The following is a 207,389-nucleotide window of genomic DNA, read 5'->3' on the forward strand; positions in this document are numbered from 1 at the left end:
GCTCAGATCGAATTCGCCTCGACGATCGCAGTCGTCAACGGAAGGTCGCTCCAGCCGAAGGTGCTCGAGCGGGCGACCTCGCTGCTCAGCCATCTAGCCCCAAGCGCTGAGCAGAGACTCGTCGCGAATCCCTGCAGCCGGCACGGTCGCGACGGTCTCGAGGTGCCCGGTCGAGCCGGGAGGACCTACGCGCAGCGGCCGCCGGATGCCGGCTGGGTGGCGATCCTCAATCAAGAATTTCCACCGCAACGGCAATCCTGCATGGTCGAAGCCATACGGTACGAGCAGTATCGGCCCTTCCACCCAGGTCGCCTGCATCACGCGCTGCAAGCATGCCTGTTCCAGGGGCACTGTGGACACATTCTGCGCTCGGCCGGATTTGCACGATTGGCCACACGTCCGCACATCACCGCCCAGTGGGATCAGGTCGGCCGCATATTCACGCTGTCACCATTGGCGTTCGACGACAGCCTCGGCGCCGAGGATGAGCTTCTCGCGTTCGGTCAGGACTTGGCGTTCATCGGCACCGGACTCGACGAGCTCCGGCTGCGGCAGGTCCTCGACGGGGCCGCCCTCAGCGATGCGGAGCTGGAGGCCGGGCCGATGGAGTGGGCGGGCTTTCCCGACGAGTTTCCGGCGTGGAGCACAACGGCGAGATAGGTTCGCCGGTGCCGTCCGCCGACGACTGCAGCCGGCTCTTCGCCGGCGACCGCTATCGGTTCTTCGCCAGGGCGGCGCACTCGGCGCAGAGTCCGAAGATCTCGAACACATGTCGGGTGACTTCGAATCCATGTGAGTGAGCCGTGGTGGTGATCCAGTCCTCGCTGGACGGTTCCACCTCAACGGCCTTGCCGCAGTTCTCGCACACCAGGTGGTGGTGATGCTCGTCCTGGGCGCAGGCGCGGAACAGCTGTTTCTCGGCAATGGTGATGGAGTCGGCGTGCCCGGATTCGCTCAGGGCGTTGAGCTGTCGGTAGACCGTGGCCAGCCCCACTGTGTGGCCCTGATCCTCAAGCGTCCGATGGAGCTGTTGGGCGGAGACGAAGCGCTTCTCGCTCTCGAGTGCGGAGCGGATCACGGCCTTCTGGGCCGTGCTGCGGGTCTTCTTGGGTTCTTCAGCCGTCATGTCCTTGTGCCTCCGACGCTGCAGCGCAGTTGGTTCTGTGAGCATATGCGCATACGTTGATGTGTCCGGGTATTAATGAAAAACGTTACCATTAGCGGGTGACGAGCGTCCCGATGGCAGATGTGGAGGAGATGTGAACAGGAAGCAGTCCGCAGGAGCCGTCCCGGTGATCCTCCTGACCGGCTACCTGGGGGCGGGCAAGACCAGTCTGCTCAATCACCTGCTGCGCCATCCCGATGCACGCATCGGTGTCGTCGTCAATGACTTCGGCGACCTCAACATCGACGCGGGCCTCGTCGTCGGGCAGGTCGATGAGCCCTTCTCCATCTCGGGCGGATGCATCTGCTGCCTTGATGATGACACTTCACTCGAAGACGCACTCACCGCACTCGCGAAACCGCGCCTGCGTCTCGACGCCATCATCGTCGAAGCCAGCGGTTTCGCCGAACCGCTGACACTGGCACGGATGGTCACCCGCATGGGCCACCACCGCTTCCACCTCGGTGGGGTCATCGACGTCGTCGACGCCACCATGCATGCCGCCACGGTCGACACCGAAACCGCACCGCCGATGCGCTACGCGGCAACGACCCTGGTGCTCGTCAACAAGCTCGATCAGCTCCCCGTCGCGGACCGGGACACGGCTGTCGCTGCGATCCGGGAACGGGTCCATCAGCGCAATCCGCGACTCCTCGTCGTCGGCACCAGCTTCGGCCGTCTCGACCCGGCGCTGATCTTCGATCCCGGCTCAGGGGCCGAACGAGGCGGCGATGGAACACGGTCGGATGACAGTTCAACCGGGGATGAGAGCGCAGAACCCATCCAAGCGGAACTTCCGATCCGGGAACTCATCCGACAGGCCTACGCCGAAGCCGCTCAGGAAGGCCTCGACGGCGAAGGCGAGAGCGTCGCCGTCCACCATCACGCACAGTCGGTGACGATCACTGCCAGCGGGTGTGCCGACGCCGGCGCCGTGCTGAACTTCCTCGAGGATCTGCCGGCCGGGGTCTACCGGGTGAAGGGCTCGATTCTCGTCGACGACAGGGGCGGACGCCGGCGCTACGGCCTCCAGGCGGTAGGCCCGAACGTCTATGTGTCGGCGGTTGCGCCGCAGCCGACGACGGCGCCGCAGTCGACGACGGCGCCGCAGTCGACGACGGCACCGCAGGAGGAGAGCTGGGACAGCGCGTTGGTCGTCATCGGTGAGTCCTTCGACGAAGCAGATGTCAGGGCGAAGCTGAAGGCCGCGTTGCGCAGCGACGGAGGCGCGAACGGAGTGGAGCGACTCCGCCACTACGTACGCCTGCACAGTTGAGAACAGTGAGGCGCCGATCTGCGCCGAGTCCCGTCACGCTGACGATTGCGGTGTTTCCGGAATCCAAGACGGAGGAAAACACCCGCGCCCGCAGACCACAGCGCTCATAGGATCGAATCATGACCAACCTCCCATGCCGCACTCAGCCTTTTGGGGGAGGAAGAAGACAACTTTTGGGGGACGCGTCGACCGGCCCGGCCTGAAAGACTGAACTCGTTCCACCCTCGCCCGGACCATCCCCGCCGTCGCACCGATCGCCGGCACACCGCGCCACCAACGCACCGCTCCACAAAGTCACCTGATCGCCCATCCGCAGCTCCCGCATGCCCAAAACCCGGAGGAACCCGTGTCCCTGATCACCAGGATGAGTCTGAAGAACCGCCTCATCGTCGGCCTGCTCACCCTTGTGATCGCCGTTTTCGGCGTCATTGCGACCACCTCGCTCAACCAGGAGACGATGCCCTCGGTCGAGCTGCCAGGCACCTCGGTGCAGGTCACGGTTCCGGGAGCCTCACCCGAGGTCGTCGAGGAATCGGTGACCAAACCGATCGAAACCGCGCTCGAAGGGGTCGGCGACCTCGAGACGGTGAGCACAACCTCCTCGGCGGGGTCGATGTCGGCCGACGTCACCTGGCCCTTCGGCAAGGATGCCGAGGAGATGACGGACTCTGTGCGCTCCGCCGTCGACTCTGCGAAGGCAGACCTTCCCGACGGCGCCGAGGCGGAGGTGCTCTCCCAGCAGATCGACGACGTTCCGGTGGTCATGTTCGCCGTCTCCGGGGGCGAGGACTCGCAGAAGCTCGGCGATCTCGTTGAGACTGAACTCGTCCCCGAGCTCCAAAGCGTCGCGGGCGTCTCCAGCGTCGACGTGGCCGGGCAGAACGAGCAGCGAGTCAACATCAGCTTCCGTCCCGACGACGTCAACGATAAGAACGTCGTCACCACCTCGGTGCCGGACGAACTCACGGCCGCCGGAACCGTCGTCCCCGCAGGTCAGAGCGCACAGGGGGACAAATCACTGTCCGTGGAGGTCGGTACCGAACTGGACGCCGTCAAGGAGATCGAGAAGACCCCGCTGCGCACCGCTGACGGTACGGTCCTGCTAGGCGACGTCGCTGATGTCGAACTCGATTCCGTGGATAAGACCTCGTACTCGCGTGCCGATGGCAAGGACGCCGTGACGGTGTCGGTGACCAAGGGCCAGGATGACAATGTCGTTGAGGTCTCCCACGGAGTCAATGAGGTCCTCGAGAGGATGGGACCCGAACTCGGCGACGACATTTCCTTCTCCACGATCTTCGACCAGGCTCCCGAGATCGAGAAGTCGATCCATGACCTGTCGGTCGAAGGCGGGCTGGGACTGTTCTTCGCGATCCTCGTGATCCTGGCCTTCCTCGGCTCCTTCCGGTCCACCGTGGTCGCCGCGATCTCGATCCCGATGTCGCTGCTGATCGCGATGATCGGTCTCATGGTCGGCGAATACACCTTGAACATCTTGACCCTGGGAGCCCTGACCATCGCCGTCGGCCGTGTCGTCGATGACTCCATCGTCGTCATCGAGAACATCCGCAGACGGCAGGGCACGAGCGACCTGACGATCGATGACATCGTCGCCTCTGTCAAGCAGGTGGCCGGCGCCATCACGGCCTCGACCCTGACCACTGTGGCCGTGTTCCTGCCCATCGCCTTCGTCGACGGCATCGCCGGGCAGCTGTTCCGACCATTCTCCGTGACCGTGACACTGGCTCTGCTCGGCTCGCTCCTTGTCGCGCTGACAATCGTTCCGGTCTTCAGCTACTGGGTCCTGCGGAAGAGCCCGAAGCCCCTTTCCCCGAAGCGCCAGGCTGCCACCGACGCAAGCTATGAGGCGTGGGCCCGGAAACATCGGGAGAAGGGCATCAAGCGCGCAGAGAAACGACAGTCGAAGATCGACGGGAAGAATGCCAAACGCGACGCCAAGGGCAAGACGCTGCTCCCGGCGGCGACTGCCGATGCTCCGGTGACGCCGATGCCCGGCGACGGAGAGGCCTCGGACAGGGTCGACCGTCTGCAGCAGCGAAGCCTGCCAGCTATCCTGGCCGCACTTCGACACCCATGGCGCACGATCGTCATCTCCGTGGCGATCTTCGCCGTGACGATGATGATGGCCAGCTTCCTCAAGACCGACCTCCTCGGGGCCGCAGGGCAGAACTCTCTCTACATCGCGCAGACTCTGCCAGCCGGGTCCTCGCTCGAGGCCAGTGATGAGGCGGCGAAGAAGATCGAAGACGTCCTCGCCTCCGACCCGGACGTCGACACCTACTCGACGACCGTCAACGGACCCGAAACCGGTTCCGAGAACTCCTTCAACATCACCCTGAAGGACGATTCCGAAGCGGAGATCGCAACGAACCGGCTGTCGAACCAGATCGACGGACTCGGCGACGAGGTCGGCGAGATCGATCTCCAAGACGCCTCAGGCAGTGCGAATGAGGATGTGGAGATCAAACTCTCCGGCTCTGATCTGTCAGCGCTGGGCGAGGCAGCCGATTCCGTGACGAAGAAGATGAGTGAGACCGAGGGCGTGACGAACGCCCGCAATGACCTCGCCTCCGATCAGCCGATCATCCACGTCGATGTGAACCGGGAGAAGGCCGCGGACTACGGCTACAGCCAGGCCGAGGTGGGGCAGGCCATTGCGGCAGCCCTGCACGGAAGTGAAGCAGGAACTCTGACGCTGGAGGGCAAGGAGCGAGATATCTTCCTCGCCCCGACCCACCCCGATGCGACTCCAGGCGAGATCCGAGCGTTGGAGCTTCCGGTCACCGAGGTGCAGACGCAGAATGCCCAGGAAGACGCGACCGACGCAGTCGAAGAGAAGACCGACCGCAGAGCCGAGGAAGCCAAGGCCAAGGCCGAAGAGGAATCAGCCGATCAGCTCGAATCCGCCCGGGAGGCCCGCGAAAACGCCGCCGATCAGCTCGAAGAAGCCCGGAAGGCCCTGCGCGATGCCCAGAATCCACCGCCGGCTCCGAGCCCCGGCGATATGGCCGCCGACCAGGTGGAGCAGGCAGAAGAAGGCGTCGAGCAGGCAGAGAAGGGCCTGAACGAGGCCAACGACGCGATCGACGACCTCGTCGACAGCCAGCGCGAGCAGGAGGAGAGCCAGGCTGAGGAGCAGGACCTCGCCGACGAACAGGCGGCGATCCCCGACATCAAGGGCGACCCGATCACGGTCGATGAGATCGCCAGCGTCGACGAGACCGAAACCCCCGCCACCGTCACCCGGGAGGACGGCAACCGTCAGGTCACAGTGTTCGCCACCCCTGCCGAAGGACAGCTCAACCCGGTCTCCGCGAAGGCACAGGAACTGACCTCGAGCATGGATCTGCCCGATGGCGTGAGCTTCGACGTCGGAGGTGCGAGCCAGGAGCATGCCGACTCCTTCGCCCAGCTCGGATGGGCCATGCTCGTGGCGATCGCGCTGGTCTTCCTCGTCATGATCGCGACCTTCCGCAGCTTCGTTCAGCCGCTCATCCTGCTCGTGTCGATTCCCTTCGCCGCGACCGGTGCCGTGCTGCTGTTGCTGCTGACCGGCACACCGCTGGGCATCCCCTCGCTCATCGGCCTCCTCATGCTCATCGGCATCGTGGTGACCAACGCGATCGTGCTCATCGACCTCGTCAACAAGCTGCGCGAGCACGGGATGGGGCTGTGGGACGCGATCATCCACGGCACCCGACTGCGTCTGCGCCCGATCCTGATGACTGCCGCTGCCACGGTCTTCGCCCTCGTGCCCATGTCACTGGGACTCACCGGTGGGGGAGTCTTCATCTCCCAGCCCTTGGCGATCGTCGTCATCGGCGGCCTCACCTCCTCGACCGTGCTGACCCTGATCCTCGTGCCCGCCCTCTACCTCCTTGTCGAGCGGCGCAAGGAGCGCCGGGCGGAACACAAAGAGGCGAAGGCGGAGGCTAAGCATGAGGCCGATCAGCACAGAATCGATGAAGAGACCGCCGAGGTGGCCGCCCGTCCCGTAGATGAGTGAGGTTCCGTGCGGCGACGGTTCACCGGCGCGGGAGTTCTGGTGATCGAGTTCTGGCGAGTGCTCACCGAAACGCGAGCGCACCCTGGCGCAGATGGACGACGTGGTCAGCCCGGGCTGCCTGGGTGCGCTCGTGCGTGGCCATGACGATCGTGGTGCCGCGGCTGCGCTCGGAGTCGATGGCCATGGTGATGTCCTCGGTCGCGCGAGCATCGATTCCGGCCAGAGGTTCGTCAAGGAGCAGCAGGTCCGCGCGTTGTGCCAGACCTTGAGCCACCAGGGCACGCTGACGCTGACCCCCGGAAAGTGAACCGAGGCGACGCGAGGCGAGGTCGTCGATGCGAAGCTGGGCGAGGCAGTCGTCGACGATCCGCTGATCATCACTGCCGAGGCGGGCGAAGAGGCCCCGTGCGCTCCATCTGCCCATGGCCACGACCTGTCTGACGGTGATCGGAAGGTGGTCCGGAGCAGAACTGCGCTGAGGCACGAAAGCCACATTGGACGGCAGGCCGGATATCGATCCATGTGTCGGTCTGAGCAGGCCTGCCAGTGCCATGAGCACCGTTGACTTGCCTGAGCCGTTGGCGCCGACGAGTGCCGTGACTCGGCCCAAGGGCGCGGCCAGGGTGATCTGGTCGAGGGCGAGATGCGCACCATAGTGAGCGCTGAGGTTGGTGATGGTGATCGGATTGTCCACGCTCTAACAATAATGGTTATCATCATCGAATGGAATTCCTATTCGCGCCCTTCGAGGTGTCCTTCGTCCTCCGCGCCCTCATCGCCGGTGTGCTCGCCGCGGTGCTGTGCGGGTGCATCGGCACCTGGGTCGTCCTGCGCGGCCTGGCCTTCTTCGGGGACGCGATGTCGCACGGGATGCTGCCGGGAGTCGCAATCGCGGCGCTCCTCGGTGGTCACCTCATGATCGGCGCAGCGGCCAGTGCCCTGGTGATGGCGGCCGGGATCACTTGGGTGTCTCGCGAATCGAAGCTGTCCCAGGATGTCGGCATCGGACTGCTCTTCGTCGGAATGCTGGCCGTCGGCGTGGTCATCGTGTCCCATTCCCAATCCTTTGCCGTCGACCTCACAGGCTTCCTGTTCGGTGACGTGCTCGGTGTCCGCGGTCACGACCTGATCGTCCTCGCCGTCGCAGCCTGCCTAGGCGTGCTGGCCTGCACTCTCCTTCACTGACCGTTCCTCGCGCTCGCCTTCGACGAGCGCAAGGCGGCAACTCTGGGCCTGCGGCCCGGCTGGACCCATATTGCGATGCTCATGCTCACGGCCCTGGCGGTCGTCGCATCGTTCCAGGTCGTCGGCACGCTCCTCGTCTTCGGGCTCCTCATCGGACCCCCGGCCACAGCCTGCCTCCTGTTCGACCGCGTCGAGGTGATCATGGCGGCCGCCTCGGTGATCGGTGCGAGCGCGTGCTTCTTGGGGCTGCTTGTGAGCTGGTATGCCCAGACATCTGCCGGCGCGACCATTGCGCTGCTCACCGTCCTCGTCTTCTTCGCAGTGCTCGTTACGAGGCGGGTGAGAAGTGCGCTACGATATTCTCAGCATAATGAGAACCATTATCAATAGAAAGATCTCATGACGAGGACAACAGGATTCGCCGCGCCGAGCGCGGCACTGATCGCACTGCTCGCCCTCACCGGGTGCCAGGGACAGCAATCGGCCAACGGGGCCGGAAGTCCCAGCCAGTCGACGGCTCCCCACGGATATGTCGAAGGCGCGGAGGAGGCCGATGAGCCGCAGCTGCGCCTGGCCGTCAGCGATGCGAACACCGGCGCAGTCTCGGTCGTCGACCTGCTCACCGAGGACGTCGTGGAGACGGTCGAAGGCTCACCGGCGACGACCCTGTCGGGAGCAGATTCCCGATACCTCTACCTCGGCGATGGTGAAGCCGGAACGGTCACGGCCGTCGACACGGGGGCATGGACGGTCGACCACGGCGACCACAGGCACTACTACAAGGCCGAGCCGAAGACCATCGGTGAGATCGACGGTGCAGACCCCGCGCACGTCGTCTCGACGCCGACAGAGGTGGCCTTCTTCTTCGACGGCGAGGGCCGAGCGAAGATCTATGACCGGAGCGCACTCGGCGACGGCGAACTCAACCAGCTCGGCACCGTGAAACCGGGCGCCCACCACGGAGTGACGATCCCCTTCGAAGACCACTTCGTGTCCACACTTCCAGGAGACAAGGCCGAGGATCTCCCCTCCGAACTCACCGTCTACGACGACAAGGGCCAGGCCTCGCCGATCGATGCGAGATGCGACGAGATCCACGGCACCGGCGTCACTCGTGACGGACTGGTCTTCGCCTGCGCCGACGGCGTGATCAGGGTCGACGAGGACTTCGACGCCGAGGTGCTGCCCTACCCCGAGGACACAGATGAGCGCACGTGGTCCGTGGAGGTCGGACGAGACCTCGCCGCGACCCCCTTCGATGATGGTGGAATCGGGATCCTCGATGCGACGACGGACGAGTGGACGTTCGCCGACACCGACGCCGAGGTGGTCTCCGCCGGCATCGCCCCCGACGATTCCGCGGTCGTGGCCCTGGACGAAGACGGGACCATCTATTCGCTGGACCCGGAGACCGGGAAGGTGCTGACGACGAAGAAGCTCATCGCACCCTTCGACGCGAAGAGTCAGGGCCACGGAGCCGGACCCTCGGTGGCCGTGGACAGCGAACGCACCTATGTCAGCGACCCTGCCTCGGGAACAGTGCTCGAACTTGACCCGGCCGATGGCCTGCGTGAGGCGCGCAGCTTCGACCTCGGCGGGGCACCCGCAAGCCTGGCGGTGACGGGGCGGTGATGGGTACACGACGGCACCACCTCGCAGCAGTGGCGCTCACGCTGGCCACGCTCGGATCACTGACCGCCTGCGCGGAAGGACACGATGAGCCGTCGATCGTGGTGACGACGAACATCCTCGGCGATGTCGTGCACAGCCTCGTCGGAGACCACGCGGCGGTCACGGTGCTGATGAAGCCGAACTCCGATCCGCATTCCTTCGGCATCTCGGCGAAGGAAGCCGGAGCAATGGAGGATGCCGATCTCATCATCGGCAACGGACTGGGGCTTGAAGAGGGGTTGTCGGCGAACCTCGACAACGCGCGCAGCGAAGGGGTGCGCGTCCTTGAGGTCGGTGAGCACATCGATCCCCTTGCGTACACCTCGGGCGGCAGTGCGGGGACGCCCGACCCGCACTTCTGGACCGATCCCGCGCGGATGGTCGCCGCCGTCGATGTCATCACCTCGGCGCTGGGGGAGGAGGTCGGTGATGACCTCGCCGAGGCGATCGAACCGTCCGTGACCTCGTATCGGGGGCAGCTTGACGACCTCGATGCCGAAATCGAAGAGATCGCCGAGTCGATCCCTGCCGAGAACCGGAAGCTCGTGACGAACCATCACGTGTTCGGCTACTTCGCGAAGCGCTTCGACTTCGAGGTCATCGGGGCGGTGCTGCCAAGCGGAACCACACTGGCCTCACCCTCGGCAGCCGACCTCGAAGAGCTTGCCCGCACGGTCGAGGATGCTGGCGTGCCCACGATCTTCGCGGACTCCTCGCAGCCGCAGAAGCTCGCCGAGGCACTGTCTGATGAAGTCGACCTCGATGTCGAAGTGACACCGCTGTTCTCGGAATCGCTGACCGAAGCCGACGGGGAGGCCAGAACCTACATCGACATGCAGCGAACCAACGCGCAGGCCATCGCAGACGGACTCGTGCCCCGCTGACGAGCGCTTCTCCGCGAGGCACACAGCCTCGCACCACCACAGATCACGGACACACCATCATGGAAATAGGGAAGAGAGAAGAATGAGAACACAACGAACCCTGATCGCCCCACTGGCTGCGAGCGCGGCCGTCACCGCCCTCCTGCTGAGCGGATGCGGCGGCACCGGTGCTGAGGCCGACCCCGACAGCGGCGAGCAGGCAGACACAGCGGAGCCCTCGGATGCCGAACAGGTCGAGGAGACGCAGCCACGGCTGATCACCACCTATGACGGCGGCATCCTCACCCTGAACGCGAGGACCCTCGAGGTCATCGACGACACGAAGCTCGAGGGCTTCAACCGAGTGAATCCAGTCGGCGACGGACGTCATGCGATGGTGTCGGTAGCGAACGGATTCCAGCTCTTCGATGCTGGAGTCTGGACCGAAGAGCACGGCGACCATACCCACAGCTTTGCCGGCTCACCGCAGCTGACCGACAGGGTATACGAAACCGATACCCCAGGTCACGTCGTGCGCCACGGCGGTTCGACAGTGCTCTTCGGCGACGGCGACGGGCGTATGCAGATCTTCGACACCGACGCCTTCCGTGACGGCGCACCCGAACCCGAAGTCAAAGAGGCAGAGGAGGCACACCACGGTGTGGCGGTGCAGTTGGAGAACGGCAACGTGCTGCACACCATCGGCAACGAAGAGGAGCGCTCGGGGGCGAAGGTCGTTGATGCCGAAGGAAATGAGATCGCCCGCAATGAGGACTGCCCGGGCGTCCACGGGGAGGCCGCTGCCCAGGACGAGGCGATCGCCGTCGGCTGTGAGGATGGAATCCTCTACTACAAGGACGGGAAGTTCACGAAGGTCGACTCCCCGGACAGCTATGGTCGGATCGGCAATCAGGCAGGATCCGATGACTCGCCGGTCGTGCTCGGCGACTACAAGGTCGACGAGGATGCCGAACTCGAACGTCCGGAGAAGGTCACCCTGACGAACACGGAGACCGGGACGATGAAGCTCGTCGACCTCGACTCCTCGTACAGCTTCCGTTCCCTGGCCCGCGGACCCGAGGGTGAGGCACTTGTGCTCGGCACCGACGGCAAGCTCAACGTCATCGACCCGGAGTCCGGCACGATCACCGACTCACACCCGGTCACCGAAGCATGGAAGGAACCTGTCGACTGGCAGCAGCCCCGGCCGACGCTCTTCGTGCAGGGGGAGAAGGCCTACGTCTCCGAACCTGACAAGAGTCAGCTCCACATCGTGGATCTGGCCACCGGCGAAGTTGAGAAGAGCGCCGAACTGCCCCACGCCAGCAACGAAGTCACCGGTGTGACCGGCTGACGCCCGCGCCCATCCGCGCTCCTGTCGGCCCTGCGCTCAGCCGCGCTCCTGCCGGCTCTGCGTCAGGCGCGGCAGGGCGGCGGTGGCTGATCGGATATGGTCTTCGGTCAGCTGCACCGCGTGATCGGTGTCGCGGTCGACGATCGCCTGCATGATCGCATGATGTTCCTCCTGCAGCTGCGCCATCAGAGCGCGCGGATCGTCGACCTCGTGGAAGGCATCGAGGATGGGCCGACGCAGAGAGCCGCGGATGGCCTCCGTGAGATCTGAGAGCAGCTGATTCTCCGAGGCATGGGCGATGGCCACATGGAAGGCGGTATCGGCATCATTGAAGGTCTCCAAGCTCACGCCCGGTGTGTCCATGATCGCCAGTGAGGCATTCATGCCGGCCAAGGCGTCGTCGTGGACCCGTCCGGTCGCCAGGGCGGTGCTTGAGCGCTCGAGTTGGATGCGCGTTTCGATGGCCTCCTCGATGCTGAAGTTCGCCAGGGCCACATGCAGGCGCAGGAACCGAGTCAGGGCCTCCTTGGGCATGGAGGCGATGAAGGTGCCGGCCGACTTGCCGGAGCCGACGTTCGACACGACGACGCCGAGGGACTCCATGACGCGCAGCGCCTCACGCACCGCCGCGCGACTGACCTGAAGTTTGGCGGCCAGCTCACGTTCCGACGGGAGCGGATCGCCGACGGTGAGGGACCCGGAGGTGATCTGCTCCTCGATCGCATTGATGACGAGCTCGTGGGTGCTCGATCGGGCAACCGGCTTCCAGCTCGGTCCCTGAGGCGCATTGACGGTGTGACCTGCGGCGGTGTCGTCGTCCTTGCTGACTGATTCACTGGTCATGAGTACTCACTTTTCGCACCTCGCCATCATCCCATGAGTGGGACCCTGCCTCATCGGGGGCAGAACCTTGACCTGGATCACATTCGGTCCTACACTCACTTTAGTGGTCTGACCACACAAAGGACATACTGAAACCCATCGAGTATGCATGTTCGGGCGCGTTCAACGTCGAAACGCAGACGCTGTAGTCGAGCACCGGCCGTGCAGGAGAAAATATGTACACTCCTGAAATCGCCCCACTTGCAGACAGCCTCCTGTGGTCATCGCTGGTTGCGCTGCTGCCGCTGCTGACCATCTTCGTCACCCTCGGGTTCCTGAAATGGAAGGCCCACTGGGCCGGACTGGCGGCAGTCGTCGTCGCCCTGATCGTTGCCATCTTCGTCTACGGCATGCCGGTCGGGCTGGCTGGCCTCTCAGCCAGCCAGGGATTCGCCTTCGGGCTGTTTCCGATCATGTGGATCGTCATCACCGCCATCTGGCTCTACGAACTGACGGTGAAGTCGGGACACTTCGAAGACCTCAGATTGGTCATCAACGTCATCTCTGATGATCCTCGCGTGCAGGCGATCCTGGTCGCCTTCTGCTTCGGCGGACTGCTCGAAGCCCTTGCCGGATTCGGTGCCCCGGTTGCCATCACCGGTGTCATGCTCATCGCAGTCGGCTTCACCGCCATGCGTGCAGCAGTCGTCGTGCTGGTGGCCAACACCGCTCCGGTCGCCTTCGGTGCGATCGCCATCCCGATCATCACCGCCGGCAACCTCACCGGGATCGACTACAAGGAGATCGGTGCCATGGTCGGTCACCAGACTCCATTGCTGGCTGCCGTCGTGCCGCTGTTCCTCATCTTCCTCGTTGACGGCAAGCGAGGACTGCGTCAGCTGTGGCCACTTGCTCTGGTCGTCGGGATCGTGTTCGGAGCAGCACAGTTCGTCTCCGCGAACTATCTCTCGGTCGAAATGACCGACATCATTGCCTCGCTCATGGGCCTTGCCGCTGCAGTGATCATGCTCCAGTTCTGGAAGCCCGTCGGCGGCCAGGACGCCCTGGATAAGATGGCTGACGAACGCAGTCGGGAGAAGGCCAGCGCGCCCGATGCCGGTGGAGCAGCCGCAGCCGTGGCAACCTCCGTGGACACGAAGGCGGCACCTCTGACCGGTAAGCGCGTGTTCATGGCGCTCTTTCCCTACCTCATCGTCATCGTCATCTTCTCCGGTGCCAAGCTGATCCCAGTCATCGACAAGTGGCTGGCCAGTACCGATGTCAAAATTCCTTGGCCGGGACTGGACGGGAACATCATGACCGCCGCAGGGGAGCTGTCGACGAGCACGGTCTACAACTTCCAATGGTTGTCATCACCGGGCACGATGCTGCTGGTCTCAGGCATAATCGTCGCCATCGTGTACAAGATGACCGCCAAGGACGCAGTCCAGGTCTTCGTCGACAACGTCGTCAAAATGCGATTCTCCATTCTCACCGTCGGACTTGTCCTGGCACTGGCCTACGTCATGAATCTGTCAGGACAGACGATCACAATCGGCACCTGGATCGCTGGAACCGGGGCGCTGTTCGCCTTCCTCTCACCAATCCTCGGCTGGCTCGGCACAGCAGTGACCGGTTCTGACACCAGTGCCAACGCACTTTTCGCGACGCTGCAGCAGACTGCCGCGACGAAGGCCGGAATCGATCCCGTTCTGTTGGTGGCAGCCAACAGCTCCGGTGGAGTCGTGGGCAAGATGATCAGCCCGCAGAACCTCACCATCGCAGCTACAGCAGTCGGACTCCTCGGCCAGGAAGCCTCGATCTTCCGCCGCGTCATCTGGTGGTCGCTGGGCATGCTCGTCGTCATGTGCCTGCTCGTCGGCCTGCAGTCGACCGTTCTGTCCTGGATGGTTCCCGGCGGGGCGTGAGGCCCAGCGAGCTGAAGACTGAACCCTGAAGAATACGAACTGAAGAGAAAGAGACCCCACCCATGGTCAAGAGGCAATTGCCCAATCCGTCCGAGATCTTCGAGCTGATGAAGTTCAAGAAGTTCGAGCTCGACTCCCGGAAGCGCCGTCTTGAATCGGCGTTCACGATCGAGGATCTGCGCCAGATAGCCAAGCGACGCACTCCTGCTGCCGCGTTCGACTACACAGACGGCGCAGCGGAGGGGGAGATCTCGATGGAGCGCTCCGTGCAGGCCTTCCAGGACATCGAGTTCCACCCCTCCATCCTCAACGATGTCTCGCAGGTCGATACGACGACGCAGATCCTTGGCGGCAGCTCGGCAATGCCCTTCGGCATTGCGCCCACGGGGTTCACCCGGCTGATGCAGACCGAAGGCGAGACCGCCGGAGCCTCCGCTGCCGGCGCGGCAGGCATTCCATTCACCCTGTCCACCTTGGGCACGACCTCGATCGAGGACGTGAAGAAGGTCAACCCGAATGGGCGCAACTGGTTCCAGCTCTACGTTATGCGCCAGCGGGAGATCTCCTACGGTCTGGTCGAGCGGGCGGCTGCGGCAGGCTATGACACGCTCTTCTTCACCGTGGACACTCCGATCGCGGGTGCCCGGATCAGGGACAGTCGCAACGGGTTCTCCATCCCGCCGCAGCTCTCGCCCAAGACAGTTCTCAACGCCATCCCCAGGCCCTGGTGGTGGTGGGACTTCCTGACGACGGAGAAGCTGCAGTTCGCATCCCTGTCCGAGACCGGCGGTACGGTCGGCGAGCTGCTCAACTCGGCCATGGACCCATCGATCGACTTCGACGACTTGGCCACGATCCGAAAGATGTGGCCAGGCAAGCTGGCGATCAAGGGCGTCCAGACTGTTGCCGATGCCAGGAAGCTCGCCGATCTCGGCGTCGATGCCATTGTGCTCTCGAACCATGGCGGGCGACAGCTCGACCGCGCTCCGGTTCCCTTCGAGCTGTTGCCATCTGTCGTGAAGGAAGTCGGCAAGGACCTCGAGATCATCGTCGACACGGGAATCCGCGATGGTGCCGACATCGTCGCGGCCATGGCCCTGGGTGCGGACTTCACACTCATCGGCCGGGCCTACCTCTACGGGCTCATGGCCGGTGGCAGGGAAGGCGTCGATCGCACGATCGCGATCCTCATCGAGCAGGTTGAGCGGACGATGAAGCTGCTGCAGGTCTCAAACGTCGCCGAGCTCAACCCGGGCCATGTGACCCAGCTGCGCAGGTTCAGCCGGGATGGTCAGCTGGACGGTGCGGACCCGGATACGAAGTCCGTGTGACTGCTGTCTGAGCGGCAGAGGTCTTCCTGAGCCGGCAGCGGTCTTCACCTCGGAGACTGCTGCCAGCTCACCCGCCAATGCTGGTCAGGGGGACGCCTCCTTCGCCAGATACCGTCCCGTGACGCTGTCCTTGTCATCGGCAACCTGGTTCGGAGTGCCGGCTACCACGATGCGACCGCCGTCCACTCCGCCACCAGGGCCCATGTCGATGACATGGTCGGAGTTGGCGATGACATCGAGGTCGTGTTCGATGACGACGACGGTGCCTCCCTGATCGACGAGTCGCTGCAGGACGCCGATGAGCACTCGTACGTCCAAAGGGTGGAGCCCGATGGTGGGCTCGTCGAAGACGAACAGGGTGCCAGTCTGCGTCCGATCGAGTTCTGAGACGAGACGCAGACGCTGCGCTTCACCGCCGGACAGGGCCGGAGTCGCCTCGCCGAGGGTGAGATATCCCAGCCCCACCTCCTGCAGTGCCTGCAGCCGTGTGGTGACCTTCCTCAGGTCGGCAACGTGCTCGGCGGCCTCGGCGACGGTCATGGCCATCAGCTCGGGCAGCGCAATTTCACCGTCAGCACCGGGACGACGATGAACCTCGGCGTCGGGACCGTAGCGTCGGCCCTCGCAGTCGGGGCAGGCGATGTCGACGTCGGGGAGGAACTGCACGTCGAGGGTGATCTCACCGGTGCCCTCGCAGCGTGGGCACCGCAGAGAACCTGTGTTGTAGGAGAAGTCCCGGGCGCTCAGACCGACAGACTTCGACGAGTCGAGTTTGGCGTAGGCACGCCGGAGCTCATCGAGGATGCCCGAGTATGTGGCGACGGTCGAGCGGACATTGACCCCGATCGGGGTGGCGTCGACGACGCTGGCCTTCTCGATTGCGGCGCCCTCGATCGAGGCGACGTGCGAGGGCGGACGGGCTTGATCCGTTGCGCGGAGTGCGGGAACGAGGCTGTCGAGAACCAGCGTGCTCTTCCCGGATCCGGACACTCCGGTGACAGCGGTGATCCGTCCCCGAGGGATCGTGACGTCGAGCGCATGCACGGTGTGGATGGGGGAGGTGCGCAGCCTGATCGTCCCCTTGTCGAAGACCTGATCGGGTGCCGCAGAGGTGCGGACAAGGCTTTCTTCTCTTCCGGTGAGGAACCCACCGATAAGAGAATTCGGATTGTCGCCGAGGCTGCTTACCGTTCCGGTGGCGACGACCGTCCCGCCGTCGTTGCCGGAGCCGGGGCCGATCTCGATGAGATGATCACAGTCACGCAGCACGAGCGGGTCGTGGTCGACCATGACAACGGAGTTGCCCTCTTCGAGCAGGTCGGAGATGACCCCTTGGAGCCCGCGGATGTTCGAGGGATGGAGGCCGATCGAGGGCTCGTCGAGGACATAGAGGACCCCGGTGGTCTCGTTTCGTACGGCTCGAGCCAGCTGCACGCGTTGGCGCTCGCCGGTGGACAGTGTTGATCCGGCACGATCGAGCGACAGGTAGCTCAGGCCGAGGTCGAGCAGTCGCTTCGACATGTGCCCGAGTGTGCCGGTCAGTGCCTCGGACATGGAGCGCATCGTCTTCGGCACGGTGCCGGCGACAGTGCCGGCCCAATCGGCGAGTTCACTCAGGGTCATGGCGGTGACATCGGCGAGATTGAGATCGCCGATCTTCGGCAGCAACGCCGCAGGTGCGAGCCGGGTGCCGTGGCACGTGGTACAGGTGTGTTCGGTGAGGAACCGGCTCACCCGATACAGTCGTTTCTCATCCGTGGCGCGTTTGAGCTCCTCGCTCACGGTCAGTCGCGCATTGCGGAAGGTGAAGTCGAGCTCGTGCAGCCCCTTCTTCGAGGTCACGGCGATGTGCTTCTTCTCTTCCGGGCCATCGAAGACGATGGTCTTCTCCTCGGCGCTCAACTCCTTCCAAGGGATGTCCGTGCGGACGCCGAATTCGCGTGCGATCTGCGGTTGGACGTTGAAGCCGAACATCTGCCAGGGAATCACCGTTCCATCGTCGATGCTCATGTCCTCATCGCGGATGAGAGAAGCATCGTCGACCTCGCGCACGATGCCAGTGCCGTCACATGATGGGCAGGCTCCGACCGAATTGAAGGCCAGCTCCTCCGCTCCTGGAGCCTCGACATCTGCTCCACAGGACGGGCAGGCGAACGGCTCCTCTGCCGCAACATTGAGTGTCGGTTCCTGCCGGTGGCCGTTCGGGCAGACATGTGATGCCAGGCGCGAGAACATGAGCCGGACGACGTTGAGCAGTTCAGTGGACGTGCCGAAGGTCGACCTGACGCCGGGGATCCCCGGACGCTGTCGCAGAGCCAGTGCGGCAGGCACGTGACTGACCCGGTCGACGTCGGCACGCGGCGCTTGGCTCATCCGGCGGCGAGTGTATGTGGACAGGGCTTCGATATAGCGCCGAGAGCCTTCCGCGTACAGGACTCCCATGGCCAGGGACGACTTGCCCGAACCGGAGACGCCGGCGATGCCGACGAGTCTGCCCAAGGGAATGTCGACATCGATGTTCGCCAGATTGTGCACGCGGGCGCCTCGAACCTCGACCACCTGGTGATTGCTCATGGCTCCATTGTCCTCGCGCAACGAAATGAGCGCGACCGAGACGGTACTTGCCCACATCGACTGCGCTTACCGTCAGCGTCTCCTGCATCCCTGCCGGTGACGGGGAGCTGGACATGTCATGTCTCGTTATCTTGTAGCGATACCCAGCTGTGCTCAGACGGAAACCATCGTCTATTACAGCAGCACTCCCGGCCGTCGCCGACCAGAGATCCAAAACAACACAGCGGCCAGCGCCGCGGCGACGAAGCCCAGCCAAAAGGTCACAACGAACCCACCCGGGCTCGGCGCCGCGAATCCTGCCGATGACTCCAGCTGCACCGCCAGCACCATTCCCGTCACAGTTGCACCCGAGCTCGTTCCCACACTGCGCATCAGAGCATTGACACCGATCGCGGAACCAGTCATCGAGTAGGGCACCTCGGCCATGACCAGAGTGGGAATGGCCGCATACCCTATCGCCACCCCTGCCAAGGCGAACACACTGGCGATGATGAGCTGCCAAACTTCGGCGTGCCAGACCACGGAGATGAGGTATCCGACCATAGAGATCACCGAACCCAAAACCGCAGTCACACGAGCTCCGAAACGATCGGTCATGGTTGCAGCGAGGGGCGCGACGGCCATCATCGCCAAGGAGCAGGGCACCAAGGCCATGCTCGCCCACAGGATACTCAGACCTAAGCCTGCTTCGGTGCGAACCGGCAGTTCGAGAATCTGCAGGAACGAAACCTCTTGGACGAAGAAGGCGAAGCCGAGAGCGATTGAACCCAGACTGACCATCAGCAGCGGGAACTTCGACATGATGCGCAGATCGATCAGCGGGTTGCGGGTGCCCAACTCGTGCAGGCCCCAGACGAAGAGCACAACGATCCCCGTTCCGCCGAGTCCAAGCGTCGCCAGCGAAGACCACCCCCACACCGGACCTTGGGAAACCGCCACCAGAATCCCACCCAACCCGGCAGAGAGCATCAACGCCTCAAGCCAGTCGAAGCGTTGCCGAAGGCGATCGGTGCTGGGCACAACGAAGAGGACAGCGATGAGATTGATGGTTCCAAGGACAGCCGTCGCCCAGAAGAGAAGCTTCCAATCTCCGATCTCAGCGATCCACGCGGCGAGTGGCAGACCGATCGCGCCCCCGAAGCCCATGCTGGAGCTGATGATGCTGATGCCAGCGATGCGGATCTTGCGGTTATCGACCAGACTCATCATCGAAATGCCGACAGCTGTGGCTCCCATGCTCACGCCTTGGAGTGCCCGTCCGACGAGCAGCCAGGTCAGTTCGCCTGACAGTGCAGCTATCAGGGAGCCAAGAGTCATCATCGCAAGCAGTGCAATCATGACCCTGCGCATTCCGAGGATATCGCCCAGACGCCCCGAGATCGGAGTCGTGACGGCTGCGACCAGCAGAGCAATGGTCAGTACCCACGCGGTGGCACTCCGCGGAGCATCGAGAAGCTCAGGAAGATGGTTCTGGATCGGAACGACCAGGGTCTGCATGAACGCGGTGCTCGTCGCGACACACGTCAATACGATCACGAGAACCCACGGGCGGCGAAGGAGGAAGTCGCCGTCTGCCACCGGTGTCCTCTCCGTGATGATCCTTGCTGCTTTCCGATCGTCGCATAAACCCTGAGCAATGACCCTATCGTGGAAGGACCCTCGCGATTCCGAACGGAATCGCCCATCGGGTGAGGAAATCAGTGCTTTGTCGCCGCTGATAAGAATGCTCGCGGTCGACTCGATGCCATCATCGATGGAACCTGCAAGCGGTCGCAAAAACTTTTTCTCCCCCGCGGAATAAACCCTCGCTCCGCAAAGTTGAGTCTAGTGTACGCAACTTTCATGATGCCGAGCTTGACTGCTCGGATCACGAAGATAATACTTGAGTGCAGTTGGCTCAATGTGTGCGGTCGAGTGGGTCCATCGCTCGTCCCCGCGGCAGGAAATGCTGTGGAAGCCCGGTGGTGGATCCGCCCGATCGCACACATTCGAGTCGAGATCACTCACGATATGTAAGGAGACAACGTTATGGCACGTGCAGTTGGAATCGACCTCGGAACCACGAACTCCGTCGTCACAGTCCTCGAAGGCGGTGACCCTAAGGTCATCGCAAACGCGGAAGGCGGTCGCACGACCCCCTCCGTCGTTGCTGTCAACAAGAACGGCGACTCCCTGGTCGGCGAAATCGCCAAGCGCCAGGCCGTCACCAACATCAAGAACACCGTCGCCTCGGTCAAGCGCCACATGGGCACCGACTGGTCCACCGAAATCGGCGGCAAGAAGATGTCGGCCCCTGAGGTTTCGGCTCGTATCCTGCAGAAGCTCAAGCACGACGCTGAGGAATACCTGCAGGAAGACGTCACCGACGCAGTCATCACCGTCCCGGCATACTTCAATGACGCCGAGCGTCAGGCCACGAAGGATGCCGGTGAGATCGCAGGACTCAATGTCTCGCGCATCATCAACGAGCCCACCGCTGCAGCGCTGGCCTATGGTCTCGAGCGCGGCAAGGAAGACGAGACCATTCTCGTCTTCGACCTCGGTGGCGGTACCTTCGACGTCTCCCTGCTCGAAGTCGGCAAGGACGAAGACGACTTCTCCACGATTCAGGTCCGTGCGACCTCGGGCGACAACCGCCTCGGCGGCGACGACTGGGATCAGCGCATCGTCGACTGGCTCGTCGGTGAGGTCAAGAACGGATACGGCGTCGACCTGAGCAAGGACGCGACCGCAATCCAGCGTCTGAAGGAAGCTTCGGAGCAGGCCAAGAAGGAACTCTCCTCGGCCACCAGCACCAACATCTCGCTGCAGTACCTGTCGATGAGCGAGAACGGACCCATCCACTTGGATGAGACCCTGACCCGCGCGAAGTTCGAGGACCTGACCAAGGACCTCCTCGAGCGCACCAAGGCTCCGTTCCACGCAGTCATGAAGGACGCAGGCGTGTCCGTCTCCGAGATCGACCACGTCGTCCTCGTCGGCGGTTCGACCCGTATGCCAGGCGTCTCCGCCGTCGTCACTGAACTCACCGGAGGCAAGGAGCCCAACAAGGGCGTCAACCCCGATGAGGTCGTCGCGATCGGCGCAGCCGTGCAGGCCGGTGTCCTCGTGGGCGAACGCAAGGACGTTCTGCTCATCGACGTCACCCCGCTGTCGCTCGGACTCGAGACCAAGGGCGGCGTGATGACCAAGCTCATCGAGCGCAACACCCCGATCCCGACCAAGCGCTCGGAAACCTTCACCACGGCCGAGGACAACCAGCCCTCCGTGTCGATCCAGGTCTTCCAGGGTGAGCGTGAGTTCACTCGCGATAACAAGAACCTGGGCACCTTCGAACTGACCGGCATCGCTCCGGCACCTCGCGGCGTGCCGCAGATCGAGGTCGCCTTCGACATCGACGCCAACGGCATCGTGCACGTGTCGGCCACCGACAAGGGCACCGGCACCGAGCAGTCGATGACGATCACCGGCGGTTCCGCACTGCCGAAGGAAGACATCGACCGCATGGTCAAGGAAGCCGAGGAGCACGCAGACGAGGACAAGAAGCGCCGTGAGGCCGCTGACACTCGCAACAATGCGGAGAACCTCGCCTACCAGACCGAGAAGCTCATCACCGACAACGAGGACAAGCTGCCCGAAGAGGTCAAGACCGAGATCAACTCGGACGTTGAGGCTCTCAAGGAAGCGCTCAAGGGTGAAGACGACGACGCCGTGAAGACGGCCTACGACAAGCTCGTCGCCAACCAGCAGAAGATCGGCGAAGCCATCTACAACCAGCCGGGTGCCGAAGGCGCCGCTGGTGAAGAGGCAGCAGGCGATGCCGATGCAAGTGCCGATGACGATGTCGTCGACGCTGAGGTTGTCGATGAAGAGGACGAGGAGAAGAAGTAATGACTGCCGAGGGCAACGATCCGTCGTCCGAGGAGCCAGGCTTCACCTTCAGCGACAAGCGCCGGATTGACCCGGACACCGGCGAGCTCCGCCCCGAGGCCGACGCAGCGTCGGCCTCGGCGGAGGCTGGTGAGGCGAATGCCGCGAACGACGCCGCTGGTGCCGAAGGCGCCGAGGGCGTCCAGGATGCCGATGAGAATCTGGCCGATGCCAGTGACCTCGGCGTCGACATTCCAGCCGATGCTTCGACGTTGAACGATACCGAGGCAGCACAGGGCGAAGAGGCCGCCGAACCCGCACCGGGAACTGAGGCCGCAGCGCACCTGGCCGACCTCAAGCGCATCAACGCCGAGTACGCCGCCTACCGGATGCGGGCCGATCGCGAACGCGAGCGGGCAGCAACCGGTGGCACGATCAAGGCTGTTGAAGCCCTGATCCCCGTGCTCGACGAGGTGCGCCTGGCGCAGGAGAACGGCGACGTCACCGGGCCTTTCGAGACCCACGTGAACAAGCTGATCGACTCGCTGAACAAGTTCGGCGTCGAGCAGTACGGCGAGGTCGGCGACGAGTTCGATCCGCGACTGCATGAGGCACTCATGCAGCAGCCTTCGGACGACGTTGAGACTCCGACCGTCTTCCTGGTCATGCAGCCGGGCTACCGCATGGGTGAGCGCATCATCCGTGCCGCGCGCGTCGGCGTGCAGCAGCCGGAAGACTGAGAACCACACCCTCGCCGAGGTGGTCCCGCCAACGTGGAACCACCTCGGCGGCGGTCCGGATCATCCGGGATCAAGATCCCGGGGTTGCGGATTGTGAGGAGACAATTGAATACACTGATGAAGAAGACATGGAAGGAGGTGCCAGGTGAATACCGGTCCTCAGAATGATTGGTTCGAAAAGGACTTCTACAAGACCCTCGGCGTCTCCAAAGATGCTTCCGACGCAGAGATCAAAAAGGCCTATCGCAAGCTGGCGCGCAAGTATCACCCGGATGCCAATCCCGGTGATTCCAAGGCTGAAGACAAGTTCAAAGAGCTCGGCCAGGCCCATCAGGTGCTCTCTGACAAGGAATCCCGCGAACAGTACGATCAGGTCCGCGCCATGGGCGGCGGCGCCAGGTTCACCGGTTCCGGCGGACCTGGGGGCGGTGCCAGCGGCGGATTCGATGACGTATTCTCCGACCTCTTCGGCGGAGGCGGACGGACACGGACCCGCTCGCCCTACGGCGGAGGCGGGGGAGACGTACCTCCTGACCTGGCGGACCTCCTCAACGGCTTCGGCGGTTCAGGCGGCTACGGCGGAGGTGGTTTCGGAGGCGGATATTCGCCACCGGTCAAGGGCGGGGACATCAAGTCCAACACCACTCTGTCCTTCACGGAAGCCATCAACGGCGCCTCGGTGAAGCTGAACATGCCGGGCGGGAAGCCTCTGACCGTGCGGACGCCGATCGGCGTCAAGGACGGGCAGAAGATCCGACTGGCAGGCAAGGGCAAGGCCAGCCCCAACGGCGGCGAGACCGGCGACGTGATTCTCACGATCAAGGTCAAGCCGCACCCCGTGTTCACCCGTGATGGTGACAATCTGCGGATGGACCTGCCGGTGAGCTTCGACGAGGCCGCCCTGGGCGCCGAGGTCAAGGTGCCGACGCTCGACGGAATGCCGGTGACGATGAAGATCGCTCCAGGCACACCATCGGGACGCACCATGCGTCTGCGCGGTAAGGGCGTGAAGTCGAAGAAGGGCACCGGCGACCTGCTGGTGACCGCAGAGATCGTCGTCCCGCAGAACCTGTCGAAGGACGCCAAAGCAGCTGTCGAATCGTTCAAGGCCGCGACCGAGGACGAGGATCCACGGGACGGACTGCTCGACAAAGCGAAGGCCAGTTGAGGTGGTGAAGCACGATGCACATATCGACCAGTGCAGCGGTGTACGTCATTTCGGTGGCGGCGGACCTGGCAGGAATGCACCCGCAGACGCTGCGACAGTATGACCGTCTAGGTCTCGTCATCCCAGAACGTACCGCCGGCAGAGGCCGGCGGTACTCGGGGCGAGACATTGCCAAACTACGGCTGATCCAGCAGCTCTCGCAGGACGAGGGCGTGAACCTGGTGGGCATCAAGAAGATCATTGATCTGCAGAACCAGGTCGATGCCCTCAAATCCCGGAACGAGGAGCTCGAGACCGAAGTCAGGTCTCGGATGTCTGCGAAGGAACGCGAAGCACGCGTCTTCGCTGCTGGCTCCGCGGGTGATGTCGTCTCGATTGCGCGCGGCAGACGTCCGCAGGGACGGCCCGAACCGGGCGCAATGGTTCTCTACAACAGGTTCCGGCGCAGGTGAACTGACTGCCCGCCGCTCTCAACCAGATCACGACATGACGAAGGGGCGATTCCAGCCGGAATCGCCCCTTCGTCATGTCCGGATTCTGACTCCGGTTCAGGTACTGGGATCAGATCTCTGAAGGATCCTGAGCAACCTTCTTGCGACGCATGGTCATGGTGACTGCGGCTCCGCCGATGAGGAGGAGGGCAGCTCCGCCGACGAGGCCGGTCAGTTCGGTACCGGTGCGAGGCAGGTCGCCGCCACCGTTTCCGTTGCCGTCATCGCCTCCGCCATTGCCGCCGTCTTCGTTTCCGTCTTCATTGCCGTCGCTGCCACCGGCGTTGGCGTCATCGCTGACGGTGAAGGCCCCGGTCATCTCGTCGTCGCCGCAGGTGACGCTGACGTCGTAGTCGCCGAGGTAGGCCGAAGCATCATCGGCAGAGGTTCCGTAGACGTTGACGGAGGCCTTGCCCTCGTCGTCGGCTTTGACGGTGTTGTCGTAGGCGGTGACGTTCGAGTTGCCCTCAGGGGTGACTACGTAGTGAACGTCCGTGCCGGGCTCACAGTTCTCGACTGCCAGGGTGACGCCCTTGTTCTCCACGACGAAGTCAGCGGCTTCGATGGTCTCTGGCGAGACGGTCAGCGTGGCTTCAGCGGCCGGGGTGGTCGGCTTCGGCTCTTCGGTCTCGTCTTCGGTAACGGTGAATTTGGCGAAGTTCGACACTTCTTCGGACTCAGCATCGACTGCGGAGACCGAGTAGTTGCCGGGCTCGAGACCGTCTTCGGGCGCTTCGACCGTGGTGCTGATCTTGCCGTCTTCGTCGGCCTTGACCTCGTCCTGGAAGAAGGGCGACTGAGTTGCGTTCCCCATCACGTTGACTGTGCTTCCGGGGGTGAAGCCTTCACCGGTGACCTCGAGGCCATCCTTCTCGAAGTCGGAGGCCGAGATCTTCTCGGTGTTGAGAGTGACCTTCGGGTCGACCTCGGGAGCCTCTGGCTCTTCGGGCTTTTCGTCGTCTCCGGTGACTTCGAAGGAAGTCGAAGCGGTGTCTTCGGCATCTTCGGGATTTGTGATTGTCACGTTGTATTTGCCGACGAACGCAGGGTTCGCTTCGCCGACGCCTGCAACTGCCGTGTCAAACGCGCCGTTGGCGTCAGTGGTGACCGGCGTTTCATATGGGCTGACGGCCTGTCCCTCAGCGGGTGTGACAGCGAGAGCATATTCGGTGTCCGCGGTGAGGCCCGTGCCTGCAATGCCGACACCATTTTCGGCGAATTCTTCGATTGTGACGCTGTCGGCCGAGACTGCGATGTCTCCTGCCTCGGCCTTCACCGCAGTCTGGCTGGAAACGCCGGCTTTCTGAAGGGCGCCGTTCTTCGAAGCAGGCTGGGTGTCAACCTGGGTGGGGGCCGTGGGTGCAGCCATTACGGGGGATGCGGCGAGGCCGGTGATGGCCAGGGCCACTGCGGGGGCGAGTGCAAGCTTGTTCATGATGTCCTTCGTCTGAGCAACTGAGGATGACTTCCTACGCAGGTAACAATAATGAAATATATACAACGAGCATAGTTGTGGTCGTTGTGTTCACATTTGTTGTTCAGGTCCGTCATAGGTGTCGTTGGCTAGTTTGAACAGCGGACTTGTTGAAAATGGGTGTGGCCCCGACCGAAGTCGGGGCCACACCCATTCAAGCACTCACATGATCAGCTTCATCGAGTGATCACCCTGCGATTCTTATTCAGAAGTCGGTCGGTGACTGTCCGACCTTCGTGCGGCGACCGGTCACGGCGATCGCTGCTCCGCCGATGAGGAGGAGGATCGCTCCCGAGGCGAGACCGCCAAGGTCTGTACCGGTGCGTGGCAGCTGGCTGCCATCGTTTCCGCCGTTGTCGCTTCCGTCGCTGCCGCCGCCGTCTGCGCCGGCCGTGACTGTGAACGATTCCTTCATCGAGTCATCGCCGCAGATTGCGCTGGCTGTGTAGGCGCCGACATATGCCGAAATATTGTCGGAGGTGCCGAAGACATTGACCGAAGCCTTGCCCTCGTCATCGGCCTTGACCGTGTTTTCGTACGCTGTGACCGGGATGCCCTTGGGGGTGACCGCGAAGTGCACGTCCGAGCCGGGCTCGCAGTCTTCGACTGCCAAGGTGACGCCCTTCTTCTCGTTGGCGAAGTCTGCGGCTTCAAGCATCTTCGGTGAGACCGTGAACGACGCTTCTGCAGGAGCCTCGGGAGTGTCCGCTCCGTCTCCATTGTCTCCGTCATCGCCGTCTTCTTTGTCTTCGGCGACGACATTGATGTTGCCCTTGAGCGTCTCCGACTCGGTACCCTCGCGGTCAACGGTGACCGTGAACGGCACCTTGCCCTCTTCGAGGCTGTCGGGATTGCCCTGGTAGTAGAGGTGGAGCTTGTAGTCGCCATCCGCGTCGGCGGTTTCGGTGTCCCCGGTCAGGGAATCGGTGATCTTGTCACCCTTTTTGACGCCCGAGACGGTGACGGTGACGCCCTTGTCCTTGTTGGCGAGATCCGCTGCTGTGATCTCCTTGGGATCGACCTTCAGCGAAGCATCGATCGGATCAACAGCGTCGTCATCGGTGACGGTGAAGTCGGCGAAGTTCGTGACTTCCTCAGTGTCGGCGTCCACCGCGGAGACAGAGTAGTCGCCGGCTTCCAGGCCGCCTTCAGGTGCTTTGACGGTAGCGCTGATCTTGCCACTGGCATCGGCGGTGACTTCGTCCTGGAAGAACGGTGACTGTGGGGCGTTGCCTGAGACGGTGACAGTGCCGTTGGGGGTGAAGCCTTCGCCGGTGACCTTGAGTCCGTCCTCTTCGAAGTCGGAAGCCGAGATCTCGTTGGTTGAAAGCGAGATTTTTGGGTCGACCTCGACGACCTCGTCAACGACGTTGATGTTGCCGTTGAGGTCAACCGACTCTTCATCCGCGCGATCGATGGTGACCGTGAGCGCCTGCTTGCCTGGCTTGAGGTTCGCGGCGTCGCCGTCGTAGTAGATGCTGAAGGAGAATGTGCCGTCCGCATCAACTGTCTTGGTCTTGCCCGTCAACGAGTCTCTGACGGTGTCACCCTCCTGGACGTTCGAGACGGTCACAGTGACGCCCTTGCTCTCATCAGCGAGGTCTTCGGCTGTGATCTGGGTGGGATCGACCTTGAGCGAGGCTTCGATGGGGTTGTCGCCCGCAGCCTGAATGTCAAGGCCGCCATTGAGTTTCTCGGTGGTCGCTCCTTGGCGTGCAACCTGGACGTTGAAGGACTTCTTGCCGTCCTTGAGGTGTGCCGCGTCGCCGTTGTACTTGACGTTCAGAGTCGCGGTCGAACCGGCGGCTGTCGTAGCGGGCGCGCTCAGACCGGAGGTCGAGAGCTTATCGCCCTTCTCCAGGCCGGTGACCGTGACCTTGACGCCCTTGGTTGCGAGGTCTTCGGCCGTGATCGAGGAGTTGGAGACCTTCAGCTGTGCATTGATCTCTTCGACGTCGTCCTTAGGAGCCTCGGAATCCTTCGGGTCCTTGCTCTTGTCGTCGTCCTTGGCGGAGTCGTCCTTCTTGGAGTCCTTGGAACCATCGTCCTTAGGTGCCGGCTTCTTCGAATCCTTGGCGTCGTCGCCGGATTTTTCGTCTGCCTTGTCAGCAGCCTTCTTCTTGTCGGCGGCCTTCTTGTCGGCTGCGTCCTTCTTCTCCTGCTCAGCCTTGTCCTTGGCTGCCTTCTCTTTGGCTGCCTTATCGGCAGCAGCCTTCTCGTCGGCCTTCTTCTGCTCAGCCTTCTCGGCGGCGAGCTTTTCGGCCTTTTCCTTCTTGATCTGCTCTGCTTTGGCCTCGGCGGAGTCAGACTGCGTCGATGACGGGGCCTCGGCGGCGGCGACTGGGGCGGCCACCAGGCCAGTGAACGCGAGGGCCACGGCCGGCGCGAGGATGAGCTTCTTCATTGGAGTGCCTTCAATCTTGGAATTGTGAGGGGGTGCACATCTGACAGCCATCCTAGATACAGGGAATGCCCTGAACTACTTATGTACGTTTAGTTCAGGGTGAATAGCTGTAACACTTTGGTCAACGAATCGACGACATCGAGACGTTCTCGTGATGTGACCGGCCGGTAGTGGCACTCACCTACCGGCCGATGCTGGTTCCAAGACCAGCTGGCAGCCGTACGCTCAGACCGGCCAGGCCTCGGCCCGGATCTGCTTGCGCTGCTCAACTGTGGGCACGCGAACGGTCAATGCCGCAGGCATGACCTCCATCGCCAGATATCCCGACTGGCCGATCGGATCCCCGTCCAGCTGCACATCGAGCTCCTCGCCGGATTCGATGACGACCTTCTGGCATTTCCTGATGTCTGTGTGCAGGCCCTTCGACGTCTTCCGTCCCAGAACAGAGGCAAGGACGCCCACCCATTGGCCCAGGTTCTTCGGACTGACGATGAGCACATCGAGCATCCCGTCATCGATGACGGCCTGTGGCAGAAGCTGGATGCCGCCCTGCAGCTTCCCGCAGTTGCCGCCGAGGACTGATCGCACGCGAGCGGAGACCCGATAGTCGTCGTCGAAAGTCACCTTCACGTGACTGGGGCGGCCGACGAGCTTCCTGGACCCGGCCTCGACGTAGGCCAGCCAGCCGAGACGGGACTTGAGATCGGAATTGGTATCGGCCATGACCGCAGCATCGAACCCCAGACCGGTCATCACAGTGAAGACGTGAGTGTCCCCATCCTCGGCGGTCTTCGCGGTCCCGACGTCGATTCTGCGGTTGCGGCCCCACAGGGCGATGCGAAGAGCCCACTCGGTTTTGTCGAGCACGATGTCGAGATTTCGCGACAGGAGATTACCCGTCCCCAAGGGAACGATCCCCATCGGTGTCGATGATCCCACCAGCGCCGAGGAGACGGCTCGGACCGTGCCGTCGCCGCCGGCAGCGATGACAACGTCGACCCCCTCGTCAAGTGCACGAGCCGTGGCCCCTTCGCCGGAGTCCTCGGGTGTGGTCTCGATGACCAGCGGTGCGCTCCAGCCTTCGAAACGACAGATCGCCTCGGCGGTCGAAGCCAGTCTGCTGACATCGGTCTTGGTCGGATTGACGATGAGAGCGGCCCGGTAGCGGCCAGAGTTCTCGCTGTCTGGACCATCGGGATCGGAGCCTCTGGAGTACTGTCGAATCCGGCTCAGGGCACGACGAGCCCCGGTGCGGTGGCCGACGAAGAACGCGACGAGCAGCACCACGACGATGCCGGCGACGACGAACCACGTCATCATGGGGTCCAATGCGATGGTCATGTCTCAAATTTACAGTGCCCATCTTGAGAGGGAGCTGGCCACCCGCGTGAGTGTCGCTCGAATATCGAAAAGAGTCGAGGGCCGTTAAGCTGAGAGGGTGATCGATCTAGCGCTCCTCAGAGAAGACCCGGACCTGTTCAAGGCATCGCAGGAGGCCCGCGGCTCGTCCGTCGACCTCGTTGACGAAGTCCTCGCCGCTGATTCCGCACGCCGCTCTGCCATCACGGCATACGAGGACGCGCGCGCCGATCAGAAGTCCTTCTCCTCTCAGATCGCGAAAGCGGCCAAAGAGGACAAGCCCGCGCTCATCGCAGAGGGCAAAGAGAAGTCTGCCAAGGTCAAGGCACTGCAGGCCGAGTCCGAAGAGGCGAGCTTCGCATTCGACAAGCTCGCAGGAAAGCTTCCGAACCTCATCGTCGAAGGCATCCCCTCCGGCGGCGAAGAGAACTTCGTGACCCTGAAGACTGTGGGCGAACCGCGTGACTTCAGCACCGACGGCTTCGAACCGGCCGACCACCTCGAGATCGGGGAGACGCTCAAAGCGATCGACACCGCACGGGGCACCAAGGTCGCAGGTTCGCGCTTCCACTACCTCACCGGCTTCGGTGCCAAGCTGGAGATGGCCCTGCTCAACCTGGCCCGCGACGTGGCCGAAGAAGCCGGCTTCATCCCGACCATCACACCGACTCTGGTCAAGCCCGAAGTCATGCGCGGGACCGGATTCCTCGGCGAGCACGCCGACGAGGTCTACCGACTCGAAGCCGATGACCTGTTCCTCGTCGGCACCTCCGAGGTGCCCCTGGCCGGACTCCACATGGACGAGATCATCGACCTGAGCGACGGTCCGCTGCGCTACGCCGGAATCTCCTCCTGCTACCGCCGCGAGGCCGGCTCCTACGGCAAGGACACCCGCGGAATCATCCGCGTCCACCAGTTCCAGAAGGTGGAGATGTTCGCCTACGTCGAGGTCGAGGACGCCGCGGCCGAGCACGAGCGCATGCTGTCCCTGCAGGAGAAGATGCTGGGTCTGTGCGAACTGCCCTACCGCGTCATCGACACCGCGGCCGGCGACCTCGGAGACTCCGCAGCACGCAAATTCGACTGCGAAGCCTGGGTCCCGACACAGGACACCTACCGCGAACTGACCTCGACCTCGAACTGCACGACCTTCCAGGCGCGCCGCCTGCAGGTCCGCGAACGCTACGACGGAGCCACCCGCCCCGTCGCCACACTCAACGGAACCATGGCCAACACCCGCTGGCTCGTCCCGATCCTGGAGAACCACCAGCAGGCGGACGGTTCGGTCACGGTTCCCGCGGCACTGCGCCCCTACCTCGGCGGCATGACCGCTCAGGGACCAGAGGGCCCGCGTTACTGAAGCCACGATCCTCAAGCTTGGAGAGAAATTGCCCGAACACCTCATCGCGCTCGACATCGACGGCACCATCGTCAACTACGACGGATCACTGTCCGAGCCCGTCCGCCAGGTGCTGACCCAGCTCGCCGAAGCCGGTCATCACCTCGTCATCTCCACCGGACGGGCACTGCCCGGAGCGCTTGAGGTCGTGCACGCACTCGACCTCAAGGAAGGGTTCGTCGTCTGCTCGAACGGATCTGTCGTCGTCAAGCTCGACCCCGCTTCGCCGCTGGGCTGGGAGATGCACCACGTCGTGTCCTTCGACCCCAAGGACGCTCTGGAGAAGATGCACGAGGCACTGCCGAACGCACTGTTCCTCGTTGAGGACCCTGACCTGCACCGGTGGGCCTCAGGACCATTCCCCGCGGGTGAGCTCGCGGAATCGGACACGCTCGACATCGTCGATTTCGAGCAGCTCCTGCAGAAGCGCGCCACCCGCATCGTCATGCGAGAGGTCAACGGCACTGCGGAGGAATTCGCCGAGGCTGTCGATCGTCTCGGTCTCCACGAAGTCAGCTATTCGGTGGGCTGGAGCAATTGGCTCGACATCGCCCCCGACGGGGTCTCGAAGGCCAGTGGCCTCGAACTCGTCGAATCCGAACTCGGAATCGACCACGAACTGAGCATCGGCGCCGGTGACGGACTCAACGACATCGAAATGATCGAGTGGGTCCATCACGGAATCGTCATGGGTCAGTCGAAGGACGTGCTCAAACAGCATGCATCGCTCGTGACGGAGACGGTTGACAACGATGGCTTGGCCGTCGCTCTCGTCGACTACTTCGACCTCGACCGCGAGGTGCTTTCACTCAGCGGTTCCCGCGACACCCACACCTGAGGCTCAGCGCGCAGCGCGGGCGTCGAGCACGGCACTCAGGTAGCGTGCGACGCCATCCTCGTCGACTGCGTCGGTGACGGTGGCAGCGCAGTCCTTCACTGACTGCAGCGCGTTGCCCATGGCGACGCCGTGCCCGGCCCAGGTCAGCATCTCGATGTCGTTGGGCATGTCCCCGAACGCCATCACCTGATCACGGGCCACGCCGAGGTGGTCGCACAGTTCCTCGAGCGTCTTCGCCTTCGTGACACCTGCCGGAGCCAGTTCGACGAGACCGTTGACAGGGTCTGAGAACGAAGCATGGCAGTTCGCGGCGACCAGAGGATCAAGCAGCTCGTGGAGGGCCGCTGAGTCCTCGGAGCCGATGCTGACGAGGATCTTCACGACATCACGCGTGGCCAGCTCCGACAGGTCCTCCATGACGTGGGCCTGTCGGGGGTTGCGGGAGATGAAGTTCTTGTCGACGAGTCCGCCGGTGAGGGTCTCGAACGCGAAATGCGCCTCCGGGTGGGAAGCGGTGATCGTGGCGATGATCTTCTCAACTTCGGAGAATTCGATCGTGTGAGCAGAGACCACACTCGCCGAGGCGATGTCATAGACGACTGCTCCGTTGAGGCAGATGACACGACCGAGGTCGGGTATCTGTGCGGCTATCGCTTCCAGCCACCTGATCGGCCGACCGGTGACGAGGACGAAGGGGATGTCCATGTCCTGGCAGCGGTGGATCGCATCGATCGTGGCCGTGGAGATGGGCTTCCAATCAAGCAGAAGAGTACCGTCGATATCACTGGCGACGAGGCCCAGATCAAAGCCTTGAGGTGGCGTCATGATTGCTCCAGCCCTTCCAGATTCTCCTGGACGCGTTCGAGCAGCTGCGCAGCGTCGGCGATGAACCGTTCGGTCGCCTTCGCACTTGGGCTGATCTGTCGCCCGGCGATGATCTCGGTGCGGGCCATCGATGCCGCGAGCACCGCCTCGGCGACCTTCGACGAGGCCTTGGTCAGCAGCTCCGGAGTGTCACCGACAGCATTTCGGGTGTGGCCGGGAACGACCTGCCCGGAGACCGGGTGCTGGGTGTTCAGCCGCGCAGTGATCTCGTCGACGACCGGCACCAGATCGTTGAGGCGCTGCGTCCCCTCGATGATCGTGTTCGCGTCGGCAGACGGACTTCGGCCATCGGCCGACAGCTCGTGGATGGCCACCGAGGTGGTGTAGTAGCGGTCGACGGCGCGGATGAACCGGTCGCGGTTATGGCGCCAGAGTCCAGTCCCGAACTGCTGGTCGGGGCCCTTGCGCGAGGAGGATCCGCCCGGTTTTCGCAGCCCGGAGAAGATGTTCTTCACAGGTAGTTGCCGGTGCGGCGGTCGTCGGCGTCGTCCTGATTCTGGCCGTTGCCGGCTGCGCTCGGAGCGGTCCCGGGTGCCACCATTCCAGCTGGCAGCTGTCCATGCCCGGCAGGCCCCTGCTGCGCCATCGCCTGCTGTGCCATGATCGCGGTCTGGATGCCGTGGAAGAGTCCCTCCAGCCAGCCGACCAGCTGGGCCTGGGCGATGCGCAGCTCGGAGTTCGTCGGAGGGCCATCGCTCGTGTCGAAGGGCAGGTCGAGGCGTTCGAGTTCGTCGATGAGATCCTTGGACAGCCCGTCCTCGAGTTCGTCGATCGACCGGCGGTGGATCTTCGCCAGACGCTCTCGTCCCTTCTCATCGAGGTCGGTGCTGCGAACCTCTTCGAGGAGCTGCTTGACCATGGTCCCGATCCGCATCACCTTCGCGGGGGAGGACACATCGACCTCGGACGATGACTCCTCGACGGATTCACCGGCGGGATTCGTCGGCTGTTCGGGAGTGCTGGTCATGATCGGACACCTTCTTCCTGCGCTGAAGCTCAGACGCGCTGGGCCTCAGCCTCAATGAACCTCAGACGTGCTGCTCGGACTTCGCGGCAGGCGTTGACTCGTCGACGATGAGCAGCACCTTTCCGATGCTTGCGCCCTCTTCCAAGGCGGTATGCGCTTTGGGCGCATCGGACAGGGGCATCGTCTCGTGGACGATCGGGCGGATGCCACCGGAGATCACTGCCGGCCACAACTGTGCGGCCACCTCGGCGACGATCTTGATCTTCTGCTCCTTGGGCCGTGCCCGGAGCGTCGTGCCGGCGACCGACTTGCGTGGCTGCATGAGCGAGGCGATGCTGAGTTCGGCCTTCGCGCCGCCCTGCATGCCGATGATGACCAGGCGCCCGTCGGTGCCCAGGGCCTTGACGTTGGACTTCAGGTACTTCGCGCCGATGATGTCGAGGATGACGTCGGCGCCGGTGGAACCGTCGGGGCGAACGCAGATCTCGTGGACGCGTTCGACGAAGTCCTCGTCACGATAGTTGATGACGGCATCGGCGCCGAGGCTGCGGCAGAATTCGGCCTTGCGTTCGGATCCGACGGTGACGACGATCTTCACGCCGAGGTGCGCAGCGATCTGGATGGCGGCTGTGCCGATTCCCGATCCGCCGCCGTGGACGAGGAGCCATTCGCCGGACTGGATGTTCGCGTTGCCGACGATGTTGGAATGCACGGTCGACAGAACCTCGGGCAGGCCCGCAGCCTCGGTGAGGTCGAGACTGTCAGGGACTGGAAGCAGCTGGCCTGCGGGAACAGGGACCGACTCGGCATATCCTCCACCGGAGAGGAGGGCGGCGACTCGGTCGCCGACTTTCCATCCGGTGACCTCGGAGCCGAGCTCGGCGATCGTTCCGGAGACCTCGAGGCCCGGGATCAGCGTGGCACCGGCCGGTGGGTCGTAGAAGCCCTGGCGCTGCAGCAGATCGGCGCGGTTGACTCCGGCCGCGTGCACTGTGACCAGCACTTCGTCGGCCGCGATGTCCGGGGTCGGCTCCTCGGTGACCTGAAGGACTTCGGGACCGCCTGGAGTGGAAATCGTGATTGCTCGCATGATTCCACTCTAGTGGTTCGGCCGAGATTCGGCCGAGGTCACTTCACGTCTGAGATCAGGCCCGCAGGGTCTCAGGCGAAGAGGCGGAACATCGGTGAGTTCTGGTGCACGCGTTCGATCTCGATCTGCGAGGCGTCCATACGTTCGAGCAGGTTCGGCAGGTCCTCGGCATAGCCGAGTTCGATGCCGACGAAGGCAGGGCCGGTTTCACGATCGGAGCGTTTGACGTACTCGAACATCGCGATGTCGTCGTCGGGGCCGAGGATCTCGTTGAGGAAGCGACGCAGGGCGCCGGGCTCCTGCGGGAAGTCGACGATGAAGTAGTGCTTGAGGCCTTCGTGGACGAGTGAGCGCTCCAAGATCTCCGGGTAGCGGGAGATGTCGTTGTTGCCGCCGGAGACCAGACACACGACGGTCGATCCCGGTTCGATGGCGATCGGCTTGCCCGTTCCCGGCTTCCCGATGGCTGCCGAGGCGATTGCCCCGGAGGGCTCGGCGATGATGCCGTCGACCTGATACATGTCGAGCATCTCCGTGGCCACTGCGCCCTCGGCAACGGGGCGGACATCGACATCGAGGTCGGAGACGATGTCGTAGGTCAGTGCCCCGGCGCGCTTGACTGCGGTGCCGTCGGCAAAGGGATCGATGTTCTCCAAGGTGACCGGCCGTCCGGCCTTGAGTGCCGCGATCATCGAGGCGGCACCCGCTGGTTCGGCGCCGATGACGGTGGTGGCCGGCAGGTTCTGAGCCGCATAGGCCGCGATTCCGGAGATCACTCCGCCGCCGCCGACAGGCACGATGATGTAGTCGGGTGCAGCCTCGAGCTGGGAAGCGATCTCCACAGCGACCGTGCCCTGGCCGGCGATGGTGCGAAGATCGTCGAAGGCCGAGACGAGGAGGGCATCGTTGCGTTCGGCGTGCCGGTGGGCCAGTGCCGATGCGTCGTCATAGGTGGAGCCGGAGATCTCGATCGTGACCCAGTCGCCGCCGAAGTGACGGACCCGGTCGACCTTCTGCCTCGGCGTGGTCTTGGGGACGAAGATGGTGCCCTGGATGCCCAGTTCCTTGCACGCGCGGGCGAAGCCCTGGGCATGGTTGCCCGCCGAGGCGCACACGACTCCGCGGGCACGCTCGGTCTCGTCGAGCTGAAGCATGAAGTTGAAGGCGCCGCGGACCTTGTATGAACGCACCATCTGCAGGTCCTCGCGTTTGAGGTAGACGGTGGAGCCGGTGGCGGCGGACAGCCGCTCCGAAATCTGCAGGGGAGACATGATCACAGAGTCGGCAATTCGCGTCGCGGCCGCTTCGACCTCGTTCGCGAGTGTCTGCTGCTGGGGTGATACGTCTTTTTTCAACACGACTCCATTGTGCTCCTTCTGTGTTGTCCTTGTGCAACTCGTTCCGAGATAAGGACACCCGGCAAGCTGCCCTACCAGCACTCCGCTGCCGCCGACCGGCACTGCGCTGGGGCGTTGAACGCACTGCGAGGGGGCGTTGAAGGCAAGGAAATCGGCGCGGAGTTGATGATTTCTGGTGCGCCCTGAACAGCGCGAGGGCCGTAACATGATTGGATGGAAGATGCCCGTAATTCCTTCAAGGAGGCGACATGGCCATCAGCAGTGAGCTGGAGCAACTGTTAGCCAGCTGGATACCTCGGCAGTCGTGGTTTCCGAAGCACGCCGCAGACTTCGGAACCGACCCCGATATCACCCCGATGTCTGTGGCTCGCGCCTTTGTGTATAAGGCTGAGGAGCTCGGTGGTTTCGCCGGTCTCGTGACCGTGATCTCTGTCGGTGACGGTCCGACCCTGCGTCGGCTCAACATTCCGCTCTCACTGCGTGGAGTCGAAGACATGCACCTGCGCAAGTCGCTGATCGGTCGGATCGATGACCTCGCACTGGGACCGGTCTTCGTCTATGACGGTGCGGCAGACCCCGTCTTCGTCAATCTCATGGCCGATGCGATCACCAAGCGCAAGGTCTTCGACGGCGGCCAGCTGAGCACAGAATCGCTGCGCCACAGCCAGGAGAAGGCGGCAGCATCGCGAGAGAGCCAGCCTGCACAGTCTTCGGTGCCGGCGGCGTCGGCTGCATCTCGGTCAGCCTCGGGCCGCAGCAATTCCCCCACCGAGGTGGTTCCACCGAAGCCATCGAAGGCTTCGTTGGTCACGGACCCTCGTGAAGAGCTGCCCATCGACATCCGTCCCATTGAGGTCACAGACTCCGGCGCCCACAAATCGACGGTCATCATCCACGACGAGTACGAGCCGATGGAGCTCAGCTTCTTCCGTGTGCTGGAGAACGGGATGCCGTCATCGCTGACGATCCCGGTTCTGCTCACCGAGGCGGGCTCCCGCAGTGTTCCCGAAGTCATCGGCTGGGGCTCGGGTCGGTGGTACGACATGTTCGAGGTCACCGAGATGGAGGCTCCGATGGCGCTGCTGTCCCATGTGGACGTCGACGCCGAACCCGCCTGGCGCGAAGCAGTGGACATCGTCTGCGCCGTCGATTCCGGATCGATCGGTGCCTATAACGCTCAGGCCGCAGAGATGGGCCGTCGCATCGGTGAGCTCCACTCAGACATGGCCGCCGAATTCGGCATCGTCGAAGGTCGGGGCGAACCGACGAGGATTCTGGCCAAGAAGTGGATTGAGCGCATCGACTGGGCGCTGGGCCGTGCGCCGCTGGCCCTGGATTCCCTGGTGCCCGAGCTGCGTGCCCACCGCGTGAAGCTGCAGTCGCTGAATACGATCGGCGTGCTGCAGAAGATCCATGGCGAGCTGACTCTTGATCACGTAGTGAGCTCAGGAACCGACGGCTACTCGGTCGTGAAGTTCACGGACTCGACGAACTCGGATCCGAAGCCGGTGGCGCTCGACCTCGTGGCATTGCTGCGCAGCGTTGACTACGCGGCCGGATTCGCACGATTGCAGCGGACCGGCGAGCTCGAATCGGAGGACGGCGGCCTCGTCGTCAACGGCTTCGGCAATGACGCGTCGGCGCTGCGGGCCATCTACGATTCCCCGGAATTCCTCTGGGCCTCGCAGGTGCAGAACTCGCTGCTCAGCGGCTATTCTCGTGCCCGTGGCGAAAGCCTGGGTCTCGGCGATCCTGTCCTGCGCGCAGCCCTCATCGACAGGCTCCTTGTGGAGGTCGTCACCGAACTGCGCAATCGTCCCAACTGGCTCTCGGTTCCGCTGTCGACCTTGGCCTTGGTGCTCAAAGGCAAGCCGGCTCGTGCCGGTGACACCCCCGCCGAGGCGGAACTCAGCGTTCCCGCGACCGCCGCAGAGGTTTCGAGTGCCACGGAGGCTTCGAACGACACTGTGACTTCGAACGACGCAGATGAATCGCGGATGCCCGATCTCGTGGTCGAAGCCGACGATGCTCTCGCTGACGCGGACACCGCGGCCGACGCTGACTCCGAGGCAGACAAGGATGCTGCGGCTGATACCGACTCTGTGATCAACACGGACGCAGACACCACCGTCGACACGGACTCCGAGACAACAGAATCCGCTGAACCTCAGCCACGTCCCGCACCTCGGCAGGAACCGACGGCGCAGTTCACCGGCGCTGCCAGGCCGAGCAGGATTCGTCGCCCAAGTCTCGCCGAGCAGTCGGCCTTCGACGATGAGGAATTCGAGGACGAAGAGGACGAGTTCGTCGTCTCGCCCGTGCCTGCTACGTTCGCTGCGCGCGGTGCCGCCCCGGAGGATTCGGATTCGACTGGTCGACACGTCGTGCAGGAGGAGCAGTCGCAGACTGACGATTCCGAAAAGTCACAGACCGATATGTCCGAGCAGTTGCAGACTGATGCATCTGAGCAGGGCAGCGGCACAGCTAAGCACTGACGCCAGCCCCTCGGGAACCGATTAGCAGAAGACAATCGGTTTATGAGAAACTGTTGTGGCTCAGCCTCGTGCGGAGCAGGCCGTGGTTCATTGTGAACCCTTGGAAGCGTGTCCGAGCGGCCGAAGGAGATGGTCTTGAAAACCATTGAGCGGCAACCCCGCTCCGTGGGTTCGAATCCCACCGCTTCCGCAAAGTGAAAGTCCCCGTTCGCATCGTGAAAACGACTGCGACGGGGACTTTTCGCATCCCTACTCCGTAGCGGCCTCCGGTTCGGACATCTCGGCGTCGGCATCGGGGTCGTCGAAGCTGCGCACGGTGCGCTTGAAGCCGCGGGTGAGCACGGCCAGGTAGATGACGCCGATGGCCAGCCAGACCGCTCCGCCGATCAGTGCGGTCTCATGCAGGCTCACCCACAAGACGCCGGTGAGTATTGCGCCGATCGCCGGCATCACCACGTAGTTGAACGCCGACTTGAAGTCGACGACCTGTCTGGTGCGGAACGCGAAGTGAGCGATGACCGTGAGGTTGACGAAGGTGAAGGCGATGAGGGCTCCGAAGTTGATCAGCGCGGAGATGAACTCGAGGCTGAACGACATCGCCAACAGGCACACCGCGCCGACCAGGATGATGTTGAACATCGGGGTGTGGGTCTTCGGATGGATGTAGCCGAAGGCCTTGCGCGGCAACACGCCATTGCGTCCCATCACCAGCAGCATGCGCGAGACCGAGGCATGGGAGGCCAGGCCCGATGCCACAGTGGCGGCGAAGGCGGCTGCGAGGAAGAAGCCCATGAATACGGGCCCTCCGGTGAGGAGGCCGATCTCCGGCAGGGGGTCGTCGACGACGCTGAACTGCGAATTGTCGGGGAAGAGCTGCTGAGCGAAGTAGCTGGCGAGGAGGAAGATGAGTCCACCGGCGACCACTGTCAGCAGAATCGCCTTGGGCATGAGGCTCACATGCTTGGCCTCATTGGTGTACATCGTCACGGCATCGAAGCCGATGAAGGAGAAGCAGACCACGGTGGCGCCGGTGAGCAACGCGGACATGTGCACGCCCTCATGCATGAAGGGCTCGGCGCTGAAGACGATTCCGGATCCCTCGCCGTTGGTCAGATTGACGACGGCGATGATGCAGAAGAGAGCGACCATGGTGACGGCGAAGACCAGGAGGACGGCGTTGAAGTTGGCCGTTCCGCGCATGGAGGTGGTGACGATGCCGGTCATGATCACGGTATAGAGGACCACCCACACCCAGGCGGGGGCATCGGGAACCAGCGACTCCATATACAGGCGGGCGATGAGGCAGTTGACCATCGGCAGCAGCAGGTAGTCCATGAGGGAGGTCCAGCCGACCAGGAAGCCGAGTCCCGGGCTCATGGTTTCTCGAGTGTAGGTGTAGGCCGAACCCGCTGTCGGGAAGACCTTGACCATCTTTCCGTAGCTGAAGGCCGTGAAGATCATGACGATGAGCGCGACGAGGTACGCGGCGGGCACCGCCCCATCGGTTTCGTCCGATACGATTCCGAACGTATCGAACACCACCGTCGGCGTCATGTATCCGAGACCGAGCCCGACGATGGACCAGAGCCCGAGGTTGCGTTTCAGTGACCCTGACGCAGCCATATCAATCCTCCCCAATGAGTCTTGCCGAATGTCGCAGCGCGCCCACCCGACCGTGCGATCGCACAAGCGCATAAGTGACCTGCGCCATAGACGCTATCGTCGATACAACCGAAAACGCAATCAATCTCACGGAATGAAACGATAACTTCACCTGTGTCGTGTAATTCGCAACGAATCCAGTAGCCCAGGTTGCTGATTGCTAGTGGTGGTGCGCCGCCACGCTTCCCCTCATCCCGCCTAACGAACGACTTTTCAGTAACAGCGAAAAGAGAGTAGGTTGATCAGCATTGGCAATGTCGGACCGCAGAAGTACGGGGTCGAAATGGTTCGGTCCCGAACGGATCCGGCCATGATGCTCGACGAAGAGAGGCAACGGCGAACAATGGCGATCGAAACACTCAGCTCGGCGCAGTCGAAAGCGTGGAAAGACAGGGTTCTGCCCCCAGTGGAGAACGTTGCCGAAGGCGTCTGGGCGATCCCCGTCCCGATCCCCAACAACCCACTCGTCTACACCTACTGCTACGGAATCGCCGACGGCTCGGGTCTGATCCTCATCGATCCCGGTTGGGACGGCAAAGACCAGTACCTGGCGCTCACCTCGGCGCTGGGATCCCTGGGATTCTCCGTCGCGAACGTCCACGGGATCGCCATCACCCATTACCACCGCGACCACATCGGGCTGGTTCCCGCGCTGCTCCACAAGAACCCTGACATGTGGGTCGCCATGCACGGCGAAGATCTGCGCTCGATCAAGCGGTTCTTCTCCCAGAGCGTGGATCTGGGCACAGGGGTCGACCCGAGCATCAACATCGCTCGCGCCTACGGGGTTCCCGAAGACCGCTGGTCCGAGGTCGAGAGTCTCCAGGTCAGCAAGAAGGACGGCAGCAAGAAGGACAAGGGCGGCGCCGGATCCAAGGACGACTTCGCGCTGCTGATGAGCAGCATGCCCGACACCATCACCATCCTCGAGGACGGTTCAGAGCTGCCGCTGGAATCCGGCGCGCTGCGGGCACTGTGGACACCGGGCCACACCTACGGCCACTCGGTCTTCATCCGCGATGAGGACCAGCTGCTGTTCTCGGGCGACCACGTGCTCCCGACGATCACCCCGAACATCGGGCTCGACAGCGGCGCGATCACGCACAGCCTCGGCGACTATCTGGGTTCTCTGGACAAAATCGGCCAGCTGGACGCCGAGGTGGCGGTCCTGCCGGCGCACGGGTTCCGCTTCCAGGGTCTCCACGACCGCAGGCGTGAACTCGTCGACCATCATCAGCAGCGTCTGGATGAGATCACCGCGCGCATGGAGGCCACCGAGGACCACAGCGTCTACTCGATCGCGCAGGGCCTGCACTGGTCGCGCGGATTCGAATCGCTGCACAACTTCAACCTGTTCGCCGCCCTGGCAGAGACCGCCGCCCACATGCACTACCTGGACATCGAAGTCGGAGCGGGGGCGCTCGTCCCACAGGCATGAGGCGAGCACGCCCCAGTGAGAAGAGGAGACGCTGATGAGCACCGAATACGTTCCCGCAGCCGAGGTCAGGCCCGAGACCTTCATCTCGCGAGCCGCTGACCACGTCCAGCGCGGCGCCCACCGCGGGCGTGAGCTGCGCACAGGCATCGAATCCGCGATCGCCGGCTACCGGCGCTACTTCGAATTCCTGTCCATCGCCGAGGCGGACGTCCGTGCCGCTGCCGCGTCGAGTCACGCACGTCTCCAGACGTGGTCGCCGGAGGCCGCCGAGGAGGTCGCGGCTGTAGCCGAGGGCGCGCAGGTGCCCGTGGACGAACTGATGGAGGTCATCGCCCGCACGGAGATCATGACCCTGGCACCGGCCTCGGCGACGGAGTGCTCGACCGTGAGCTTCACCCGCCCGGGAAGCTCGCTTGCCGCGCAGAACTGGGATTGGGCTGCCGACTTCTCGACGCTGTGGCACATCAACGATGTGGGCGCTGTGCCCGGCCAGCTGCGTCATGTGGGCATCGCCGAATACGGGATGCTCGGCAAGATCGGACTCAACGAAGCCGGAGTCGGCGTCCTGCTCAACATCCTCAAGCACGAGGGTGACGGGGCCGGGGGAGTGCCCATCCACATGATCCTCGAACGCGTCCTGTCGACGGCGATGACACTGGACGAGGCGCTCGAAATCATCCACTCGGCGCCCACCACCTCCTCGTCGATCATCACGGTGGTCACCGCCGACGAGGTGGTTCAGGTCGAGATCGCCAACGCCCAGAAACGCGAGCGACGAGCCGGAGGGGCGAGCACATCGCCGGGCTCGGAGTCAGGATTCCTGCTGCACACGAACCACTTCCTCCACCCCGACCTCGTCCCCGGAAGCCTCGAGCTCAACGCGACGTCGACCTCACGGGCACGCCACGCTCACCTCGAACTGCGACTGGAGGAATACTCCGCCCGAGCCGGAACTTCAGGTCCTCCCGAGTCAACGGCCGAGCTCATCGATCTTCTGATCACAGGGCCAGACGAAGCGCCCGTGTCCTGCACCCCGACTCCAGGTGCCGCCTACGGGGATCGGTCGGCGACCCTGGTCACCGTGCAGATCGACCCGAACCGCAAGCAGATCGACCTGGCTCCCGGTTCACCGGCAGACGGAATGCAGGGCAATCGCCGCTATCAGCTCTGAGCTACGAGCGTCAGGCATCAGCGGCTTCGCTTGATGCCTCTTCTTCGCGCATCGAGATGATCGTGTCGAGGCCGGAGGCGATCGAGTTCGAATCATCGAGCGCCGTCTGAGCCAGGCGCCACGGCACCATGTCGAGGTTCTGATCGCCGACTCGGAAACGGATGAATGGCTGCCTGCTGCGGGGGTCATCGGCCTCGAGGTTCGCACCGTAGCGCCACTGTCCGAAACCGATCCGCCGGATGGACTCGCCGATGAAGCGCATCGCTCCGGCGACGAACTCAGTCTCGTCTTCCGTCATCATCTCATCGCGGGAATCGTAGCGGGCCTTGAGCTGCTTACCCAGCCGGATCAGCGCCTCGCGCCCGAATTCCCATGAGGACGGATCGGCCTGCTCCTGGGTCCAGGCGGCGATGCCCGGTTCCACGGTGCCGATGAAGCGGGAGAGGAACTCGACCTCTTCCTCGCTGGAGTTCTCAGCGGTGAGCATCCCCATCGCCAGGCCGGTGCAGCTGCGCTTCGGCTCGCCGTCACCGCCGAGGTTCTCGCGGGCCTTGGTCAGGACAGCCGTGAAGACCTCGGCGGTCCGGGCATCGACAGCGGCGAGGATGATCGCCAGGATGGGAATGGGCTCACCCTTCAGCGGACCCTCTTCGGTGTCCGGGCGGATGAAGGGCATCCCGTTTCCGGTCTCCTCGTCGTGATCCCAGGCTCCGCCGATCGCACGGAGATAGGTCTCGCCGAGGTAGCGGATGAGGCCCTCGACGAATCTGCGGTTCTCCGGGTCGATCACCTCGTCGGGGGAGGAGAATTGGGAGAGGACGAAGAACTCGAGCATCGGCAGAGACTTGGGACCGAAGTCCTTGGGGAACGGCACCGTCTCCCCGTCTTCCTTGTCGAAGGTCTCGGGCAGGTCGGCGAGGACGAAGGCGCCGAGGCGGACATCCATGTTGTTGATGAAGGCGTAATATTCGCGCTGTAGTTCATTCACGGCCACCACTTTAGTGCCTTGGTGCCGGTCCTGGGCGTTCGCGGTGGCGAGCCTAGGCCTTCTGCGAGAAGTCGAGCAGTCGACTGAGGATCCGCACCATCTGCGTCGAGTCGATCTCGACGACCTCGTGAAGTCTTTTCCCGGCAGCTGCACGCAGAGATGACTGCGAGTGGACGGCGGTGAGCGCTTCGATGAGGTCCTTGAGCGGAATCGTCGAGGCGGCTTCCGCGAAGTCGATGGCATTTTCGATCAGCGATAGGATCCGCTGTCCTTGGAAAGAGTGCAGCTCTTCGTACCTGGGGTAGAGGCCAGGCGTACGCAGACAGTACAACTGGATCTCATGCTCAGCGATCACCTCGGCGGCGGTGGCCCTCTTCTGGCTGAAGGTGTCGTCGATGAACTCCCGGAGGAAGCCTTCGATGTCTTCGGGGCGACTGGAGTTGAGGCGATCGCGCCAGCGTTCGATGCTGGCGTCGAGCATGTCCAGGTCGTGGGAGGTGCGCTGTTCGATCGTGGCCAGAACCAGATCGTCGCGGCTGGAGAAGTTCGAGTAGAACGCTCCCCGAGTGAACCCGGCGGCCTCGCAGATCTCCTCGATCGAAGCCCCATCGATGCCCTTGACGGCGAAGACGGACACGCCCGCCTCCACCAAGGTGGATCGGGTCTGCCGTCTGCGGGCGCTGAGATTGTCTGTATTCATCGAACATTTCATCGTCGTGGCGGTCGCTTTGCTGGTGTGGCGGTGTTGCTGTCGCGGGGGCGGTGCTGGTGGGGCCAATGCGCGCCGGTATCGGCCTGGGCATCCGATGAGAATCTTCAAGAAACTCCTGATGCATTTGCGCTGAGGGCACTGAGTCAACAACAATACAGTACTGTATCCAATACACTTTTGTATCGAGGTCTTCGTGTCAACATTCCTGTACGCCCTGGGCCGTCGTGCCTATCGCACTCCCATCCGATTCATCGCTCTGTGGTTGGTGATCTTCGGACTCGTCGGTGCCGGTGTGGCAGCATTCGCGAAGGACTTCGACGACGACTTCACCCTCCCCGGGTCCGAAGCCCAGGTCGCACTCGACTCGATGAGGGCGACCTTCCCCGAAGCCTCGGGCGTCGCGGCGTCCGTCATCGTCGTCGCCGCCGATGGTGACTCGGTTGAGGACTCCACGTACAAGGATGAGATCGAGAAGGAAGTCGATCGGCTCGAAGACCTCCCGCACGTCGATGCCGTGACCTCGCCCTTCGACGACTTGGTCGAAGGCGCCATCAGCGCCGACGAATCCGCCGCAATGATCTCCGTACAGTACGACGGCACCCAGCAGGAGGTCGGCGAAGCGGCCCCAGACCAGCTGCTCGAGGAACTGGATCCGCTCCGCGACGCCCTGCCGGACGGCTCCCAGGTCGAAGGCGGCGGTGAACTCTTCCAGATCACCGGTGTGGCGATCTCCTGGGTCGAAGGCATCGGCGTCGTCATCGCCTTCATCGTTCTGCTGCTCACCCTTGGTTCCTTCCGCGCAGCGGGCATGCCCCTGATCACGGCCCTCATCGGCGTCGGCATCTCCGTTCTCCTGGTCGTGGGATCCACGGCCTTCGGCGCGGTCAACTCCTCATCGATCATGTTGGCGCTGATGTTGGGCCTGGCGGTCGGCATCGACTATGCGCTGTTCATCGTCTCCAGAGCCCGGGCACTCCTGGCCGAGGGCCACGATCCGCTCGAGGCCACAGGACGGGCCGTCGCCACCGCCGGATCGGCCGTCGTCTTCGCGGGCATGACCGTGATGATCGCGCTGCTCGGCCTGTCCCTGGCTGGTATCCCGTTCCTCACCGTCATGGGCATCGGCGCCTCCGGCTCCGTCGTCATCGCCGTGTTGATCTCCCTGACGATGGTTCCCGCCTTGCTGGGACTGGTCAAGGAGAAGATCACCCCCAAGCCGACGAAGCGCTACCGTCGGGCGTTCGCAACCGCCCAGAAGAAGGCGGACGACTCCGTCCCCCGGTCATCCATTGCCGCCGAGGCGGAAGCTGAGGCCGGTGAACCGTACCCGAAGACGATCATGAACAAGTTCTTCGCCGGTTGGCTGCGCGTGGTGACGAAGATTCCACTGCTGACGGTCGTGATCATCGTCGGTGGCCTCGCACTGTTCGCGATCCCCGCCTCCAACCTCCAGCTCTCCCTGCCGACCGCAGGCAGCCAGGAGGAGGGCACCCCCGCTCGAACCACCTACGACCTCATCGACAAGCACTTCGGGCCCGGCTTCAACGGACCGCTGGTGATGACCAGCGAGATCGTGACCTCCGATGACCCCCTCGATGACGTCGAGAAGATCGAGAACGAGATCGAAGACGTCGACGGCGTCGACCAGGTCGTCCTCGCCACCCCGAACCGGGATGCGACGACCGCTCTGTTCCAGATCATCCCCACCACGAGCTCCGAAGATCCGGCGACTCTCGACACCGTCGACCGGCTCCGCGACCTGAGCGCGGACATCGAGGACGAGGACGGTTTCGAAACCGCAGTCACCGGCGCCACGGCGATCCAGATCGACGTCTCCGACCAGCTCGGCAAGGCGCTGGTGCCCTTCGGCATCTTCGTCGTCGGACTCTCGATCATCCTGCTCATGATGGTCTTCCGTTCGATCTGGGTGCCGATCAAGGCCACCGGCGGCTTCCTCCTGTCCGTCTTCGCCTCCTTCGGCACGGTGGTCCTCGTCTTCCACGACGGACTCTTCGCCGGTCCGCTGGGCATCGACTCGACAGGGCCGGTGATCAGCTTCCTGCCGATCATCCTCATGGGCATCCTCTTCGGACTCGCCATGGACTACGAGGTGTTCCTCGTCTCCGGAATGCGCGAGGCCTATGTCCACGGGGCCACAGCCAGGGACGCGATCAAGACCGGCTTCGCCTCCTCTGCCCGAGTGGTCTCGGCCGCGGCGATCATCATGTTCTCCGTCTTCGCCGCCTTCGTTCCCGCAGGCGAGCCGATCATCAAGTCCATCGCACTCGCCTTGGCCTCCGGCATCTTCGTCGACGCCTTCCTGGTGCGCATGTCCCTGGTGCCTGCCATCATGCAGATGCTCGGCGACAAGGCCTGGTGGCTGCCGAAATGGCTCGACCGCATCCTGCCCCGACTCGATGTCGAAGGAGAGGGCCTGGCCCACGAGGTGGCTCTGCGGGACTGGCCGGAACCGAACTCCGACTACCGGATCTACGGCCGCGGCATCGCTGTGCGCTCGGGTCGACGCGGATTCGCCCAGGTCGACATCTCGCTCTCACCGGGCCAGATCCTCGTCGCCAGCGGCCAAGCCCGCAAAGCACTTCTGCTCGCCCTCTCCGGTCGCGTCGGGCTGACCGCCGGTGAGATGAAGATCGGCGACATGGTCCTGCCCGAACATGCGGGACGGGTCCGTCGTCGTGTTCCGTACTTCGACCTCGATAAGAACGGGCCGGGGAAGGTGCCAGGAGCACGCGAGCTCTCACAGCTGCGCACCTCGGCGCCGGATCTGCTCATCATCAGCGAAGCGGGCGCACTGGCCGGCGAAAGTGGCCGGGACGGTCGCGATCTGCGCGATCTTGTCTATGATCTGCAGGCCGAGGGCACGGCAATCGTGCTGGGCCTGCCAGGCGGCGACGTCACCGGGATCCTGTCCCCGAATACGAACTACTTCCACCTCGACCTCGACGAGGCCCAGCCCGAGGCTGAGCGTGGAACCGATAATGACAACGGCGGCGTGCAAGCCCACGCAGCCGGTCGCAGCGAAATGGAAGGCGTGCAGTCGTGAGACTCGAACGTGCGAACTCGAAACGGCCCGTGACCTGGCTGTCCCTCTTCGGCCTGGTGCTCATCCCGATCATCGTGGCCGCTGGATTCATTTTGGCCACGTACAACAGCACCGACCGCCTCGATACGATCGAGGCCGCGATCGTCAACAACGATGACGGCGCCGAGGTCGATGGTGAGACCGTGCCGATCGGCCGGCAGCTGACCAGTGGGCTCGTGGGCGAAGAGGACAAGAACATCCATTGGGTCATCACCGATGCAGACGATGCGAAGAAGGGCATGTCCGATGGGACCTACGCTGCGACCCTGACCATCCCCGAGGGCTTCTCCAGGGCTGTGACCTCGGTCAGTGACGCCAAGTCCGCAACTCAGACGCAGCTCGACGTCGATGTCTCCGGGGTGGCTCCGGCCGCCGACACCCAGATCGCGCAGTCCGTTGCCGGAGTGGCGCGGACAACCTTCAACACGAAGATGACCGAGACCTATCTCGACAACATCTATGTCGGCTTCAACGACATGGGTGATCAGATGAAGGACCTCGGGGACGCCGCAGGAGAACTCGATGACGGCGGCGAGGATCTGGCGAAGGGGACGAAGAAGTCCGCAAGCGGTGCGGGCGAACTCTCCGACGGCATGGAGAAGCTCGACTCCTCAGGATCTGAACTCAACAAGGGCGCCGGGGACCTGTCCAAGGGTGCTGGTGAACTGTCGAAGGGCACCTCCGAGCTCTCGGGCGGTCTGCAGGACATGAAGAAGTCGACAGCGGACCTGCCCGACAGCACGCAGAAGCTGGCCGACGGCGCAGGGGAGCTCTCCGGTGGAGTCGATAAGTACACGAAGTCGATCGACCAGATCATCAAGGGCTTCGCCGGTTCCGGTGACTCGGGTTCTGGTGAGGGCAAAGGCGGAATCGACGACCTCGTCAAGGGCGGCAAGGACCTCGACAAGGGTGCCAAGGGAGTCTCCGAAGGTGCCGAGGGTCTGTCCTCGGGGCTCGGGAAGTACCGCGACGGTCTCCAGGACGGTGCTGACCAGGCCGATCAGCTCGCCAAGAGCGGAACCGTGACCGGTCTCGACGACCTCGTTTCGGCGGGCATGATGACCCAGGACGAGGCCGATCAGGCACGTGCTCAGATGTGCCCTGCCGGCACACCGGATGAGGTGTGCGCCGGCATCGAGAAGGCCTACGCTCAGGGGCTCCTCAACGGCACCTCGGGCGGGCTGAACAGCGCCGTCGACGGTCTGGAACAGAAGAAGGACGGGCAGTCGCTGCTCGGCGGCGCGGACAAGCTCGCCGATGGTGCCGATGAGCTCAGCGACGGCATGAGCAAGTTCGTCAAGGGCCTGGAAGACGGCCTCGGCGAACTCACCAAGGGCATGGAGGACATCTCGAAGAATGCTCCGAAGCTGCTCGAGGCCTCGAAGGGGCTGCGTGAGGGGGCCTCCGGTGTCGCCGAAGGCAATCAGAAGCTCGCCGACGGTATGCCGGAGCTGAGTGACGGCATCGCCAAGGTCGCAGATGGCTCGAGCGAACTCGACGACGGTGCAGGACAGCTCTCCGATGGACTCGGTGAGTTCTCCACCGGACTCGACAAGTACACGACCGGAGTCTCCACCGCCGCAACCGGCACCTCTGACCTTGCGAACGGATTGGATACCCTGTCCGAGGGCACAGACAAGTATTCGCAAGGCGTCGGCAAGTTTGCCGATGGTGTGAAGAAGGGCGCGGACGAAGTCCCCACCTATTCGGCCCCGGAGCGTGACAAGCTCTCCACCGTCGCCTCTCAGAACATCAAGGCGCCGAGTTCCTCCGAAGCGGGCGATGCGCTGCAGGGGTCGACGCTCGCGCTGCTCATCATGCTCGCCTTGTGGGTCGGCGGACTCGTCACCTACACGGTGCTCAAGCCGATCCCGGCCTCGACCCTGCTCTCGACGAAGTCCTCAGCGGCAGTCTGGCTGCGTGGATTGGTGCCAGGCGTGATCGTAGGATTGCTGCAGGCCCTTGTGCTGTCGATCCTGGCGGTGAGCGTGTTGGACATCGGTGCCGTCCAAGGCTTCGACATCGCGGTCCTGACGTTCGTCTCCGCGCTGGTGTTCATGGTGCTCAACTTCGCCTTGGTGGCGTGGTTCGGCGGCGTCGGCAGGTTCCTGTCGGTGATCGCTGTGGTCCTCGCAGTTGCCGGACGAACGATCGGCGCGGTGCCCGGCTTCTTCGACTTCCTTGCCCCGATCCTGCCGCTGACGCCGGCGATGAACGGCTTCGCCGCGATCACCGCCGGAACCACGGGCGTGGGGGCCGCCTATGGTGGCCTGCTGGCCTGGGCGATCATCGGAGTCGTGATGTCCCTGCTCGCGATCGTGCGAGCCAGGACCACGAAGCCCGAAGCCGCCCTCGAGATGGCCGACGCATAGGGAGTAGGGGAGACCTGCGTGGGTGAGACTCACTTCGACCTAGCCATCAGCGTTCTCCCGACTGCCTGCGTCGCCTGATTCCCGTCTGGGGATCGCGGCGGACCACAGGCTGCGGAGTTCTATCGTCGAAGTCAGACTGAGTTGGTTGCAACCAGCTCAGTCTGACTCAGAGTACTCAGCCGCGCAGCGCCACCCGCCTCTGTGGACATCTCGGGGAGCTCAGCCCCGCACCTCAGCCTCGGGAACTCGCGCCATGCGCCGCAGCAGAGCGTTCGGAGACCCGCGCCCAGCGGACCCCTCAGATGAGGTCGAGAATGGCGGTGGCTGCGGCGTTGGAGTCGTTCAGTGTTGCTGCGTTCGTCTGGGGATTCGCGGCGATCGCCAGACCCCACTGGACGGAGGAGAGCTGAATGGACAGCGCGAAACGGCGGGGGTGCACGGTGCCTTCGACATCGATCGTGCGGTAGGGCCGCGGCGTGAGCGACAGTCCGTTGAGGAACTTCTCACGACCGTCGTCCAAGGTCAGACGGGCGGGCGTGAGTTGGCCGCGTTCGACCATCCCGTGCACCAGCACATCGGCGGCCCGGGACACCGCGTTCGTCGGTGATGCAGCATCGATGACGACGCTGCCCGTGATGCCACCCGCGACCTGCGCCGAGGTGACTGTGAAGATCTGCGGCAGCGGGTCCCCGCCCGTAACCGCGGGCCTCCCGTGTGCAGGTGCAGAGACATCGGGATTCGCCTCAATGCGCATGTCCGGGCCGATGAACTCGACGAGGCCGGCTTCGGCCAGGGCGAGAAGCTCAGCGATGCGCTGCGGGGGAGGACCGTCGCAGATGCCGGAGACGAAGCTTTCGAACCAACCGCAGATCTCCATGTCGATGCTGACCCGGTCGATGTGGCCTGCCACGATGAGCTCTTTGAGCAGCAGCCGAGACTGCCAGAGCACGGTGAACAGCGACTTCTCGGCACTGCCCTCGGGGCCGGCAAGCGAATCGTGGAGGTCGGCGCGGAGGAAGTCGAGCATCCACTCGTGCAGGGAGTTCTCCTCCCTGGGGCCTCGGCTATCGAACTCTCGCCCCTCGAGCGGGTTGAGCAGCTCGTGCAGTGACATGCGGTGAGCGGGGTCGGGGACGAGGCTCTCCTCGATCTCCGACCAGGCGAAGGCCTCGCGGGTGACACGGCCCTGGCGCGCAGCCTCGGCGGCTTCGTGCTGGCGCGACTTCGCAGCGGCGTCAGTGTTCCCAGCGTGTAAGTCGGTGGACTCGTGTGCCTCCGGGTGGGTCTCCTGCCAGGTGCGCCTGGTCAGGTGTCGGGACACCGCCTCGGCGATGGCCTCACGGAGCTGACCAGGGTCACCGGCGAACGCCTCGGGACGGATCCGGGACAGGGTGCTGTAGTAGGCGAGACGAAGGTCGGCGAGGATGAGCGGCCACAGCTGGTCGTTGAAACGTGCTCCCGCTTTTCGGTCACCGTCGAGGTCGTCGAGGCCGGCCAGCAGTGCGATGTTCTCCCGCGTGAAGTAACGCAGAGGCCACGGTGATCGCGGGTGGGCCTGGCAGATGGGCTTGCTGCGGTAGGGGACGCCGCGGCGTGAGCCGAGCAGCAGGCGAGGCTCCTCACCGCTGCGCACATAGCGCAGCTCGCCCGCGATGTCGGGATCCGGGTCGAAGCGGCCTCCACGTTCATGCGTGAACAGTGTCTGCAGGTCGAAGTAGTTCAGACCCATGCCGCGGACGATGACACGGTTGCCGGGTGCCACCTCGGCGAGGGGAGCTTCAGCCGGCAGACCCTGAGGGATGTAGAGTCCGCCGGTGCGCTGTGCGAAGGCCGCGAGCCGGGCACGTTCCTCGGTCTGCGCGCTGGGGATGTGGCCGACCGCGAGGACGACGGCCGAGGCGATGATGGCGGTTCCGTCCTCGCAGCGGACCAGCTGCGGCGGCACGGTTTCAGGGTCCGTGGACGTGTGGCCCAAAGGCTCGACGGGCGGGAGATCGATGACCGATTCGACTGTGGTCGGGTGTTCGACGATCGTGACGAAGTCAGGTGCCGTGTCGCGGATGCGTGCATAGGAGTCGCGCAGATAGCGGCCGTAGAGAGTCCGGCTGGGGAACGTGGCATCGACGGGGTCCGTTCCGCCCTCATCTCGATACCACTGTGCCATGTTCGGACCGAACCGATCGGAGGCGCCATTCGGGGAGACGAACGAACAGCTGGCATCGGGGAAGATCGTCTGCTCGGCGATCGTCGTGTTCATCAGCAGGGACTCGGGCTGATCCGTGCGCCAGACGATTCCCGCACCCGGAGGATAGGGATCGATGAGGTGGATGACGACCGTGGGCGGTGTATCTGCGCCCGAGAATCGTTCGGCGGCGAGGGCGACGAGTCTCTCGAGGACCGAGAGCCCGCGCGGACCGGCGCCGATGATCGCCACCGAATGGGCCTGCGCGTCTGGACCGTCTGCAGCGGGTGAGTGAACCTCAGATGGGCTTCCGGCTCCCGACTGTGGCGAGGAAGTCGTCACCCTTCATCTCCGGCTCCCGGGCCTGGGTAGCCGGGGAAGTCGTCGCCGGGCTTGAACCCCTTCGGGTAGCACTTGCCTTCGGCGTTGGGCTCGCCGGGCTTCGTGGTCTCGGTGGGCTCACCGCCCTCTTCTCCGGCGGGTGCCTCCTCGGACGCTGCCTCCTCGTCGGGGGCCCCTTCCGTGGGCTCCTCCTCTGCGGTGTCCTTCTTCTCTTCCGGGGCTGCAGTATTGGTCGGCTTGGGCGTCTCCTCACCCTTGGACGCGCCCTTGACCTCGCCGAGGATCCACTTGTGGAGGACGTCGAAGTCGGGGTCGTACGTGGGGGTGACGTCGTTGTTGATCTGCACCGTCGTGACGTCGCCCTTCTGCATCGAGATCGCAAGTTCGATGAAGGCCGGGACCTCGTTCTGCGGAATCGAGGTGGCGATGTTCTTGGTCGCCGAGTTCGCGAGTTTGGGGTACGCCGTGGCGAGTTCGCGGGGGTCGACCTGATCGAGGGTGGTCTTGATCATGCGCTGCTGACGGCACATGCGGTCGTAGTTGTCACTGCCTTCACGTGAGCGCACATACCAGAGTGCGTCCTTGCCCCTCAGCGTCTGCGGACCCGGATCGACCCAGCCGTAGACCTCGTTGGCGGCTCCGGACATCGACTTGCCGCCGCCCATCGGGATGGGGCGTTCGACGTCGATCTTCACGCCGCCGATGGCATCGACGACGTCCTCGAACCCGGCCATGTCCACCGCAGCCCAGTAGTCGAGGTTGAGGCCCAGAGAGCCCTCCACCGCCTGCATCGTGGCGAACATTCCCGGTTCCAGACCGTGGGGGTTGCCGATGTCGTCCTTGTTCTGCTCGCCCCATTGCCAGACGGAGTTGATGAGGTCGACCGACGATTGACCCGTGGGCCGGAAGCCGTCGGGCCAGGCCTTGTCCAATTCGCTGCCTTCGGGGAAGATCGGGAACGCGAGATTACGCGGTACAGAGATCAGTGCGGTATTGCCGGTTTTCGTGTCGATCGAGGCGACGAGCATGGTGTCGGGACGTGTGCCCTCACGGTCATCGCCGTTGTCGCGGCCCATGAGGAAGACGTTGATGTAGGGTTTGTCGGCCCAGAGGTCCTCGGCGCTCTTGGCATGTCCTGTGCTGTCGCCGAACAGGCTGGAGACCGTATTGCCCTGGACTCGGGCGTAGACCGAACCGACGCCGAGGGGAATGCCGACGATGAGTGCGAGCGAGACGACGAGCACGCCGGCCATCTTGTTCTGCCACGGGGCGTAGCGGTGACCCTTGCGCAGCCCGAAGTGGGAGATCACGATCGCGAGGACCCAGATCACGCCGATGATGGCGAGGATGATCGCGAGGAAGGTCAGCATCGTCGGACTTGAGACGACGGTGCCGAATGCGCGGATCGGTCCTTTGACGAGGACATAGACGAGGGCGATGAGGAAGGTGAGGACGAATCCGCCGAGCAGGATGAAGCCCAGTGGCCGGAATCGTGTGCGCAGCAGTCCGATGCCTGGCAGCAGGGTACTCAGTGAGGTCCAGCCGACGAGGCTGGGGAAGGCTTCTCCGACCCGCGAGGAATGGCGCCGTGCGCGCGAGGTCTCGGCGGGGCGTGCCGCTTCGTCTGTTCGGCGGTCTCTGCGCCGCGGTGCTGCGCTTGCATCGTCAGCGACTCTGTCTGCTGATGTCCTCGCCGAGGCGGGGCCGCGGTTGCGCGCATCGGCGGGCCGGGCGGCGTTGTCGGGTCTTGGTTCTGGTGCGGAGGCGGTCTGCTCCGGTGTGCTGGCACTGCGTTCCTGGGCCTCGGCGGCAGATGCCACACCTGCGGCGGAGGCCCCGCTGGCGCCCGCGGCACGAAGCATCCGTGCTTCGCGGCGAGTGCGTGGAGCTACTGGACGAGGCGTCGGTGCCTTCGACTGATTGTTCGAGGAGCTCGGCTGCTGTGAGGAGGAGGACGAACGGCGTGCATCGGCCGAATTCTGTGACCTGGTTGAGTTCTGTGACTGTCTGGCTGAGTTCTGCGACTGCCTGGCTGAGTTCTGCGACTGTGGGGAGGCCCGCTGTGGCTTCGACTGCGAGTTCGATGACGGACGAAGTGAGCTCGATTCATCCTCACTGGCTGTTGCATCACCGCGGAATCGAGGACGAGAAGAAGCGCGGAGACGGTGACCAGCTGGGCGAGAATTGGGGTCGTTCCCATTCGGCCCTTGCTTGTCAGGGGGAATCTCTGGCAAGTTCTTAACTCCTCGTAGGTTTACGTCTCGTGCTGTGTGCGGTGCTCACGATGCCGGCTATCGGCGCGCATCATGATCGATGCCAGCGCAGGAGGCACCTCCGTAGCATCGTTCCCAAACCCGACAGAGAGCAAACCGCTGAACACTTCAGATCGATTTTACGCCCGTAGATTGATGAATGCTGGAATTCGCGTGTATGCGAGCAGAGGAACCTGGCCGCCATCCCCGTTTTCCCGGTGATCCGACTCTATCCGGATTATGATCAAGGCCACTCTTTGTCGGTACGCTTTGCTCTTCGCCGCTGGTTTCGCATAGGCTGTTCTCCGTAGTACACACTGCAGGTTCGGCACTCTCTTAAAGGAGAGGTATCGAGTCAGTATTTGGAGTCGTGGCTGAGCGGCCGAAAGCGTCACCCTGCTAAGGTGAAGTCCCTTGAACTGGGGACCGAGGGTTCAAATCCCTCCGACTCCGCGTTGTGGGAAGCCCCCGTCTGACCAGTGAAACACCGGTCAGGCGGGGGTTTTCGTCTGCTCGCACTTCAGGGTCAGGGGTGAGCGGTGCCCCATCTCTGGTGTGATTGCTCGTCATCCCCTAAGCTCAGGATTGTCAGTCAATCCTGAGTGGTATTTCACTGCAACGACGAGGAGTCAGTGTCATGAAGATCTTGCTGGTTGGAGCCGCGGGGCACGTCGGAGGGGTTGCTCGAGCCGAGTTGGAGGCGCGAGGGCACAGCGTCGTTGCGGCGTCCCGATCGACTCAGCCTGGAGTCGACACCTCGGATCCTGAGTCGATTGCCTCGCTGCTCGAAGCTGTCGGACGAATCGATGCCATCGTCGTGGCGGTGGGCTCTGCGGCATTCAAGCCGGTCACCGAGCTCACGCGTGAGGACTACATGAGCACCTTTGTGTCGAAGGCTCTGGGCCAGGTTGAATTCGTCACGCAGGGCCTCGACTATCTCAACGACGGCGGATCGATCACGGTGACCACCGGTGTGCTCAGTCGAGAGCCTGTGCCGACGGCAGCTGCGGCCGCATTGGTCAACGGCGCCGTCGAATCGTTCGTCATCTCCGCCGCCCCAGAGCTTCCGCGCGGCATCCGTATCAATGCAGTCAGCCCGAATGTGCTGGCGAACTCTCCTCACTTCCACGACGCATTCGCGGGGATGGTTCCGGTGACCGATGAGCAGGTCGCTGCGGCGTTCGTGCGCTCCGTCGAAGGAAACGTCACCGGCAGGGTCATCTCTGTCTGACCCAGTCCGGCAATTTGACCGAACTCAGTAGTCGATATCGTTCAGGAGGCGCCGGAGTGGACTCATCGGAATCAGCGAAAAACGATATCGGGCACACACCGGCAAGCGCTCCCAGCTCGGGCGCCCCGCAGAAATCCTCCGGCGGCGCGGCGCAGGCTCCTGCTTCCAATACGGAGCGCCGGCAGCGCGTCGTCGATGAGATCAAACGACGAATCGTGGTCGGCGAGATCCGGCCGGGGCAGCGCATCATCGAAGCCGAGCTCACCTCTTCTCTCGACGTCAGCCGTCCGACCGCTCGCGAGGCACTCAATCAGATGGCGCGGGACGGATTTCTGATCCAGGAGGCCTACCGTGGCCTTCGGGTAGCCGATATTCAGTCCGATTCTCTGCTCGACATCGCTCGAATCCGGGTCGCCCTGGACACCGAGGCGATCAGCGAGATCCTTGCCGACAAGACCGGCCGGAGGATGGAGGCGCTGGAAGACGCATGGCAGACGTTCGAGAGGGCCACTGCAGAATCGGACCCTTTGGCCCTGCATGAGGCACACGTGCGATTTCACCGGGGAATCTGGGAAGCGGCGGACAACTACCTGCTCATGCGTATCTGGCCGGTGATGGAAGCGCAGATGACGATCGTTTTGGCCTATGACCAATTCACCCGGACGAATCCTGCACGGGCGCATGCCATCCATGCGGCGCTGATGCGCGCGATCCGCACGGGTGATTCTGCGCAGATTCGCACAGCCCTGGACGTTCACACCATGGACAGCGCCCAGGAGCTCGCTTTGCTGACTCCTGAATCGACCGACTGACTCCTGAATCGACCGACTGACTCCTGAACCGACCGGCTGACTCGCCGACCGGCTGGTCGACTCACCGACCGACTCACCGACTGGCTGGTTGTTCCCAGAGCTCAAACTGGGCATCAACCGGTCCGGCGCGCAGGCCCTTGGGAAACTGTGTGCGGAAGAGCATTGACGCGATCACTACGAGTGCGTAGCGTGATCCCCAAGGGATTGTCATACAATCCTTAAGCCGCGACCGATGTCGGTCGCGGTCGGCACTGAGGGAGACCTGTATGAAGGTAGTCGTTGTCGGCGGTGGAGTGGTGGGCCTGGCCAGCGCCTATGAATTGGCGTCTGCCGGCTGCGAGGTCACGCTTCTCGAATCAGGAAAGTGCGGCGCCGGCGCCTCCCATGGCAACGCGGCGAAAGTGGCACTGGCTGAGAGCACTCCGGTTCCCGGGCCAGGTGTTCTGCTGCAGGGCGTCAGATGGATGCTCAGGCCCGACAGCCCCCTGTCGATCAAACCGTCTCTGGCACCCGGATACCTGAAGTTTCTGCTCCGGATGGCCCAGCACTGCAACGCCAAGGACTTCGATGCAGGTCTCGACGTGCACCTGCGTATGGGAGAAGACGCGAATGCGCTCTTCGATGACTATCAGCGCCAGGGCATCGATTTCGAGATGCATGCTCGGGGAGTGCTCCTGGCTTTTGAGACAACCGCTCGATTCGAAGAACACGCTCAGACCCTGAAGGCATTCGCAACGGCTGGTCACGTCGCGGAAGAACTCCACGGCGATGACTTGCTGGAGGCGGAGCCGGCACTGAGCGACCGCATTCGCCACGGGATGTTCTTTCCCACCGATCGACAGATCGAACCCGACTCGCTGAACCGCGGACTGCTGAAGAAGTTGGGCGACATCGGTGTGAAAGTGCGCGAGGGAGTGACCGTGCGCAGCTTCGTGAGCAGCGGTGACGCTGTCACTGCGATCGTCACCACCGACGCAGAGGTCATCGCCACCGATGCCGTCGTCGTCGCCGCAGGCGTGCCGACCGGTGCGCTTCTGGGCGAGCTCGGCCGCCGACTGCCCATCTATTCGGGCAAGGGGTACAGCATCGATTACTCTCCCGCGCCGATAGGACTGAGAACCTCACTGACTCTCGAAGACACCAGGGTCGCAGTCACCCCACTCAACGGCATGCTCCGGCTGGCGGGGACGATGGAATTCGGCAGCCGAGATGACGAAGTCAACGACGTCCGTGTCGAAGCCATTCGCCGTGCGGCCAGACAATCGTTCCGTGACTGGGGTGATGGACCGACCGGTGAGCAGACTCCGTGGGCTGGCTCGCGGCCGATGACACCGGACGGGCTTCCCGTGATCGGCAAGCTGGGCACGGCGAAGAACGCCTTTGTGAATTCCGGCCACTCGATGTTGGGGCTGACCCTGGCACCCGCCTCGGCGAAGGTGCTCACCGACATCATGCTCGACAGAAGATCGACCCTCAGTCCCGATCTCCTCGCGCGGATATCACCGCAGCGATTCTGATCATTCCCGCTCCTCGTCCGATGTTGAACGACAGCCACCAGTTGAAAGGCCACACTCATGTCACTCACCTTCACCGGCATCTATGCCGCATGCATCACCCCGTTCAGCCCTGACGGCGGCGAGATCGATATCGCCGGTATCGGGGCTCAGGTCGAGCATATGATCTCCAACGGCGTCCACGGATTGGTGCCGGGCGGATCGACCGGAGAATTCACCGCGCTCACTGTCGCGGAGCGCAAGGCCGGCAACCGCGCTTACATTCAAGCGGCAGGTGGGAGAGTGCCCGTGGTTGCGGGAACTGGGGCACTCTCAACGGCAGAGACCATCGAGCTCAGCCGCGATGCCGAAGAAGCAGGCGCCGATGCTCTGATGATCGTGCCTCCCTTCTACGACACTCCGTCAATCGAGGAGACCATCGCCCACTACCGGGCAGTCTCGAGCGTCGTCGACATCCCGATCATGTTCTACAACATTCCGGATGCCACCGGGCTTGACGTCAGCGCTGAAGAGTTCGGCCGACTTGGTCGGGAAGGAGGAGTCGCGTGCTACAAGGACACCAGCGGCGACTTCTCGAAGTTCACCTCCGTCTATCTCGACCAGTCCGATGACATCCAAGCTATCAACGGCTGTGACACCTTGACCTTCGCAGCGCTCGCACTCGGAACCGATGCAGGTGTGTGGGGAGCAGCCAGCTTCATTCCCCGACTGTGTGTCGATCTGTACAACGCGTTGGCCATCGACACTGACATGCCGCGAGCGCGGGATCTGTGGGAGAAGATTCACCCCATATGTGTCTTCCTCGAATCACACAGCTATGCCTGCGGAGTGAAGACCGGGGTCGAACTCGTCGGGATGCCGGCAGGACCGACGCGCGCGCCGATTCTGCCGCTGGCGACGGAATATCGCGAGGAACTTCGAGGCCTCCTCAGCGCCGCAGGCCTCGAGACCGTCGCCTGAGCGTCAACCGTTTTCGAACGAGGTACCGACACAATGGCCAACAGGCAGCTCATTCAGACGGTCGACGTACACGCGGCTGGTGAACCGGGCCGAGTCCTCATGGGCTCCGGTCTGCGAGTCAAGGGTGCGACCATGATCGAGCGTCTTCGCTATTGTCGTGACCATCTCGATGACCTGCGGACCCTGGTCCTGCAGGAGCCTCGCGGATATCCCGGGCTCTGCTCGCCGCTGATCGTCCCTCCGGCAGATCCCAGTTGCGACTTCGGCATGATCGTCATGGAACAGGGCGGATTCCGACCCATGTCGGGATCGAACCTCATCTGCGCGGTGACCGCACTCATCGAAACCGGGGCGATCGATGTCCTCGAACCGATCACCACTCTGCGCGTGGACACCGCGGTCGGGATCGTCACGGTGCGCGCACGAGTGGAAGAAGGCCGGGCCACTCTGGTCACCTTCGACAATGTGCCCGCGTTCGTCCATGGTCTTGATCTGCCACTGGAGGTTCCCGGCTACGGAACGATTCCCGTCGATATCGTCTTCGGGGGACAGTTCTACGTTCAAGCCAAGGCAGAGCACCTCGGCATCGACCTCGAGCCGGTCAACGCGAAGGAGATCATCCGGGCAGCCTCGGTGATGAGGAAAGCCGCCGACGATGCGTTCGACGTCGTCCATCCGCTCATCCCCGAGATCGACGCGATCGCTCTGCCGATGATCCACGGGCCGGCACGAACCGAGGGCACGCACGGCCGCAATGCCGTGGTCCTGCCCAACGGGGAGATCGATCTTGATGATTCGAGCACCTGGTCAGGCACTTACGATCGGTCGCCGTGCGGAACCGGAACCAGCGCCCGTGTGGCAGCGATGTATGCCAGGGGAGAGCTGGCCGTCGGGGAGAAGTTCGTCCACGAATCGATGATGGGCACGACCTTCACCGCCGAGGTGAAGGAGACGGCATCCGTGGGCGGTCTTGCGGGGATCGTGCCGACGATCAGCGGTCGCGGGTGGATCACAGGGTTCCACCAGCTCGTCCTCGAATCCGACGATCCGTTCCCGGTCGGCTATACCGTCGGCGACATCTGGGGACGGGGGATGGGCCGAATGACGGCCGGGGAGTGAACTCGATGTCAGTTCTCCCGACTGCGAATGGACAGTGCATGGCGAAGGAGCAGCATATGGAACTCGAAGGTCGCACCATCATCGTCACCGGAGCCGCCGGCGGCATCGGCTCGGCGATCGCCACAGCCTGCGCGTACCAGGGCGGAACCGTCATCGCCGTGGACCGGGTGGAAACGACTCCCGATCCTTCTCTGCCCGCCGAGGTGGATGCGCGGATCTCGTCGTACCCGGCCGATATCTCAACGGCGGCAGGCTGCGTCGATCTCCTCACCGGCGTCCTCGCTCGCTTCGGAGTCGTCGATGGCCTCGTCAACTGTGCAGGAGTGATGCGCCGAGGTTCGCTCCTTGCCATTGATGAGGACGACTGGGCGACGAGCTTCGCCGTCAACGTCGATGCCGTCATGCGTCTGAGCCGCGGAATCCTGCCGTCGCTCATCGGTGCGGGAACCGGATCGATCGTCAACATCGCCTCCCAGTGGGGGCTGCACCCGGCAGGCGGCCACATCGCGTACAACACCTCCAAGGCCGCCGTCGTCTCGTTCAGCCAGAGTCTTGCCCGCGACTACGGCAGACAGGGAGTGCGGGTCAACGCCGTCTGCCCCGGCGAGATCCTCACCCCGATGCTGGAGCAGAAGCTCGAATCCTCGAATATCGCCGAGGCGGTCCTGGCCGAGGCCATCCCGCTGGGTCGTCTGGGACGTCCGGACGAAGTCGCGGAGTTGACGACGTTCCTGCTCAGCGATCGAGCATCGTTCATCTCCGGTGCCGCGATCGAGATCACCGGAGCCCAACAGGTCGGCTGAGAAGCCGAACCGGGTGCGACGGCAGCTCGCCGGGCCCGGTCAATGAAGGAGGACGATATGACCGTCGAAGAAGGGCACCCACTGGCTGGAAGGCGAGTCCTCGTCACGGGCGGTTCGAAGGGGATCGGGGCAGCCATTGTCAGAGCCGTACACAGGGACGGTGCAGCGGTGGCGATCCACTTCAACTCCGAGGAGCACGGCGCTCGTGGCCTCGCGGCCGAACTCCGGGAGCGCGCACACCTCGTGCGTGCCGACCTGGCACGTCCCGGCACTGCCGAGGGGCTGTGGGACTCGGCGAACGAAGCCCTGGGCGGCGTCGACACTCTCATCAACAACGCCGGAGCCTGGATCGCCTCGCCCCGAGCTGACCCGCAGGCATGGGCCCGGGGATGGGAGACGAACCTGCAGCTCAATCTCATCTCCGCGGCAGATCTGTGCAGGTGCGCACTCGAAGAGTTCCCCAACCTCGGCGGGGGAACGATCGTCAACATCACGAGCCGCTCAGCCCATCGCGGCGATGATGCCGAGCATCTTGCCTACGGTGCGGCCAAGGGAGGACTGCTGAGCCTGACGAAGGGGATCGCCCGGGGCTTCGGCCACATGGGCATCCTCGCGTATGCCGTGGCTCCGGGATGGGTGGATACCGGCCTCGCCTCCGGAGAGATCGACGCCGAGACTCTCGCCGACCTCCCGCTGCGAGAAGTCACCCCGCCCGAAGACGTCGCCGAACTCGTGGCGTACCTCGTCTCCGGACGGTCACGACATCTGACCGGGGCAACCCTCGACATCACCGGGGCCGACTACGTGCGGTGAACGCCCGAAATCAGAGCACCCGCATGGCGCCGAATCAGAATCGCACAGCGTCGATGAATTTCTTCAGCTCCGGGTCCTCTGCCTTGTTGAAGGCATCGTCCGGGGTCGCATTCACCGCAATCTCTCCTTCATGGAAGAACACGACCCGGTCTGCGGCCTTCGACGCGAACGCCATATCGTGAGTGACGAGAGCGACGGCAATGCCCTCCTCTTCCTTGAGTCTGCGCAGAACATCGAGGACCTCGGCGGCCACCGGTGGATCGAGCGCGCTCGTGATCTCGTCGCAGAGCAGCAGCTTCGGCCTCATCATCAGGGCGCGGGCGATCGCGACGCGTTGCCGCTCACCACCGGAGAGTTCGCTGGGACGGGAGTGGATATGGTCGGACATCCCCACCTCGGCGAGAGCCTTCTCCGCTCGTTCCAGTGCCGCTGACTCCGACATGCCCAGACGTTTCCGCGGTGCCAGAGTGAGGTTCTTGAGCACATCCATATGCGGCCACAGCGTGTAGCTCTGGAAGATCATGCCGACATGGGAGTCGACCTGCTTCCATGCTGGGGTGCGCTTGGAATCCTCGAACACGACCTCGCCGTCAAAGGTCATCGTGCCGTCATCGGGGTCGGTGAGCCCGGCGATCGCCCGCAGCAGCGTGGACTTGCCCGATCCCGACCTGCCGATGATGACGGTGATGTCTCCGGCGAGCATGTCGAAGTCGATGCTCTTCATGACCTCTCGATCGCCGAAACTCTTCTTGAGCCCGCGGCAGGACACGAGCACATCACCGGACTTCGCAGCGATGTCCCTGTGCGTCCCGGTGTGGGCAGCTGAGTTCTCACTCATGGTTTGACCTCGACTTTCGTTCCAGGAGCCATCTGTGCCGCAAGGCTCTTGCGACGAATGCCGCGCACATTGCCCGTCTCCATCATGTTGCGTTCGATCTTGCTCAGGATGAGCGAGGCAGGGAACGCGATGAGGAAGTACATGAGCGCTGCGACGGAGAGGATCTCCAGCGCTCGATAGGACTCCGTGGAGATCTTGTTCGCGGTGAACATCAGGTCGGCCACCGCGATCGTGGACACCAGGGCGGTGTCCTTGAACAGTGAGATGTCGAGCGACATGATCACCGGCAGCTGCTGTTTGAGCGCCTGCGGGACGATGATGTGACGGATCTGCTGGAACCTGGTCAGTCGGAGCATCTTGCCTGCTTCGACCTGTTCAGGCGGAACCGCTTGGAATCCGCTGCGGTAGGCCTCTGCCATGAACGCGGTGAGATTGAGCGTCAGCGCGATGACGGCCGATATCGTGCCGGGAATGGTGATTCCCGTCAGAGTCGGCAAAGCATAGTAGACCCAGAACAGCTGCACCAGAAGAGGTGTACAGCGGAAGATCTCGATGTAGAGCTGGGCCAGCCAGCGCACCACTTCGATTTTGGACATGCGCAGCAGTGCCACAGGAATGGCGAAGATCATGCTGAGGATGATGACGATGACCGATATCTCCACGGTCAGGAGGAGGCCGTCGAGCAACCGTGGGAAGTTGTTCGTGACCACGCTCCAGTCGAACGTGTAATTCATGAGAAGTCCCTTCTACCGGGGGCGGAGTCGATCACTTCATTGCGAGATCGCCGAGGTTATCGGGACTGATCACTCCGGCCTTGTCCAGTGCGGCTTGGAAGGAACCGTCGTTCTTCGCGTTCTGAATGGCGATATTGATGACCTGCAGTGAACGTTCATCGATGTCAGCGCTGAGTCCGTAGTTCGAATCGCTCTTGAAGATGACCGGCTTCGGTCGCACGATCTTCAATGACTTGTTCTTCTGTGCGGCGTCAGCGAGAGTCGGAAGGTCGCCGAACGCTGCGACTGCACGGCCGGCTTCCATCGCGGTGATCGACTGCGGGATCGCTTCGGCATTGACGATGTCGACTCCCAGATCGACGACCCGGCGTTCGTAGGACGTACCCGAGGCCACGGCGACGGGCTTCTTTGACTTGATGACATCCTCGGTGGACTTCAGACCGGAATCGGATTTGACGATCCACACGCCTTCGTAGGTGTAGACGGGGTCGGTGAACTGGATGGCCAGTGACCGCTCCGAGGTGGCGTCGAGGTACGCACCGACATCGAACCGATCCGCTTGCAGGCCGGACACCATCTTCGACCATTCCGCGGCGACCGGAGTGAACTTCACACCCATCTCCTTGGCCAGGTTCTGCAGCGGCAGCACGTTGGGCCCGCCCATCTTGCCGTCCTTCTGCTCGCCCGTCATCGGGGGAGCAGAAGCGATTCCGACTCGGAGTTCGCCCTGATCCTTGATCTTCTGGATCCAGGCGCCGTTCTCCGTGCCCCCGGCACCGCCTCCGGATCGAAGTCCGGCTCCGAAGTAGCCTCCTGCCAGCGCCACAACGATGACGCCGACGATAGCGATGATGATTTGACTTGTTCTGGACATCTTTGTCTCTCCTCGTCAAAATGCCGGCCCCACTCTGGACCGACCGTGCAAGAAGCGGCGGGCCCCTCGAGATGGTGGGCTGACACGCTCCTCCACCGCCGTGTCATACAATCGACCATATAGCGACTTCTGCGTAATATCGAGAGTTGATCGGAAACTGGGCCTGCAAGTGTTATCAAGTCACGCATTTCCATCGGGATCTGCTGCACCAGATATCACAGATTGTCTGACAATGACGAGAAGGCGAAACGATCGCGTGCAGTTCACCTCACCGGTCTTCACCTGACCGGTTTTCAGCTCACCGGTTCGTGCGCAGCCACAGAATGGCGACGTGGAGAGCGGTGCGTGATTCCGCATCCTCCAGCGAGACCCCGAGCTTGGCCTGAAGTCTGTCCAGGCGTGCGTACAGTGCCGGCCGGGACAGGAAGCCGCTGCGAGCAAGCGCTGACTTATTGCCGCTGTGAGAGAGAAACTGTTCGAGGAGGGTGAGCATCTCCTCGCCACCGCCACCGCCACCGCCACCGCCACCGCTTCCGCCCTCAGCCTCGAGCAGAGGAGTCAACTCTGCCTCGGCGAAGGCCCGAACGCTCGGATCATCGCGCAGGGATGAGAGCAGTCCGCGCAGTCTCACGTCGGAGAATCGGTAGTACTGCCGTTGTCGCAGCTCGAGCGTCGATGCGATCTCGGCCACCTGGTTGGCGGATTCGAGCCGGCTGGCGGCGTCGACGATCGACTGGCTCGTCCGCCCGACTCCGACCGTGGTGTCGCGGGTGGGAAGTTCACCGATGAGCCCCTCGAGGACCGCATCATCATCGGTGCCTGGGGGCAGAGCCACCACGGTACCGAATGAACCCGATTGCAGTCCGGTGGAGAGTGTGGAGCAGCGGTGAGCGGTTGCTGCAGTGACGAATGCACGGTGCAGCGACCGTTCCCGCAGCTGGAGTGATGTCGGGTCGGTGTTCGGACCGCGATCAACGCGGACAACCACGGGGATCATGCGCCCTCGTGGTGCGAACCCCAGGTCCGCCGCTCGAATCCGGACCTGCTTCTCGTCGACGTCTGCCGATTCGATGATTTCGCGGACCAGTCCGCCCTGAGCCTGAATGAGAAGGTCCTGTTCGTCGCGTTCGGCCATCCGCGCCAAGGTCAGAGTCTGCGCGGCGCGCTCGATGACCTGCGCTGCCTCCTCGTCGGATTCCAGGCGGCCCGGCGCGAGCAGTCGGCCCCACCTCCGATCTCGCAGTCCCACCGGAGTCTGCAGCCACCGTTGCCCATGCCCATGCCCATGCCTGTGCCCGTGCCCATGTTCCTGGCCCTCGCCGAGGTGGTCCGGACTATTGCTTTCACGCCGAGCAGTCCGCGACGAGGGTATATCGCCGGCGTGGGCGAGAAGGCGATGTCCGACGTCTTCGAGCATGACGGGTGAGCCCAGCAGCTCCGATGTCCGGTCGACGATGTCCTGGGCTCCAGCACTCTCCAAGCTCAACTGGGTGAAGACCTCGTGGACCGTGCGGGCACGCTCGACGCGGGCAAGCTGCCGACCGAGCAGTTCCTGGTGGGCGAGCTCCGTGACGCGGACGAACTTGATCCGGCGACGCAGAATCACGATCGGGAGCTCGCGACCGCGGGCGGCAGCACGCACGTTCTCGATGGCTTCGTCATCGGGTCGGCCATCGTCATGAATGAGTTCGATGACAGCGCCGGCGGCAGAAGCGGATTCGAGCTGATCGAGGAAATTTGCCGTCGACTCCTGTGACGACCGGTAGGACAAGCCTGTGCTGAGTACGAGTTCGCCGCCTTCGAGGAACTGCGCGACATTCTCCGAATCGGCGATGTGGACCCACCTCACTGCGCGCGCCACCTGGTCGCCACCTGTCACGACTTCGGGATCACCGCGGCGGATCTCGTCGACGTCGAGCAGGTTCGCGATCGTCAGATCAGGTTCTCGCTGCGACCAAGCTTCCAATGTTCGCTTCCCTTCGCCGTCTCCAGGCCACGTGGTTTACACAGTGTAAGTCTGCATGGACATATGTTGACAGGTCGTCCATGGCGATTCGGGTGCGGCTGGCTCACCATTGAAAGATCAGGGTCACCTCGGCGGTCTGACCCACCTCGGCGATATGGAATGAACTGCGAAAGGACGGCGCATCATGACTGTGATCAATGCGAACGAAGAGCTCGACCGTGAGGTCAACGACTCCGGGACCGAAGGCTCGGAGAACAATGCGGAACTTGGCAGCAGCGAGCGGGCGTTCACTGCCGAACAGTTGCAAGCAGGTCAACGCGCCTACGAGCTCGACCGTGCGCACGTCTTCCACTCGTGGCAGGCACAGGGGCCGTTCGAGCCGATGACGATCGTCGACGCGGAGGGCCCCTATGTCTGGGACGGCGAGGGACGGAAGCTGCTCGACATGTCCTCGCAGCTGGTGAACACGAACATCGGACACCAGCACCCTAAGGTCGTGACGGCGATTCAGGAACAGGCGGCGAAGCTCTGCACGATTGCTCCGCAGCACGTCAACGATGCCCGCTCGGAGGCTGCCCGGCTCATCACCGACCGGACCCCCGGCGATCTCGACCACGTGTTCTTCACCAACGGCGGTGCCGACGCGAACGAGCACGCGATCCGCATGGCACGGCTGCACACCGACAGGACCAAGGTGCTCTCCGCTTATCGCAGCTACCATGGCGGCACCCAGCTTGCCGTCAACGTCACAGGTGACCCGCGCCGTTTCGCCAATGACTACTCGGCTGAAGGCATCGTCCACTTCATGCCTGCCTACCAATACCGTTCCTACTTCGGCTCCACCACCGAGGCGGAAGAGACCCAGCGAGCGCTGCAGCACCTTGAGGATATGATCACGCTCGAGGGCCCGAACAACATCGCCGCGCTCATCCTCGAGACTGTGCCGGGCACCGCCGGGATCTACGGGCCTCCGGCCGGATACCTCGAAGGTGTGCGAGAGCTGACGGCTCGCTACGGCATCGTCTACATCGCCGACGAGGTGATGGCCGGCTTCGGTCGGACCGGTCGCTGGTTCGCCGTCGACCACTGGGACGTCACCCCGGACCTCATCACCTTCGCCAAGGGCGTGAACTCGGGTTACGTGCCACTCGGCGGAGTCGCGATCTCCGACGCGATCTTCGAGACCTTCCGCGACCGTGTCTATCCCGGCGGCCTGACCTATTCGGGTCATCCGCTGGCATGTGCGGCAGCGGTCGCCACGATGAATGCGATGGACGAAGAGGGAATGATCGAGAATGCCGACCGCCTCGGCCGGGACATCATCGGTCCGGCTCTGCGCGACATGGCGCAGCGGCATCCGTCGATCGGCGAAGTCCGCGGCATGGGCTGTTTCTGGGCCGTTGAGCTCGTCAAGGATCGGACGACGAAGGAGCCGTTGGCCGCGTACGGCGGCAGTTCGCCGGAGATGAACCAAGTCATCGGTGCGATGAAGGCCGGGGGAGTGCTTCCCTTTGCGAACTTCAACCGAATCCATGTCGTGCCGCCGCTGAACACGCCGGACGAGGACGTGCGCTTCGGTCTTGAGGTCCTTGACGAAGCGCTGACCATCGCCGACGGCTTCGTCTGCTGACGATTGCGCTTACTCACCAGGCCGATTGTGAACGCCGATACATTCCGGGCCTGGTGGGTAGGTGTTCTGCCAGCTCAGAGATGAACGCAGAGTGTCACGAGTGGAGATGTGCCGAACAGTAGGTGAAGATTCGGTGGAATAGGCGGTAGACTTTTTCCGATTGAGGACGCTGCCCGCCAGCTAAATCATCCACGGTCCGAATTGTGTCTACGTTCAAGGTCGCTTAGTGGAAATCATCTTCGTCGTTGTGTTGGTCATCGTGCTGGCACTGTTCTTTGACTTCACCAATGGCTTTCACGACACGGCCAATGCCATGGCGACACCGATCGCCACAGGAGCGATCAAGCCCAAGACAGCGGTCACCCTGGCAGCGTTGCTCAACCTTGTCGGTGCCTTTCTGTCCACCGAGGTGGCGAAGACCATCTCCGGGGGCATCATCAAAGAAGGTGGTGGGGGAGTCCAGATCACTCCGGACTTCATCCTTGCCGGCCTCATCGGTGCGATCATCTGGAATATGGCGACGTGGCGCTTCGGCCTGCCGTCGTCATCGTCACACGCGCTGTTCGGCGGACTGATCGGTGCCGCGATCATCGGTGCCGGACTCAACTCCGTCGACTTCGGCGTTTTCGTGTCCAAGGTGGTCCTGCCCGCCGTCGCCGCTCCGATCATCGCCGGCGTGGGTGCCTATCTGTGCACGCGGCTGGCCTATGCCATCACGCGACGCAACGGCGAAGGGAAGACCGCTCACCGGGCTCCATTCAAATACGGGCAGATCTTCAGCTCCTCCCTCGTGGCTCTGGCACACGGCACCAACGATGCGCAGAAGACCATGGGCGTCATCACCCTCGTGCTCGTGTCCGCGAACCTCCAGGATCACGGAACCGGTCCTCACCTCTGGGTGATCACCGCCTGCGCGCTGGCGATCGCCTTGGGAACGTATGTCGGCGGATGGCGAATCATCGACACCCTCGGCACGAAGCTCACCACCGTCAAGCCCGCTCAGGGACTGGCCGCCGAGACCTCGACTGCCGCCGCAATTCTCGCCTCGTCCCACCTGGGCTTTGCTCTGTCGACGACGCAGGTGGCGTCCGGTTCGGTAGTCGGCTCCGGTCTGGGCCGTAAGGGCGCGGACGTGAAGTGGTCGACTGCTGGCCGGATCGCATCGGGTTGGCTGCTGACCATCCCAGCGGCCGGAATCGTCGGCGGCATCGCTGCAGGCATCGCGCATCTGGGCACCATCGGCGTCATCATCGACACGGTCATTGCCGTCATTGCCGTCCTCTGGATCTTCCTGAGCTCGCTCAAAGCCAAGCAGACTGACCTCTCGAACTTCGACACCGTCGGCGAGGCCGTCGGTATCCGCGGCCGCAAGCGCAAGATTCGCAAGGACCGCAACCGCAAACGCGCAGCAATGAAGCGTGCCGCTCGCGCCAAAGCCCGAGACCAGCGGCTTTCTGACAAAGCGGATGCGAAGTCCGGTGTCGGCCCAGCTGCCGAAACAGGCTCTGATGCGAGCATCGGCGCCGAGTCCGATCCCAGCGCCGTGCACACCTCGGCGGCGGAGACAGATGCTGATGAGACACGCGCCGATGAGACGCGCGCAGACAAGGGAGATTCGAAATGATCGAGTGGAGCTCATTCCTCATCGTTGCGGTCGCGACCTGGGTGTCAGCGATCGTCGTCATCACACTCTTCTCCACCGCTGTGCGGATGCGGGCAGTGCACGTCGACTTGGCTGCCGAAGGCCAGAGCAAACCCCTGCTCAGGGTCGGCTACTGGGCAGTGTTCGGCGTCTGCAGCATCGTTGTGCTCGTCGGCGTCTACCTGATCGTCCCAGCACTCCACGGAGCCTGACCGCGTCTCTGACCGTAACTGCCGCACCGCCTGCGGCCCCCACCACCGGTAGCGCCACCCACCACCGGTAGTCGCATTCACTGCAGTCCGTTATATTCACGACCGTTGGCATCGCACGTCCTCCCCGGAGCATCTCGTCCTACAGTTCCTGCAGCGTGAATTGGTACTCCCGGCACGTGATGCGATTCGGCAGCCGTTTCGGACCTTCGCTGGCGCCACTAAAGGCACCCCGCAGCACTGCAGCGCCAAACTCCGCACGTGCCAAACTCCGCACGCGCCGAACACCGCCGGTTCCGAGCACATCAGGCTCCGAACACCGCGGGCACTGCGTCCCTGCATACGAAAATCCCCCAACCACCTCGGCGATGGTTGGGGGATTCTCTTTCGTTCAGTAGAGTCTCAATGACTCAGAGTCTCAGAGACTCAGAGACTCAATGACAGAGTCTCACTGTCTCAGGCGAGACCCAGACGGTCGCGCAGATTGTCGACCTCGGCGCGGAGTTCGGCTGGAACCGAATCGCCGAGCTGCTCGTACCATTCCTCGATGAGCCCGAGCTCGGTCTCCCATTCCTCGGGCTTGATCGCGAGAGCCTTACGCAGCTGCTCGTCGGTGAAGTCGAGACCCTCGGTGTCCAGACCGCCCTCAACGGGGGTCAGACCCAGTGGGGATTCGGCTGCGTCGGCGGTGCCGGTGACGCGTTCGAAGACCCACTTGAGAACACGCGAGTTCTCAGAGAAGCCGGGCCACAGGAACGAGTTGTCGTCATCGCGGCGGAACCAGTTGACATAGAAGATCTTCGGCAGCTGGGCGCCCTCGGTGTTGCCGATGTCGAGCCAGTGCTGCAGGTAGTCACCGACGTTGTAGCCGATGAAGGGACGCATGGCCATGGGGTCGCGGCGAACGACGCCGACGGCGCCAGTGGCTGCTGCGGTGGTCTCCGAGGAGAGCACTGATCCCATGAACACTCCGTGGTTCCAGCTCTTGGTCTCGGTCACCAGTGGCATCGTGGTCTTACGGCGACCGCCGAAGAGGATGGCCGAGATCGGCACGCCGTTCGGGTTCGTCCACTCGGGAGCCAGGGTCGGAACGTTGGCGATCGGGGTGCAGAAACGCGAGTTCGGGTGAGCGGCTGGAGTCTCCGAGTCCGGGGTCCAGTCGTTGCCGCGCCAGTCGGTGAGGTGCGCTGGCTTCTCGTCGGTCTTGCCTTCCCACCACACGTCGCCGTCGTCGGTCAGTGCGACGTTGGTGAAGATGTTGCCGCCTGCTTCGATGGCGCGCATCGCGGTCGGGTTGGTGGTGTAACCGGTGCCCGGCGCGACGCCGAAGAGGCCGAACTCGGGGTTGACGGCATAGAGCTGGCCATCGTCGCCGAAGCGCATCCAGGCGATGTCGTCGCCCAGAGTCTCAGCCTTCCAGCCGGGAATTGTGGGCTCGATCATGGCGAGGTTGGTCTTGCCGCAGGCTGAGGGGAACGCGGCGGCGATGTACTTGACCTCGCCCTCCGGGCTCGTCAGCTTGAGGATGAGCATGTGCTCGGCCAGCCAGCCCTCGTCGCGGGCGATCGACGAGGCGATGCGCAGCGCGTAGCACTTCTTGCCGAGCAGTGCGTTGCCGCCGTAGCCGGAGCCGAAGGACCAGATGGAGCGGTCTTCCGGGAAGTGGGTGATGTACTTGGTGGAGTTGCAGGGCCAGGCGACATCTTCCTGACCGGGTTCGAGCGGAGCGCCGACCGAGTGCACGCACTCGACGAAGGTGCCGCCGTTGGCCACGATCGCGTCGAGGGCGTTCTTGCCCGAGCGAGCCATGACGAGCATGGAGAGAACGACGTAGGGGGAGTCGGTGACCTCGATGCCGAACATCGGCTGGTCAGCCTCAGCGTGTCCCATGACGAAGGGGATGACGTACATGGTGCGTCCGCGCATCGAACCGGTGAAGAGAGGCTCGAGGGTCTCCTTCATCTCGGCCGGAGCCATCCAGTTGTTGAGCGCGCCGGCATCCTTCTCCTCGGCGGAGCAGATGTAGGTGCGGCCTTCCACACGGGCGACGTCCTCGGGGTCGGAAGCCGCGTAGAATGAGTCCTTGGTGCCGGTCAGGCGAACGATCGTGCCGGTTTCGACGAGCTGGTCGGCGATGGTGGCCTTCTGCTCATCCGAACCATCGACCCAGACGATATCGTCTGGAGTGGTGAGGGTGGCGACCCTGCTGACGAACGAAAGCACCGACTCGCTGTCGGTCGGTGCGTTCTTCAGCTGGTCAGCGACGACGTCATGGTCGAGGACAGTCATGAGTGGTCTCCTGGTCAATCGGGATTACGGGGTTTCGCCTGGCGGCTGGTACATCTCCACCGTAGGACTCGGACGGGCCGGAAAATCCTGGTTTTGAGTCACTGGAAGATGTGCATTGGATCACAACGGCATCTCGGAAGACTTGGATGCATCAATTGAGTGATGTTTTTTTGCATTGCGGTGCTTGTTTGTTGCAAAGCGTGATTGTTCATGGAATCAGCGCCTTCGACACCCTCGCCGAGGTGGCTCTCACCTTCCGATCGAACCTTTCGTAGGTGATTTTCCGGGTATCCCGACGTCGGCTGCAGCTAGGCTGCCTGCGAGATGGACTTAAATTCTACGAATAGTAGAATAAGGGGCAGTTGTCGTCATCACTGACGCCTTCGACCATGCCCTGAATTCGACCATGCTCTGAATCGGAACTGTCGGGCCAGGGCATCTGTGACCTCAAATGAGAATCTAAGGAGCATCATGCCCCGCACCACCATCGGACTTGGTATCGTCCTCATCGTTGTCGGCGTCATCGCCTACGTCGCAACTTCATTCGCCAGCTGGACGGCTCTGATCCCGGCCATTCTGGGCGCCATCATCCTGATCTGCGGACTCATCGCACTGAAGAATCAGAAGCTCGGAGTCCACATTGCTCTGGTTGTTGCCATCTTGGGCATCTTCGGCACCGGCATGAACGTCATGCAGGTCGGCGCGCTGATCGCCGGTGAGGCCGAGCGGCCTGCGGCTGTGATCACGAGCATCATCACCTTCGTGCTGCTCATCATCTACGTCATTATGGGAGTGCGCTCCTTCATTGCGGCCCGTCGATGGAAGAATTCGGCGCAGGCGGAGGCTGCGCAGCAGTAGCCTGCCGACGCCGCGTGGAGGGGCTGCGGATCGCTGATCGAGCAAGCGCAGCTCCTCCCTGCCGAGGCCGCAAATGTGGCGAAGCGCACTCGGGCCGAATTTGAGCTTGAGTGAATTCGGTGTGTATAGTTGATCGAGTTGCAGGGCGAGAGTCCAGACGACATGCGCCACTAGCTCAACGGATAGAGCATCTGACTACGGATCAGAAGGTTGGGGGTTCGAATCCCTCGTGGCGCACAGTAGAGGAGCCCCTCACCAGCAGAAATGTTGGTGAGGGGCTTTTTCGATGTAACGCACTTGCCCTGAAGAAGGGGTTAACGGCAAAGATCACATAGTCACAGCGGAGTCGGATCCGCAAGGACGCTCGGCGCTAGGATTGAACCGTGCCCACAATCATTGCCGATGACGGTGTTCGACTCGAGTACACACATACCGGAGATCCCGCCGGTCGCCCGGTGGTGCTGTTGGCCGGGTTCAAGGCGTCGGCGGCCAGCTGGCGCTACCAGGTCGAACCGGTGGCACAGGATGGATACGCGGTCTTCTCCGTCGATCTGCGCGGTCACGGCAACGCCGATCACCCCAAGTCAGGCGTGACAATGGAGCGGCGCGGTCAGGACGTGGCGCAGGTTCTCGAGGCTCTGGAGCTCACAGATGTTCTGCTCGTGGGCGGATCTATGGGCGGCAATACAATCTGGTCCTATCTCACCCAGTTCGGCGCCGATCGCATCGCCGGAATCGTCATCGTCGACCAGACACCGAAGATGCTCAACACCGCCGACTGGCCCCACGGCTACTACGGCTACGACGAATCCAACATCGACACCTACTTCGCCGAAGGAATCCCTGCCACCGGACACGGCACGCCCATCTGGAAGCGGGGCAGGCGCCTGCTGCGTCTGCTCAAGGCCATGAAGGGTGTGGATCATCACCTCAGCCGCGGCGAACTCGCACTTCTGAACGAGCACGCGAAGGCCGATTGGCGTCCGGTGATCGAAGGCACCGACGTGCCCGTGCTCTTCGTCGCCGGAGCCGAGAGTGAGCACTGGCCAGCATCGCACGCAGCCGCCTCTGCGGGTCTGGCTCCGATCGGCTCATCGACGGTCATCCCCAATGATGGGCATGCGGCCAACATCGAGCAGCCCGAGGCTTTCAACCAGATCCTGCTCGAGTTCGCCGCGTCCTTCTGACAGGACCTGCGAGCACCGCTTCACGCTGCTCCGGCGACAGATGCTTCACCGCTTCGCGCATCGTCACGCCTGAAGCTCGATGCGCACGCGGCAGCATCCAGTCGAAGACCATATCGGGACGTGTGCGGGCGGTATCGCGCAGCACCCAGCCGATGGCCTTGCGAATGAAGAACTCGCGCTCCTCCAGCATCGCATCGGCGAACCGTGAAAATCGGGCGAAGTCTCCGCGGCCCTCACGCAGTGGTCTGAGGTGGGCCAGCAGCGCAGAGCGCCGAATCCAGAAGTCGTCGTCGCCCGCCCAGCGCTCGAGGATGGGATCGAACTCCGCATCCTGTTCGGACAGCGGGCCGATGGCATCCCCGGCGAGTGGATCGACGAGTGCCCAGGTATGTGCCTGACGCAGCAGCCGTTCGAAGAGGTCAGTATCTTCGGCGCCGAGGTGGTCCTGCTTTTGGATGAGCACCATCGTTGCCGCGCTGCGGAGCTCGTAGACAGGGGTCCCGCTGGCGGCTCGGTTCATGCCGTCTGCATCGCCGGGGTAGCCCCATAGCGCCTCGACAAGAGCAAGCACATCGTCATGCTTCAACTCGGTCGTGCGCAGCACCTCGCGGACCGCTCCCCGAGTACCGGGCACGCCGACGCCGTAGTGGACGAGCTCGCTCTTGAGGTACGCCCGTTCCTTCGTGGCACGTATGGAGCTGCCACGGTCCCGAAGTTCACGGTCGAGCACCTCGGCGAGGGAACGCACACTGGACGCAGCTGATGTCATGGCACGATCATCCCACTGCGCGCCGAAAGCGGTGCAACGGTTGGTAAGTTCTGCTTGATCCGGGCGCCGGGATCGAGACGAACTTACCAACTGTTGCACCGTCGGCGCCGAAAAGTGAGGGGCCGTAGGTGGGCCGCGCCGTGGGGGAGTCCGCTGCAGCACAAGTAGGTCCGCGACGACACAGGAGCCCGCGACAACACAGAAGCCCCCGCGCACAGTGGCATCACTGTGCGCGGGGGCTTCGAGAATGACCCAGCTAGCCAGCCGGTCAGTCAGCCACTCGGCAAGCCGGCAAGCTGGCCACCCAGCCACTCAGCCATCCAGCCAGCCGACCAGTCGGCCGGTCAGGTGGATCCTGCTCAGTCCGTGCCGGCGTCGAAGGCGGCGGACAGGCCGGCGCGGTCGCTGGCAGCGTCGACATCGTTGGTGGAGTTTGCGATCTCCTCGGCGCCACCGGCCTCAAGGGAGCCGACGAGCTCCGATGTCGGGCCCGAGACGATGCCCATGGCCGCGTACTGCTCGAGGCGGGCACGCGAATCGGCGATGTCGAGGTTGCGCATGGTCAGCTGGCCGATGCGGTCCTCGGGACCGAAGGCGGCGTCGCCCACGCGCTCCATCGACAGCTTCTCCGGGTGGTAGCTGAGGTTCGGACCGGTGGTGTTGACGATCGTGTAGTCGTCACCGCGGCGCAGGCGCAGGGTGACTTCGCCGGTGATCGCCGAGGCGACCCAACGCTGCATGGACTCGCGCAGCATGAGGGACTGCGGGTCCAACCAGCGACCCTCGTACATGCGGCGACCCAGGCGGCGACCCTCTTCGTGGTAGAGCGCGATGGTGTCTTCGTTGTGGATGGCGTTGAGCAGGCGCTCGTAGGTGATGTGGAACAGCGCCATGCCGGGAGCCTCGTAGATGCCGCGCGACTTGGCCTCGATGATGCGGTTCTCGATCTGGTCGGAGACGCCGAGTCCGTGACGGCCGCCGATCTCGTTGGCCTTGAAGACCAGGGCAACGGGATCGTCGAACTTCTCGCCATTGATCGATACTGGGCGACCAGCCTCGAAGCCGACCGTGACCTCTTCGGTCGCGACCTCGACGTCATCGCGCCAGGCGGCGACACCCATGATCGGCTCGACGATGTCGAGTCCGGCATCGAGGAATTCAAGCGTCTTGGCCTCGTGGGTCGCACCCCAGATGTTGGCGTCGGTGGAGTACGCCTTCTCTGCGGAGTCACGGTAGGGGTAGCCGTGCTCGACGAGCCATTCGCTCATCTCCTGGCGTCCGCCGAGCTCCTCGACGAAGTCCGAGTCGAGCCACGGCTTGTAGATGCGCAGCTTCGGGTTGGCCATGAGGCCGTAGCGGTAGAAGCGCTCGATGTCGTTGCCCTTGTAGGTCGAGCCGTCGCCCCAGATGTCGACGCCGTCTTCCTTCATGGCGCGCACGAGCAAGGTGCCGGTGACCGCGCGGCCCAGGGGAGTGGTGTTGAAGTAAGTCTTGCCGCCGGAGCGGACGTTGAAGGCACCGCACTGCAGGGCGACGAAGCCCTCTTCGACGAGCAGGCGCTTGGCATCGACGAAACGGGCGATCTCTGCGCCGTATTCCTTCGCACGCTCCGTCACAGAGTCGAGGTCGGGCTCGTCGTACTGGCCGATATCGGCCGTGTAGGTGCAGGGAACGGCTCCCTTGTGGCGCATCCATGCGACCGCGCAGGACGTATCCAGTCCGCCGGAGAAGGCGATTCCAACGTGCTCACCGATTGGGAGTGAAGACAATACTTTCGACATGCGAACCAGCTTAGCGGCCCGGCCAACTCCTGTCGAATTGTTATGCATAGACATGTATTTTTATGTGAATATTGTCGAGGTGGCCCCTGCTGCGCGGGATCGAGCGGACCACTTAGCTTCGCAGGGCCACCCTATAGAAGGGCCGTTCGAAGCTAAGCGCCCCGCTCGAAGCTAAGTGGTCCGCTCGGCGCTTGGCGATCCCGAGGCGGGGCTCAGTGATTCGAGTGGTGGGAGCGGATCGCCTCGGCGACGGCGATCGCATCACCTTCGGGAGCATCGGACTGTCGATCGGGGCGGGCGATGAAGAGGTAGATGAAACCGGCCGCCAGCACCACGACGAGGCCGATGAGCACGATCCAGTCGGAGAAGAACGACCCCGAATCGCCGGGCAGTGAGAGCAGGACCATGGCGAAGATGCCGTATGCCAACGCCGCGGCGTTGATGAGGAAGCCCCAGCCGCGCAGCGACCATGGGCCAGCCGGCTTCCAGCCCTTGACTCGCTGCCGCAGCGCGCCGAGGACGACCATCTGGAATGCCAGATAGATGCCGAGGATCGCGAACGAGGTGACCGCGACGAGGATTCCGTCATTGAACCAGATGAGCACACAGATGAGGGCTGGGGCGATGCAGGCGACGATGAGAGCGTTGCGCGGAATCTTCGTGCCGTCGGTGACCTTGGACAGCCACCGGTGGCCCGGCATCATGCCGTCGCGAGCGAAGCTGAAGATCAGGCGCGAGGCCGCAGCTTGGAGGCTGAGGACACACGAGATGAAGGCGGTGATCGCGACGAGGAGGAAGATCTTCGCACCGACCGCGCCGAGGCTGCCCTCGAGGATCGTGGGAATGGGATCTTCGACCTGTCCGGCCACGATCTCATCGAGGTTCGGGGCCGCCAGCACGTAGCCGGCGAAGGAGAATAGGGCCGAGGCCGCGCCGACGAGGATGGTCATGAGCATGGCCTTGGGAATGCCACGAGCCGGATTGGACACCTCTTCGGCAACGTCACCACAGGCCTCGAAGCCGTAGAAGAGGAAGAGTCCGGCGACTGCGGCACCCATGAATGCGGCGGTGTAGCTGCCATCACCGGCGGTGCCCATGGAGTCGAAGAACACGCCGAAGCTGTGCTTGCGTTCGAAGATGAGCAGGAACAGGCCGAGGCCGATGACGCCGATGAGTTCGGCGAACAGACCGATCCTGGCAATCCGGGCCAACCACTTGGTGCCGCTGAAGTTGATGGCCAGGGCGAGGACTAACAGGGCCAACGCCAGGAGGAGGGTGGTGTTCCGATTCAGTTCGAAGCCGAACAGGCTCGACACGAATCCGGCACCGAACTCCGACACCGAGGTGATGGTGACGATGAGGGCGCAGATGTAGACCCACGCGGCCATCCAGGCATACCGCTTGCCCCACAGCCTGCGGGCCCACGGGTAGATCCCACCGGCGATGGGGAACTGGGAGACAACTTCACCGAAGACCAGGGCTACCAGCATTTGGCCGCACGCGACGATGATGATCCACCACATCGACGGCGGTCCGCCGGTGGAGAGGGCCACAGCCATGAGGGAGTACACGCCGACGAGCGGCGACAGATACGTGAAGCCGAGAGCGAAGTTCGCCCAGGGACTCATCGACCTTTCGAAGGAGTCCTCGTAGCCGAGGACGGAGAGATGATCGGCGTCCGAGAGGTGTGATTTCGGGGATGGTTCAGTCATGGGATTGCGCCTTTGCACGAATCGACGGTGATTCAACGGTGCTCATCGTATCTCAGAATGTGGATAGGTCGGAGAATGTGGATACGGTGGACTGCTCGGCCATGCGGGCGAGGCCGATTTCATCCACGTGGCGGAGGTGCCGGGTTCTGCGACAACGTAGGTTGGATCATGAGAACGGCGCAAGACTGAAGCGTCAGTGCAGGACTGAGGAACTGGTGCAGGACCGAGGAGGAACCGTGAGCACGAGAACGGATGACAACGACAACGCCATCGTGGGTACAGAGCCCGCAGCCACCTCGTCGGGAGAAGAGGTGGACGACAAGGGACGACCTCTGGCGATCGTGCCGCCCACAGTGCCGTGGCTCGAGTTCGCCGTCTTCGTCGCCGTCGCGGTGATCCTCGCCTGGCTCGTGTGCCTGCCGCTGTGGTTGAGCGGCGAAGGGTTAGGCAATCCACTGCTTGTGCAGGTGTCGGGGATGGCCATGATGTTCACCCCGCTGATCGCTGTGGTCGTGGCGATGTTCCTTCAGCGCCGTCACACCGGTGAGCCTCGGGCCAGCATTGTCAGGTACCTCGGCATCTGGCCTTTGCGTCCCTTCGGCCGGGTTCTCGGGATGGCCGCGCTCGCCTTCTTCGGGATATTCGTGCTCGTCGCCGTGGCCTACCTTCTGGGCGCAGCCTTCGGATGGATGCAGGTTGATCTGCTTGGACTCTCAGGGTTCAAGACGCAGTTGGCGCAGCTGCCCGGGCTGGACGAAGTCCCGGTGGCCCTGGCAGTGATCGGCTATCTGGTGATCATGGCTCTGGGATCGCTGCTCAACGTGATCGTTGCCTTCGGTGAGGAGGTCGGCTGGAGGGGCTGGCTGTTGACGAGCCTGCGTCCACTCGGAACCGGGCCGGCGCTCATCATCGTCGGAGTGATCTGGGGTCTGTGGCACGCACCGCTGATCCTGCTCGGATACAACTTCGCTCGCCCCGACATCACCGGGCTGGCTTTCATGGTCGGCGGATGCATCATGCTGGGAATCCTGTTCGGCTGGCTGCGACTGCGCACCGGTTCGGTCTGGCCAGCCGTCGCCGCACATGCTGCACTCAACGGTTCGGCAGGAATGCTTCTCGGTCTGTTCATCGACGGCTCCGCCTCGGCGCCGGACATGGCCTTGGTCTCGTTCTTGGGAGTGTCCGGTTGGATCGTCTCCGCGATCGTCATCGCTGTTCTCTTCGCCACCGGCCAGTTCCGCAAGCAGCCCGAACTGGGTCTCAAGCGGCCGAAGGCACCTGCGCCCGTTGCGCCTCCCGCACCAGCTGTGCCGCCCGCACCAGCTGTGCCTCCCGCGTCCGATGCGCAGTCGATGGCGCCCGGGGAGCAAACACCTCCAGTGACATCTCCAGTGGCGCCTCATGACGACGCGCTTTGAGGCCGAGGTCGAGCATCCGTTAGGCTCAAAACCCCATACTTCAAGGAGAATTCCATGGCACTAGGATCATCGTTGCTGCAGACAGCAGGACGCGTACTCACCGCACCGATCTTCATCACCGGCGGATACTCGGCACTGACCAACCCGGGCGGCCGGGTCCAGGCTGCTGGATCGACGCTCGATGCGATCCGCGAATACGTGCCGATCCTGTCCGAGGACGATGAGTTCCTGGTCCGTGCCAACGGAGGACTCCAGCTCCTGGCTGGAACTGCTCTGGCGTTGGGTATCAAGCCCCGGGCCTCCGCGCTCGCCCTCGCTGGGTCCCTCGTGCCGACCACACTGGCCGGCCATGCCTTCTGGGAGATGGACGGTGCCGACGCTGCCGCTCACAAGACCCACTTCTCGAAGAATGTCGCCGCATTGGGCGGCCTCCTCCTCATCGCCGGTGCCGGGGCCAGCAAGAAGGCAGCCAAGAAAGCTGCGAAGAAGGCCTCGAAGCAGAACTGAGCCAGAGCCGACGCTGAACGTGGGCAAGCTCGAAGCTTCGGCGGCGTCGCCGCACCCACACCACCTCGGCCCCACGTCACAGCCGCCACCACATCGCAGCCATCACCAGTGTTTGTTAGCTTAGGCTAAGCTCAGTCATGGGAGTATGACTGGACGAAGAGGCGGACAAGCATGGTGAACTGGCAGCGCGGAGTGATGCGGCTGATGCGCATCACCAACCACGAGGTTGCGGTGACGCAGGTCGAAGACTTCACCGACTACTACCGTCGAATCCACTTCACAGGGCCAGAGCTCCTGACCGAGCTCAGCGAGGTGTTTCCCACGCTCTGGACTCGTCTCTGGTTCCCTCATCCGGAGAAGGGTGAGGGCCAAGTCAGTCAACGCGGTTACACGTTCGTCGATGTCGACCTGGCTACCGGCGCGTTCAGTCTCGACTTCGTCATCCACGGCAAGGAGGCGAATCCTGACGGCGCTGGTCCCGCCAGCCGATGGGCGGCGAGAGCGACGCCGGGAACGACTATCGAAGCCGCGCTGACCCCGACGCGCATCGACCTGCCCGCCGTCACGAATCACATCCTCCTCGTAGGAGATCTCACCGCGCTCCCGGCAGTGAACTCCTGGCTCGAGGCGATCCCCGCCGAGGTGGCGGTGACGGTGGCCATCGAGGACGACCGTGCCCCGGAGGCCGCCACAAGCCTCCCTCGGGCCAGCCACCCGAACGCGCGGTGGAAGTGGATTCTTCGCGACGGTGCCTACGGTCACGCTCTGGCTGACCATGTGCGCTCTCTCGGCCTCGCCACTGACGGTCTCTATGTGTGGGCTGCCGGTGAACGCGGACTCATCAAACAGATCCGCACTGTGGTCAAACAGGATCTGGGGTTGAAGAAGGACCACTACTTCTCTCAGTTCTACTGGTTTGAAGGAAAACCCACCGGCTGAAGGCCTATGCTCGAGATATGGCGAAGGCACTTCTCATCGTGGACATCCAGAACGACTTCACCGAGGGCGGGGCGCTCGGCGTGGACGGTGGCGACCGTGTGGCCGAAGAGGTGACACGCTTTGTGGACACCCACGCCGATGACTACGACGCCGTCATCGCCTCCCGCGACTGGCATGACGCCGACAGCGACAACGGCGGCCACTTCAGCCAGAACCCTGACTTCATCGATTCCTGGCCCGTGCACTGCGTCGCGGACACCGAGGGCGCCGAATACGATCCTCTGCTGACCACCGACGCCATCACCCACCACGTGCGCAAAGGGCAGGGCACCCCCGACTACTCTGCCTTCCAGGGGATGACTGATGCGGGGGAGCACCTCGGCGATCTGCTGGCAGAGCTCACCATCACCGAGGTGGACGTCGTCGGCATCGCCACCGACCATTGCGTATGCGCCACCGTCCTCGACGCTCTGAAGAACGGGTTGTCCGTCCGCGTTCTGCAGGATCTCATCGCCGGTGTCGGCAAGGACTCTTCCACTTTGGCGCTGGCTGAGATGGACGCTGCGGGCGCCACGATCGCCTGATACTCGCGAGACTCCATCGAAAGTTGCAGGTTTAGTCTGAACTCCTAGGCGATGTTTTCAGCTCAGAATATTGATGAGCTTAAGACATGAACACACCACTCACGAAAAGCGCGCACACACTCGTGTCGAAGCGCGGTTCGTGGTTCGTCCTCGGCGGGGTCGTCATCCTCGTCACCCTCCTCTTCGGACTCCTGTCCGGCGCAGGCGAGGACCGGGCCAACGAATCAGCTCCGGCCGACTCCGAATCCACCCAGGCCGCACAGCTCCTGCAGAAGTTCCCCGACGCCGACAAGCAGTCGGTCATGGTCGTTGCCTCCCACGCCGACGGTTCGGTCCTCAGCGACAGCGACCAGTCCGAACTGGGGAAGCTGAGCAGCTCGCTCGGCGACTACATCGACTCCGCCCAGAACGCCGATTCGAACACCAACTCCTCGTCCGGTGATGCTGCATCCCAGGCGAGCGGACCGATCATGAGCGACGACGGCAAGGCCGCGCTCCTCATGGTCCCCATCGAGGTCGGCCTGACCAACTCCGACACCGCCGATACCGTCGACGGACTCCGCGACTTCATCGCCGACGACTCTCGGGCCGGTGACCTCACGGACTCCGGAATGTCTCTTCTGGTCACCGGTGGTCCGGCGATCGGTGCCGACATCGCTTCAGCATTCGGCGGCGCGGACTTCACACTCCTCATCGTCACCATCGTCATCGTTGCACTCCTGCTCATCATCACCTACCGCTCGCCGATCCTCTGGCTGCTCCCGCTGATCGTCATCGGCACCGCCGACGGACTCGCATCCACCGTGACCGCAGCAGTCGGTGACGCACTCGATCTGCAGTTCGACTCGGGAATCATCAGCGTCCTCGTCTTCGGCGCCGGTGCCAACTATGCGCTCCTGTTCATCTCCCGCTACCGGGAGGAGCTGGGCCGCGAAAGCGACCACCGTCTGGCACTCGGTTCCGCCTGGACCCACACCGCATCGACGATCCTCGCCTCGAACCTGACCGTGGTCCTGTCACTGCTCAGCCTCGTCTTCGCCGTCATCCCGGGAACCCGTGGTTTGGGTATCACCGCCGCAATCGGACTCATCATCGCCGCAGCCGCCGTGCTCTTCGCACTGCCCCCGGTCCTCGCGATCTGCGGCAAAGGCGTCTTCTGGCCCTTCGTCCCCAAGGTGCAGGACGCCACCGACGCCAAGCCCGTTGCCGACACGAAGCCTTCCATCTGGAGGACCATCGCGACTCGCGTGGTGAAGAAGCCGGGCATCCACCTCGGCGCCGGAATCATCATTCTCGGTGTTATGGCCACTGGCCTCATCGGCACCTCGGTGGGACTGGATCAGTCTGAGAAATTCCGCGTGCAGTCCGAATCGGCCCAGGGCCTCGACGTCCTGTCCGAGCACTTCCCTCCCGGCGAATCGCAGCCGATCTGGGTCGTGACCGACTCGGCCCACGCCGATCAGGTAGCGGACTCCGTGGCCGACATCGACGGCGTCGTGCGTGCCAACGTCACCGACGAAACGAGCACCGGCGCAGACTCGATCTCGAAGGTCATGGTCACCGGCGAATACGAACCCGACAGCCCTGCGGGCCTCGACCTGATCACTGACATCCGGTCAGATGTCGACGCGATCGACGGTGCGAACGCATACGTCGGCGGCGCGGCGGCAACCGAACTCGATGCCCGCGACGGCAACGCTCAGGATTTCCTGACCATTGCACCGCTGATCCTGGCCATCAGCTTCATCATTCTGCTCGGCATCCTCCGTGCACCGCTCGTGGCGGGAACCCTGCTCGTGGTCAATGTGGCGTCCTCGGCCGCGGCGATCGGCCTCGGCGCTTTCCTCAGCCGGACGGTGTTCGGTCAGGGAGCACTCGATGCTCAGGTGCCGATCCTCGCGTTCCTGTTCCTCGTGGCGCTGGGCATCGACTACTCGATCTTCCTGTCCCACCGGGCGAAGAAGGAATCGGTCGTCCACGGTGCCCGCCAGGGCATGATCGAAGCCGTCAGCCACACCGGCGGCGTGATCACCAGCGCCGGCATCGTCCTGGCCGGAGTGTTCGCAGCCCTGGGCATGCTGCCCCTGATGGTCCTGGGCCAGCTGGGACTCATCGTCGGAGTCGGCGTCCTCGTCGACACCGTTCTCGTGCGCACGGTCATCGTTCCAGCCATCTTCGGCCTGGCCGGCAACCGGATGTGGTGGCCCAACAAGGCGATCACGAACTCGGAGTACAAGTACGCCGATGCTGACGCCGCCGCAGCCGGTGACGAGGAGACTCGAAACCCCCAGCCAGCAGGCTCAGACCAGTCCTCGTCGGCCGGTGGCATGGAGTCCGACGGCGCGTCGGCGGAGGGGACCCATCTCCTCGCCGAATCCGACCGGTACGAGGCCAGTGCCTCGGGAGGTCACGGCAGGCACTGACCATCGGTGCTGACCGCGGGCACGGACACAAAGCTGCTGACCGCGGGCACTGACTCAAGGTGCCGAGAGCTGACACAGGCGGCTGACGCGGTCAGCTCACACGGGCGGGGCCCGGCCATCGAGACAACTCGGTGGCCGGGCCCCGTCGCCGCAAGCGTCGACCGCCGAAAAACGCACGCACTCGCCGCAGATGTGATTGAGTTGGCAGGAATGACGACCGCAGGAATGACGACAAGCACGAAGAACGACTTGCAGGAAGGTGAAACCGTGGACACACGCGGGTGGACAGAGAGAACCATGGAGATCGGCCAGCACGCAATGGCCCTGGCTCTCACCGTGATCTCGTGCATCCGTGCCATCGACACCGGAGCGGCGCCCCTGGCCGCGATCGCCGTGAGCATCGTGTTCCTCGCCTGGTACGCCCTCGGTGCCGTCCGGGCCGCTCGCAGCGGCGCGATCGTCCTGGCCAAATGGTGGCTGCTGGTCCTCGCCGGTGCGTGGCTGTGCACCTTGCTGGTCTCCGCCGAGTTCATCTGGATCGCCTTCGTCCTCTGGCTGCTCGCCGGTCACCTGTTCTCGTTGCGCATCGCCGTCGTCTTCACCGCGCTGACCTACATCGCGACGGTCGTGGCACCCCTGGCCCACTATGGTGCGGTCGGCACCGCGAGCATCATCGGATCGCTCATCGGCGCGGTCTTCGCGCTCGGCCTCTCCCGTGGCTACATCGAACTCCTGCGAGAAGGGCGCAGGCGCGAAGAGCTGCTGCAGTCCTTGGAGCTGGCTCACCAGAATCTGCTGGACCTGCAGGACGAACTGGCCCTGACCCAGCGCCATGCCGGTGAGATCCAGGAACGCACCCGCGTCTCCCGCGACATCCACGACACGATCGCGCAGGAGATCTCCTCGATCCGTCTCATCGCCCACGCCGAGGTGGACAGGACCACCGATGAGCACGCGCAGCAGGTTCTGCGCCAAGTCGAGGACCTCGCCGCGCAGAGTTCGCGCGACGTGCGCCGGATCATCGCCGCCCTCGCCCCGGCCGAGCTCGAGGACGGGGCGCTGACCGCGGCCATCCGACGACTGCTCACCCGCATGGAGGAGGACACCTCCATCCGCGGTCGCGTCGAGGTCGACGAGACCGTGCCCTCTCTGCCCGCCGAGGTGGAGGTTGCGCTGCTGCGGACCGCGCAGTCCGCGCTCGCCAACGTCAGACAGCACTCTCAAGCCTCGAGGGTCGTGGTCAGCCTCATGGACCTCGACGGATCGATCCGCATGGACATCGTCGACGACGGTGTCGGCATGGCCGACCCGGAGGCGCGGAAGCGCGAATCGGAATCCGGTTTCGGACTCGACTTCATCGGCTCACGGATGCGCGAGCTGGGAGGCGAACTCGTCATCGAGACGACGCCCGGTTCGGGTTTCGCAATCTCGGCCACGCTGCCCAACAATCCGACCCTGATCTCACGATCGACGACCACGCCGAGCGGCAACGATGGTGGGGGCATCGGCAAGGACCACCTCGGCGAGGTTGACGATGGCATTGAACAAGGAACGCAAGGAGACAGCGCATGAGCATTCGAGTGATTCTCGTCGACGACCATCCCGTGGTGCGGGCCGGCCTGCGGTCCGTCATCGACGCCCCCGACCATATCGCTGTCGTCGGTGAGGCCGGCAGCGGCGAGGAAGCACTGGAAGCAGTCGCTGAGCTCGCGCCCGACGTGGTGATGTGCGATCTGCGACTGGGCGAGGGCATCGACGGCATCGAGGTGACGAAGCGGCTCAACGCCTTGCCGCAGAAGCCTGCGGTCCTCATCCTCACGACCTTCGACAACGATTCGGAGATCGTCGCCGCACTCAACGCCGGAGCGTCCGGGTATCTGCTCAAGGACATCAACCCCGAGGACATTTCGACTGCGATCGAGAAGGCCTCACGCGGGGAGACCTATCTGCCGCCCGAGATCTCGTCGAAGGTCGTCGCCGCGATGCGAAATCCGGGCCCGAAGCTGACCCGACGGGAACGCGATGTGGTGAAGCTGCTGGCCACCGGTGCCTCGAACGCACAGATCGCACAGGAGCTCTTCGTCACCGAGGCGACCGTGAAGAGCCATCTGGTCAACGTGTTCACGAAGCTGGGCGTGGACTCTCGTTCCCGCGCCATCCGTGTCGCCGAGGACCAGGGGCTGGTGTAGCAGCCGCCGGCGCGGAATCGGACTCCAGGAGGCTGGGCCCAAAAATTGTCCTGAAGTTCATCGATCTTCACCGGCGGACTGTCGATTCGCATGAGGCACCGAGGCCAGAATAGTGAGAATGGGCGAATCGACGACAGACGTGCGGCAGGGACGCAGGCATCCCGGCACGATCAGGGAAGTGTTCTGGGCATTCCTGCGCCTCGGCGTGACCTCGTTCGGCGGGCCAGTCGCACACCTGGGATTCTTCCGGGAGACCTTCGTTGAGCGGCGGAAATGGCTCTCCGACGGCACCTACGCGGACCTTGTGGCGCTCTGTCAGTTCCTTCCCGGTCCCGCCTCGAGCCAGGTGGGCATGGCGATCGGACTGCAGCGAGCAGGCATCGGCGGTCTGCTCGCTGCCTGGTTCGCCTTCACCATGCCCTCGGCCATTGTGCTGGTCGCCTTCGCCTTCGGCATCACCTCACTGGGTGATGACGCGAACATGGGATGGCTGTACGGGCTGAAGGCGGCCGCGGTCGCCGTAGTGGCTCAAGCGGTGCTGGGAATGGCGAAGAACCTCACCCCAGATGCCAAACGCGCCACCATCGCCGGCACCGCAATGATCATCATCCTGCTGGTCCCGAACCCCTTCGTTCAGGTTGCGGCAATCGTGGTGGGCGCCGTCATCGGACTCGTCTGGCTGCGTCGAGAAGCCGCTGCGGTCACCGGCAGTCAGAGTCCGGATGCGGGTGCGCGGCCCGCTGGAGACGAAGCGCGAGGCGATTTCGGGGCGCGACACGACGCCGGCGTGCGCATCTCCCGCAGGGTCGGTGCCGTCGCTCTGACTGCCTTCGTAGTGCTGCTTGTGGCACTGCCGATCCTGACTGCAGTGACCGGAGACTCGAATCTGCGCTTGGTCGACGTCTTCTACCGCGCCGGTGCTCTCGTCTTCGGCGGCGGTCACGTCGTGCTGCCTCTGCTCGAGACAGAAACAGTCGTGACGGGTCTGGTGGGACACGATTCATTTCTCGCCGGATACGGCGCTGCCCAGGCGGTGCCGGGTCCGCTGTTCACATTCGCAGCGTTCCTCGGGGCCTCTACGACGGCGGGGCCGACGGGACTGATCGGTGCCGGCATCGCCTTGGTGGCGATCTTCCTGCCGGCAGCGCTCCTGGTCATCGCTGCTCTGCCTTTCTGGGAGCGCCTGCGTCGTGCACCCTCTGTGCGGCGGGCACTGCTGGGAGTCAACGCGGCCGTGGTGGGCATCCTGGCGGCCGCTCTCTATGACCCGGTGTTCACCCAGGGCGTCACCTCGCCTGCCACTCTGGCGCTGGCGGTCGCCGTCTTCATCGCCCAGGTGAAGTGGCAGCTGCCGGCATGGGCCGCCGTCATCGCCGCAGGCCTGATCGGGTTCGCGTTCCTCTGACAGACAGCGATGGTGTTGACATCCCATTCGGATTCGCCGAAACACACATGGAGCGTCGCCACCCCTGTGTGTGCACCGGGGTCTCGACACGACGGCGGTGTGTCGAAGCTCGGAAGCCTGATGCAGACACGAATAATCAAGAACGTGCCGATTGCGTCAGACTGTAAGTTGAATAACTGATAAGTAACCGTTTGCGATGTCGCACCTGGTAGCAGGCCTGTCGTTTCACGCGTCGACGCTTGAAAAGTGGCCTGGAGCCCGGGCTCAACTGTGATGGTTCTTCTCCTCCGGGTAGGCTCTTCCATGCAGATCGGCAGTCCATGCCGGTCGAGACTGGTGGAGGCGAGCGATGGCAGATGGGGACAAGACACTGCCCGGTTCCCTCGACGAACCTGGCGTACGCCGCTTCGGAGCACTTTCGGGAAACACCAAAGGCATCAGTCCGCAGACGGAGCAGACCGGCGACAGCGCCTCCTCGACCGAACCTCCGTCAGAGCCGCCAGCCGAGCCGCCGCTGCCGCGCGCCGGCGAACTCACCTCAGCGAGCGAAGACGCCATCGTCGATCCTTCCGAGGCGATCCTCGAACGCATCGATCTCGACTCCTGGAAGTGGCCGAAGTACTTCGCCTTCGCTCTGACGCGCATGGAGGAGATCTTCCCAACTGGAGGCATTCCGCGCGGGATCGGCCCTGTCCGCGAGCTTGTGACCGAAGAGAACGATTTCCGTCCCCTGCCCATCGACCGCGAGAAGTGGTCCGGCGCTGACGAGAGTTGGTCGACCGTCGGCGACGTTCTGGCCAACACATTCACCGACGCCTGGATGGTCTCCCGCGACGGGATCGCGCTGGAAGAGGAATACGCCTGGCCGATGAAGCCTGCGCGCCAGCACATGCTGTTCTCGATCAGCAAGTCCATCGTCTCCGCGGTCGTCGGCGCACTCACCGACGCGGGCCTCCTCTCCCCAAGCGACCTGGTCACCACCCGCGTGCCCGCACTGTCCGAGAGCGGATATGCCGGGGCGACCATCCGCGACCTCCTCGACATGCGATCGGGCGTCAAGTTCTCCGAGGAATACCTCAAGGAAGGATCCGAGATCCGGGACCTGTTCGAGGCGGTCGACTTCGCGCCGCGGACAGCCACCTCGGCGAACGGAATCAAGGACTTCCTCAAGGGCCTGACCAGCGACCGCGAGCACGGCGGTGCCTACGTCTATCGCAGCTGCGAGACCGACGTCCTAGCCTGGATCTGCGAAGCCGTCGTCGGGCAGCCCTTCTCCGTCATCGCCAGCGAATACGTATGGTCGAAGATCGGTGCGGCCCACGCGGCCCAGGTCTGCCAGGACCGGTGGGGCGGGTCCATCGCCGACGGCGCCATCAGCACCACCCTGCGCGACCTGACCAGGTTCGGTGAGATGATCGCCCGCGGCGGAACCACGGCCGAGGGAGAACGTGTCCTCTCAAGCCAGTGGATCGACGACATCTTCACCGGAGCGGCTGATTCCGCCCAGGTCTTCGCCGACTCCCCGTCGGGCCAGTCCTACCCGGGCGGAATGTACCGCAGCCAGTTCTGGGTGCCCTCGGCCAGCCGCGACGTGGTCATCGGCATCGGCATCCACGGCCAGATGCTCTACATCGACCGCGCCACCCAGACCGTGGGCGTCAAGCTCTCCAGCGACCCCCAGCCAGTGAGCCTGGCCCACCAGCATGGCACCCTGGCCATGTTCGAGGCCATCGCCGAGGCGGTTCCCCCGAAGGCTGGATCCGCGACTGTATCGCCGGTGGCGTCCGCAGTCGAACCCTCGAGTAATCTCGGCAGTGCGGCTCCCGAAGCCCCAGCTCGGAGCGCTTCAGCGCCAGCACCGGGCACTGCCGTGGCAGGTGCGCCCGCACCAGATGTCCCAACTCCGCAGGCTGCAGCTGCGCACGCCGCGGTTCCCCGCGCTGCAGCAGGCACCCTGATTCCGAACGTGGCCGCACCCGCCGCTGCCGCTAGCATCGCACCACAGCAGTACGTGCCTCAGCCCGGCATCGTCTGACTCGCGTTCAAACGCCGCTGCCCGCCCGCGTATGACGAAAACGGATGCATCCCACTGCTTCTGGCTGTAGCGTGACGAATTGGAACGATTTCGATCCCAGGAGGTAGCGCACCATGACTGATTTCTTCGATCGCGAAGGCGACGGAAAGTACGATAAGGCCTACAAGGAGACCACCCCGGACATCCTCAAGGCCTTCGGCGATTTCAACAATGCCGTCTTCGCTGAGGACGGGCGTGAGATTCCGCTGAAGTACCGCGAGCTCATCGCCTATGCCGTCGGACTGACCACCCAGTGCGCCTACTGCATCGATGCGCACTCGAACGCGGCGGTCAAGGCCGGTGCCTCGGAGACCGAGCTGGCAGAGACAGCATGGACTGCCTCGGCGATTCGGGCCGGCGGCGCATTCGCCCACGGCCGCCTCGGCTTCAAGCTCACCGGAGCCCACGACCACTGAGTCCGACCGCTGCTCTGTTCCATTGCTGGTCTGAGCGGTCTGATTGCCTAGACTGAAGAGCAATCATGACTGAAGACTCCCGAACACCACTGCGCGGAACACCCCGTTCGCAGCCGCACCGAATTCTCGTGCTGGCTCTGAGCGGGGTGTCTGCCATTGACCTCGGCGTCCCCGTCCAGGTATTCGGCCGCGGCTCCAACGCGGTCAGCCCCACCGCATCGGTCCACCCCAGCGGCATCCTCCCGGGCGGAACTTGGCCGTATTCGGTCGAAGTCTGTGGGGCCGCTCCCGGTCCGGTCGCTGGGGCAGACGGTTTGACTTACAGCGTCGACATCGGCCTCGACGCGCTGGAATCGGCAGACACCATCGTCATCCCCGGCGCCACCTCGGTCGTCGACGATGAGCCATCGGCGGCCGTTGTCGGCGCTCTGCTCTCCGCGTTCGAACGCGGCGCTCGGATCGCCGCAATCTCGACCGGGACCTTCGTCCTCGCACGCACCGGTCTGCTCGCAGGCCGGCGTGCCACGACCCACTGGTCCACGGCGAAGGAGCTGGCCCGACGCTATCCCTCGATCGAGGTCGACGAGAACGTCCTGTTCATCGATGAAGGACCGTTGCTGACCTCGGCAGGAGCAGCCTCGGCGATCGATCTCTGTCTCCACCTCATCCGCCGCGACCACGGTGTGGGGCTGTCCAACCAGGTCGCCCGCCGGTTGGTTGCGGCCGCTTACCGCAGTGCCGGGCAGGCCCAATATGTGCCGCGCAGCGTGCCCGATCCGCTCGGCGAGGTCTTCGCCGACACCAGGCAATGGGCCCTGCAGCACCTCGGCGAATCACTGACGCTCACTGACCTCGCGGCAAATGCGGGAGTCTCCGTACGCACCTTCTCGCGGCGCTTCGTCGACGATACCGGATACACCCCGATGCAGTGGGTGCTCAGAGCCCGCGTCGATCTGGCCAGGGAACTCCTGGAGAACAGCGACTTGGGGATCGAACAGATCGCTGACCAGGTGGGGCTCGGCACCGGAGCGAATCTGCGCATGCACTTCCAGCGCATCCTCTCGACCTCTCCCAATGAATATCGGCACACGTTCTCCGGGTGATTCTGGGGAAGGTTCGGCCGGAGGTCTCGCCTGTGCGGCGGTGGTGGCCCATACGCGTAGATGCCTCATGCGCGCAGAGGTCTCACACGGTGGTGGGGAGAACGCCGCCTTCGACACGAAGCGCGGCGCCATTGGTTGCCGACGACTTCGCGCTGGCCAGATAGGTCACCAGATTCGCTATCTCCTCGGGTTCGATGAAGCGTTGGATGAGCGAGGACTCACGTACGAGTGTGGACTTCAACGCCTGAGGAGAGAGCGACTGTGCGGAAGCGATCTGTTCGACCGTGTCTGCTACGCCGGTGGAATAGGTCGGACCGCCCAGTACGGTGTTGACCGTGACACCGGTGCCCCGGGTGAGTTTCGCGAGGCCGTTGCTGAGCGCGAGCGCAGCAGCCTTGGTCGCCCCGTAGTGGATCATGTCACCAGGCACATCCACGGCGGACTCGGTGCCGACGAAGATGATTCGGCCCCACCCCTGCTTCAGCATCGGCTTGAGGAGATGACGTGAGAGCCGGACCCCACTCATCACATTGATCTCGAATAGCCGGGACCACTCCGCGTCCGAGATCTCCTCAAATGGAGACACCTCGAAGTGTCCCACATTGTTGACCAGCACATCCACGGGTTCGAGTGCGTCGAGGAGTGCATTGACTTGCCCTGAGTCAGCCAAATCAGCGGCCATCCCCGAGATATCGCAGCCGGGCACCAGGGAGCGAAGACTCTCAAGGGCTTCGGACACGCGGTGCCCATCGCGACCGTTGATCACTATGGTGGCGCCCTCTGCGGCCAGGCTTGCGGCCACCGCGAATCCGATGCCCTGGGTGGAGCCGCTGACGAATGCCCTTTTGCCTGAGATCTCTGTGTCCACGGTGCATCTGTCCTTTCGTGCCGCCGTGCACGGCAGCAATTACTTTCCTGAGTAAGTGAATCGTAGATGTTTTAACTTTCCCAGACAAGTGAAATGTTAGACTGGCGCTCATGATCGATGACCAATCCGCTGATGCATTCAACCCCGATGAACTTGAAGCATGGGCGGCAGTGGCGACGCTTCTTGAGTGGCTTCCTGCGGCGCTCGACGCGCAGATGCAGGGTGATTCGGGGATCAGTCACTTCGAGTTCGGGATCCTCTTCGCCCTCTCGGAGGCTGAGGGGCGATCGCTTCGAATGAGTGAGCTTGCCGGTTACGCCAACAGCACCCTGTCCCGTCTGTCGCGCGCAGTTGCACGACTGGAGCGGAAGCTGTGGGTCCGCAGGGCTCCGGATCCGAGCGACGGTCGCATCACGATCGCGACGCTGACCGACGCTGGACAGAAGGCTGTGCATGCGGCGGCGCCCGGGCATGTTGCTCTTGTGCGCAGACTCGTCTTCGATTCGTTGACTCGCACTCAGGCTCGCCAGCTGCGCGACACCAGTCGACGAATCACCGCCGCCATTCGTGCTGACAGCGAATGGCATTCCGGTGAATCGACCTGTGGCGGGCGTGACTGATCGGCGTCTGTACGGGTCGAATCTATGCTGGCCAGATACTTTCGGTATCTGGCAATACGTCTGGCTATAACCTTGCGTAGAATGTCTCTCTGGCCACTGTTGTTGTCTGCGCGAACACGAGAGCATAGAGATGTACCCACCAGCAGAACCCCTCCCAAGGAGTGACATTGACTCGCATCGCCATCAACGGTTTCGGTCGTATCGGACGCAGCACACTGCGCGCTCTGATTGAACGCGGCAGTGGCCTGGAGGTCGTCGCCATCAATGACCTCGGCCCCGTCGAAGACCTGGCCAGGCTGCTCAAGTTCGACACCACGCTGGGCCGCTTCGCCTTCCCCGTCGAGGTCTCCGGCGATGAGATCATCATCGACGGAAAGCCGATCAAGGTCCTCGCCGAGAAGAACCCCGAGAACCTGCCCTGGTCTGAGATGAACGTCGACGTGGTCCTCGAATCCACTGGACGCTTCACCAAGGCCGACAAGGCGCGGGCGCACATCACCGCCGGCGCGACGAAGGTCCTCGTCAGTGCCCCGTCCAAGGGAGCAGACGTCACGCTGGCCTACGGCGTGAACACCGAGGCCTACAAGCCCGAACACACGATCATCTCTAACGCCTCATGCACGACGAACGCCCTGGCGCCACTGGCCAAGGTCCTCGACGACCTGGCCGGTATCGAACAGGGCTTCATGACCACCGTCCACGCCTATACCGGCGACCAGATGGTCCAGGACGGACCGCACAAGGATCCCCGTCGTGCCCGGGCCGCCGCGGAGAACATCATCCCGACGTCGACCGGGGCCGCCAAGGCCATCGGCCTCGTGCTTCCGCAACTCGATGGCAAGCTCAGCGGCGACGCCTTGCGCGTGCCCGTGCCGGTCGGGTCGATTGTCGAGATCAACGCCATCGTGTCCCGTGACGTCACCCGCGACGAGGTGCTCGAGGCCTACCGCACGGCTGCCGACGGGGAACTCAAGGGAATCCTCGAGTACGAGACCGAACCGATCGTCTCCAGTGACATCGTCGGGCAGGCCGCATCCTCGATCTTCGACTCCGCCCTGACCCGTGTTGAGGGCAAGATGGTCAAGGTCACCGCCTGGTACGACAACGAATGGGGCTTCTCGAACCGCGTCGTCGACAATCTGGAGCTCATCGCCGAAGGCTGAGAGTCCAGCGAGGCAAGCTGGCCCTCCAGCTGACCTTCGAACAAGACAGAAGCTGCCCCGACCGTGCGATGTGCACGATCGGGGCAGCTTCTGACTGCTCGGGTGGTCTCAGACGTCGTCTTCGGCGGGTGTTCCGCCCTCGTCTTCCCAACGCTCGATGGCGCGAACCTTGGCGCGGTTGAACTTCAGACGCACTCCGTAGCCGCCCTGGGAGTCATCGAGGACGAACCTGGCACCGAACTCTTCGAGGGCCTCGAGTACCCGATGCTCCTGCTGTTCGGTGAGGTCGTCGCGTCCCTTCTCGAAGTCCTTGAGTTCGGATTTCTTCACATCGGCTTTGGACGCCACGTCCTTGGCAGAGACTCGAACCAGGGCACGGGCTGCGCGAGCCAGCGGCCCGTCGAAGATCTGTTCATTGTTCATGGTCCATACCCTGCCAGAAGAACCTGGAACCTGCCAGAAGACCTCACGTCAGGTGGTCGGTCGGCTACCCTGGCTGCACAGACACCTGTGCGTTCTTCCGATGCTGTGCGGCCAGCCGAACGGGAGCATCGGGTACACCGAATCCGAGGTAGTCGCCTCGGCGCTCGATCATCTCGAAGAAGACGGAGCCGATCGTCGAGGTGTAGAAGTGCAGGAACTCACCGTGCTCGTCCCGATCGTAGAGGACATGATGGGCCTGCAGCCGCTGCAGGAACTCCGGGTCGAGGTCGAAGCGGGAATCGAGGTCCTCGTAGTAGTTCTGGGGTACAGGAAGGAAGTCCAATCCGCGTGAGAGCGCGGTCGCAGCGGCATGGAAGATGTCCTGACAGGCCACGGCCACGTGCTCCGGGTAGGACTCGGCCACTGAGCCGATCCCACGGCCCGCGACGGCTTCGGCATTCGGCTGCGGCGAGACGTTGAGCGGCATCCGAACCGATCCGTCGGTGCTCGACATGACCTGCGACCTGACCAGCCCTGAAGGGCTCGGCACGTCCTGTGAGGACTGGGCGTGCAGTGCCAGCAGCGAGGTGTAGAACAGGACTGCCTCGTCGTAGTGGTTCGACGGTTGGGCCAGGTTCACATGGTCGATGTGCGAGGTCTGCTCGTCGTGATCATGTCCGAATTCCTTGATCCACGCCGGTGTCGTCTCGTTGAATTGGTGGAAGAAGACCTCGGAGCCGTCGGGGGCGAACACGCCGCGCAGCACCTCGTCGTTGTGCGCCTGATCGCGGGGAACTTCGTCCGCATGCAGCAGCGCGGCGCGTTCCATGGCCGACTTCGAGTCGGCGACTTCGAATCCGATTCCGCGCAGGAATGTACCGTTCACCGGCGCCGAGGTGGTGCCCGCTTCCTCGGTCACCTCGCTGACGATGATGCGGGCCTTCCCCCGCAGCCACAGCTGCACGTGGGGTTTGCTGCGGTGATAGCCGATGAACTGGAACCCGAGTTGGTGCATCTGGCGAGTCAGGGCGCCGAGATCATCGGTGCTCAGCTCGACATAGTTGATTCCGCGCGGTTCCTCCACCTCTGGCAGAGGCTGCAGATCAAGGCCCGAGCCCGGAGCCGCAGACTCAGCAGCGGCCGCAGATGCATCGGCAATGCTGGCCTCGAGCCAGCGCAGCGAGCGCAGGCCGTCGACGGCGGTCCGGTTGGTATCGCCCTGCCGGAACGAGTCGTTGAAGACTTCAAGCGATACCGGCCCGGCGTAGCCTGTGGCGGCGATCCTGGTCAGGAAGCCGCTGAGATCCCAGGCGCCCTCACCGGGGAAGACACGGTGGTGGCGAGACCAGCTGAGGACGTCCATGGTCAGTGCGGGCGCGTCGGCCAGTTGGAGGAAGAAGATCTTGTCTCCGGGAATCTCCGCAATGCGACTGAGATCCGTGCTGCGCGAGAGGATGTGGAAGCTGTCGAGGCAGGTCCCGATCCGAGGGTGGTCGGCGGCCTTGACGAGGTCCCAGGCATGGTCGTATTCGGAGACGAACCGACCCCAGGCCAAAGCTTCGTAGGCGATATTCACGCGATGGTGGTCAGCCAGATCGCCGAGGCGACGCAGCTGTTCCACGACCACGCCGTCATCGGCGATGGTGGCAGTCCCGACGTTCGAGCACAGCAGCATGGTGTCGATCCCGAGCCGGGCCATGAGCTGGAATTTCGTCTCCGCCCGCTTCAGGTTCTTCTGAAACTGCGCCTCGTCGACGCCTTCGAGATCCCGGAAGGGCTGGTACAGATCGAGGCTGATGCCAAGATCGGCAGCCAACTTCGCGATGGCCTCGGGGGAGTCGGGGGAGACGACGAGGTCCTGTTCGAAGATCTCGACTCCGTCGAAGCCGGCCCGCGCTGCGGCCCGAAGCTTCTCTTCCAGAGTTCCTGACAGGCAGACTGTTGCTATCGACGTTCGCATGGACGTCCTTCCTTGCTTCTCATCACCGGCAGTTCTTCATCACCGGCACGCTTCTCAGTGTGAGCGTGCAGCGTGGACTGTGTCGATCTCTTCGAGGCTCAGCCCCTTGGTCTCCTTCGCCGTCATCGCGGCCAGTGCCGTGAAGACGCAGACACCGGCGGTGAACCCGGCGACGGAGATCCAATTCTCTCCCGAGGCGCCGGCGACGGCTGAGGCCAGTACTGGGGCGAGTCCGCCGGAGACGGCGAAGCCGATCTGCGTGCCCAGAGCCAGCCCGGTGACGCGAACGGTGGTGGGGAACATCTCCGCGTAGAACGAAGGCCAGATCGAGTTGGCCATCGAGTAGGCGCAGCCGGACATGATCGAACCGCAGATGAAGATGAGGGTCCAGTTTCCGCTTGAGACCGCAGCCAGGTAGGGGAACATCATCAGCCCGGCCCCCAGCGCTCCGATGATGAAGACGGGTTTGCGGCCGATGCGGTCAGAGAGGATCGCTGCGGCCGGGATTGCGAGCAGAGCCACCCCGTTGGCAATGACCGAGACCAGCAGCATGGTCGACCGTTCGAGGCCGACGATCGAGGTGGCGAATGACAGCGACCAGACGGTGAAGACCATGTTCACGGTGTTGACCATGGCGCAGGCCGCCACCCGCAGAACCGCGGCTTTGTGCCAACGGAAGACCGCCATCAGCGGAGGGTGCTCATTGCGAGCTTCCTTGAAGGCAGGCGGCTCGTCCAGGCCGCGGCGAATCAGCCAGGCGGTCAGCACCACGAGTGCCGAGAGCCAGAAGGGTACGCGCCAGCCCCAGCTGAACAGCGCCTCCTCGGGGAGGAAGGCGGTGAAGGGGATGAAGACCGCGGTCGCCAGCAGGGTGCCTGCCTGGGTGCCGTGCAGCGTCCAACTCGTCGTCCAGGCGCGCTTGGTCTCCTCCGAGTGCTCGAGGGAGACGCTGATCGCGCTCGCCTGCTCGCCGGCAGCGGAGAGCCCCTGGATCACTCGGCACAGCACCAGCAGTGCCGGCGCGAGATATCCGACCTGGTCGAAGGTGGGCAGGCAGCCGACGACGAAGGTCGAGAACCCCATGAGGAACAAGGTGAGCATGAGGACGAACTTCCGACCGAACCGGTCTCCCAGGGGCCCCATGACGAGGGCACCCAGCGGGCGAACGACATATGCGACGCCGACGGTGCCCATCGCCAGAAGGATGGCCATGCCCGGAGCGGTCGTGTCTGGGAAGAACAGGACGTTGAGGACCAGAGCTGCGGCGGTTCCGTAGACCGCGAAATCGTAGTACTCGAGAGCCGAGCCCGTCCAGCTCGACAGTGCCGCCCTCAGCGGGGTCTTGGCGGGACGAGCGTCATCGGTCGCGTTGATCATGCTTCCTCGCATCTCTCTATTGCCATAATGTGGAAGTCGTTGTTACAGTGTGGTTTACAGTGTGATCGAGATGACATAGTCTGTCAACGTTCGGTTCACGTCAATGAGCCACGTTCAGTTCACCCAGTCGAACCACTCAGTCGAACCACTCAGTCGAGCCGAGGAGGCGAAGAATGCCGGCAAAGGGATCCAACTCCGTGACCAAGGCCTTCGATATGCTCGAACTCCTCGGTGACCATGCAGAGGGCATCAGCGCAGCCAGGGCCGCAGAGCTCACCGGCCATCCCTTCAGCACCGCCTACAGGCTGCTCGGCGGTCTCGTCGAGACCGGATACGCGGACTACGAGCCCTCCACCAAGGCCTACACCCTGGGGTTGGAGGTCTTCCGCCTCGGACAGAAGGTCGCTCATCGTCGCGGCTTCGCCGGATCGTCCAAAGACCTGCTGCAGGCGCTGACGGCGTCCACGGGGGAGTCGAGCATCCTCTCCGTGCGCCGCGGCAATGCCGCACTCACGGTGATCACCGTCGACGGCCCTCAGTACCGGACCACGACGGACCCAGGCGACGATTCTCCGCTGCACACCTCGGCGTTGGGGCAGGCGCTCCTCGCCCACGACCCGAAGCGCGATGACACGATCAGTGCGCTCGAACTGGAGCCGCGGACTCCGAACTCCATCACCGATCCCGCACAGCTGCGAACCAAGCTCGAACAGATCCGCACCACCGGCTGGGCGGGGCAGTCCGAGGAGAACGACATCGGCATGAATGCCCTGGCCGTACCCGTCTTCGACCTCGACGGTCGCCTGCTGGCGGCCCTTGCACTGGCCGCACCGGTGTTTCGCCGAACCTTGGACGAGCTCATCGAATTCGTCCCCCAACTGACCGAGACGGCGACCGCGATCGCCGCCAGATTGCCCAGGTGACCATGCAGACCGTCCTCGTCCTCAACGGACCCAACCTCAACCTCCTCGGCGTGCGCGAACCCGAGATCTACGGCCACACCACACTGGCCGACATCGAGGACATGTGCACCGCAAGCGCTGCCGAGGCTGGACTGAGCGTCCGTTGTCTCCAGAGCAACCACGAGGGCGACCTCATCGATGCCGTGCACGAGGCCCGAGAGACCACCGTGGGTGCCATCATCAACGCCGGCGCCTATACGCACACGTCTCTGGCACTCCACGATGCGCTCAAATCCTATGACCATCCGATCATCGAAGTGCACTTGAGCAACCCGCATGCCCGCGAATCATTCCGTCACCACTCCTACCTCTCACCCGTTGCCGCAGCGGTGATCGCCGGTGCCGGAGCCAAGGGGTATGTGCACGCGATGGAGATCCTGGCCGACAAGCTCGGCACCACGACCCACTGAACCGCGGCGACCACGTCAGACACGAACACCGCACGCACCACACGAAAGTGAGACTATGACCCGGTCACTGCTCCTGGGACTCATCGGCGAGGGCATCTCCGCCTCCCGCACCCCGCGCATGCACGAGAATGAAGGCGCTGCGCACGATCTGACAACGATCTACCGCACGATCGACATCGCCGATGAGCGACTGGCCTCTGTGCCGCTGGCTGAGCTGCTGACATCGGCCGTGAACCTCGGCTTCGACGGGCTCAACATCACCCATCCCTTCAAACAGCAGGTCATCGACCACCTCGACGAGGTTGCCCCCGGCGCTCGCCGGATCGGCTCGGTCAATACGGTCGTCATCGACGAGGCTGGACGGACGACGGGTCACAATACCGACGTCACCGGGTTCGCACGAGGATTCGAAGCCGGACTCGACGGTGCCACACGGAATCGCGTCGTGCAGATCGGTGCAGGCGGAGCAGGGCGCGCGGTCGCGTTCGCGTTGTCAGAGCTGGGGGTCAAGGACCTCGTCATCGCCGACATCAGTGCACAGCGAGCACAGGATCTGGCCGCCGAGATCGGGGACCACGTCCGCGCGATCTCAACACAAGAGCTGGAGCCGGCCATCACCTCGGCGGACGGAATCGTCAACGCCACCCCGGTCGGCATGGCGGCCTTTCCTGGGACGCCCTTCGACACCGGGCTGCTGGATCCGCAGACGTGGGTCGCCGACGTCGTGTACTTCCCACTCGAGACCCAACTGCTCCGGGAGGCCAAGGACAAGGGCTGCAGGACCCTCGACGGTTCGGGTATGGCCGTCAACCAGGCGATCGACGCCTTCGAACTCTTCAGCGGATGCAAGGCCGATCCGACGCGAACGCGCGAGACCTTCCTGTCCTTCGGCGCCTGAACTCAACTCCCACCGAGTTCGACCTCCACTGAGCCCGACCAACACTGGGCCCGCGATCACCGACGGGTGAAGTGGCGGCTCACTGTGCGTTCTTCTGCTTGCGATATTCCCGGATATAGGTGATGACGAAGATGCCGACGATGATCGCCAATGTCAGCCACAGCGCGTACTTGTCGACGACCTTGAGCACATCGACGGCAGCCTCACCCAGCTGATAGCCCAAGGTCGTCCAGATGATGGTGAAGAGCAGGCAACCCAGGAGGTCAGCGATGAGGAACAGTGACAGTCGCATCCGCGTCCAACCGGCGACGAGGTAGACGAGGGTTCCCGGTACTCCTGGGCACCGCGAGACGATGGTCATGAGGAACAGGGCCCAGTTGGGGATCCGCTTGAGGGATTCGATTCGTTTGAGCTGTCGTTCGTTCTGGGCGAAGAGCCGCAGGATTCCGTCGCCCCAGCGTCGGCCGGCCAGCCAGAACGCCCAGTCGAGTTTCGCCATTCCGATGAATCCCGCAACAACGACGAGCCACAGCGGAATCTCGCCGATGCGGGCGTAGGCTCCGGCCGCGACGATCGCGGTCTTCGCGCCGTTGATGAATTCCTGCAGGACCGGTGCGTTGACCAGCATCCAAGGGCGCAGCGGCATGAGTCCCAGATAGACGAGCGGGACGCCGATGATGAGGAAGAGCAGCACTTTGTCCAGGCGCGAGGCCTTGCCCTGCCATGGTTTGAGCGCGGCCCAGGGGCTCTCGTCGGAGGAGTCGCTGCTCTCGGATTCCTCGAACCGGGCCTCGTCATCGGGCAGACGGTTCTCACTCATCAATGGCTCCTGCATGGGGCTGTGCGGTCGGCGCTCACGGTATCACAGCGACTCAGGTGATCCCTGGCAGTGCGCGGCTGATCTGTCTAAGAAGACTCTCATCGCTGATCGCTCGACAAACCCTCTGGCCTTGGGCAGTGTTGAGAGCGTGGAAGGAAGATCGAAGATTCTGGGCTCGGTAGTGGCCGCTCTGGTGATCGTGCTCGCAGTTCTCACGGTCATCATCGTCAGGAGCTCCGCTTCGCCGGAGCCGCCGGATCTCACCCCGGTCGAAGTCACCCCCGAGACTTCGGCTCCCTCGAACGCCGATGGATCTGCCGATAAACCCGATGGATCTGCCGATAAACCCACCGAGTCGACCGAGTCCTCCGAATCTTCCGGCGAGTCGACTGTGCCCGAGGAACTCGAACACTCCTATGAGCCGGTGCCCAACCCGCCGCGCGAAGTGCCCGCCGATTCCGACGACGGTGACGACGACGGTGACGATGGCGACGACGACGGCGACGACGATGGCGACGACGGTGACGATGGCGACGACGACTGAACGTCGCATCCGGATGACCGTTCAGAATCGACTGACGATCACGGTCGCCATTCTTTCCGTACTCGCTCTCACCGTCGTCGGACTCGTCCTCTACACCGTTGAAGCGAACAACGTCGAGGGTCGGAATACGGCCTCCATGGCGCAGGAGATCGCAGAGATGCGCTCCTTCGCCCAGAACGGTGTCGACCCCGAGACCGGGGAACGCTTCACCTCAGTCGACCAGATCCTCAGCCAGTTCCTCGCCCAGAATCGGCCAGACGAAGATGAGACCCTGTTCGCCTTCCTCACCGATGGTCGTGTCCTGTACCAAGGGGAGCCGAATTCCGCGGTCAACGGTTCCGCAGAGTTCGAGAAGGCCGTGGCCGAAGTGTCCGCTGACGGCGGCGAGATCAATCTGACGATCGACGGCGACGAATACGACGGCTACGTACTGCCGATCACCTCCGGACCCGGAGCGGGCACGCCCAGTGGAGGCACAGCCGGCGGATCCAAGTCAGGTGCGGACAACGGCCCGGGTTCGTTCGTCGTCGTGCACAACGTCACCGCCAGCCACGCCGATCTCTCGCAGGTCATGCAGATCTACATCGTCGTCGCACTGGCCGCTGCGCTGCTCATCTCGGGGATCTCTTCGGTGCTGGCCAGGCGGCTTCTGGCTCCGGTCACCGAGTTGCGACAGACCGCACAGTCGATCTCCGGCGGCGATCTCAGCAGCCGGCTCGCCACACGAGGCAATGACGACATCGCCGAGCTCGGACGCACATTCAACGATATGCTCGACCGCCTCGAAGCCTCTTTCGAGACGCAGAAGCGCTTCCTCGACGACGTCGGCCATGAGCTCCGCACACCCCTGACCATCCTCAGCGGCCATCTTGAGACCATGGACTCCAGCGACGTCGATGATGTCGATGAGACCCGGACGATGCTGCTCGATGAAACCGACAGGATGGCCCGCCTCGTCGAGGAGCTGCTCATTCTGGCGCGATCTCGTCGCCCCGACTTCGTTCGGCCGGGCCAGGTCGACGTACCTTCACTGCTCAATGAGACCCTGGCCAAGGCCAAAGGGCTGGGACAGCGTGATTGGAAGGTCGAGACTCCACCAGGCGTCGTCCTCACCGCTGATCGACAGCGGCTGACGCAGGCTCTGCTGCAGTTGGCCGCCAACGCTTTCGAACACACCGAGGTGGACCAGCCGATCACCTTCGGAGCCGGTGTCGTCGATGACAGCGTCCATCTCTGGGTTCGCGACGAAGGCAGCGGAGTTCCGGATGAGATCGCCGCCGAGATCTTCGAACGGTTCAGCCGGGGGTCGACCGAGGGGCACGGCTTCGGTCTCGGACTGTCCATCATCATGGCCATCGCCGAGGCGCACGGAGGGACCGTTGTCCTCGACCACGTGTCCAGAGGCGCCCAGTTCCGAATGATTCTGCCGAAAGGACCGCAGTGAACAGAATTCTCGTAGTCGAAGATGAGGAGCGGATCTCCGCCTTCATCGCCAAGGGACTCAAAGCCGCAGGCTTCAGCACGGAGATCGCCGCCGATGGGATCTCGGGTCGAGATCTGGCGCTGACAGGAGACTTCGACCTGCTCGTCCTCGACATCGGGCTGCCGGGCCTCGACGGATTCAGCGTTCTCAGCCAGCTGCGCACACAGCGCCCCGATCTTCCGGTCCTCGTGCTCACCGCACGTGACAACGCAGACGACACGATCTTCGCATTGGAGTCCGGCGCTGCCGACTACATGATCAAACCCTTCCGCTTCGGCGAGCTGCTGGCCCGCATCAGACTGCGGCTCAAGGAGACGATCATCGAAGCTCCGAAGACAGCGCTCGTTCGCGGAGATGTGCACATCGACCTCCTCAGACGGCAGGTGTGGGTGGCTGGGAAGATCGTCGATCTCTCCGCCCGTGAGCTGTCATTGGCAGAGATCCTGCTGCAAAACCGCGGCAATGTGCTCTCGCGGGAACAGCTGCTCTCACATGTGTGGGGCTTCGACTTCGATCCCGGTTCCAATGTCGTCGACGTCTACGTCGGCTATCTGCGCAAGAAGCTCGGAAGCGACTTCGTCACCACTGTGCGCGGATTCGGCTACCGCGTGGACTGAAAGCGAGCCTAAGAGTCTTCTCATCTGCGTCTTAATTCCACCTTAATCAGGCAGACCAGGATGAAGAGTATGAATTCCACTCTGAGAATCGCGTTGTTCTCCCACGACTCCCTGGGTCTGGGACACATCCGCCGGAACCGTGCCTTGGCCTTCGCCCTGGCCAAGGACCTTCCCACACTGACCGGACGCAGAGTGAGCGGGCTGCTCATCGCAGGCAACCCCGAGGCCACTCGCTTCGATCTCCCTGCCGGATGGGACTGGGTGATTCTGCCCGGTGTGACCCCATCGGCTGGAGGCTACGAGCCCCGGGCATTGGCCTCATCGATGGAAGGGCTCAGCGCCCTGCGGGCCGCCGCGATCACCGCGATCCTTGACCAGCAGGACCCTGACCTCTTCATCGTCGATCGCCACCCCTTCGGCATCGACGGCGAACTGAACGAAGCGCTCGACCACGTCAGGGCCCGCGGGTGCCGCACGGTCCTCGGCCTGCGCGAGGTCCTCGACACCCCCTCGGTGATCGAACGAGAATGGGATCGTGTCGGCGGAGCCGGCGTCGTCGCCGCTGCCTTCGACGAGGTCTGGATCTACGGTGACCCGGACGTCTACGACCCAAGGGCGACCGGGGAAGTGCCTGAGGAGCTTGCGCGCATCGCGGAATGCACCGGATACCTGGCGATGGAACGCCCCGTGGAGCACTCCGTGGAACGTGCCGCGACAACGCGTGGACGGTTCGTCCTCACCTGCCTGGGAGGAGGCTCCGACGGCGCCGACCTCGCGTCGATCGCGGTACGTGCGCGTCCACCGGCAGGCCACACCCACCTGGTCGTGACGGGTCCCCAGATGGACTTCGCCGAGTTCGAAGCTCTCAAACGATCCGCCTCGGAGTCGACCATCGTCATCCGACACAGCGACGACGTTCCCGGCCTCATCGACAGGGCATCCGCACTCGTCTGCATGGGTGGATACAACACCATCAGCGAGGTGGTCGCGACGACGACACCGGCCCTCGTCGTCCCCCGGAACGGGCATCGTGCTGAGCAGCCTCGGCGGGCATCTGCGCTTGCCGCGGTCGGCGCGATCGACACACTGTCCATTGATCGGATGAGCGCAACGGCTCTGAGCGAGTGGTTCAGCCGGCAGGTCGATCACTCCATCGACCGTTCGCGCATCGACTTGGCCGGGTTGGCCGCGGTCGCGCACCTCGCTGCCGAACTCATCGGCCCGCACGTCACTGCCATCGTCCCTGACCACAGTTCCTCGGCCCTCGGTGCCGTCGCTTCAATCGAGGAGGCCAGCTATGCAGGCTGAACACGCACTCACACACGCACCCACATCTGCACCCACGCCCACACACCTGAGCACCAAACGCGCCTACGTCCTGAAGATGTACCCGCGCTTCTCCGAGACCTTCATCGTCTCCGAGATCCTCGCCAGGGAAGCCGCGGGGGAGGAGCTCATCATCTTCTCCCTGCGGCCGAGCACCGATACCCGCTTCCACCCGGAGCTGGCCAGGGTCAAGGCCCCTGTCATCCACGTCGAACGGCCTTCGAGTGCCCGCAGCTTCTGGCAGACCTGGCAGGAGAGCATGCAGGATCCGAGGATCGCCGCTGGTCTCAAGGCCCACCTCGGCGACATCACCGAGCTGAGCCACGACGATGCCGTCCAGGCCGCTGCCGTGGCTCGCTTGGCACTCGAACACGAGGTCACCCACCTCCACGCCCACTTCGCGTCGGTGGCGACGACGGTGGCTCGAGCCGCCTCGGCGTTGACGGGGATCGCGTATTCGTTCACCACGCATGCGAAGGACATCTTCCATGAGAGCGTCGAACTCGACGATCTGAGCGCCAAGGTCGCCGACGCCGACCACGTCATCGCCATCAGCGACTACAACCACAGCTATCTGCGCCGCACCCTCGGCCCTGAGCTCAGCGAGCGGATTGTCGTCGTGCGCAACGGTCTCGAACTCGACCGTTTCCCCTATCGTCCCGACATCGATGAGCGACCAATCGGTTCGGCGCAGTCGATTCCCTCGCTTCTGGCCGTCGGTCGCCTCGTTGAGAAGAAGGGTTTCGCGCATCTGCTCACCGCGCTCGCCCGACTGCGCGACGCCGGCCTGCCCTGTCACCTCGATCTCGTCGGTACGGGTCCGCTTGAGGACGAGCTGCGCGAGCTCATCCTCACGCTCCACCTCACCGAACTCGTCGACATGCACGGAGCGCTGACCCAGTCCGAGGTCCGCGAGATGTTCGTCAGCCACGACCTCCTCGTCGCCCCGTTCGTCATCGGCGCCGACGGCAATGCCGATGGCCTGCCGACCGTCCTGCTCGAAGGCATGGCCACCGGAATCCCGTGCATCGCCGGCACAGTCACGGCCGTGCCCGAGGTCATCATCAACGATGAGACCGGGTGGCTGGTCGAGGGCGATGACCCCGACCAGATCGCATCCACCATCGCCGAGGCGGTCCATCGACTGCAGGAGAATCCTGCTTCCGTACGAGAGATCACCGATGCTGCTCGCCGCCTTGTGTGCCGAGAGCACGACTCGCGCTCCCAGGCCCGCGAACTTGCCGACCTGGTGACCGGCGCAGTCGCGACCGAGACTCCGGCGGCAGACGTGCTCGGTCAAGCCGAATCCAACACGGGTCACCCCGCGTCGAACACCGACCGAGCCGCATCGAACACCGACCGAGAACTGGAGCACGTGTCATGAGAATCGCCTACATTCTGCTCGACCCGGGCATCGGAGTATTCGGCACCAAGGGCGCAAGCGTCCACGTGCAGGAAGTCATCCGCGCCTTCAGACACCTCGGGCATGAGGTCAGCGTCTTCTGCACCCGCACCGATGACGACGTCCCGAGCGACCTCGCCGATCTCGACGTCACTCGCCTCAAGGTGCCCGGCGGTCTTGATCGAAGCCAACGGGAGATGGCGCTCATGCGTCTGTCCGACATGCTCGCCGATATGGTCATCGACACCGCGGGTGCCGGAGCTGACCAGGGCTTCGACCTCGTCTACGAACGGTATTCGCTGTTCTCCACCGCCGGGGCGCAGATCAGCAGCCGTCTCGGCGTGCCTCTGGTCCTCGAGGTCAACGCACCGCTGCTCGCCGAGCAGAAGCAGCATCGCGGACTCGTCCACGATGCGCATGCCGCTCGGACCACAGCCCACAGCTTCGTCGAAGCCGAGCGGATCGTCTGTGTCAGTTCCGCTGTTGCCGCTTGGGTGGAGCGGGACTATCCGGGACTGCGCGATGTCTCGGTGGTCCCCAACGGTGTGAACACGGAGCGGATCACACCGGCACAGTCTTCTGAAGGGATGGGCCGCCTCGGCGAGGAACCAAGCCTCGGCGAGGAACCAGGTCACGATCGACCTGTGCCAAGTCACGATCGACCTGTGCGAATCGGATTCGTGGGAACCCTCAAACCCTGGCACGGCACCGACCGGCTCATCGAGGCCTGTGCCGATCTGCGCGGGAACTTCCATCTCGATATCCTCGGGCACGGACCGGAGGCGGAGGCTCTGCAGAAGCAGGCGAAGGCTCTTCGCATCGGTGACCGCGTGACCTTCCACGGGGCGCTCGCCTCCGCAGAGATTCCTGCCCGACTGCGCACCTTCGATATTGCTGTGGCCCCGTACCCGGCAGGGGAGAACTACTTCTCGCCGCTGAAGATCTACGAGTACCTGGCAGCGGGACTGCCCATCGTCGCCTCGGCGATCGGTTCGATTCCCGAGGTCCTCGACGGGACCGGTGCGGCGACGCTTGTGCCTGCCGGCGACTCCAGTGCGCTGGCATGTGCCCTGCAGAACCTCATCGCCGACGCCGAGGCGAGGCAGCGGATGGGTGCTGCCGCCCGTGCCGAAGCACTGGCCCATCATTCGTGGACCAGTCGGTGCCAGGAGATACTGGCGCCGTTCGTGTTGGAGTTGGTATGAGTCAGACCTCGAAAGCGACGAAGTCCAAGACCAAGATCTCGCCCGGGGCGCTGAAGCGAACCCTGTGGATCCTCACCCCGCACCTGGGCCAGCATAAGTGGCTCATCGTCGGCGGGCTGGCCGCACTGTTCTGCGACGTCATCTTCCGCATCCTCGAACCATGGCCGCTCAAGATCGCCATCGATGCCGTGACCTCTGCCCTGGGCGCGGAGATCGGACCGACCATCGGCGTCGGATCGAACGTCGGGATGACCTTGGCCGCAGCCGCGATCGGTCTGGCGGTCATCGTGGCGGGCAGAGCCGTGGCGAACTATGCCTCGACCATCTGCTTCGCGCTCGTCGGCGCCCGAGTCGCGACCCAGCTGCGGTCACGGGTCTTCGAGCACGTGCAGGCTCTGTCGCTGAAGTACCATTCGCGAGCCTCGATCGGAGACACCTCCCAGCGCCTCGTCGGCGATATCGGACGCCTCCAGGAAGTGGCTGTGACGGCCGGTCTTCCGCTGGTGGGCAACGTCATCACCCTGGCTGTCCTCCTCGTCGTCATGGTCATCCTCGACCCGGTGCTCAGCGCCATCGTGCTCATCACCGCAGCGATCTACGGGGTGCTGTCGAAGATCGCGACCCCGAAGATCACGACAGCTTCCCGCTCGACTCGCAAGGGCGAAGGCAGGCTCGTGGGCTCTGCCGCCGAAGCGCTGGGCGCCATCCGCGTCGTCCAGGCCTATGGCCTCGAAGGCACAGTGGCTCGCGAATTCTCCAATGGAAACGAACGCGCGCTCAAAGCCGGTGTGCGTGCCCGCCGCCTGGCCGCGGGACTGGAACGATCAACCGACGTGCTCGTCGGCATCTCCCAGGCGCTGGTGCTCATCTTCGGCAGCTACCAGGTGCTGCGCGGGGCCATGTCCCCCGGGGACCTGGTGCTGTTCCTCATGTACCTCAAGATCGCCATGAAGCCGCTGCGCGATATGGCCAAATACACCGGCCGCATCGCCCGAGCCACCGCATCTGGGGAACGGATCGCCGATCTCCTCGACGAGCCGATCGAGATTGCTGATGTCCCCGGAGCCCTGACCATGGGGCCCGTGTCCGGTGATGTCGTCTTCGACCGCATCACCTCGGCGGACGGTCATGGGAATCCGCTGTTCAACGACTTCAATCTGCTGATCCCCGCGGGTCAGAAGGTCGGGATCCTCGGCGCCTCCGGAGCCGGGAAGTCCACGTTGATGAGTTACCTGCTGCGGCTCTCGCAGCCGGAAGCGGGGTCGATATTCATCGACGGCTACGACACGCACAACGTCACCAGGTCCTCCCTGCGCTCGAACGTGTCGGTGCTCCTGCAGGAATCGGTTCTGTTCGCCGCGACCGTGCGGGAGAACATCCGCTACGGCCGCCTGGACGCCACCGACGCCGAGGTGGAGGATGCGGCTCGCGCGGCCCGGGCCGAGGAGTTCATCGTGGGATTGCCCGAGGGGTATGACACCGTGCTGGGCAACCGGGGTGACACGCTCTCCGGTGGGCAGCGACAGCGTCTGGCCATCGCCAGGGCATTGGTTCGTGACGCACCCGTCGTGGTCTTCGACGAGGCGACTTCCGGTCTTGACCCGCAGACCCGAGGGCAGGTCGCGGGCTCGGTGTCGAAGCTGACCGAAGGACGGACGAGCATCGTCATCACCCACGACCTGGCGATGATCCGCGACCTCGACCGGGTGCTGTGGCTCGAGGACGGGCAGATCGTCGAAGACGGATCGCTGAGCGAACTGGCCGGTGATCCGGACACCAGAATCGCTCGCTGGATGCGCACGCAGGCCGAGGATTCTCAGATGGGGACCACTCTCAACGAGGTGGCGGGATGACGAATCTCCAGGGTATGGATGAGGCAACCGCAGAATTCGCGGGCCTGCCGTATGTCACCGAGCTCAGGTCAGCCGAAGCACTGTCTCAACGTGTGGGATCTGCCGTTGTCCCGACCCGGATTCGGGTCAAACCCGGCCGCAGCGCCATCGTCTCCTGGCAGCGTGAGGATGAGGGCCGCCTCGGCGGGTTCCAGGACTGGGGGTGGAGCGCGGTTGTGACCAGCGTGGACAAACTCGCCAACATCCGCAGGCGGGCCGACCGCGCAGGTGAGCCGGTGGTCGTGCACGAATGCAGCGAGCCGCGGTCCGCCGGTGCCACGGGCAGTGTGCTGCTCAGCGGATCGGTGCCGGCCGATTCGAAGCTGGGCAAGGAGATCGCCCGCGCGATGCGCACCTTGTCCGGCGCAGACACTCTTGAGGTGGTCGGCTACAACCCGGGCCGGCGCATCCTGTTCAAACACACCGGGCAGACCTCGGGCGAACCCGAGTTCATCCGCATCGCCACGCGGTCCCAGCAGCACCTGGTCGGGACCGCCGCGCAGTGGGCCAGGTGGGGTCTGCCGACTCTTCCCGTCGAGCCCATCGGCAGCAGGGGCACGGCTGTGGCCTCCCCATGGTGGGGGACCGGTGACCTCGATACCCACCCGGATCTGGCAGTGGCAGAGGAGGCCGGAGTGATCATCGCAGAGCTCCACCGCCACACCCCCGCCGAGGGTGTCCCCGGCTCCTCGACATCACCGATCGATCAAGCCGATGCGGCCGCAGACGTTTTGTCACGGCTGCTGCCCGAGGTCGGCGGCACGACGGACGACATCGTCCGGCGACTTCACCATCGGATCGGGAACGAGGGCGGAACGGGGGTCGGCGCTGAAGCCGGCCTGGGTGCTCGCGCGATTCACGGCGACCTCAGCCCCGACCAGGTGCTCGTCGGCCATTCGGAATGCCGCATCATCGACCTCGATCGGGCCGGCGTCGGGCACGTCGGAATGGATCTGGGCAGGTGGGTGGCCGCCTGCCGGCGACGCACCGATGTGGGGGCCGAATCCTTGGAGACCGGTTTCCTCAACGGCTACCGAGGAGCAGGTGCGGCCGAGGTCGACGTGGAGGCCTGGGCGGCTTGGGCCATGCTCGTCACGGCCCTCGAACCGTGGCGGGCGTGCCGATCGGACTGGCAGCAGGCCACAGTGCAGGCCATCGGCGCTGCGCAGCAGGCGCTGGCCGCAAGCGACGGCCGGGTCTCGTGATGGCATCACGCGTCATTCCCGACGTCGTCACGGTCGACGCAGAGACATGGGCAGTGCGCCGCGCCTGGCCGGCCAGCCGCAACCGGATCGCCATCGAGTCCCAGAACAACACGGCGATCAGAGCCGGATTCCTCAGTGCCGGGCAGGTGGACATGCTCGACGCGGGCAGAGATCCGAAGCTTCCGGGACTCGAGCGGCTCCTCGCCTCCACCGGTAACCAGCTGATATCGCACCGGCCCGGCAAGAGAGCCGTCATCCGACTGGCCGACGGAGGCTTCGCCAAATGTGTGCGCTCGTCCCGGGCGGCAGACATCATCGCCGGCCAGGACCGGGCCGAATCCTTCCGGAACGGCTTCGCACTGCCGAACGTCCTTGCAGCGGATGACTCAACAGTCGTGCTCAGCGCTCTGCCGGGCGTTGAACTCCACGATCCGCAGCGCCTTGGCGTTGATTGGTCCCGCGCCTGGACCGATGCCCTCGACGCGTGGGAGCTCGCCGCCGGAGAGACTGTGACCCCGGTGCCGGTTCATTCGGCAGCCTCGGAAGTGCAGGTGCTCGAAGAATGGCGAGATCGCGCCCACGAGCTCCTCGGACCACAGCTTGCTGAGGTGGACTCCTTGATCACGGACGTGTGCGCCGATCTCCTCAATGCCGGTGCCGCCTCGGCGGGCGAAGGGAACTGGGGGCCGATCCATCGGGACCTCCACGACAAGCAGATCATGTGGGACCCGGTAGCAGGGCCAGGACTGCTCGACGTCGACACCGCCTGCCTGGGCGAACGAGAACTCGACCTCGGAAATCTGCGTGCCCACGCACGGTGGCGCACGCAGCAGGGGATCTGGACGCCAGACGACGCCGAGGTGGTGATCCGGGAGATCTCCCGCGTCGCCTCGGCGAGCGGACTCGATCCACGGCGGGTGCGCACCTATGAGCGCTCAGCACTCGTGCGGCTGGCCTGCGTCTACGCGTTCCGGCCACGGTGGAGCTCGCTGACAGGCGTTCTGCTTGACGCCGCGCACGAGTAACTCATCAGCGCGCACGAGTAACTCATCAGCAAGAGGTTGCCGGGGTTCTCAGTCCCTCGTGCTGCGGCGGGCGTCTCCCCAGATGTCGACGCCGGAATCGATCGCGAACTCATCGATGTCGGTCAGTTCCTCAGCGCTCAGCGGATCCGCGTCGAGGGCGGCGACATTGTGCTCGAGCTGCGAGACGCGGCTGGACCCGATGACCAGCGAGGACACACGATCATCGCGCAGTGCCCAGCTCAGAGCCATCTGTGCCAGCGACTGACCGCGCGCTGCCGCGATCTCGTTCAGTCCGCGGATGCGTTCGAGGTTGTCCTCGGAGAGGAACCCGTCCTTGAACGACGGAGTGGCTTTGCCTGCGCGCGAATCTTCGGGGACGCCGCCGAGGTACTTGTCGGTGAGCAGCCCCTGTGCGAGAGGGGAGAACGCGATGACGCCCAACCCCTCGGCCCCTGTGGTGTCGAGCAGATCATCGGATTCGATCCAGCGGTTGACCATCGAATAGGAGGGCTGGTGGATAAGGAGCGGTGTGCCCAGGTCTTTCGCCAGCGTTGAGGCCCTGGCGGTGTCGGCCGCCGAATACGAGGAGATGCCCGCGTAGAGGGCACGACCCGAGCGCACCGCGGTGTCGAGCGCGCCGATGGTCTCCTCCAGCGGTGTCGAGGCATCGGGGCGGTGAGAGTAGAAGATGTCGACATAGTCCAAGCCCAATCGCTTCAGCGAGGCGTCGAGGCTGGCGAGCAGGTACTTCCGGCTCCCGCCCGGACCACCGTAGGGCCCGGGATGCATCCCCCAGCCGGCCTTGGTCGAGATGATGAGCTCGTCGCGATACGGGTGGAGGTCCTCGCGCAGCAGTCGACCGAAATTCGTCTCGGCCGAGCCGGGCGGCGGACCGTAATTGTTCGCAAGATCGAAATGGGTGATCCCCAGATCGAAGGCCCGACGCACGATGTCGCGCTGATTCTGGAAGGCCACATCATCGCCGAAGTTGTGCCACAGCCCCAACGACAGAGCGGGAAGAACCAGGCCGGAACGGCCGACCCGGCGATAGGTCATCGATTCATAGCGGTCATCGGCTGCTTGGTACACGGTGCCTCCTGCGGCGTGAAAAGACTCGAGATGCTGAGCTCAGCTTATGCGAGAACGAGGAACGATTCGCTGGCAGGCAGAGTGCGCCGAGGCAGTTCCCGGGACACGCCACGGAGAAAGTCAGACCAGTGGTCTTGATTTTCTCGTGTGTCCTATGCCTCAATAGTCACGTGACCAAATTCCACTCGATACGGGATCAGCTCCTCGACCGCCTTGAGTCAATGGCCGCCGGCGAGCAGTTCCCACCCGAACGCCAGCTCGCCGAGGCGCTGGGCATCTCACGGATGACTCTGCGCCGAGCCATCGACGAACTGGTCGCCAAGGGCGTGGTGCGACGCCGCCACGGTGCCGGTGTCTTCGCCCTCGGCCCCAAACTCGATCAGCCCCTGGCCGCGAGCTCCTTCACCGAGGACATGCTCGCTCGCGGCATGCGCCCCGGATCTCGTGTGCTCTCCTTCGACGTGACGGAGGCCGGAGCTCACATCGGGCGCAAACTGCACATCGTCGAAAGCGCCGAGGTCATCACGATCCTGCGTCTGCGTCTGGCCGACGAAGAGCCGCTCGCGCTCGAAGAGCTGCACATCCCCTCTGCCCTCGTTCCCGGACTGTGCGGTGAAGACCTGGAGAACAGCTCGTTCTACGAACTGCTGCGCTCGCGCTTCGACATCGCTCTCAACCACAGCGTGCAGACCATCGAACCGACCCTCCTCGATGCCGATGAGGCGAAGGTTCTCGGCGTCCCCGAACAGTCCCCGGCGCTGCTCTTCGAGCGCACCTCACGCGGGGCCGAGGGCGTTCCCTTCGAATTCGTCCGCTCGGTCTACCGCGGCGACCGCTACAAGATCCGCACCGAACTCACCCTGCCCGGGCAGCCCCATGAGCCCGGCCAGTCTCTCGAGTCCGATCCGCGTCTCGAACCCGACCAGACGGAAGGTGCCAGCCGATGATCATCGCCGGCCTCATGACAGGAACCTCCGCCGACGCCCTCGACGTCGTCCTCGCCGAATTCGACTACGATCCGCAGAGCGCCGAGGCAGACCTGAGAGTCCGCATCCTGGCCAGCCAGGAGCTCGACTTCGATCGCGAGCTGCGGGCCGACATCCTGCGCCTCCTCGAGCCCCGCGACGTTCCCCTGTCCCTGGTCTCCAGCGTTGATGCTCGCCTGGGACGGTTCAGTGCCGGGGCGCTGCAGCAGGTGTGCGCCGAGGCCGGAGTCGACTGCGATCTCGTGGTCTCCCACGGGCAGACAGTGCGCCATGACATCACCGACGGCGTCGTCACCTCGACCCTGCAGATCGGCCAGCCCGCTTGGATCGCCGAGGCGACCGGTGTTCCCGTGCTCTCCGACGTCCGCGCCCGCGACGTCGCCGCCGGCGGTCAGGGTGCTCCACTGGTCGGGATCCTCGACAGCCTCCTTCTCGGAGACGTCGAGGCACCGACTGCGGTGCTCAACCTCGGCGGGATCGCGAACATCACCGTTCTGGCACCCGAGCGCGCTCCGCTCGCTTTCGACACAGGACCTGCCAACGCCCTCATCGACGTCCTCGCGCGCAGGATCACCAAGGGGGAAGAGGACTTCGACCGTGACGGGGAGCTGGCCGCACGGGGCCGGGCCGACGAGGAGCTGCTCGGGCAGCTGCTCGCCGATCCGTACTACAGGCTCCCGGCGCCGAAGTCGACGGGCAAAGAGCTCTTCCACGCGGACTACCTCGACCGTTTCCTCTCAGCCCGGTCCAGCCTCGGCGAGTTCGACGCCATTGCGACGGTCACGGCACTGACCGCGCGCACAGTCTCCGATGCCTGCCACGCACACGGGGTCACCACGGTCATCGCCTCCGGCGGGGGAACCAGGAACCCGACGCTGCTGGGGCGATTGGCCTCGGAGCTCGGACCCGGCGTGACCCTGGCCAGCACGGATCAGGCCTTCGGTCTGCCGGAGGGAGCCAAAGAGGCCCTGCTGATGGCGCTGCTGGGGTGGCTGAGTTGGAACGGACTGGCAGGAACCGAGCCGAACCTCACCGGCGCCGCGCATCCGAGCATCGCCGGGCGACTGAGTCCGGGGCGCGGTCCGCTCGCACTTCCCGAGCCGCTGGCAGCCAAACCCACACGCCTGAGGATCCTGGACCGATGAGACCACTGAACAGATGAGTATCCTGCGACGACGCAGGCCATCCGAAGCAACGCACACCCCTTGTATGAAGGAGACACACCATGCAGATCATCGACCTTCTGGTGATCATCGCCTACCTCGTCGCCACGGCGTGGTTGGGGCTGAAGCTCAGCGGAAAGCAGAAGGACCTCCAGGGCTACTTCCTGGGTGGCCGGAACATCCCTTGGTGGGCGGTGTGTCTGTCCGTGGTGGCCACGGAGACCAGCGCGCTGACGGTGATCGGCATCCCGGTCATGAGCTACCTCGGCGATATCAACTACCTGCAGCTGGGGCTGGGCTACATCCTCGGTCGAGTCGTCGTCGCCTTCTTCATGCTCCCGAGATACTACGACGGTGAGATGCTCACCGCGTACGCCTACCTGGGCAAACGCTTCGGCACCTCGACCCAGACGACTGCGGGTGTGACCTTCCTGTTCACCCGTCTCCTGGCCGACGGCATCAGGGTCCTCGCCGCAGCCATTCCCGTCAAGGTGATCCTCGACGGTCTGGGCATCCACACGAACTACTTCGTCATCATCGTCGTCCTCTCGCTGGTGACGATCGCCTACACCTTCATCGGCGGGATCAAGGCCGTGGTCTGGGTCGACGTGGCCCAGATGTGCCTCTACGTCGTCGGCGGCATACTGACGATCATCGTCATCACCGCTGCCATGGGCAGCGGCTGGCTGGGCGAGGCCGCAGCGGCCGGCAAGCTCAACATGTTCATCTTCGAGGGCAATCCGATCTCGGCAGATGCCTCGTTCATTCCCTCGCTGCTCGGCGGTGCGGTCTTCGCCATGGCTTCGCACGGCTCGGACCAGCTCATCGTCCAGCGCCTCCTGTCCTGCCGGTCCAAGATCGAAGCACAGAAGGCACTCATCGTCTCCGGCGTCGTCGTCTTCGTCCAGTTCGCGATCTTCCTCGCCGTCGGACTGGCACTGTGGGCCTACTACGACCACGCCCTGCCTGCTGACCTGGGGCTCAGCCGTGATGACGAGATCTTCCCGCTCTTCATCATCGAAGGACTGCCGCCCGGCGTCTCGGGGCTGCTGCTGGCCGGCATCCTCGCCGCGGCCATGTCGACCCTGTCCTCGTCGCTGTCGGCACTGTCCTCCTCGACGGTCAACGATGTCTACGCACGACTGAAGAAGACGCCGATGACCGACGCCGAGGGCTTCAAAGTCGGGCGCTGGGCGACCATCGGCTGGGGCATCGCCTTCATCCTCCCGGCCACGATCTTCCAATCCGATGAGGGCAACATCGTCATCCTCGCGTTGGGCGTCGCGGGCATCACCTACGGCGGGCTGCTCGGAGCCTTCGTCTTCGGCATCGTCAACAAGCGCGCCACAGCGGTCGATGCGAACATCACGTTCGCGCTGGCGGTCGCTGTCAACGCTTTCTTCTTCGTCATGGAGAAGTATGTCACCGGCGAGGTCTGGGTCGCCTGGCAGTGGTATCCGGCACTCGGTGTCATCGTCATGGTCTCACTCGGCGGGCTCCTGTCCCTGCGCCACCCGAAGGCACAGAACCGGAACACCGTCGCCGAGGTGGAAGGCAGCAACCGATGATGACGCAGCCCCAGCAGCCGGGGTCCCAGCAGCCGCAGCAGTCACCGTCCCCACGCCCGCAGTCCCAGCGACCGTCGTCCCCACGCCCGCTGTCGCCGACGGAGCAGCGCAATCCCCGCAGCGAGGGACTCGACGAGCTCGACACCCTCGGCGTCCTGAAGGTGATGAACGGCGAGGACCAGGCCGTCCTCACCGCGGTCGCGAACGCCCTGCCGCAGTTGGCGGAACTCGTCGACATCGCGGCCGAGCGCATGCGCCGAGGCGGTGCTGTCCACTACTTCGGAGCCGGCACCTCCGGTCGCTTGGGAGTCCTCGATGCCAGCGAACTCCTGCCGACGTTCAACCTCGAACCAGGTCGCGTGGTCGGACACATCGCCGGCGGCCAGGCAGCACTGGTCAACGCGGTGGAGAACGCCGAGGACTCCGTCGATGACGGACGCAGAGTCGGGGCAGAGCTGGGCCCGGACGACGTGGCGATCGGAATCGCGGCAAGCGGTTCGACGCCTTATGTCCGCGGTGCGCTGGAGGCTGCCGGTGAGGCGGGCGCGCACACCGTGCTCATCTCGAACAATCCCGAGGCCCCCGTCGCCGAGGCGGCTGCTGACCATATCGTGCTCGACACCGGGCCCGAGGTGGTGACGGGATCAACCCGCCTCAAGGCGGGCACAGCACAGAAGCTGACCCTCAACGGCTTCTCGACGGCATTGATGATCGCCCTCGGCCGCACCTGGCGCAACCTCATGGTCTCCGTCGTCGCCACCAACGACAAACTTCGGGAGCGGACCGTGCGCATCCTCTGCGAAGCCGCGGACCTCTCAGATGCGAAGGCACGAGACCTCTTGGAGCGCTGCGGCGGCGAACTCAAGACAGCACTGGTCGTCTCCTTCACCTCGGTGACCCCTGCGGCTGCGGCCAAGCACCTCGCGGACAATGACGGGTCAGTCAAAGCTGCGATCGCCGCAGGCACCGAGGGCGGAACTGCGTCGGAGCCCGAAGCCACATGAGCGCTTTCGTCCTCGGGATCGACATCGGCGGCACCGGCAGCCGGGCCGCACTGGCGGAGGTCGATGCCACCTGGGACCTGAGCGTCGTCGCCACCATGACCGGCCCTGGGGTGGAGATCAGTGCCGCGGGCAGCAATGTTCTCGACATTGCTTCTGGCCTCATCTCCTCGGCGCAGAAGACCTGGGGCGGACGTCTCGACCAGATTGCCGGTGTGGGAATCGGCGCTACGGGAATTGCCTCGTTGTCCGAAGACCCCACGTCCGTGATCGCCGAGATCTCGGGCAGAGCAGGGGCACCCGCTGCCGCGGCGATCGACGCGGTGACTGCCCACCTCGGGGCACTCGGAGGAAGGGGAGGCGCGGTCACGGTCTTGGGCACCGGGGCGATCTCGATTGCACATCCGGGGCCGGACGAGCACGGAATCATGTCCCCGGATTGGGCTCGAACCGATGGATGGGGGCACCTGTTCGGAGATCGAGGAGGAGGCGCCTGGCTGGGGAGACGGTCTCTTGAGCTCGCGCTGCGCACCCATGACGGGGTTGACCCGAGTGGGCGCTCGCTGCTCGAGTCCGCGACCCGACTCTTCGGGTCACCGGCCACCTGGCCGTCTCAGTTCTACACTCGCGACAATCGAGCAGGGTTGCTTGCAGACTTCGCGGTCGAGGTCGCCGCACTCTCAGACTCCGGCGACACAGTTGCCACGGGCCTGCTTCGTGAGGCTGGTGTCGAAGCCGCTCGCAGTGCTCTCGCCGCAGCGAACAGCCTCGACAGTCCACTGCGCATTGCTCTCACCGGGGGACTGGTCCGGGCTGGTGATGCGCTCGTCTCCGGGTTCAGGGATGAGGCCGCTCGTCTCCATACCGGCGTCATCATCGAGGAGCCGGCCGGTGATCCGTTGGCCGGATCTGTGAGGCTTGGCGTTCTGGCTGCTGAAGGGAAGCTTCGCGCCCAGAACTCGGTGCTGTGGATGTGAAATTCTACAGCCGTGTGAGTCACTGAGCCTCTGCCGGTTCTCTGACCATCCGAAGTTCACGCACTCCGTCGTATTCATCTGTTTCTACGGCACCGTCGAAGTCGAAGCCGTTTCTTCGATAGAAAGCTTGAGCACGCGGATTCGGGTCGGCCACCCACAGAGAAGTCCGCTCCCTGGGACTGACGACAGCGTCAAGAAGCTGTTGTCCGATGCCCGAGCCGTGGACTGCAGCATATGCGTAGAGGACGAACAGCTGCCGGTCGCCTGGACGGTCCTCAGCTTCGGACGGGCCTGACAAGGCGATTCCGACGATGGCGCCGTCCTGGTCGGCGATCGCCGAGACATGGTCCGGATGATTCTCAGGCGTGATGAGTGAACTCCACATTCTCCTGCGCTTGCCCATCATGTCAGGGGAATCGAGCAGCTCATCGGGCATGAGTCCGCGATAGGTCTCGCGCCAGGTCTCAACATGGACCTGTGCCACCGCCTCGACGTCCTCAATGACGTCGAGGCCGAATCACAACAGACATACGAAGAGGCTACCGCAGGCGTGCGGGAGCCCCTGTTGCGCACCGAATGTTCATCTGGCTGGCATCCCGGGACCAACCGCTGGTCAGGATCCTCAACCAGGATCGACTATGTGAGATTGAATCGCGAATCGTCCTCGGCAGCCGTCTCTTCCGCTGTGGCTCCCCCACCATCCGCAACCGCCTCACCTGCGGCAACCGCCTCACCTGCGGCCGAACTCGAACTTCCCACCGGGCCGCGCACGCGGGCCTATCGGTTCTTCGAAGCACTGCCGGCGATCGTCAGCTTCTCCGCCATCGGGTTGGTGTTCGTCCTGCCGTTCATCAACGCGATGGCTGGGGCGGTCTATGTGCTCATCGTCGTCGGTCTGACGCTGATACGTGCGATGCGCGGTGCGGTCGACGTCTCACGCGGCTTCGTGCGTTACCGTCGCAGCTCTCGGGTTGATTGGGGTGCCAGACTGCTCGACATCGAACGGGCGATGGATGGTCTCCCGCCGCGACCGTATCCCTGGACGAGGTATCAGGCCAAGGAGCATGCCGCGTCAATTGCCCGTGCACGCGATTTCCTGGGCACGGTGGCGCGCCCATCGACACTGCTCCATGCTGTCGTCGTCGCGGCCTACAACGAACCCTATGAGGTGGTCGCCGACGGAGTCCGATCGCTCCTGCACACCTCGACCTCACCATCGAAGATCGTCGTGTTCTTCGCCTATGAGGAACGAGGCGGCCCGCAGATGGCTGCGACAGCACGACGTCTGGCGGCCGAATACGGTGACGGATTCGCAGCGTTCGTCCTCGTCGAACACCCTGCCGGGATACCGGGAGAGATCGCAGGAAAGGGAGCGAACATCACCTATGCGGGGCACAGACTGGCTCACTGGGTGCAGGCGAACGGCATCGATCCGGAGTCGGTCCTCGTCACCAGTCTCGATTGCGACAACACACCCCATGAGGCGTACTTCGACTCCGTCGCATACGAATACGCGCTCGCTCCCGATCGCGCCCGACTCTCGTTCCAACCCATCAGTCTGTACATCACGAACATCTGGGAGGCGCCCGCGCCGTCTCGTGTCGTCGCGAGCGCGAACTGCTTCTGGAATCTCACCACAACGGTGCGTCCTCTCGCGCTGCGCAATTTCGCCTCTCACACGCAGCCGCTGACCGCTCTCATCGACATGGGATTCTGGTCGACACGGACCATCGTCGAGGACGGCCATCAGTATTGGCGCAGCTGGTTTCATTTCGATGGTGACTATCGCGTCGTTCCCATCCATGTTCCGATCTATCAGGACGCGGTGCTGGCCGGCGGATTCAGGGACACGATGGTCGCGCAGTTCAAGCAGCTCAGCCGATGGTCCTACGGCGCCAGCGATGTGCCCTATGTGGGGGTGAGGGTGTTCGCCGGTGATGCTCGAACGCCTTTCTGGCCCGGAGTCCTGCGCTTCTTCTCCCTCCTCGAGGGGCACGTCAGTCTGGCCTCGATCTCCGTCATCATCGCCGTCGGTGGGTGGATCCCATTTGTCGTTGCGTCACAGACCGGCCAGGTCACCGGCCTCATCGAACGGATGCCGATGACGGTTGGTCTGGTACAACAGGTCAGCATGATCGCCCTCATCGCATCCATCCTCGTCTTCAAGTCGCTGTTGCCGCCTCGTCCGGTTCATGTTCCGCAGGTACGGCGTCTGACCATCTGGCTGCAGTGGCTGCTCTATCCGCTGACTCTGCTCGTCTTCAACTCATCGACGGCGCTGCACTCACAATGGCGTCTGCTCACCGGTCGCTACCGTGAACGGTTCGACGTCACTGAAAAGGTCTCCGGCACTTCCCGCAGAACGGTCACCGGTGCTGAGTCTCGCCGCATCATGTCTTTCGACTCGCCCGTGGACTAGCATCGATTCTGTGCCCGCAATGCTGAGGAACACAATGCTGAGGAGGGTGTCATGACAGACGCCGCGCACGACCAGTTCGATGTCGAATACGACTGCATCATCTCCGGAGGTGGGCCCGCCGGCATCGTCGCCGGGCTGCTCATGGCGCGCGGAGGCGTCAGAGTTGTGGTGCTGGAGAAGCACACTGACTTCTTCAGAGATTTCCGCGGTGACACCATCCACCCCTCAACACTGCGGCTCCTCGACGAGCTCGGACTCTACAACGAGTTCGCGCGGATCACGCACCGCAGAGTGACCAATATCAGTCTTGTCGGAGACGACGGTCGGGACTACATCCTCGGCGACCTGTCCAGACTGAACACAGCGCATCCGTTCATGACGATCGCACCTCAGTGGGACTTCCTCAATCTGCTGGCAAAGGCGGGGGAGGATGAACCTGGATTCGATCTGCGGATGGGAGTCGAGATGACCTCATTGATCTGGGACGGCGACAGGGTCGTCGGCGCCCGGGCACAGACTCCCGAAGGTGAGACCGAGTTGCGTGCGCCACTCGTCGTCGCTGCCGACGGACGCTGGTCGAAGGCTCGGGACGAGGCGCAGCTGTCGATGCGGGAACTGCGGTCCACGATCGACGTGTGGTGGTTCCGGATCGACACCCAGGCGCAGCTGGCCGATTCTGTTGCTCCCCGAGCCGAGGGCGGCAATGTGTTCGTCGCGATTCCGCGCGACGGGCATGTCCAGATGGCTCGTCTCATCCCGAAGGGCGAGGACGTACGGTTCCGTGAGCAGGGGATCGAGTCTCTTCGTCGTGCGGTCGCAGAGACATTCCCCGCTCTGGCAGACGATGTCGAAGCACTCCAGCTTGATGACGTGAAGCTCCTCGATGTGCGCCGCAACGAAGCCAAACGCTGGTTCATCGACGGGCTGCTGTGCATCGGCGACTCCGCCCATGCCATGAGTCCGTTGGGTGGAGTCGGCGTCAACCTGGCGGTCCAGGATGGTGTGGCCACGGCCCGTCTTCTGGCCGAGGCCCTACGTGCAAGGACCGTGTCCACCCGCGATCTCAAGCGAGTCCAGCGGCGACGATTGCTGACGACGAAAGCCGTCGAGCTGCTGCAGGGCGGCATTCACCGAATGATCGAGCCGGTCGTCCACAACGGCGGAGTCATCCGCCCGCCGGCGCCGATCCTGTGGCTGCTGACGACGTTCCCCGCGCTGACCGTGATTCCGGCGCACATCCTCGGCCTGGGCGTCACCCCCGAACACGCTCCGGACTTCGCCCGCCGTACAGCCGACGGCATGGACCGGAGGGCGGAGGGCCAGAGCCGGACCGCGCAGGGAGCCTAGTCCCGGTACCGACGCTGCCGCGCCAGCAGCGTGGTCAGTTGGTGACACTCTGCTCCGGTCATCGTATCCAGACCGAAGCGGGCATCGGCGACGATCTGACTGGCGCGATCGGTCAGGGCCCGACCTCGCGGCGTGATCTCGGCGAAGACCTCACCGTCGTCACCGGGCTCCAGAACTCTTTCGATCAGCCCATTGTCTTCGAGCCACCTGACCGAGGAGAAGGACGAGCTGGCTTCAACTTGCAGTTGGTCCGTGAGCTCGACCAGAGGGAGCGCGCCCTGCTGGTCGAAGAACAGGAGGAGCAGCACCTCGTATCGCGCATAGGTCAGCCCCAAGGGACGAAGCTTCTCGTCGAGGTCGGAGATGAGGCGGCGGTGAGCACGCATCAGCTCCGTCGCCGTCTGCATGCGGTCCCGTTCAGGCCACCGCAGCTCCCATGAGCTTGCAGCCCTGGCAACAGGGTCGTTCAACGCAGGCAGTGCGCTGCCGATTCTGAATTCCTCGGACTCGCTGAAGCCGTGGCCGGTATCGAGCTCCATGGTCGACCACTCTCCGGTGTCCACGTCAGGGCCTGGCCCCGTGCGCACGGTCGAGTGACCAACGGTTGTCTCTCCTCCATTGAAACGACGTTCACCATCGACCACGGTCGGCTCACGGTGTGGTTCGACGTCGTCTCCGCGGTCGTCGTCGTATTCGTAGCCGTAAGCATCCTCGGAATCGGAGTCGCCCTCGACATCGGCCTGGAGGTCCGCGTCGATCTCCAGGTTCGTATCCGGGTGCTCAGCGTCATCCTCTTTGTTCTTGTCATTGAAGGATTTGATGGCAGAACGCAGTCCGGAGCGCTGAATCACCGTCTGGATGGTGAGGTCCCTTTCATCCGGACGTCCGACAAAACGGATATCGCGCAGACCTTGGTCCTGGGCGGCAGACTCAAAGACGAAATGCCCGTATCTGAAGATCCGACCCAGCAGCGGTTTGTGCACCGAGATGTCGAGAATACGCGACATCGGCATCGTCGCCTTGTGCTGAGTGAAGATCCCGTGGATTCTGAACACTCGCATGTTCGTGATGACGAACCGGTCCATATGCACGAACAGTGCGCGGTAGACGCCGAACAGGGCAATGGCGGCGCCGATGCCCAGCGGAATCGGGGCGAAGTCAACGGGGACCATGAAGCTGATGGCCGCGACGGCCACTCCAAGCGCAATGATGAGCGAGGGGGCGACAAAGGCGAGGAAATGGCGACGCACTTCGTCGACAATGAGCTCACCCTCTTCAGCGATGAGGTGATTTTCGACCTTCGGATCGGTCAGTGCCCTGAACACGTCAGGCTGCTTCCCACGCGGTTACGCGGACAGAGAAGTGAAGAAAGTGACCAATGAGCCGACACCGGTTCCCACTGCCTCGAAAGCGTTCCGCACTGCTTCGGCTGAATCTTCTGGCCGACTGAACAGATAGAACGCCACAAATATGACGACGAGCGTGAGGACGGCCTTTTTTACCCACTTCACAATGGACTCCTCTTTGCCGCGTCGCTGGGAAGGCGGATGCGGACAATTGGTTGCACAACCCGTTAATCGTAACCGCCCTTGCCGGGTGCCTCGGTTTAGGCGCGCCCAAAACCTGTGATCATCATCTCATATAGCGAGAATTGCACTCAGTTGACCGCCGAGGCGGCCGTTCCCCTGCCAGCGGCCCCACCGGGTGCCATTCCGGTTTCCCTCAGTCCGGTTCGACGGTCAGCACCCCTGTGCAGACAGCGAAATCTGCGTAGTGTTGAGGGCATGAGAAAACTATTTGATTCCATTCGCAAAGTTGGTTTCCGTCGCGGACCCGACCGGATTCTCGGCGGTATTGCCGGCGGTCTCGCCGAGGCGACAGGGCTGAATGTGTGGCTGATGCGCCTGCTGGTCCTCATTTCGTTCCTGCTTCCGGTCCTGGGGATCGGTGCCTATCTCGTCGCCTGGGTCATCACCCCGTGGCAGGACGGAAGTATTCCAGTCGAGCAGGCGTTCGGCGGCCGCCTTGAACGGTAAGTGAACATTAGGTGTCGGCGGCTTCATGTCCGATTCGCTGACTCGATGGTAGAATCGCGGGCCGACCCATGCGAAAGCCCCGCCATCCCTGATGTCTACTGGGATTGCGGGGCTTTTCTGTGGGTGGGCCCCGTGGGGATCGAACCCACGACCCACGGATTAAAAGTCCGTTGCTCTACCAACTGAGCTAGAGGCCCCGCCCCAACACAGCCGCGTGGACAAGCGTCACACCGGAGTTGTTGGAGACTCAATAATATTAGAGGTAACGAGCCCGAATACTCAAACTGGTTCGCGGTGGCAACCAGCAGGCTTCACCCGCTGATCACTTTCCGAGTTCAGGGTGCTCGTCACCGGTGTAGGTGCGGGGGAGAGCATCCGGTGCGGTGGGATCCTCTTCGACCGCCTCGTCGATGACATCGGACTCAATGGCCTTGTTCTTCTTGATCGTGCCGCGCAGCGCCGCGATGTTCTTCAGTCCTGCCAGCAGCTTGCGATCCTTCTTCGGAGCGACATACTCGGGATCGGTCTCCAGCGGGAAGATCGTAGGCGCGGCACCGAAGGCCTCGGTCGACTCACCGGCGACCTTGCGGGCCATCTGAGCGTTGACCACACCGCCGATGATCGCGCCGATGCCGAAGGGCAGCAGACGACCGACCAGCGAGCCACCGGCACGAGCGGCGAACTTGCGGATGAAGGTCTTGCGCAGCTTCCGCACCAGCAGGTCGACGACCGGGGCAGGGAGCTGCTTCGTCACGGTAGAGCCCCAGTTGCCGAACATCGACTCCGAGCCGCCGGACTGCTTGCTGAACTTCTGGACGAGGTTCTTTCCGTCCTTGCCGAGCATGAGCCCCAGCACCAGCGCATTCGCGCGTTTGGAGTCCTGAACCGGAAGGCCATGGATCTCCGAGATCGCCTGTGCGAAAAGTGCCGTGCCTTCGAGGAATCCGGCGGTCTCAGCGGTGGCCACACCGAGTGCAGCTGTCGTGCCGAGTCCGGGGACTGCAGCGGTGGCGCCGACTGCTGCGCCACCCGAAGTGGTCAGCGCTAGGTAGTGCCGACGAATGATCTTGATGAGCTGTTCCGGAGTCGCATCCGGATTCCGGCGACGCAGACTGCGCACATAGGCAAGGGCGACTGGGCGCTGGACCGACAGAAGCTTCGACAGCATCGACTGGGCGCGGGGGTTGAGGGACCCGTCCTCGTTGACAGCGAATTTCGCTGCCTTGTCCAGGCCCTTCTTCGCCACTGATGATTTTGCCACGGGAGTTCCTCTTCGTTGTCTGCACTCGTGGCCTGCTGGTCGCAGACCCGAATTTGTCACCAGTTTAGTAGTTGCCACTGTGAACCTGACGAATGAACCCTGACCGGGAGACGAAAGCCTGATCTGACCGGCGGGAGGCGAATGCCTGCTCAGGGTGGAGCGCCGATCAGTGTAGGGGACTAGAATGCTCTGACGATGACACAGCCACGCTTTCACCGCCCGATACCTCTGGCCGATCTCGATTCGGTCAGTGCCTCGAATGACCCAGTGACCAGATCAGAGACCTCTCACGCTACCGCCGCTCTGCTGCTCGGAGACTCGCGCGGACGCCGCGATGAGGCCGCGACGAAGCGGTTCGTGGAGTTGGCCGACGACATCGGTCTCGAGGTCATCGCCGAAATGTGGTCTGCTGCTCCTGCCGTCTCAGCACCGGGAGCGCTGTGGCGCCTGTATGCACTGCGCGAATGGATCCTCACCGCTCCGCGTGAGCTCGCCGACATGTTCTCCGCCGGGCAGCGCAGGATGACCGACGGCCTCGGCCTCGACGAGATCCTCGCCGGAGTCGAGCTTCCCGCGGGCCCCGACGAGGTTGCCCGTGCCATCGATGAGATCCTCGCTGGAGCCTTCCGCGGGGACGTCGTCATCGCCCTCCTCCGAGCCGCAGCGTTCGTCGGCATGTGTGCCGAAGGCACAGACAGCTCCGAGACCGCCACGCGTCTGCGCCAGTTCGCGAAGGACCTCAAAGATGCCGCCATCTCCCACCGTCACGGCGGACTGGACTGACGGTCTCACCGCCGGACTGACCGACTTGCGGCCAGTCCGGCACGAGAGCTCAACCTCCGAGATGGAAGGTGGCCGCGTACGCAGACCACGTACGCAGACTGTGAGATTTTCAACTCTCGTTCACCCGCCTCGGCGGTGGACTCATGAGCGTGAGCGAGTATCGTTGTGGGTGGCCCTCGTGGCCACCGGACGCTGGATCTGAAGCCCCGGGCTCCAAATTCAGCCGCTTCGAGCGGCCTACCGCCGAGAGGCGCTCTCGGTTCAGCGTCCGGCACATACAATTGATGCAACATGCACATTCGTCCGGCTCGACCGGGCCCCGGGCAGGAGGAACGCATGCGGCTCAAGCGAGTACCGCAGGACACTGTCTTCTACGAACGCCTGTCCGATCTGGTCGGGCAGATGCGGCAATGCAACCTGGTGCTTGCCGAACTTTCCGGAATCGAAGTCAGCGAACGTCGGCAGGTCGCAGACCGCCTCCGTGAGATCGGCGATCAAGCCGATGAAGACATGGGTGCCGTGCTTCGCGCGCTGCGCGAGAACTACATCACCCCGTTCGACCGCAATGACCTCTATCTGCTCGGCCATCACATGCGCGACATCTGCCACCTTCTCCACGGTGCCGGATTCGTCCTCGCCTCGGAGGCCTTCGACGAACTGCCCTCCGGTGTCCTCGAAACCCTCGCGGCCCTGTCCAACCAGACCGACCACACCTCGCGGATGGTGACTCGTCTGCCGGGCAAACTCGATCAGTGGGACTACGTCGACTCGATCAACCGCCTTACCTACCAAGTCGAGGCCCTGCAATGGCGGATGTCTGACGCCGTGCCGAACTCGAGGCGCGGCCTGACGTACATGACCGCGGTCTCCCAGTTGGGGCAGGCCTTCGTGCGTGCCGCATACGGCTTCACCGAGCTGGGCAAGGTCGTCGCCGCCATCGCGATCAAGGAGTCGTAGTCCGTGGAGCTGCTCTTGGCGGGGGTCATCGTAACCGCGGTGATCTTCGCCGGCTCGAACGGTTTCCATGATGCTGCGCTGACGATCGGCAATGCCGTCGTCGGACGCTCCATCAACGCACGGTGGGCCCTGGGCCTGGCCGTCGTCTTCAACTTCATCGGCGCGCTCTTAGGTGAGGGAATCGCCTCAGTCGTGGCCAACCAGATCGTCCACTTCGACGGCGATCCCGAGGTCATCCTCACCTCCCTGATCATCGCCTTCGTCGCCGCAACGGCGTGGAGTCTCTTCACCTACTACCTCGCGTTGCCTGTGTCCTCCACGCACTGCCTCATCGGCGGTCTCCTGGGCGCTGGCATCGTGCTGGGGTTCTCGGTCAACTCCGCCGAGGCGGTCAACTCGGTGATCCTGCCCCTCGTGATCTCGCCGATCCTCGGATTCGTGCTCTCGTGGGGCCTGACGGCTCTGCTGTCGAAGACCTTTGCCGCCTCACCGCCCAAACCGCTCTTCCGCGGTGCGCGCATGGTCGACTCGGTGCTCACCGCCTCACTGTCGCTGGTCCACGGCGTTCAGGACGCACAGAAGATCGCGGCCCTGGTCATGGTCGGGCTCCTCGCCGTGGATGCCAATCCGTACACCGAGCTGTCCGTCGTCGAGATCTCATGGCCGGTGCGGCTGCTCATCGCCGGAGCGCTGGCGATCGGCACCGGCCTGAGCGGGTGGCGAGTCGTCCGCACACTGTCGGTACGCATGGCCGGTCTCGACCCGCTGAAGTCCGCGACAGCAGATGCCACCGCCACGGTGCTCATGTACACGGCGGCGCTCATCATGCGGGTGCCGGTGTCGCTGACCTTCATCCTCGGATCTGCCATCCTCGGAACCCAGTTCGCCGGACGCCGGGGTCGCGCCCGCGCCCGCTTCATCGTTCCCATCGCCGGGGTCTGGGTGCTGACGATTCCGGCGGCCGCCGTGTTGGCGATCTGCATCGGCCTGGTGGTCAGGGTATTCACCGGCTGAGATCTCACCGCTGTGCCGCAGGGTGAGCCTTCCGGCCGAAGACGATCCCTGTCGTGATCATGGCAGCTGCGAGGACGAAGTGCAGCCAGTTGTCAGCGGTGTTGAGCGGAACGAAGTTGCCCATCGACTCCATCGGAACGACGAGGCCGTAGATCCACAGCACGGCGTAGATGATGCCTCCGACGATGAGGTAGGTCTTGGCCAGTCGGCGTGACTTGAGCCCGAGCAGGCCGACGACGCCGAAGAGCAGATGGACGATGTTGTGCAGCACCGAGACCTGGAATATCCCCAGCAGCGCGGCTTGCGAATGATGCCCGGCGAACATCATCGTGTCCAGGTTCTGGGTGATGCCCGGGACGAAGCCCAAGATGCCCACCAGGAGGAACACGGCCCCGAAGATGCCTGAGACGATCTGGACGCTGGTGCGGGCGGTGTGAGCTGATGATGAAACGGTGTGAGTGCTCATGACGATCCTTTCGAAGACTCTCGTCGTACATCAGCTGATTCGGAGCGGGTTGTGTCGTGGATGGGTTCGGTCAGAGCTTTTTGTCGTGGCTATCGATCGCACCCGGTATTCCGGGCTGATCTGGTGCCACGACGGTAGTCTGGTGACGGTGAGGGCTCGCGTGGCAAAGTTGTGGCGCAGGCTGCTGGTCCTGCTGATCGGCGGCGTCATCGCCGTGCCCTACGCGGCGGTCGTGATCTGGGCTGTCACTGCCTCGGACCGGGTCGGCAACCGCGCCGATTCGCTGACCATCATCGTCGTCGGAATCATCGCTTTCGCGCTGCTGTGCATTCCAGCATTCCTCGCCGTCATCCGCGCCCTCGAACGCACACTGGCCGAGCAGCTGCTCGAACTGAGCATCCCCACCCCGCCGAGGCGGCCCCGAACGGCCGATCGACTGCGCGGTGCCCTGTTCTACTTCGGTCACACCTTCGCCGGCGCACTGCTCCTGCTCACGATCGTCGTCCTCGTCCCCGCCGCCGTCGTTCTCGCCGTCGACCCCCAACAGGCTCATGAACTCTCCGACGGTCTGATCGGAACCGACACGAGCCTGGCGGCCACCGTACTGCCCGCAGGGCTGATCCAGACCCTCGCCGTGGGAATCCTGCTGATGTGCATCGCCATCATCGTCGTGGAGGGATACTTCCTGCCGAACTATGCACTCATTCTCCTCGGCCTCTCGGCGGCCGACAGAGCGGAGCTCGCTGGTCGCGAGCGGGCCCGCCGTTTCCGCCGCACGGTGCTTGCCCGCGAGGTCCACGACTCGATCGGCCACGCACTGACCGTGACGACGATGCAGGCGGCAGTCGCCAAGCGCGCACTGCAGACAGACCCCACCAGCGCCGAGGCGGCCGTTGACGAAATCGCCCGCACCGGTCGTGAGGCGGTGGCAGAGTTGGACCACGTTCTCGCGCTGCTCCGTGCGGAGGCCGATCTGGAGGCAGATGATGACGCCGTCATCGGTGCGGAAACGGCACAACAACCTCGGCGAACGAGCGAGGATATCGAGGTCCTGGCCGAGGAAGCGAGATCAGTGGGGCACCCGACCCAGCTGAGAATCAGCGGCGACATGGGCTCACTGCCTGCAGCCGTGGCGCACGAGCTGCATCGGATCGTGCGGGAGGCTCTGACGAACTCGCTTCGCCACGCCTCAGAGCCGGGGGCCTCAGTGTCGATCAGCGTCGATGCGAGAGTCGTGACGTTGACGGTGAGCAACGCCTGCGTGGTGGGCACCCGTGGTGCGAGGATCAATGCGGGTGCAGGCCGTGGTCTGCAGGGGATCAGTGAGCGTGTTGAGCTCTTCGGCGGGGAAGTTCGGTGGACTGCCGATGGTGGCTCATGGACGCTTGAGGCCGTGCTGCCGACAACCAGCGGCGCTGCGGCAAACACTGGCACAGCGACAACCAATGGCGCTGCACGAGTGACGGACGAGTGACGGACGAGGAGAGGCAGACATGAGCATCAGGGTGGTCCTCATCGACGATGAGCCGTTGGTCCGCGCCGGGCTCGCAGCGATCATCGACTCGGACACAGGACTCGAGGTGGTCGGTGTGGCCGGCGACGGTGCCGACGCCATCGACCTCGTCCAACGCACGCAGCCCGATATCGTCATCATGGACGTGCGCATGCCGCAGCTCAACGGACTCGAAGCGACTCGATTGCTCGTGGCACGGCAGGACCCTCCGCGTGTGCTCATCCTGACCACCTTCGACAGCGACGACTACGTCTTCGAAGCGCTGCGTGCCGGTGCCGACGGCTTCGTGCTCAAGCGGGCCCAGCCGGAGGAACTCATCCGCGCCGTGTACATCGTGGCCGGTGGGGAAGTGCTCCTATATCCGCAGAAGGTGCGTGAGATGGCAGCTCAGGCGGGGCGGCGCGAAGATCTGGCCAGTGTTGCCCAGCTGAGCAGTCGTGAGCAGGAGGTGCTCTCACTCATGGCGCGCGGCCTGAGCAATGTGGAGATCGCCGGTGAGCTGTTCCTCGGCAGTGAGACGGTCAAGACCTATGTCAGCTCGCTGCTCGGCAAGCTCGGCGCCAGGGACCGGACCCAAGCGGTCATCAGAGCCTTCGAATCGGGATTCATCACCCGCTGAGGGGCATGCTTCACCCTCTGAAGAACCTGCTTCACCCTCTGAGGGATGCCGTTCACCCGTTCGGGGGAGTCTGCCGAGACGGCTTCGGCGCGAGTGTTGAAGCATGAAGACAACACAGAGCTGTACACAGTCAGAACATCCATCTCAATCGACGCGGGCACTCGATGTCGGTGTCACTATGCTCGGCCTGAGCGCGGTCTGGTCACTGACCATGCTGGCCGTCTCCGTGCTGTGGGGGAGCGGACTGCTCGTCTCTCCGTTCGGTCATGCGGAACCGGGTGAGTACAGCACACTGCTGGACTATCTCTCCATCCCTGCTGGAGCGGCACTCGTCGGGTCCTGTGCGCTGCTGAGCCTGACCCTCGCATCGACCCTCCTGACCCTGCCACGACTGCGCGGCAGATCCGTCGCAGCAGTTGGAGGCTTCGCGGTCTTCCTCACCCTCGTCACCACCCTGGTCTTCACCGACACCTTGGTGTTGGCATACCTCGGCTACACGTTGAGCCTGCAGTTCCCGCCGATTCCCGTCGCCGTGCTCTGGCAGGGATTCATGCTGCTCGGCCCGGGGCTGTGGGCGGCGGTGTGGGCATCGCTGGAGGGCCGCCGGCGACGCAGCCGGGCAGACGCCGATGGTGCGGCCGTGGATGCCTGTGTCGGCGATGCCTCCGCCGCGGCGGTGACCTCTGCGAAGGCTGCCGACGATCACCGGCCCGTCCAGGTCAGTGCCAAGATCGCCGTCGGCGTGGCCGTGGCGGTTCCCGTCATCTATGCATCCACTCGTATTCTGTGGGCACTGGGTATCCCGTTCGGGCTCAGTCCCGAGTTCTATTCCGCAGGACTCCAGGTCGGGATGTGGCATTCAGGTCTCGCCTTGGCGATCGCCGGACTGCTCGGAGCGCTGCTGACCCTGGGGCTGGTGCAGGGATGGGGAGAGAGGTTTCCGCGCTGGACAGGGCCGCTGGCAGGACGACGTGTGCCCATCCTCCTCGCCACGATTCCCGCTGGCATCGTCACATTGGCGATGTTCACCGGAGGCATGGGCATGATCCATTCGGTTCTGCTCAACGGTGTCAGCCTCAATGGCAACTGGGTGACGATCGGCCCGACTCTCCTGTTCCCGCTGTGGGCTCTGGCACTCGGCTGGGCCACCTATGCTTACCGTGCCAGACGGCTTGATGCCCGCGCGTCCAGGCGGCAGTGACAGGCCGATTCAGCGTGCGCTTCCGGTGGGGTCGGATGACCGTGTGCTCTCACATGCGGCGGTGTCGGCGGCTGAGCGTCCTGTGCCGCAACAGCGTGCTCAGGCTGTGAATGAGCGCCGGCGCCGAGGCGATGAGCAGCAGGACGCCACCCCGTGTGGTCATGGACAGCAGCACAGCACCACCGATGGCGAAACCGGTGAACAGCACGGCCGAGATCACCCCGCGGGCCAGAAGTTCGAGGCCTGCGACCCGGCGGTCCAGTTTGGGCGTGGCCACCGAGAGTTCGCCGTTCTCGAGCCTCTGGACCAGGCCGTCGAGGCGCCCCGGCAAGCCGAGCGTCAGGCGCACAAGGTTGATTGCCTCCTTCGCCACGGTGCCGGCGGCGCCGCCCTTCTCCTCCTCGATCAGCTCGCTCGCATAGGGTTCGACGACCTCCCAGATGTTGAACGAGGGATTGAGCGAACTGCACAGACCCGAGACCATGGACAGCGAGCGAATGATGAGGAAGAGGTTCTCCGGCAGCTGCACGGGCAGATCCCGCACCACCGATTCGAAATCCGTGGAGAAGGCTCGCAGCTCCTTCTCATCGACGTCGCGCAGCTGGGCGAACCCCATGCCTCCGAACCGTGCGAAGAGTCCCGTGAGAGAGCGTTCGAGCTCTTCCGTGTCCGCGCCCTCGAGCAGAACTCCGATGAGTCCGACGCTGGCGACGAGGCGGCGGGAGTCCCGCATCGCCACGGCGATGATGAGCTCCCGCAGACCCGCGCGCAGATTCTCCGGCACGTGCCCCATCATCCCGAAGTCGATGAAGGTCAGATGCCAGTCGACCCCCGCCGAGGCGGGCGCGGAGCCCGACCCCATCGCCGCCGGACTGACCGCCGAAGCTGTCCCCGGGTTTGCAGGTGTCACGAAGATGTTGCCCGGGTGGGGGTCGGCGTGGAAGAAGCCGGTCCGGAAGAGCTGATCGAACATTGTGTGCGCGAAGGTCGTTGCAACCTCGTGGGGGTCGATCCCGACTCGACGCAGCGCAGCGACGTCGTTGGCCTTGATCGCTGTGACGTCCTCCAAGGTCAGCACCTGTGGTGTGGTCTGTTCCCAGACGACCTGCGGAGCATGCACCCTGGCCGACTCAGCCGCATCCACGGCGAAGGCCTCCGCATTCGCCGCTTCATGGAGATAGTCGATCTCTTCGAGGCTGACATGGGCGAACTCTTCGACCAGTGCCGGCATGTCGACGCGGCGGGAGACGAACTGGACGCGGGAGAGCCATCCGGCGATCCGGCGCAGTGCACGCAGATCGACCTCGACGATATCGGCGATGCTCGGACGCTGGACCTTGACGACCACCTCGGCGAAACCGATCTCTGCGGCGATCTCCGGGTTCAGGGTCGCTGAGTGCGCCTGACCCAGGGATGCCGCGGCCAATGGGCGAGGTTCGAAGGAGGAGAAGGCATCAGTGAGTGCCGTCCCCAGCTGTGCTTCGGCAAGGTCGCGGATCTGGTCGAAGGGGACCGGGGCGACTTCGTCCTGCAGGCCCTCGAGTTCTTTGGTGATCTCGGGCGGGAGAACATCCATGCGCGAGGAGAGGAACTGACCGACCTTGATCATCAGACCGCCGAGTTCCACGGCCAGAGTGCGAAATCGCCTGGCCGTGGAACGCCAGCGCTTCACCCGACCTCTTGCCGCGAGACGACCCAGGCCGATTCGCGGCAGCGTCATCTCGAACCACCAGGCCATGACCATCTGGGCCGCGGCGAAGCGGAGGATCCGACCGTAACGAGCCCGAAGGGTTCGCGCCGTCACTGCTCAGTCCTCGGCGAGGATCGAATACAGTCTGCGCTTGGTGTCCTCGAGCGCGGTGACCGCCTCGGCGACCTGCTCCTTGCTGCCGGACCGGCCGACCTGAGCTGCTGCCTGCGCCAGCTCGACGCCGGCCTTGGCCAGATTTGCGGCCCTGGGCGCTTCGGGCTTTTTCGCCGATTCCCACGGAGCATTGGACTCCGGCTCGGATGCGACCTGCTCGCGTCCGGCCTCGGTGAGTGAATAGGTCTTGCGCCCGCTGGAGGACTCGGAGCTGATGAGGCCCTCATCCGTGAGCAGCTGCAGCGTCGGATAGACCGATCCCGGGCTGGGCTTCCAGCTGCCGCCGCTGCGTTCTTCGATCTCTTGAATGATCTGGTAGCCGTGCATCGGGGCTTCGGCCAGCAGCGTGAGGATTCCGGCGCGGACATCCCCGCGGTTCATGCGGAACGGCTGTTTGGGGTTGAAGGATGAGCGCAGCTGCTCCACCGCTTCCCAGATATTCGCCCCGCCCCAATCGCCGTTCCGACGAGAGAAACTTCCGTGATTGAATGGCTCGTTCATGATGACCTCCAGGTCTGATCGAATCGCCTTGACGATATATAACGATATATCGGCGATGGGTTGCTGGGAAGGTCGTTCGGTCGACTGCGGAGGCAACTCCCAGACCATGTTCAGGCCGGGGTGTGATGGCGAGGTCTCTTGGGGTGGAGACCTCGCCCCTTAACCACTATGAGCCGTGAATACAGGTAACGGTTGGTAACTTCCTCGCGATCCGAGCTCTTGGATTGCGACGAAGTTACCAACCGTTGGACATTCTCGCTGAGGACTGCGGTCGCCGCCCACGCAGCCGCAGGCCAGGCTTCAGATCATCCGAAGCGGCCGGAGATGTAGTTCTCGGTCTCTTCCTTCTCAGGGTTGGAGAAGATCGTCGAGGTCTCGTTGAACTCGATGAGCTTGCCCGGCTTGCCGGTGCCTGCGATGTTGAAGAACGCGGTCTTGTCGGACACGCGAGCGGCCTGCTGCATGTTGTGAGTGACGATGACGACCGTGTACTGGTCCTTGAGGTCGTTGATGAGATCCTCGATGGCCAGTGTGGAGATCGGATCCAGAGCGGAGCACGGTTCGTCCATGAGCAGGACCTCGGGCTCAACGGCGATCGCGCGGGCGATGCACAGGCGCTGCTGCTGACCGCCGGAGAGTCCCGAGCCGGGCAGGCTGAGGCGGTCCTTGACCTCGTTCCAGAGGTTGGCGCCACGCAGCGCGCGCTCGGTGAGGTCATCGGCCTCTGACTTGGACATGCGGCGGCTGTTGAGACGCACACCGGCCAGCACGTTCTCCTTGATGCTCATGGTGGGGAACGGGTTCGCACGCTGGAAGACCATGCCGACCTCTCGGCGCACGTTGACCGGGTCGACGCCTGCTCCGTAGATGTCATTTCCGTCCATGAGGACCTGACCGGAGACGCTGGCGCCCGGAATCACTTCGTGCATCCGGTTGAGGGTGCGCAGCACTGTGGACTTACCGCAGCCCGAGGGGCCGATGAGGGCCGTGACCGAGCGGGGCTTGATCTGCATCTGCACACCATCGACGGCGCGGAAGTCGCCGTAGAAGATGTCGAGATCCTTGATGTCGATCTGCTTGGACAATGTGTTTCCCTATCTGTGGAATGTCTGGAACAAGTATGGCGTGCGTCGGGGTCTCAGCGCTTCATCAGCGTCCTGCCTTCGGAGCCAGCACCTTCGCAATGACGCGGGCCAAGAGGTTGAGGAGCATGACCAGGGCGACGAGGACGAGGGCTGCTGCCCAGGCTCGCTCGGAGCTGGCCAGGGCGGCATCGCCGGGAGAGACCGGCCGCAGCTGCGAATCGTAGATGAAGGTCGGCAGAGTCGACATCCAACCGGAGAACAGGTTCCAGTTGAGAGCCTTGGCGAATCCGGCGGTGACCATGATCGGTGCGGTTTCGCCGATGACGCGGGCGATCGCGATAGTGATGCCGGAGAGGATGCCCGACACCGAGGTGGGCAGAACGATTTTGACGATCGTCTTCCACTTCGGCACGCCCAGTGCGTAGGACGCCTCTCGCAGATCCATCGGGACCAGGCGTAGGATCTCCTCCGTGTTGCGCACGACGATCGGAATCATGAGCACCGACAGTGCTACGGCGGCGGTGAAGCCTGTCTTCGCGATGCCTGCCGCGTCCGGCATGATGAACCCTGCGATGGTGGAGAACAGCGCGAAGGCGAAGAGTCCGGCGACGATCGAGGGGATGCCGGTCATGACGTCGACGAGGAAGGTGATGGCCTTGCCCAGTCTGTTCTTCGCAGCGTATTCGACGAGGTAGATTGCGGTCAGCACGCCGATGGGGATCGAGATGATGCAGGCCATGACCGTGATCAGCACGGTGCCGACGATCGCGTGGTAGAAGCCACCGGCAATTGTTGCTTCACCGGCGACGTACTGCTGGTCGAGGACGCCCTTCATGCCGAGCATCGTGCGGGAGAGGAGGTCGAAGCTGATAGCGGCTCCGCCCTTGGAGATGGTCATCCAGAGCAGTGATATGAGGGGAACACAGGCGAGGATAAACGAGGATGTGACGACGGTGGTGGCCACCCGGTCGGTGGCCTTGCGGCGGCCCTCGTAGGCTCCGGAGAGCGCGAAGACGGCCACCACGTTGATGAGTCCGGCGAGGACTGCGACAACTGGGATGTTGAACCCGCCGAAAGCGATGAAGCTGATGATGATCGCGACGATGATCGAGGCGACTGCAACCACCCATGGTGTGGCTTTGGGCAGCTGCTTCGAGGTCAGGGTGCGGGACGTGGTCGTCGAATTGTTCGTAGTAGTCAACATTCTCAACTGCCCTTCACCGAGGTCTTGGCAACAATTGCACGTGCGCCCATATTCACCAGCAAGGTGATGACGAAGAGGACGAGGCCGACCGTGATCAGCTCGGACAGCCGCAGTCCGGCGGCTTCGGGGAAGTTCTGCGCGATCTCAGACGCGATGGTCTGGTTGCCGCTGACGACCAGGGACGCGGTGAGCAGGCCGGGGGAGAGGATCATGGCCACGGCCATGGTTTCTCCGAGTGCGCGGCCGAGGCCGAGCATGGTCGCCGAGGCGATGCCGGACTTTCCGAACGGCAGCACCGACATGCGGATCATCTCCCAGCGCGTTGCGCCGAGAGCCAGGGCAGCTTCTTCCTGCAGACGGGGAGTCTGCAGGAAGATCTCACGGGTCAGGGAGGTGATGATCGGCAGGATCATGATGGAGAGTACGAGAGAGGCCGTCAGCAGTGTGCGGCCGGTGTTCGACACATCGCCGTTCGCATCGGGAGCGAAGATCGGGATCCAGCCGAACCACTTCGACAGCCACAGGTAGAACTCTGTGAGGCTGCCGGCGAGGGCGATTCCCCAGAGGCCGTAGACGACCGAGGGGATCGCAGCAAGCAGGTCGATGACGTAGCCGAGGACCGGTGCCAGCTTCCGTGGTGCCATGTGCGTGGTGAACAGTGCGATGCCGAGTGCGAACGGGGTGGCCACGAGCAGCGCGATAGCGGAGGAGATCAGTGTGCCGATGACAAGCGGCCAGACGTAGGAGAAGAACCCCTTGCCGCCGGTGATCGAGCTCGGATCATTGACCTGGGCGTCGATGGTGTCCGTAGACTGCGCCAGAAGGAACAGTGCGACTCCGGCCAGGATGAGCAGGATCAGGATGCCGGCGATGAGGGTCGCGGCCGAGAAGATTCGGTCACCGGGACGAACGACGGCTTTGGGCCTCTGGCCCGTGCCGGACTCGGGTTGTGAGTCCGGCTCAGGTGCTCCGGCAGGGCCGGACACTGTGGTCTGTGTGCTGGTCGGCACAAGTGCTCCTCATGAAACTTGCGGTGGATCCGGTGGACGGGTCCCTAGGCACCGAAGAGCGGCGCAGGGTCGCTGCGCCGCTCTTCGACATATCAATTCTGCAGGTCAGCAGGCAAGAATCAGCCTTCAACCTTGATCGAATCGATGACGGTTTCGATCTGCGAACGCAGGTCATCGGACAGTGGTGCGGAGCCGGCGGATTCCGCTGCCGACTTCTGTCCTTCTTCGGACACGACGAACTTCTCCCAGGCCTTGACCATGTCCACGGTCTCCTGGTCCTTGTAAGACGAGCAGACGACGTGGTAGGAGACGAGGACGATCGGGTAGGCGCCCGATTCGGTGGTGTCGCGAGCCAGGTCGAAGGCAAGGTCGCCTTCGCTGCGGCCCTTGACCTTGTCGGACGCGTCGACGACCTTGGACGCGGCGTCGGCCGAGAGCTCGACGTATTCGTCGCCGACCTTCACCTTGGCCTTGCTCAGTGATCCGACGGCTGAAGCGTCGGCGTAGCCGATGGCTCCATCGGTGTCGGAGACGGTCTGCACGACACCATCGGTGCCCTGTGCAGCCTCGCCACCGAAGTCCTTCGGGAAGTCGCCGCTGATCTCAGCGTCCCAGTCCTTCTCGGCGGTGGCCTTGAGGTACTCGGCGAAGTTCTCCGTGGTGCCGGAGTCATCGGCACGGTGCACGGCGGTGATCTTCGTGTCGGGGAGATCGGCATCCGGGTTGTCGGCCTTGATCGCCTTGTCGTTCCACTTGCTGATCTCACCCTTGAAGATCTTGGCGATCGTCGAAGGCGCGAGGTTGAGCTCATCGACGCCCTTGACGTTGAAGGTCACTGCGATGGGGGAGATGTAGACGGGGAACTCGTAGGCACCATCGGCGCCGCAAGCTTCTTTGCCCTGCTTGGCCTCGTCGTCGTCGAGGTGAGCGTCAGACCCGGCGAACTGAGCGTTTCCGGCCAGGAACTGCTCACGGCCCGCACCTGAACCGTCAGGGGAGTAGTTGACAGTCACGCCGGAGTTCTCTGAGGCGAAGTCGGCAGTCCATGCGTCCATCGCGGCCTTCTGCGATGAGGCGCCGATTCCGGTCAGTGTGCCCTGCAGGTCACTGTCGCCGCCGCTTGCTTCTTCTCCGGTGGCAGAGGTTCCGCCGCATGCCGACAGGGTGAGTGCGCCGGCTGCGAGGATTGCAGCGGATGGTGCCAGGTGCTTCAGCTTCACGAAGATGCCTTTCGAATATGAGAACACTGTTCGAGATTGCTCGATCTTTCGTGTTTCACGTTAAGGCTCGTGTGTAAAGCTCTGGGAGTCGCTAAGTGAATGGAAGGTGAATGACGCCTGAAGGCTTCGGGTCCGGGCGAGTGCTCCATCACAGGAACCCGCGGATTCATGAAAGGATGCTTGTCGGGACGACGGTGTCCCGATTCCGCTGGGCCGAATCGGCCTGATTTCGCGGGGCCGCGCTGAGGTTCGTCGACCTCTTGTCGATGATCACCGAGGTCCATAGAGTCACGTGCCAGAACATACCGTCATTCATATTCTCGATGAGGAGAAGCCCATGTCAGCCGAGCACCACTACATGTTCGAAGACGCCCTAGAGGAAGAGATCCGGCTGCGTGAGCAGTCGACCGTCCTGGATCCTCTGACCGAAGAGCTGCTTGTTCGAGCCGGAGTCGGTCCCGGGATGAAGGTGCTGGATCTTGGCACCGGGACCGGAGCCGTGGCCGCGATCGCAGCGAAGCTCGTCGGAGAGACCGGCTATGTTCTCGGCATCGACCGGGACGTCGAGTCCCTGACGGCTGCCCGAGCAGTCCTGGCCGGTGTGCCCCAAGTCGAATTCGCCGAGGCGGTTCTTCCCGATCTGGAACTCGACGGCTCCTTCGACGCCGTCGTCGGTCGGGCAGTGATCATGCACGTCCCCGATCCCGAGGCGGTCCTGCGCTCTGCCGCCCTGCAGCTTCGTCCGGGTGGGCTGCTGTGCATGCACGAACCCGATATGACCTACATGTGGACGAACGAGGAGACCCCGCTCTGGAACCGTGCGCGCACCTGGATCCTCCAGGCCTTCGATGAGCTCGGCGTGCATGCCCAGATGGGGCCGGAGCTCTTCACCGCTTACCGTGCAGCGGGCCTGCCGGATCCGAAGATGATGATGGGTGCTCCGGTGGGCGGACGCGGGGAGTCGCCTGCTTTCGGATGGTCGAACATCATCACTGCGGTCGTGCCGCTGCTCGAGAGACTGGGGATCGCCAGCGCCGAGGAGGTCGGGATCGACACGCTCACTGATCGGCTCAATGATGAGATCGATGCCCTCGACGGCATGGTCATGGGCCCGCCGATGTACGGAGCATGGTGCAGACTCCCCGCCCACTGAGGAAGCAGCCCCACTGAGGAACCAAGTCCCGCTGAGGAACCAGTCTCAGGCGTCGATCGGGCGGATCCGTTCGAATTCGACGATGCGTGGCACTGCGCCCGGACGCACATAGGCGACGAGGATCTCACCGGGTTTGAGGTAGGGGTCTTCGCGCGGCAGCTTCTCCGCGATGCGCTGTGGGGCGTACTTCGCATAGACCTCGAGGATCAGCGGCAGGACAGGCCGGTGGGTGCAGTAGATGACCGGCCTGCCCTTCTCCAGCAGCTTCTCGATGAATCGGGAGGTCTTGTCGGGGTTCGCAGAGCTCGCCTTCTCGCTCAGACTCGAAGCCCTTCGGATCGGCTTGCCGGTCGCCGCGGACAGCGGAGCGAGCGTGGCCATGCACCGCTTCCAGGGGCTCGAGATCAGTCTCTTCGTCCCCCACGCAGAGAGCAGCCCGGTCAGTGCCATGGCCTGGCGGGTCCCCAGAGCCAGCAGCGGGCGCACGTGCTCCGTCTCATGCCACTTCGCTCGGGGAAATGCCTTCCCGTGGCGGACGAGGATCAGAGGCCAGGCACGCAGTGCGTTGGTCGAATCGAACTTCTCCAGCGCATCGAGCTGGTCGCGATCCGCGTAGGAAGTCAGCTTTGTTCGCGCCTCGCCGACGGGAAACCACCTCACCTCGTCGACCTCGCGTTGGTTCATCGGCGTGAAGGTGTGCTCGCCCTTGACCTGTGCTGACCAGTAGAAGACCTTCTTGAGGTACTTTCCGCTGACCATGTATTCCGCCGCGGGCAGGGGGACGCCGAGGGTGATGTCGAGTCCCGTCTCCTCCTTGACCTCGCGAATCGCCGTCTCCGGAAGGGTCTCGCCGGATTCCACCTTGCCCTTGGGCCAGGACCAGTCGTTGTAGCGGGGGCGGTGGATGAGAGCGACTTCGAGTCCTTCGCTGCCATTGCGCCAGCACAGGGCGCCGGCGGCGAGGATATCGGCGGTGACGCGTGAGGACGCCTGCGCGGAACCGACCGATTTCGGGCTCAAGCCTCTTCTCCGATCTGTCGGCGCTTGCGATGTCGGCGGATGAGCTCCGTCTGGTATTCGGTGAGCCGGTTGCCCTCATCGTCGTGGGTGCTGCGCGTCCATTTGCCGTCAGCGGCGAGCACGAACGCCGAGGTGGTGTCGGCGAAGGCGAGGTCGAAGAGTTCGATGATCTCCGCTTTGTGAGTCGGGGCGACGAGCTCGACGAGCGTTTCGACGCGGCGGTCGAGGTTCCGGTGCATCATGTCAGCTGATCCGATGTAGACGAGAGGATCGCCGCCGTTGCCGAAGACGAAGGTCCGCGAATGCTCGAGGAAGCGGCCGAGCACGGACCGTACTGTGATGTTCTCACTCACGCCGGGGATGCCCGGTCGCAGGGCGCAGATGCCGCGGACGAAGACCTCGACCTGGACTCCGGCCCGGGATGCCATGTATAGGGCATCGATGATCGCCTCGTCGACGATGGAATTGACCTTGATCCGGATCATGCCGGCACCACCTTCCTCGGCGATGGCGATCTCCTTGTCGATGAGTTCGGTCAGCCCCGAACGGACCCGGGTGGGGGCGACGAGCAGGCGCGAGTATTCGGCCAGGGGCGCGTAGCCCGAGAGCTGGTTGAACAGCTTCGTCAGGTCATCGGCGACGCTCTTGTCCTTGGTCAGCAGCCCGAAGTCCTCGTAGCCTCGCGCTGTCTTCGGGTGATAGTTGCCGGTGCCGACGTGGCAGTAGCGGGTCAGACCCTCAGCCTCCTGGCGGACGACGAGGGAGAGCTTTGCGTGGGTCTTGAGCCCGACGATTCCGTAGACGACGTGGACGCCGGCGCGTTCGAGTTTGCGCGCCCACGTGATGTTGGCCTCCTCATCGAACCGGGCCTTGATCTCCACGACCGCGAGCACCTGGATGCCTGCCTGTGCGGCATCGACGAGGGCATCGATGATCGGGGAGTCGCCGGAAGTGCGGTAGAGGGTCTGCTTGATGGCGAGCACGTTCTTGTCCGCTGCCGCCTGCTCAAGGAACGCCTGCACGCTCGTGGAGAACGAGTCGTAGGGATGGTGGAGCAGGATGTCGCGGTTCGACACTGCCGCGAAGACGTCGACCTGGTCGCTGGATTCACGCAGCGACAGGTCCTTATTCATCTGCGGGACCATTTTCCGAAAGTGCAGGTCATCGCGGGGAACGTCGGCGATGTCAGACATGCCGGAGAGATCGAGGGGGGTGGGCAGCTGGTAGATCTCGTTCTCGTCGATGCCGAGTTCGTCCTTGAGCATCTCGCGGACCCGCGGATGGATGTTCTCCGTGATCTCCAACCTCACAGCGGGGCCGAAGCGGCGGCGCAGGAGTTCCTTCTCCAGGGCTTTGAGGAGGTTCTCCGCATCGTCCTCTTCGACCTCGAGGTCCTCATTGCGGGTGACGCGGAAGGTCGAGTGGTGGATGATCTCCATGCCCTCGAAGAGCGTGTCGAGGTGTTCGGCGATGATGTCTTCGAGCGCGACGAAGCGGGCGGGGACGTCGCGGCCGGCGGGGCGATCCGTGGCCGTGGCGACATTGAAGAACCGGGGCAGGCGCGGCGGCACCTTGACCCGGGCGAAGAGCTCCTTGCCGGAATCCTGGTAGCGCAGCAGGACGCCGAGGTTGAGTGAGAGTCCGGAGATGTAGGGAAACGGGTGGGCCGGGTCCACCGCGAGCGGGGTGAGGACAGGGAAGACGTGGCCGGCGAAGAATTCATCGACTCTGGCGCGTTCGTCCTCGGTGAGCTCGTCCACCTGGACCTTCGTGATCGACTCCGCATCGAGGCGAGGACCGATGTCGTCCTTGAGCAGGGCGGCGTGGCGGGTCATGAGGTCATGTGCCCGGACGCCGATCGCGTGCATGACCTGCAGCGGCATCCGGCCGGTGACGCTGGGCACCGCCAAACCGGTGTTGATGCGGCGTTTGAGGCCGGCGACGCGGACCATGAAGAACTCGTCGAGGTTGGTTGCGAAGATGGAGAGGAATCGGACCCTTTCCAGCAGCGGCATATCAGGGTCGGAGGCGAGATCGAGGACACGCTCGTTGAACGCCAGCCAGCTGAGCTCCCGGTCGAGGAATCGATCCTCTGGATCCGGCAGACCCAGTTCCGCTCCGACTGCAGTGATGTCGTACATCGCTCTACTCCTGATTGCGTTCGGTCGAGGAAGCCGGCGCATAGGACACGTGCGCCACCGCGACATGGAATCCCAGCCGCTCGTACAAGCCTAGCGCCGGCGCATTGTCGGATTCGACGTAGAGTTCGATCACACTCGCACCGGCGGCGACCATCCGGCGCATGCCCTCGATCGTCAGCGCCTTGCCCACACCCTTGGCATGGATGCTCGGGTCGACCCCGACGACATAGACCTCGCCGAGGCGGCCCTCAGCGTCGGCGTCCGTGAGCTTGGTCTGGTGGAAGCCGATGACCTGGCCAGCCCGGATGGCGAGGATCACCGAATCCGGGTCGAAGTCGGGTGCCTGGATGATCTCGGCGAAGTCCTCGGCCGTCTGCGACCCCTGCTCCGGGTGCCAGTCGAACGCCGCATTGTTGACTCGCCACCAACCGTCCTCATCGCCGGGGGCGAAGGAGCGGATGGTGACACCCTCCGGCGCCGAGGTCTGCGGCAGGTCATCGAGTGAGAGACCCGAACCGGTGCGCATCTGGTAGAGAACGCGATCACGACCGAGGTCGTGCTTCTTCGCCAGTGCCTGTGCGCCCGGGTGGTCGCCGTGTGACCAGCACCAGGAGTCGGGCTCTTCCTGAAGGATCGTCGACAGCAGCTCTCCGCCCAGGCCCTGACCGCGGTGATCGGGGTCGATGAGGAATTCGGCCGCATGACGATCGCCCTGGAGCGCGCGGATGCCGAAGCCGATGAGAGCGCCGTCGTCGGCGTTCGAGTCTGCTGAGTCGTCGGCATAGATTCGCCATACGCTGGAAGCCGTCTGCGCCGAATGAGATTCGTCCTCGCCGGTGGCGATGGCCAGGAGTCCGCCGGAGATCTCAGCGGACCCATCGGCTGCTGTCACGCGGTCGAGGAAGGTCAGCTCCGCGTCGGCGAGGGTGGTGATCGGGGTTCCGATCACGGCTCCGCTGGCTTCGATTCTCATACCTTCACGTCCTCCTCGTTCGACTCTGCTTCCGGCCGTTCATGCTCCGGCCGTTCATGCTCTGGCTGTTCGTGCTCCGCGACCTCGTCAGTGGCCGACGCTTCGTCGGCTTCCACCGCTGCGTCGGTGTCTGGCGTCTCTTCGGTATCTGACTCTGCCTCGTCACCGTCGCCGTGTGCGGCCGCGGAGTCGGGGCTGAAGCGGTAGCCGACGTAGCGGACGGTGTGGATGGCGTTCTCGAAGTCTTTGCCGAGTTTCGCACGCACGCGGCGGACATGCACATCGACGGTGCGGGTCCCTCCGAAGTAGTCATCGCCCCACACCGCGAGCAGGATCTCGTCGCGGGTGAAGACTCGTTCGGGGTGCATCGCGAAGAACTTCAGCAGGGCGAATTCGCGGTAGGTCAGATCGAGGCTGCGCTCGCCCAGGTGTGCGGTGAACGCGGTCTCGTCGATGCGCAGAGCGCCGCTGACGACGATCATGGGCTCGCCCTCGCTCGTCCAAGGGCCGCTGGTGTTCCAGGACGGGCGATCTGGCCGCGATCCTCCGGTGGTGGCTGTCGAGTCGGTTGCACTCACGCCGGCCCCGCCTCCCCACGAGGCGGCACCGTGCGAGGCCAGCGCCCGGTGGTGATCACGTGCCAGACGCAGGCGGGCCTCCACCTCGGCGGGGCCGGCAGTGGTGAGGACGATGTCGGACACGTTCCATTTCGCCGAGGCGGTGGCCAGTCCGCCTTCGCTGAGCACGACGATGATCGGAGCTGCGATGCGCGTCTGCGCCACCGCCTCGGCGATAGCAGGTGCCAAGGACAGGTCCAGGCAGGCGTCGGCGACGACGATGTCGGCAGTGAGCGAGTTGGAGTCTGCCCGGCTCAGATGATCGAGGCTGAGGCGTTCGATCTGGTGGCCGAGATACTGCAGGGACTCTGGGGCGACGGGGGAGTCGAGGCGGGGTGCAGGGCAGATGTGCAGGATTCGCATGTGCTCCATCCACCTCCTCGGACTCGGCTCGGCCGCTGAAGTAGCAGCCTGGGAAAAGTATACCGAGGGTGCCCGGCTGTGCTTCTCCGATACCTAGGGGAGGGCAACAGGTCACAGGGGATGGGTCAACGGGTGACAGGAGAGAACGGGTCACACGAGAAGTGAGGGATGCCGGTCATGCGCTCGGCTTGCGTCCTGTCGTGTACGTCAGCGAGAAGAAGCGCGCACGGAACTCGGGGTCGGTGAGCATGGTGCGGTAGCGGTCCAGGTCTTCTCGACGGAGGCCGGTGGCGAGGAGCCCTTCCTCATTCTGCAGGCTGAGGTTCAGATGGTAGCTCGTCCAGGGTCCACCGCCGCGGGCGAGGGGAACGAGGTGCTGCGCGGCGACATCCGCGAGCCCGGCTCCGAACATCTCGACCTCGGTCCGGTCGGCCCAGCCGTAGTCGCAGTCGACTTCCGGGCCGAACCGCTGATACGCCGCGTGGTTGTATCTCCGCCACACCGCGTGGTCGGATTCCTCCGGTGCCACGAGCAGTTCTGCGGCGACACCGACATCTGCGATGACGAGCCATCCTCCGGGAGCCAGCTGCTCGACGAGCTGGGCGAAGACCCGTCTCCGGGCAGGCAGGTGGGCGAGGACCAGGCGCGCATGGATGAGGTCGTACGGCCCGATGGGGACGCCGTTGTGGACATCGTGATGGACGACATCGACATCCGGCGATGCAACCAGGTTCGTCACGTCCTTGTCGACAGCCAGGACGCTGCCACCGAAGTCTGCTGCCATCATCTCGGCGATGGAGCCGTTTCCGGCTCCGACCTCAAGATACCTTGCGTTCTCCTTCGGCTGAAGCGACCTCAGCACTGTACGCGTCGTCGGGTCGAGGAGTGCGGATAGAAGGGTGAGCTGCTGTGTGCCCAGATCGGCTCCAATTCCGCAGCTGAGGTCGTATTCGTCGGCGGTGCAGCTGCCTGTTGTCAGCACATTGGCCATGAGATTCTCCATCAGAAGTGAGCAGGTTCGCATCAGCGTAGGTCGCTGCGTCAGGAGTGAACAGGGTCGGCCGTGACTCAGCAGATGCCCGCAACGACAGACGATGAGCGGTGTCGGTGACGTCGGCGGGGATCGCCGACACTGGCCCAAATCGCGTCGCCTCGGCCGAATAAGGCACGATAGTGCTGTGATCAGATGGATTCGAGTAGTTGTCGCGCTGGCCTTGGCGTTGGCCCTCAGTGCCTCCGTGTACTGGGGCTACACCTTGTTCCTGCTGGCGACCGGGCTCATCGTCTTCGGCGTCGCCTACGGCTGGCCGCGACTGACAGACTCACCGCAGCCTCGCGCGACGTCGATCATGCTCGGCCTCTTCGGCGTGGCCGGACTGCTCGCGGCGTTCCGCGACGACGCAGCACCCTATCTTGACTGGCTTCCGGTCCTGGCGGGTCTCGGTCTGCTCTGGACCTTCGTGCAGAATCTCACCCGCGGAATGGGTGCCTCTGATGCCGTTGCCAACGTCTCAGCCCAAGTTGCGGGCGTAGTCATCGTCCTGTCCGCGAGCACCTGGGTCGCGGCGATCACCGTGCCCGGCGACAAGGAAGCCATCGTCGTCGGTCTCGTGTCGCTCATCGTCGCCGGTTGCATGACAGCCCTGCCCTGGCCTGCGATCTACACGTCTCCGCTGGCGATTGCGATGCCGGTCGCGGTCGCCGGGATCCTCTCGGTCCTCATCTTCAAGGACGCCATCAGCGTTCCTGTCTCGCTCGTCCTCGGCGGCATCATGGGGCTGTTGGTCGCCGGCGTCGACCGCATGCTCGGACTCATCGCCTATAGCCAGTACCAGGCTGTGAGCCTTGAACTCTCCCAGAACATCGAGTTGAAGAAGAACGTGGAGAAGGCCCGCAGCTTCGCCGTTCAGCTCGCGCTCGGGGCCGCACCCATCGCCCTCGGCGGTGTCGTCGTCTATTCCCTGGAGCGCATCGCCTTCTGACCTCGGCTGTGAGGTCCGACACGGTGAGCGCGACTCCGCGTTGAGACCGTGCTCAGGTTCGTGCTGAAGCCGTGCGCAGAGCACGGACTGAGTGCGCATACCGCAGATGGGAAATGTAGACTGGGAGCATGGATAACCTTGTCGCTCTCGAAATCGTCTTCTCCAGTCTCGTCGGCATTGCCGCTCTCGGCGCCCTGGGCGTCGGAGTCAAGGTCGTCACGGCTCTGTTCAAAGACAATCGCTGAACTCAATGATCGAACTTGATGCCTCGGTTCACCCTGAGCTCGTTCCCCTGTCCTGGCTGATCGGTTCGTGGGAAGGCGTCGGAGTCGTCGGCTACGCGGACACCCCTGAGAAGCAGTTCGGCCAGCGCGTCGACTTCGTCGCTCATCCCGGAACCCCGTTCCTGCAGTACACCGCGCATGCGTGGCTGCTGAGTGAGGACGGGGAACTGGAATCGACGCTGACTCTGGAGACCGGGATCTGGCAGCTCGTGCGCCCGCGCGATGCCGGTGACGTCGGCCCGGGAATGCTCGTGCCCACCGAAGAGCCCAGCTTCACCTCGGCGGCTGCCGTCGACACTCTGCGCACGAATGATGACGGATTCGAGATCGAAGCCGAGATCGTCCACCCGCACGGCGTGATGGAACTCTACGCAGGCCACGTCAAGGGGCCGCGCATCGACCTCTCCACTGATGTCGTCGCCCGGACCAAGACCGCGAAGGAGTACACGGCCTCGACCCGCATGTACGGCCTCGTCGGTGGGGAGCTCATGTGGGCCTGGGACATGGCCGCACTGGGCCACGAGCTCGCTACACACTCCTCAGCCCGACTGAAGAAGATTGCCTGATATGACTGCCTCATCGCTGAATCGCCCACTGAGCTCCACCGCGGTATTCGGCGGCGAAGGGCTCGAGCACACCCCGGCCCACTACGGCTCGCCGCTGCGCGAACAGCGGGCACTGCTCGAAAAGGGCGCGATCGTCGATCTGCCCCACCTGCGGATCCTGCGTCTGAGCGGAGCCGATCGCCTCACCTGGCTGAACTCCATCACCACGCAGAAGCTCGACACCCTGGCGCCGGGCGTGTCCACAGAGACTCTCGTCCTTGACCCGAACGGCCGCATCGAAGGCTGGCTGAAGCTCGTCGACGACGGCGAATCGCTGTGGGCGATCAGTGAGCTGCGCACCGACGAGACTCTCGAATTCCTCCGCACGATGGTCTTCATGATGCGGGTGACGATCGATGACGTCAGCGATGAGTTCCAATGCATCGGCGCCGTCGTGAAGCTCCCCGACAGCCTGCCCATGACCCAGCTGTGGTCCGATCCCTGGCCGCACATCGGGACCGGTTCGGCCTCATACGCCGAGGTCGATCTCGGACTCGAGGTGGCAGGGGAGGACCACCCCGGGCTCGAGACTCAGTTCGTCATCGGCATCATCGCGCGCACGGACCTGCGGGCCACCTCGGCGAGCGAATTCACGATGGCCGGGTTCGACGCCTGGGAAGCCGTGCGGATCGCCGCCTGGCGTCCGGGTGTGAACGAGATCGACCACAAGTCACTCGTCGGCGAACTCGATCTGCTGCGTACCTCGGTGCACCTGGCCAAGGGCTGCTACCGCGGTCAGGAGGCCGTGGCCCGCGTGCACAACCTGGGCCAGCCGCCTCGCAGGCTCGTCTTCGTTCACCTCGACGGATCCGGGCACATCCAGCCCGAAGCCGGCGCCGAGGTGCTCGCTGAGGTCCGCGGTTCCGAACGGTCCGTGGGCCAGCTGACCTCGGTCGCACTGCACTGGGAACTCGGGCCGATCGGCCTGGCCGTGGTCAAACGCAATCTCTCCGCCGAGGCTGAACTCAGCTTCGATCTGGGTGATGACGCACCTCGTGTGGCCGGGGCCCAGGAGACGATCGTCGCGCCCGTGCGCGAACACGACATCGAACTTCCGGGACGCAACAAGGACACCGACATGCGGAATCAGCAACGCTGATTTCCTCGCTCGGCGGAATCAGCGCCGGGGTCCGGGGTTTCGAGGCGCGGAACTGCGATTTCGGCACCCGCAGACCTCGAAATCTGCATTTCGCGCCGTGATTTCTGCACGGTCTGAACCGCACTGAGTGCAACGGAATTCGCATGCGTGGGGTTCGGGATGGGTGCGATCTGCTCACTCTGCGGACGGTAATTGACAAGAACCGTCGTGAGGCTCTATTGTTCCCGTTATGACAGCTTTGGAAATTGGCGGCGAAGCTCTGCCGCAGGAACGTAAGATCGTCACCGAGATCCCCGGGCCGAAGTCCCGCGAGATCGAGGCGCGTCGCCAGTCAGCCGTGGCTCCGGGAGTCGGTTCCAGCCTCCCCGCCTATGTGGTGGCAGCCGGCGGCGGAATCCTCAAGGACGTCGATGGCAACCAGATCATCGACCTGGGGGCCGGCATCGCCGTGACGACGGCAGGCAACTCGAACCCCCGAGTGGTCAAGGCCGCCACCGAGCAGCTCCAGTCATTCACTCACACCTGCTTCATGGTCAACCCCTACGAGGGCTACGTCGAGGTCGCCGAGGCGCTCAACCGCCTGACCCCGGGTAATCACGAGAAGCGCTCCATCCTGCTCAACTCCGGCGCCGAAGCTGTCGAGAACGCTGTCAAGATCGCTCGCGCCCACACCGGCCGCGACGCCGTGGTCGTCTTCGACCACGCTTACCACGGCCGCACGAACCTGACCATGTCGATGACTGCGAAGGCCAACCCCTACAAGGCCGGTTTCGGTCCGTTCGCGGGCGAGGTCTACCGCGCACCCATGTCCTACCCGTTCCGCGACAACGACGCGGCCGGCACCAAAGTCAGCGGTGAGGAGGCGGCCAAGCGCGTCATCACCATGATCGAGAAGCAGATCGGCTCCGAGTACGTCGCTGCTATCGTCATTGAGCCCATCCAGGGTGAGGGCGGCTTCATCGTCCCGGCCGAGGGCTTCCTGCCTGCACTGGTCGAGTACGCCAAGGACAAAGGCATCGTCTTCGTCGCCGACGAGGTTCAGGCAGGCTTCGCCCGCACGGGCAAGATGTTCGCCTCGGAGTGGGAAGAGATCGTCCCTGACATCATCACCACCGCGAAGGGCATCGCCGGCGGTCTGCCGCTTTCGGCCGTGACCGGTCGCGCGGAGATCATGGACTCGGTCGGACCGGGTCGCCTCGGCGGGACCTACGGCGGCAACCCCGTTGCCTGCGCGGCAGCGCTCGGTGCCATCGCCTCCTACGAGGAAGATGGACTCGTTGAGAACGCCGCTCACATCGGCGAGGTCGTCACCGATCGCCTCACCAAGCTGCAGGGCAAGTACCCGGAGGTCGGTGACATCCGCGGTCGCGGCGCCATGATCGCCGCCGAGTTCGTCCAGCACGACACGATCGATCCGAACCCCGAGCTGGTCAAGAAGATCGCAGACTACTGCTCGAAGAACGGTGTCCTCGTGCTCACCACGGGAACCTTCGGCAATATCCTGCGCTTCCTGCCGCCGCTGACGATCTCCGACGAGCTCCTCAACGACGCCTTCGACGTCATCGAAGAGGCAATCGCCGCTTCTGTGGCCTGACAGCTCGAATCCGGCCCCGCTCGCGCGGCAGCGTCTGCGGGTTCTGACGGCGGCGTATCGACCTCATGCGAGGTCGATACGCCGCCGTCGGTCGTTGTGGAGCCGCGCGGGAGTGGTGCTCAACCGCGGTGATATCGTCGAGTCCCAGGGGATGGGGTGATGTCACCGGTTCAATGGGGGATGGTCCGGGTTGTTCACGAGGGGTGTGCTGCTGCGGGGAGTGCCTTTGCAACGCTATCCTGCTTGCCGTGATCGGGCATCGCACGTAAGTATGAGATCGGACTGCTACGGCAGGATTGAGGGTATAGCACAATAGGCTCCATGGCATCAGCGACAGACGACGGCACCATGAGTGCGCTCAACAGATTGTGGCTCGTCTTCCGTGGACCGCGCTTCGTGGATCTGCCCATGCGGCTCCTCGCCCTCATCATGGGGCTGACCGTGCTGATTCCAGGATCGTTCGAGATCGAAGAACCTCGCTATATGGTCCTCCTTGTCTTTGCCTATGCTCTGCTCGTCCTCTCTCCGTTCTTCCCTCTGGCGACGGTGTTCGTCTCGACCGGGTTGAGCCTCGTCTTCGTCGTGCCCTACCCCGACCTGGAGAACATGTTCCCCGAGTCGCTCATCTTCGCCACGGCTGTGCTGTTCAGCCAGCGGCGGTGGGTCGGATCAGCCGTCGCCACCGTGGGACTGGTCGCCTACCTCATCACCTGCACCGAGCTGTCAGCCTACGACGGCGGTATTGCAGGGTTCATCGACTACGGGTACGGCTGGGTCACGTACTCACTGATCGGCTTGGCTGCTGGAGCCGTCGAGCTGAGGATCCAACGCGAGATCCATCGCCGGGAGCGCGCCGCCGTGGAACACCAGCAGGCGCTGCAGTCCTTGCGTGCACGTTTCACCAGCGATATGCACGACACGATCTCGAACTCGCTCGCAACAGAGGGCGCAATCATCAAAGCACTGGCCAGAGGGTCGCGTGATCTCGGCACCAACCGTCAGCTCGCCGAGCTCTCCCTGGTCAACACCGAGGCGTCGAAGCGCCTGCGGCAGCTCGTCACACAACTCAGTGACGGAGACGTGCGGCAGCCCAGAGTTCGGCTGCAGGCCGAGGCGAAAGCACTGGCCACGTCCATTGAGAACGGCTGTGCCGCCGGCGGTGTGGCGTTGATGCTCAATGTCGGCACTCTGCCCCGATACGCATCCCCGGTGCTGGGAGCACATTTCACCGCAATCATGCGAGAACTGGCGACGAACGTCATCCGACACTCCCTGCCGGGAACCGAGTCGAGTCTGACCGTGAGCGTGGATCGTGAGGGACCTGACGCGGCCGTCCTGCGATTCCGCACGGAGAACGAGGCGGCGACGTCGCTGACGCGTCCGCCTCGATCTCTCAGTCGGCGCGCTCAGGCCCTGGGCGGGTCATGCACAACGGGATCGAATCACCAGGGCCGCGTCGTCGTCGACGTCTCCCAGCCGCTGCGATTCAATGACTCGGCCGATGGGGACGAGGCCGACGCTGTCTGTGTCCGCGACGATTTCACCGCTGCGGAGTCCTCCGCAGCTCTCGAAGAGAATGCCGACCGCGACGTATCAGCGACGAAGAGCGAGAGGGTATGAGCGCCTCGGCCGGGTCGGAGATCGACAGCTCGCCAGCAGACGAGCGCATAGTCGTGCTCATCGTCGACGACGATTCGTGGACGACGAGAGCGGTGGCGGCAGCTCTATTCGATGACGGAGGGTTCTCAGTTCTCGAACCTCAGCACTCCGGTGAAGACGCCGTCGAAGCGTTCGATCGTCATCGCCCGGATCTCGTCCTGCTGGATGTCAACATGCATCCGGGGATGAGCGGAGTCGATGCGGCCCGGGAGATCATGTGTCTCGATCCGGAGGCGACGATCGTCGTGCTGACCACTGTCTCGCCCGGGCCGGGAATCACACGTGCGCTCGAGGCCGGAGCGATAGCGGCGGTGAACAAATCCGCCACCGATGCCGAACTCGTTCGCGTCGCGCGAGCGGCAGTCGCAGGTGAGTCTCCGGCCCTGCTGCGATCCTTGGCAGAGGACATCATGATCAGCGGCGATATCGCCGCTGATGGTTCGAGCGCGGTGCCGGCTCTGACTCCGAGTGAGAAGCTCCTGCTCCGGCAGATCTGTGAGGGGATGGACTACTCGGAGATCGCCGAACAGCAGGTCGTCAGCGTCTATACAGTGAAGTCCCACGCTAGAAACCTGCGCATCAAACTGGATGCGAAGAATCTGGCGCAGGTCGTCATCCGTGCCATCCAGTACAAGTTCTACGTTCCCGAATGACGACGCCCTCGTCCAGCTGCGGAATGTCTGAAGCGCAGGCAGGTTCGGGAGATGACCGGGTCACGAGGTGTGTGAGTGCACCGTTGACTACAGTGGGGGTATGAGTGGAACGAATGCCCTGCGCGTCTCCCGCCTGTTGCGAGAGACCGCGGGGTTTCTGCTTCCCCTGACTCAGACCGAAATCGACGTCGAGGTGACTCGTATCGAATTCGACCTCGACCTCCGAAGCTCGGCTGCGGCTCTCGGGTCTCCCGCTGGACTCGCGGGGGCCGTCCTCCTCGTCACCGAAGCCGTAGACGGTGTGGCCGGACTCAACGCGATCCGCTCACGATTTGCGGGTGCCGCGGCACTCATAGTTCCGCCGGGAACGCATACCCACCTCGGTGAGGGGACAGACACCTCAGCGCCGCCCATTCTGCTTGAGCGGTCAACGGGCGTGACCTGGTCCGAGGTCCTCGTCCATCTGCGACAGCTCAACGAGGGTGCCTCGAGCGCCCTGGCTTGGCCCGACGTCGATGATCTCAGCGCGCTGGCCGCGGTCATCGCGGAGATGACAGGTGCGTCGATCACGATCGAGGACCCGGCGTCGCGTGTGCTCGCGCACTCCAACCTCGGCGATGAGATCGATGACATTCGACGGGAGACGATCCTCTCGGGCGCGATTCCGGGGTGGCGGATCGCTGAGCTTGAGGAGTCCGGATTCCTCGACGTCGTCCGCCACTCGACTGATGTCGTCGAGAGACCAGCCGAGGGCGCCACTCCTGCCCGTTCGGTCATCGCACTGCGCAGCGAGGGCGAGCTGCTCGGCACGATCTGGGCTGCCTACCCGGATTCGGTGGATCCCGCGTCTCTGCGCGATGTCCTCCGCGATGCGGCCCGAGCCGCGCTGCCGGTCATGCTGCGGACCCTGCGACGTTCCCCGTTCGAGAAACGGATCCGTCGCGAGGCCCTCGGCTCGATCCTCGGTGGCTCGCCGGACCTTGGGCCGGCCGCGACCCTGCTCGCGCTGCCATTCTCCGGGCACTATGCAACCCTGGCCTTCGCCGAGGTGGCCCCCGACCGAGAGCCCGTGCTGAGGTTTCATCTGCGGGCCGCCTTCGCCGATGCCGTGCTCGCCCACGTAGGCTCGGACGGTCATCTGGCCGTGCTCGTGCACATGAGCGAAGGAATGAAAGCCGCCGACATCAGGTCTCATGTCGCCTCAGCGCTGCAGCGGTCCCTGTCTCCGAGCGAGCCGCTGCACTTCGGGGTGGGCGTCGCGGTCGAACGTCTCGACCTTGTGCATCGATCGTGGACCGAGGCGGTGTACGTCCTCGATGCGCTGCTGACACGATCGAAGAGCGGTGCGGCCACATCTGCAGGCAGCACGCCCGCGGGCAACCAGTCTGCGGGCGCCACATGTGCCGACGACCACAGCATGGTCTGCGGTGCGACAGCCGAGGACGTCGCAGCCGAACTCGTCGGAGTCGAGGCTGCTGATGCCCTGCGCTCCATAGGACCTCGCATCACCGAGCCTGCCCGACTGCTTGCCGAGCATGATGCGAAGCACCAGGGGCAGCTGCTGGAGACTCTGCGTGTGTACTTTGCCACGGTCGGCAATTCCGCTGAGGCGTCCCGTCGTCTGCACGTCCACACGAATTCGCTGCGGCATCGTCTCAGCCGGATCGAAGAGATCACCGGACTGTCGACTGCCGAGCGGTCCGGACGTCTGTGGCTGGAGCTCGCGGTGCTCGTCTTCGACCGGGAGCGAGCCTGAGTCGAGACTGACCGCGCCTACTGGCGTTCAGCAGTCGACCAAGGATCGCCACGGCCGGCGGCTGTGCGAATCTCACAAGGTTCCACGGCAAAGTTTGGCAGATTATTGTCCGTTCGTCCTGGTGCTCGCGTTCTACAGTGGCAGCACACCATGAACGAAGGACAGTATGCACAGCAACCAGTCGGGGCCATCGGTCCAGGTCAGCCGGGATCAAGCCATCAAGGCAATCGCGAACAGCACGGTGGGCCAGATCCCGCAGCTCGACGATTCGACCCCGGTGATCGGACTCATCGACCTCGACCAGATCGACACAGCATATGAGCATCTGACCTCTGCCTTCGCCGGAGACAATGACGTCCTCCACGCCGTGGCCTGCAAAGCCGTGCCACTGCAGCCCCTGCTGCGCTATTACGCCGAGGCCGGCGCCGGCTGTGAGGTCGCGAGTCCGGGAGAACTCGAGCTGGCTCTGACTGCCGGATTCGCGCCGGAGAACATCGTCTTCGACTCCCCGGCGAAGACCATGAGCGAGCTCAAGCGCGCCGTCGAACTCGGGGTATCGATGAACATCGACAACTTCGCCGAGCTCGAGCGACTGGACGGGCTTGTTGACGGACAGACCGCCTCGGCGACGGTGGGCGGCTCCACCGGGACCACCTCGGCGAGGGTGGGGGTTCGGATCAATCCGCAGTCGGGGACGGGCAGGATCGGTGCGCTGTCCACCGCCACGCAGACCTCGAAGTTCGGCATCGGACTGGCCGACCCCGGGGCTCGCGAGGCACTCATCGAGGCGTATCTGGCACGTCCCTGGCTCAACCAGATCCACGTCCACTCGGGTTCCCAGGGCATCAGCCTCGATCAAGCCGCCGCCGGCATCGAAACGGTCGTCGAACTGGCGCAGGAGATCAATGCGCGCGCCGCGCAGGCACAGACCCACAGTCGCGACCGCCAGGTCACCCGCATCGACATCGGCGGGGGACTGCCGGTGAACTTCGCAGGAGAGGACATCACCCCGACCTTCGCCGAATACCGGGCCGTGCTCGAAACGCAGGTCCCGGGCCTGTTCGACTTCGACATCATCACGGAATTCGGTCGCGCGCTCCTAGCCAAGGCCGGCACGATCCTCACCCACGTCGAATACGCGAAGACCACCGGCGGTCGGCGCATCGCCATGACCCACGCCGGCGTCCAGGTCGCGACCCGCACGGCGTACGCCCCCGCAGACTGGCCGCTGCGGATCCTCCCCTTCAACCCGGACGGCAGTCCCAAATCCGCCGAGGCTGTACCCACCGATGTCGCAGGCCCTGCCTGCTTCGCCGGTGACCTCCTGGCTCGCGACCGAAATCTGCCGCGCCTCGACGCCGGTGACATCGTGGCCGTGCCCGACACCGGCGCCTACTACTTCTCCAATCCGTTCTCCTACAACCTGCTCCCGCGGGTCCCTATCTTCGGGTACCGGGTACGGCTGGACGTGAGCGCCGACGCCCACCGCCACCTCGGCGAGGGGGAGTTCGAGTTCTCGCTCATCCGGCGCGGACAGACCATCGCGGAGGTCCTCGCCGAGGCGGGCGAGGTCAGGATTCACCCGCTGCAGACCGGACTTTCGAAAGCGGGTGAGAATGGCGCAGAACGACAGGGCGCGCTTGCCCCGAATTGACGTTCCGAGAACTTAAGATGAAGTGTGAGCAGGCTCTCACCTGCAACGACTGATAACTGAATCACCAAATCGAGAAAAAGGACAACGATGTTCGCTCAATATAAGCTGCGCAAGCGGTTGGGAACGTGCCTGGCCGGTCTTGCGGCAATGGCACTCGTCGGCTCTATGGCCGCCGCCCCTGCTCAAGCAGAGACCACAGAGGCAGCCGACGATTCCACGGTGCTGCGGATCGCCACCGACGGCTTCATCGACTCGTTCAATCCGTTCACCTCCTTCTACCTGATGCCGACGAATACGTTCAAATACATGTACGAGAACCTCGTCGGCAACAGTGCCGAAGACACGCAGGTCTCGGAAGGTCTCGCCACCGAATGGGACACCGATTCCGAGGGCAAGGTCTGGACGTACAAGATTCGTCCCGATATGAAGTGGTCCGATGGAGAACCGCTGACAGCAAAGGACGTCTCCTGGACATACAACCAGATGATGGAGAAGGAGGAACTGTCGGTCGCCAATGGCGCCCTCGTCGAGAACTTCGACAAGGTCGAAACCCCAGACGACCAGACCGTGGTCATCACTCTGAAGGACCCACAGGCGAACAACCCGGGCCAGGAGATTCCGGTCGTTCCCGAGCACATCTGGTCGAAGGTCGACAAGCCCGGCGAGTTCAAGAACGATGAGAAGACCGTGGGCTCGGGGCCCTTCCAGCTCGAGAGCTACGAGGCGAACAAGTCCGTCACGCTCAAGGCCAACCCCAACTTCTGGCGCGGTGAGCCCAAGCTCGAGGAGATCCAATACCGCTACTACACGAATTCCGACGCCCAGGTGCAGGCGATCCGCTCCGGTGAGGTCGACTTCATCACCGGACTGACTCCCGAGCAGTTCAAGGCCATCGAAGGCGCCGACAACGTCGAGACCAATGTGGGCAATGGGCGCAGGTTCCAGGGAATCTCCATCAACTCCGGACTGGCCGACGCCGACAACAAGGAATTCGGCACCGGCAATGAGGCGCTCAAGGACAAGCAGGTCCGTCAAGCCATCCGAGCAGGCATCGACATCGACACCCTGCGTGATCAGGTGCTGCAGGACTACGGACAGCCTGCCACAAGCTTCGTGCCATCCGTGTATGAGACGTGGGCGCTTCCCAAAGACGATCCGGCGATCACCGGCTTCAACGTCGAGAAGGCGAAGAAGCTTCTCGACGACGCCGGTTGGAAGGAAGGCTCCGACGGCATCCGCGAGAAAGACGGAGAGAAGCTTCAGCTGCGCTTCCTCACCGACTCCGACGCCACGGTCGAACAGAACACGGCGAAGTTCCTCAAACCGTGGATGAAGGACATCGGCATCAGTCTCAAGAACGAGGCCAGCGACGTCGACACCGTGTCCGAGCGCACCACCAAGGGTGACTACGACATGTACTTCTCAGGATGGTCGCTCGGTCCGGACCCCGACTACCAGTTGTTCATCAACACCTGCGATTCGCGCCCCGACGCCGACGGCAACGGCGGCACCAGCCAGGACGGCTACTGCAACAAGGACTTCGACAAGCTCTACCGGCAGCAGCACGTCGAACTTGATGAGGGCAAACGCGCCGACCTGGTCCACCAGGCGCTGGCTCAGCATTACGAGGACGCCGCTTCGATCACGCTGTGGTACCCGAATCAGCTCGAGGCCTTCCGCTCCGACCGGTTCACCGGTTTCACCAAGCAGCCCACCGATGGCGGCATCATCGCCAACCAGGTCGGCTACTGGGGATACTCCGCGGTCGAACCCGCCAGCGCGGAGGACGCTTCCGGTGACGGCGGCGGCCTCGGCGCAGGCGGCTGGATCGGCATCGCCGTCGCAGCCATCGTGGTCATCGGCGGAGGCGGCTTCCTGATCAGCCGTCGCAAGAAGTCCGACGATCGCGAATAGTCCCAGCACCGACAACCATCGTCGGCGAGTGTCGTGCCCACGGCGCTCGCCGACGATGGTCCTCGCCATCGCAACCCACCCGACGATGGTCCCTGCACCACCTGCATCCCCAGTGACACCAGGAGTTTCCCAGTGACAACACCGACGCACGACCTCCCCACCCCCGCGGGCGGCCCCGAATCAGGAGGCTCCGGCATCTCCGGAGGTCCCAGCCGCGACATGGACGAACCGCCGAAGGGTGCCTCGTTTGTCAGCTATCTCCTGCGCAAACTCGGCGGTGCCCTGACCTCGATGATCCTTGTCATCGTCCTCGGCTTCTTCGCCTTCCGCATGCTGCCCGGCGATCCGGTCCTCAAGATCGCCAAGGAACGCCCGATGAGCCCGGCACAGATCGCCGAGCTGCGCAGCCAGTACGGTCTCGACAAACCGGTCATCGTCCAATTCTGGGACTACCTGGTCGGCATCTTCACCGGCGACTTCGGCGAAAGCTACGTCTACCGCAAACCCGTCGCCGCGCTCATCGGCGAGTACTTGGGACCCACGCTCCTGCTCACTGCCGCCGCCGCCGTCATCGCCATCGGACTGGGCCTGTGGCTGGGCCAGCTCTCGGCTTGGCGCCGCAATTCACTCTTCGACAAGATCGCCTCCTCAACCTCGCTCGTGTTCTGGTCGGTGCCCACCTTCTGGCTGGGTCTCATCCTCCTCATGATCTTCGGCGGCACCCTGCAGTGGCTGCCCACCGGCGGCATGATCACGCCCGGACTGGACCCGTGGTCATTCGCCGGCATCGTCGACATCATCAAGCACCTGATCCTGCCGGTCATCACCATGGTGGCCGTCGTCTACGCACAGTTCCTCATGGTCATGCGCGCCTCCCTTATCGAAGAGATGAGTGAGGACTATCTGACCACCGCCCGGGCCAAGGGCCTGACCGAGGACGAGGTGCGCAAGAAGCATGCCGTACCCAACGCACTGCTGCCCACGGTCACGGTCGTGTTCATGCACATCGGCGGACTCATCGCCGGTGCGGTCACCGTCGAGGCCGTATTCTCCTGGCCGGGCCTGGGCAAGCTGACGTTCGAAGCGATCAGCGGACCGGATCTGCCGCTGCTGCAGGGCACCTTCGTCGTGTTCTCGGCCATCATCATCGTCATGAATCTGGCGGCCGACATCGTCTACCGGTTCCTGGATCCACGAGTCAGGAGGGCCTGATGAGCAAGAACGACACCACCGCCGAGGCGAACGCTCCCGAACCGACCCCAAGCACCACCTCGGCGAACGCTCCCGTCATCGACGGCGCGAAGCTCGTCCGTGAACGCCGACTGACCAACGCCAAGAAGAACTGGTCCCTGTTCCGCTCCGACATCCCCGCGATGGTCGGCGCGATCGTGCTCGTCTTCTTCGTCCTCATCGCGATCTTCGCCCCACTCATCGCCCCCGCCTCGATGCTCGATGTGACGAAGCAGCTCGACGTGCCCCGCTACGCCCCGCCGAGTCTCGCCCATCCGCTGGGCACCGACGATCTGGGCCGCGAACTCTGGGTCCGCATCCTCTGGGGCGCCCGAGTGTCCATCCTCGTCGGCGTTGCCGCCACAGTGATGTCGATGGTCATCGGCACCGTGATGGGTCTGGCAGCCGGACACTTCTCCGGACTCTTCGGCGCGATCGTCATGCGCATCATCGACTTCTTCATCGTCCTGCCCTCCCTGCTGCTGGCGATCGTCCTCTCCTCCGTCCTCGAACGGGGCGTCTTCACGATCGTCATCGCGATCGGCCTGACCTCCTGGGCATCGACGGCACGCATCGTGCGCTCCCAGACCTTGAGCGTTGAGTCTCGGCTCTACATCGAAAGGGCGCGCATCCTCGGCGCCGGACATAGGCACATCCTGTTCAAACACATGCTGCCCGCAGTGATGCCGCTGGTGCTGGCGAACACGACCCTGACGGTGGGCAGCGCGATCATCGCCGAATCGACCCTGTCCTTCCTGGGTCTGGGGGACACGAGCAAAGAGTCGTGGGGAACGATCCTGAAGAACTCGATGGACATCTCCGCCGCGACCTCGGGCTACTGGTGGTACGTGCTCACACCCGGCATCGCGATCCTGCTCGTGGTGCTCGCCTTCACGATGGTCGGGCGTGCGTTCGAAGCCATCATCAACCCAGCCCTGAGGAGCCGCTGATGACCGACCTCAGCTTTGACAAGGTCTCGATCACCTACCGTTCGGCTTCGGCCCGCGGCGACGTCACCGCCGTCAGCGACATCAGCCTCGACCTGCCCACCGGTGCCACTCTCGGCATCGCCGGGGAGTCCGGCTCGGGCAAGTCCACGTTGATCATGTCGGTCCTGCGCCTGCTGCCCAAGTCCGCGCAGATCGACGGGCAGGTCAGTCTCGGCGGGAAGGACATCAGGGATCTCAGCTTCGGCCAGATCCGGGCGGTGCGCTGGGCGCAGGCCTCGATCGTCTTCCAGGGCGCTCTGCACTCGCTCAACCCCGTGCGCGAGGTGGGCGGACAGATCGTCGAGGCCCTCGAACACCACGCGAAGGGCACCTGGACGACACCGGCCAAACGACGAGACCGGATGTTCGAACTCCTCGAGGAGGTCGACCTCGATCCGAGCAAGGCCGTGGCGTATCCGCATGAACTCTCCGGTGGGCAGAAGCAGCGGATCATGATCGCTATGGCCCTGGCCTGCGAACCGGACATCATCATCGCCGACGAACCGACCACCGCCCTCGACGTCATCGTGCAGAAGCAGATTCTCGTGGGCCTGGCGAAGCTGGTCGCCGAACGCGGGATCTCGCTGCTCATGATCAGCCACGACCTCGCCGTGCTCTCCGCAGTGTGTGAGAACCTCGCGATCATGCGCTACGGCAGGCTCGTAGAGTACGGTCCCAGCGACCAGGTGTGCCTGTCGCCGCAGGAGGACTATACGAAGCAGCTGGCCGGTGCGTTCCCGCAGATCGGAGACGCCGAGTCGCGGATGAATCCCCGAACCCTCAAGCCCGCCGAGGTGCGCCGGGCCGAACCGTTCACGATGACCGACGAGGTGGTCCTCGAGGCCAAGAACCTCAACGTCTCCTTCGACACCCGGCAGGGCAGGGAACGGGCCGTGCGCGACGTCGATCTGGCGCTGCACAAGGCCGAGATCCTCGCCGTCGTCGGCCAGTCCGGGTCGGGCAAGACGACCCTGGCCAGGTCTCTGCTCGGCCTGCAGGAGGTGGATTCGGGCTCGCAGATGGAGTTCGCTGGCAAGGCCCTGCCGAAGAAGGCGAAGGCACTGCGGACCTTCCGTCGACAGGTGCAGATGATCCTCCAAGACCCCTCGGGCTCGCTCAACCCGAAGCGCAGCGTCTACGAAGCGGTGGTCGAGGGCCTGCGCGTGCAGAAGATCACCGACAACGAATACGCGCGAGTCATCGGGGCGCTGGAAGCCGCCGAGCTGACTCCCGCGGCCGACTACCTCGAGTCGATCCCGCAGGAGCTCTCCGGTGGACAGAGGCAGAGGGTCGTCATCGCCGGAGCGCTGGCGCTGGACCCACAGGTGCTCATCGCCGATGAACCCGTCGCCTCCCTCGACGCCTCCGTGCGCGGAGAGATCCTCTCCCTGTTCCTGGCGCTGAAGAAGAACCTGGGGATGAGCGCCCTGATCATCACCCACGACCTCGGACTGGCGTGGAACATCGCCGATACAGTGGCCGTGATGAAGAAGGGCGAGATCGTCGAGTACGGCGATGTCGACACCGTGCTGGCGAACCCGCAGCACGCATACACGCAGGAACTCCTCGCTGCAGTTCCCCGATTGGGAAGTCAGAGTCTGGTCAAGCATGCATAGCTCCACCCCTTCCGACGCTCAGCCGAACTCGAGCACGAGCCCGTACCTGGGCACCGCGCCGCTGCAGGCCGACGACACTGTCCACCTCATCGCGCCCTCGGGACCCACAGACGAGGATTCCCTGCTGCGGGCGATCGCGCAGCTCGAATCCTGGGGGCTGCACGTAGTCGTCGGTGACAACGTCCGCGCTCGTCACCCACGCGTGAAGTATCTGGCGGGAACCGACGAGCAGCGCCGAACTGACCTCGTCGAGGCCTGGTGCGATCCGAACGCCGCAGCGGTCATCGCTCTGCGCGGGGGATTCGGGGCGATGCGGCTGCTCGACGGCATCGACTTCGACCACATGCGCACCCACGCGCTGCGTCCGGACGGGCGCCCCAAGCTGCTGACCGGCTCTTCGGACATCACAGCGCTGCACCAGGCCTGGGTCCACCACCTGTCGGTGGCGACGCTGTTCTGCCCGATGGTCGGCAACGATCCATTCAAGAACTCCACGGTCGTGCCCGCCGAGGTGGCCAGCTGGCTGTTCGCACCCTGGGGTGGCCGCGAACTCGGGTTCCCCGCGGGGGAATCGCGGGCAGGCGAGAGGGCGGCGCCCCTAGCCGTGGGCTCGGCGTCCCCAGACGCGGGCTCTGCGTCCCCTCGCCCGCTCAGCCGGGCGCGAACCTTGGTTCCGGGGACGGCGAAGGGCCGCCTCGGCGGGGGAAACCTCAGTCTGGTCGCGGCCGGGATGGGCAGTCCGGAACTGGCCGGGGTGCGTGAGCTGCGTGAACGCAGCGGACCCTCGATCCTCATGCTCGAGGACGTCGACGAGGAACTCTACCGACTCGACAACCTGCTCGTGCAGCTGGTCCGCGGCGGCTGGTTCGGCTCGGCGGACGCAGTGGTGCTGGGATCCTGGCAGGACTGCGCCGAGATCGACGAGGTCGAGTCGTTGGTCATGGACTACCTCGGCGAGGCGGGAATACCGATCGTGAGCGAGATGGGCTTCGGGCATGACCCGGATGCGCCGAGCACTCCGTTGGGAGTCGCCGTCACACTCGAGGCTCCGGCCCAGGGTCGACCGCGAATGTGGGTGGACGGGGCGTGAGGGGACTGTGATGCTGAAAGATGTCGATGGAGAAGAGGAATTCGCACGATGACGGAACACATGACGATGAGTGGGGACATGAACACGGGGACGGCGTCGAACATGGCTGCGGCGTCGAACATGGGCGACGTGGACTTCGACAGACTGCCGGGAGTGCGCTTCAGCGCCCTGGCCTTCGACTTCGACAGCGGCGAACGCGTGTTCGCCCACAACGAGAACGATGAACTCGACACCGCCAGCATGGGCAAGGTTTTCCTCCTGCATACGGCCCTGCAGATGCACGTCAACGGCAATCTCAACCTGTCCGAGCGTCTGTCGCGCAGACCCTCGGAGCGCGTCGACGAGTCGGGCATCTGGTATCTGATGGAGCAGGACGAACTGAGCGTCTATGACGTGGCCGTGCTCGTCGGGGCGTTCAGCGACAACTTCGCGACCAATGTGCTCATTCGTCGCATCGGCCTCGAGAACGTCGCCCGCCAGGTCGAGGATCTGGGATACAGGAGCTCCGGCCTCCATGACTTCCTCCGCTGGCCGCGACCGGCCAGGGCGCCGCGAACACTGTCGACGGGCACCGCGGCCGAGCTCAGCGACTTCATGGCCCGGCACGCGAAGGACGAGTTCTGGGATGAGTCGACGAACGAGATCTTCCGGCGCTGGTTGGGCGCCGGCGCGGACACCTCGATGGTCGCCTCGGCGTTCGATCTCGATCCTCTGGCCCACTACAACTATCAGCGCGACGTGTGGGTCTGGAACAAGACCGGCACGAACGGGACGATCCGGGCCGACGCCGGAATCGCCATGACACCGACTCGGCGGGTGGCCTACGCCGTGTTCGCCAACTGGGAGAAGGACACGGACCGGGTCGTCGACGTCATGCCGATCATGCGCGAAGCCGGCGACGCCATCCACCGATTCCTCTGACGTTCCGGACGTCGATCAGCATTCAATCGGCTCAGGAATACGCACTCTCACACGCCGTTCCTCGAGTATCGTTGATGTCCTATGACCTCCTCGATCTACGTCACAGGCGAAGCGAAAGCACCGTCGAACAACCCGATCATGGCACAGTACGGATTGTTCTACATCGCCTTCGAGATCGAGGCGGAGACACATCGAGTCCTCGATGTCGACTGCTCGGCGACGTTGGCCCTGACAAGGAAGTTCATCAGGGGCCTGTTCATCGACGCAGACATCAGGGACACCGGTCGACTCACGGATTCGATCACAGCCAGATACCACGGGTCCTCCCAGAAGGCGCTCATCGTCGCGGTGAACAACGCGGCGAAGAAGTACCAAGAGCTCCCGCCCCTCGGCTGATTCGACTCCTCGACCACCAAGATTGCCTGGCCCCCTCGCCGGACCGGATCCAATCGACAACAGCACATGGCTTCACCGCGCACTGCGCCTGCACCTCGTGGAATGGACCGAGGGCAGCGTGACGCGGTCCAATCCACCTGAAGGAGTGTCGTTTGTGATTACGGACGGTTTTCTATTCATCAGCCTGCTGCTGGCGATTTCGGCGATTCTCGTCGTCGCCGATCGCAGCGGGAAATTCAAAGTATTCAAATATGTCCCCGGGTTCGTCTTCCTCTACATCGTGGCGGCCCTGCTCAACACGGTCGGCATGTTCGACCACGACGCGATAGACGGCGTCGGCGACGGGTTGCAGGACGCGCTGCTGCCGGCGATGATCCTGCTCCTGCTGTTCAAATGCGATGTGCGACAGATCATCCGGCTCGGACCGAAACTGCTGCTGACCTTCGTAGTGACGGCTGCGAGCATCATCGTCGGCTTCATCGTCGCCTACCTGATCGTGCATTCGGCTTTGGCTCCCGAATCGTGGAAGGCCCTCGGTGCGCTCAATGCGTCATGGACCGGCGGTTCGGCCAATATGGTCGCCGTTCAGAATATTCTGGAGGCGCCGGAGGGCATCTTCGGCTATGTGCTCATCGTCGACACCGTTCTCTACTCCTTCTGGCTGCTCCTTATCTTCTCTTCGGTCGCCGTCTCCGATAAGTTCAACAGATGGACGAAGGCAGACACCTCGAAGTTCGACTTCGCCGATCGGGTCACCGACGAGAAGGAGAATCCGATGACGCTGTCCTCGATCATCGGTCTGCTGGGCTTCTCCCTGCTCGTCTCCGCCTTGGCAGCCAAGGCGGGCGAATTGCTCCCGGAGGTGGGCACGGTGATCAATGCCTCGGCCTGGACGATCCTCATCGTGAGCATCCTGGGCCTGGTCATCGGGTCTACCCGGTGGGGACGGGCAGCGGGCTCGAGCCAGCTCGCGACCATCATGCTCTACATCATCATCGGCATCATCGCCTCCGGATCCGACTTCACCTCGCTGGCCGAAGCCCCGATCTATCTGGTCGCCGGCGTGATCGTGCTCCTCGTCCACATCGTCATCATGCTCGTCTATGCGAAGCTGACGAAGACCGAACTGTTCAGTATTGCCGTGGCCAGCACCGCGAACATCGGGGGAATCGCCTCGGCGCCGGTGGTCGCGGGTGCTTTCAACCGTCAGCTGGTGCCGGTGGGCGTGCTCTTCGCGCTCATCGGAACGTTTTCCGGGACATTCCTCGGGCTGTGGTCGGCGCAGCTGATGTCGGGCATCGGATGATGAGCGTGATTCGGCACCTGAGACCGCACAGTTTTCCACCCAACCCACCGACGATCATCCGAACTGAAGGAGCACACTCATGACATACGACGTCTTCGACGGCCACAACGACCTCGCCTGGTACCTGCGGGAGGAACGTGACTACAGCGTGGACGGCCTCAACGACCCCAAGGTCTCGCCCTTCACCACAATGGACCAGCTGCGGGAAGGCAGCGTCGCGGCGCAGTACTGGTCGGTCTACGTCCACTCCTCGATCACCGGCGCGGATGCGATCAAGGCGACGTGGGAACAGATCGACGCAGTGCAGCGCGTCGTCACGAGCTACCCGGAACGGCTCCAGTTCGCCCGCACCGCCGCCGAGGTGGTCGCCGCCCGGGAGGCCGGAAAGGTGGCCTCGCTGATGGGCGTCGAAGGCGGGCAGCAGATCGACGAGTCACTGGCCGTGCTCCGTTCCTATGCGCGCGCCGGATCCCGGTACATGACCCTGACGTGGTCGACGACGCACTCCTGGGCGGATTCGGCCACGGACGAACCGCAGCACGGTGGCTTAAGCTCCTTCGGCCGTGAGGTCGTGGCGGAGATGAACCGGATCGGCATGATCGTCGACCTCTCACACGTCGCGCCCAGCGTCATGCACCAGTCTCTGGACATCACCACCCTGCCGGTGATCTTCAGCCACTCGTGCGCGTTCGGTCTCAACCCGCATCCGCGAAACATCCCCGATGACGTCCTCGACCGGGTGCCCGGCAACGGGGGAGTGGCGATGATGACCTTCGTGCCCTCCTTCGTCTCGAACGCGCGCCGCGAATGGGTCGATGCCGGGGAGAACGGCACCGCCCCCGAGGTGACCGTGGCCGATGTCGCCGATCACTGCGATTACGTACGCGAACGGATCGGTATCGACCATATCGGCCTGGGCGGGGACATCTGCGGTGTCGATGAGCTGCCGACCGGCCTCGGCGACGCCGGGCAGTACCCGGCCCTGTTCTCGGAACTGAGTTCACGTGGCTGGTCGGACTCCGATCTGCACAAGCTCGGCTTCGACAATGCGATGCGGGTCCTCGAAGCGCACGAGGACGCCTACACGCGCTTCCTGGGGACCTCGGCGGGATCGGGGAGTACAGCAGGGACGGGTCGGACGGCCACCTCGGCGGGGGAATCAGCATGACCAGGCTGCTCGTCATCGTCAACCACATCGAATCCCAGCCGGGACTCCTCACGCAGTGGATGATCAGCGAGAACATCGAGTTCGACCTGCGCATCGGCGGCGTATCGCGACTGCCGGAACCCAGCGCTCTGAGCGGCTATGACGGGCTGATCATGCTCGGCGGCGGATATATGCCCGATGAGACCGATAGGGCGCCCTGGCTGAAAGCCGAGGCGCGACTGTCACGGCATGCGCTGGAGACGGATCTGCCGCAGTTCGGCATCTGTCTGGGCGGGCAGCTCATCGCCCACGTCATCGGCGGGGATGTGCGGGCGCAGACTGGAGCGCCGGAGAAGGGGTACACCTGGATCGACATGACGGAGGACGCGGCACAGGACCCGGTATTCTCCAGCATCGGAAAACGCGCGGCCTTCGTCGAGAGTCATGTCGACCGGATCGTCGACCTTCCGGATGAGGCAACCCTGCTTGCGACCAGTACAGCCTGCCGATTTCAGGCGTTTCGGATCGGCAATGCGTGGGGTACACAATTCCATCCCGAGTCGACAGGCGAGAATATACGCAGCTGGGACGCGGAAAAACTGCAAGAATTGGGGTTCAATAAGGACACGCTCCTCGAACAGGCCGAGGAGCGCGGCGAGGATAGCCGGAGGGACGCGAAGGCGCTCCTGACAGCCTTCCTCGACGTGGTCCGCAGCAGACAACAGTGATCCCGACGCGGCGATCGCGGACGACATGGAGGAACCATCGTGAGTACTAGCAACAGCACCGCCGAGGCGAGTCCGGGGTCTGGGGGCCAGCCGGAGACCCTGAAGCGGGTCATGGGCCCCAAGCTTCTGCTTCTCTTCATCGTCGGCGACATCCTCGGCACGGGTGTCTACGCGCTGACGGGGAAGGTAGCCGGTCAGGTAGGAGGTGCCGGCTGGGTACCGGTCATCCTCGCCTTCAGCATCGCCGCGATCACGGCATTCTCCTACATGGAGCTCGTCACCAAGTACCCGCACGCCGCTGGTGCCGCGCTCTACACGCACAAGGCGTTCGGAGTTCACTTCGTCACCTTCCTCGTCGCCTTCGCCGTCCTCAGCTCCGGAATCACCTCGGCGTCAACTGCGTCGACGGTGTTCGCGGAGAACATGGCTGCCGGCTTCGGCTGGGATCTCCCTGTCACGGCCACGATGTGGATCGCGGTCGGGTTCCTCGCGCTTGTCGCGGCGATCAACCTCCGCGGTGTGAGTGAGAGCGTATGGTTCAACGTGGTCCTGACCACGATCGAGCTCACCGGCCTGCTGTTGGTCATCCTCGTCGGGTTCTTCGCCCTCGGTTCGGGCAGCGCCGACTTCTCACGGGTGATGATCTTCGAGACCGCCGACGACAAGAGCATCTTCCTGGCGGTCACCGCGGCCACCTCGCTGGCGTTCTTCTCGATGGTCGGATTCGAAGATTCTGTGAACATGGTCGAGGAGACCAAGGACCCACAGGTCTTCCCGAAGATCATGCTCAGTGGTCTGACGATCACCGGCATCATCTACGTGCTGGTGTCGATCGTGGCCGTCGCCGCCGTACCGATCGGTGTGCTCAAGGAGAGCAAGACGCCGTTGCTCGAAGTCTTCGAAGCCGGTGCCCCGGGCCTGCCGATCGACGAGATCTTCCCGTTCCTGACCATGTTCGCGGTCGCGAACACGGCACTGATCAACATGCTCATGGCCAGCCGCCTGCTGTACGGGATGTCGAAGCAGAACGTGCTGCCACCGGTGTTCGCCAAGGTTCTCAAGGGGCGCCGCTCACCCTGGGTGTCGATCCTCTTCACCACCCTCATCGCCTTCGCTCTCATCATCGCCGTCTCCACCTTCCTGCCGGAGACCGTGATCGCCTCCCTGGGCGGAACCACGTCGCTGCTGCTTCTGGCCGTCTTCGCAGTCGTCAATTGCGCGGTCCTCGTGCTGCGCAAGAAGACTGTCGAGCACAAGCACTTCCGCGCCCCCACCTTCCTGCCGTGGCTGGGCGTCTTCACCTGCTTGTTCCTCGTCGGGCCGTGGGCCCGACTCGATGACCTCATCCAGTACCAGATCGCGGTGGCGCTGATCGGCATCGGCGTCGTCCTCTGGGCGATCACCTGGCTGTGGAACCGCTCGGTCAAGGGCGCGAGCACCAAGTTCCGCAATCCCGAGGAACTCACATGATCGCAGTACTCTCAGAAGGTTCAATCCTGAGAAAAGGTTCAATCCTGACAACAAGTGAAGGTGAAAAATGACTGTCGTCGTGGGCTACGTCAACAATCCAGCAGGCCATGCGGCCCTTGACAGGGGCATTGCAGAGGCGAAGAGGGACAACCTTGACCTGGTCGTCGTCAACGCCTCCCGCTCATCCGATCGCAGCGATGCCTACCGCCTCGGCGAGGGGGAGATCAAGTCGGTCCAGGACTACCTGTCACGCTCCGGTGTGCAGGCGCAGGTGCTGACGCGTGGCAGCGAGTACGACCCCGCAGAGCAGATTCTCGATGCCGCCGCCGAGGTGGGGGCTCAGCTGATCGTGCTCGGCACCCGGAAGCGGACACCGGTTGGGAAGTTCCTCCTGGGGTCGACGATCCAACGGGTCATCCTCGAAGCCGTCTGCCCTGTCCTCTGTGTGAAGGCCAGTCACTGACCTGAGCCCGCCGGAGTGGGGCGTCCCACGACGGCGGATGGCACGGTGGCCGGGTGCCTCGGCGGCCTGGGCACCTCGATGGTCGGGTAACTCGACGACCGGGGCGTCTCGACGGTAGGGTCACCTCGGCGGCCGGGTGACTCGACGGCCAGGTCGTCTCGACAGTTGGGCCACCTCGGCGGCCGGGTGACTCGACGGCCAGGTCGTCTCGCAGTGACCGTGTTCGGCACGTGAAATCGGGCCGGGGGTGATTGCTACGAGACTGAGCTCATGATGAGTTCGGCGTTGACCTGCGCACCGACCAGGACACCGCTGGCCGCGCTCGCCACCACCATGGCCGAGATGTCCGCGCTGTTTCCCACCGCCCAGACTCCGGGTACATCTGTGGCGCCGTTCGCCTCGGCGGGTATGGACGAGCCCATGCCGGTCGGATGGTCGACGACGGTGCCGCCGAGCTGCTCGAAGATCTCGCCGTTCGCCCGGAAGTAGGGCCCTACGGCCAGAGCGTCGAAAGTCACGCTGTCGTTGTCGCGCAGCGTGACGACGGTGCCGGCCTCGGTGCGTTCCACCGCTTCGACTGCCGAGTCGACGTAGGCGATGCCAAGCAAGTCGAGCATTCTCCTCTGCGCCTCATCCGGTGCCGGAGCATTGTGTCGCAGGAAGGTCACGCGGTCGCTGAGCTGGGAGAACATCATCGCCTGGTGGTATGACATGGCGGTAGTGCCGATGATGCCGATATTCTGCCCGCGAACCTCGTAGCCGTGGCAATAGGGGCAGTGAAGGACGGTCTCGCCCCACCCATCGGCCAGCCCCGGGATGTCGGGGAGCACGTCGGTGAGCCCGGTCGCGATGACGATTCGCTTCGCCTCGATGGAGATTCCCTCCGATGTCTCGAGGAAGAAGCCAAGCGCCTCTGGTGCCTGCGTCCTATTATTGGCGCTGAGGACTGTGGCGTCGATGAACTGGACTCCATATGCTTCGGCCTCCTGACGCCCCTTGGATAGGAGGTCGATCGGATTGACGCCCTCATGGCCGAGGACGTTGTGAGCGTGAGCGCTCGCCGCGTTGCGTGGGGAACCGGCGTCGATGACGATGACGCTGCGAAGCGAGCGAGCCAAAGCGATCGATGCGGCCAGACCACCGGCGCCTCCGCCGATGATGGCCACCTCGACGATGAGCTTCTGCTGGCTGGGCAGGTTTGGCTGACGCTGCTGTGAGGGGTGCGGCTGAGTCTGCGGAATGGGGTCTGTTTCTGACATAGCAGTCCTTGGCTCGGGGGTGAGGAAGCGGGTACTTCTGCAGTCTCACCCTTCAAGCTGCCGAAGCGCAAGCCTGTTTGCAGAACTGGCAAATTCTGGCAGTAGTGATCCATGATTGAGGATGCATCGCAGGAATCGAACACAGGCAGACGGGCGAGCGACCGGTCTGGGCCGCTGGGCACTCGTCAGCTCGGTGCGAAATCTGAGGGGGTCAGCCCACAGGAGGCTATTCAGCAGTCACTCGCCGGTGTCGGCGCCCGCCTGCGAAATCTTCGTCAGGAGCAGGGGTGCACCCTCGAGGAGGTGGCCGATTTGGTCGGGATGTCACTGAGTACCTTGTCGCGTCTGGAGTCTGGAAAGCGGAAGCCCAGCCTGGAGCTGCTCCTTCCTTTGGCGGGCATCTACGGGCTGCCACTCGATGAGCTCGTCGGAGCGCCGCCGATCGGAGACCCGCGAATTCACATCACGCCACAGAAGATCAATGGTCAGACCGTCCTGCCGCTGAGCCGAGGTTCCATCGGAGTTCAAGCGTTCAAGTACATCGTCGACGGCAAACAGATGCCGAAGCTCGGCGCGCTGAAAACGCACCCCGGATTCGAATGGGTCTACGTGATCAGAGGCAGGCTCAGTCTGATTATGGGTGACAAATCGATGACCCTGGACGCGGGGGAAGCTGCTGAATTCGACACCCATACCCCGCAATGGTTCGGAAGCGCGGAGGCGTCCGGCGTCGAGTATCTGAGCCTTTTCGGACCGGAGGGGCAGCGCGTCCACCTCAGAAAATGAGTTCGCCGAGGTTGCTTCAGGGTCGGGTTGTGACCGGGAAGGTCGGTCGATCAATGGCCTCATCTGCTCTGATTCCAGATCTGAAGAATCAAACTACAGAAGGGCGTCGAATAGTCCGATGATGATCCCAAAAGAATAGAACACAACTATAGACGGGATGTCTGTGGTGGGAGTAAAATTGGAATCAAGCGGACAACACGGCAGTTGACGAACGGATTCCGAGATCATGACGCTCACCCCCGACCGCAATCGACACAAGAAGAATGGGCATGGCGAACCAGCCTCTCCCGCTGTGCCTGGTGGGGAAGACGAGGTGGGCCAGGGATCTCCCACCTATCGAGAGCTTCTGCGTGATGCAGGCTTCGACCTTGATGGTCACCCATTGGCAGATCGCTTCGATGACGTAGCCATGCCGCCCCCGAACGATTTCGAATTCGCCGACGCGTATCATCCTGCCGAGCCTGCGGAACGAGCCGAATCGACAAAATCTGCGGAATCCTCCGAGTGGACAGAGCCTTACGAGGTTCGTGAGTCGATCGATCCCGCACGAGCCGATGAGTTCACAGACGCTGAGCGACGAGCCCGTTGGAGTGGCCGCAACCCGTGGGAGGCGAGCGTTGATGATTCGGATGCGCAGGCCGAACTCAAGCGTCGTGCAGCAGAGATCGACGCTGAAAAAGAAGAGTGGATGCAAAGGAAGTCCGAGGAAGCTGAGGCCGAGCGCAGTGCCAGTGAGGACACCTCGGAAAATAGCGAAGACGACGACTGGGCAGTCTTCCTGGGTCAGCAGTCTACGGATGAATCGAATGGCGGAGAATCTCCGAACCGTTCAAGGCTTACGAGCGAGACCGACTCTGATTCGGTTCGAGGTGGCGCCGCCGACTGCGACTCTGCTCCGCTTGGTGGCTCCGATTCAGATGTCGCCTCTGCTCCGGAGCATCCTCTTCTTGACGAGCACGCCTGGGTGAGTTTGGAGCGTATCGCTCCGGAAGTTGCGAACAGCGTTCACGGACTTCGGTCCCTCGTCGGTGACCTCGAATCGTTCAATCGTCCGATGGGTCCCGACGACGCGATAACGGTGTTGGATGGGCTGGAGGCAGTCAACAGGTTGGTCGAATCACTCTCAGTCGTGACTCTCTCCGTCTTCGAACGGGTGGGAACCCCTCGAGACTATGGGGCGAAGTCGACGAAGGCGCTGGTCCAGAACCGCCTCAACATCTCCGAAAGAGAGGCCTACCGTCGATCTGAGCTGGCTGAGAAACTGGGCAATCAGGTCAATTTCAGCGGCCAGTCAATCGGGCCGAAGTTTCCTGTGGTGTCCCAGGCCCTGCGACGCGGATCGCTCTCATCAACACAGGCGAGCACAATCATCGGTTGCCTGAAAGACTTGCCACTTCGAGTGAGTCCGGAGGATCAGTTCGAAGCGGAGAGAATCCTGGTTGAAAAGGCTCCGACTGTGCGTGTGAAGGACATCCAGCAGCTATTCAACGAGATTCTCGCTTGGCTCGATCCGGATGGCGAGCTGCCAGATGAAGCCCCAAAGCGTGATGAACTCTCAGTCAGCCTGCGTCAGCGAAAAGACGGAACCTGGGCGCTGAAGGGAGTCCTCGATCCCGTAACGGGCGGCATCATGAGCGGACACCTCACATCGAGGATCAAAGCCGACCACAGAGAGACTTCAAGTTCTGACCAGCAGCAAGATTCGGCCACAGACTCAGACTCGATTTCCGCCGGAAGCATCTCGGCGGCGGACCAAGAGGTGGTCGACGTATTCAGCCAGGTTCTGCGAGGCGATCGCTCAGACGCAGTTGACCCCTCGCTGGAGCTCGGCTTCGACCATCAAATGGGTGACTGGCAGCGCGAGGCGAAGGATGAACGCGCCACTGATGACCGTGACGTTCCGCCCGGATATGGAGTGAGGGAAGACGGCTCGACGGTGGCTATGGCCGGTCGCCAACCGAGCGTGAAGAACAAGATCTATGAACGGTTCGCCACAATGATCGGACGGATCGAAATGAATCGAGTGATGGCGGGTGCGCCCTTCGCGCTCGTGGTCACAGCGAAAGCTGAGGACCTTGCGAAGCAGTCTGGTCGTGCTGTCACCGACGCAGAGGCATCATTTCCGATGCAAACAGCCTCCTACGAAGGACTGAACGGCTCGGTGTTCTTCCACCTCATGGGAGAGAAGACGAAGAGTATGGAGCTTGCCACCGAGAGACGGTTCGCCACCTCGAAGCAATTGGCGATTCTCTCCAGCAGAGACCAAGGCTGCACATTCCCCGGTTGTGACACCCCACCCGGATGGTGCGATGCACACCATATAGTTCCGTGGGCGAACGAAGGCAGGACCGATGTCAATAATCTGACATTGGCATGTGGATCCCATCACCACCTGATCGACGATTCGGATTGGCACACCGTGATGCTCAAGGATGGGCGCCCGGCATGGGTGCCGCCTGCGACGATCGATCCCGCCAGACGCCCGATCTTGCACGCACGATTCATTGCAAAAGAGATCACCGATACTCTCTTCGACTAGTGCTGGCTTAGCGGGGCAGGGGAGAAGTGTGCGTCGCCTGAAGTCTGCCACTGTCTGATGTCTGTCTCCGCCAGATATGCCAGGGGTGCGGTCACCAGGACGTGAGCAAGGTCAAGCGGTGCAGTCCCAGGTCACGTGGGGAATGAGGAATGAAGCTGTTGAGACAGCTGTTGCCATGGTTATGGAGCTTTCTATTCTTGACCTTGTGCCGGTCCGTGTCGGACAGAGCACCTCAGATTCATTCGCTGCCTCCCACGAACTGATTCAGTCCGCGGACAAACTGGGGTACACCCGCTATTGGGTTGCCGAACACCACAACATGCCATCGATCGCGTCAACGATGCCCGGCGCCGAACTCATGTACCTCGGCCAGGGAACCGAGCGCATTCGCCTCGGATCCGGCGGCGTGATGCTGCCCAACCACGCTCCGCTGGCAGTAGCGGAACTCTTCTCCCTCCTCTCGGCGGTCTACGGTGACCGCATCGACCTGGGGATCGGACGGGCACCCGGCACCGATCCGATCACCTCGGCGGCTATGAGGGGACACCTCGGCGAAGGTCGAATGGTCGATAGGGAGGGGCGAACAGTCGATCCCGTCGAACAATTCCCGCAGCACGTCATCGACACGTTGAGCCTGATGAAGCCCGAAGGTCTGCACGTTCCGCTCCATGGCGGCCGTGAGCACGTCCTGCATGCGACTCCTGCCGCCGTGCCGGGAACACAGCCATTGCCGTGGCTGCTCGGCTCATCCGGCTACTCCGCCCGACTAGCTGCCCAGCTCGGCATGCCCTACGTGTTCGCCAACCACTTCGCGGCGGGTGCCACGACCGGAATGAAGATCTATCGTGACAACTTCACCCCGGGTGCGTACGGCGACAAGCCGCAGACCTTCGTCACGGTCAATGCAGTGGTCTCGCCGACTGAGGAAGAAGCGCAGCTGCGCTCCGAGCCGTTCCTGTTGCAGATGTCTCGCCTGCGAACCGGCGGACGAATGGAACCTTTGCGCTTGGCCGGCGATGACGTGCGATCAATCAGGACCGACCAGGAACGTATGGTCGGTGAAGAGATGTCTGAGAACTGGATCATCGGCGACGCCAAATCCGCCAAAGCCCAGCTCGAAGAGCTCGCCAGTCGTTTCGAGGTCGACGAGATCATGATCCAGCCCGTCGCAGGAGCAATGGAAGGTGAAGGTCTCCGCCAGGACGCTGCGAGGATCCAATCGCTTGAGCTTCTGGCCGCTGAGCTCCTCAACTGAAGGCACCAGGTCTGAGCTGACAGCTGCGGCCTGGCCTGAACACCCGATCTAGAACTGAAGGCGGCGCACCGAAATTGGGAGGCCGCCTTCAGCTGCAATGCTCGTCCGAAGTCTCATCTCTGTATCGATTGGGACAAGGGCACTTCTTTTCAACGTGGCATCGCGATATCCTGCCACAGTGTCGACATTGTCGTCTGCTTCCGAGTGGGCGGTAATATTGGCACTGTGCGGCGCTTCGATGCGCATGGGTTCGATCGATGTCGACCACAGACTTCGATACCGGTCGATGCCATGGGTGGCGGAGCACGCATACCGAATGACGTTCGGAGACTTCCCCCACGCGGGAGTGACACCCGCAGACCGAAAGAGAAATGATGCGTACCAAAATTGCTGTTTCGGCGGCACTTGGGCTCGGACTTGTATTCGGCGCAGGAGCTCCTGCGCTGTCGAGCAACCTGACGTCGACCGATGAAGAATCTGCAACGGACTTGGCAGCTGCAGTCGTCCCGGGCCAGGAGCTTGAGCGGATCACCGACGGAAAGATCGAAAAGGGCGAAACCGCCTACGTCGATGTCACTGTCGCCACCCTGTGGACCGATTCGAAAGCGCCCCGGAAGGTCGACAAGCCTGCCCTCGGCCATCCAGTCGACCTCGACAAATGGAACAAGAATCTCAAGAAGACCGATGTGCGACGCGGTCTGACCGGCAAGGTCGAGACGCAAGCCGCATACGGTTCCGAAGTCACTGTCCTCAAAACCAAGGGCGACTGGGCCAAGGTTGCGGTCAAGGATCAATCGACGTCCAAGAACAAGAAGGGCTACCCGGGCTGGGTGCCGAAGAAGCAGCTTGTCGAGAACGACCGATTCGGGCAGCTCAAGGACGACCAGCCCCGCGCGGTCGTGACGAAGAAGAAGAGTGAACTCGAAGGTATTGAGTTCACCAAGGACACCGGTGCGGATGTCAGCTTCAACGTCGATCTTCCGCTCATTGCCCAAGACGTCGATGATGTGCGCGTGGCGCTCCCCGGTGGCGGTGCAGCGTGGATCGACTTCGACGACGTCGCCGTCTACGACACCGGTGGCAAGCCAGCGAAGCCCAGTGGCTCTGACCTCGTCAAGACTGCGAAGCAGTTCGACGGATTGCGTTACCTGTGGGCCGGAGTCTCGCCCTACGGCTTCGACTGCTCGGGCTTCACCTACAGCATCTACCGGGCCCATGGCATCGACATTCCCCGTGACTCGGGAGAGCAGGCCACCGCCGGTAAGAAGGTCTCCGAAGGTGACCTCAAAGCAGGCGATCTGCTGTTCTTCTCGACCAGCTCGGGCACCGTCCATCACGTCGGAATGTACGTCGGCGACGGCAAGATGATCCATTCGCCCAACGCGTCCAAAGACGTCTATGTCACCGACTGGAAGTCGTGGGACACCGGCAATGAGTTCTCCGGAGCTCGCCGAATCATCTGAGCTCGGCATTGAGCGGTTGGCTGATTCCGGCCGACACCGATGTCGCAGTCATTGACGTCGCAAGTGCTGACGTCGCAAGTGCTGACGGCGCAAGACAGAGCGAAGGCCGATGCCCCACTTGAAATGGGGAATCGGCCTTCGCTCTGTCTCGTCATGCACCTGCCCGGTCGCTGCGGAAGAGGCAGCAGTCCTGGCTCCGGTTAGGCGGCAACAGCCGCCCGGTCAGGCCCACTGAGCTGACTTGTCAGGCCCGCTGGGTCGCCTGGTCTGGCCCGCCGAACGGCCCTGTCTGGCCCGCCGAACGGCCCTGTCTGGCCCGCTGAGCTGACCTGTCTGGCCCACCGGTTCGTCCGGTGGCCCGCCGAAGAGACAGACAGGCCCACTCGAGGGGACAGGTCAGTGGCGTGAGCTCTGGGTCGATTTGAGATAGATCGCTCGGGCCAGATCGTCGCGTCGTTCGATGAGCAGCCGACGCAGCGCAGCCGGAGCATCGCTGTGCGCGGCCAACCAGGCATCGGTCTTCTCAACCGCTGCCTCTTCATCAACCGACCAACGAGGGTAGAGCCCGAGGACCAGGCGCCTGGCGATCTCGATCGAATTATCGGCCCAGAAGCCGGCAAGCCGCGCGAAGTACTCATCGACATAGTTTTCGATGAGCGGCATCGACGTGGGAGCCACAAAACCGGAGATGATGGCCGTGAGCACATCATTGCTCAGTGCCGCCGCCTCGTTGATGACCTCCCATGCGCGGATCTTCACGATGGGCAGCGGCATGGCCGCACTTGCAGTCTCGGCATGGAGGCGACCCGATGAACTGGGATCTGACTGGTTCTCTCGCGCGATGTCGGTCTGGTCGGCCCAGCCCAGGCACACGAGCGCGGTCAGAGCATTCCATCGCAGGGCATGATCATTGAGCAGTCCCTTGAACGGCAGAGACGCCGCAGCGTGGTCCGGAGCATCAGATCCAGTCCCGGAAGCCCCAGTCCCGGAAGCCCCAGTCCCGGAAGCCCCAGTCCCGGAAGCCCCAGTCCCGGAAGCCCCAGTCCCGGAAGCCCCAGTCCCGGAAGCCCCAGTCCCGGAAGCCCCAGCCTCGGAACTCCCAGACCCAACAGGTTCAGACGGTGCACTCAGATGGTCGATCTCTTCGCCGACGGGAACAGCGAGGATCTGCGACGCGAAGCCGCGGCCCATCGCGATCGCGGGACTTGCCCCAAAGCAACGAGCCGTGCGCGAGGTGAGAGCAAGAACCAGGTTCGCCAGATGAAGCTGAGCGTCCGAGCCTGACTTGGCCGTCGCCAATGCGTCAAGAGCGGCGCCCAACAGCCCGGTGATTGCGGTCTCGAAATTCCTCGCCGAGACCCACTGGTCCAGGCAGGTCAGCGCCGTCTGGCTCAGGCCTGCCATGATGCCGGCATGGCTCTCTTTGCCCAGGCTTCGGGCATAAGCCGTGAGATATCGCTGCACGGGAAGGAGACCATCGCGAACCGCATTTTCCAAGGCTGACCACACCAATGCCCGTGAAAGCGGATCCGCGATCCGGGACACCGACCTGATCGCGGCCTCCGTCGATGCCGGATCCAAGCGCACGCGCGCATAGTCGTGATCGGAGTAGTTCACCAGCGTGATATCGCCGAGGGTGCGTCCAGCGAGCTGCTCCACCTCAGCCGACTGGGTGGAGAAGTCGAAGGAGAAGGAATCGATCGGGACCAGCTTGCGTCCCTTTCGTCCCAACGTGGCGATCTCGAGCGTGTGCGGACGCAGCAGCTCGGCACCGCGAGCCGAATCGGCCTGAGTGATCTTCGCACTGGTGATGCTTGCTCGGCCTGAGCCCCGCGCAGACGGTGAGGCATCGTTGGACGTCGTCAGTTCCAATGACAGTTCGGAGACGCCGGAGGTGCCCAGCCATGCGCTGGCCCAGCTGGCGATGTCCCGGTCTGGGGCCGCCTCGGCGAGGCATTCGAGGAAGTCTGCGAGCTCGGTATTGCGGTAGTCGAAGCGCTTGAAGTACAGGCGCGAGCCGGCGAAGAACGCCTCCCGGCCGACGAAGGCCACGAGCTGCTTGAGCACGGACGCGCCCTTGGCGTAGGTGATGCCGTCGAAGTTGAGCTTCGCAGCCTCGACGTCGGGGATGTCGGCGACGATCGGGTGCGTGGTCGGATAGAGGTCCTGCGTGTACGCCCACGCCTTGCGACGCAGCGCGAAGGTCACCCAGCCGTTGGTGAAACGGGTCGCCTCGGCCAGCGCCAGCCCGCCCATGTAGTCGGCGAACGACTCCTTGAGCCACAGGTCGTCCCACCACTTCATGGTCACCAGGTCGCCGAACCACATGTGCGCCATCTCGTGCAGGATCACGTTCGCCCGCGACTCGTAGTTCGCGTCGGTGACCTTGTCCCGGAAGATCAGACTGTCGGTGAACGTGACCAGACCCGGATTCTCCATGGCGCCGAGGTTGTACTCCGGAACGAAGATCTGATCGTATTTGCCCCACGGGTACGGATAGTCGAATTCGCCAGTGAAGAAGTCCAACCCGGCCTTCGTGATCGAGAAGATATCGGAGGCGTCGAGGTGGTCGACGAGGCTGGCGCGCGTCCATGCGCCCAACGCCACGACCTCACCGGTCGAGGGATCCGTCCAGTGGTCGGTTGCACCTTCGTAGGGACCTGCGGTGATGCACGTGATGTAGCTCGACTGTCGCAGCGTCGGAGCGAAATGATGAGTGATCGCGGGGGAGTCCGTATCGACAGGCCCCTGGCTCGTCTCCTGGCTCGGTCCGCGACTCGTCTCGGGGCGGTTCGACAGAACCTGGAAGTGCTCGGGGGCCGTGACGTTGAAGATGAACTCTGCCTTGAGATCCGGCTGGTCGAAGTTCGCGAACACACGGCGGGCATCGGTCGGTTCGTACTGAGTGTAGAGATAGACCTTGCCGTCGGCAGGGTCGGTGAAGCGGTGCAGTCCCTCTCCCGAGGTGGAGTAGTAGGCCTGTGCCTCGATCGTCAGGGTGTTCTTCCCCGTGCGGATGGGCAGTCCCACGCGTGCGCCGTCGAACACCTCGGCGGGGTCGAGGATCTCATCATTGAGCTCGGCGAATGTGACCGAGTCCGCGATCAGGTCGATGAATGTGCGGCACTCGGTTCGGGCGGTGAACTCGACGACGGTACGGGAGAGGTACGTCGGAGCTCCGGTCTCGGCATTGCTGACGTCGATATCGACGGTGTAAGTCGAGACATCGAGCACTTGAGTGCGGCTCTGCGCTTCATCTCGGGTCAGGTTGGTTGTCATTCATAGCCTCCTCGGCGCACAGACTTTAGCATGTCACAATTCCGGTACGCTGGGTACAGCGAAGGCGAGCACGAAGGGAGTCTGATGGCGAAGTCCGAGGTCAGAGAACTGCCCCAGCGCGCCTTCAACACTCTGGTGCATCGATCTCGGATGGGTCTCAGGCGTGTGCAGGCCAACGCCGGGCAGCTGATCCAGATCCCGATCGCCGCCACCGCGGCCTATGCCTTCTGCGTCTACGTCCTCGGCCACCCATATCCGTTCCTCGCGGCCGTCGCCTCAGCCGTCGGCATCGGGCCGGTCGCCGACCGTCGACTGCGCCGAGCCATGGAGATCGGTTTCGGTGCGACCTTCGGCGTGCTCGTGGGCGAGCTCCTCGTCAACGTCTACGGCACAGGGATCTGGCAGCTCACACTGACGCTGGCCATCGGCCTCTTCATCGGCACTATGCTGAATTCCGGTGGCATCTTCATCACCCAGATCGCCGTCCAATCCGTCTACGTCGTCGTGGTCCCTGCCACCGCCACCTCTCTGCCGTTTCCCCGCACCCTTGATGCCCTCACCGGGTCCGTGTGTGCAATCCTTCTCGCCCTCATCCTTCCGCGCGATGCCCGCAAGGTCCCGCGTGGTCTTGCCGCGAGCATGCTCGACGAGATCAGTGCAGTCCTGCAGATGATGGCGCGGGCGCTGCAGGAGTCCGACGTCGCACTCGCTAAACGGGCGCTGACGCGGGCTCGAGAGACCCAGGACATCATCGATTCCTGGGGTTCCTCGCTCAAGATCTCGAGGGAAGCGGCGAAGATCAATGCCAGAGGCAGGCGTCATTCCGCCGAGGTGACCAGGCTGTCCCGTGCACACACCCATGCCGATCGTGCCATGCGCACCATTCGCGTCATCGCTCGCAGGGTCGTGGGCATCACCGAATTCGGTGTGGAGAAGCCGATCATCGCCGGCTATGTGGATTCGCTGTCCGAAGGGTCGAAGAAGCTCGAAGTCGCGCTGCGCAGAGGAACCGATCGGGCGCTGGCAGAAGCTGCGTTGGCCGAGGCCGCTTCCAGCCTTGATCCCCGTGCGGAGGAGAGTTGGGATATCCACGACGAGTCCCTTGTGCTGTTGCTGCGCCCGGTCGCGGTGGACCTCCTCGAAGCCTGCGGGCTGACCAATGAGGCCGCCCAGAACCGGCTCCCCTCGCTCAGTGAAGACACACGAGATACGGACGAACCGCCCGCGGAGTGATTGAGTCGCGGACCTCAGCGGCTCTCGACGATGAACACGACGGTCGTCTCCGGTCTGAGCGCCGTGAACTGGTGCGGCTGATCGCCCGGATAGGTCAGGTAGTCGCCGACGTGAAGCTCGTAGGACTGCCCGAGCACCTCGATGCGCGCCGCCCCCTGCCCCAGGATCACATGCTCGATAGTGCCGACAGGGTGCGGCTGTGAGTTTCGCGGCTGACCCGGTTCGGCCTGAATGAAATAGACGTCGCGCCGCGCATTCGCCGGCGATGCTGAGAGCAGAGTCGCAGCATAGTTCGCAGTGTTCGACGGCAGGCTGGGCAGATCCTTGGCATGCAGGAGCGCGACTTCGTGCTGCGGAGGAGCGAGCAGTTTGGCCAGTGGGATGTCGAGCGCGGCTGCCAGAGCCCACATCGTCTCGACGCTGGGATTGCCGGTGCCTGCCTCCAGCCCGGACATGGTCGATTTTCCGATCCCCGCCCGACGGGCAACTGCGGAGAGCGAGAGGTTCGCGCGCATCCGCTCTCGTCTGATTGCGATTGCGATCTGCTCACGAGGCGTCGGGCCAGCCGGTGGCTCACCGGATCCGGTAGGTGCCTCATCTCGTGGTTGAGAACTCATGAGTTCACTATAGCGACATAACGTTCCAGTTGACGAACGATTCGTGAGTGTGCACTATATAGAACATGAGTTCTGTGTTTCGCACGATCGATCGGGTCCTTCCGGGCTCGACCTATCGTGACGTCATTATCGTCACGATCACGATCATCGCGGTCGCTCTGTCCTATGGGGCCATCTCCGCGGTGTCCGGATTCCCGTGGTGGCAGACGCTTCTGCTGGCGATGTTCGCCCTCGGCGGTGCAGCGGAATTCACCTTCGTCGGCGTGATCGCAGCAGGCGGAGCGCCGGTCCTTGCAGTGCTGGCGGGCCTGCTGGTCAACTCTCGCAACTTCGCCTTCGGCATGGCCGTTGGGCCGTTCTTTCCGCAGGACTGGCGCGCACTCCTCGCAGCGCACTGGATCAACGACGAATCTATCGCCGTATCGCGAACCGTCAGCACCGACCGGGCACGGTGGCATGCCTTCCTCCTCATGGGTGCGGCCATCGCCGTGATGTGGCCGAGCGGGGCCATGGTCGGCCAGTGGCTCGGCAGCGTCATCGACGCCGACCTCCTCGGCCTCGATGCGGCCTTCCCGATCATCCTCTTCTGCCTCATCCGCGGCGACCTGAAGAGCAGGACCACACTGTCGCTCACAGTCGTCGGAATCCTCATCTCGATCCTCCTCACTCCGCTCCTTCCGCTCGGACTCGGAGCTGTGACCTCTCTGTCGGTGTTCGTGTTCGTGGCAGTCGGCTGGTCGATCAGGTCAATCATCAGGAAGCGCCGAGGTGGTGCCGCCCAGACAGATCCCAGTGGAGCCGGCGATCGCAGCGGTATTGACGATCGCAGTGGTGTTGACGATCGCAGTGGTGTTGACGATCTCGATCGACAGGAGGGGAGCCGATGAGCCCGGTCAGCTTTCTCATCGCACTCGCCGCGTTGAGCATCGGAACCTATGCCATGCGCTTCGCCGGTGTGAAGCTCGGTGCGGCGATCGCAACGAAGGGCAAACGGCGACAGCTCGTGACCGCCTCGGCGGGGGCAGACGGAACCGCGGGAACGAACAGCACTGCACGATCGAACAGCCCCGTGGAACTCACGGGGGAGTCGGAAGGCGACTCGACGGCGACGGTGACGAAGTGGATGGATCGGGCGACGGTCGTTCTCATCGGTGCAGTCTTCGCGACGACGGCGATCTTCGATGGCCAGGACATCGCGGACCCCGCACGGCTCATCGGCGTCGGTGTGGGAGTCCTGGCCTCGATCCTGCGAGTGCCGATGCTCATCTGTGTGCTGCTGGGCATGGGTGTCTGCGCAGGCATCCGAATGACAGGGATCCTGTGAACGCCGGCCATGGTGTGAAGGTGTGACCGCCAGCGCGCCGTGCTGCCTCAGTATCGTGTCCTCGCAGCGCTGAGGCGGTTCATGTGCGGAGAGTGATCCGACGGTGGGGATTCGCCCAGGATCCGAGCCGTCCCCGTGCCGGGTAGAGCTGCGATTGCTAGGGTGGATGCTATGGAAATAATTGCCGGCGTTCAGCAGATGGTCTTTCTCGCCTTGTCCGTCGCCGCCTTCGGCCTCCAGCTGTGGGCGTTCATCGACTGCCTCCGCTACAAGGACGAGAACTACCGCGCCGTTGACAAGCAGAGCAAGAAGTTCTGGGTCATCCTCCTCGGCGTCGGTCTCGCGCTCGCACTCATCGCGCTTCCGCCCATGGGCATGCGCATCATCTTCCTCAACCTGATCGCACTCGTCGCCGGCATCGTCTACCTCACCGACGTCCGGCCGAAGATCAAGGCCATCGACCCGCGCAGTCGCAAACAAAATCGGCACCACTGGCGCTGAGAAGGCGACGAACACGCGCAGATGACAAACGACCTCAATCTCCCGGGCCCCGATTCGGACTACATCGCCACCTTCGGCAGCGGTGACCCCCACACACTCTTCGGCCACGGATTTGCCGGCGCGATCCGCGACACCCGTCCCTTCGGCACAGGCATCACCGGCACCAAGCATTTCCTCCACCTGCCCGGCCACGGCGGCCGCCCCTCACCTGGCTCGGGATGGAACTACGGCCACATCGCCGAGGTGCTGGCACAGGCCCTGACGTCCACCTCGGCAACGCAGGCCCTCGGCGTCTCTATGTCCGCCGGTGGGCTCCTCAGACTGCTTGGCACCAGTCATCCGGCGACCCGGAACCTCGAGAAGGTCGCGCTCGTGCTCCCGGCATCATTCACCGGATTCTCCGCCGAGGTGGCCGATGCGAACCGCGGCTACCTGGAGCGACTGCGTGATCTGGTGGCCGCCGGTGACGTTGAGTCCATTACGGACCTGATGCTGTCTCGCGAACCCACCGAGGTGGCCGAGCTCCTGCCGGCCAGAGCCTGGACGAAGACGAAGGCCGAAAATCTCGTCAATACGGACATGTCCGACGGGGTCGGCTTGGCTCTCGAGATCGCCGTCGACGAGAGCGCAGGCGATGTGAGCACGGGCCATGACCCGCTGAGTGCGCTGGCTCGGTTCCCGGGGGAAGTGCTCGTGCTCACCCACGAGGATGACCCTGCCCATCCGGTCGAGGTCGCCGAGGCGATTGCGGCAGCGATTCCCGAGGCTCGCTTTGAAGTCCTGCCAGCGGGATCGATCCTGTGGCGCGGGCGCCACGAAGTTCGCCGGATCCTCGGCGAGTTCTTTGGCTAAACTGTCACCGTGCGCATATCCGTTCTCTCCCTCCACACCTCGCCCGCGGCTCAGCCGGGCCAGGGCGATGCCGGTGGCATGAATGTCTACGTCGACCAGTCGGTGCGCGCATTGGCAGCAGCCGGCCACGTGGTCGACGTCTTCACCGCCGACCCGAGCGGTATCGATGGACTGGGCGGGCGCGCCGGCAATCTGCAGATCGCTGAGAACGTCCGACTCCACCAGCTGCCGATCGATGCAGCCAACAAGGATGAGCTTGCCGATGCCATCGACGAACTCGCGCTGCTCCTCCTGGCAGAGCCGAGCTTCACCTCAGCCGATCTGATCTGGGCGCACTATTGGATCTCCGCCGAGGCGGCACTGCGGGCTCAGGAGCTTCGCTCCCAGGAGACACCGGCTCAGAAGTCATTGGCGCAGGAGTCACTGACGGCGGTCTCCGACGACGCGACCAGATCGGGTGAACGTCCTCGAATCGTCGTCAGCATGCACACGATCGGCGCGGTCAAGAACCGCGACTCAGAGACCAGCCACGAACGGCCTCAGCGCTTGGAAGCAGAGGAGAGAATCGCCTCGGCGGTGGACCTGATCGTGGCCAACACCCCGGCAGAGCGTCGCGATCTCATCCACGAACTCGGCGCCGAAGCCGACGTCGTAGTGGTGGCCAGGCCCGGCGTCGACCACGACCTGTTCTCCCCAGGAGATCGAGCCGAGGCCAGAACAGTTCTGGGTCTCGCACCAGAGGAATTCGTCGTCCTCTATGTGGGGCGGATGCAGTTCATCAAGGGAACCGACGTCGTCGTCGATGCGATCTCCGGCCTGCGAGAGGACAACCCGCATCTGGCATCTCGGACGCGTGGAATCCTCCTCGGCGCAGTCTCGGGCCAAGAGGCTCCGACTGGATCCTCGCCGTACCTGCGCGAACTGAACTCAGCGATCGCCGCCGAACCCAGCGTCGAGGTGCGACGTCCCGTCCCCGCTCATGAACTCGTCACCTACTACCGCGCGGCGGACATCCTTCTCGTCCCCTCACGCAGCGAATCATTCGGTCTGGTCGCGGCCGAGGCTTCGGCATCGGGCCTGCCCGCCATCGCCTCGGCGGTGGGCGGCCTGCCCGACATCGTCGAACACGGGTATTCGGGCGTGCTCATCGCCGATCACAACCCTCGGCATTGGGCCATGGCTCTCGAGCGGATGCTCCTCGACGACGAACTGCGACGCGAACTCGCACTCCATGCCGCCGATCGCTCGACTCGATTCGACTGGTCGACCACGGCGGCGAGTGTGCTCGGCGCCCTCGACGTGCCGGATCTGACCCTGACCACGACGATGACGACCACAGAGCAGATGACGGGCACAGACGAGACAGCGGCTGCGGAAGAACTGGCTCCGAAGCCGCGACTGGTCGGCCGCGGCTGCTGAAGAACTCAATGGATTGCCGATGGAATGAATCGAATTGCGACGAAACGAATCGTTGACGGAAGGACACATGATGACGACCGACACCGAGACGATTCTGGCCGGAGTGAGGCAGTGGGCGAATGAGAACGAGGTCGAAGTCGACGCCGTTGAGGACACGCAGATCGCCGTAGTTCTGCCGGGAGAGAAGAAGCTGAAGACGACCGTGTCGATCACCATCTCTGCGCGAACGGTACAGCTGCAGGCGTTCGTCATTCGCCATCCGGATGAGAACGCCGAGGAGTTCAACCGCTGGCTGCTCATCAAGAACATGAAACCAGGCCCGGTGTCGTTCGGCATCGACACCCTCGGCGATGTGTATCTGCGAGCCAGCGTTCCCCGGGACCGACTTCTCGAGGAACTCGACTCGCTGCTCGGGGCTATTCTGGCGACCGCCGACTCCTCGTTCAACGAACTTCTGCTCATCGGCTTCCTCACCGGAATGAAGAAGGAATGGGCCTGGAGGATCAGTCGCGGGGAGTCGACGCGGAACCTCGCTGCCTTCGAAGGCCTCCTCAGCGGACCGGACAACGAATTTCTGGAGCAGGCGTGAACGTCGACGAATACATCGCCGGCTTCGACGATGTGCACAAGCAGGAATTTCTGAGCCGCCTCCGGGAACTCAGCCGCGCCGCTGCGCCCACAGCTGAGGAGGGCCTCAAGTGGGGGAACCCTGCCTATTTCGTGAGCACGATCCTCTTCGCCTTCGCTGGCTACGCCAAGCACGCGAACTTCGTCTTCACCCCCAGCACCAAAGAGGCCTTCGCCGATCGGCTGAGCGGATTCGACACCGGAAAGGGTTCGATCAAGCTCTACTACGATCGCGAGATCCCCACCGACCTGCTGGCGGAGATGATCGCCCACCGCATCCGCGAGTTCGAGGTCGACGGCGTGAAGTGGATGTGAGTCTCAGCTCAGGTCCAGTTTGAGCCCTTCGTGACTGGCCTCGTAGCCGAGCCGTGCATAGAACCGCTGCGCATCCGTGCGCGACTTATCGGTCGTCAGCTGAGCCAGCGATGCCCCGAATCGACGTCCGCAGTCATGGGCCCATTCGAAGACCGCCGTGCCCAGACCGAGGCCCTGCGCATCAGGCCCGATCCTCACCGCCTCGATCTGCAGCCGCGTCGAACCTCGTCGTGACAGGCTCGGGATCAGCGTCAGCTGCAGGGTACCGACGACGGCAGCCGATCCGGTGTCGGAAGGTTGTGCCTGCCCACCCTCATCGTGGTTCTCGGAACCGTCATGATGGGTCGCGGAACCTTCGTGATAGCTCTCAGAACCTTCGTGATGGGCCTCGGAACAGTTGGTGACGTCGGCGATCGTGACCAGAAGCTGATTGGGATCGGAATCGATGAGGTCGAAGGCACGCTGGTAGTCGGCCACCTCCTCGGCGCCGGAACCCTCACGGGCAGCACCGAGGGCGTCATCGCGAAGCAGGGACACGAGGTCGTGCACATCGGTGTCTCTTGCCCGCCGAATCAGAAATCTCCTGTTCGCAAGAGTGATCGTCTCCTCATCGAAAGTGGAGAAGCCCGAAGAGGTCGAGGGCCCGATCACAGTGCCGACTCCTGTGCGCGACTGTCTCCGGCGATCTGCTCACGCGGCGGTTTGCCGTAGGGGCGGCGTGCGAACACCGAGGCCAGGAGTGCACCGGAGACGTTGTGCCAGACGCTGAACACAGCGCCGGGAAGAGCAGCGAGCGGTGAGAAGTACGTGGTCGCGAGAGTCGACGCGAGCCCCGAATTCTGCAGCCCGACCTCGAAGGTCATCGCTCGTCTGGTCGGAGTGTCCAACCTGCAGGCCGCGGCCACTCCGTAGCCGACTCCAAGTCCCAGGATGTTGTGCGTGATGACTGCCAGGAGCACGAGGAGTCCGGCGGTCGCGATGGAAGCAGCCGAGCCCGCGACGACGATCGCCACGATGTAGGCGATGGCAATGGACGCGAACCAGGGCAGAATCGGTGAGATCTTGTCGACGAACTTCGAGGCCACGAGCCTGACGATGACCCCGACAATGACGGGCACGAGCACCGTCTGACAGATCGAGACGAACATCGACCAGAACGGCACGTCCATGTATGAGCCGGCAAGCCACAGAGTCAGCAGGGGTGTGAGCACCGGGGCGAGGAGGGTCGACAGGGTCGTGATCGACACCGACAGAGCGGTATCGCCCTTGGCCAGGAAGGTGACGACGTTCGAAGCAGTCCCTCCGGGGGCACATCCGACGAGGATGACGCCGACCGCGATCTCAGGCGGAAGGCCGTAGAGCGTGACGACCAGGAGACCGAGCAGGGGCATTGCGACGAACTGCGTGACGACACCGAGGGCGGCGATCCATGGCTTCTTCGCGATCCGAGCGAAGTCCGGCAGCGTCAACGTCAGACCCATGAAGAACATGACGATTCCGAGAGCCCAGGTGATCGAGGGCGCGAGCGGAGTGAACGTGTCGGGGCTGAGGAACCCGAGAACTCCGGCGATGACGACGAGGACCGGCAACGCCGTCACAGCGATGATCGAACTGCGATCGGAGTTCGGCAGCTGGGGCTGAGGAACCGATGACCCTCCCGCCTGCGGTGGCGGGGTCGGCGAATGCGAGCTCGACGACGGCGACTGTGGGTTCGGCGAGGGAGGCTGCGAGCTCGACGACGGAGGCGTAGGGGTGTCAGACATGAGTTCAGGCTATCCGGGCATATCGGGATGCAAGATCGAGTGCCGAATAGTGAGAAAGATCTCGGAAGCAGGTCGACCAGAGGGTGGGCGGCTCTGTGCGCGTCAGCACGGTCGTGCAAAAATGGTGGCATGACGCATAACCTCATCCTGCTGCGCCACGGCGAGAGCGAATGGAACCAGAAGAATCTGTTCACCGGTTGGGTCGACGTGACCCTGACGGACAAGGGGCGGGCTGAGGGCCAGCGGGCCGGCGAGCTCCTGCGCGAGGCCGACCTCATCCCCGACGTCGTGTACACCTCCCGCCTCAAGCGGGCCATCCTCACCTCGAATCTGGCGCTCGAGGCCGCCGATCTCTCCTGGCTCGACGTCCATCGCACCTGGCGACTCAACGAACGCCACTACGGTGCGCTGCAGGGCAAGAACAAGAAGGAGATCCGCGAGGAGTTCGGCGAGGAGCAGTTCATGACCTGGCGCCGCTCCTTCGACACCCCGCCGCCAGCTCTCGGCGACGCCTCTGAGTTCTCGCAGGCAGGAGATCCGCGCTACGCCAACCTCGGCGATTCTCTGCCTCGCACGGAATGCCTGGCCGACGTCATCGACCGCCTCCTGCCGTACTGGTACGACCGGCTCGTCCCCGAACTCACCGTCGGACGCACCGTGCTCGTCGTCGCCCACGGCAATTCGCTGCGTGCCCTCGTCAAGCACCTCGACGGAATCTCCGACGCCGACATCACCGGCCTCAACATTCCCACCGGCATTCCGCTGCACTACGAGCTGACCGAAGACTTCACCCCGGTCAAGCCCGGTGGCACGTACCTCGATACGGCTGCTGCCGAAGCTGCGATCGGTCAGGTCGCCAACCAGGGTCGCTGAGGCTCAGACTCTCGCTCGCTCAGACTCTCACCCGCTCAGACTCTCACCCGTTCAGACTCTCACCCGTTCAGACTCTCCCTCGCACAGGCTCGCACTCACCCGCCGCCACCTCGGCGACCGCCTTCATCTGCTCAAGGAGAAGGACGATCGCCGGGGATGCGCTCATCGAGGCCCGCCATACGAGGTAGATCCAGCGGGCGATGCTCGGATCGTCGAGTTCGACGACGGTGACGTCGGCGGGCAGGTGCGGCCGTCCCAGCCGCGGCACCAGCGCGAGCGCCCCGACTGCCCGGACGAACTCGATCTGAGTGTCATACTCCATCGCCCAGTATTCGATCTGCGGTTCGGCGTTGAGGGGATCGAAGAGCGCGGTGAGCCAGCGATGGCATACGCCGTTGCGCGGTGCCGAGACGAAGACCTCGCGGAGGAGATCCTGCCGGGTCACGAGATGGCGTGAGGCCAGATGGTGGTCACGATGCATGACGATATCGGCCCGGTCGACGGTGATGAGCTCGGAATTCAGCGTCGAGGGCAGCTGGGGAGGGCCCTCCCGCCAGTCGAAGATCAGCGAGGCATCGATCCGACCGACCGTGACCATGTCGATGAGCTCATCGGGCTCCTCCTCGATGTTGGTGATCGTCAGCTCCGGCGCGGTGGTCTTGAGCAGCGGCAGGGATGGCACCAGCACCCCGCGGATGCCAGTCGAGAATCCGCCCACCGTGATCCGACCTCGAGGTTCGCCCGACCTTGCCCGAGCCTCGGTCTCGAGGCTTTCGAGGTCCTGGAGCAGCTCGGCGCCGCGACGGCTGAGCTCACGGCCCATCGGAGTCAATGCGATCCCCCGTCCGGTGCGCTCGGTGACCGGTGAGCCGAGATAGCGCGAGAGCTTCTGCAGCTGGTGGCTGATGGCCGCCGAGGTGTAGCCGAGTGCATCGGCAGTCGCAGTGACGGATCCGGCCGAGTCGAGAGCAACCAGGGTGCGCAGGGCGAGAGTGTCAATCATCAAATAATGTTAACGAAACCACGCATTTATATTCAATGGAATTTTGATGCAATGGCTGGGATCCTGGAGGTATGCGTCCCGTCCACTACATGCTTGCCCTGCTCGTCGTCGTTCTCTGGGGCGTCAACTTCATCTTCATCGACTTCGGACTGCGGGACTGGCCGCCGCTGCTCCTCGTCGCTGCCCGCTTCACGCTCGTCGTGATCCCGGCGATCTTCTTCGTCAAGTACCCCAGAGGGAATTTCCGACGCATCGTCCTCATCGGCGTCTTCATGTCCGCCGGTCAGTTCGGACTCCTCTACACCGCCATGTTCCTCGGACTGCCTGCGGGCCTGACATCGATCGTGATCCAGATTCAGGCCGCCTTCACGGTGCTCGTCGCGGCCCTTGTGCTCAAGGAGTTCCCGAGTCGACGCCAGATCATCGGCATCCTCATCGGCCTGTCGGGACTGTGCGTCATCGGCCTGAGCCTCCAGGCATCGGTGCCGATCGTCGCCTTCCTCGTCGCGCTCGCCGCGTCCTTGTCCTGGGCGATCGGCAATGTCATCGCCCGCGGAGTCAAGGAGGGCACCAACGGTGTGCAGATGACCGTGTGGTCGGCCATCGTGGTCCCCGTGCCGCTGTTCGCGCTCTCGATACTCGTCGACGGCCCCGCCGAGGTGGCTCACGCTGTTGCGAACCCGACCTGGGGAGTCGTGGCTTCGGTCGTCTACACCGCCGGCTGCGCCTCACTCATCGGCTACGTCATCTGGAACTCGCTGCTTGCAAGATTCCCGGCATCGCAGGTGGCGCCGTTCTCACTGTTGGTTCCCCTGGTCGGTGTGCTCTCGGCCTGGCTTGTCCTCGGAGATCGTCCCACCGTTCCCGAGCTCATCGGCGGAGCCCTCCTGCTTCTGGGCGTCGCTGTCACGACGGGTGTGCTGAAGACGATCGCACGCAGCATCTGGGGAACGAACCGGAGGCAGCGGAAGGTCATCGCCAGCGAAAAGCCCGAGGTCGAACATTCGTCGACCTCGGGCTGATTCGGTGTTTCAGGTGTCTCTCACTTCTTCGACAGGTACGGTTCCCAGTTGCCGGTGAGCAGGTATTCGACCTTCTGGGACACGGACACAGCGTGGTCGCCGAAGCGCTCGTAGTAGCGCGAGAGCAGGGTGACGTCGGCGATGTGGCGCGGGGCCAGCGAACCGGCGGGCGCCTCGGCCAGCTTGCCGAAGATGCTGAGGTGCAGTTCGTCGAGCTCTTCGTCGATCGCATTGATCGTGGGCACGGCGGTCAGGCCCGGGTTCGACAGCAGGTTCTCCGTCGCCTCGGCGATCTTCTCTCCGGATTCGCCCATGCGGGTGAATGTGTCGGTGAAGTGGTCGGGGATCGCTGACTCCGGGTAGCGGATGCGAACCTGCTGGGCGATGTGGCGCGCCAGGTCGCCCATGCGCTCGAGCGAAGCGGACATCCGCAGCGAGCCGATGACCGCGCGCAGGTCGGCGGCGACGGGAGCCTGCAGGGCCAGCATCTCAGCGGCCTGCTGGTCGAGGGCGTACTGCATGTGGTCGATCACGGCGTCGGCTTCGATGACCTTTTCGGCCAATTCGAGGTCGTTGCTGCGCAGGGACTGGTTCGCCAGGCGCATCGCCTCGTGAACCTTGACGGACATGTCGACTAGCTGCGTGGCCAGCTCGTCCAGTTCATTTCTGAAGACTTCGCGCATTGACAACGGTTCCTTAATCTCGTGGATCTTGTGCAAGGGAAGGTGCCTCGGATCGTCCTGGGTGCGGACAACTGTCCGGTCAGGACAGGCACACTGTGTCAGCTTGACACCATTGGATGAACGTTGTCTGGCGTGCAGGTGAATTCCTCGGCAAAAGCGGCGTTCTGATGCCGATTCGGTGCCCCTGTGAAGCAGACTGCGCATAAGCTTGATGACGTGGACCTCTTGATCGTAGCGGTCCTGACCGGCATCGTCGGTCTGGGACTGGGCATAGCGGGAATTCTGGCGTTTCGTTTCAGCGAACGCTCCCGTGATGCTGCCGATCTGCATTCTGAGGACGACCTGCCCGAAGGCATCGCCGAGGTTCTGGCTGTGCTGCCCTCGGCCGCGATCGTTCTCGACGCCGGCGATGACGTCGTCAAAGCATCCCCGGCCGCGTATACATTCGGGCTGGTCAGAGGTCATTCCCTTGCCTCTCCCGAGATGCTGCGCATGGTCGGCCGAGTCCGCTCCAGAGGCCTCATCGAAGAGATCGAACTCGAACAGAAGCGCGAACAGACGGATTCGATCCTGCGGTTCCTCCACGCTCGTGTGGCGCCTTTGGGCACGGCCTTCGTCCTCGTCCTCTGTGACGACCAGACCGAGTCCAAGCGCGTTGACTCCATTCGGCGAGATTTCGTCGCCAACGTCTCCCACGAACTCAAGACCCCCATCGGCGCGATGTCCCTCCTCGCCGAGGCGGTCACCGACTTCTCCGATGACCCGCAGGCCGTCGAACGCTTCGGCGGTCGCATGCAGCGGGAGTCGAAGCGGCTGACCCAGCTGGTGCAGGAGATCATCGACCTGTCCCGCGTCCAGGACCACACCGCTCCGTCTGCGACGGAGAAGATCTCCGCCGCCGAGGTGGTCGATGATGCCGCTGATCGTGCCCGCACGCGTGCCGAAGGCAAGAACATCCATATCGAGGTCTCGCCACCGGGCAGGATGCTCATCGAGGGCAACTACGAACTCCTCGTCAATGCGGTGCGCAACCTCATTGACAACGCCATCAACTACTCACCCGACGGCACTCGCATCGGCGTCGGCGTCGAACTCGTCGACGAACGCGTCGAGATCTCCGTCGCCGACCAGGGCATCGGTCTCTCCACTCAGGACACCGAGCGTGTCTTCGAACGGTTCTACCGCGTCGACCCGGCGCGCTCGCGCATCACGGGTGGAACCGGGCTGGGGCTGAGCATCGTCAAGCACATCATCGCCACCCACGGCGGACAGGTGAAGGTCTGGAGCCGCCTCGGCAAGGGTTCGACCTTCACCATCGTGCTTCCGCTGGCAGGCAACATCTCCGATGACGAAGCATCCTCCTCGGCGCCGGATGGAGTCCTGCTCGAGCACTCGGCACGAGCCGATGCCGACGAAGCTGAGGTTGAGGCAGACGCCCAGTCAGAGGGCGCAACTGCTGATGGCGCGCTTGCCGATGGCAGCACCGAGCATGACCCTGACGATGACAAGGGCGTCAGCACAGGGGAGAATGAGACAACCCAGGTTCTGAAAACCGGAAGCGAACAAAGGAAGCTCACAACGTGACTCGAATTCTGCTTGTCGAGGACGAGGATTCGTTCTCGGACCCACTGTCGTACCTGCTCGGTAAAGAAGGATATGAGGTGACAGTCGCCGATGACGGTTTGAAGGCTCTCGCAGAGTTCGACCGCAACGGCGCCGACCTCGTTCTGCTCGACCTCATGCTGCCGGGAGTCTCCGGCACCGAGGTGTGTCGAGAGCTGCGTGCGAAGTCCAGCGTGCCGATCATCATGCTCACGGCCAAGGACTCGGAGATCGACAAGGTGGTGGGACTCGAGCTCGGCGCTGACGACTATGTGACCAAGCCCTACTCCTCGCGAGAACTGCTGGCCAGGGTGCGAGCGGTGCTGCGCCGCAACGTCGAGTCCGAAGCATTCGACGACGAGTCGGTGCTCGAAGCCGGGGGAGTCCGCATCGATGTCGAACGTCACTTCGTCAGCGTCCGTGGCGAAGAGCTGTCGATGCCGCTGAAGGAGTTCGAACTGCTCGAGATCCTCATCCGCAACTCCGGCCGGGTGATGACACGTGGTCAGCTCATCGATCGGATCTGGGGAGAAGACTACGTCGGCGACACGAAGACCCTCGACGTCCACGTCAAGCGTCTGCGTGCCAAGGTCGAGCAGAACCCCTCGGAGCCGCGCCTGCTGACCACGGTGCGCGGACTCGGCTACAAGTTCGAAGCCTGACTACGACCACCCGCAGAGCGTGACTGCGCGCAGAGCCTGATCGCCCGCAGCGGGAGCACTCACGGCACCTGCGCCGAGAGACTCACAGCTGACACAGAAGGAGCCGCCCACATCGTGTGGGCGGCTCCTTGAGGTATACGGCTCTTGTGCGGCTGGATTCAGCCGTTGATGCCGGTGGCTTCGCCGGACTGTGATGCGTCTTCGCCGGGCTGAGTGGCATCCTCGCTGGGTGACTCCGATGGTTTCTCGGTCGGTACGTACTGTTCGTAGTACGGCAGAGAATTCGACAGGACCTGAGTCCGGATCGTCTTCTCGTCGCTGCCGACCTTGACGGTGACGTCGGCCAGGTCGCCGGGCTTCGCCTTGAGGCTGTCCACGATGACCGGCTTCGATGACGTCGACGCCGAGCTCTCCGGGTCCTGAACGAAGGTTTCGCCGGCCTTGACCGACTCGGTGGTCGTCTTCCCGCCGACGTCCAGGGACACCTTGGCAGAGGAATCGCCCTTGTTGATGAGTGTGAAGAACAACTGGGCCGGGCCCTTGCCGGACTCGTCCATGACGAGCATCAGACCGCGGACCTCGACGTCTCCGACCGATCCCCAGGCACCGTCACCGGCGTTGTAGTGGTACTCGGCGGTCTGGTGAGGTGACAGCAGGCTTGCACATCCGCTGACGGGAATGATGAGAGCGAGTGCGGCAACTGCGAGTGCCGCGCGGTTGTGCCGTTTCATTGTGCTCCTTGAAGTGGCAATACAAGATCAATCTGTATACTACCCGGTTTTTGACCGGCCGTAGAACCCGGAATGGGACCGGACGAGTTCCCGCTGTGAGAACTCCAACAGAGCCCAGGCCCGGTGGCACGGGTTCTGGCCGCGAGAATTTCGGTATCGCCTGAGATGAGCCCGCGTTCGGCAAACCGCGCAGCGGAGCCTAGCACGAAGAATCCGCAGCCTGAATGATTTCTGTGGCGCGCCTCATGGTAAACTGGAAGTCCGCGAAAGGGGTTTGAAGAGAATATGAGTTTCGAGGTCGGCGACACAGTTGTCTATCCACATCACGGTGCAGCGACAATCCAAGATATCAAGAAACGAACCATTAAAGGTGAGGAGAAACTGTATCTCAAGCTCCAGGTCGCCCATGGTGATCTAGTGATCGAGGTTCCTGCGGAGAACTGCGACCTCGTCGGTGTGCGAGATGTCGTCGGTGAAGAGGGTGTTGAGAAGGTATTCAACGTCCTCCGCGCGGAATTCGTCGAAGAGCCCACGAACTGGTCTCGTCGCTACAAGGCGAATCTTGAGAAGCTGCAGTCCGGCGACGTGATCAAGGTTGCCGAAGTCGTTCGTGACCTGTGGCGTCGCGAGCAGGACCGCGGCTTGTCGACCGGTGAGAAGCGCATGTTGTCCAAGGCCCGTCAGATCCTCGTTTCTGAACTCGCATTGGCTGAGAAGAAAGAGGAATCCGAGGCCGAGGCCATTCTGGACGAAGTGCTTGCGTCCTGAATATCTGCGTCATCGTTCCGGCCGCAGGGTCGGGAACGCGCTTGGGCAGTGCAGACCCGAAGGCCCTCGTCCGGCTGAACGGGAAGAGCCTTCTGGCTCGCAGTCTTGAGACGATCATCTCCTCGGGAGTTGCTTCCACAATTGTGGTTGCCGCTCCCGAGGAGTTTCTAATGCGTGCCCGCAATGAAATCGATTCCATTTCAGAATCGGGCGCAGAAGAATCGGAATCCAGTATTGCTGGAATGCGAATCACAGCTGTAGCAGGCGGAGAAGATCGAATCGAATCCGTGCAATTGGCCTTGAAATATGCCGGTGACGCAGACATTGTGCTGGTCCACGATGCTGCCCGGGCACTGACACCGTCCGAGGTCTTCCGGCGAGTGGCCGATGCTGTCAGCGCCGGCGCCGAGGCGGTCGTTCCCGTCCTGCCCATGACGGACACCGTGCGCCGCGTTGAGAGCCGCCCCGCAGCGCACTCGGATCACCGTCAGGCCATGAACGATCACCGTGCCACCACGAACGACGGGCCCCGGGCACCTCAGTCGCAGCCAGACGCAAACGGTTGGCAAGTTGTGGTCGAATCCGGTGCTGAGAACGACCAGAAGTTACCAACCGTTGAGGTCCTCCACGGCGATCTTGACCGTTCGCAACTGCGCCGCGTCCAAACTCCTCAGGGTTTCACTGCCAGCACCCTGCGTCGAGCCCACGAGAGATACGAAGACGATCTGGCCGCCTCGGGACCGGGAGGCCTTACAGCCACGGATGATGCGGGTCTCGTCGAGCGCCTCGGTGTCGATGTCGTCGCCGTTGACGGTGACGAGGAAGCACTGAAGATCACCTACCCGCTCGACCTCGTACTCGGTGAGCACATCGCGAAGAAGCGGGACGCGGGAGCGACTCGGGATGCGGGAGCGACTCGGGATGCGACGCAGCGGGAGCAGGCGACTGTCGATGCGGGACCGAATGGCGCGAAGCCGAACGCAGCGAGCGAAGGAGAGCAGTGACGATGACCATGGTGATTCCGCGTACCGGCATCGGAGTCGACGTGCACGCCTATTCCGACGATCCCGAGCGTGAACTCTGGGTCGCGGGCCTGAACTGGCCCGGTGAACGTGGGCTCGAGGGCCATTCCGATTCCGACGTTGCCGCACATGCGTGCTGTGATGCGCTGTTCTCTGCCGCAGGAATCGGCGATCTGGGTCAGCATTTCGGCGTCGACCGGCCCGAGTTCGTCGGTGCCTCCGGGGCCGCTCTCCTCGCCGAGGCGGCACGTCAGGTCCGTGCGGCAGGCTACGAGATCGGCAATGTCTCCGTCCAGGTCATCGGCAACCGCCCGAAGATCGGCACGAGGCGACTCGATGCTCAGCATGCGCTGTCTGCGGCAGCTGGGGCCGAGGTATCAGTGTCCGGGACGACGACCGATGCGCTCGGTCTGACGGGGCGCGGTGAAGGCGTCGCAGCCATCGCGAATGCTCTTGTCTATCCCATTGCGCGCGACGACGCGTCGGTGGCAGCGCCGAGACCGCAGTGAGCAGTGCATGAAGGTCCTGTTCCAGGGAGCCGGGGCGATCGGCCTCGCAGCTGCGGCGCTGTTCGGACGAGGACACGAAGCGGTGGTCGTCTCACGGTCGGAAAGTTCGAATTCAGACCCAATGCGGGCGCGAAGCGCCGCATATCCGAGACGAGTGCGCGCCTTCGGACAGCGGCTGGTGTGCCGAGTGCCTGTGCGTCGGGAACCTGGGCAGGGGACGGCGCCTGTGTGCCGAGTGCCTGTGGTCGATTGGGCTGCGGTGAGTTCGGAATTGTGGGACCTCGTGGTGCTGACGACACGGCCGGGTGACCTCGACGAGGATGTTGCCTCATCGATTCTCGCTCTTCGTCCGGGCCTCATCGCGATCACCAGCCAGGTCGACGGGGACCGGTCCGTTGCTGCGTCGATGTTCCCTGATTCCGAGATCCTCGTCTTCTCACCCGCACTCCTGTCAGAGCGAACAACGGGACGCAACGTCAGTTATTGGCATCCGCCCGGGATGCCCGTGTTCATGGCCAGCGGCCGCGGCGAGACCGTGCGAGGACTGCGGCGCAGGCTCGGCGGCCTCATCGTCGGTGTACCGGCCTTCATGATCTCCGCCCCGCCGGCGGTGTTCATTCCCTACGTCGCTGAACTGAGTGCTCGCGAGGGGAACTGGGCCGGTCTGAGGTCGCACCTGCGACGGCCCACGCGGGCAGCCGCGGAGGCTGTGCATGCCGTCACCGGCGTCTGGATGCCGATGTCGGAACGAGGTGCCGGGCTCGTCCTCGACGCGTTGGAGCGATTCGTGCCCATCGACGTCACTGAGTATGCGGGCCGACACTTCGGCCGCCACGAGGGCCAGACACTCGACATGCTCGACGGATGGCTCAGCCGAGCAGCCGAACGAACCCCCGCGAGGGCACAGCCGCTGACGCCAGCCATGCGCCGATCACCGACGCCCACCCCAGTGACGGGACAGCCGCCGATCCCAGCGCAGTCCTCGGCCCTTCGAGAACTGGTTCAGGCCCTGCGCTTACGCGTGACCAGGTAGCCGATTCCGTAGAGTGCCGCGGTGAAGACCAGGGTGCCGAGTATCTGGATGCGCACGGACTCCACGGTCAGACCGAGGATGATGATCATGGCGATGCCCGCCAGCGTCGCATAGGACAGCCAGGGGAAGAGCCACATCTTCAGCGGCAGTTCTTCGCCGGCGGCCTCGGTACGGCGGCGGATGATGATCTGGGAGATCAGTGTCACGACCCAGGTGACGATGAGCGTGGACCCGACGATGTTGAGCAGCACACCGAGCACTTCGGCGGCCCAGAAGTAGTTCAGGGCCACTGCCACGAATCCGAACGCCGAGGTGGCCAGCACCGCGATCATCGGGACGCCGCGTCTGGTCGTGCGGCTCAGTCCTGGCGGAAGCATCTTCCGCTCGGACATGGAGAACGCCATTCGGGAAGCACCATAGATGTTCGCGTTCATCGATGACAGCAGTGCGATGACGATGACCGCGGCCAGGAGAGAGGCGATGACGGGGAGACCAGCGGTGTCGAGGACCGCGACGAAGGGTGACTCGGCCAGCCGTTCGTCCTTCCAGTCGAGCACGAGCACGATGATTGCCACGGAGCCGATGTAGAGGAACAGGATTCGCCACACAATGGTCTTGATCGCCTGTGTCACGCTGCGACTCGGGTTCGCGGTCTCGGCGGCGGCGACCGCCACGATCTCGATCCCGCCGAAAGCGAACGCGACGACGAGGAGACCGGCCGCAACACCGGGGAGACCTGTGGGCATGAACCCATCAGCGAAGATGGTCTCGGGCGGTTGTGCCGGGGTCCAGCCGAACAGGAATGCGGCGCCGAGGACGAGGAACAGGGTCACGAAGGCGACCTTGATGAGGGAGAACCAGAACTCGAACTCACCGAAGCTGCCCGAAGTGGTGAGGTTGATCGCGGTGAAGATGACCATGATGGCCAGAGCGATGACCCATTGTGGGACCGACGGCACATAGCTGGCCGCGATCTGTGCAGCGGCAGTGGCCTCGGCGGCGACGACGAGGCAGAGTTGGACCCACCACAGGGCGCCGACGGCGAATGCGGCGGCAGGACCCATCGCTCGGCCGGCGTAGTGGGAGAAGGCGCCGGGATTCGGGTCGGCAGCCACGAGCTCCCCGAGTGCTCGCATGACGAAGATGACGATGAGCCCGGCAACCACATAGGAGATGAGGACGGCTGGTCCGGCAGCCTGGACACCGGCACCCGAACCGACGAACAGGCCGGCGCCGATCGCCGATCCGAGGCTCATCATGACCAGGTGGCGAGGCTTCATTCCGACCTTCAGGCCGGCTCCGGCCTTCGACGCATCAGGCGTCGGAGACGACGATGACGAGTCAGCAGGAACAGGGGGCTGTGAGGAATGAGAATCAGGCACCAGATGAGTGTATCTCGTGGCTGCAATCACGAGACAGCGCAGTCGAAAGGAAGAGGTGCCGTGGTCGCGTCTGCGACCACGGCACCTCTGTCCGGGGTTCTCTGTTTCTGCGGTCCGGTGCGGTGCTCGGTGATCGGATCGATCGCCTGCTCACGCACCACCTCGGCGAATCAGAGAACGAGGATTCTCACGCTCCGCGTTTGACCCAGTCCTCCAGCGACGGAGCTTCGGCACCGATCGACGTCGCCTCGCCGTGTCCGGTCAGGACGATCGTGGCGTCGGGCAGCTTGAACAGGACGTCTCTGATCGATTCGATGATCGTCTCGAAGCTCGAGTGCGAACGACCGGTCGCGCCGGGGCCTCCGTTGAAGAGCGTGTCCCCGGAGAAGAGGACAGGCCCGACAGCACTGCCAGCACCCGCAGATGCCGGGATCGGCAGGCCGGTCTCGACGAAGAAGCAGGTGGAGCCGGGGGAGTGGCCGGGTGTGTGCAGGGCCTTGATCCTCACGCCGCCGACGTTCCAGGTATCTCCGTCGGAGATCTCCGTGTCCGGGCGGTAGCTGTCATAGGTCATGTCCCAGAGGACGTGATCCTCGGGGTTCAGATGAACGGGTGGGTTGCCCACACGGTGCGCGAAATCGCGGACGACTCCGACATGGTCATCGTGACCGTGAGTCAGCAGAATCGCTTTGACCTCACGCGCACCGACCTTCTCCGCGATGGCGTTGACGTCGTGCGCGGGATCGATGACGATGACTTCGGAGTCGTCGCCGATGATCCATACGTTGTTGTCGACGTCCCAGGTTCCGCCGTCGAGCGAGAACGTTCCGGACGTGACCAGATGTTCGATTGCCGTCATCAGAGCTCCACCACCGATCGCAGTACCTTGCCTTGACTCATCTTCTCGAATGCCTCCTCGACGTCGCCGAGCCCGATGCGCTCAGACACGAACTTCTCCAAAGGCACGCGTCCCTGCTGATACAGGTCGACGAGCATCGGGAAGTCCCGTTCGGGCAGGCAATCACCGTACCAGGAGGACTTGAGGCGACCGCCGCGGCCGAAGACGTCGAGCAGCGGAACGCTCAGCTCCATCTCCGGGGTCGGCACGCCCACGAGCACCACGGTGCCCGCGAGGTCACGGCCGTAGAAGGCCTGTCGCCAGGTTTCAGGTCGGCCGACCGCGTCGATGACGACGTCGGCGCCGAAGCCTCCGGTGAGTTCCTGGATGGCCTCGACGACTTCGTGCTCGCTCTTGCCGCGGGTATTGACCGTGTGGGTGGCTCCGAGGTCCTTCGCCCAGTCGAGCTTCTTGTCATCGAGGTCGAGGGCGATGATCGTGCCGGCACCGGCCAGCGCAGAACCGGCGATGGCCGAGCAGCCGACACCACCGCAGCCGATGACAGCCACGGTCTTGCCGCGGGTGACCTCGCCGGTGTTGATGGCGGCACCGATTCCGGCCATGACACCGCAGCCCAGCAGACCCACGACAGCGGGATCAGCCTCGGGGACCTTGGTGCACTGTCCGGCCGCGACCAGGGTCTTCTCTGCGAAGGACCCGATGCCCAGTGCGGCTTCGAGCTCGGTGCCGTCGGGCAGGGTCATCTTCTGCGAAGCGTTATGGGTGTCGAAGCAGTACCAGGGTTCGCCGCGCTTGCAGGCCCGGCACTCACCGCAGATGGCGCGCCAGTTGAGGATGACGAAGTCGCCCACCTCGACGTCGGTGACGCCTTCGCCGATCTCCGAGACCGTGCCGGCCGATTCGTGGCCGAGCAGGAACGGATAGTCGTCGCTGATTCCGCCCTCGCGGTAGTGGAAGTCCGTGTGGCAGACGCCGCACGACTTCACATCGACGACGACCTCGCCGGGTCCCGGGTCGGGGATGACGATGTCTGTGAGTTCGACCGGCGCCCCCTTGCTGCGGGAGATGACACCTTTGACCGTCTGTGGCATTGCGTCTCCTAGTGCTCTTAGGCGTTGTGCTCTTCTGCATTGGCAAAGGCCATGTGCGCCCACCGAAAAGTTCGTACAACCCCCACCCTAACCAGGCAGGGCGCTCGCGACCAGTGCGCCCGCCGAATGAGAATTCAGGTCCGAAGTCGGGTGATGCGAGAGGTCCGAAATCGGGCTGAGCGAGAGGCCTGCAGCCGGTCAGGGCGAGGGCGAGACGAGCGGCGAGACGAGGGGCGAGACGAGGGGTGAATCGACGAGGGCGGCTCGATGCCTTTCGTCAGGTGTCGAACCGCCTTCGTCGGAACAGATCTCGGGTGTGAGGTCACCATCTGTCGGTGATGATCACTCCCCGTCCGGGTGTTTGCGCAGGTGCATGATTGCGGCGATGAGGCCGCCCCAGACGGTGACCATGGCGATGACCATCATGACGATTGCTGAGGTGTCCATCAGTGTGCTCCTCCGTGAGTGGTGTTCGTGCGATTCTCTTCGGCCACAGAATCGGCGACGGCCGCTTCAGCCGCGTCGAGTGTCTTCTGGGGCCATTTGATCAGGGTCAGGACGATCGAGGCGATGATGAGCAGTCCGATCATGCCCCAGCCGAAGGTGCCCGTGAGGACGACTGGATAATCTTCGTAGCCCTCGGTCGAGTAGGTGATGATCTGGGTGATGAGCATGTAGATGAGCACGATGGTCGTGAGACCGCCGAGGATGATCATCCAGAGCCAGCCCACCTTGAAGCTCGAGATCGCGTTGAGGTGATCTCGCAGGACAGGAAGCCTGCGGGCGATCCAGCCGATGGTGATGAGCGCGACCACGGCGCCGCCGACGATGCCGATGTTGTTGGCCCAGGCATCGATCGTGTCGAGGACGTAGAGGCCGGTGACGGTGGGCATGAGCAGGATCGAGATGACTGCCATGATTCCGCCGACGAGCAAGGTGGAGGCCTGGTCGCCGAGGCCGAACTTCTCACGCACTGCCTGGATCGGGACCTGCACGATCGAGATGATCGAAGTCAGTCCGGCGAACACGAGGCAGGCGAAGAAGGCGAAGCCGAACAGTGCGCCTCCCGGCATCTCCGAAATCAGTGTCGGGAACGCCATGAACGCGAGTCCGATGCCGCTGTCGGCGACCTCGGAGACCTGCGTGCCCTGCGCTGCGGCCATGAAGCCGAGAGCTGCGAAGACGCCGATGCCCGCGAGGATCTCGAACGCGGAGTTCGAGAAGCCGACGACGAGACCGGCACCGGTCAGGTTCGTCTTCCGCTTCAGGTAAGAGGCGTAGGTGATCATGATGCCGAAGGCGATCGACAGTGAGAAGAAGATCTGTCCATAGGCCGCGATCCATACTGCCGGATCGCTCAGTGCCGCGAAGTCCGGAGTGAACAGTGCGTTGATGCCGTCGAAGGCGCCCGGCAGGAACAGGGCCCGGACGACGAGCGCGAGGAACAGGACGACCAGCAGCGGGATGAAGATCTTCGAGAATCGCGCGATGCCGTTCTGCACACCGGCCAGGAGGATTCCCAGCGTGGCGATCCACACGAGGATGATCGGAATCAGGATGCCGGGGACGAACTCGAACGAGATGCCCGGGTCGCTGGCGTGGAGGAACGTCTCGGTGAAGAAGCCGGTCGCGTCATCGCCCCATGCCTGGTTGAGCGAGAAGAACATGTAGCAGCCGGCCCAGCCGATGATGGCTGCGTAGTAGATGCCGATGAAGAAGGCCACACCGGTCTGGAACCAGCCGATGGGCTCGGCGACCTTCGACGCCATCCGGAACGCCAGCGGCGCTGAGCCACGGGACCGGTGGCCCATTGCGTAGTCGAAGAACAGCAGCGGAATGCCGGCTGTCAGAAGAGCGACGAGGTAGGGGATGATGAAGGCGCCGCCGCCGTTGTCGTACGTGATGTACGGGAAGCGCCAGATATTGCCGAGGCCGACTGCCGATCCGATGGCTGCGAAGATGAACGCGCCGCGGGTGGCGAAGACCTCCCTCTGGGGTGATTTGGTGGAAGACACGGTGTTCCTTTCTGTCCAACCACATTGTTGTGAGGCTGATGCCGGTATGACGGTCTGCTGTGACGAAATCGCCGGCAAGCGAGCGTACCGCCTACGAGGGTAGCCTCGTGATGAAGCAAGCGCGGTCGCGTTGACTTGCTCCCCAGCATACTGGGAGGTCTCTGTGAAACGTGCCCCAAGTCACGTGAGCTGTGTAACACTCTCATATCAAATGTCGGACACGTCATAGTCGTTCCCGAGTCGTGATGCCCGCGCAGACAGCAACACCACGCTTGTCCCCGGTAGACTTGTGTGCGTGACTATTGCTCTGTACAACACCGCCAGCCGCACCACCGACGAACTGCGCCCCGTCAATGCCGGGCACGTGGGCATCTACGTCTGTGGTGCCACGGTGCAGGGCGAGCCGCATATCGGCCATCTGCGCTCGGCCTCGGTCTTCGACCAGCTTCGTCGTTGGCTGATGTACCGCGGCTACAGCGTCACCTTGGTCCGCAACGTCACGGACATCGACGACAAGATCCTGTCGAAATCCGCCGAGGAGGGCCGACCCTGGTTTGCCCACGCATTCAAGTACGAGCGGGCCTTCACCCAGGCCTATGCCGCCCTCGATGTGCTGCCACCCAGCTACGAACCCCGCGCCACCGGGCACATCACCGAGATGATCGAACTCATCGATCGACTCATCGACGCGGGGTATGCCTACCCGGCACTCGACGACAGCGGCGATGTCTACTTCGCGGCCGCCTCGTGGGCGGACTATGGGGAACTGACCAACCAGCGCCTCGAGGACATGGAACCCGCGAACGATGCGGACATGCGGGGCAAGAAGGACGCCCGGGACTTCGCGCTGTGGAAGGCGCACAAGCCCGGCGAGCCCGGCACCGCCTCGTGGCCGGCTCCTTGGGGTCGGGGCCGACCGGGCTGGCACATCGAGTGCTCGGCCATGTCGACGAAGTACCTCGGCAAGAATTTCGACATCCACGGCGGTGGGCTTGACCTGCGCTTCCCTCATCACGAGAACGAGTTGGCCCAGTCGCGTGCGGCTGGTGACCGGTTCGCCAACATCTGGATGCATTCGGGCCTGCTCAACGTGGGCGGGGACAAGATGTCGAAGTCGCTCGGCAATTCGGTCTTCGCCTCCGAACTCTTCCACCGCTACAGCCCGCTGGCCGTGCGCTACTTCCTCACCGGTGCCAGCTACCGGTCGATCCTCGAGTTCTCACCTGAGGCCATGGACCGGCAGACGGCCTCGCTCGAGCGCCTGGCGAACTTCCTCCAGCGGGCCCGGCAGGCGCTCGGAGACGGGGCACCCGCACTGCCCGATGTCAGCGACTCCTACCGCGGTCGCAGCGTCGACGTACCCACGGAGTTCGCAGCGGCACTCGACGACGACCTCGGCGTGCCCCGTGCACTGTCCGTGGTCTTCGCAAAGGTCACCGAGGGTGCGAAACTCCTCGACTCCGGCCAGGACCGGAACACACTCACGCAGATCGTCGCCGAGGTGGAGCTGATGCTCGATATCCTGGGAGTCAATCCCAGCGCCGAGGCGTGGGCCGGCTCAGGAGCGAATGCGACGGTGGAATCGGCGCTGGATTCCCTCGTCGATGCGCTCGCCGGACAAAGGTCCGCGGCGAAGGCGGGAAGGGACTTCGCCACCGCCGATGCGATCCGCGACAATCTGGCATCCGCTGGAATCGTCATCGAGGACACGGCCGACGGTTACCGCTACCACGTCAAGGACAGCTGACCCGCTGCACTCTGCTCAGAAAATCTCTCCTGGTGACGAACTCCGGTTCGTGACCACCTACGACTCTTAAGGATTCACATGGCTTCCAACCCACGCGCCGGCGGCTCGAAGAAGGGCCCGACCAAGGGCTCCGGCGGCAAGAACAAGCGCAGCCTGCAGGGCCGCGGACCCACGCCCAAGGCCGAGGACCGTGTCTACCACAAGGCACACAAGACGGCAGCGGCGAAGAAGGCCTCAAGCGCCAATCAGGCCAGGCGCCGCAAGAAGGAGAACGGTCCGAACATGGTCGCCGGGCGCAACTCGGTGCTCGAGGCTCTGCGCGAGGACGTTCCCGCAACAGCGATGTACGTCGCCGGGCGGATCGACTCCGATGACCGTGTCCGGGAAGCCATCACCCTGGCCACCAAACGCGGCATCTCGATGCTCGAGGCGAGCAAGCCCGACCTCGACCGGCTCACCGACGATGCGATCCACCAGGGCATCGCCCTGCAGATCCCGCCCTACGACTACGCCGAGCCCCGTGACCTGCTCGAGGTCGCAGCCGACCGGGCCGAGGCTCCGCTGCTCGTCGCCCTCGACGGCATCACCGACCCCAGGAACCTCGGTGCCATCGTGCGTTCCGCCGCGGCCTTCGGCGGTCACGGGGTCATCATCCCGGAGCGTCGTGCCGCCTCGATGACCGCAGCTGCGTGGAAGACCTCCGCCGGTGCAGCTGCGCGCATCAAGGTCGCCCAGGTCGTCAACTTGGCCCGTGCCATCGACGAGCTCAAGAAGCAGAACGTCTTCGTCGTCGGACTCGACATGGACGGAGACGTCGAGCTGCCGGAGCTGACCTTCAGCCGTGACCCGCTGTGCATCGTCGTCGGCTCCGAGGGCAAGGGCATCTCTCGCCTCATCGCCGACAAATGCGATCAGATCGTCTCGATTCCGATCGCCGCGACCACGGAGTCCCTCAACGCGGGAATCGCCGCAGCTGTGTCCCTCTACGAGGTCGCCCGCACCCGCCGCGCCTGACCTCCACTCCCGAGCCCGCTACAACTACCTGACGGCGGCTCAACAACCTCGCGCGAGGTTGTTGAGCCGCCGTCAGGTA

At 63.7% G+C, this 207,389-nt stretch carries 174 protein-coding genes, 4 tRNA genes and 1 pseudogene (1 of these 179 only partly in view); 117 read left to right on the top strand and 62 right to left on the bottom strand.

The window, feature by feature from the left end; genetic code table 11:
• A protein-coding gene (locus JFC13_RS04575) for a GTP-binding protein (RefSeq protein WP_198395918.1) crosses the window boundary here: on the top strand, positions 1–660 show its 3' portion. Its footprint begins 408 nt before the window's first position; only the last 660 of its 1,068 coding nucleotides appear in the window; its start codon lies beyond the left edge, outside the window; its stop codon occupies positions 658–660.
• A gap of 52 nt (positions 661–712) precedes the next feature.
• Here the strand turns inward: JFC13_RS04575 and JFC13_RS04580 are convergent, their stop codons facing one another.
• Positions 713–1,171 (bottom strand): Fur family transcriptional regulator, encoded by a 459-nt coding sequence (locus tag JFC13_RS04580; RefSeq protein WP_198395919.1) that lies wholly within the window; start codon positions 1,169–1,171, stop codon positions 713–715.
• Positions 1,172–1,259: 88 nt separating this feature from the next.
• Here JFC13_RS04580 and JFC13_RS04585 point away from each other — a divergent pair, with 88 nt between their 5' ends.
• Positions 1,260–2,441: a CobW family GTP-binding protein gene (locus JFC13_RS04585; RefSeq protein WP_198395920.1), complete on the top strand. Its 1,182-nt coding sequence runs from the start codon at positions 1,260–1,262 to the stop codon at positions 2,439–2,441.
• 346 nt (positions 2,442–2,787) lie between these two features.
• Positions 2,788–6,468, top strand: coding sequence for an efflux RND transporter permease subunit (locus JFC13_RS04590; RefSeq protein ID WP_332839330.1), 3,681 nt, complete (start codon positions 2,788–2,790; stop codon positions 6,466–6,468).
• Between the two features lie 61 nt (positions 6,469–6,529).
• On the opposite strand, the gene aztA is transcribed toward JFC13_RS04590, so the two are convergent.
• Complete coding sequence (aztA, locus tag JFC13_RS04595) at positions 6,530–7,162, bottom strand: zinc ABC transporter ATP-binding protein AztA (protein WP_198395921.1); 633 nt, start codon at positions 7,160–7,162, stop codon at positions 6,530–6,532.
• A gap of 29 nt (positions 7,163–7,191) precedes the next feature.
• Here aztA and aztB point away from each other — a divergent pair.
• The 4 genes and pseudogenes from aztB (at position 7,192) to aztD (ending at position 11,541) form a co-directional block, all read left to right on the top strand.
• A pseudogene (gene aztB / locus JFC13_RS19270) lies at positions 7,192–8,043 on the top strand (zinc ABC transporter permease AztB).
• A gap of 9 nt (positions 8,044–8,052) precedes the next feature.
• Positions 8,053–9,285: an NHL repeat-containing protein gene (locus JFC13_RS04610; protein WP_198395923.1), complete on the top strand. Its 1,233-nt coding sequence runs from the start codon at positions 8,053–8,055 to the stop codon at positions 9,283–9,285.
• Positions 9,285–10,208, top strand: a complete 924-nt coding sequence (gene aztC / locus JFC13_RS04615) for a zinc ABC transporter substrate-binding protein AztC (protein ID WP_198395924.1) — start codon at positions 9,285–9,287, stop codon at positions 10,206–10,208. The genes JFC13_RS04610 and aztC overlap by 1 nt, the downstream gene beginning before the upstream one ends.
• Before the next feature lie 82 nt (positions 10,209–10,290).
• Entirely contained in the window at positions 10,291–11,541 is a 1,251-nt protein-coding gene (gene aztD, locus JFC13_RS04620) for a zinc metallochaperone AztD (RefSeq protein ID WP_198395925.1), read from the top strand.
• 36 nt (positions 11,542–11,577) lie between these two features.
• Here aztD and JFC13_RS04625 read toward each other — a convergent pair whose 3' ends face one another.
• A complete protein-coding gene (locus JFC13_RS04625) occupies positions 11,578–12,384 on the bottom strand; it encodes a FadR/GntR family transcriptional regulator (protein ID WP_198395926.1) in 807 nt (268 codons plus the stop codon).
• A gap of 215 nt (positions 12,385–12,599) precedes the next feature.
• Between JFC13_RS04625 and JFC13_RS04630 the strand changes: the two genes are divergently transcribed.
• A complete protein-coding gene (locus JFC13_RS04630; protein ID WP_198395927.1) occupies positions 12,600–14,291 on the top strand; it encodes an L-lactate permease in 1,692 nt (563 codons plus the stop codon).
• A 62-nt stretch (positions 14,292–14,353) separates the two neighbouring features.
• Positions 14,354–15,622 (top strand): alpha-hydroxy acid oxidase, encoded by a 1,269-nt coding sequence (locus JFC13_RS04635; protein ID WP_198395928.1) that lies wholly within the window; start codon positions 14,354–14,356, stop codon positions 15,620–15,622.
• Between the two features lie 84 nt (positions 15,623–15,706).
• Here the strand turns inward: JFC13_RS04635 and JFC13_RS04640 are convergent, their stop codons facing one another.
• Both JFC13_RS04640 and JFC13_RS04645 read right to left on the bottom strand, forming a co-directional pair.
• Complete coding sequence (locus tag JFC13_RS04640) at positions 15,707–18,196, bottom strand: excinuclease ABC subunit UvrA (RefSeq protein ID WP_198395929.1); 2,490 nt, start codon at positions 18,194–18,196, stop codon at positions 15,707–15,709.
• 174 nt (positions 18,197–18,370) lie between these two features.
• Entirely contained in the window at positions 18,371–19,774 is a 1,404-nt protein-coding gene (locus JFC13_RS04645; protein WP_198395930.1) for an MFS transporter, read from the bottom strand.
• Positions 19,775–20,224: 450 nt separating this feature from the next.
• Here JFC13_RS04645 and dnaK point away from each other — a divergent pair, with 450 nt between their 5' ends.
• From dnaK to JFC13_RS04665, 4 genes are all read left to right on the top strand, one after another.
• Complete coding sequence (dnaK, locus tag JFC13_RS04650; protein WP_198395931.1) at positions 20,225–22,087, top strand: molecular chaperone DnaK; 1,863 nt, start codon at positions 20,225–20,227, stop codon at positions 22,085–22,087.
• On the top strand, positions 22,087–22,806 hold the full coding sequence (locus tag JFC13_RS04655) for a nucleotide exchange factor GrpE (RefSeq protein ID WP_198395932.1): 720 nt from the start codon (positions 22,087–22,089) through the stop codon (positions 22,804–22,806). Before dnaK ends, JFC13_RS04655 begins: the two co-directional genes overlap by 1 nt.
• A gap of 145 nt (positions 22,807–22,951) precedes the next feature.
• On the top strand, positions 22,952–23,974 hold the full coding sequence (locus JFC13_RS04660) for a DnaJ C-terminal domain-containing protein (protein ID WP_198395933.1): 1,023 nt from the start codon (positions 22,952–22,954) through the stop codon (positions 23,972–23,974).
• A gap of 14 nt (positions 23,975–23,988) precedes the next feature.
• Positions 23,989–24,426 carry a heat shock protein transcriptional repressor HspR gene (locus tag JFC13_RS04665; RefSeq protein WP_198395934.1) on the top strand — a complete coding sequence of 146 codons (438 nt, stop codon included), beginning with the start codon at positions 23,989–23,991 and terminating at the stop codon, positions 24,424–24,426.
• 109 nt (positions 24,427–24,535) lie between these two features.
• Here JFC13_RS04665 and JFC13_RS04670 read toward each other — a convergent pair whose 3' ends face one another.
• From JFC13_RS04670 to JFC13_RS04680, 3 genes are all read right to left on the bottom strand, one after another.
• The gene (locus tag JFC13_RS04670) at positions 24,536–25,900 is read right to left on the bottom strand and encodes a hypothetical protein (protein ID WP_198395935.1); all 1,365 of its coding nucleotides are present in this window, start codon (positions 25,898–25,900) and stop codon (positions 24,536–24,538) included.
• Positions 25,901–26,144: 244 nt separating this feature from the next.
• Complete coding sequence (locus tag JFC13_RS04675) at positions 26,145–28,343, bottom strand: hypothetical protein (RefSeq protein WP_198395936.1); 2,199 nt, start codon at positions 28,341–28,343, stop codon at positions 26,145–26,147.
• A 225-nt stretch (positions 28,344–28,568) separates the two neighbouring features.
• The gene (locus tag JFC13_RS04680) at positions 28,569–29,684 is read right to left on the bottom strand and encodes a diacylglycerol/lipid kinase family protein (protein ID WP_232488190.1); all 1,116 of its coding nucleotides are present in this window, start codon (positions 29,682–29,684) and stop codon (positions 28,569–28,571) included.
• 97 nt (positions 29,685–29,781) lie between these two features.
• On the opposite strand from JFC13_RS04680, the gene serS reads away from it, so the two are divergent.
• Both serS and JFC13_RS04690 read left to right on the top strand, forming a co-directional pair.
• Positions 29,782–31,062, top strand: coding sequence for a serine--tRNA ligase (gene serS / locus JFC13_RS04685; protein WP_198395937.1), 1,281 nt, complete (start codon positions 29,782–29,784; stop codon positions 31,060–31,062).
• A gap of 28 nt (positions 31,063–31,090) precedes the next feature.
• Positions 31,091–31,939, top strand: a complete 849-nt coding sequence (locus JFC13_RS04690) for an HAD family hydrolase (protein WP_198395938.1) — start codon at positions 31,091–31,093, stop codon at positions 31,937–31,939.
• A 3-nt stretch (positions 31,940–31,942) separates the two neighbouring features.
• Here JFC13_RS04690 and JFC13_RS04695 read toward each other — a convergent pair whose 3' ends face one another.
• The 5 genes from JFC13_RS04695 to ilvA all read right to left on the bottom strand — a co-directional run bounded on the left by JFC13_RS04695 (position 31,943) and on the right by ilvA (position 36,239).
• Positions 31,943–32,764 carry an HAD family hydrolase gene (locus JFC13_RS04695; protein WP_198395939.1) on the bottom strand — a complete coding sequence of 274 codons (822 nt, stop codon included), beginning with the start codon at positions 32,762–32,764 and terminating at the stop codon, positions 31,943–31,945.
• Complete coding sequence (locus tag JFC13_RS04700) at positions 32,761–33,279, bottom strand: hypothetical protein (protein WP_198395940.1); 519 nt, start codon at positions 33,277–33,279, stop codon at positions 32,761–32,763. Before JFC13_RS04700 ends, JFC13_RS04695 begins: the two co-directional genes overlap by 4 nt.
• Positions 33,276–33,791, bottom strand: a complete 516-nt coding sequence (locus JFC13_RS04705) for a proteasome activator (RefSeq protein WP_198395941.1) — start codon at positions 33,789–33,791, stop codon at positions 33,276–33,278. The genes JFC13_RS04700 and JFC13_RS04705 overlap by 4 nt, the downstream gene beginning before the upstream one ends.
• 61 nt (positions 33,792–33,852) lie before the next feature.
• The gene (locus tag JFC13_RS04710; protein ID WP_198395942.1) at positions 33,853–34,881 is read right to left on the bottom strand and encodes an NAD(P)H-quinone oxidoreductase; all 1,029 of its coding nucleotides are present in this window, start codon (positions 34,879–34,881) and stop codon (positions 33,853–33,855) included.
• A 71-nt stretch (positions 34,882–34,952) separates the two neighbouring features.
• Positions 34,953–36,239 (bottom strand): threonine ammonia-lyase IlvA, encoded by a 1,287-nt coding sequence (gene ilvA, locus JFC13_RS04715; RefSeq protein ID WP_198395943.1) that lies wholly within the window; start codon positions 36,237–36,239, stop codon positions 34,953–34,955.
• A 248-nt stretch (positions 36,240–36,487) separates the two neighbouring features.
• Between ilvA and JFC13_RS04720 the strand changes: the two genes are divergently transcribed.
• Positions 36,488–38,734: a maltokinase N-terminal cap-like domain-containing protein gene (locus tag JFC13_RS04720; RefSeq protein ID WP_198395944.1), complete on the top strand. Its 2,247-nt coding sequence runs from the start codon at positions 36,488–36,490 to the stop codon at positions 38,732–38,734.
• A gap of 102 nt (positions 38,735–38,836) precedes the next feature.
• A tRNA-Ser gene (locus JFC13_RS04725) sits at positions 38,837–38,924 on the top strand.
• A 59-nt stretch (positions 38,925–38,983) separates the two neighbouring features.
• Here JFC13_RS04725 and JFC13_RS04730 read toward each other — a convergent pair.
• Positions 38,984–40,357 (bottom strand): APC family permease, encoded by a 1,374-nt coding sequence (locus JFC13_RS04730; protein WP_198395945.1) that lies wholly within the window; start codon positions 40,355–40,357, stop codon positions 38,984–38,986.
• 277 nt (positions 40,358–40,634) lie between these two features.
• Between JFC13_RS04730 and JFC13_RS04735 the strand changes: the two genes are divergently transcribed.
• Positions 40,635–41,834, top strand: coding sequence for an MBL fold metallo-hydrolase (locus tag JFC13_RS04735; protein WP_232488192.1), 1,200 nt, complete (start codon positions 40,635–40,637; stop codon positions 41,832–41,834).
• A gap of 34 nt (positions 41,835–41,868) precedes the next feature.
• Positions 41,869–43,005 carry a C45 family autoproteolytic acyltransferase/hydolase gene (locus JFC13_RS04740; protein WP_198395946.1) on the top strand — a complete coding sequence of 379 codons (1,137 nt, stop codon included), beginning with the start codon at positions 41,869–41,871 and terminating at the stop codon, positions 43,003–43,005.
• 10 nt (positions 43,006–43,015) lie between these two features.
• On the opposite strand, the gene JFC13_RS04745 is transcribed toward JFC13_RS04740, so the two are convergent.
• Positions 43,016–43,993 (bottom strand): hypothetical protein, encoded by a 978-nt coding sequence (locus JFC13_RS04745; protein ID WP_198395947.1) that lies wholly within the window; start codon positions 43,991–43,993, stop codon positions 43,016–43,018.
• A 52-nt stretch (positions 43,994–44,045) separates the two neighbouring features.
• Positions 44,046–44,693 carry a TetR/AcrR family transcriptional regulator gene (locus tag JFC13_RS04750; protein WP_198395948.1) on the bottom strand — a complete coding sequence of 216 codons (648 nt, stop codon included), beginning with the start codon at positions 44,691–44,693 and terminating at the stop codon, positions 44,046–44,048.
• Between the two features lie 205 nt (positions 44,694–44,898).
• On the opposite strand from JFC13_RS04750, the gene JFC13_RS04755 reads away from it, so the two are divergent.
• Positions 44,899–47,769, top strand: coding sequence for an MMPL family transporter (locus tag JFC13_RS04755; protein WP_198395949.1), 2,871 nt, complete (start codon positions 44,899–44,901; stop codon positions 47,767–47,769).
• Positions 47,766–50,180, top strand: a complete 2,415-nt coding sequence (locus tag JFC13_RS19805) for a YhgE/Pip family protein (protein ID WP_198395950.1) — start codon at positions 47,766–47,768, stop codon at positions 50,178–50,180. Before JFC13_RS04755 ends, JFC13_RS19805 begins: the two co-directional genes overlap by 4 nt.
• Positions 50,181–50,478: 298 nt before the next feature.
• On the opposite strand, the gene JFC13_RS04765 is transcribed toward JFC13_RS19805, so the two are convergent.
• Both JFC13_RS04765 and JFC13_RS04770 read right to left on the bottom strand, forming a co-directional pair.
• Positions 50,479–52,704, bottom strand: a complete 2,226-nt coding sequence (locus tag JFC13_RS04765; RefSeq protein ID WP_198395951.1) for an FAD/NAD(P)-binding protein — start codon at positions 52,702–52,704, stop codon at positions 50,479–50,481.
• Complete coding sequence (locus JFC13_RS04770) at positions 52,701–54,566, bottom strand: LCP family protein (protein ID WP_198395952.1); 1,866 nt, start codon at positions 54,564–54,566, stop codon at positions 52,701–52,703. Before JFC13_RS04770 ends, JFC13_RS04765 begins: the two co-directional genes overlap by 4 nt.
• Positions 54,567–55,320: 754 nt before the next feature.
• Between JFC13_RS04770 and JFC13_RS04775 the strand changes: the two genes are divergently transcribed.
• The 8 genes from JFC13_RS04775 to JFC13_RS04810 all read left to right on the top strand — a co-directional run bounded on the left by JFC13_RS04775 (position 55,321) and on the right by JFC13_RS04810 (position 62,208).
• Positions 55,321–55,409: transfer RNA gene (locus tag JFC13_RS04775), tRNA-Ser, on the top strand.
• Between the two features lie 184 nt (positions 55,410–55,593).
• A complete protein-coding gene (locus JFC13_RS04780) occupies positions 55,594–56,187 on the top strand; it encodes a short chain dehydrogenase (protein ID WP_198395953.1) in 594 nt (197 codons plus the stop codon).
• Between the two features lie 56 nt (positions 56,188–56,243).
• Positions 56,244–56,999 carry a GntR family transcriptional regulator gene (locus JFC13_RS04785; protein WP_198395954.1) on the top strand — a complete coding sequence of 252 codons (756 nt, stop codon included), beginning with the start codon at positions 56,244–56,246 and terminating at the stop codon, positions 56,997–56,999.
• Positions 57,000–57,208: 209 nt separating this feature from the next.
• Complete coding sequence (locus JFC13_RS04790) at positions 57,209–58,516, top strand: NAD(P)/FAD-dependent oxidoreductase (RefSeq protein ID WP_332839341.1); 1,308 nt, start codon at positions 57,209–57,211, stop codon at positions 58,514–58,516.
• A 57-nt stretch (positions 58,517–58,573) separates the two neighbouring features.
• Positions 58,574–59,473 (top strand): dihydrodipicolinate synthase family protein, encoded by a 900-nt coding sequence (locus JFC13_RS04795; protein WP_198395956.1) that lies wholly within the window; start codon positions 58,574–58,576, stop codon positions 59,471–59,473.
• 33 nt (positions 59,474–59,506) lie between these two features.
• On the top strand, positions 59,507–60,592 hold the full coding sequence (locus JFC13_RS04800; RefSeq protein WP_198395957.1) for a proline racemase family protein: 1,086 nt from the start codon (positions 59,507–59,509) through the stop codon (positions 60,590–60,592).
• 38 nt (positions 60,593–60,630) lie between these two features.
• A complete protein-coding gene (locus JFC13_RS04805; protein ID WP_198395958.1) occupies positions 60,631–61,395 on the top strand; it encodes an SDR family NAD(P)-dependent oxidoreductase in 765 nt (254 codons plus the stop codon).
• A gap of 57 nt (positions 61,396–61,452) precedes the next feature.
• On the top strand, positions 61,453–62,208 hold the full coding sequence (locus JFC13_RS04810; RefSeq protein ID WP_198395959.1) for an SDR family NAD(P)-dependent oxidoreductase: 756 nt from the start codon (positions 61,453–61,455) through the stop codon (positions 62,206–62,208).
• 34 nt (positions 62,209–62,242) lie between these two features.
• Here JFC13_RS04810 and JFC13_RS04815 read toward each other — a convergent pair whose 3' ends face one another.
• From JFC13_RS04815 to JFC13_RS04830, 4 genes are all read right to left on the bottom strand, one after another.
• The gene (locus JFC13_RS04815) at positions 62,243–63,046 is read right to left on the bottom strand and encodes an amino acid ABC transporter ATP-binding protein (RefSeq protein ID WP_198395960.1); all 804 of its coding nucleotides are present in this window, start codon (positions 63,044–63,046) and stop codon (positions 62,243–62,245) included.
• A complete protein-coding gene (locus JFC13_RS04820; protein WP_198395961.1) occupies positions 63,043–63,780 on the bottom strand; it encodes an amino acid ABC transporter permease in 738 nt (245 codons plus the stop codon). Before JFC13_RS04820 ends, JFC13_RS04815 begins: the two co-directional genes overlap by 4 nt.
• 31 nt (positions 63,781–63,811) lie before the next feature.
• Positions 63,812–64,654, bottom strand: coding sequence for a substrate-binding periplasmic protein (locus JFC13_RS04825; RefSeq protein WP_198395962.1), 843 nt, complete (start codon positions 64,652–64,654; stop codon positions 63,812–63,814).
• A 298-nt stretch (positions 64,655–64,952) separates the two neighbouring features.
• Positions 64,953–66,620 carry a PucR family transcriptional regulator ligand-binding domain-containing protein gene (locus tag JFC13_RS04830; protein ID WP_198395963.1) on the bottom strand — a complete coding sequence of 556 codons (1,668 nt, stop codon included), beginning with the start codon at positions 66,618–66,620 and terminating at the stop codon, positions 64,953–64,955.
• A gap of 184 nt (positions 66,621–66,804) precedes the next feature.
• On the opposite strand from JFC13_RS04830, the gene JFC13_RS04835 reads away from it, so the two are divergent.
• The 3 genes from JFC13_RS04835 to JFC13_RS04845 all read left to right on the top strand — a co-directional run bounded on the left by JFC13_RS04835 (position 66,805) and on the right by JFC13_RS04845 (position 70,104).
• Positions 66,805–68,250, top strand: a complete 1,446-nt coding sequence (locus JFC13_RS04835; protein ID WP_198395964.1) for an aspartate aminotransferase family protein — start codon at positions 66,805–66,807, stop codon at positions 68,248–68,250.
• A gap of 226 nt (positions 68,251–68,476) precedes the next feature.
• Positions 68,477–69,874 (top strand): inorganic phosphate transporter, encoded by a 1,398-nt coding sequence (locus JFC13_RS04840; protein ID WP_198395965.1) that lies wholly within the window; start codon positions 68,477–68,479, stop codon positions 69,872–69,874.
• Entirely contained in the window at positions 69,871–70,104 is a 234-nt protein-coding gene (locus JFC13_RS04845) for a hypothetical protein (protein WP_198395966.1), read from the top strand. Before JFC13_RS04840 ends, JFC13_RS04845 begins: the two co-directional genes overlap by 4 nt.
• A gap of 453 nt (positions 70,105–70,557) precedes the next feature.
• Here JFC13_RS04845 and JFC13_RS04850 read toward each other — a convergent pair whose 3' ends face one another.
• The gene (locus tag JFC13_RS04850) at positions 70,558–72,390 is read right to left on the bottom strand and encodes a phosphoenolpyruvate carboxykinase (GTP) (RefSeq protein WP_198395967.1); all 1,833 of its coding nucleotides are present in this window, start codon (positions 72,388–72,390) and stop codon (positions 70,558–70,560) included.
• A gap of 471 nt (positions 72,391–72,861) precedes the next feature.
• Between JFC13_RS04850 and JFC13_RS04855 the strand changes: the two genes are divergently transcribed.
• The 3 genes from JFC13_RS04855 (at position 72,862) to JFC13_RS04865 (ending at position 74,435) form a co-directional block, all read left to right on the top strand.
• Positions 72,862–73,248 (top strand): hypothetical protein, encoded by a 387-nt coding sequence (locus JFC13_RS04855; RefSeq protein ID WP_198395968.1) that lies wholly within the window; start codon positions 72,862–72,864, stop codon positions 73,246–73,248.
• A 164-nt stretch (positions 73,249–73,412) separates the two neighbouring features.
• A tRNA-Arg gene (locus JFC13_RS04860) sits at positions 73,413–73,485 on the top strand.
• A 146-nt stretch (positions 73,486–73,631) separates the two neighbouring features.
• Positions 73,632–74,435 carry an alpha/beta fold hydrolase gene (locus tag JFC13_RS04865; protein ID WP_198395969.1) on the top strand — a complete coding sequence of 268 codons (804 nt, stop codon included), beginning with the start codon at positions 73,632–73,634 and terminating at the stop codon, positions 74,433–74,435.
• On the opposite strand, the gene JFC13_RS04870 is transcribed toward JFC13_RS04865, so the two are convergent.
• The 3 genes from JFC13_RS04870 to JFC13_RS04880 all read right to left on the bottom strand — a co-directional run bounded on the left by JFC13_RS04870 (position 74,398) and on the right by JFC13_RS04880 (position 78,697).
• Complete coding sequence (locus JFC13_RS04870; protein WP_198395970.1) at positions 74,398–75,204, bottom strand: DNA alkylation repair protein; 807 nt, start codon at positions 75,202–75,204, stop codon at positions 74,398–74,400. The two genes, JFC13_RS04865 and JFC13_RS04870, sit on opposite strands and share 38 nt — an antisense overlap.
• Positions 75,205–75,563: 359 nt before the next feature.
• On the bottom strand, positions 75,564–76,985 hold the full coding sequence (argG, locus tag JFC13_RS04875) for an argininosuccinate synthase (protein ID WP_198395971.1): 1,422 nt from the start codon (positions 76,983–76,985) through the stop codon (positions 75,564–75,566).
• A gap of 212 nt (positions 76,986–77,197) precedes the next feature.
• A complete protein-coding gene (locus JFC13_RS04880; protein ID WP_198395972.1) occupies positions 77,198–78,697 on the bottom strand; it encodes an APC family permease in 1,500 nt (499 codons plus the stop codon).
• A gap of 236 nt (positions 78,698–78,933) precedes the next feature.
• On the opposite strand from JFC13_RS04880, the gene JFC13_RS04885 reads away from it, so the two are divergent.
• The 11 genes from JFC13_RS04885 (at position 78,934) to JFC13_RS04935 (ending at position 91,755) form a co-directional block, all read left to right on the top strand.
• Positions 78,934–80,115: a CPBP family intramembrane glutamic endopeptidase gene (locus JFC13_RS04885; RefSeq protein WP_332839331.1), complete on the top strand. Its 1,182-nt coding sequence runs from the start codon at positions 78,934–78,936 to the stop codon at positions 80,113–80,115.
• Positions 80,116–80,169: 54 nt separating this feature from the next.
• The gene (locus JFC13_RS04890; RefSeq protein WP_198395973.1) at positions 80,170–80,622 is read left to right on the top strand and encodes a DoxX family protein; all 453 of its coding nucleotides are present in this window, start codon (positions 80,170–80,172) and stop codon (positions 80,620–80,622) included.
• A gap of 171 nt (positions 80,623–80,793) precedes the next feature.
• Positions 80,794–81,561 carry a siderophore-interacting protein gene (locus JFC13_RS04895; protein ID WP_198395974.1) on the top strand — a complete coding sequence of 256 codons (768 nt, stop codon included), beginning with the start codon at positions 80,794–80,796 and terminating at the stop codon, positions 81,559–81,561.
• A gap of 17 nt (positions 81,562–81,578) precedes the next feature.
• Positions 81,579–82,145, top strand: coding sequence for an isochorismatase family protein (locus JFC13_RS04900; protein WP_198395975.1), 567 nt, complete (start codon positions 81,579–81,581; stop codon positions 82,143–82,145).
• Positions 82,146–82,231: 86 nt separating this feature from the next.
• Positions 82,232–84,568, top strand: coding sequence for an MMPL family transporter (locus tag JFC13_RS04905; RefSeq protein WP_198395976.1), 2,337 nt, complete (start codon positions 82,232–82,234; stop codon positions 84,566–84,568).
• Positions 84,569–84,778: 210 nt separating this feature from the next.
• Positions 84,779–86,140 (top strand): sensor histidine kinase, encoded by a 1,362-nt coding sequence (locus tag JFC13_RS04910; RefSeq protein WP_232488194.1) that lies wholly within the window; start codon positions 84,779–84,781, stop codon positions 86,138–86,140.
• Positions 86,137–86,757: a response regulator gene (locus JFC13_RS04915; RefSeq protein WP_198395977.1), complete on the top strand. Its 621-nt coding sequence runs from the start codon at positions 86,137–86,139 to the stop codon at positions 86,755–86,757. The genes JFC13_RS04910 and JFC13_RS04915 overlap by 4 nt, the downstream gene beginning before the upstream one ends.
• Before the next feature lie 118 nt (positions 86,758–86,875).
• Positions 86,876–88,162: a chromate efflux transporter gene (gene chrA / locus JFC13_RS04920; protein ID WP_198395978.1), complete on the top strand. Its 1,287-nt coding sequence runs from the start codon at positions 86,876–86,878 to the stop codon at positions 88,160–88,162.
• A gap of 349 nt (positions 88,163–88,511) precedes the next feature.
• Positions 88,512–90,197: a serine hydrolase domain-containing protein gene (locus JFC13_RS04925; RefSeq protein ID WP_198395979.1), complete on the top strand. Its 1,686-nt coding sequence runs from the start codon at positions 88,512–88,514 to the stop codon at positions 90,195–90,197.
• Positions 90,198–90,310: 113 nt separating this feature from the next.
• Positions 90,311–90,652 carry a carboxymuconolactone decarboxylase family protein gene (locus JFC13_RS04930; RefSeq protein ID WP_092105978.1) on the top strand — a complete coding sequence of 114 codons (342 nt, stop codon included), beginning with the start codon at positions 90,311–90,313 and terminating at the stop codon, positions 90,650–90,652.
• A 65-nt stretch (positions 90,653–90,717) separates the two neighbouring features.
• Entirely contained in the window at positions 90,718–91,755 is a 1,038-nt protein-coding gene (locus JFC13_RS04935) for a GlxA family transcriptional regulator (RefSeq protein WP_198395980.1), read from the top strand.
• 82 nt (positions 91,756–91,837) lie between these two features.
• Here JFC13_RS04935 and JFC13_RS04940 read toward each other — a convergent pair whose 3' ends face one another.
• Positions 91,838–92,623, bottom strand: coding sequence for an SDR family NAD(P)-dependent oxidoreductase (locus JFC13_RS04940; RefSeq protein WP_198395981.1), 786 nt, complete (start codon positions 92,621–92,623; stop codon positions 91,838–91,840).
• A gap of 110 nt (positions 92,624–92,733) precedes the next feature.
• Between JFC13_RS04940 and JFC13_RS04945 the strand changes: the two genes are divergently transcribed.
• On the top strand, positions 92,734–93,243 hold the full coding sequence (locus tag JFC13_RS04945; protein ID WP_198395982.1) for a MarR family winged helix-turn-helix transcriptional regulator: 510 nt from the start codon (positions 92,734–92,736) through the stop codon (positions 93,241–93,243).
• A gap of 167 nt (positions 93,244–93,410) precedes the next feature.
• Entirely contained in the window at positions 93,411–94,406 is a 996-nt protein-coding gene (gene gap / locus JFC13_RS04950) for a type I glyceraldehyde-3-phosphate dehydrogenase (protein WP_198395983.1), read from the top strand.
• Positions 94,407–94,514: 108 nt separating this feature from the next.
• On the opposite strand, the gene JFC13_RS04955 is transcribed toward gap, so the two are convergent.
• The 3 genes from JFC13_RS04955 to JFC13_RS04965 all read right to left on the bottom strand — a co-directional run bounded on the left by JFC13_RS04955 (position 94,515) and on the right by JFC13_RS04965 (position 98,166).
• Positions 94,515–94,829 carry an XRE family transcriptional regulator gene (locus JFC13_RS04955; protein ID WP_198395984.1) on the bottom strand — a complete coding sequence of 105 codons (315 nt, stop codon included), beginning with the start codon at positions 94,827–94,829 and terminating at the stop codon, positions 94,515–94,517.
• Between the two features lie 64 nt (positions 94,830–94,893).
• Complete coding sequence (locus JFC13_RS04960) at positions 94,894–96,789, bottom strand: bifunctional sugar phosphate isomerase/epimerase/4-hydroxyphenylpyruvate dioxygenase family protein (protein ID WP_198395985.1); 1,896 nt, start codon at positions 96,787–96,789, stop codon at positions 94,894–94,896.
• Positions 96,790–96,843: 54 nt separating this feature from the next.
• Positions 96,844–98,166 carry an MFS transporter gene (locus tag JFC13_RS04965; RefSeq protein WP_198395986.1) on the bottom strand — a complete coding sequence of 441 codons (1,323 nt, stop codon included), beginning with the start codon at positions 98,164–98,166 and terminating at the stop codon, positions 96,844–96,846.
• A 173-nt stretch (positions 98,167–98,339) separates the two neighbouring features.
• Between JFC13_RS04965 and JFC13_RS04970 the strand changes: the two genes are divergently transcribed.
• The 3 genes from JFC13_RS04970 to JFC13_RS04980 are packed head-to-tail and all read left to right on the top strand — an operon-like array spanning position 98,340 to position 100,436.
• Complete coding sequence (locus JFC13_RS04970; RefSeq protein WP_198395987.1) at positions 98,340–99,089, top strand: IclR family transcriptional regulator; 750 nt, start codon at positions 98,340–98,342, stop codon at positions 99,087–99,089.
• A 2-nt stretch (positions 99,090–99,091) separates the two neighbouring features.
• Positions 99,092–99,538, top strand: a complete 447-nt coding sequence (gene aroQ, locus JFC13_RS04975) for a type II 3-dehydroquinate dehydratase (RefSeq protein ID WP_198396093.1) — start codon at positions 99,092–99,094, stop codon at positions 99,536–99,538.
• A 55-nt stretch (positions 99,539–99,593) separates the two neighbouring features.
• Positions 99,594–100,436 (top strand): shikimate dehydrogenase, encoded by an 843-nt coding sequence (locus JFC13_RS04980; protein ID WP_198395988.1) that lies wholly within the window; start codon positions 99,594–99,596, stop codon positions 100,434–100,436.
• A 79-nt stretch (positions 100,437–100,515) separates the two neighbouring features.
• On the opposite strand, the gene JFC13_RS04985 is transcribed toward JFC13_RS04980, so the two are convergent.
• A complete protein-coding gene (locus JFC13_RS04985; RefSeq protein ID WP_198395989.1) occupies positions 100,516–101,256 on the bottom strand; it encodes a DedA family protein in 741 nt (246 codons plus the stop codon).
• Between the two features lie 148 nt (positions 101,257–101,404).
• Here JFC13_RS04985 and JFC13_RS04990 point away from each other — a divergent pair, with 148 nt between their 5' ends.
• The 9 genes from JFC13_RS04990 to JFC13_RS05030 all read left to right on the top strand — a co-directional run bounded on the left by JFC13_RS04990 (position 101,405) and on the right by JFC13_RS05030 (position 111,955).
• Positions 101,405–101,800, top strand: coding sequence for a hypothetical protein (locus tag JFC13_RS04990; RefSeq protein WP_198395990.1), 396 nt, complete (start codon positions 101,405–101,407; stop codon positions 101,798–101,800).
• Positions 101,742–103,244, top strand: a complete 1,503-nt coding sequence (locus JFC13_RS04995; protein ID WP_198395991.1) for a sensor histidine kinase — start codon at positions 101,742–101,744, stop codon at positions 103,242–103,244. The genes JFC13_RS04990 and JFC13_RS04995 overlap by 59 nt, the downstream gene beginning before the upstream one ends.
• Positions 103,241–103,900 carry a response regulator transcription factor gene (locus JFC13_RS05000; protein ID WP_198395992.1) on the top strand — a complete coding sequence of 220 codons (660 nt, stop codon included), beginning with the start codon at positions 103,241–103,243 and terminating at the stop codon, positions 103,898–103,900. Before JFC13_RS04995 ends, JFC13_RS05000 begins: the two co-directional genes overlap by 4 nt.
• Before the next feature lie 69 nt (positions 103,901–103,969).
• Positions 103,970–105,208: a glycosyltransferase family protein gene (locus JFC13_RS05005; RefSeq protein ID WP_198395993.1), complete on the top strand. Its 1,239-nt coding sequence runs from the start codon at positions 103,970–103,972 to the stop codon at positions 105,206–105,208.
• On the top strand, positions 105,198–106,610 hold the full coding sequence (locus JFC13_RS05010) for a glycosyltransferase family 4 protein (RefSeq protein ID WP_198395994.1): 1,413 nt from the start codon (positions 105,198–105,200) through the stop codon (positions 106,608–106,610). The genes JFC13_RS05005 and JFC13_RS05010 overlap by 11 nt, the downstream gene beginning before the upstream one ends.
• Entirely contained in the window at positions 106,607–107,833 is a 1,227-nt protein-coding gene (locus JFC13_RS05015; protein WP_198395995.1) for a glycosyltransferase family 4 protein, read from the top strand. Before JFC13_RS05010 ends, JFC13_RS05015 begins: the two co-directional genes overlap by 4 nt.
• Entirely contained in the window at positions 107,830–109,686 is a 1,857-nt protein-coding gene (locus tag JFC13_RS05020) for an ABC transporter ATP-binding protein (protein WP_198395996.1), read from the top strand. Before JFC13_RS05015 ends, JFC13_RS05020 begins: the two co-directional genes overlap by 4 nt.
• Positions 109,683–110,930, top strand: a complete 1,248-nt coding sequence (locus tag JFC13_RS05025; protein ID WP_198395997.1) for a phosphotransferase — start codon at positions 109,683–109,685, stop codon at positions 110,928–110,930. The genes JFC13_RS05020 and JFC13_RS05025 overlap by 4 nt, the downstream gene beginning before the upstream one ends.
• On the top strand, positions 110,930–111,955 hold the full coding sequence (locus JFC13_RS05030; protein ID WP_198395998.1) for an aminoglycoside phosphotransferase/kinase family protein: 1,026 nt from the start codon (positions 110,930–110,932) through the stop codon (positions 111,953–111,955). Before JFC13_RS05025 ends, JFC13_RS05030 begins: the two co-directional genes overlap by 1 nt.
• Before the next feature lie 48 nt (positions 111,956–112,003).
• On the opposite strand, the gene mgrA is transcribed toward JFC13_RS05030, so the two are convergent.
• A complete protein-coding gene (gene mgrA / locus JFC13_RS05035; protein ID WP_198395999.1) occupies positions 112,004–113,044 on the bottom strand; it encodes an L-glyceraldehyde 3-phosphate reductase in 1,041 nt (346 codons plus the stop codon).
• A gap of 170 nt (positions 113,045–113,214) precedes the next feature.
• Here mgrA and JFC13_RS05040 point away from each other — a divergent pair, with 170 nt between their 5' ends.
• From JFC13_RS05040 to JFC13_RS05060, 5 genes are all read left to right on the top strand, one after another.
• Entirely contained in the window at positions 113,215–113,991 is a 777-nt protein-coding gene (locus JFC13_RS05040; protein WP_332839332.1) for a GntR family transcriptional regulator, read from the top strand.
• Positions 113,988–115,175: an anhydro-N-acetylmuramic acid kinase gene (locus JFC13_RS05045; RefSeq protein ID WP_198396000.1), complete on the top strand. Its 1,188-nt coding sequence runs from the start codon at positions 113,988–113,990 to the stop codon at positions 115,173–115,175. Before JFC13_RS05040 ends, JFC13_RS05045 begins: the two co-directional genes overlap by 4 nt.
• An 80-nt stretch (positions 115,176–115,255) precedes the next feature.
• Positions 115,256–116,761 (top strand): sodium:solute symporter, encoded by a 1,506-nt coding sequence (locus JFC13_RS05050; RefSeq protein WP_198396001.1) that lies wholly within the window; start codon positions 115,256–115,258, stop codon positions 116,759–116,761.
• On the top strand, positions 116,758–117,765 hold the full coding sequence (gene murQ, locus JFC13_RS05055; protein WP_232488195.1) for an N-acetylmuramic acid 6-phosphate etherase: 1,008 nt from the start codon (positions 116,758–116,760) through the stop codon (positions 117,763–117,765). The genes JFC13_RS05050 and murQ overlap by 4 nt, the downstream gene beginning before the upstream one ends.
• A complete protein-coding gene (locus JFC13_RS05060) occupies positions 117,762–118,739 on the top strand; it encodes a BadF/BadG/BcrA/BcrD ATPase family protein (RefSeq protein ID WP_198396002.1) in 978 nt (325 codons plus the stop codon). The genes murQ and JFC13_RS05060 overlap by 4 nt, the downstream gene beginning before the upstream one ends.
• A 19-nt stretch (positions 118,740–118,758) precedes the next feature.
• Here the strand turns inward: JFC13_RS05060 and JFC13_RS05065 are convergent, their stop codons facing one another.
• The gene (locus JFC13_RS05065; protein WP_332839333.1) at positions 118,759–119,223 is read right to left on the bottom strand and encodes a GNAT family N-acetyltransferase; all 465 of its coding nucleotides are present in this window, start codon (positions 119,221–119,223) and stop codon (positions 118,759–118,761) included.
• 156 nt (positions 119,224–119,379) lie between these two features.
• On the opposite strand from JFC13_RS05065, the gene JFC13_RS05070 reads away from it, so the two are divergent.
• The gene (locus JFC13_RS05070; RefSeq protein WP_198396003.1) at positions 119,380–121,158 is read left to right on the top strand and encodes a hypothetical protein; all 1,779 of its coding nucleotides are present in this window, start codon (positions 119,380–119,382) and stop codon (positions 121,156–121,158) included.
• A gap of 51 nt (positions 121,159–121,209) precedes the next feature.
• Positions 121,210–122,505, top strand: a complete 1,296-nt coding sequence (locus JFC13_RS05075; RefSeq protein ID WP_198396004.1) for an FAD-dependent oxidoreductase — start codon at positions 121,210–121,212, stop codon at positions 122,503–122,505.
• Here the strand turns inward: JFC13_RS05075 and JFC13_RS05080 are convergent.
• Entirely contained in the window at positions 122,502–123,830 is a 1,329-nt protein-coding gene (locus JFC13_RS05080; protein WP_198396005.1) for a PH domain-containing protein, read from the bottom strand. The genes JFC13_RS05075 and JFC13_RS05080 overlap by 4 nt on opposite strands.
• A 459-nt stretch (positions 123,831–124,289) precedes the next feature.
• On the opposite strand from JFC13_RS05080, the gene JFC13_RS05085 reads away from it, so the two are divergent.
• Entirely contained in the window at positions 124,290–124,541 is a 252-nt protein-coding gene (locus JFC13_RS05085) for a PspC domain-containing protein (RefSeq protein ID WP_198396006.1), read from the top strand.
• 124 nt (positions 124,542–124,665) lie between these two features.
• Here the strand turns inward: JFC13_RS05085 and JFC13_RS05090 are convergent.
• Positions 124,666–124,738: transfer RNA gene (locus JFC13_RS05090), tRNA-Lys, on the bottom strand.
• Between the two features lie 125 nt (positions 124,739–124,863).
• Positions 124,864–125,802 carry a hypothetical protein gene (locus JFC13_RS05095; RefSeq protein ID WP_332839334.1) on the bottom strand — a complete coding sequence of 313 codons (939 nt, stop codon included), beginning with the start codon at positions 125,800–125,802 and terminating at the stop codon, positions 124,864–124,866.
• A 267-nt stretch (positions 125,803–126,069) separates the two neighbouring features.
• Between JFC13_RS05095 and JFC13_RS05100 the strand changes: the two genes are divergently transcribed.
• From JFC13_RS05100 to JFC13_RS05110, 3 genes are all read left to right on the top strand, one after another.
• A complete protein-coding gene (locus JFC13_RS05100) occupies positions 126,070–126,585 on the top strand; it encodes a hypothetical protein (protein ID WP_260847905.1) in 516 nt (171 codons plus the stop codon).
• A gap of 336 nt (positions 126,586–126,921) precedes the next feature.
• Positions 126,922–127,542 carry a DUF47 family protein gene (locus tag JFC13_RS05105; protein ID WP_198396007.1) on the top strand — a complete coding sequence of 207 codons (621 nt, stop codon included), beginning with the start codon at positions 126,922–126,924 and terminating at the stop codon, positions 127,540–127,542.
• A gap of 3 nt (positions 127,543–127,545) precedes the next feature.
• Positions 127,546–128,556: an inorganic phosphate transporter gene (locus tag JFC13_RS05110; protein ID WP_198396008.1), complete on the top strand. Its 1,011-nt coding sequence runs from the start codon at positions 127,546–127,548 to the stop codon at positions 128,554–128,556.
• A gap of 4 nt (positions 128,557–128,560) precedes the next feature.
• On the opposite strand, the gene JFC13_RS05115 is transcribed toward JFC13_RS05110, so the two are convergent.
• Positions 128,561–129,022, bottom strand: coding sequence for a DUF4383 domain-containing protein (locus JFC13_RS05115; protein WP_198396009.1), 462 nt, complete (start codon positions 129,020–129,022; stop codon positions 128,561–128,563).
• A gap of 160 nt (positions 129,023–129,182) precedes the next feature.
• Here JFC13_RS05115 and JFC13_RS05120 point away from each other — a divergent pair, with 160 nt between their 5' ends.
• The 3 genes from JFC13_RS05120 to JFC13_RS05130 all read left to right on the top strand — a co-directional run bounded on the left by JFC13_RS05120 (position 129,183) and on the right by JFC13_RS05130 (position 132,355).
• Positions 129,183–130,496: a sensor histidine kinase gene (locus JFC13_RS05120; protein WP_198396010.1), complete on the top strand. Its 1,314-nt coding sequence runs from the start codon at positions 129,183–129,185 to the stop codon at positions 130,494–130,496.
• A gap of 19 nt (positions 130,497–130,515) precedes the next feature.
• Positions 130,516–131,154, top strand: coding sequence for a response regulator (locus JFC13_RS05125; protein WP_198396011.1), 639 nt, complete (start codon positions 130,516–130,518; stop codon positions 131,152–131,154).
• A gap of 103 nt (positions 131,155–131,257) precedes the next feature.
• On the top strand, positions 131,258–132,355 hold the full coding sequence (locus JFC13_RS05130) for a hypothetical protein (RefSeq protein WP_198396012.1): 1,098 nt from the start codon (positions 131,258–131,260) through the stop codon (positions 132,353–132,355).
• 49 nt (positions 132,356–132,404) lie between these two features.
• On the opposite strand, the gene JFC13_RS05135 is transcribed toward JFC13_RS05130, so the two are convergent.
• The 7 genes from JFC13_RS05135 to JFC13_RS05165 form a co-directional block, all read right to left on the bottom strand.
• Entirely contained in the window at positions 132,405–134,099 is a 1,695-nt protein-coding gene (locus JFC13_RS05135) for an ABC1 kinase family protein (protein ID WP_198396097.1), read from the bottom strand.
• A 63-nt stretch (positions 134,100–134,162) separates the two neighbouring features.
• Entirely contained in the window at positions 134,163–134,720 is a 558-nt protein-coding gene (locus JFC13_RS05140) for a PadR family transcriptional regulator (RefSeq protein WP_198396013.1), read from the bottom strand.
• A 305-nt stretch (positions 134,721–135,025) separates the two neighbouring features.
• Entirely contained in the window at positions 135,026–135,805 is a 780-nt protein-coding gene (pstB, locus tag JFC13_RS05145) for a phosphate ABC transporter ATP-binding protein PstB (RefSeq protein ID WP_125188314.1), read from the bottom strand.
• Positions 135,806–135,869: 64 nt separating this feature from the next.
• On the bottom strand, positions 135,870–137,009 hold the full coding sequence (gene pstA / locus JFC13_RS05150) for a phosphate ABC transporter permease PstA (RefSeq protein WP_198396014.1): 1,140 nt from the start codon (positions 137,007–137,009) through the stop codon (positions 135,870–135,872).
• A 2-nt stretch (positions 137,010–137,011) separates the two neighbouring features.
• Positions 137,012–137,902 (bottom strand): phosphate ABC transporter permease subunit PstC, encoded by an 891-nt coding sequence (gene pstC, locus JFC13_RS05155; protein WP_198396098.1) that lies wholly within the window; start codon positions 137,900–137,902, stop codon positions 137,012–137,014.
• Between the two features lie 236 nt (positions 137,903–138,138).
• Positions 138,139–139,239: a phosphate ABC transporter substrate-binding protein PstS gene (gene pstS / locus JFC13_RS05160; RefSeq protein ID WP_332839335.1), complete on the bottom strand. Its 1,101-nt coding sequence runs from the start codon at positions 139,237–139,239 to the stop codon at positions 138,139–138,141.
• 166 nt (positions 139,240–139,405) lie between these two features.
• Complete coding sequence (locus JFC13_RS05165; RefSeq protein WP_198396016.1) at positions 139,406–139,555, bottom strand: hypothetical protein; 150 nt, start codon at positions 139,553–139,555, stop codon at positions 139,406–139,408.
• 21 nt (positions 139,556–139,576) lie between these two features.
• Here JFC13_RS05165 and JFC13_RS05170 point away from each other — a divergent pair, with 21 nt between their 5' ends.
• Positions 139,577–140,392, top strand: coding sequence for a methyltransferase domain-containing protein (locus tag JFC13_RS05170; protein WP_198396017.1), 816 nt, complete (start codon positions 139,577–139,579; stop codon positions 140,390–140,392).
• Between the two features lie 45 nt (positions 140,393–140,437).
• Here the strand turns inward: JFC13_RS05170 and JFC13_RS05175 are convergent, their stop codons facing one another.
• The 5 genes from JFC13_RS05175 to JFC13_RS05195 all read right to left on the bottom strand — a co-directional run bounded on the left by JFC13_RS05175 (position 140,438) and on the right by JFC13_RS05195 (position 146,497).
• A complete protein-coding gene (locus JFC13_RS05175; RefSeq protein WP_198396018.1) occupies positions 140,438–141,412 on the bottom strand; it encodes an NUDIX hydrolase in 975 nt (324 codons plus the stop codon).
• Positions 141,409–143,553 carry an RNA degradosome polyphosphate kinase gene (locus tag JFC13_RS05180; protein ID WP_198396019.1) on the bottom strand — a complete coding sequence of 715 codons (2,145 nt, stop codon included), beginning with the start codon at positions 143,551–143,553 and terminating at the stop codon, positions 141,409–141,411. Before JFC13_RS05180 ends, JFC13_RS05175 begins: the two co-directional genes overlap by 4 nt.
• Positions 143,554–143,557: 4 nt before the next feature.
• A complete protein-coding gene (gene mshD / locus JFC13_RS05185) occupies positions 143,558–144,526 on the bottom strand; it encodes a mycothiol synthase (protein ID WP_198396020.1) in 969 nt (322 codons plus the stop codon).
• Complete coding sequence (locus JFC13_RS05190; protein ID WP_408610723.1) at positions 144,523–145,515, bottom strand: winged helix-turn-helix domain-containing protein; 993 nt, start codon at positions 145,513–145,515, stop codon at positions 144,523–144,525. The genes mshD and JFC13_RS05190 overlap by 4 nt, the downstream gene beginning before the upstream one ends.
• 166 nt (positions 145,516–145,681) lie before the next feature.
• The gene (locus JFC13_RS05195) at positions 145,682–146,497 is read right to left on the bottom strand and encodes a class I SAM-dependent methyltransferase (RefSeq protein WP_198396021.1); all 816 of its coding nucleotides are present in this window, start codon (positions 146,495–146,497) and stop codon (positions 145,682–145,684) included.
• Positions 146,498–146,684: 187 nt separating this feature from the next.
• Here JFC13_RS05195 and JFC13_RS05200 point away from each other — a divergent pair, with 187 nt between their 5' ends.
• The 20 genes from JFC13_RS05200 to JFC13_RS05295 all read left to right on the top strand — a co-directional run bounded on the left by JFC13_RS05200 (position 146,685) and on the right by JFC13_RS05295 (position 170,062).
• On the top strand, positions 146,685–147,488 hold the full coding sequence (locus JFC13_RS05200; protein ID WP_235350621.1) for an ammonia permease: 804 nt from the start codon (positions 146,685–146,687) through the stop codon (positions 147,486–147,488).
• A 250-nt stretch (positions 147,489–147,738) separates the two neighbouring features.
• A complete protein-coding gene (locus JFC13_RS05205; protein WP_198396022.1) occupies positions 147,739–148,338 on the top strand; it encodes a nitrobindin family protein in 600 nt (199 codons plus the stop codon).
• A 1-nt stretch (position 148,339) separates the two neighbouring features.
• Positions 148,340–149,476, top strand: coding sequence for a CAF17-like 4Fe-4S cluster assembly/insertion protein YgfZ (gene ygfZ, locus JFC13_RS05210; RefSeq protein WP_198396023.1), 1,137 nt, complete (start codon positions 148,340–148,342; stop codon positions 149,474–149,476).
• A gap of 229 nt (positions 149,477–149,705) precedes the next feature.
• Positions 149,706–151,070 carry a 4-aminobutyrate--2-oxoglutarate transaminase gene (gabT, locus tag JFC13_RS05215; RefSeq protein ID WP_198396024.1) on the top strand — a complete coding sequence of 455 codons (1,365 nt, stop codon included), beginning with the start codon at positions 149,706–149,708 and terminating at the stop codon, positions 151,068–151,070.
• A 321-nt stretch (positions 151,071–151,391) separates the two neighbouring features.
• Positions 151,392–152,690 (top strand): sensor histidine kinase, encoded by a 1,299-nt coding sequence (locus tag JFC13_RS05220; RefSeq protein WP_198396025.1) that lies wholly within the window; start codon positions 151,392–151,394, stop codon positions 152,688–152,690.
• On the top strand, positions 152,687–153,382 hold the full coding sequence (locus JFC13_RS05225; protein WP_198396026.1) for a response regulator: 696 nt from the start codon (positions 152,687–152,689) through the stop codon (positions 153,380–153,382). Before JFC13_RS05220 ends, JFC13_RS05225 begins: the two co-directional genes overlap by 4 nt.
• 100 nt (positions 153,383–153,482) lie before the next feature.
• Positions 153,483–155,138 (top strand): PucR family transcriptional regulator, encoded by a 1,656-nt coding sequence (locus tag JFC13_RS05230; protein WP_198396027.1) that lies wholly within the window; start codon positions 153,483–153,485, stop codon positions 155,136–155,138.
• 166 nt (positions 155,139–155,304) lie between these two features.
• Positions 155,305–156,792, top strand: a complete 1,488-nt coding sequence (locus JFC13_RS05235; protein WP_198396028.1) for a type III PLP-dependent enzyme domain-containing protein — start codon at positions 155,305–155,307, stop codon at positions 156,790–156,792.
• Positions 156,793–156,879: 87 nt separating this feature from the next.
• The gene (locus tag JFC13_RS05240; protein ID WP_198396029.1) at positions 156,880–158,706 is read left to right on the top strand and encodes an ABC transporter substrate-binding protein; all 1,827 of its coding nucleotides are present in this window, start codon (positions 156,880–156,882) and stop codon (positions 158,704–158,706) included.
• A 132-nt stretch (positions 158,707–158,838) separates the two neighbouring features.
• A complete protein-coding gene (locus JFC13_RS05245) occupies positions 158,839–159,918 on the top strand; it encodes an ABC transporter permease (RefSeq protein ID WP_198396030.1) in 1,080 nt (359 codons plus the stop codon).
• On the top strand, positions 159,918–160,886 hold the full coding sequence (locus JFC13_RS05250; RefSeq protein WP_232488197.1) for an ABC transporter permease: 969 nt from the start codon (positions 159,918–159,920) through the stop codon (positions 160,884–160,886). The genes JFC13_RS05245 and JFC13_RS05250 overlap by 1 nt, the downstream gene beginning before the upstream one ends.
• Positions 160,886–162,541 (top strand): ATP-binding cassette domain-containing protein, encoded by a 1,656-nt coding sequence (locus JFC13_RS05255; RefSeq protein ID WP_198396031.1) that lies wholly within the window; start codon positions 160,886–160,888, stop codon positions 162,539–162,541. The genes JFC13_RS05250 and JFC13_RS05255 overlap by 1 nt, the downstream gene beginning before the upstream one ends.
• The gene (locus JFC13_RS05260; protein ID WP_198396032.1) at positions 162,534–163,631 is read left to right on the top strand and encodes a S66 peptidase family protein; all 1,098 of its coding nucleotides are present in this window, start codon (positions 162,534–162,536) and stop codon (positions 163,629–163,631) included. The genes JFC13_RS05255 and JFC13_RS05260 overlap by 8 nt, the downstream gene beginning before the upstream one ends.
• 48 nt (positions 163,632–163,679) lie before the next feature.
• Positions 163,680–164,552 carry a serine hydrolase gene (locus JFC13_RS05265; protein WP_232488198.1) on the top strand — a complete coding sequence of 291 codons (873 nt, stop codon included), beginning with the start codon at positions 163,680–163,682 and terminating at the stop codon, positions 164,550–164,552.
• Between the two features lie 81 nt (positions 164,553–164,633).
• A complete protein-coding gene (locus tag JFC13_RS05270) occupies positions 164,634–164,948 on the top strand; it encodes a DUF3870 domain-containing protein (protein WP_198396033.1) in 315 nt (104 codons plus the stop codon).
• Positions 164,949–165,102: 154 nt separating this feature from the next.
• The gene (locus JFC13_RS05275) at positions 165,103–166,254 is read left to right on the top strand and encodes a DUF819 family protein (protein ID WP_198396034.1); all 1,152 of its coding nucleotides are present in this window, start codon (positions 165,103–165,105) and stop codon (positions 166,252–166,254) included.
• A gap of 79 nt (positions 166,255–166,333) precedes the next feature.
• On the top strand, positions 166,334–167,422 hold the full coding sequence (locus JFC13_RS05280) for a dipeptidase (RefSeq protein ID WP_232488199.1): 1,089 nt from the start codon (positions 166,334–166,336) through the stop codon (positions 167,420–167,422).
• Positions 167,419–168,129, top strand: a complete 711-nt coding sequence (locus JFC13_RS05285) for a type 1 glutamine amidotransferase (protein ID WP_198396035.1) — start codon at positions 167,419–167,421, stop codon at positions 168,127–168,129. The genes JFC13_RS05280 and JFC13_RS05285 overlap by 4 nt, the downstream gene beginning before the upstream one ends.
• 39 nt (positions 168,130–168,168) lie before the next feature.
• Positions 168,169–169,599, top strand: coding sequence for an APC family permease (locus JFC13_RS05290; protein ID WP_198396036.1), 1,431 nt, complete (start codon positions 168,169–168,171; stop codon positions 169,597–169,599).
• 67 nt (positions 169,600–169,666) lie between these two features.
• Positions 169,667–170,062: a universal stress protein gene (locus tag JFC13_RS05295; protein ID WP_198396037.1), complete on the top strand. Its 396-nt coding sequence runs from the start codon at positions 169,667–169,669 to the stop codon at positions 170,060–170,062.
• A gap of 254 nt (positions 170,063–170,316) precedes the next feature.
• Here the strand turns inward: JFC13_RS05295 and JFC13_RS05300 are convergent, their stop codons facing one another.
• The gene (locus tag JFC13_RS05300; protein ID WP_198396038.1) at positions 170,317–171,321 is read right to left on the bottom strand and encodes an NAD(P)/FAD-dependent oxidoreductase; all 1,005 of its coding nucleotides are present in this window, start codon (positions 171,319–171,321) and stop codon (positions 170,317–170,319) included.
• 111 nt (positions 171,322–171,432) lie between these two features.
• On the opposite strand from JFC13_RS05300, the gene JFC13_RS05305 reads away from it, so the two are divergent.
• The 4 genes from JFC13_RS05305 to JFC13_RS05320 all read left to right on the top strand — a co-directional run bounded on the left by JFC13_RS05305 (position 171,433) and on the right by JFC13_RS05320 (position 177,364).
• Positions 171,433–172,107, top strand: coding sequence for a helix-turn-helix domain-containing protein (locus JFC13_RS05305; protein WP_198396039.1), 675 nt, complete (start codon positions 171,433–171,435; stop codon positions 172,105–172,107).
• A 226-nt stretch (positions 172,108–172,333) separates the two neighbouring features.
• The gene (locus JFC13_RS05310; RefSeq protein ID WP_198396040.1) at positions 172,334–174,646 is read left to right on the top strand and encodes an HNH endonuclease signature motif containing protein; all 2,313 of its coding nucleotides are present in this window, start codon (positions 172,334–172,336) and stop codon (positions 174,644–174,646) included.
• A 175-nt stretch (positions 174,647–174,821) separates the two neighbouring features.
• Positions 174,822–175,901, top strand: a complete 1,080-nt coding sequence (locus tag JFC13_RS05315) for an LLM class flavin-dependent oxidoreductase (protein ID WP_198396103.1) — start codon at positions 174,822–174,824, stop codon at positions 175,899–175,901.
• Positions 175,902–176,272: 371 nt separating this feature from the next.
• A complete protein-coding gene (locus JFC13_RS05320; protein WP_232488200.1) occupies positions 176,273–177,364 on the top strand; it encodes a C40 family peptidase in 1,092 nt (363 codons plus the stop codon).
• Positions 177,365–177,760: 396 nt separating this feature from the next.
• Here JFC13_RS05320 and pepN read toward each other — a convergent pair whose 3' ends face one another.
• Positions 177,761–180,643, bottom strand: coding sequence for an aminopeptidase N (gene pepN, locus JFC13_RS05325; protein ID WP_198396041.1), 2,883 nt, complete (start codon positions 180,641–180,643; stop codon positions 177,761–177,763).
• Positions 180,644–180,673: 30 nt separating this feature from the next.
• Here pepN and JFC13_RS05330 point away from each other — a divergent pair, with 30 nt between their 5' ends.
• Positions 180,674–181,876 carry an FUSC family protein gene (locus JFC13_RS05330; RefSeq protein WP_232488201.1) on the top strand — a complete coding sequence of 401 codons (1,203 nt, stop codon included), beginning with the start codon at positions 180,674–180,676 and terminating at the stop codon, positions 181,874–181,876.
• Between the two features lie 14 nt (positions 181,877–181,890).
• Here the strand turns inward: JFC13_RS05330 and JFC13_RS05335 are convergent, their stop codons facing one another.
• Positions 181,891–182,493: a helix-turn-helix domain-containing protein gene (locus JFC13_RS05335; RefSeq protein ID WP_198396042.1), complete on the bottom strand. Its 603-nt coding sequence runs from the start codon at positions 182,491–182,493 to the stop codon at positions 181,891–181,893.
• Between the two features lie 65 nt (positions 182,494–182,558).
• Here JFC13_RS05335 and JFC13_RS05340 point away from each other — a divergent pair, with 65 nt between their 5' ends.
• From JFC13_RS05340 to JFC13_RS05370, 7 genes are all read left to right on the top strand, one after another.
• Positions 182,559–183,380 carry an AzlC family ABC transporter permease gene (locus tag JFC13_RS05340; protein ID WP_198396043.1) on the top strand — a complete coding sequence of 274 codons (822 nt, stop codon included), beginning with the start codon at positions 182,559–182,561 and terminating at the stop codon, positions 183,378–183,380.
• Positions 183,377–183,817, top strand: coding sequence for an AzlD domain-containing protein (locus tag JFC13_RS05345; protein WP_198396044.1), 441 nt, complete (start codon positions 183,377–183,379; stop codon positions 183,815–183,817). Before JFC13_RS05340 ends, JFC13_RS05345 begins: the two co-directional genes overlap by 4 nt.
• Positions 183,818–183,988: 171 nt before the next feature.
• Positions 183,989–184,318 (top strand): DUF2516 family protein, encoded by a 330-nt coding sequence (locus JFC13_RS05350; RefSeq protein WP_198396045.1) that lies wholly within the window; start codon positions 183,989–183,991, stop codon positions 184,316–184,318.
• Between the two features lie 21 nt (positions 184,319–184,339).
• A complete protein-coding gene (locus JFC13_RS05355; protein ID WP_198396046.1) occupies positions 184,340–185,170 on the top strand; it encodes an alpha/beta fold hydrolase in 831 nt (276 codons plus the stop codon).
• 9 nt (positions 185,171–185,179) lie between these two features.
• Positions 185,180–186,589, top strand: a complete 1,410-nt coding sequence (locus tag JFC13_RS05360; protein ID WP_198396047.1) for a glycosyltransferase — start codon at positions 185,180–185,182, stop codon at positions 186,587–186,589.
• A 67-nt stretch (positions 186,590–186,656) separates the two neighbouring features.
• On the top strand, positions 186,657–187,178 hold the full coding sequence (locus tag JFC13_RS05365) for a YbjN domain-containing protein (RefSeq protein ID WP_332839336.1): 522 nt from the start codon (positions 186,657–186,659) through the stop codon (positions 187,176–187,178).
• A complete protein-coding gene (locus tag JFC13_RS05370; RefSeq protein ID WP_332839337.1) occupies positions 187,175–187,531 on the top strand; it encodes an iron chaperone in 357 nt (118 codons plus the stop codon). The genes JFC13_RS05365 and JFC13_RS05370 overlap by 4 nt, the downstream gene beginning before the upstream one ends.
• Before the next feature lie 3 nt (positions 187,532–187,534).
• On the opposite strand, the gene JFC13_RS05375 is transcribed toward JFC13_RS05370, so the two are convergent.
• Positions 187,535–188,182, bottom strand: a complete 648-nt coding sequence (locus JFC13_RS05375) for a GNAT family N-acetyltransferase (protein ID WP_332839338.1) — start codon at positions 188,180–188,182, stop codon at positions 187,535–187,537.
• Positions 188,179–189,294 (bottom strand): bile acid:sodium symporter family protein, encoded by a 1,116-nt coding sequence (locus JFC13_RS05380; protein WP_198396049.1) that lies wholly within the window; start codon positions 189,292–189,294, stop codon positions 188,179–188,181. Before JFC13_RS05380 ends, JFC13_RS05375 begins: the two co-directional genes overlap by 4 nt.
• A gap of 129 nt (positions 189,295–189,423) precedes the next feature.
• Here JFC13_RS05380 and JFC13_RS05385 point away from each other — a divergent pair, with 129 nt between their 5' ends.
• Positions 189,424–190,167: a phosphoglyceromutase gene (locus tag JFC13_RS05385; RefSeq protein ID WP_198396050.1), complete on the top strand. Its 744-nt coding sequence runs from the start codon at positions 189,424–189,426 to the stop codon at positions 190,165–190,167.
• A gap of 67 nt (positions 190,168–190,234) precedes the next feature.
• On the opposite strand, the gene JFC13_RS05390 is transcribed toward JFC13_RS05385, so the two are convergent.
• Entirely contained in the window at positions 190,235–191,170 is a 936-nt protein-coding gene (locus JFC13_RS05390) for a LysR family transcriptional regulator (protein WP_198396051.1), read from the bottom strand.
• Positions 191,171–191,241: 71 nt separating this feature from the next.
• Here JFC13_RS05390 and JFC13_RS05395 point away from each other — a divergent pair, with 71 nt between their 5' ends.
• Positions 191,242–192,192, top strand: a complete 951-nt coding sequence (locus tag JFC13_RS05395) for an EamA family transporter (RefSeq protein ID WP_198396052.1) — start codon at positions 191,242–191,244, stop codon at positions 192,190–192,192.
• Between the two features lie 20 nt (positions 192,193–192,212).
• Here the strand turns inward: JFC13_RS05395 and phoU are convergent, their stop codons facing one another.
• Positions 192,213–192,875 (bottom strand): phosphate signaling complex protein PhoU, encoded by a 663-nt coding sequence (gene phoU / locus JFC13_RS05400; RefSeq protein ID WP_198396053.1) that lies wholly within the window; start codon positions 192,873–192,875, stop codon positions 192,213–192,215.
• Between the two features lie 216 nt (positions 192,876–193,091).
• On the opposite strand from phoU, the gene JFC13_RS05405 reads away from it, so the two are divergent.
• Entirely contained in the window at positions 193,092–194,459 is a 1,368-nt protein-coding gene (locus JFC13_RS05405) for a sensor histidine kinase (protein WP_332839339.1), read from the top strand.
• Positions 194,456–195,139 (top strand): response regulator, encoded by a 684-nt coding sequence (locus JFC13_RS05410; protein ID WP_198396054.1) that lies wholly within the window; start codon positions 194,456–194,458, stop codon positions 195,137–195,139. The genes JFC13_RS05405 and JFC13_RS05410 overlap by 4 nt, the downstream gene beginning before the upstream one ends.
• 158 nt (positions 195,140–195,297) lie before the next feature.
• Here JFC13_RS05410 and JFC13_RS05415 read toward each other — a convergent pair whose 3' ends face one another.
• On the bottom strand, positions 195,298–195,870 hold the full coding sequence (locus tag JFC13_RS05415; RefSeq protein ID WP_198396055.1) for a hypothetical protein: 573 nt from the start codon (positions 195,868–195,870) through the stop codon (positions 195,298–195,300).
• A 285-nt stretch (positions 195,871–196,155) separates the two neighbouring features.
• On the opposite strand from JFC13_RS05415, the gene JFC13_RS05420 reads away from it, so the two are divergent.
• The 4 genes from JFC13_RS05420 (at position 196,156) to JFC13_RS05435 (ending at position 199,202) form a co-directional block, all read left to right on the top strand.
• Positions 196,156–196,638 carry a CarD family transcriptional regulator gene (locus JFC13_RS05420; RefSeq protein WP_009883639.1) on the top strand — a complete coding sequence of 161 codons (483 nt, stop codon included), beginning with the start codon at positions 196,156–196,158 and terminating at the stop codon, positions 196,636–196,638.
• A 41-nt stretch (positions 196,639–196,679) separates the two neighbouring features.
• Positions 196,680–197,642, top strand: coding sequence for an IspD/TarI family cytidylyltransferase (locus JFC13_RS05425; protein WP_232488202.1), 963 nt, complete (start codon positions 196,680–196,682; stop codon positions 197,640–197,642).
• A gap of 2 nt (positions 197,643–197,644) precedes the next feature.
• Complete coding sequence (gene ispF, locus JFC13_RS05430) at positions 197,645–198,169, top strand: 2-C-methyl-D-erythritol 2,4-cyclodiphosphate synthase (protein ID WP_198396110.1); 525 nt, start codon at positions 197,645–197,647, stop codon at positions 198,167–198,169.
• A 259-nt stretch (positions 198,170–198,428) separates the two neighbouring features.
• Positions 198,429–199,202 carry a hypothetical protein gene (locus JFC13_RS05435; protein ID WP_198396056.1) on the top strand — a complete coding sequence of 258 codons (774 nt, stop codon included), beginning with the start codon at positions 198,429–198,431 and terminating at the stop codon, positions 199,200–199,202.
• Here JFC13_RS05435 and JFC13_RS05440 read toward each other — a convergent pair.
• The 5 genes from JFC13_RS05440 to JFC13_RS05460 form a co-directional block, all read right to left on the bottom strand.
• Positions 199,172–200,584, bottom strand: coding sequence for an amino acid permease (locus JFC13_RS05440; protein ID WP_332839340.1), 1,413 nt, complete (start codon positions 200,582–200,584; stop codon positions 199,172–199,174). The two genes, JFC13_RS05435 and JFC13_RS05440, sit on opposite strands and share 31 nt — an antisense overlap.
• Before the next feature lie 187 nt (positions 200,585–200,771).
• Positions 200,772–201,443, bottom strand: coding sequence for an MBL fold metallo-hydrolase (locus JFC13_RS05445; RefSeq protein WP_198396057.1), 672 nt, complete (start codon positions 201,441–201,443; stop codon positions 200,772–200,774).
• A complete protein-coding gene (locus JFC13_RS05450; RefSeq protein WP_198396058.1) occupies positions 201,443–202,534 on the bottom strand; it encodes an S-(hydroxymethyl)mycothiol dehydrogenase in 1,092 nt (363 codons plus the stop codon). Before JFC13_RS05450 ends, JFC13_RS05445 begins: the two co-directional genes overlap by 1 nt.
• Before the next feature lie 342 nt (positions 202,535–202,876).
• Positions 202,877–202,981, bottom strand: coding sequence for a methionine/alanine import family NSS transporter small subunit (locus JFC13_RS05455; RefSeq protein ID WP_198396059.1), 105 nt, complete (start codon positions 202,979–202,981; stop codon positions 202,877–202,879).
• On the bottom strand, positions 202,981–204,549 hold the full coding sequence (locus JFC13_RS05460; RefSeq protein WP_198396060.1) for a sodium-dependent transporter: 1,569 nt from the start codon (positions 204,547–204,549) through the stop codon (positions 202,981–202,983). The genes JFC13_RS05455 and JFC13_RS05460 overlap by 1 nt, the downstream gene beginning before the upstream one ends.
• Before the next feature lie 295 nt (positions 204,550–204,844).
• Between JFC13_RS05460 and cysS the strand changes: the two genes are divergently transcribed.
• The gene (cysS, locus tag JFC13_RS05465) at positions 204,845–206,296 is read left to right on the top strand and encodes a cysteine--tRNA ligase (protein WP_198396061.1); all 1,452 of its coding nucleotides are present in this window, start codon (positions 204,845–204,847) and stop codon (positions 206,294–206,296) included.
• Between the two features lie 78 nt (positions 206,297–206,374).
• Positions 206,375–207,310, top strand: a complete 936-nt coding sequence (gene rlmB / locus JFC13_RS05470) for a 23S rRNA (guanosine(2251)-2'-O)-methyltransferase RlmB (protein WP_198396062.1) — start codon at positions 206,375–206,377, stop codon at positions 207,308–207,310.
• Positions 207,311–207,389 lie beyond the last annotated feature (79 nt).

The sequence above is a fragment of the Brevibacterium antiquum genome (assembly GCF_016107655.1).
GTDB classification, from domain to species: Bacteria; Actinomycetota; Actinomycetes; order Actinomycetales; family Brevibacteriaceae; genus Brevibacterium; species Brevibacterium antiquum.

What these genes read in the sequence shown, in the direction of transcription:
- JFC13_RS04580 (WP_198395919.1), bottom strand. Translation starts at nt 1,171, where the DNA reads ATGCTCACAGAACCAACTGCGCTGCAGCGTCGGAGGCACAAGGACATG.
- aztC (WP_198395924.1), top strand. Translation starts at nt 9,285, where the DNA reads ATGGGTACACGACGGCACCACCTCGCAGCAGTGGCGCTCACGCTGGCC.
- JFC13_RS05125 (WP_198396011.1), top strand. Translation starts at nt 130,516, where the DNA reads ATGAGCATCAGGGTGGTCCTCATCGACGATGAGCCGTTGGTCCGCGCC.
- JFC13_RS05135 (WP_198396097.1), bottom strand. Translation starts at nt 134,099, where the DNA reads ATGGTCATGGCCTGGTGGTTCGAGATGACGCTGCCGCGAATCGGCCTG.
- JFC13_RS04705 (WP_198395941.1), bottom strand. Translation starts at nt 33,791, where the DNA reads ATGACCAGCACTCCCGAACAGCCGACGAATCCCGCCGGTGAATCCGTC.
- JFC13_RS05350 (WP_198396045.1), top strand. Translation starts at nt 183,989, where the DNA reads ATGGAAATAATTGCCGGCGTTCAGCAGATGGTCTTTCTCGCCTTGTCC.
- JFC13_RS05205 (WP_198396022.1), top strand. Translation starts at nt 147,739, where the DNA reads ATGATCGAACTTGATGCCTCGGTTCACCCTGAGCTCGTTCCCCTGTCC.
- JFC13_RS04635 (WP_198395928.1), top strand. Translation starts at nt 14,354, where the DNA reads ATGGTCAAGAGGCAATTGCCCAATCCGTCCGAGATCTTCGAGCTGATG.
- JFC13_RS05230 (WP_198396027.1), top strand. Translation starts at nt 153,483, where the DNA reads ATGAGTGGAACGAATGCCCTGCGCGTCTCCCGCCTGTTGCGAGAGACC.
- JFC13_RS05305 (WP_198396039.1), top strand. Translation starts at nt 171,433, where the DNA reads ATGATTGAGGATGCATCGCAGGAATCGAACACAGGCAGACGGGCGAGC.
- JFC13_RS05260 (WP_198396032.1), top strand. Translation starts at nt 162,534, where the DNA reads ATGCATAGCTCCACCCCTTCCGACGCTCAGCCGAACTCGAGCACGAGC.
- JFC13_RS05345 (WP_198396044.1), top strand. Translation starts at nt 183,377, where the DNA reads ATGAGCCCGGTCAGCTTTCTCATCGCACTCGCCGCGTTGAGCATCGGA.
- JFC13_RS05220 (WP_198396025.1), top strand. Translation starts at nt 151,392, where the DNA reads ATGGCATCAGCGACAGACGACGGCACCATGAGTGCGCTCAACAGATTG.
- JFC13_RS04970 (WP_198395987.1), top strand. Translation starts at nt 98,340, where the DNA reads ATGCCGGCAAAGGGATCCAACTCCGTGACCAAGGCCTTCGATATGCTC.
- JFC13_RS05385 (WP_198396050.1), top strand. Translation starts at nt 189,424, where the DNA reads ATGACGCATAACCTCATCCTGCTGCGCCACGGCGAGAGCGAATGGAAC.
- JFC13_RS04610 (WP_198395923.1), top strand. Translation starts at nt 8,053, where the DNA reads ATGACGAGGACAACAGGATTCGCCGCGCCGAGCGCGGCACTGATCGCA.
- JFC13_RS04910 (WP_232488194.1), top strand. Translation starts at nt 84,779, where the DNA reads ATGACGACCGCAGGAATGACGACAAGCACGAAGAACGACTTGCAGGAA.
- JFC13_RS05255 (WP_198396031.1), top strand. Translation starts at nt 160,886, where the DNA reads ATGACCGACCTCAGCTTTGACAAGGTCTCGATCACCTACCGTTCGGCT.
- JFC13_RS05315 (WP_198396103.1), top strand. Translation starts at nt 174,822, where the DNA reads ATGGTTATGGAGCTTTCTATTCTTGACCTTGTGCCGGTCCGTGTCGGA.
- JFC13_RS05450 (WP_198396058.1), bottom strand. Translation starts at nt 202,534, where the DNA reads ATGCCACAGACGGTCAAAGGTGTCATCTCCCGCAGCAAGGGGGCGCCG.
- JFC13_RS04980 (WP_198395988.1), top strand. Translation starts at nt 99,594, where the DNA reads ATGACCCGGTCACTGCTCCTGGGACTCATCGGCGAGGGCATCTCCGCC.
- JFC13_RS04870 (WP_198395970.1), bottom strand. Translation starts at nt 75,204, where the DNA reads ATGACATCAGCTGCGTCCAGTGTGCGTTCCCTCGCCGAGGTGCTCGAC.
- JFC13_RS05140 (WP_198396013.1), bottom strand. Translation starts at nt 134,720, where the DNA reads ATGAACGAGCCATTCAATCACGGAAGTTTCTCTCGTCGGAACGGCGAT.
- JFC13_RS04825 (WP_198395962.1), bottom strand. Translation starts at nt 64,654, where the DNA reads ATGTCCAGAACAAGTCAAATCATCATCGCTATCGTCGGCGTCATCGTT.
- JFC13_RS05355 (WP_198396046.1), top strand. Translation starts at nt 184,340, where the DNA reads ATGACAAACGACCTCAATCTCCCGGGCCCCGATTCGGACTACATCGCC.
- JFC13_RS04630 (WP_198395927.1), top strand. Translation starts at nt 12,600, where the DNA reads ATGTACACTCCTGAAATCGCCCCACTTGCAGACAGCCTCCTGTGGTCA.
- JFC13_RS05250 (WP_232488197.1), top strand. Translation starts at nt 159,918, where the DNA reads ATGAGCAAGAACGACACCACCGCCGAGGCGAACGCTCCCGAACCGACC.
- JFC13_RS05365 (WP_332839336.1), top strand. Translation starts at nt 186,657, where the DNA reads ATGATGACGACCGACACCGAGACGATTCTGGCCGGAGTGAGGCAGTGG.
- JFC13_RS04930 (WP_092105978.1), top strand. Translation starts at nt 90,311, where the DNA reads ATGACTGATTTCTTCGATCGCGAAGGCGACGGAAAGTACGATAAGGCC.
- JFC13_RS05050 (WP_198396001.1), top strand. Translation starts at nt 115,256, where the DNA reads ATGCAGATCATCGACCTTCTGGTGATCATCGCCTACCTCGTCGCCACG.
- JFC13_RS04675 (WP_198395936.1), bottom strand. Translation starts at nt 28,343, where the DNA reads ATGAAGAAGCTCATCCTCGCGCCGGCCGTGGCCCTCGCGTTCACTGGC.
- JFC13_RS04665 (WP_198395934.1), top strand. Translation starts at nt 23,989, where the DNA reads ATGCACATATCGACCAGTGCAGCGGTGTACGTCATTTCGGTGGCGGCG.
- JFC13_RS05300 (WP_198396038.1), bottom strand. Translation starts at nt 171,321, where the DNA reads ATGTCAGAAACAGACCCCATTCCGCAGACTCAGCCGCACCCCTCACAG.
- JFC13_RS04960 (WP_198395985.1), bottom strand. Translation starts at nt 96,789, where the DNA reads ATGCGAACGTCGATAGCAACAGTCTGCCTGTCAGGAACTCTGGAAGAG.
- argG (WP_198395971.1), bottom strand. Translation starts at nt 76,985, where the DNA reads ATGTCGAAAGTATTGTCTTCACTCCCAATCGGTGAGCACGTTGGAATC.
- JFC13_RS05180 (WP_198396019.1), bottom strand. Translation starts at nt 143,553, where the DNA reads ATGTACGACATCACTGCAGTCGGAGCGGAACTGGGTCTGCCGGATCCA.
- JFC13_RS04750 (WP_198395948.1), bottom strand. Translation starts at nt 44,693, where the DNA reads ATGAATACAGACAATCTCAGCGCCCGCAGACGGCAGACCCGATCCACC.
- JFC13_RS04710 (WP_198395942.1), bottom strand. Translation starts at nt 34,881, where the DNA reads ATGCGAGCAATCACGATTTCCACTCCAGGCGGTCCCGAAGTCCTTCAG.
- JFC13_RS05320 (WP_232488200.1), top strand. Translation starts at nt 176,273, where the DNA reads ATGATGCGTACCAAAATTGCTGTTTCGGCGGCACTTGGGCTCGGACTT.
- JFC13_RS04655 (WP_198395932.1), top strand. Translation starts at nt 22,087, where the DNA reads ATGACTGCCGAGGGCAACGATCCGTCGTCCGAGGAGCCAGGCTTCACC.
- JFC13_RS04915 (WP_198395977.1), top strand. Translation starts at nt 86,137, where the DNA reads ATGAGCATTCGAGTGATTCTCGTCGACGACCATCCCGTGGTGCGGGCC.
- JFC13_RS05310 (WP_198396040.1), top strand. Translation starts at nt 172,334, where the DNA reads ATGACGCTCACCCCCGACCGCAATCGACACAAGAAGAATGGGCATGGC.
- JFC13_RS05455 (WP_198396059.1), bottom strand. Translation starts at nt 202,981, where the DNA reads ATGGACACCTCAGCAATCGTCATGATGGTCATCGCCATGGTCACCGTC.
- JFC13_RS05025 (WP_198395997.1), top strand. Translation starts at nt 109,683, where the DNA reads ATGACGAATCTCCAGGGTATGGATGAGGCAACCGCAGAATTCGCGGGC.
- JFC13_RS05130 (WP_198396012.1), top strand. Translation starts at nt 131,258, where the DNA reads ATGAAGACAACACAGAGCTGTACACAGTCAGAACATCCATCTCAATCG.
- phoU (WP_198396053.1), bottom strand. Translation starts at nt 192,875, where the DNA reads ATGCGCGAAGTCTTCAGAAATGAACTGGACGAGCTGGCCACGCAGCTA.
- aztD (WP_198395925.1), top strand. Translation starts at nt 10,291, where the DNA reads ATGAGAACACAACGAACCCTGATCGCCCCACTGGCTGCGAGCGCGGCC.
- aroQ (WP_198396093.1), top strand. Translation starts at nt 99,092, where the DNA reads ATGCAGACCGTCCTCGTCCTCAACGGACCCAACCTCAACCTCCTCGGC.
- ygfZ (WP_198396023.1), top strand. Translation starts at nt 148,340, where the DNA reads ATGACTGCCTCATCGCTGAATCGCCCACTGAGCTCCACCGCGGTATTC.
- JFC13_RS05195 (WP_198396021.1), bottom strand. Translation starts at nt 146,497, where the DNA reads ATGGCCAATGTGCTGACAACAGGCAGCTGCACCGCCGACGAATACGAC.
- JFC13_RS05335 (WP_198396042.1), bottom strand. Translation starts at nt 182,493, where the DNA reads ATGAGTTCTCAACCACGAGATGAGGCACCTACCGGATCCGGTGAGCCA.
- JFC13_RS04625 (WP_198395926.1), bottom strand. Translation starts at nt 12,384, where the DNA reads ATGACCAGTGAATCAGTCAGCAAGGACGACGACACCGCCGCAGGTCAC.
- JFC13_RS05235 (WP_198396028.1), top strand. Translation starts at nt 155,305, where the DNA reads ATGCACAGCAACCAGTCGGGGCCATCGGTCCAGGTCAGCCGGGATCAA.
- JFC13_RS05280 (WP_232488199.1), top strand. Translation starts at nt 166,334, where the DNA reads ATGACATACGACGTCTTCGACGGCCACAACGACCTCGCCTGGTACCTG.
- JFC13_RS04890 (WP_198395973.1), top strand. Translation starts at nt 80,170, where the DNA reads ATGGCACTAGGATCATCGTTGCTGCAGACAGCAGGACGCGTACTCACC.
- rlmB (WP_198396062.1), top strand. Translation starts at nt 206,375, where the DNA reads ATGGCTTCCAACCCACGCGCCGGCGGCTCGAAGAAGGGCCCGACCAAG.
- JFC13_RS04905 (WP_198395976.1), top strand. Translation starts at nt 82,232, where the DNA reads ATGAACACACCACTCACGAAAAGCGCGCACACACTCGTGTCGAAGCGC.
- JFC13_RS04835 (WP_198395964.1), top strand. Translation starts at nt 66,805, where the DNA reads ATGACTGTGATCAATGCGAACGAAGAGCTCGACCGTGAGGTCAACGAC.
- JFC13_RS05165 (WP_198396016.1), bottom strand. Translation starts at nt 139,555, where the DNA reads ATGAATGACGGTATGTTCTGGCACGTGACTCTATGGACCTCGGTGATC.
- JFC13_RS04855 (WP_198395968.1), top strand. Translation starts at nt 72,862, where the DNA reads ATGCCCCGCACCACCATCGGACTTGGTATCGTCCTCATCGTTGTCGGC.
- JFC13_RS05330 (WP_232488201.1), top strand. Translation starts at nt 180,674, where the DNA reads ATGTCACAATTCCGGTACGCTGGGTACAGCGAAGGCGAGCACGAAGGG.
- JFC13_RS04780 (WP_198395953.1), top strand. Translation starts at nt 55,594, where the DNA reads ATGAAGATCTTGCTGGTTGGAGCCGCGGGGCACGTCGGAGGGGTTGCT.
- JFC13_RS05030 (WP_198395998.1), top strand. Translation starts at nt 110,930, where the DNA reads ATGGCATCACGCGTCATTCCCGACGTCGTCACGGTCGACGCAGAGACA.
- JFC13_RS04850 (WP_198395967.1), bottom strand. Translation starts at nt 72,390, where the DNA reads ATGACTGTCCTCGACCATGACGTCGTCGCTGACCAGCTGAAGAACGCA.
- JFC13_RS05380 (WP_198396049.1), bottom strand. Translation starts at nt 189,294, where the DNA reads ATGTCTGACACCCCTACGCCTCCGTCGTCGAGCTCGCAGCCTCCCTCG.
- JFC13_RS05265 (WP_232488198.1), top strand. Translation starts at nt 163,680, where the DNA reads ATGACGGAACACATGACGATGAGTGGGGACATGAACACGGGGACGGCG.
- JFC13_RS05015 (WP_198395995.1), top strand. Translation starts at nt 106,607, where the DNA reads ATGAGAATCGCCTACATTCTGCTCGACCCGGGCATCGGAGTATTCGGC.
- JFC13_RS04805 (WP_198395958.1), top strand. Translation starts at nt 60,631, where the DNA reads ATGGCGAAGGAGCAGCATATGGAACTCGAAGGTCGCACCATCATCGTC.
- JFC13_RS04815 (WP_198395960.1), bottom strand. Translation starts at nt 63,046, where the DNA reads ATGAGTGAGAACTCAGCTGCCCACACCGGGACGCACAGGGACATCGCT.
- JFC13_RS04695 (WP_198395939.1), bottom strand. Translation starts at nt 32,764, where the DNA reads ATGACGCCACCTCAAGGCTTTGATCTGGGCCTCGTCGCCAGTGATATC.
- JFC13_RS04720 (WP_198395944.1), top strand. Translation starts at nt 36,488, where the DNA reads ATGGCCATCAGCAGTGAGCTGGAGCAACTGTTAGCCAGCTGGATACCT.
- JFC13_RS05105 (WP_198396007.1), top strand. Translation starts at nt 126,922, where the DNA reads ATGCGGCTCAAGCGAGTACCGCAGGACACTGTCTTCTACGAACGCCTG.
- JFC13_RS05170 (WP_198396017.1), top strand. Translation starts at nt 139,577, where the DNA reads ATGTCAGCCGAGCACCACTACATGTTCGAAGACGCCCTAGAGGAAGAG.
- pepN (WP_198396041.1), bottom strand. Translation starts at nt 180,643, where the DNA reads ATGACAACCAACCTGACCCGAGATGAAGCGCAGAGCCGCACTCAAGTG.
- JFC13_RS04810 (WP_198395959.1), top strand. Translation starts at nt 61,453, where the DNA reads ATGACCGTCGAAGAAGGGCACCCACTGGCTGGAAGGCGAGTCCTCGTC.
- JFC13_RS05270 (WP_198396033.1), top strand. Translation starts at nt 164,634, where the DNA reads ATGACCTCCTCGATCTACGTCACAGGCGAAGCGAAAGCACCGTCGAAC.
- JFC13_RS04670 (WP_198395935.1), bottom strand. Translation starts at nt 25,900, where the DNA reads ATGAACAAGCTTGCACTCGCCCCCGCAGTGGCCCTGGCCATCACCGGC.
- JFC13_RS05295 (WP_198396037.1), top strand. Translation starts at nt 169,667, where the DNA reads ATGACTGTCGTCGTGGGCTACGTCAACAATCCAGCAGGCCATGCGGCC.
- murQ (WP_232488195.1), top strand. Translation starts at nt 116,758, where the DNA reads ATGATGACGCAGCCCCAGCAGCCGGGGTCCCAGCAGCCGCAGCAGTCA.
- JFC13_RS05395 (WP_198396052.1), top strand. Translation starts at nt 191,242, where the DNA reads ATGCGTCCCGTCCACTACATGCTTGCCCTGCTCGTCGTCGTTCTCTGG.
- JFC13_RS05060 (WP_198396002.1), top strand. Translation starts at nt 117,762, where the DNA reads ATGAGCGCTTTCGTCCTCGGGATCGACATCGGCGGCACCGGCAGCCGG.
- JFC13_RS04820 (WP_198395961.1), bottom strand. Translation starts at nt 63,780, where the DNA reads ATGAATTACACGTTCGACTGGAGCGTGGTCACGAACAACTTCCCACGG.
- JFC13_RS05075 (WP_198396004.1), top strand. Translation starts at nt 121,210, where the DNA reads ATGACAGACGCCGCGCACGACCAGTTCGATGTCGAATACGACTGCATC.
- JFC13_RS04985 (WP_198395989.1), bottom strand. Translation starts at nt 101,256, where the DNA reads ATGAGTGAGAACCGTCTGCCCGATGACGAGGCCCGGTTCGAGGAATCC.
- JFC13_RS04965 (WP_198395986.1), bottom strand. Translation starts at nt 98,166, where the DNA reads ATGATCAACGCGACCGATGACGCTCGTCCCGCCAAGACCCCGCTGAGG.
- JFC13_RS04900 (WP_198395975.1), top strand. Translation starts at nt 81,579, where the DNA reads ATGGCGAAGGCACTTCTCATCGTGGACATCCAGAACGACTTCACCGAG.
- gabT (WP_198396024.1), top strand. Translation starts at nt 149,706, where the DNA reads ATGACAGCTTTGGAAATTGGCGGCGAAGCTCTGCCGCAGGAACGTAAG.
- JFC13_RS05005 (WP_198395993.1), top strand. Translation starts at nt 103,970, where the DNA reads ATGAATTCCACTCTGAGAATCGCGTTGTTCTCCCACGACTCCCTGGGT.
- JFC13_RS05190 (WP_408610723.1), bottom strand. Translation starts at nt 145,515, where the DNA reads ATGGAGCACATGCGAATCCTGCACATCTGCCCTGCACCCCGCCTCGAC.
- JFC13_RS05225 (WP_198396026.1), top strand. Translation starts at nt 152,687, where the DNA reads ATGAGCGCCTCGGCCGGGTCGGAGATCGACAGCTCGCCAGCAGACGAG.
- JFC13_RS05420 (WP_009883639.1), top strand. Translation starts at nt 196,156, where the DNA reads ATGAGTTTCGAGGTCGGCGACACAGTTGTCTATCCACATCACGGTGCA.
- ispF (WP_198396110.1), top strand. Translation starts at nt 197,645, where the DNA reads ATGACCATGGTGATTCCGCGTACCGGCATCGGAGTCGACGTGCACGCC.
- JFC13_RS05020 (WP_198395996.1), top strand. Translation starts at nt 107,830, where the DNA reads ATGAGTCAGACCTCGAAAGCGACGAAGTCCAAGACCAAGATCTCGCCC.
- JFC13_RS05445 (WP_198396057.1), bottom strand. Translation starts at nt 201,443, where the DNA reads ATGACGGCAATCGAACATCTGGTCACGTCCGGAACGTTCTCGCTCGAC.
- JFC13_RS04935 (WP_198395980.1), top strand. Translation starts at nt 90,718, where the DNA reads ATGACTGAAGACTCCCGAACACCACTGCGCGGAACACCCCGTTCGCAG.
- JFC13_RS05415 (WP_198396055.1), bottom strand. Translation starts at nt 195,870, where the DNA reads ATGAAACGGCACAACCGCGCGGCACTCGCAGTTGCCGCACTCGCTCTC.
- dnaK (WP_198395931.1), top strand. Translation starts at nt 20,225, where the DNA reads ATGGCACGTGCAGTTGGAATCGACCTCGGAACCACGAACTCCGTCGTC.
- JFC13_RS05010 (WP_198395994.1), top strand. Translation starts at nt 105,198, where the DNA reads ATGCAGGCTGAACACGCACTCACACACGCACCCACATCTGCACCCACG.
- JFC13_RS04795 (WP_198395956.1), top strand. Translation starts at nt 58,574, where the DNA reads ATGTCACTCACCTTCACCGGCATCTATGCCGCATGCATCACCCCGTTC.
- pstA (WP_198396014.1), bottom strand. Translation starts at nt 137,009, where the DNA reads ATGTTGACTACTACGAACAATTCGACGACCACGTCCCGCACCCTGACC.
- JFC13_RS04730 (WP_198395945.1), bottom strand. Translation starts at nt 40,357, where the DNA reads ATGGCTGCGTCAGGGTCACTGAAACGCAACCTCGGGCTCTGGTCCATC.
- JFC13_RS04770 (WP_198395952.1), bottom strand. Translation starts at nt 54,566, where the DNA reads ATGCTTCGTGCCGCGGGCGCCAGCGGGGCCTCCGCCGCAGGTGTGGCA.
- JFC13_RS05240 (WP_198396029.1), top strand. Translation starts at nt 156,880, where the DNA reads ATGTTCGCTCAATATAAGCTGCGCAAGCGGTTGGGAACGTGCCTGGCC.
- JFC13_RS05045 (WP_198396000.1), top strand. Translation starts at nt 113,988, where the DNA reads ATGATCATCGCCGGCCTCATGACAGGAACCTCCGCCGACGCCCTCGAC.
- JFC13_RS04880 (WP_198395972.1), bottom strand. Translation starts at nt 78,697, where the DNA reads ATGACTGAACCATCCCCGAAATCACACCTCTCGGACGCCGATCATCTC.
- JFC13_RS04925 (WP_198395979.1), top strand. Translation starts at nt 88,512, where the DNA reads ATGGCAGATGGGGACAAGACACTGCCCGGTTCCCTCGACGAACCTGGC.
- JFC13_RS04640 (WP_198395929.1), bottom strand. Translation starts at nt 18,196, where the DNA reads ATGAGCAATCACCAGGTGGTCGAGGTTCGAGGCGCCCGCGTGCACAAT.
- JFC13_RS04845 (WP_198395966.1), top strand. Translation starts at nt 69,871, where the DNA reads ATGATCGAGTGGAGCTCATTCCTCATCGTTGCGGTCGCGACCTGGGTG.
- JFC13_RS04800 (WP_198395957.1), top strand. Translation starts at nt 59,507, where the DNA reads ATGGCCAACAGGCAGCTCATTCAGACGGTCGACGTACACGCGGCTGGT.
- JFC13_RS04740 (WP_198395946.1), top strand. Translation starts at nt 41,869, where the DNA reads ATGAGCACCGAATACGTTCCCGCAGCCGAGGTCAGGCCCGAGACCTTC.
- JFC13_RS05085 (WP_198396006.1), top strand. Translation starts at nt 124,290, where the DNA reads ATGAGAAAACTATTTGATTCCATTCGCAAAGTTGGTTTCCGTCGCGGA.
- JFC13_RS04680 (WP_232488190.1), bottom strand. Translation starts at nt 29,684, where the DNA reads ATGACCATCGCATTGGACCCCATGATGACGTGGTTCGTCGTCGCCGGC.
- chrA (WP_198395978.1), top strand. Translation starts at nt 86,876, where the DNA reads ATGGGCGAATCGACGACAGACGTGCGGCAGGGACGCAGGCATCCCGGC.
- JFC13_RS04955 (WP_198395984.1), bottom strand. Translation starts at nt 94,829, where the DNA reads ATGAACAATGAACAGATCTTCGACGGGCCGCTGGCTCGCGCAGCCCGT.
- JFC13_RS04895 (WP_198395974.1), top strand. Translation starts at nt 80,794, where the DNA reads ATGGTGAACTGGCAGCGCGGAGTGATGCGGCTGATGCGCATCACCAAC.
- JFC13_RS05115 (WP_198396009.1), bottom strand. Translation starts at nt 129,022, where the DNA reads ATGAGCACTCACACCGTTTCATCATCAGCTCACACCGCCCGCACCAGC.
- JFC13_RS05285 (WP_198396035.1), top strand. Translation starts at nt 167,419, where the DNA reads ATGACCAGGCTGCTCGTCATCGTCAACCACATCGAATCCCAGCCGGGA.
- JFC13_RS04995 (WP_198395991.1), top strand. Translation starts at nt 101,742, where the DNA reads ATGGCGACGACGACGGCGACGACGATGGCGACGACGGTGACGATGGCG.
- mshD (WP_198396020.1), bottom strand. Translation starts at nt 144,526, where the DNA reads ATGAGAATCGAAGCCAGCGGAGCCGTGATCGGAACCCCGATCACCACC.
- JFC13_RS05390 (WP_198396051.1), bottom strand. Translation starts at nt 191,170, where the DNA reads ATGATTGACACTCTCGCCCTGCGCACCCTGGTTGCTCTCGACTCGGCC.
- JFC13_RS05340 (WP_198396043.1), top strand. Translation starts at nt 182,559, where the DNA reads ATGAGTTCTGTGTTTCGCACGATCGATCGGGTCCTTCCGGGCTCGACC.
- JFC13_RS04945 (WP_198395982.1), top strand. Translation starts at nt 92,734, where the DNA reads ATGATCGATGACCAATCCGCTGATGCATTCAACCCCGATGAACTTGAA.